The sequence below is a fragment of the Serratia sp. BIGb0234 genome (assembly GCF_024809915.1).
GTDB lineage: Bacteria > Pseudomonadota > Gammaproteobacteria > Enterobacterales > Enterobacteriaceae > Serratia > Serratia liquefaciens.
In genome coordinates this window covers 166,299-396,984 of the sequence record NZ_JANUEI010000001.1, presented here as the reverse complement: position 1 = coordinate 396,984, position 230,686 = coordinate 166,299, and the positions used below count along the sequence as shown (strand labels likewise).

214 protein-coding genes, 11 tRNA genes and 1 riboswitch (2 of these 226 only partly in view) are annotated in these 230,686 nt (G+C 56.2%); of the genes, 103 read left to right on the top strand and 122 right to left on the bottom strand.

Translation table 11 applies throughout. The features are described 5' to 3' along the window. The 3 genes from uca to M2407_RS02045 form a co-directional block, all read right to left on the bottom strand. Positions 1-1,967: the 5' portion of an urea carboxylase gene (gene uca / locus M2407_RS02055; RefSeq protein WP_259216640.1), read on the bottom strand. It extends 1,660 nt beyond the left edge of the window; 1,967 of the gene's 3,627 nt are visible here — the first part of the coding sequence; the start codon lies at positions 1,965-1,967; its stop codon lies off the left edge, out of view. Between the two features lie 89 nt (positions 1,968-2,056). Continuing rightward, positions 2,057-3,928, bottom strand: a complete 1,872-nt coding sequence (gene atzF / locus M2407_RS02050) for an allophanate hydrolase (RefSeq protein ID WP_259216639.1) — start codon at positions 3,926-3,928, stop codon at positions 2,057-2,059. A gap of 321 nt (positions 3,929-4,249) precedes the next feature. Further along, complete coding sequence (locus tag M2407_RS02045) at positions 4,250-6,136, bottom strand: sigma-54-dependent Fis family transcriptional regulator (protein ID WP_259216638.1); 1,887 nt, start codon at positions 6,134-6,136, stop codon at positions 4,250-4,252. A gap of 274 nt (positions 6,137-6,410) precedes the next feature. Between M2407_RS02045 and ssuD the strand changes: the two genes are divergently transcribed. The 4 genes from ssuD to M2407_RS02025 all read left to right on the top strand — a co-directional run bounded on the left by ssuD (position 6,411) and on the right by M2407_RS02025 (position 12,196). Beyond that, positions 6,411-7,571, top strand: coding sequence for an FMNH2-dependent alkanesulfonate monooxygenase (gene ssuD / locus M2407_RS02040; RefSeq protein ID WP_130015964.1), 1,161 nt, complete (start codon positions 6,411-6,413; stop codon positions 7,569-7,571). A 16-nt stretch (positions 7,572-7,587) separates the two neighbouring features. Further along, positions 7,588-8,679 (top strand): dimethylsulfone monooxygenase SfnG, encoded by a 1,092-nt coding sequence (gene sfnG, locus M2407_RS02035; protein WP_122077743.1) that lies wholly within the window; start codon positions 7,588-7,590, stop codon positions 8,677-8,679. Beyond that, positions 8,672-10,066: an FAD/NAD(P)-binding protein gene (locus tag M2407_RS02030; RefSeq protein ID WP_259216636.1), complete on the top strand. Its 1,395-nt coding sequence runs from the start codon at positions 8,672-8,674 to the stop codon at positions 10,064-10,066. The genes sfnG and M2407_RS02030 overlap by 8 nt, the downstream gene beginning before the upstream one ends. Before the next feature lie 483 nt (positions 10,067-10,549). Then, the gene (locus M2407_RS02025; RefSeq protein WP_259216635.1) at positions 10,550-12,196 is read left to right on the top strand and encodes a methyl-accepting chemotaxis protein; all 1,647 of its coding nucleotides are present in this window, start codon (positions 10,550-10,552) and stop codon (positions 12,194-12,196) included. Positions 12,197-12,300: 104 nt separating this feature from the next. Here the strand turns inward: M2407_RS02025 and M2407_RS02020 are convergent, their stop codons facing one another. From M2407_RS02020 to M2407_RS01990, 7 genes are all read right to left on the bottom strand, one after another. After that, a complete protein-coding gene (locus M2407_RS02020; RefSeq protein ID WP_020825833.1) occupies positions 12,301-12,765 on the bottom strand; it encodes a DUF1456 family protein in 465 nt (154 codons plus the stop codon). Positions 12,766-13,044: 279 nt separating this feature from the next. Beyond that, positions 13,045-15,612, bottom strand: a complete 2,568-nt coding sequence (locus M2407_RS02015; protein WP_259216633.1) for a putative mucin/carbohydrate-binding domain-containing protein — start codon at positions 15,610-15,612, stop codon at positions 13,045-13,047. 272 nt (positions 15,613-15,884) lie between these two features. Next, positions 15,885-16,784, bottom strand: a complete 900-nt coding sequence (gene phnE, locus M2407_RS02010; RefSeq protein ID WP_041414326.1) for a phosphonate ABC transporter, permease protein PhnE — start codon at positions 16,782-16,784, stop codon at positions 15,885-15,887. Further along, entirely contained in the window at positions 16,781-17,644 is an 864-nt protein-coding gene (gene phnE, locus M2407_RS02005; RefSeq protein ID WP_020825830.1) for a phosphonate ABC transporter, permease protein PhnE, read from the bottom strand. The genes phnE (M2407_RS02010) and phnE (M2407_RS02005) overlap by 4 nt, the downstream gene beginning before the upstream one ends. 58 nt (positions 17,645-17,702) lie before the next feature. After that, positions 17,703-18,635: a phosphonate ABC transporter substrate-binding protein gene (gene phnD, locus M2407_RS02000; RefSeq protein ID WP_020825829.1), complete on the bottom strand. Its 933-nt coding sequence runs from the start codon at positions 18,633-18,635 to the stop codon at positions 17,703-17,705. A 51-nt stretch (positions 18,636-18,686) separates the two neighbouring features. Further along, a complete protein-coding gene (gene phnC / locus M2407_RS01995) occupies positions 18,687-19,520 on the bottom strand; it encodes a phosphonate ABC transporter ATP-binding protein (RefSeq protein WP_020825828.1) in 834 nt (277 codons plus the stop codon). Between the two features lie 120 nt (positions 19,521-19,640). Next, a complete protein-coding gene (locus tag M2407_RS01990; RefSeq protein ID WP_201895604.1) occupies positions 19,641-20,666 on the bottom strand; it encodes a zinc-binding alcohol dehydrogenase family protein in 1,026 nt (341 codons plus the stop codon). A 141-nt stretch (positions 20,667-20,807) separates the two neighbouring features. Between M2407_RS01990 and M2407_RS01985 the strand changes: the two genes are divergently transcribed. Both M2407_RS01985 and M2407_RS01980 read left to right on the top strand, forming a co-directional pair. Then, positions 20,808-21,713 (top strand): GntR family transcriptional regulator, encoded by a 906-nt coding sequence (locus M2407_RS01985; protein WP_130015958.1) that lies wholly within the window; start codon positions 20,808-20,810, stop codon positions 21,711-21,713. Between the two features lie 218 nt (positions 21,714-21,931). Next, positions 21,932-23,290 carry an MFS transporter gene (locus M2407_RS01980; RefSeq protein WP_046374184.1) on the top strand — a complete coding sequence of 453 codons (1,359 nt, stop codon included), beginning with the start codon at positions 21,932-21,934 and terminating at the stop codon, positions 23,288-23,290. A gap of 43 nt (positions 23,291-23,333) precedes the next feature. Here M2407_RS01980 and trpS read toward each other — a convergent pair whose 3' ends face one another. Then, the gene (trpS, locus tag M2407_RS01975) at positions 23,334-24,341 is read right to left on the bottom strand and encodes a tryptophan--tRNA ligase (RefSeq protein WP_046374185.1); all 1,008 of its coding nucleotides are present in this window, start codon (positions 24,339-24,341) and stop codon (positions 23,334-23,336) included. Between the two features lie 157 nt (positions 24,342-24,498). Then, positions 24,499-25,434 (bottom strand): LysR family transcriptional regulator, encoded by a 936-nt coding sequence (locus tag M2407_RS01970; protein WP_187962502.1) that lies wholly within the window; start codon positions 25,432-25,434, stop codon positions 24,499-24,501. 129 nt (positions 25,435-25,563) lie between these two features. Here M2407_RS01970 and M2407_RS01965 point away from each other — a divergent pair, with 129 nt between their 5' ends. Together M2407_RS01965 and M2407_RS01960 are read left to right on the top strand one after the other, a co-directional pair. Continuing rightward, the gene (locus M2407_RS01965) at positions 25,564-26,310 is read left to right on the top strand and encodes an SDR family NAD(P)-dependent oxidoreductase (protein WP_142815691.1); all 747 of its coding nucleotides are present in this window, start codon (positions 25,564-25,566) and stop codon (positions 26,308-26,310) included. Between the two features lie 81 nt (positions 26,311-26,391). After that, entirely contained in the window at positions 26,392-27,267 is an 876-nt protein-coding gene (locus M2407_RS01960; protein WP_020825821.1) for an NAD(P)-dependent oxidoreductase, read from the top strand. A 41-nt stretch (positions 27,268-27,308) separates the two neighbouring features. On the opposite strand, the gene M2407_RS01955 is transcribed toward M2407_RS01960, so the two are convergent. The 4 genes from M2407_RS01955 to M2407_RS01940 all read right to left on the bottom strand — a co-directional run bounded on the left by M2407_RS01955 (position 27,309) and on the right by M2407_RS01940 (position 31,043). Further along, positions 27,309-27,836, bottom strand: a complete 528-nt coding sequence (locus M2407_RS01955; RefSeq protein WP_130015956.1) for a cysteine hydrolase family protein — start codon at positions 27,834-27,836, stop codon at positions 27,309-27,311. Positions 27,837-27,863: 27 nt separating this feature from the next. After that, complete coding sequence (locus tag M2407_RS01950; protein ID WP_129940112.1) at positions 27,864-28,967, bottom strand: suppressor of fused domain protein; 1,104 nt, start codon at positions 28,965-28,967, stop codon at positions 27,864-27,866. Positions 28,968-29,131: 164 nt separating this feature from the next. Then, positions 29,132-30,004 (bottom strand): oxygenase MpaB family protein, encoded by an 873-nt coding sequence (locus M2407_RS01945; protein WP_130015955.1) that lies wholly within the window; start codon positions 30,002-30,004, stop codon positions 29,132-29,134. Positions 30,005-30,062: 58 nt separating this feature from the next. After that, on the bottom strand, positions 30,063-31,043 hold the full coding sequence (locus M2407_RS01940; RefSeq protein WP_201895606.1) for a quinone oxidoreductase: 981 nt from the start codon (positions 31,041-31,043) through the stop codon (positions 30,063-30,065). A 120-nt stretch (positions 31,044-31,163) separates the two neighbouring features. Here M2407_RS01940 and M2407_RS01935 point away from each other — a divergent pair, with 120 nt between their 5' ends. From M2407_RS01935 to M2407_RS01915, 5 genes are all read left to right on the top strand, one after another. After that, positions 31,164-32,054, top strand: coding sequence for a LysR family transcriptional regulator (locus M2407_RS01935; protein WP_201895607.1), 891 nt, complete (start codon positions 31,164-31,166; stop codon positions 32,052-32,054). A gap of 29 nt (positions 32,055-32,083) precedes the next feature. Next, positions 32,084-32,527, top strand: coding sequence for an acetyltransferase (locus M2407_RS01930; protein WP_020825815.1), 444 nt, complete (start codon positions 32,084-32,086; stop codon positions 32,525-32,527). Between the two features lie 251 nt (positions 32,528-32,778). Further along, positions 32,779-33,804 carry a methionine ABC transporter ATP-binding protein gene (locus M2407_RS01925; RefSeq protein ID WP_020825814.1) on the top strand — a complete coding sequence of 342 codons (1,026 nt, stop codon included), beginning with the start codon at positions 32,779-32,781 and terminating at the stop codon, positions 33,802-33,804. Further along, positions 33,797-34,465, top strand: coding sequence for a methionine ABC transporter permease (locus tag M2407_RS01920; RefSeq protein ID WP_020825813.1), 669 nt, complete (start codon positions 33,797-33,799; stop codon positions 34,463-34,465). The genes M2407_RS01925 and M2407_RS01920 overlap by 8 nt, the downstream gene beginning before the upstream one ends. A 17-nt stretch (positions 34,466-34,482) precedes the next feature. Continuing rightward, positions 34,483-35,304 carry a MetQ/NlpA family ABC transporter substrate-binding protein gene (locus M2407_RS01915; RefSeq protein WP_020825812.1) on the top strand — a complete coding sequence of 274 codons (822 nt, stop codon included), beginning with the start codon at positions 34,483-34,485 and terminating at the stop codon, positions 35,302-35,304. A 51-nt stretch (positions 35,305-35,355) separates the two neighbouring features. Here M2407_RS01915 and M2407_RS01910 read toward each other — a convergent pair whose 3' ends face one another. Continuing rightward, positions 35,356-36,000 carry a TetR/AcrR family transcriptional regulator gene (locus M2407_RS01910; protein ID WP_128863966.1) on the bottom strand — a complete coding sequence of 215 codons (645 nt, stop codon included), beginning with the start codon at positions 35,998-36,000 and terminating at the stop codon, positions 35,356-35,358. Positions 36,001-36,175: 175 nt separating this feature from the next. Here M2407_RS01910 and bhsA (M2407_RS01905) point away from each other — a divergent pair, with 175 nt between their 5' ends. After that, entirely contained in the window at positions 36,176-36,433 is a 258-nt protein-coding gene (gene bhsA, locus M2407_RS01905; protein WP_020825810.1) for a multiple stress resistance protein BhsA, read from the top strand. A 203-nt stretch (positions 36,434-36,636) separates the two neighbouring features. Further along, positions 36,637-36,894 carry a multiple stress resistance protein BhsA gene (bhsA, locus tag M2407_RS01900; protein ID WP_020825809.1) on the top strand — a complete coding sequence of 86 codons (258 nt, stop codon included), beginning with the start codon at positions 36,637-36,639 and terminating at the stop codon, positions 36,892-36,894. Between the two features lie 63 nt (positions 36,895-36,957). On the opposite strand, the gene M2407_RS01895 is transcribed toward bhsA (M2407_RS01900), so the two are convergent. Then, a complete protein-coding gene (locus M2407_RS01895; RefSeq protein ID WP_041414322.1) occupies positions 36,958-37,881 on the bottom strand; it encodes a bifunctional helix-turn-helix transcriptional regulator/GNAT family N-acetyltransferase in 924 nt (307 codons plus the stop codon). A 465-nt stretch (positions 37,882-38,346) separates the two neighbouring features. On the opposite strand from M2407_RS01895, the gene M2407_RS01890 reads away from it, so the two are divergent. From M2407_RS01890 to M2407_RS01870, 5 genes are all read left to right on the top strand, one after another. Then, entirely contained in the window at positions 38,347-39,018 is a 672-nt protein-coding gene (locus M2407_RS01890; protein WP_020825807.1) for a CsgG/HfaB family protein, read from the top strand. A gap of 18 nt (positions 39,019-39,036) precedes the next feature. Then, on the top strand, positions 39,037-39,393 hold the full coding sequence (locus M2407_RS01885; RefSeq protein WP_041414320.1) for a DUF4810 domain-containing protein: 357 nt from the start codon (positions 39,037-39,039) through the stop codon (positions 39,391-39,393). After that, positions 39,390-40,049 (top strand): DUF799 domain-containing protein, encoded by a 660-nt coding sequence (locus M2407_RS01880; protein ID WP_259216631.1) that lies wholly within the window; start codon positions 39,390-39,392, stop codon positions 40,047-40,049. The genes M2407_RS01885 and M2407_RS01880 overlap by 4 nt, the downstream gene beginning before the upstream one ends. A 131-nt stretch (positions 40,050-40,180) precedes the next feature. Further along, positions 40,181-41,671, top strand: a complete 1,491-nt coding sequence (amyA, locus tag M2407_RS01875) for an alpha-amylase (protein WP_259216630.1) — start codon at positions 40,181-40,183, stop codon at positions 41,669-41,671. A 123-nt stretch (positions 41,672-41,794) separates the two neighbouring features. Next, on the top strand, positions 41,795-42,643 hold the full coding sequence (locus tag M2407_RS01870) for a PA4780 family RIO1-like protein kinase (RefSeq protein ID WP_020825803.1): 849 nt from the start codon (positions 41,795-41,797) through the stop codon (positions 42,641-42,643). Between the two features lie 29 nt (positions 42,644-42,672). Here M2407_RS01870 and M2407_RS01865 read toward each other — a convergent pair whose 3' ends face one another. Then, on the bottom strand, positions 42,673-42,891 hold the full coding sequence (locus tag M2407_RS01865; RefSeq protein ID WP_041414319.1) for a hypothetical protein: 219 nt from the start codon (positions 42,889-42,891) through the stop codon (positions 42,673-42,675). A gap of 70 nt (positions 42,892-42,961) precedes the next feature. Between M2407_RS01865 and M2407_RS01860 the strand changes: the two genes are divergently transcribed. Next, positions 42,962-43,774: an AraC family transcriptional regulator gene (locus M2407_RS01860; protein WP_259216629.1), complete on the top strand. Its 813-nt coding sequence runs from the start codon at positions 42,962-42,964 to the stop codon at positions 43,772-43,774. Here the strand turns inward: M2407_RS01860 and M2407_RS01855 are convergent. Together M2407_RS01855 and lsrG are read right to left on the bottom strand one after the other, a co-directional pair. After that, positions 43,771-44,364, bottom strand: coding sequence for a LysE family translocator (locus M2407_RS01855; protein WP_259216628.1), 594 nt, complete (start codon positions 44,362-44,364; stop codon positions 43,771-43,773). The two genes, M2407_RS01860 and M2407_RS01855, sit on opposite strands and share 4 nt — an antisense overlap. An 85-nt stretch (positions 44,365-44,449) precedes the next feature. Beyond that, complete coding sequence (lsrG, locus tag M2407_RS01850) at positions 44,450-44,743, bottom strand: (4S)-4-hydroxy-5-phosphonooxypentane-2,3-dione isomerase (RefSeq protein ID WP_020825799.1); 294 nt, start codon at positions 44,741-44,743, stop codon at positions 44,450-44,452. 186 nt (positions 44,744-44,929) lie between these two features. On the opposite strand from lsrG, the gene lsrK reads away from it, so the two are divergent. The 7 genes from lsrK to M2407_RS01815 all read left to right on the top strand — a co-directional run bounded on the left by lsrK (position 44,930) and on the right by M2407_RS01815 (position 51,139). After that, positions 44,930-46,495 carry an autoinducer-2 kinase gene (lsrK, locus tag M2407_RS01845; protein ID WP_259216626.1) on the top strand — a complete coding sequence of 522 codons (1,566 nt, stop codon included), beginning with the start codon at positions 44,930-44,932 and terminating at the stop codon, positions 46,493-46,495. A 235-nt stretch (positions 46,496-46,730) separates the two neighbouring features. Next, positions 46,731-47,915: an MFS transporter gene (locus M2407_RS01840; protein WP_020825797.1), complete on the top strand. Its 1,185-nt coding sequence runs from the start codon at positions 46,731-46,733 to the stop codon at positions 47,913-47,915. A 210-nt stretch (positions 47,916-48,125) separates the two neighbouring features. Beyond that, complete coding sequence (locus tag M2407_RS01835) at positions 48,126-49,019, top strand: LysR family transcriptional regulator (RefSeq protein ID WP_259216625.1); 894 nt, start codon at positions 48,126-48,128, stop codon at positions 49,017-49,019. 52 nt (positions 49,020-49,071) lie between these two features. After that, on the top strand, positions 49,072-49,533 hold the full coding sequence (locus M2407_RS01830) for a GNAT family N-acetyltransferase (protein ID WP_142815697.1): 462 nt from the start codon (positions 49,072-49,074) through the stop codon (positions 49,531-49,533). A 58-nt stretch (positions 49,534-49,591) separates the two neighbouring features. Then, positions 49,592-49,933: an HNH nuclease YajD gene (yajD, locus tag M2407_RS01825; protein WP_020825794.1), complete on the top strand. Its 342-nt coding sequence runs from the start codon at positions 49,592-49,594 to the stop codon at positions 49,931-49,933. A gap of 277 nt (positions 49,934-50,210) precedes the next feature. Continuing rightward, positions 50,211-50,846 (top strand): AAA family ATPase, encoded by a 636-nt coding sequence (locus M2407_RS01820; protein ID WP_020825793.1) that lies wholly within the window; start codon positions 50,211-50,213, stop codon positions 50,844-50,846. Beyond that, positions 50,843-51,139 (top strand): hypothetical protein, encoded by a 297-nt coding sequence (locus tag M2407_RS01815; protein WP_020825792.1) that lies wholly within the window; start codon positions 50,843-50,845, stop codon positions 51,137-51,139. The genes M2407_RS01820 and M2407_RS01815 overlap by 4 nt, the downstream gene beginning before the upstream one ends. A 31-nt stretch (positions 51,140-51,170) precedes the next feature. Here M2407_RS01815 and M2407_RS01810 read toward each other — a convergent pair whose 3' ends face one another. The 6 genes from M2407_RS01810 to M2407_RS01785 form a co-directional block, all read right to left on the bottom strand. Next, positions 51,171-51,902 carry a substrate-binding domain-containing protein gene (locus tag M2407_RS01810; RefSeq protein ID WP_259216624.1) on the bottom strand — a complete coding sequence of 244 codons (732 nt, stop codon included), beginning with the start codon at positions 51,900-51,902 and terminating at the stop codon, positions 51,171-51,173. Further along, a complete protein-coding gene (locus M2407_RS01805; RefSeq protein ID WP_149573466.1) occupies positions 51,895-52,674 on the bottom strand; it encodes an ABC transporter ATP-binding protein in 780 nt (259 codons plus the stop codon). The genes M2407_RS01810 and M2407_RS01805 overlap by 8 nt, the downstream gene beginning before the upstream one ends. Continuing rightward, the gene (locus tag M2407_RS01800) at positions 52,667-53,665 is read right to left on the bottom strand and encodes an iron ABC transporter permease (RefSeq protein ID WP_217330944.1); all 999 of its coding nucleotides are present in this window, start codon (positions 53,663-53,665) and stop codon (positions 52,667-52,669) included. The genes M2407_RS01805 and M2407_RS01800 overlap by 8 nt, the downstream gene beginning before the upstream one ends. Beyond that, positions 53,662-54,702 (bottom strand): ABC transporter substrate-binding protein, encoded by a 1,041-nt coding sequence (locus tag M2407_RS01795; RefSeq protein ID WP_048761328.1) that lies wholly within the window; start codon positions 54,700-54,702, stop codon positions 53,662-53,664. The genes M2407_RS01800 and M2407_RS01795 overlap by 4 nt, the downstream gene beginning before the upstream one ends. Positions 54,703-54,889: 187 nt before the next feature. After that, complete coding sequence (gene bglX, locus M2407_RS01790) at positions 54,890-57,187, bottom strand: beta-glucosidase BglX (protein WP_142815700.1); 2,298 nt, start codon at positions 57,185-57,187, stop codon at positions 54,890-54,892. Positions 57,188-57,302: 115 nt separating this feature from the next. Then, complete coding sequence (locus tag M2407_RS01785) at positions 57,303-58,232, bottom strand: LysR substrate-binding domain-containing protein (RefSeq protein ID WP_115059526.1); 930 nt, start codon at positions 58,230-58,232, stop codon at positions 57,303-57,305. Between the two features lie 265 nt (positions 58,233-58,497). Between M2407_RS01785 and M2407_RS01780 the strand changes: the two genes are divergently transcribed. Both M2407_RS01780 and M2407_RS01775 read left to right on the top strand, forming a co-directional pair. Beyond that, positions 58,498-59,652: a pyridoxal phosphate-dependent aminotransferase gene (locus M2407_RS01780; RefSeq protein WP_201895611.1), complete on the top strand. Its 1,155-nt coding sequence runs from the start codon at positions 58,498-58,500 to the stop codon at positions 59,650-59,652. Positions 59,653-59,694: 42 nt separating this feature from the next. Further along, positions 59,695-60,474 (top strand): ABC transporter substrate-binding protein, encoded by a 780-nt coding sequence (locus M2407_RS01775; protein WP_122077700.1) that lies wholly within the window; start codon positions 59,695-59,697, stop codon positions 60,472-60,474. 36 nt (positions 60,475-60,510) lie between these two features. Here M2407_RS01775 and ddlA read toward each other — a convergent pair whose 3' ends face one another. Next, complete coding sequence (ddlA, locus tag M2407_RS01770) at positions 60,511-61,614, bottom strand: D-alanine--D-alanine ligase (RefSeq protein ID WP_115059531.1); 1,104 nt, start codon at positions 61,612-61,614, stop codon at positions 60,511-60,513. 167 nt (positions 61,615-61,781) lie between these two features. On the opposite strand from ddlA, the gene M2407_RS01765 reads away from it, so the two are divergent. From M2407_RS01765 to M2407_RS01740, 6 genes are all read left to right on the top strand, one after another. Next, the gene (locus M2407_RS01765; protein WP_020825782.1) at positions 61,782-61,985 is read left to right on the top strand and encodes a ParD-like family protein; all 204 of its coding nucleotides are present in this window, start codon (positions 61,782-61,784) and stop codon (positions 61,983-61,985) included. Beyond that, the gene (gene map / locus M2407_RS01760) at positions 61,982-62,776 is read left to right on the top strand and encodes a type I methionyl aminopeptidase (RefSeq protein ID WP_046374205.1); all 795 of its coding nucleotides are present in this window, start codon (positions 61,982-61,984) and stop codon (positions 62,774-62,776) included. The genes M2407_RS01765 and map overlap by 4 nt, the downstream gene beginning before the upstream one ends. A gap of 119 nt (positions 62,777-62,895) precedes the next feature. After that, on the top strand, positions 62,896-64,614 hold the full coding sequence (gene dld / locus M2407_RS01755) for a D-lactate dehydrogenase (protein WP_259216621.1): 1,719 nt from the start codon (positions 62,896-62,898) through the stop codon (positions 64,612-64,614). Positions 64,615-64,822: 208 nt separating this feature from the next. Continuing rightward, positions 64,823-65,248, top strand: a complete 426-nt coding sequence (locus M2407_RS01750; RefSeq protein ID WP_020825779.1) for a PAS domain-containing protein — start codon at positions 64,823-64,825, stop codon at positions 65,246-65,248. Between the two features lie 5 nt (positions 65,249-65,253). Then, on the top strand, positions 65,254-66,795 hold the full coding sequence (locus M2407_RS01745; RefSeq protein WP_259216619.1) for a sulfite reductase flavoprotein subunit alpha: 1,542 nt from the start codon (positions 65,254-65,256) through the stop codon (positions 66,793-66,795). Between the two features lie 342 nt (positions 66,796-67,137). Further along, a complete protein-coding gene (locus tag M2407_RS01740) occupies positions 67,138-67,989 on the top strand; it encodes a DMT family transporter (RefSeq protein WP_259216618.1) in 852 nt (283 codons plus the stop codon). 53 nt (positions 67,990-68,042) lie between these two features. On the opposite strand, the gene M2407_RS01735 is transcribed toward M2407_RS01740, so the two are convergent. Then, positions 68,043-68,633: a Yip1 family protein gene (locus M2407_RS01735; RefSeq protein ID WP_020825776.1), complete on the bottom strand. Its 591-nt coding sequence runs from the start codon at positions 68,631-68,633 to the stop codon at positions 68,043-68,045. Between the two features lie 204 nt (positions 68,634-68,837). Here M2407_RS01735 and M2407_RS01730 point away from each other — a divergent pair, with 204 nt between their 5' ends. The 8 genes from M2407_RS01730 to M2407_RS01695 all read left to right on the top strand — a co-directional run bounded on the left by M2407_RS01730 (position 68,838) and on the right by M2407_RS01695 (position 76,026). Then, positions 68,838-69,308 carry an acyltransferase gene (locus tag M2407_RS01730; RefSeq protein WP_259216616.1) on the top strand — a complete coding sequence of 157 codons (471 nt, stop codon included), beginning with the start codon at positions 68,838-68,840 and terminating at the stop codon, positions 69,306-69,308. Then, the gene (locus tag M2407_RS01725; RefSeq protein WP_046374208.1) at positions 69,305-69,847 is read left to right on the top strand and encodes a GNAT family N-acetyltransferase; all 543 of its coding nucleotides are present in this window, start codon (positions 69,305-69,307) and stop codon (positions 69,845-69,847) included. The genes M2407_RS01730 and M2407_RS01725 overlap by 4 nt, the downstream gene beginning before the upstream one ends. Positions 69,848-69,950: 103 nt before the next feature. After that, the gene (locus M2407_RS01720; protein WP_046374209.1) at positions 69,951-70,787 is read left to right on the top strand and encodes a DUF1460 domain-containing protein; all 837 of its coding nucleotides are present in this window, start codon (positions 69,951-69,953) and stop codon (positions 70,785-70,787) included. 189 nt (positions 70,788-70,976) lie between these two features. Beyond that, positions 70,977-71,789, top strand: a complete 813-nt coding sequence (locus M2407_RS01715; protein ID WP_116690963.1) for a MetQ/NlpA family lipoprotein — start codon at positions 70,977-70,979, stop codon at positions 71,787-71,789. A 346-nt stretch (positions 71,790-72,135) separates the two neighbouring features. Then, on the top strand, positions 72,136-72,750 hold the full coding sequence (locus M2407_RS01710; protein WP_104410908.1) for a 2OG-Fe dioxygenase family protein: 615 nt from the start codon (positions 72,136-72,138) through the stop codon (positions 72,748-72,750). After that, positions 72,747-73,976: a cysteine desulfurase-like protein gene (locus tag M2407_RS01705; protein ID WP_130015940.1), complete on the top strand. Its 1,230-nt coding sequence runs from the start codon at positions 72,747-72,749 to the stop codon at positions 73,974-73,976. Before M2407_RS01710 ends, M2407_RS01705 begins: the two co-directional genes overlap by 4 nt. A 289-nt stretch (positions 73,977-74,265) precedes the next feature. Continuing rightward, positions 74,266-75,291, top strand: a complete 1,026-nt coding sequence (locus M2407_RS01700; RefSeq protein ID WP_259216613.1) for a MerR family transcriptional regulator — start codon at positions 74,266-74,268, stop codon at positions 75,289-75,291. 198 nt (positions 75,292-75,489) lie between these two features. Beyond that, positions 75,490-76,026, top strand: a complete 537-nt coding sequence (locus M2407_RS01695) for a GNAT family N-acetyltransferase (protein ID WP_259216611.1) — start codon at positions 75,490-75,492, stop codon at positions 76,024-76,026. Positions 76,027-76,245: 219 nt separating this feature from the next. On the opposite strand, the gene M2407_RS01690 is transcribed toward M2407_RS01695, so the two are convergent. From M2407_RS01690 to M2407_RS01670, 5 genes are all read right to left on the bottom strand, one after another. After that, entirely contained in the window at positions 76,246-77,166 is a 921-nt protein-coding gene (locus M2407_RS01690; protein WP_046374213.1) for a DUF808 domain-containing protein, read from the bottom strand. Between the two features lie 258 nt (positions 77,167-77,424). Further along, the gene (locus M2407_RS01685) at positions 77,425-77,922 is read right to left on the bottom strand and encodes a heme-binding protein (protein ID WP_129940096.1); all 498 of its coding nucleotides are present in this window, start codon (positions 77,920-77,922) and stop codon (positions 77,425-77,427) included. Between the two features lie 159 nt (positions 77,923-78,081). Continuing rightward, positions 78,082-78,702: a response regulator transcription factor gene (locus M2407_RS01680; RefSeq protein ID WP_020825762.1), complete on the bottom strand. Its 621-nt coding sequence runs from the start codon at positions 78,700-78,702 to the stop codon at positions 78,082-78,084. Beyond that, positions 78,702-80,021, bottom strand: a complete 1,320-nt coding sequence (locus M2407_RS01675; RefSeq protein ID WP_130015937.1) for a sensor histidine kinase — start codon at positions 80,019-80,021, stop codon at positions 78,702-78,704. The genes M2407_RS01680 and M2407_RS01675 overlap by 1 nt, the downstream gene beginning before the upstream one ends. Positions 80,022-80,086: 65 nt before the next feature. Next, a complete protein-coding gene (locus tag M2407_RS01670) occupies positions 80,087-80,491 on the bottom strand; it encodes a VOC family protein (protein ID WP_187962492.1) in 405 nt (134 codons plus the stop codon). A gap of 82 nt (positions 80,492-80,573) precedes the next feature. Here M2407_RS01670 and M2407_RS01665 point away from each other — a divergent pair, with 82 nt between their 5' ends. Next, positions 80,574-81,029: a GNAT family N-acetyltransferase gene (locus M2407_RS01665; RefSeq protein WP_046374217.1), complete on the top strand. Its 456-nt coding sequence runs from the start codon at positions 80,574-80,576 to the stop codon at positions 81,027-81,029. A 35-nt stretch (positions 81,030-81,064) separates the two neighbouring features. Here M2407_RS01665 and pbpG read toward each other — a convergent pair whose 3' ends face one another. The 3 genes from pbpG to M2407_RS01650 form a co-directional block, all read right to left on the bottom strand. Continuing rightward, a complete protein-coding gene (pbpG, locus tag M2407_RS01660) occupies positions 81,065-81,994 on the bottom strand; it encodes a D-alanyl-D-alanine endopeptidase (protein WP_259216609.1) in 930 nt (309 codons plus the stop codon). A 162-nt stretch (positions 81,995-82,156) separates the two neighbouring features. Further along, positions 82,157-83,260 carry an adenosylhomocysteinase gene (locus tag M2407_RS01655; protein ID WP_259216608.1) on the bottom strand — a complete coding sequence of 368 codons (1,104 nt, stop codon included), beginning with the start codon at positions 83,258-83,260 and terminating at the stop codon, positions 82,157-82,159. 47 nt (positions 83,261-83,307) lie between these two features. Then, positions 83,308-84,252 carry a GlxA family transcriptional regulator gene (locus M2407_RS01650; protein WP_130016058.1) on the bottom strand — a complete coding sequence of 315 codons (945 nt, stop codon included), beginning with the start codon at positions 84,250-84,252 and terminating at the stop codon, positions 83,308-83,310. Between the two features lie 91 nt (positions 84,253-84,343). Between M2407_RS01650 and M2407_RS01645 the strand changes: the two genes are divergently transcribed. Next, positions 84,344-85,024 (top strand): DJ-1/PfpI family protein, encoded by a 681-nt coding sequence (locus M2407_RS01645; protein ID WP_259216607.1) that lies wholly within the window; start codon positions 84,344-84,346, stop codon positions 85,022-85,024. Between the two features lie 50 nt (positions 85,025-85,074). Further along, positions 85,075-85,638: a DedA family protein gene (locus tag M2407_RS01640; RefSeq protein WP_020825754.1), complete on the top strand. Its 564-nt coding sequence runs from the start codon at positions 85,075-85,077 to the stop codon at positions 85,636-85,638. A gap of 2 nt (positions 85,639-85,640) precedes the next feature. Here the strand turns inward: M2407_RS01640 and M2407_RS01635 are convergent, their stop codons facing one another. Further along, on the bottom strand, positions 85,641-86,267 hold the full coding sequence (locus M2407_RS01635) for a LysE family translocator (protein ID WP_130015935.1): 627 nt from the start codon (positions 86,265-86,267) through the stop codon (positions 85,641-85,643). Between the two features lie 75 nt (positions 86,268-86,342). Further along, complete coding sequence (locus M2407_RS01630) at positions 86,343-87,236, bottom strand: LysR family transcriptional regulator (protein ID WP_020825752.1); 894 nt, start codon at positions 87,234-87,236, stop codon at positions 86,343-86,345. Positions 87,237-87,363: 127 nt separating this feature from the next. Between M2407_RS01630 and M2407_RS01625 the strand changes: the two genes are divergently transcribed. Then, on the top strand, positions 87,364-87,801 hold the full coding sequence (locus tag M2407_RS01625) for a PACE efflux transporter (RefSeq protein WP_046374221.1): 438 nt from the start codon (positions 87,364-87,366) through the stop codon (positions 87,799-87,801). Between the two features lie 447 nt (positions 87,802-88,248). Beyond that, a complete protein-coding gene (gene ansP / locus M2407_RS01620; RefSeq protein ID WP_046374222.1) occupies positions 88,249-89,712 on the top strand; it encodes an L-asparagine permease in 1,464 nt (487 codons plus the stop codon). A 155-nt stretch (positions 89,713-89,867) separates the two neighbouring features. Here ansP and M2407_RS01615 read toward each other — a convergent pair whose 3' ends face one another. Then, positions 89,868-90,647 carry a 2OG-Fe(II) oxygenase gene (locus M2407_RS01615; RefSeq protein ID WP_130015933.1) on the bottom strand — a complete coding sequence of 260 codons (780 nt, stop codon included), beginning with the start codon at positions 90,645-90,647 and terminating at the stop codon, positions 89,868-89,870. A gap of 113 nt (positions 90,648-90,760) precedes the next feature. Here M2407_RS01615 and M2407_RS01610 point away from each other — a divergent pair, with 113 nt between their 5' ends. After that, positions 90,761-91,663, top strand: a complete 903-nt coding sequence (locus tag M2407_RS01610) for a LysR substrate-binding domain-containing protein (RefSeq protein WP_130015932.1) — start codon at positions 90,761-90,763, stop codon at positions 91,661-91,663. A gap of 15 nt (positions 91,664-91,678) precedes the next feature. On the opposite strand, the gene M2407_RS01605 is transcribed toward M2407_RS01610, so the two are convergent. Continuing rightward, a complete protein-coding gene (locus M2407_RS01605) occupies positions 91,679-92,533 on the bottom strand; it encodes an ATP-grasp fold amidoligase family protein (RefSeq protein WP_259216604.1) in 855 nt (284 codons plus the stop codon). 154 nt (positions 92,534-92,687) lie between these two features. Between M2407_RS01605 and M2407_RS01600 the strand changes: the two genes are divergently transcribed. Both M2407_RS01600 and M2407_RS01595 read left to right on the top strand, forming a co-directional pair. Beyond that, complete coding sequence (locus M2407_RS01600) at positions 92,688-93,980, top strand: oligosaccharide flippase family protein (RefSeq protein ID WP_020825746.1); 1,293 nt, start codon at positions 92,688-92,690, stop codon at positions 93,978-93,980. Positions 93,981-94,077: 97 nt separating this feature from the next. Continuing rightward, on the top strand, positions 94,078-95,121 hold the full coding sequence (locus tag M2407_RS01595) for an FAD-binding oxidoreductase (protein ID WP_130015930.1): 1,044 nt from the start codon (positions 94,078-94,080) through the stop codon (positions 95,119-95,121). Between the two features lie 111 nt (positions 95,122-95,232). Here the strand turns inward: M2407_RS01595 and M2407_RS01590 are convergent, their stop codons facing one another. Further along, entirely contained in the window at positions 95,233-96,078 is an 846-nt protein-coding gene (locus tag M2407_RS01590; protein ID WP_259217301.1) for a DMT family transporter, read from the bottom strand. Positions 96,079-96,168: 90 nt separating this feature from the next. Between M2407_RS01590 and M2407_RS01585 the strand changes: the two genes are divergently transcribed. From M2407_RS01585 to M2407_RS01575, 3 genes are all read left to right on the top strand, one after another. After that, complete coding sequence (locus M2407_RS01585) at positions 96,169-97,107, top strand: LysR substrate-binding domain-containing protein (protein WP_130015929.1); 939 nt, start codon at positions 96,169-96,171, stop codon at positions 97,105-97,107. 200 nt (positions 97,108-97,307) lie between these two features. Further along, positions 97,308-98,069: an arylamine N-acetyltransferase gene (locus M2407_RS01580; protein ID WP_128863944.1), complete on the top strand. Its 762-nt coding sequence runs from the start codon at positions 97,308-97,310 to the stop codon at positions 98,067-98,069. A 386-nt stretch (positions 98,070-98,455) separates the two neighbouring features. Then, positions 98,456-98,722, top strand: a complete 267-nt coding sequence (locus tag M2407_RS01575) for a hypothetical protein (RefSeq protein WP_020825741.1) — start codon at positions 98,456-98,458, stop codon at positions 98,720-98,722. Positions 98,723-98,762: 40 nt separating this feature from the next. Here M2407_RS01575 and dusC read toward each other — a convergent pair whose 3' ends face one another. The 4 genes from dusC to M2407_RS01555 form a co-directional block, all read right to left on the bottom strand. Next, on the bottom strand, positions 98,763-99,698 hold the full coding sequence (dusC, locus tag M2407_RS01570; protein ID WP_044548992.1) for a tRNA dihydrouridine(16) synthase DusC: 936 nt from the start codon (positions 99,696-99,698) through the stop codon (positions 98,763-98,765). Between the two features lie 80 nt (positions 99,699-99,778). Continuing rightward, complete coding sequence (locus tag M2407_RS01565; protein ID WP_259216602.1) at positions 99,779-100,738, bottom strand: D-2-hydroxyacid dehydrogenase family protein; 960 nt, start codon at positions 100,736-100,738, stop codon at positions 99,779-99,781. Positions 100,739-100,763: 25 nt separating this feature from the next. Beyond that, positions 100,764-101,213 (bottom strand): universal stress protein, encoded by a 450-nt coding sequence (locus M2407_RS01560; RefSeq protein WP_046374231.1) that lies wholly within the window; start codon positions 101,211-101,213, stop codon positions 100,764-100,766. A 12-nt stretch (positions 101,214-101,225) separates the two neighbouring features. Continuing rightward, a complete protein-coding gene (locus M2407_RS01555; protein ID WP_046374232.1) occupies positions 101,226-102,005 on the bottom strand; it encodes an IclR family transcriptional regulator in 780 nt (259 codons plus the stop codon). Between the two features lie 160 nt (positions 102,006-102,165). Here M2407_RS01555 and M2407_RS01550 point away from each other — a divergent pair, with 160 nt between their 5' ends. Together M2407_RS01550 and M2407_RS01545 are read left to right on the top strand one after the other, a co-directional pair. Next, positions 102,166-103,770: an MFS transporter gene (locus M2407_RS01550; protein ID WP_046374233.1), complete on the top strand. Its 1,605-nt coding sequence runs from the start codon at positions 102,166-102,168 to the stop codon at positions 103,768-103,770. A 2-nt stretch (positions 103,771-103,772) separates the two neighbouring features. Beyond that, positions 103,773-104,801 (top strand): HlyD family secretion protein, encoded by a 1,029-nt coding sequence (locus M2407_RS01545; RefSeq protein WP_259216599.1) that lies wholly within the window; start codon positions 103,773-103,775, stop codon positions 104,799-104,801. A gap of 94 nt (positions 104,802-104,895) precedes the next feature. Here the strand turns inward: M2407_RS01545 and rhlE are convergent, their stop codons facing one another. Continuing rightward, positions 104,896-106,257 carry an ATP-dependent RNA helicase RhlE gene (gene rhlE, locus M2407_RS01540; RefSeq protein WP_020825734.1) on the bottom strand — a complete coding sequence of 454 codons (1,362 nt, stop codon included), beginning with the start codon at positions 106,255-106,257 and terminating at the stop codon, positions 104,896-104,898. A gap of 302 nt (positions 106,258-106,559) precedes the next feature. Here rhlE and cecR point away from each other — a divergent pair, with 302 nt between their 5' ends. The 5 genes from cecR to M2407_RS01515 are packed head-to-tail and all read left to right on the top strand — an operon-like array spanning position 106,560 to position 112,264. Then, on the top strand, positions 106,560-107,249 hold the full coding sequence (gene cecR, locus M2407_RS01535; RefSeq protein ID WP_234529441.1) for a transcriptional regulator CecR: 690 nt from the start codon (positions 106,560-106,562) through the stop codon (positions 107,247-107,249). Between the two features lie 18 nt (positions 107,250-107,267). Further along, positions 107,268-108,254: a secretion protein HlyD gene (hlyD, locus tag M2407_RS01530; RefSeq protein WP_046374234.1), complete on the top strand. Its 987-nt coding sequence runs from the start codon at positions 107,268-107,270 to the stop codon at positions 108,252-108,254. A 10-nt stretch (positions 108,255-108,264) separates the two neighbouring features. Continuing rightward, positions 108,265-109,995 carry an ATP-binding cassette domain-containing protein gene (locus tag M2407_RS01525; RefSeq protein WP_020825731.1) on the top strand — a complete coding sequence of 577 codons (1,731 nt, stop codon included), beginning with the start codon at positions 108,265-108,267 and terminating at the stop codon, positions 109,993-109,995. Continuing rightward, a complete protein-coding gene (locus M2407_RS01520; protein WP_048761234.1) occupies positions 109,992-111,146 on the top strand; it encodes an ABC transporter permease in 1,155 nt (384 codons plus the stop codon). Before M2407_RS01525 ends, M2407_RS01520 begins: the two co-directional genes overlap by 4 nt. 11 nt (positions 111,147-111,157) lie before the next feature. Then, on the top strand, positions 111,158-112,264 hold the full coding sequence (locus tag M2407_RS01515; protein WP_020825729.1) for an ABC transporter permease: 1,107 nt from the start codon (positions 111,158-111,160) through the stop codon (positions 112,262-112,264). Positions 112,265-112,380: 116 nt separating this feature from the next. Here M2407_RS01515 and M2407_RS01510 read toward each other — a convergent pair whose 3' ends face one another. The 6 genes from M2407_RS01510 to moaA all read right to left on the bottom strand — a co-directional run bounded on the left by M2407_RS01510 (position 112,381) and on the right by moaA (position 116,897). Then, a complete protein-coding gene (locus M2407_RS01510; protein WP_020825728.1) occupies positions 112,381-113,091 on the bottom strand; it encodes a Bax inhibitor-1/YccA family protein in 711 nt (236 codons plus the stop codon). Positions 113,092-114,048: 957 nt separating this feature from the next. Next, complete coding sequence (moaE, locus tag M2407_RS01505) at positions 114,049-114,519, bottom strand: molybdopterin synthase catalytic subunit MoaE (protein ID WP_259217300.1); 471 nt, start codon at positions 114,517-114,519, stop codon at positions 114,049-114,051. Between the two features lie 2 nt (positions 114,520-114,521). Next, the gene (moaD, locus tag M2407_RS01500; RefSeq protein WP_012005757.1) at positions 114,522-114,767 is read right to left on the bottom strand and encodes a molybdopterin synthase sulfur carrier subunit; all 246 of its coding nucleotides are present in this window, start codon (positions 114,765-114,767) and stop codon (positions 114,522-114,524) included. Next, complete coding sequence (gene moaC, locus M2407_RS01495; protein ID WP_012005756.1) at positions 114,764-115,243, bottom strand: cyclic pyranopterin monophosphate synthase MoaC; 480 nt, start codon at positions 115,241-115,243, stop codon at positions 114,764-114,766. The genes moaD and moaC overlap by 4 nt, the downstream gene beginning before the upstream one ends. A 5-nt stretch (positions 115,244-115,248) precedes the next feature. After that, a complete protein-coding gene (gene moaB / locus M2407_RS01490) occupies positions 115,249-115,761 on the bottom strand; it encodes a molybdenum cofactor biosynthesis protein B (RefSeq protein WP_020825725.1) in 513 nt (170 codons plus the stop codon). A 149-nt stretch (positions 115,762-115,910) separates the two neighbouring features. Then, the gene (moaA, locus tag M2407_RS01485) at positions 115,911-116,897 is read right to left on the bottom strand and encodes a GTP 3',8-cyclase MoaA (protein WP_020825724.1); all 987 of its coding nucleotides are present in this window, start codon (positions 116,895-116,897) and stop codon (positions 115,911-115,913) included. Beyond that, a riboswitch (molybdenum cofactor riboswitch) is annotated at positions 116,884-117,026 on the bottom strand. It overlaps the preceding gene by 14 nt. 260 nt (positions 117,027-117,286) lie before the next feature. Between moaA and yvcK the strand changes: the two genes are divergently transcribed. After that, entirely contained in the window at positions 117,287-118,204 is a 918-nt protein-coding gene (gene yvcK / locus M2407_RS01480) for a uridine diphosphate-N-acetylglucosamine-binding protein YvcK (RefSeq protein WP_020825723.1), read from the top strand. Between the two features lie 4 nt (positions 118,205-118,208). Here yvcK and M2407_RS01475 read toward each other — a convergent pair whose 3' ends face one another. Both M2407_RS01475 and uvrB read right to left on the bottom strand, forming a co-directional pair. Then, positions 118,209-118,466, bottom strand: a complete 258-nt coding sequence (locus M2407_RS01475) for a VF530 family DNA-binding protein (protein ID WP_020825722.1) — start codon at positions 118,464-118,466, stop codon at positions 118,209-118,211. Positions 118,467-118,574: 108 nt separating this feature from the next. Beyond that, a complete protein-coding gene (uvrB, locus tag M2407_RS01470; protein WP_259216597.1) occupies positions 118,575-120,587 on the bottom strand; it encodes an excinuclease ABC subunit UvrB in 2,013 nt (670 codons plus the stop codon). Positions 120,588-121,855: 1,268 nt separating this feature from the next. On the opposite strand from uvrB, the gene M2407_RS01465 reads away from it, so the two are divergent. Next, a complete protein-coding gene (locus M2407_RS01465; RefSeq protein WP_041414306.1) occupies positions 121,856-122,566 on the top strand; it encodes an ATP-binding cassette domain-containing protein in 711 nt (236 codons plus the stop codon). Positions 122,567-122,735: 169 nt separating this feature from the next. After that, positions 122,736-124,412 carry a hypothetical protein gene (locus M2407_RS01460; protein WP_259216595.1) on the top strand — a complete coding sequence of 559 codons (1,677 nt, stop codon included), beginning with the start codon at positions 122,736-122,738 and terminating at the stop codon, positions 124,410-124,412. Between the two features lie 57 nt (positions 124,413-124,469). On the opposite strand, the gene bioD is transcribed toward M2407_RS01460, so the two are convergent. The 4 genes from bioD to bioB are packed head-to-tail and all read right to left on the bottom strand — an operon-like array spanning position 124,470 to position 128,082. Next, positions 124,470-125,150, bottom strand: coding sequence for a dethiobiotin synthase (gene bioD, locus M2407_RS01455; RefSeq protein WP_142815722.1), 681 nt, complete (start codon positions 125,148-125,150; stop codon positions 124,470-124,472). After that, complete coding sequence (gene bioC, locus M2407_RS01450; protein ID WP_259216593.1) at positions 125,143-125,910, bottom strand: malonyl-ACP O-methyltransferase BioC; 768 nt, start codon at positions 125,908-125,910, stop codon at positions 125,143-125,145. The genes bioD and bioC overlap by 8 nt, the downstream gene beginning before the upstream one ends. Beyond that, complete coding sequence (gene bioF, locus M2407_RS01445) at positions 125,894-127,045, bottom strand: 8-amino-7-oxononanoate synthase (protein WP_130015927.1); 1,152 nt, start codon at positions 127,043-127,045, stop codon at positions 125,894-125,896. Before bioF ends, bioC begins: the two co-directional genes overlap by 17 nt. Further along, complete coding sequence (gene bioB, locus M2407_RS01440; protein WP_020825716.1) at positions 127,045-128,082, bottom strand: biotin synthase BioB; 1,038 nt, start codon at positions 128,080-128,082, stop codon at positions 127,045-127,047. Before bioB ends, bioF begins: the two co-directional genes overlap by 1 nt. A 90-nt stretch (positions 128,083-128,172) precedes the next feature. Here bioB and bioA point away from each other — a divergent pair, with 90 nt between their 5' ends. After that, entirely contained in the window at positions 128,173-129,447 is a 1,275-nt protein-coding gene (bioA, locus tag M2407_RS01435) for an adenosylmethionine--8-amino-7-oxononanoate transaminase (RefSeq protein WP_259216592.1), read from the top strand. A gap of 4 nt (positions 129,448-129,451) precedes the next feature. Here bioA and M2407_RS26240 read toward each other — a convergent pair whose 3' ends face one another. Further along, a complete protein-coding gene (locus tag M2407_RS26240; protein WP_048761208.1) occupies positions 129,452-129,853 on the bottom strand; it encodes a YkvA family protein in 402 nt (133 codons plus the stop codon). A gap of 165 nt (positions 129,854-130,018) precedes the next feature. On the opposite strand from M2407_RS26240, the gene M2407_RS01425 reads away from it, so the two are divergent. Then, entirely contained in the window at positions 130,019-130,501 is a 483-nt protein-coding gene (locus M2407_RS01425) for a kinase inhibitor (RefSeq protein WP_259216590.1), read from the top strand. A gap of 94 nt (positions 130,502-130,595) precedes the next feature. Here the strand turns inward: M2407_RS01425 and pgl are convergent, their stop codons facing one another. Further along, a complete protein-coding gene (gene pgl, locus M2407_RS01420) occupies positions 130,596-131,591 on the bottom strand; it encodes a 6-phosphogluconolactonase (protein WP_020825712.1) in 996 nt (331 codons plus the stop codon). 178 nt (positions 131,592-131,769) lie between these two features. Here pgl and M2407_RS01415 point away from each other — a divergent pair, with 178 nt between their 5' ends. After that, a complete protein-coding gene (locus M2407_RS01415) occupies positions 131,770-132,594 on the top strand; it encodes a pyridoxal phosphatase (protein ID WP_020825711.1) in 825 nt (274 codons plus the stop codon). A gap of 34 nt (positions 132,595-132,628) precedes the next feature. On the opposite strand, the gene modC is transcribed toward M2407_RS01415, so the two are convergent. From modC to M2407_RS01370, 9 genes are all read right to left on the bottom strand, one after another. Further along, complete coding sequence (gene modC, locus M2407_RS01410) at positions 132,629-133,696, bottom strand: molybdenum ABC transporter ATP-binding protein ModC (RefSeq protein ID WP_259216589.1); 1,068 nt, start codon at positions 133,694-133,696, stop codon at positions 132,629-132,631. Continuing rightward, a complete protein-coding gene (gene modB / locus M2407_RS01405; RefSeq protein WP_259216588.1) occupies positions 133,697-134,386 on the bottom strand; it encodes a molybdate ABC transporter permease subunit in 690 nt (229 codons plus the stop codon). It lies immediately after the preceding gene. Further along, a complete protein-coding gene (gene modA / locus M2407_RS01400; RefSeq protein ID WP_020825708.1) occupies positions 134,383-135,156 on the bottom strand; it encodes a molybdate ABC transporter substrate-binding protein in 774 nt (257 codons plus the stop codon). The genes modB and modA overlap by 4 nt, the downstream gene beginning before the upstream one ends. Positions 135,157-135,446: 290 nt before the next feature. Then, on the bottom strand, positions 135,447-135,596 hold the full coding sequence (locus M2407_RS01395; RefSeq protein ID WP_020825707.1) for an AcrZ family multidrug efflux pump-associated protein: 150 nt from the start codon (positions 135,594-135,596) through the stop codon (positions 135,447-135,449). 169 nt (positions 135,597-135,765) lie between these two features. Continuing rightward, a complete protein-coding gene (locus M2407_RS01390) occupies positions 135,766-136,551 on the bottom strand; it encodes an ABC transporter ATP-binding protein (RefSeq protein WP_259216587.1) in 786 nt (261 codons plus the stop codon). Beyond that, a complete protein-coding gene (locus M2407_RS01385; RefSeq protein ID WP_128863932.1) occupies positions 136,548-137,582 on the bottom strand; it encodes an iron ABC transporter permease in 1,035 nt (344 codons plus the stop codon). Before M2407_RS01385 ends, M2407_RS01390 begins: the two co-directional genes overlap by 4 nt. Position 137,583: 1 nt before the next feature. After that, on the bottom strand, positions 137,584-138,339 hold the full coding sequence (locus M2407_RS01380) for a trans-aconitate 2-methyltransferase (protein ID WP_259216586.1): 756 nt from the start codon (positions 138,337-138,339) through the stop codon (positions 137,584-137,586). A gap of 1 nt (position 138,340) precedes the next feature. After that, the gene (locus tag M2407_RS01375; protein ID WP_259216585.1) at positions 138,341-139,336 is read right to left on the bottom strand and encodes an ABC transporter substrate-binding protein; all 996 of its coding nucleotides are present in this window, start codon (positions 139,334-139,336) and stop codon (positions 138,341-138,343) included. A gap of 7 nt (positions 139,337-139,343) precedes the next feature. Then, a complete protein-coding gene (locus M2407_RS01370) occupies positions 139,344-141,509 on the bottom strand; it encodes a TonB-dependent siderophore receptor (protein ID WP_259216584.1) in 2,166 nt (721 codons plus the stop codon). A 195-nt stretch (positions 141,510-141,704) separates the two neighbouring features. On the opposite strand from M2407_RS01370, the gene modE reads away from it, so the two are divergent. The 9 genes from modE to gpmA all read left to right on the top strand — a co-directional run bounded on the left by modE (position 141,705) and on the right by gpmA (position 150,763). Next, positions 141,705-142,496: a molybdenum-dependent transcriptional regulator gene (gene modE, locus M2407_RS01365; RefSeq protein WP_259216583.1), complete on the top strand. Its 792-nt coding sequence runs from the start codon at positions 141,705-141,707 to the stop codon at positions 142,494-142,496. A 90-nt stretch (positions 142,497-142,586) separates the two neighbouring features. Next, a complete protein-coding gene (gene modF, locus M2407_RS01360; protein ID WP_259216582.1) occupies positions 142,587-144,059 on the top strand; it encodes a molybdate ABC transporter ATP-binding protein ModF in 1,473 nt (490 codons plus the stop codon). Positions 144,060-144,190: 131 nt separating this feature from the next. Then, positions 144,191-144,763, top strand: a complete 573-nt coding sequence (locus M2407_RS01355; protein WP_020825699.1) for a cysteine hydrolase family protein — start codon at positions 144,191-144,193, stop codon at positions 144,761-144,763. Positions 144,764-144,916: 153 nt separating this feature from the next. Then, a complete protein-coding gene (locus M2407_RS01350) occupies positions 144,917-145,738 on the top strand; it encodes a CPBP family intramembrane glutamic endopeptidase (RefSeq protein ID WP_217330923.1) in 822 nt (273 codons plus the stop codon). Between the two features lie 286 nt (positions 145,739-146,024). Continuing rightward, positions 146,025-147,077, top strand: a complete 1,053-nt coding sequence (gene galT, locus M2407_RS01345; protein WP_142816440.1) for a galactose-1-phosphate uridylyltransferase — start codon at positions 146,025-146,027, stop codon at positions 147,075-147,077. Continuing rightward, on the top strand, positions 147,074-148,225 hold the full coding sequence (gene galK / locus M2407_RS01340; protein ID WP_122077622.1) for a galactokinase: 1,152 nt from the start codon (positions 147,074-147,076) through the stop codon (positions 148,223-148,225). Before galT ends, galK begins: the two co-directional genes overlap by 4 nt. Then, a complete protein-coding gene (gene galM / locus M2407_RS01335) occupies positions 148,219-149,262 on the top strand; it encodes a galactose-1-epimerase (RefSeq protein ID WP_128863927.1) in 1,044 nt (347 codons plus the stop codon). Before galK ends, galM begins: the two co-directional genes overlap by 7 nt. A 196-nt stretch (positions 149,263-149,458) precedes the next feature. Then, positions 149,459-149,797, top strand: a complete 339-nt coding sequence (locus M2407_RS01330) for a PsiF family protein (RefSeq protein WP_020825694.1) — start codon at positions 149,459-149,461, stop codon at positions 149,795-149,797. 213 nt (positions 149,798-150,010) lie between these two features. Beyond that, on the top strand, positions 150,011-150,763 hold the full coding sequence (gene gpmA, locus M2407_RS01325; RefSeq protein ID WP_004941818.1) for a 2,3-diphosphoglycerate-dependent phosphoglycerate mutase: 753 nt from the start codon (positions 150,011-150,013) through the stop codon (positions 150,761-150,763). Positions 150,764-150,833: 70 nt separating this feature from the next. Here gpmA and aroG read toward each other — a convergent pair whose 3' ends face one another. After that, a complete protein-coding gene (aroG, locus tag M2407_RS01320) occupies positions 150,834-151,886 on the bottom strand; it encodes a 3-deoxy-7-phosphoheptulonate synthase AroG (RefSeq protein WP_020825692.1) in 1,053 nt (350 codons plus the stop codon). A 206-nt stretch (positions 151,887-152,092) separates the two neighbouring features. On the opposite strand from aroG, the gene M2407_RS01315 reads away from it, so the two are divergent. From M2407_RS01315 to zitB, 3 genes are read left to right on the top strand one after another with little or no spacing between them, the layout of a single operon-like run. Next, positions 152,093-152,698, top strand: coding sequence for a response regulator transcription factor (locus M2407_RS01315; protein WP_020825691.1), 606 nt, complete (start codon positions 152,093-152,095; stop codon positions 152,696-152,698). Continuing rightward, positions 152,695-155,910, top strand: coding sequence for an ATP-binding protein (locus tag M2407_RS01310; protein ID WP_128863926.1), 3,216 nt, complete (start codon positions 152,695-152,697; stop codon positions 155,908-155,910). Before M2407_RS01315 ends, M2407_RS01310 begins: the two co-directional genes overlap by 4 nt. Further along, positions 155,910-156,872 (top strand): CDF family zinc transporter ZitB, encoded by a 963-nt coding sequence (gene zitB, locus M2407_RS01305; RefSeq protein ID WP_046374259.1) that lies wholly within the window; start codon positions 155,910-155,912, stop codon positions 156,870-156,872. The genes M2407_RS01310 and zitB overlap by 1 nt, the downstream gene beginning before the upstream one ends. A 38-nt stretch (positions 156,873-156,910) precedes the next feature. Here the strand turns inward: zitB and pnuC are convergent, their stop codons facing one another. From pnuC to sdhC, 26 genes are all read right to left on the bottom strand, one after another. Further along, a complete protein-coding gene (gene pnuC, locus M2407_RS01300) occupies positions 156,911-157,636 on the bottom strand; it encodes a nicotinamide riboside transporter PnuC (RefSeq protein ID WP_020825689.1) in 726 nt (241 codons plus the stop codon). Positions 157,637-157,657: 21 nt separating this feature from the next. Further along, positions 157,658-158,719: a quinolinate synthase NadA gene (nadA, locus tag M2407_RS01295; RefSeq protein WP_041415250.1), complete on the bottom strand. Its 1,062-nt coding sequence runs from the start codon at positions 158,717-158,719 to the stop codon at positions 157,658-157,660. 348 nt (positions 158,720-159,067) lie between these two features. Continuing rightward, a tRNA-Lys gene (locus M2407_RS01290) sits at positions 159,068-159,143 on the bottom strand. A 55-nt stretch (positions 159,144-159,198) separates the two neighbouring features. Then, positions 159,199-159,274 (bottom strand) — tRNA-Lys (locus M2407_RS01285). 69 nt (positions 159,275-159,343) lie between these two features. Next, positions 159,344-159,419, bottom strand: a tRNA-Lys gene (locus M2407_RS01280). Positions 159,420-159,426: 7 nt separating this feature from the next. After that, a tRNA-Val gene (locus tag M2407_RS01275) sits at positions 159,427-159,502 on the bottom strand. A gap of 32 nt (positions 159,503-159,534) precedes the next feature. Further along, positions 159,535-159,610 (bottom strand) — tRNA-Lys (locus tag M2407_RS01270). Between the two features lie 179 nt (positions 159,611-159,789). Next, positions 159,790-160,590, bottom strand: coding sequence for a cell division protein CpoB (cpoB, locus tag M2407_RS01265; RefSeq protein WP_020825687.1), 801 nt, complete (start codon positions 160,588-160,590; stop codon positions 159,790-159,792). A 9-nt stretch (positions 160,591-160,599) separates the two neighbouring features. Further along, on the bottom strand, positions 160,600-161,115 hold the full coding sequence (gene pal / locus M2407_RS01260; RefSeq protein ID WP_020825686.1) for a peptidoglycan-associated lipoprotein Pal: 516 nt from the start codon (positions 161,113-161,115) through the stop codon (positions 160,600-160,602). Positions 161,116-161,159: 44 nt separating this feature from the next. Beyond that, positions 161,160-162,452, bottom strand: coding sequence for a Tol-Pal system beta propeller repeat protein TolB (gene tolB, locus M2407_RS01255; RefSeq protein ID WP_020825685.1), 1,293 nt, complete (start codon positions 162,450-162,452; stop codon positions 161,160-161,162). Between the two features lie 133 nt (positions 162,453-162,585). After that, positions 162,586-163,827, bottom strand: a complete 1,242-nt coding sequence (tolA, locus tag M2407_RS01250) for a cell envelope integrity protein TolA (protein WP_259216581.1) — start codon at positions 163,825-163,827, stop codon at positions 162,586-162,588. 82 nt (positions 163,828-163,909) lie between these two features. Continuing rightward, the gene (tolR, locus tag M2407_RS01245) at positions 163,910-164,338 is read right to left on the bottom strand and encodes a colicin uptake protein TolR (RefSeq protein ID WP_020825683.1); all 429 of its coding nucleotides are present in this window, start codon (positions 164,336-164,338) and stop codon (positions 163,910-163,912) included. A 12-nt stretch (positions 164,339-164,350) separates the two neighbouring features. Continuing rightward, positions 164,351-165,034 (bottom strand): Tol-Pal system protein TolQ, encoded by a 684-nt coding sequence (gene tolQ, locus M2407_RS01240; protein WP_039992358.1) that lies wholly within the window; start codon positions 165,032-165,034, stop codon positions 164,351-164,353. Beyond that, complete coding sequence (ybgC, locus tag M2407_RS01235; protein ID WP_020825682.1) at positions 165,031-165,435, bottom strand: tol-pal system-associated acyl-CoA thioesterase; 405 nt, start codon at positions 165,433-165,435, stop codon at positions 165,031-165,033. The genes tolQ and ybgC overlap by 4 nt, the downstream gene beginning before the upstream one ends. Positions 165,436-165,565: 130 nt before the next feature. After that, positions 165,566-165,862, bottom strand: a complete 297-nt coding sequence (ybgE, locus tag M2407_RS01230) for a cyd operon protein YbgE (RefSeq protein ID WP_020825681.1) — start codon at positions 165,860-165,862, stop codon at positions 165,566-165,568. After that, the gene (cydX, locus tag M2407_RS01225; protein WP_004949761.1) at positions 165,862-165,975 is read right to left on the bottom strand and encodes a cytochrome bd-I oxidase subunit CydX; all 114 of its coding nucleotides are present in this window, start codon (positions 165,973-165,975) and stop codon (positions 165,862-165,864) included. Before cydX ends, ybgE begins: the two co-directional genes overlap by 1 nt. Before the next feature lie 17 nt (positions 165,976-165,992). Further along, positions 165,993-167,132: a cytochrome d ubiquinol oxidase subunit II gene (gene cydB, locus M2407_RS01220; protein ID WP_259216580.1), complete on the bottom strand. Its 1,140-nt coding sequence runs from the start codon at positions 167,130-167,132 to the stop codon at positions 165,993-165,995. 14 nt (positions 167,133-167,146) lie between these two features. Beyond that, positions 167,147-168,715: a cytochrome ubiquinol oxidase subunit I gene (gene cydA, locus M2407_RS01215; RefSeq protein ID WP_020825679.1), complete on the bottom strand. Its 1,569-nt coding sequence runs from the start codon at positions 168,713-168,715 to the stop codon at positions 167,147-167,149. 777 nt (positions 168,716-169,492) lie between these two features. Next, on the bottom strand, positions 169,493-170,365 hold the full coding sequence (gene sucD, locus M2407_RS01210) for a succinate--CoA ligase subunit alpha (protein ID WP_020825678.1): 873 nt from the start codon (positions 170,363-170,365) through the stop codon (positions 169,493-169,495). After that, on the bottom strand, positions 170,365-171,531 hold the full coding sequence (gene sucC, locus M2407_RS01205; RefSeq protein WP_020825677.1) for an ADP-forming succinate--CoA ligase subunit beta: 1,167 nt from the start codon (positions 171,529-171,531) through the stop codon (positions 170,365-170,367). Before sucC ends, sucD begins: the two co-directional genes overlap by 1 nt. Before the next feature lie 240 nt (positions 171,532-171,771). Further along, positions 171,772-172,986 carry a 2-oxoglutarate dehydrogenase complex dihydrolipoyllysine-residue succinyltransferase gene (odhB, locus tag M2407_RS01200; RefSeq protein ID WP_044548916.1) on the bottom strand — a complete coding sequence of 405 codons (1,215 nt, stop codon included), beginning with the start codon at positions 172,984-172,986 and terminating at the stop codon, positions 171,772-171,774. Between the two features lie 11 nt (positions 172,987-172,997). Beyond that, positions 172,998-175,811, bottom strand: a complete 2,814-nt coding sequence (sucA, locus tag M2407_RS01195; protein WP_020825675.1) for a 2-oxoglutarate dehydrogenase E1 component — start codon at positions 175,809-175,811, stop codon at positions 172,998-173,000. A 261-nt stretch (positions 175,812-176,072) separates the two neighbouring features. Further along, the gene (locus M2407_RS01190; RefSeq protein WP_020825674.1) at positions 176,073-176,789 is read right to left on the bottom strand and encodes a succinate dehydrogenase iron-sulfur subunit; all 717 of its coding nucleotides are present in this window, start codon (positions 176,787-176,789) and stop codon (positions 176,073-176,075) included. 16 nt (positions 176,790-176,805) lie between these two features. Next, positions 176,806-178,572 carry a succinate dehydrogenase flavoprotein subunit gene (gene sdhA, locus M2407_RS01185; RefSeq protein ID WP_020825673.1) on the bottom strand — a complete coding sequence of 589 codons (1,767 nt, stop codon included), beginning with the start codon at positions 178,570-178,572 and terminating at the stop codon, positions 176,806-176,808. 1 nt (position 178,573) lies between these two features. Next, entirely contained in the window at positions 178,574-178,921 is a 348-nt protein-coding gene (gene sdhD, locus M2407_RS01180) for a succinate dehydrogenase membrane anchor subunit (protein WP_020825672.1), read from the bottom strand. Then, the gene (gene sdhC / locus M2407_RS01175) at positions 178,915-179,304 is read right to left on the bottom strand and encodes a succinate dehydrogenase cytochrome b556 subunit (protein ID WP_020825671.1); all 390 of its coding nucleotides are present in this window, start codon (positions 179,302-179,304) and stop codon (positions 178,915-178,917) included. Before sdhC ends, sdhD begins: the two co-directional genes overlap by 7 nt. Before the next feature lie 733 nt (positions 179,305-180,037). On the opposite strand from sdhC, the gene M2407_RS01170 reads away from it, so the two are divergent. Then, complete coding sequence (locus M2407_RS01170; protein ID WP_020825670.1) at positions 180,038-181,330, top strand: citrate synthase; 1,293 nt, start codon at positions 180,038-180,040, stop codon at positions 181,328-181,330. A gap of 213 nt (positions 181,331-181,543) precedes the next feature. Here M2407_RS01170 and nei read toward each other — a convergent pair whose 3' ends face one another. From nei to M2407_RS01110, 12 genes are all read right to left on the bottom strand, one after another. Continuing rightward, positions 181,544-182,335 (bottom strand): endonuclease VIII, encoded by a 792-nt coding sequence (gene nei, locus M2407_RS01165; protein WP_046374263.1) that lies wholly within the window; start codon positions 182,333-182,335, stop codon positions 181,544-181,546. A gap of 57 nt (positions 182,336-182,392) precedes the next feature. Beyond that, the gene (gene pcp, locus M2407_RS01160) at positions 182,393-183,037 is read right to left on the bottom strand and encodes a pyroglutamyl-peptidase I (RefSeq protein WP_187962453.1); all 645 of its coding nucleotides are present in this window, start codon (positions 183,035-183,037) and stop codon (positions 182,393-182,395) included. 9 nt (positions 183,038-183,046) lie between these two features. Next, a complete protein-coding gene (locus tag M2407_RS01155) occupies positions 183,047-184,066 on the bottom strand; it encodes a DUF979 domain-containing protein (protein WP_048759462.1) in 1,020 nt (339 codons plus the stop codon). Next, entirely contained in the window at positions 184,063-184,794 is a 732-nt protein-coding gene (locus M2407_RS01150) for a DUF969 domain-containing protein (RefSeq protein WP_259216577.1), read from the bottom strand. The genes M2407_RS01155 and M2407_RS01150 overlap by 4 nt, the downstream gene beginning before the upstream one ends. A gap of 170 nt (positions 184,795-184,964) precedes the next feature. Beyond that, on the bottom strand, positions 184,965-185,702 hold the full coding sequence (gene pxpA, locus M2407_RS01145) for a 5-oxoprolinase subunit PxpA (protein WP_259216575.1): 738 nt from the start codon (positions 185,700-185,702) through the stop codon (positions 184,965-184,967). Beyond that, a complete protein-coding gene (pxpC, locus tag M2407_RS01140; RefSeq protein ID WP_116691002.1) occupies positions 185,692-186,624 on the bottom strand; it encodes a 5-oxoprolinase subunit PxpC in 933 nt (310 codons plus the stop codon). Before pxpC ends, pxpA begins: the two co-directional genes overlap by 11 nt. Further along, positions 186,618-187,274 carry a 5-oxoprolinase subunit PxpB gene (gene pxpB / locus M2407_RS01135; RefSeq protein ID WP_187962450.1) on the bottom strand — a complete coding sequence of 219 codons (657 nt, stop codon included), beginning with the start codon at positions 187,272-187,274 and terminating at the stop codon, positions 186,618-186,620. The genes pxpC and pxpB overlap by 7 nt, the downstream gene beginning before the upstream one ends. A 152-nt stretch (positions 187,275-187,426) precedes the next feature. Beyond that, positions 187,427-188,170: a type 2 GTP cyclohydrolase I gene (locus M2407_RS01130; RefSeq protein WP_128863919.1), complete on the bottom strand. Its 744-nt coding sequence runs from the start codon at positions 188,168-188,170 to the stop codon at positions 187,427-187,429. A gap of 18 nt (positions 188,171-188,188) precedes the next feature. Then, the gene (locus tag M2407_RS01125) at positions 188,189-189,169 is read right to left on the bottom strand and encodes an MBL fold metallo-hydrolase (protein WP_259216574.1); all 981 of its coding nucleotides are present in this window, start codon (positions 189,167-189,169) and stop codon (positions 188,189-188,191) included. Between the two features lie 22 nt (positions 189,170-189,191). Then, entirely contained in the window at positions 189,192-190,622 is a 1,431-nt protein-coding gene (phrB, locus tag M2407_RS01120; protein ID WP_259216573.1) for a deoxyribodipyrimidine photo-lyase, read from the bottom strand. 15 nt (positions 190,623-190,637) lie between these two features. Continuing rightward, positions 190,638-191,591, bottom strand: coding sequence for a 2-thiouracil desulfurase family protein (locus M2407_RS01115; protein WP_259216571.1), 954 nt, complete (start codon positions 191,589-191,591; stop codon positions 190,638-190,640). Positions 191,592-191,735: 144 nt separating this feature from the next. Beyond that, positions 191,736-191,942, bottom strand: a complete 207-nt coding sequence (locus M2407_RS01110; protein WP_020825658.1) for a YbfA family protein — start codon at positions 191,940-191,942, stop codon at positions 191,736-191,738. Between the two features lie 443 nt (positions 191,943-192,385). On the opposite strand from M2407_RS01110, the gene M2407_RS01105 reads away from it, so the two are divergent. From M2407_RS01105 to kdpE, 6 genes are all read left to right on the top strand, one after another. Next, positions 192,386-192,475 carry a K(+)-transporting ATPase subunit F gene (locus M2407_RS01105; RefSeq protein ID WP_004949718.1) on the top strand — a complete coding sequence of 30 codons (90 nt, stop codon included), beginning with the start codon at positions 192,386-192,388 and terminating at the stop codon, positions 192,473-192,475. Beyond that, positions 192,475-194,163 (top strand): potassium-transporting ATPase subunit KdpA, encoded by a 1,689-nt coding sequence (gene kdpA / locus M2407_RS01100; RefSeq protein ID WP_020825657.1) that lies wholly within the window; start codon positions 192,475-192,477, stop codon positions 194,161-194,163. Before M2407_RS01105 ends, kdpA begins: the two co-directional genes overlap by 1 nt. Before the next feature lie 156 nt (positions 194,164-194,319). Further along, on the top strand, positions 194,320-196,389 hold the full coding sequence (gene kdpB, locus M2407_RS01095) for a potassium-transporting ATPase subunit KdpB (RefSeq protein WP_020825656.1): 2,070 nt from the start codon (positions 194,320-194,322) through the stop codon (positions 196,387-196,389). 19 nt (positions 196,390-196,408) lie between these two features. Beyond that, complete coding sequence (gene kdpC, locus M2407_RS01090; RefSeq protein WP_259216570.1) at positions 196,409-196,978, top strand: potassium-transporting ATPase subunit KdpC; 570 nt, start codon at positions 196,409-196,411, stop codon at positions 196,976-196,978. Positions 196,979-197,178: 200 nt separating this feature from the next. Then, the gene (kdpD, locus tag M2407_RS01085; protein WP_020825654.1) at positions 197,179-199,872 is read left to right on the top strand and encodes a two-component system sensor histidine kinase KdpD; all 2,694 of its coding nucleotides are present in this window, start codon (positions 197,179-197,181) and stop codon (positions 199,870-199,872) included. An 18-nt stretch (positions 199,873-199,890) separates the two neighbouring features. Then, on the top strand, positions 199,891-200,580 hold the full coding sequence (gene kdpE, locus M2407_RS01080) for a two-component system response regulator KdpE (RefSeq protein ID WP_046374274.1): 690 nt from the start codon (positions 199,891-199,893) through the stop codon (positions 200,578-200,580). 27 nt (positions 200,581-200,607) lie between these two features. Here the strand turns inward: kdpE and M2407_RS01075 are convergent, their stop codons facing one another. From M2407_RS01075 to seqA, 4 genes are all read right to left on the bottom strand, one after another. After that, entirely contained in the window at positions 200,608-200,907 is a 300-nt protein-coding gene (locus M2407_RS01075; RefSeq protein WP_020825652.1) for a DUF3861 domain-containing protein, read from the bottom strand. Then, positions 200,907-201,569 (bottom strand): PadR family transcriptional regulator, encoded by a 663-nt coding sequence (locus M2407_RS01070; protein WP_046374275.1) that lies wholly within the window; start codon positions 201,567-201,569, stop codon positions 200,907-200,909. Before M2407_RS01070 ends, M2407_RS01075 begins: the two co-directional genes overlap by 1 nt. A gap of 187 nt (positions 201,570-201,756) precedes the next feature. Beyond that, positions 201,757-203,400: a phosphoglucomutase (alpha-D-glucose-1,6-bisphosphate-dependent) gene (gene pgm, locus M2407_RS01065; protein WP_046375073.1), complete on the bottom strand. Its 1,644-nt coding sequence runs from the start codon at positions 203,398-203,400 to the stop codon at positions 201,757-201,759. 77 nt (positions 203,401-203,477) lie between these two features. Continuing rightward, positions 203,478-204,017, bottom strand: coding sequence for a replication initiation negative regulator SeqA (seqA, locus tag M2407_RS01060; RefSeq protein WP_116691007.1), 540 nt, complete (start codon positions 204,015-204,017; stop codon positions 203,478-203,480). A gap of 309 nt (positions 204,018-204,326) precedes the next feature. On the opposite strand from seqA, the gene ybfF reads away from it, so the two are divergent. The 4 genes from ybfF to fur all read left to right on the top strand — a co-directional run bounded on the left by ybfF (position 204,327) and on the right by fur (position 207,215). Further along, a complete protein-coding gene (gene ybfF, locus M2407_RS01055; RefSeq protein WP_020825648.1) occupies positions 204,327-205,100 on the top strand; it encodes an esterase in 774 nt (257 codons plus the stop codon). Positions 205,101-205,392: 292 nt separating this feature from the next. After that, complete coding sequence (gene ybfE, locus M2407_RS01050; RefSeq protein WP_004949692.1) at positions 205,393-205,680, top strand: LexA regulated protein; 288 nt, start codon at positions 205,393-205,395, stop codon at positions 205,678-205,680. Between the two features lie 229 nt (positions 205,681-205,909). Next, on the top strand, positions 205,910-206,449 hold the full coding sequence (fldA, locus tag M2407_RS01045; RefSeq protein ID WP_048759474.1) for a flavodoxin FldA: 540 nt from the start codon (positions 205,910-205,912) through the stop codon (positions 206,447-206,449). 319 nt (positions 206,450-206,768) lie between these two features. After that, complete coding sequence (fur, locus tag M2407_RS01040; RefSeq protein WP_020825646.1) at positions 206,769-207,215, top strand: ferric iron uptake transcriptional regulator; 447 nt, start codon at positions 206,769-206,771, stop codon at positions 207,213-207,215. Between the two features lie 204 nt (positions 207,216-207,419). Here fur and M2407_RS01035 read toward each other — a convergent pair whose 3' ends face one another. The 8 genes from M2407_RS01035 to nagE form a co-directional block, all read right to left on the bottom strand. Then, positions 207,420-209,381 carry a glycosyltransferase gene (locus tag M2407_RS01035; protein ID WP_201895645.1) on the bottom strand — a complete coding sequence of 654 codons (1,962 nt, stop codon included), beginning with the start codon at positions 209,379-209,381 and terminating at the stop codon, positions 207,420-207,422. Continuing rightward, positions 209,371-210,423, bottom strand: coding sequence for a UDP-glucose 4-epimerase GalE (gene galE, locus M2407_RS01030; RefSeq protein ID WP_122077592.1), 1,053 nt, complete (start codon positions 210,421-210,423; stop codon positions 209,371-209,373). The genes M2407_RS01035 and galE overlap by 11 nt, the downstream gene beginning before the upstream one ends. A 49-nt stretch (positions 210,424-210,472) precedes the next feature. Next, complete coding sequence (locus tag M2407_RS01025; RefSeq protein ID WP_122077590.1) at positions 210,473-211,618, bottom strand: MFS transporter; 1,146 nt, start codon at positions 211,616-211,618, stop codon at positions 210,473-210,475. A gap of 76 nt (positions 211,619-211,694) precedes the next feature. Beyond that, a complete protein-coding gene (locus tag M2407_RS01020; RefSeq protein ID WP_259216564.1) occupies positions 211,695-214,352 on the bottom strand; it encodes a beta-N-acetylhexosaminidase in 2,658 nt (885 codons plus the stop codon). A gap of 14 nt (positions 214,353-214,366) precedes the next feature. Continuing rightward, positions 214,367-214,693 carry a ChiQ/YbfN family lipoprotein gene (chiQ, locus tag M2407_RS01015; protein ID WP_020825644.1) on the bottom strand — a complete coding sequence of 109 codons (327 nt, stop codon included), beginning with the start codon at positions 214,691-214,693 and terminating at the stop codon, positions 214,367-214,369. Between the two features lie 113 nt (positions 214,694-214,806). Beyond that, the gene (gene chiP, locus M2407_RS01010; RefSeq protein WP_259216563.1) at positions 214,807-216,210 is read right to left on the bottom strand and encodes a chitoporin ChiP; all 1,404 of its coding nucleotides are present in this window, start codon (positions 216,208-216,210) and stop codon (positions 214,807-214,809) included. Positions 216,211-216,788: 578 nt separating this feature from the next. Further along, the gene (gene glnS / locus M2407_RS01005) at positions 216,789-218,453 is read right to left on the bottom strand and encodes a glutamine--tRNA ligase (RefSeq protein ID WP_046374279.1); all 1,665 of its coding nucleotides are present in this window, start codon (positions 218,451-218,453) and stop codon (positions 216,789-216,791) included. Positions 218,454-218,704: 251 nt separating this feature from the next. Next, entirely contained in the window at positions 218,705-220,651 is a 1,947-nt protein-coding gene (gene nagE / locus M2407_RS01000; protein ID WP_041414298.1) for a PTS N-acetyl glucosamine transporter subunit IIABC, read from the bottom strand. Between the two features lie 335 nt (positions 220,652-220,986). Between nagE and nagB the strand changes: the two genes are divergently transcribed. The 12 genes from nagB (at position 220,987) to M2407_RS00940 (ending at position 229,831) form a co-directional block, all read left to right on the top strand. Further along, the gene (gene nagB / locus M2407_RS00995; protein ID WP_012005664.1) at positions 220,987-221,787 is read left to right on the top strand and encodes a glucosamine-6-phosphate deaminase; all 801 of its coding nucleotides are present in this window, start codon (positions 220,987-220,989) and stop codon (positions 221,785-221,787) included. Positions 221,788-221,805: 18 nt separating this feature from the next. Then, entirely contained in the window at positions 221,806-222,945 is a 1,140-nt protein-coding gene (gene nagA / locus M2407_RS00990; protein WP_020825639.1) for an N-acetylglucosamine-6-phosphate deacetylase, read from the top strand. A gap of 153 nt (positions 222,946-223,098) precedes the next feature. Then, positions 223,099-224,319: an N-acetylglucosamine repressor gene (locus tag M2407_RS00985; RefSeq protein WP_020825638.1), complete on the top strand. Its 1,221-nt coding sequence runs from the start codon at positions 223,099-223,101 to the stop codon at positions 224,317-224,319. Positions 224,320-224,386: 67 nt separating this feature from the next. Then, the gene (locus M2407_RS00980; protein WP_020825637.1) at positions 224,387-225,139 is read left to right on the top strand and encodes an HAD-IIA family hydrolase; all 753 of its coding nucleotides are present in this window, start codon (positions 224,387-224,389) and stop codon (positions 225,137-225,139) included. Positions 225,140-225,317: 178 nt separating this feature from the next. Further along, complete coding sequence (locus M2407_RS00975; RefSeq protein WP_259216562.1) at positions 225,318-226,772, top strand: carbohydrate-binding protein; 1,455 nt, start codon at positions 225,318-225,320, stop codon at positions 226,770-226,772. A 404-nt stretch (positions 226,773-227,176) separates the two neighbouring features. Beyond that, the gene (gene asnB / locus M2407_RS00970) at positions 227,177-228,841 is read left to right on the top strand and encodes an asparagine synthase B (protein WP_020825635.1); all 1,665 of its coding nucleotides are present in this window, start codon (positions 227,177-227,179) and stop codon (positions 228,839-228,841) included. 385 nt (positions 228,842-229,226) lie between these two features. Beyond that, positions 229,227-229,303, top strand: a tRNA-Met gene (locus tag M2407_RS00965). Positions 229,304-229,311: 8 nt separating this feature from the next. After that, a tRNA-Leu gene (locus tag M2407_RS00960) sits at positions 229,312-229,396 on the top strand. 29 nt (positions 229,397-229,425) lie between these two features. Next, positions 229,426-229,500, top strand: a tRNA-Gln gene (locus M2407_RS00955). A gap of 45 nt (positions 229,501-229,545) precedes the next feature. Next, positions 229,546-229,620, top strand: a tRNA-Gln gene (locus M2407_RS00950). Positions 229,621-229,660: 40 nt separating this feature from the next. Then, positions 229,661-229,737 (top strand) — tRNA-Met (locus M2407_RS00945). 19 nt (positions 229,738-229,756) lie between these two features. Next, positions 229,757-229,831 (top strand) — tRNA-Gln (locus M2407_RS00940). 104 nt (positions 229,832-229,935) lie between these two features. Here M2407_RS00940 and ubiF read toward each other — a convergent pair. Next, positions 229,936-230,686, bottom strand: the 3' portion of a protein-coding gene (gene ubiF, locus M2407_RS00935; RefSeq protein WP_259216561.1) for a 3-demethoxyubiquinol 3-hydroxylase. 431 nt of this gene lie beyond the right edge of the window; 751 of the gene's 1,182 nt are visible here — the last part of the coding sequence; its start codon lies beyond the right edge, outside the window — the gene reads right to left on this strand; it ends in the stop codon at positions 229,936-229,938.

Below are 230,686 nucleotides of genomic sequence, written 5' to 3'. Positions count from 1 at the left end.
AAGAAACGCTCGATGGATGCCGGGGTAAAGAAGTCGGGTGCGCCGTGCGGACCATACAGCACGCCGATATTCCACAGATTGCCGTACTGCGGGATCAGGCTTTCGTCCATTGCCTGCGGGGCCGCAATCGGCGCCGGAGTCGTGGCGGCAGCCAAACCCGGTTGCGATACCGCCAGCATGTCCGCCACGCGCAGGGTACGGCCGGCGTGGCCGCCAAACTGCCCCAGCGCAAAGGTCGAACGGCTGCCCAGATACACCGGCACGTCAAAACCATTGCGTACCGCCAGATAGGTACGGCATCCCCGCTGTGCTCGCCCCAAACGCAGTACCTGACCGGCACGCACCGCTATCGGCTGCCAGTAGGCCACGGCCTCACCGTCCAGATCGGCGGGACAATCCGCGCCGGTCAGGGCAATAATGGCGTCGCAGTGAAAGCGCAGGGTCGGCCCCTGCAGGGTAAACTCCAGCCCGGCGGCGCTGGGGTGGTTGCCGACAATGCGGTTGGCCAGCCGGAAAGCGAAGTCGTCCATCGGCCCGGACGGCGGCACGCCGATATCCCAATAGCCAACACGGCCGGGATAATCCTGCACGCTGCTGTAGGTGCCCGGCTGCAGCACTTCAATGCTATTGGGTCGGAACCGGAAGCTGTCCAGCATGCGTGTCCAGACGCTGCCGTTCTGGAATGCCTCGGTCGCAATCACCTGTCGCAGGTAGTCCAGGTTAGTGGCAATCCCGTGCAGTCGGGTTGCATCCAGCGCGACACGCATTTTCTCCAGCGCCTGGCGGCGGTCTTCGCCATGAACGATCAGCTTGGCGATCATCGGGTCATAAAAGGCCGACACTTCGCTGCCGGTGGCCACCCAACCGTCGACGCGCACGTCGTCCGGAAAGTGCACTTCAGTCAGCACGCCGGGGCTGGGTTGGAAATGCTTCAGCGGATCTTCGGCATAAATGCGCACCTCAATCGATGCCCCCTGCGGCGCTCGTTGCAACGCCGCCCAGTCCAGCGCATCGCCCGCAGCCACCTGCAACATGCATTCAATCAGATCCAGCCCGGTGACACATTCAGTCACCGGATGCTCCACTTGCAGGCGAGTATTCACTTCCAGAAAATAAAACTCGTCACGCGCAGCGTCGTAGATAAATTCCACGGTGCCGGCGCTGCGGTAGTTGACCGACGCCCCCAGCGCCACTGCGGCTTGATGCAGCGCCTGACGCGTGGCGGCGGGCAGATTCGGTGCCGGGGTTTCCTCCACCACTTTCTGGTTGCGGCGTTGCAATGAGCAGTCGCGCTCACCCAGCGCCACCACCCAGCCCTGACCGTCACCAAATATTTGCACTTCCACGTGCCGGGCCTGATCGACAAAGCGCTCAATAAAGGCCCCAGAGTCGCGGAAGAACTGCTCGCCCAGGCGTTTTACGCTGTCATAAGCCTCACGCAGCGCGGCTTCATCGTCGCAGCGCGTCAGGCCAATGCCACCGCCACCGGCGGTACTTTTCAGCATCACCGGATAACCAATGCGGCCGGCGGCGCTGACCGCCTCCTCAACGCTGTTCAGCAGGCCCGTACCCGGCGTCATCGGCACCTGCGCCACCGCCGCCAGCTCGCGAGCACGGTGTTTCAGGCCAAACTCGCGGATTTGCGCCGCCGTCGGACCGATAAAAGCGATGCCCGCCGTTTCACAGGCGTCGGCAAACTCGGCGCTCTCGGAAAGGAAGCCATAGCCCGGATAAATCGCCTGCGCGCCGGTTTGCGCCGCGGCCGCCAGGATCTTGTCGATGCACAGATAGCTGTCAGCGGCCTTGTCGCCGCCGAGCGGTATCGCCAGATTAGCCTCGGTCACGTGCGGGGCGTTGCGATCGGCGTCGGAATAGACCGCTACGCTGGTGATGCCCAGACGTTTCAGGGTGCGGATCGCCCGGCAGGCAATTTCGCCGCGGTTGGCAATTAATACGGTAGTAAACATAATGAAACCCTTATAAGACCAGATTCGCTATACCCAATAGTTTTCAGGCAGTGGCTAGGCGGCAAACAGGTAAATCCCCGGGAGCTTACTCAGGTAAGTGACTGGGGTGCGCCTGTGCAGCCAACAACGCCACGGTTTGAAAGATGACGGGTATAGTGGCGCCAACCGCCAAATTCAGTGATGTCCGTCGCGCCCTCTAGCGCCCAGGGTTCGCAGATAAAGCCTTTCACCCGTCGCCCGTCTGCCAGCAGCAAGGTGCCCATACCCAGCGGCGCCGGGATCTCGGCCACCAACTCGCCGAAACGCGCCAGCGGGATATCCCATAGTTCGACGCTGATGGCGGCCCCCTGAGCGGCTTTGACCAACCCCGGCTTTGGCGGTTGGCTATTGGCGAGGGCGTAGAGGCGATAGCACGGCGCGGTAGTGGTTTGCTCTACGAAGGTTGCCGCGCGCTGCACGAGCTGGAAATTCAGCGGCATATCGCTGAGGTGCGCACCGACCACCGCTACCCGCACGTGCTGGCTGGATGGCGTCAAGAATTGAGCAGCAGGCAACCGGCGACCCGTTGCGCCAAGCGGCAGATCCTGGGCCTGCTGCCAGCGCTGGCCGAACGCCGCCAACGCACGATCGTGCCAGGCGGGTGCAATCAGGGTGATACCGGCAGGCAATCCGTCGTCACGCATCGGCGCAGGCAGCGCCAGTGCGCTCAGATCGGCCAGGTTGGTGAAATTGGTGTAGGTGCCGAACTGCGAGTTGAACAACACCGGCTCTTGCTCCATTTCCGCCAGGGTGCGGATCGTCGGCGAGGTCGGCACCACCAGCGCATCAAAGGGAGCCAGTTGCTGCTCAATCTGCCGCGTCAGTTCGGCACGCAGGTATTCCGCCTTGTAAGCATCGCAGGCGCTGTACTTCAGGCCGTTATTGACGATGCCGCGCACTACCGGATTGATGGCCTGCGGATTGGCGCTCAGCATCGCTTCGACCGCCACGGTACGCTCCGCCACCCAAGGGCCGTAGTAGAGCTGCTCCGCCAGCACGCGAAACGGCGTAAAATCGAGGGTTTCCAGCGTCACGCCGCTGCTTTTCAACTGCACCAGCGCCCGCTGAAATGCCCGCTCGGCCTGCACATCGCCGAAAAATTCGAGTTGCGCAGGCACCGCGAAACGAGGTGACGCAGGTAAATCCGCCGGGGCGGTGCGGGGGTTAATGCGGGAATAGGCATCGGCTGCGTCATAGCCGCCGGCCAATTCGGCCACCAGCGCTGCGTCCGCCACCGTCAGGGCAAACACCGATACGGTGTCATTCAATCGGCAAGCGGGCACCACGCCACGGTTCGACAGCCCACCTTTGGTCGGTTTCAGGCCGACAATATTGTTGAATCCTGCCGGAACGCGCCCCGAACCTGCGGTGTCGGTGCCCAGAGAAAACGGCGTCAGGCCACGCGCCACTACCGACGCCGAACCGGAGCTGGAACCGCCGCTGACATAGCGGCTATCGAAACTGTTGACCACCGCGCCGTGTGGCGAACGGGTGCCCACCAGCCCGGTCGCGAACTGATCGAGATTGGTTTTACCGATCACGATGGCACCGGCAGCGCACAAATTGGCGACCACGGTGGCATCCGACGCCGCCAGATAAGCGAACTCCGGGCAGGCCGCGCTGGTCGGCCAGCCGCCGACGTCGATGTTGTCTTTTACCGCAAAGGGTACGCCAAACAGCGGAAGCTGGCTGATATCGCCGGCAACCGCTTCAAGCCGCTGCGCCAATCTTTGGTACTGCACTTCACGCTGTGCGGCGCTGGCAAGATACAGCCAGGCGTTGTCATCCACCGGCAGGTCGGCGGCCAGTGCAGTCAGGGTAGCGCGCACGCAGGCAATGCGCTCGTCGGCCGGGCGGGTGTGATAGTGGTGTTGCCATTCGCTGAGGGTGAAACCGCGTAGCGTATTAACAGGCTGGGTCATCGGCTGAATTCCATCTAGTACACAAGATGGGATTCAATAGAGCAACCGACGTGCCAATTTTTAATCGTATGATTTCAATAAATTATAATTAAAACTTATGACAATAAAATAATCATCCTGCACCAGCGCTGCACAATCGGCGAGCAAAAAAGGTGCAGTACACTTTCTGTTATTACAGCGCTGGCGGGGCTTTCTGGTATGCACCACGCTCTCGACTCACGCGGCTAAATGCCGCTTTTCGATTGATCACAAACAAGCCGCAGCCCACTTTGATGAATGCATTAGCGCCAAGGGAACAGGGTTGATGACGGAAGTAACCCGTCACTGCCATATCGCCTCGCGAACTTTAATCGCTCGGGGTAACAGCCCCAAAGCGTAAAAACGGTCGGCTATCGCCTGCTGCTGGCGAATGATATTTAAATCCATTCGGCGTGTCTGATGGCTGCGGCGAGCCAGTGCGTGGGTGAGCGAGGGGATACCTTGTCCCAGTTCGGCCGACAGCAGCGTTGCCGCTTCGTCGCGATGGGCGTCAATATAGTGCCCGGTTTGTTCCAGCGCCGCCATCAGGCCGTGCAGCAAATCGGAAGAGTGGCCGGCGAAATCGCGGTGAGCAAGATAGAACTGATGGTTGTTGACCCTCCCAACGCCGTTGGCGATAACCCTGAACTGCCCGCTTTGTTCGGCATCGCTCAGCAAGGGATCCCACATCATCCAGGCATCCACCGCATGATGATCGCTGGGGGTCAGCGGGTATTTTGGCGGCGCATAAACCACCCGTACGTCTTCCAGCGTCAATCCGGCTTCATCAAGGATCTGCAACAGCAGATAATGCACATTGGAGCCTTTATTGACCGCAATCCGCTTTCCGCGCAGGTCGGCAAGAGTGCGGATCGGGCTGTCATCGGTAACCAGCAACGCCACGCTTTGTGGTGCGGCCGGTTCCCAGGCAACGTACAGCAATGGGCTGTTGCCGGCCTGAGCAAATAAAGGAGGAACCTCGCCGGTGGTGCCAAAATCGATCTCTCGGTTAGTCAGGGCATGCAGCAACTGAGGACCGGCAGGAAACTCGCTCCACAACACGCTCACCCCACTGTCGGCCAGGCGCGCCTCCAGCGACTGGCGGGCCTTGAGTATTCCCAGGTTGCCAAACTTCTGGTAACCAATACGCAGTTCGCGTTCACGGCTGCCGGTCTCCCGGCCTGATTTTAACGCCGTGCCGCCGACGCTTCTCCTGGCTTTGATTAAGCCAAGATGCCCCAGATGGGTACGCAGCGTATTACGGCTGATGCCCAACAGCGCCGCGGCCTGCAACTGGTTACCCTGGCTCAGTTCAAAAGCATTGCGCACCAGCGAGTCGATCACCCGCTGGTAGAGGGGGCCATCGTTACCCACCAACTGCTGGCGAAGGAAGCTGTCCAGCGAAGCATCCCCCTGAGGCGGCAAGCTGGCCATTTCAGCGCTTAGCCTCAGCTGCTGCGGCGTAATCAGCGGCGCTTTGCTGAGCAGCACCGCATTATGCAGGGTGTTTTCCAGCTCGCGGATATTCCCCGGCCACGGGTAATCCATCAGCGTGGCCAGCGCCTCTGCGCTAAGACGCAGTTGAGGGCGCCCCAACCGCCGCGCGTACAGCGTCAGGAAATGCTCAGCCAACAGTGGAATATCCTGCCGCCGCTGGCGCAAGGGAGGCAGAGTCACGGCGGCCACGTTGAGCCGGTAATAAAGATCTTCACGAAAGCGGCGTTCGCGGATGGCATTCGCCAGATCCACATGGGTAGCGGCCACGACGCGGACGTTCACTTTTACCGGCCGATGGGAGCCCACCCGGGTCACTTCCCGTTCTTGCAATACACGCAGCAGCTTTACCTGTAGTGGCAGGCTTAACTCACCGATTTCATCCAGCAGCAAGGTGCCCCCTTCTGCCGCCTCGAACCAACCCTGGTGGCGATCCACCGCCCCGGTGAAAGCACCTTTCTCATGTCCAAACAGTTCCGACTCGGCAAGGCTCTCCGTCAGCGCGCCACAGTTCACCGCCAGAAAGGGGCGATCGCGCCTTAGGCTGTGATGGTGCAGATAGCGGGCCATTAGCTCCTTACCCGTACCGGTTTCGCCCACGATAAGCACGGTGGCGTCCGTCGGAGCCAGACGATCCAGAACGTTTTGGAAGGCAAGAGAAGCGGGGTCAATTAACCGCGGACCGGAGCTTTGCATCGTCGATACCTTTAAGGGAACAGTACAGAAACAATACCGACAGCGGCCAGACAAGACGAGAGGCTCAACCGCCCCCGTTGCTGCAAATGCAACAGCCTGCCATCAGTCACTGCTGCATTTGCAGCAAAACCGTCCACGACAAAAATCGCTAACCCGTTAATAGATAAGAACAAAAAAAACCAATCATTTTGGCATGCTTTCTGCTTGGTTGTTTATAACCAAGCATGGATATTCTATTGAATAAATTAAGATATCGTTATATAGGAAATGACTAATGAGCGAACGGCAGGCGCAAAACATCAACGTATTCTGGTTCTTACCGACCCACGGCGACGGCCGTTATCTGGGCACGACCGAGGGCGGAAGAGCCGTAGATCTGCCTTATTTGCAACAGGTTGCGCTGGCGGCAGACAACCTTGGCTATTACGGCGTGCTGATCCCAACCGGCAAAAGCTGCGAGGATTCCTGGCTGGTCGCGGCCGCACTCGCCCCCCTCACCAAACGTCTGCGCTATCTGGTCGCCGTGCGCCCTGGGTTGCAGCCCCCGAGCCTTGCCGCGCGGATGGCCGCCACGCTGGATCGCCTTTCGGAGGGGCGTCTGTTAATCAACGTGGTGACCGGTGGCGATCCCATCGAGAACAAAGGCGATGGGATCTTCCTCAGTCACGCCGAGCGCTATCAGGTCACCCGCGAGTTTCTGGAGGTCTATTCTCGCCTGCTGAAAAGCGAAAAGGTCGATTTTCAGGGCGATTATTTGCGGGTTGAAGGCGCTGAAGTGCTGTTCCCGCCGGTACAGGAGAACGGGCCGCCGCTATTTTTTGGCGGCTCGTCAGAGGAAGCGCTGGAGGTAGCGGCGAGCCAGATCGACACCTATCTCACCTGGGGAGAACCGGTTGAGCAGGTGGCGGAGAAAATTGCCGTGGTGCGTCGGCGCGCCCAGGAGCGCGGACGCACGCTGGACTACGGCATTCGCCTGCACGTCATTGTTCGGGAAACGGAAGAGGAAGCCTGGGCTGCCGCCGACAAACTGATTGCCCATTTGGATGATGACACCATCGCCGCCGCACAGAAAATTTTCTCGCGTATGGACTCGACCGGACAGGCCCGCATGAGCGCACTGCACGGCGGCTCGAAGGACAGTTTGCGCATCGCCCCCAACTTATGGGCAGGCGTGGGGCTGGTGCGCGGCGGCGCAGGTACCGCACTGGTCGGCAATCCACAACAGGTTGCCGAACGCATCCGTGAATATCAGGCATTGGGGATCACTAATTTTATTTTCTCGGGTTATCCGCACCTGGAAGAGGCTCACCGGTTTGCCGAACTGGTGATGCCACTGTTGCCGCTGGCGGGCAACGTCGAAAAACGTCAGCGCACGGTTAACACCGGGCCATTTGGAGAAACCATCGGCGGCGATCGTCGTCCGGTGAAAAAGTGAAACTGAGGAGAAAACCATGAGCAATGAACCGATCAAGTTCGCCTACTGGGTCCCTAACGTGTCGGGTGGCCTGGTGATCAGCCAAATCCCTCAGCGTACCAGTTGGGATGCAAACTATAACCGCAAGCTGGCGCAAATTGCCGAGCGCGCCGGGTTTGACTATGCCCTGACGCAGATCCGCTTTACCGCCGGCTATGGCGCGGATAATCAACATGAGTCGGTGACATTTTCACAGGACTTGCTGGGAGCGACGGACAAGCTCAAGGTCATCGCCGCCCTGTTGCCGGGCCCATGGAATCCAACCCTCGCCGCCAAACAGATTGCCACCATCAGCCATCTGTCCAACGCGCGTATTGCGGTCAATATCGTCAGCGGTTGGTTCCGGGGCGAGTTCAAAGCCATTGGCGAACCCTGGCTGGATCACGAGGAGCGCTATCTGCGTTCGGAAGAGTTCATTCGCTGCCTGCAGGGCATCTGGCAGCAGGACAGCTTCACCTTTGCCGGTGATTTTTACCGCTTCCGCGACTATTCGCTGAAGCCGAAACCGCTGGATCCGCAACCGGAGATTTTCCAGGGAGGCAGTTCAAGAGCCGCGCGGGATATGGCCGCACGAGTGTCCGACTGGTACTTCACCAACGGCAACACCCCGGAAGGTATCCGTCAGCAGGTTGAAGATATCCAGCTAAAAGCCGCCGAAAATCAGCACAAGGTCAAGATCGGCGTCAATGGCTTCGTCATTGCCCGCCAAACGGAGCAGGAAGCGCAAAGCGTACTGCGTGATATCCTGGACAATGCGAATCCGGATGCGGTGAAAGGGTTCCAGTCTGAGGTGAAAAATGCCGGTAGCGCCTCCCCTGAGGGGGAAGGTAACTGGGCGAAATCGACGCTGGAGGATTTGGTGCAATATAACGATGGCTTCAAAACCAACCTGATTGGCACCCCGCAGCAGATAGCGGAGCGGATCGTCGAACTCAAACAAGCCGGCGTGGATCTGATGCTGCTGGGCTTCCTGCATTTTCAGGAAGAGGTGGAGTTCTTTGGCCGCGAAGTGATCCCGCGGGTTCGCGAGCTGGAACGCCAACAGCAACCGGTGTTAAGTCATGGCTGATCGGCAGATTGTCATCATTGGCGGCGGCTTTAGCGGTACCGCGCTGGCTATTCATCTGGCGCGGTTGGGCCAATCCGGCCTGAAGGTGATCGTTATCGAGCCTCGTGCGCAGTTGGCTCAGGGCGTGGCTTATGGCACGGTCGACCCGGCGCATCGCATAAACGTCCCTGCCGCACGTATGCAGCTTTCCGCCGCCGAAGAAGGCGACTTCGACCGCTGGCTGAGGGCTGAGGGAGGCCTCAAACAGGATGACAAAGCGCTCTGGAGTGATGGCAGCCTTTATCCGCAACGGGGACGGTTCGCCGCCTATATTGTCGACAAGCTGGCCGCTGCGCTGGAAATATCGCCGGTACAGGTCACCCATGTTCAGGATTATGCCGTGGCGCTGCAAAATGCAGAGGTGCTGACGGCCTCCGGGGATAGATATCGCGCGGATGAGGTGGTGCTGGCCATCAGCCACCCTCCCCCTGACGTACCGAGACAACTACAGCAGGTGCCGCAAGACCATCCAGGCCTGATCGCCAACCCGTGGCGGACAGATGCGTTAATCGGGGTGGAGAAGAGTGCGCGGGTGGCTATCATCGGTTCCGGGTTAACCATGTCTGACGTGGTGGCATCGCTTGAGCGCCAGGGGCATCGTGGGCCGATCCTGGCATTCTCGCGCCGCGGCCTGCTGCCCCGGCCAAATCTGACCGGTGAGTCGCCGCCTCGCCAGCTTGATTATCGGCGTCCACAGGCGGACAGCGCCCGCGCCTGGCTGCGGCGAGTCCGACAGGAAGTAGCGCTGGCCGCCAAGGAAGGCCTGCCCTGGCAAGGGGTACTGGATGACATACGGCTGAACGGACAGCAGATTTGGCAACGGCTTTCGCTGAAAGAACAGCGGCGCTTTCTACGCCATCTGCGTCCATGGTGGGACGTGCACCGTTACCGCATTGCACCGCAGGTCAGTGAGGTATTGTCCCTGCTACAGCAAAATGGGCGCCTTAAGGTGCTGGCCGCCAGCCTTAAGCAGGTTGAGGTAGACAAAGAAACGCTCATTCTGACGGTGAAAGCACGCGGTAAAGCCGCCACGGAAACTCTGCGGGTGGATAAACTGATTGTCACAACTGGCCCGGCGCACGGTGCGTTGCTCAACAGCGATGCGCTGCTGAAGCAGCTCGCAGCGGAAGGGGCTATCCAGCCCGATCCGCTGGCGCTGGGAATTTGGGTCGATGGCCACTCGCGAGCGATTGATCGCCAGGGAAAAAGTAACGATCGTCTCTATGTGGCAGGCCCCGCCGCCCGCGGACGCTTCGGTGAACTGATGGGGTTGCCGCAGGTGGCGCAACACGCAGAATCGCTGGCGCAGCAATTGCTCGGCGGTTCGCCAATCCCCCCTGCGAGCTGAAGCCGTTGACAAAGTGCTCTGTTGTTTAATGGTAGGGGCGCTGCATGCTGCACCCAATAGCATAATCAATGAATTAAATCGGGTCGAACATGTTCGACCCCTACCGGTTTAGCCTTTTCGAGCGTTTGTCAGCAGCCTGAGCCCTGTTTGGGTTTGGCTGCACCGCCATTAAAATAGAAACATGATTAATAATAACCAGGAAAAATAAATACGCTCCGTTACAAAACCTTAAGCTATTTTCCCTCGAGGTATCGCTATTACTTTACTGCCGGGCTTTGGATAATAGGTCTCAGGCCAGTTCATGTTATCTGTATGTTTCAACTAAAAACGAAAAGTTAAAAACAAAGATAATTTGGCCCTCAAATCCCGCCCCCAATTAATCACTAAAGTTTTATCGTAATCTGCCGAAAACACACAGCACTTCTCGCGGCAAAATAGTGTTATTTGCCGCACTGGCACCTCACTGAAATCTCAGGTTGTACTATGTTTGAACGATTAAAAATCTCCCACGGGCTAATGGGGATTTTAACCCTATTCTGTATTATTCAGATATTCTCCGGCGCGTGGAGCATTCTGGATGCCTCAGGCACCAATAACCGCATTACCCAAATCTCCTCCGGCTTTAATCAAATCATGGCAATGGATAATGCCTACGCTTCCGTTACCGAGATCCGTGAAGACGTGCTGAAAGATGCCTTGATGCTCAGCACGCAGCCACAAAATCACAATGCAAAAAAATCTCTGGGCGAACTTCGCCAGCGCCTCACTGAAGTTGATAAATTGATGGAAGAATTTTATCAACTGTCACTGAAGGATCAGGATGAACAAGCGCGGACCAAGAACGTCAAGAATCTGTATGAAAAAGCACGCGGCGACCTGCTTAAATTAATTATCAGCCTGGAAGATGGCGATATCTCCCGTTTCCAAACAATTATGCACAATAGCTCAGCCACGCATTTCATGTCTGCGCTTGATGAGACCTCAGCCTACGTTGCCAACGATATTATTACTCCAGCGGGTATTGCGGCACAGGACAGTTACCATAAAATGGTGCCTTTATCGTTGACGTTTATTTTTATCTTTATTCTGCTAACCGGCGTGGTACTGGTCTGGATCAGAAAATATGTGATCAACAAAATCAATCAGATTATCGACTATCAAGCTGAAATTGCACACGGAAATTTGGCGATAGAAATTAATGCCAGTGGAAATAATGAAATTGGCAAGCTGATGCAAGGGCTCGTCAATATGCGTGATGAGCTGGCGAATACCGTCAGCGCCGTCCGTGCAGGCACGCAAAATATTTATACCGGCGTGCAGGAAATTGCCGCGGGTAACAACGACCTCTCAAGCCGCACGGAAGAACAGGCAAGTTCGCTGGAAGAAACGGCGGCCAGCATGGAGCAGCTTTCTGCTACGGTGAAAAACAACGCAGAGAGCGCCGGCGCTGCCACTTCGTTGGTGAAAAGCGCTTCGCAAAGTGCCATCAACGGCGGCGAGATTACTCGCAAAATGGTGGTCACCATGAGCGATATCGCCGACAGCTCACGCAAAATTGGTGATATCACCAGCGTCATTGACGGTATCGCTTTCCAAACCAATATTTTGGCCCTGAATGCGGCGGTAGAAGCGGCCCGTGCAGGTGAACAAGGCCGTGGCTTTGCCGTGGTCGCCGGTGAAGTGCGCAACCTTGCACAGCGCAGCGCTCAGGCAGCCAAAGAAATTAAAACGCTGATTGATACGTCGGTGCTGCGCGTCAGTCAGGGCAACGATCTGGTGGAGAACGTTAACGGGGCTATGACGGAAATTGTTACCGCCATCGGTCAGGTCACGGAAACCATGCAGGAGATCTCAAGCGCCTCAGAAGAGCAGAGCCGTGGGATTGCACAAATCGCGCAAGCCGTTAACGAAATGGATAAGGTGACCCAGCAGAATGCCGCGCTGGTTGAACAATCAGCTTCCGCCGCCAGTGCACTGGAAGATCAGGCCAATCACTTGAACCAAACCGTCGCCGTTTTCAAACTCGCCACGTCCGCGCCCGCCGCGATTAATGTCCGGCCGCAGGTTATTACCGCAGCGAAAGGACCAGCGCTTGCCGATGATGACGCGGAGAATTGGAGCCGTTTTTGAGACGCTAAATAAGAGTTAAGCTCGATTTTGGTTCATATCGCAGAAAGAACAACGCCAACAGGATGTTGGCGTTGAGAAGCGGTTTTCATCAATGGTGGCGTAACTTATGCGCCGCGCAGGCGTTGCGCCAAGCCTTTGAGGAAATAACGCAGCATCTGATCGCCGCACGGGCGGAAGTTTTTGGTGCCTTCTTTGCGGAACAGCGCACTTAGCTCCGGCTTGGAAATGCGGAAATCTACGGCGGTGAAAATCTGGTGCATGTCGGTATCTTTCAACTCAAACGCCACGCGCAGCTTTTTCAACACCAGGTTATTGGTGATCGGCAGTTCCACTTCCGGCGCCGGGAACTTGTCGTCCTTGCCGCGTTTGAAAAACACCAGACCGTTCAGGAAGTGAGCCATCACTTCGTCCGGGCACTTCTCGAAACCTGGCTCACCTTCTTTGATGACGTAAGCACCCATTGCCGAGACCGCAACATCGAAATTATCCAGCTTGATAATCTCGACCATTTTCGCGTCGTTAATACTCAGCATGTAGCGCACGCTGCGCAGCACGTCATTGTTGATCATAGAATTGCCTTTAGCTTGTAAACCGGAAGGCGTGCTCGCGTTGTTAAATCAAATAAGTGCCGCACGCCTTGAATATGTGCGGCAGTATAAGGATCAGTGCAGGGTTTCTCAATCGATTTGGCTTTTGGGTTATCAAACCGGCACCATATATATACCCTAAATAATTGGAGTTGCATCAAGGCGGCAAGGGAGCGCATCCCGATGAGCTTACTGTAGTAAGTGATTCGGGTAAGTGAGCGCAGCCAACACAGAGGCAGCTTCAAGTATGACGGGTATAGGTTATTCAGTAATCCGTTCCAGCCCTATCGGCGTGAGGCAATAGCTCTGCTGCTTGCCCTTTTCAGCCAGCCGGACATGCTGCATCTCGTTGGTGATAATCAGGCGGTTATCCGGTTCCTCATGACGCAGTTGAATCACCTCGCCGCCGTAGCCGGAAATTGGCAACACGACCGAACGAGCCTGTTGCTCCTGGTTACCCACCACCTCATCGCTATACAGCACGTTACCTTCCGCATCCGTGTAGCTAACGGCCGCATAAACATCCGTGAAGTAATGATGTGCAATCCCTGCCCCAATCGACAGGGTGAAAGTTTTCTTCACCAAATCGACCGTACCGGTCAGGAACTGACGATCGCCAATGCCTTTGCCGGCAAGGGTAAAGGCATTGCCCAGGTGATCTCCCGGCCGGGTATTGTGAGCCGGAATGCAGTCCTGATAGCTTGCCGATAACTGCTCGCGCTGCGGGCTGTCGAAGGTATTGATCGCCAGATAGATATCGTCTTTAAACTCACTGAACGGCGCTAAATAGGCCTGACGGTATTCACGCAGACGCTGTACCGCTGCCTCAAGACGCACCAACAGAGCTGCCTGCGGATCTCCCGACAAGGTTTCGTTCTTCAATCCGTATTGGGTGATCGTCAATACGTTAGTTTTATTTTTATTATCAATGATATCCGGAGAGGCCGGTGCCACCCGTACGCGTCCCGGCTCCACATGATAGATTTCAATTTTGTCGCCGACGGCAAGAGGCAACTCATCATGGCTCAGGCTCGCGGCGGTACCCTGGATATCCTTGCTGAAGATCACCGCATCTTGTGCATTGCGCAGGGTGATTTTGGCATAGGTCTCTCCGGGGAAATAAGAGTGCGGTTCCTTGCTGGTAACGTCAATCACCACTTTGCCCCTGCCGCGATCGGCCACAACCGTGGCGAAAACGGCATCACTCAGCCCCAACAGATTAATTTCTTGCGTGGCGATCGGCGACGCAACTTTTTTAACCAAACCGAGCTTCAGCGCGTTATCGCCCTGTTTCAGCACCAGGTAACCCTGGGCCAACTGATACTTCCGGTCTTTGCCGGTAGGCAGTCGCAGGGTATAAACGCCAATCGGCAGCTCTTTCAGCACCAGGGTTGGGCTGTCGATCCGCATTTTGCGAACGTAACGGGCCCCGTCCAGCAGGATCAGATCTTCGCCGTAAATCTGGGCGAAATCGTCAATGTCAAAGCTCAGGGTAACGTTGCCTTTCAGACCGGTAGCCTTCAACTGGGCGGAATCCACCAGACGCAGGGTGGAGTCCAGCTTCAACTGCGTTTTCACCGCATCGAGATCCTGCGCGGCAACCAATTGATAGAGAGGATAAACCGCTTTCGCGTGGCTAAAGACATTACGCTTCTGCTGAGCCGGTGTGACGTAGCCGCCGACCAGTTGGATAAATGGCGTAACGTCAATCTGCTCGCCGGAGACCGCAAAGCTTTCGCTGAGCATATCCAGCAGCGCATGTTCGGAAGGAACAAAGCCTGGGGTGTTGCAACGTTTACGGTATTGCTGATTAAAGTGGGTGAAGGCATTTTTGCCCGCCTTATCCACCATCAGAACCGCAAAGTAGAGTTTCGAGCGCAGGTCCCATTGATTAAGCGGAGTAGCTTTGGCGATAAAATCGACAATAACCTTCTCCACGCCGGCCATATCGCCATGCGCATACAACCAGCCTTCTTGATATTTGCGTGCCCCCAGCATCACGTCCTGATAACAGGCAGCATAGATATTGTTCCACATCTCACCGGTGGCGAAGTATTTATCGCCCATAAAATGGCCCTGATAACCATGGGCAATTTCATGCAGGCTTCCCCAGTTATTGTCTTTCGGGGTTAGCCAGAAACTGCTGACCGAATTACTGGTTTCCGCCGTCCAACGACCACCGTAATAAGCAGCGCCGGCGCCATTTTTATCAGCCTTAATAAAGTAGCGGTTTTTAATATTAAGATCCGAAGCATTCTCATCCTCGAATGACACCCCCGCCAGCGCATTATAAAAAGTAAAAATACGATCGTAATAGGCGATCAGGCCGTCGATGTTTTTAGCTTCGCCCAGCGCCTTCAGCTCTTTTTTGCTGATTTTTGGCACCAGTAGCGCCGCGTAGTCGGACTCGACAAGTGCAAATTCCGCATCCTGATTATCCCAGCGGGCGAAGAACGCCGTTTCGTTTTCGCCTTTACGGTAGACCGGCAAGATTTTCGACGTGTCCGGGTACTCAACCTCCACGACGGGCGCCCCAGCCGCGTATGGCGTGTCGATAAACGGCACGGATACGGCCTTCACGCTGGCCTCAACCCAGCTGCTGCCGATAGTGAATTCGGCCTCGGTTTTGCTGTCGTCGTTCAACAAGCGCAGCTTCAGCTTGCCGCTAAAGGCAGAATTGGTCTGGCGAACTCGCACCACTTGGCCGGCGGCGAGAATAATCCCCAGATGTTGACGATCGTGGTCAATCCCTTTGCTCATGCCCGCAGCATCTAACCAAACGGGTCGCGTCAAAGTATAAAGTGATTTTGATTTAGTGATAGTTGGCATCCTGCATTCCTCAAGGTTATTTTGTCCTCTAACAGACCTGGATAAAATAATTAAGAATGCACTTACGCACTAATCGATAACGATTACTGAAGTACCACACAACACATAGAACAGCGATGGGGATAAATCCCATAAAAATAACAAGGCGCAACGGTGACATTGCGCCTTAATCATAATTACCTGGCTATTTATACGCTGCGTTAATCTTGTAAGTGGATAACGCAGCATCAGAAGCCAAATATGTCCAACCGCCAGTGAAATAGTGTCAGTGCTTAATCGATTTGGCTTTTCTGCTGGTACAACGGAATGTCTTCGCCGATGATGTATTTATTACGCAGGATCGACGACACCTTATCCATAATCATCACCACCACCACCAGGATCAGCGTGATAAACATCACGACGTCCCAATTCCACAGCCGCATGTTTTCCGCATACACCAACCCTATGCCGCCAGCCCCCACAAAGCCCAACACTGCCGCCGAGCGGGTATTGGATTCAATCTGGTAAAGGCTTAACGCCAGAAAGGTCGGGAACGACTGGGTGAAGATACCGTAACGGTGCTTTTGCAGGCCGTTGGCCCCCACCGCCGTCAGACCACGACTCGGGGATTTATCGACCGCCTCATGCCCTTCCGCATAGAGTTTTCCGAGCAGACCAACGTCCTGCATCACGATCGCCAGCACCCCAGCCAGCGGCCCCATACCAACCGCGCGGACAAAAATAAGCCCCCAGATCGCCATATCGATGCCACGAAAAATATCTAAAAACCGCCGCACCACCACCGATATGGGTCGCAACAGCGGCGTTGACATCACGTTGCGCGCTGCGAAGAACGACAGCGGCAAGGCGATCAGCGAAGCGGTAATGGTCCCGGCGAACACGATGCCGATGGTGATGAAAATCTGCTGGAAATAGTACATGAACGGCCAGTTGACGAAATCATGCCAGACGAACATGCGCATAAAATAGCGGCCAAGCTGATGGCATCCGTTAACGAACTGCGGCCAGGAGATGCCGAAAAACTGGAAGAAGAACAGGTAATACAGCGCGATCGCTACCGCGATGATGCCGACGGTGCGCAGGTAGCGACGCTGCTGCGAGAATATTTCCGGATGCTGCTGCTTGAGCGCCTGCATTCCTTCCGCCGTGAGCGTTGGTGCTGTGATCATTTTTTCCCCTCCACGACCCGTTTGCGCAGTTCGCCCGAGGCATAGTCCAGCAGCGAAACCACCAGAATAATCAGCAGCAGCGTCATGCTGACCTGGTCATAGCGATCGAGTTTGATATTGGTCATCAGCTCTTGGCCGATGCCGCCCGCCCCCACCAGCCCCAAAATGGTCGACTGACGGAAGTTGATTTCCAGGCGCATAAAGCTGTACGACAAGAAGACCGGTTTTACCTGCGGCCAAAGGCCAAACCGCATGCGCTGCAGCGGCGTCGCGCCACAGGCCGCCAGCCCACGTACCGGCTTGTTGGACGCGGTTTCGATCGATTCATAAAACAGTTTGGTCAGGCTGCCGATGGTGTGCAGCGCCAGGGCTAAAAAGCCCGGAATGGCACCGATGCCAAACGCCATCACGAACATGACTGCCCAGGCCAGCTCCGGCATGGTGCGCAAAAACGCCACCAGCGTCCGGATTGCCAGCCGCAACGACGCCGGGCTGTGGGTATTATTGGCCGCCAGGAATGCCAGCGCCCCCGCCACCAGTACCGAAAGAATGGTGGCCGCCAGCGCCAGCTGCAGCGTTTCCCAAATCAGCGGCAGTTGGATATTCAACCGATAGCCCCAGTAGGCCAAAGAGCCTTCGGTGCGGCCATCGGCGAACAGCAGATTCCAATGCAGGGTGGGGATGGTTTCCGCCAGATAATCAAAGAAGTGAGGAATGGAGACCCACACGGTGTGCAGGTTGAACTCGGCGATGCTGCCGGCGCCCAGGTAGAGCGCCACCAGACCGAGCGACCAAAACAGCGTCTCGCGCTTTTGCTTGCTGCGGATCTGTTGGTAGTAGTGCGCAAAATCTGTATTCAAAATAGGTTTCCGACGTGAGGAATTCAGCGGGGCTCGACCAGGCCGAGCCCCGTCAGCATTAACGGTCGCCTTTGGTCAGCTCACGTTTCATGTCGATGATGTTCTGGTATTCCGCCAGAGTGGTGTCACCGATGTGCTGTTTACCGCCCATGGCCTTGATGAAGCACTGGTGATCGTCCTTATCCAGCTTCTTAATGGCCGTCACGACCTTGGCTTTGAAATCAGCCGGCAGCGAGTTGCTCACCAGGATTGGGCCATTCGGGATCAGCGGCGACTGCCAGATAATGCGCAGCTGTTTCATCAGATCGGGATGGTCCATACGGATCATGCGGTTGAACGCGCCGCTGGTATAGCCGGTGTTGTAGTCGCCGATCATCGACGCCCAGGTCACCGCGCCTTCGAACTGGCCGTTCAGCACGCCAAGGATGTCCTGCTCATGGCCGCCGGAGAAGGTGACGCTAGAGAAGGCGTTGTTATATTTATTGTCTACCGTGCCGCCGAACAGTTTCTTGAACTCCTGGTTCGGGATCAGGAAACCGGAAGTGGAATCCGGATCGGCGAAGCCAATGGCCTTGCCCTTCAGATCTTCCAGCTTTTTATACGGGCTACCAGCTTTAACCACTACCACGGAGTGGTAACCGCGAGATTGGTCTACGTCGTCAATCGCGATGCCGACGATATCTACCGCTTTCGGATCCTTGATATAGACCGAGGCAAACGACGACGGTGACATGCTCAGCACCAGATCGATTTTGCCGCCCAGCAGGCCCTGGATCACGCCAGAATAGTCAGAGGAGTTGCGCAGCTTGGTGTCCACGTTCAGTTCCTTGTCCAGGAACTGCTTCACGCACTGGTTGTCGCCGATTTGCTGGGTGGCGTTCTGTCCGCCAAGAATGCCCAGATTCAGTTCTTTAGGTGCATCCGCTGCGGCAGCATTAAATACCATCATCGCGCCGGCCATCACTGTGGTCAGACTCAATACTTTTTTCATTACAATGCCTTGTGTGTGTAAAGGTAAAAGTGAAGATAAAGGTTCTGGTGGTTAATGGATCTGATTGGCTTCCTCGCCGTACAGCTGGTGCAGTATCCGTTCGTTCAATTGCGAAGGGTGGCCGTCAAACACGATCTTGCCCTGTGCAATGCCGATCACCCGGGTGCAGTACTCTTTTACCAACTCGACCGAGTGCAGGTTCACCATCACTGCGATGTCGTTTTCGCTGACTTTTTGCAGCGCATCCATAATGCGACGGGTATTTTTCGGATCGAGCGACGCCACCGGCTCATCGGCCAGCAGGATTTTGGGGTTTTGCATCAGCGCGCGGCAGATCGCCACTCGCTGCATTTGACCGCCTGACAGGTTTTCGGCGCGCTGCAGGGCATGCGGCAGCATATTGAGCCATTGCAACAGCTCGATAGCACGGGCGCGGTCGGTATCGTCAAACAGTTTGAAGAAGGATTTCAGGGTCGAGGTGTGGCTCAGTCGCCCCAACAGCACGTTGGTCATCACGTCCAGCCGTGGCACCAGGCAGAAGTCCTGGAAAATCATGCCGCAGCGGGCACGCCATTGCCGCATCTGACGAGGGGAAAGCTGCGCGATATCCTGAGCTACGCCGTCATCCTCAAAGTGCAGCATCTCGCCACAGCTCGAAGGAATGGTGCCGTTCAGGGTATGCAGCAAGGTGGATTTGCCGGCGCCGGAACGCCCGATCACCGCCACGAATTCACCGACGTGCAGATCGAAGTTGATGTCATCCAGCACGCGATGCTGAGATTTATACGCTTTTCCCAAACCTTTAACCGATAACACTTTTTGTAGTTGAACCGGTTGCTGCCCTGGAAAATCGGTTGGTGCCAGTTTTAACAGTGCCTGAGCCATATGATTTCTCTGGTTTCAGTGACTAATCATTATGGGCACCTATTAACGGATAAGTTTATGACAACGGGATGATGCTTTTGTGGCCGGGAAATGACGCGTGCCATCATTTCCCGCTGGGGCTTATTGAAAGTGAATGACACCCTTAATTAACTGCCTGTTGTTGATCACCTGCGCTTCGTAATGCTCCGCCAGGCTATCGAAATCAAAATGGTGTGAAAGCATCATCTGCGCGGTGATTTTCCCTGCCGCCATCAGCCGCCCCACCTTGGCAAAGTCTTCGCTGGTCGCGTTGCGGCTGCCCATCAAGGTAGTTTCCTTTTTATGGAACTCCGGATCGGAGAACTGCAGGTCGCCCTTAAACAAGCCGACAAACACGATGCTGCCGCCGTGACGAATCAGATCAACGGCGTGGTTCATCGCCTGCGGGTTGCCGGTGGCGTCAATCACCTTGGCGGCCAATTTGCCGTCGAACTGGCCGTGCAGCGCCGCATCAAAGCGTTCATCCTGCGGATCAAGCGTTGGTAACTGCAACACCTGCTCGACGTGCCGCCGACGCTCGGCGCTGGTATCCGCCACCACCACCTGCGCGCCATCGGCTTTGGCAATCGCCGCGACGCCCAGCCCGATAGGCCCGGCACCTACCACCAGCAGCTGATCGTCCGCCGCAATCCCGGCACGACGCACCGCATGAGCGCTGATGGCAAAGGGCTCAATCAGTGCCGCCGCTTCAGGAGCCACATCGTCCACCGCCAGCAGGTTGCCGATCGGCACGCTGAGGTATTCGCAAAAACCGCCATCCTGATGAACACCCATCACCGAAATATTCTCGCAGCAGTTGGTTTTGCCACTTTGGCAAGCGCCACAGCGGTGGCAAGAAATATACGGCATTACCGCCACCCGCTGGCCCACCTGCCAGTCAGTGGTGTTATTGCCGACGCTGACAATTTCACCGCATATTTCATGGCCCAATACGCGTGGATAACTGAAGAAAGGCTGATGACCGGACCAGGCATGAATATCCGTGCCGCAAATGCCGACGGTGATTATTTTGATCACCACTTCCTGCGCGGCAGGAAAAGGCACCGGACGCCGTTGATAAACTAATTTTGTCGGCTGCTCACACACTAAGGTTTTCATTGTTGTCATCGTTTTTCCTCCACTAATGATGAGGAGGTTATTAAATAAAAACCGGAGCGCCGCCGATATGTTCAGACAAATCTGTGAGGTATCGCTAAATAAACCGATTTAAATTGGTTTTAAATGCATAAAAAACACCTGAGGCACAGCATGAGCAGAACCCAAAACCTGCGGCAAAACGTGGTAAACCAGATGATCGACAGCATCAATAACGGCCACCTGCGCTCGCCGCTGCCGTCTCAGGCCGCCCTGGCCGAAATGTACAACATCAGCCGCACCACCGTACGCCATACGCTGGCGCACTTGTCCCAGTGTGGCGTGCTGGAAAAAGTCGGCGATGACTACGTTATTTTACGCCGGGCACTGCCGCAAGATGGCTTCGACTGCCAGAACCTTTCTCTTGATGAACAGGGGAAAAAGTTTGAAAAGGCGTTCTACCAAATGATCAACCAAAAGCAGCTGCGCGCCGGCGATACCTTCAGCGAACTGCAGCTGTCGCGTGCGGTCAACGTGAGCCCGGTGGTGGTGCGGGAGTTTCTGCTGCACTTCAGCCGTTACAACCTGATCGACAGCGTCCGGCGCGGTCAGTGGAGCATGAAGAAATTTGATCAACGCTACGCCGAACAGCTGTTTGAATTGCGCCAGATGCTGGAAACGCACGCCCTTTCCCACTTTATCAATCTGCCGATGCACGACGAGCGCTGGCTGCAGGCCAAAGAGCTGCTGAGCCGTCACCGCCAACTGCGGGAAAACATCAGCGACAACTATCGCCTGTTTTCCCAATTGGATCGCGATTTCCACGGGCTGATTCTCTCCGCTGCCAACAACCCGTTCTTCAACCAGTCGCTGGAGATCATTTCCGTGATTTTCCATTTCCACTATCAGTGGGATGAAACCGATCTTAAACAGCGCAATATCGTCGCCATTGAAGAACACATGACCATTCTCAGCGCGTTGATCTGCCGTAACGATCAGGAAGCCATCAACGGCCTGCACCGCCATCTGGACACCGCCAAGCAGTCCATGATCCGCTCGATCAATCAGAGCATCGCCTGATTCAGGGTGGCGTTCTTTATTGATAAAAAACATCCCCACAGCATTTAAAACCGATAAAAAGCAGCAAAATATTGGCTGCTGCACGGAACCGCGACAAAACACACCGCCAACCCCATTTCGCCCACTAGGCTTACTGCCGACCACCTGCTAATGCACTTCCCAGGGGAATACCCGGAATAATAAATATTATTAATGCGAAATTCTGGAGGCAAAGAAAGATGGAAAGAACCCATACCGTCGATAGCGGAAAACCACAAACGGATCCCTATTCCGATAACATAATTCCTATGCCACCGGAGGGCATGTTAGTCCGCTCGGCAAAAATTAAAAAAATCCAAACTACGGCCATGTTGTTGCTATTTCTGGCGGCAATAATCAATTTTCTCGATCGCAGCTCGCTCTCAGTGGCGAACTCCACCATTCGGGAAGAAATGGGGCTGAGCGGTACCGAAATCGGCTTGCTGCTGTCGGCTTTTTCATTGGCCTACGGCATCGCCCAACTGCCCTGCGGGCCGCTGTTGGATCGAAAAGGCCCACGTCTGATGCTGGGGATCGGGATGTTTGTCTGGTCGCTGTTTCAAACGCTGTCCGGCATGATCCATAACTTCACCCAGTTTATCTGGGTACGTATCGGGCTGGGGATCGGCGAAGCGCCAATGAATCCGTGCGGCGTAAAGGTGATCAATGACTGGTTCAACATTAAAGATCGCGGCATGCCCATGGGCATTTTCAATGCCGCTTCGACCATCGGGCTGGCGATCAGCCCGCCGATCCTCACGGCCATGATGCTGGCCTTCGGCTGGCGCGGTATGTTCATCACCATCGGCGTGTTGGGGATCGCCCTGTCGATCGGCTGGTACATGCTGTACCGCAACCGGCAGGACGTCAGCCTGAGTGCTCAGGAACAGGCCTATCTGAACGCCGGTAGCGTCAGCGCGCGGCCTGAACCGATGAACTTTCGCGAGTGGCGTGGGCTATTCAAAAACCGCACCATGTGGGGCATGATGATCGGCTTTAGCGGCATCAACTACACCGCCTGGCTGTATCTGGCCTGGCTGCCGGGTTACCTGCAAACCACTTACCATCTGGACCTGAAAAGCACCGGGCTAATGAGTGCCATCCCCTTCCTGTTCGGCGCCGCCGGTATGTTGTCGAACGGTTTCGTCACCGACTTTTTGGTTCGGCGCGGAATGGCACCGCTGAAAAGCCGCAAAATTTGCATTGTGGCCGGCATGCTGCTGTCCGCGTCCTTTACCGCCGTGGTTGCCCAGGCTACCACCACCTACAGCGCGGTGTTGTTGATCGGCATGGCGCTGTTTTGTATCCACTTTGCCGGCACCTCCTGCTGGGGCCTGATCCACGTGGCGGTAACCTCGCGCATGACGGCCTCCGTCGGCAGCATTCAAAACTTCGCCAGCTTTATCTTCGCTTCGTTCGCGCCGGTGGTCACCGGCTGGATCCTCGATACCACCCACTCTTTCAACCTGGCACTCATCCTCTGTTCCTGCTTCACCCTGATAGGCGCGCTGTCGTATATCTTCGTGGTTAAACACCCGATCGTTGACAGCGCCGCCTAAGGATTTCACTCCGCCGCCCTCTCCCACGATTGAGGGCGTGCGTTCAACACAGGCTAAAGAAATCCAGCCCCAACGCGCCTTTCACCTGTGCCAGCGTCTGCTTGCTGATCTTATCGGCACGCTGGGTGCCCTGCTGCAGAATGCGCAACAGCTCGCCCTTATCGGCCAGATACTCGGCCCGACGGGTACGGATTGGCTCCAGCAGGCTTTGCAGGCAATCTTCCAACAGGCGTTTGATTTTCATGTCCCCCAGCCCGCCACGACGATAATGCGCCTTCAGATCGGCAACCAGATCGGCATCCTCACAGAAAGCATCCAGATAGGTGAACACCATATTGCCCTCCACGCGGCCGGGATCCTTAACGTTCAGGTGACCAGGATCGGTAAACATGCTCATCACCGCCTTGTGCACCTGCTCGGCATCGGCGCCCAGAGTAATGGTGTTGCCGCGCGATTTCGACATCTTGCCCTGCCCATCCAGCCCCGGCAGGCGGCCGACGTTGCTCAACAACGGCTGGCATTCCGTCAGTACCGGTCTGCCAACGATGCGATTAAAACGCCGCACGATCTCGTTGGTCTGCTCCAGCATTGGTAGCTGATCGTCACCAACCGGCACGTGGGTCGCGCCAAATGCGGTGATGTCCGCCGCCTGGCTGACCGGGTACACCAGAAAACCGGCCGGCAGGCTGCGGGAAAAGTCTTTTTCGATAATTTCGCTTTTCACTGTGGGGTTGCGCTCCAGCCGTGCCACGCTGACCAGATTGAGATAATACATCGTCAGCTCAGCCAGCGCCGGCAGCGCGGATTGCAGGCAAATCGTGGTTTTCTGCGGATCAATGCCGACCGCCAGGTAGTCGGCGACCAGATTCAGCACGTTGGCGCTGATTTTTTGCGGATTGTTGCCGTTATCGGTCAGCCCCTGCAGGTCCGCGACCAGCACCGTTTGCTGATGCTGTTGTTGCAGCTCAACGCGCTGGCGCAAGGATCCGACGTAGTGGCCTAAATGCAGGGATCCGGTGGCGCGATCGCCGGTCAAAATGGTGTAGCTCATTGCATTGCTCCTGAAAGTAAATACACCACCGGATCAACGCAATAAAAATGCCGCCAGAACCGGCGGCATTGAAAAGAGGTGTGAATACCCGTGCCGCCTTCAGAGGAGGCGCCACCAAGACTGGCTGTGAGTGGAGTGCATCGGCATATTCATGCTTTTAAGGTATCCCCCCACTGCGCCGGTTGTCAATAACCGCACGCTGCCAGGCCGCCGCCTGTTCGCCGGCGATACGACAAAATGTCTCGATCAGCGGTGAAGGGGTGCGTAACGCCAGCGCCAACGTATAGGGCACCGGGCTACCTGCGCCACTCAGTTCGCGGAACACCACGCCGGGTGATTTCAGTACCGCAAACAGAGCCGGCATCAGTGCAATCCCCACCCCACCGGCCACCAGCCCGCCGATGGTTTGCATCTGCCGAGCTTCCTGCACGATACGCGGGCTGAACCCCGCCACCGCACAGGCCTGCAAAATCGCCGCGTGCATCCCCGGCCCATAATGTGCCGGAAACAGCACCCAGGGCTGATCGGCCAAATCGCTCAGCGTCACGTGCCGTTGCGTCGCCAAAGGGTGGTGATCCGGCAGCGCCAGCACCATGCGATCCTGTAAAAAAGGCAGAATCTGCAGCTCATCCTGTGGCGCTATCGGCAGGACCACCATGCCGATATCGGCGCGATCGTCGCGCAGCGCGATCAGCTGTTCGGCGGTGGTGGCCTCCTGCAAATGAAACTCCGCCTGCGGGTGCGCCTGACGAAACTGGCGCAGGATCCCCGGCAACAGGGCATTGACCGTGCTATCGACAAAGGTCAACCGCAGCGATTCCGTCAGGCCACGCGCCGCACGTCGGGTATTGCCAAGGGTGCGCTCAAACTGCGCCAAGGTCCGCCGCGCCTCGATCAGAAACACCTGCCCAGCCTCGGTGATGCGCGTGATCCGGTTGCCGCGTTCCAGTAAGGGGACACCCAGCTCCTGCTCAATCTTTCTGATGGCGGCCGTCAACGGCGGCTGCGCCATGTGCAAACGCTCGGCGGCGCGGTGAAAGCTCATCTCTTCGGCGACGGCGACAAATTGCCGCAGTTGGCGTAGCTCAATCACGTGATACCTTTTTCGTATTTTGGAAGCATAAATAGAGTATTGGATGTATCGATAGCGAAAGCCAATACTTTCCGAACCCTCAAGTTCTGCGCCATTCCGGCGTGGACCACGGGCACAGGAGAATCAGCTATGACGCAACGTACAGCGGTGATTACCGGCGGATCCAGCGGTATTGGACTGGCCATCGCCCAGCAACTGGCACAACAGGATTACCGCATCGCCATCGTGGCGCGTAACCCTCAACGCCTGCAACAGGCGGCGCAGAAAATTGGCCACGGCACCCGCCATTATGCGGCGGACTTGAGCCAACGTGGCGCGGTGGAAGAAGTGGCCGCCCAGTTGGCAGCCGATCTGGGCACTTTGGATGTGCTGATCAACAACGCCGGTTTTACCCGGGTGATTGCCGCCGATACGCCCCTGGCGCAGGCCGAGCAGGAATGGGACGCGGTGATCGACGGAAACCTGAAAAGTACCTTTTTGTTTACGTTGGCGATGTTGCCACACCTGCGTAAACCGGGCGGTCGCATCATCAACCTGAGTTCGATCGCCGCCCAATGCGGCAGCGGCAGTGCCGGTGCTCTGGGCTACTCCGCCGCCAAGGCCGGCGTGCAAGGTTTTACCCTCAGCCTGGCACGCGAACTGGGCGAAGCAGGCATCACGGTTAACGCCATTGCGCCGGGCTTTATCGCCGATACTCGCTTTTTCGGTACCGGTTTGCCGCAGGATCGCATTGACGCCATCGCGGCCGAAACGCCGATGGGGCGCACCGGCCGGGTAGAGGATATCGCCAGCGCCGCGCTGTGGCTGGCTTCGAAAGAGGCCTCTTTCATCACCGGAACCGTTACCTCGATTAACGGGGGGGCGCGGGTCGGTTAAGAAAGCGTTACATTCCGCCATTTGCGTTCTCCGAGCGTCGCGTTAGGGTGAAGGAAGATAACCTGAGAAAAGGAACGCGATATGAAGATCGGATTTGCCGGCCTGGGCGGTATGGGCAGCGCGATGGCCGCCAACCTGTTGCAGGCTGGCTATGGGGTAAAGGTATGGAACCGTTCGCCCCAGGCAGCACAGCCTTTGGTGAGCGCCGGGGCCGTGCAGGCTCGGCAGCCGGAAGAACTGGCGGAGGTGGACGTACTGATCACCATGCTGGCCAACGATGCCGCCACCGAGCAGGTAGTGGTGGAAAGCGGGCTGCTGCAACAGCTGCGGGCGGGAGCGATTCACATCAATATGGCGACGGTCTCGGTGGCGTTGGCCAAACGGCTGGCGTTGCTGCACGCGGAGCGCAACGTCGGTTATATCGCCGCACCGGTGTTGGGGCGGGTGGACGTAGCCGCAGCCGGCAAGCTGAATATTCTGGCGGCGGGCGATCCGCTGTTGCTCGCCAAAGTGCAGCCGCTGTTTGAGGTGCTCGGCCAGCAGACCTGGCATTTTGGCGATCAGCCCGAGCAGGCCAACATCGTTAAAATCGCCGCCAATTTCACGTTGGCCAGCGCCATTGAGGCGATGGCGGAAGGCAGTGCTCTGGTGCGCAACTACGGCGTTTCCGGCGCGGATTATCTGCACATGCTCACCAGTACCCTGTTTGCCTCTCCGGCTTACAAGGGTTATGGAGGGTTGATCGCCGAAGAAAAGTTTGAACCTGCGGGTTTTAAATTAAGCCTGGGGATGAAAGACGTCGGCCTGGCGCTAGAGGCCGGTGCCAACAGCCACACGCCAATGCCGTTCGCCAGCGTGCTAAAGGACAACTTCCTCGACGCGGTGGCGCAAGGCGACGCAGATTTGGATTGGTCGGCGTTGGCCAAAGTGGCGGCACGCAGAGCCGGATTGAAGTAATCCTGATAGGCCCGGATCGCTCCGGGCTTTTTATTTGGCCGTCAGAAACGAATTTCTGCCGTTGGCAGTGCGTCGATCAGGACACCAAAGCTTTCGATATTCGACAGTGTGGCATTGTGATGGGCGCGGATCTGCAGGCCGGAGGCATGCGCTTTGTCATGGCTGGTATGCGCATCGGCCGCCAGCGTCACCGGGTAACCCAGAGCGGCGGCGCGGCGGGTGGTGGTATCCACGCAAAATTCGGTGGAATAGCCGCAAACCACCAGATGCGAGATACCGTTCGCAATCAACAGCGGCCCCAATCCGGTACGCAGGAATGAGTCCGGCGTGGTTTTCTCTACCCGATGATCGCCGGCATTTACCTGCAAACCGGGATCAAGTTGCCAGGCGTCACTGCCGTGCGCCAACTCATCATGCTGCGTTTGATGCTGAATGAAAATCACCGGCACGCCGGCCTGACGGGCAGCGGCGCTCAGGGTGTTAATGCGATCGATCGTCGCTTCGGCATCCGCCGGCGGCGGTGTAAACAACCCTTTCTGCACATCAATAACCAACAGCGCTGACTTCATGATTGGCTCCAGAGAATAAATTCCGTCTCAGCATACCGGCTGACGCGGGCGGAAGATATGGTCAACGCCCTGCTCACGCAGTTTGTTAACCAACTCATGACCCCCATTCGGCGTCGCATGCGCCAGCAGACGCTCGGCTTCAAATACTGGGCTGGCCCAGAAAATATTGACCGGATCGCCATACTGTTTCGGCAAGCTCAGATGCTCGTGATACGGATAAAAGGAGGAAGACAGCACGTAGCCCTCATAGCCCTGAGGCGCCACTTCGGACTCCAGGGTATGCCCTTCGCCAAACCAGGTGATTTTTGACCAGGGCACGTGGGCAAAACCGGCCAACGCGCTGGCCATCTGTATCGCATTTTCCTCGGTCATGTATTGACCGTCGATGGCGATACCCATTTCCATGCGGCGATAGCGGGAGGCGTCGTCGTTAAACAGGATCTCTACCCACGGCATCGGCCGGATGCTGACGCCCAGGGTAAGGAAATAGTAGATGCCGTCGCGTTCATGCTGAGTGATCGCCATCGGCGGCCACTTGCCCTGATCGATGGCGTAGTATTTCACCGAGGGGCCAAAATGCTGCTCGTAATGCGCCTGATAATCGCTCTGCATCTTGGGCCAGGGATTCCCTTCCTCCCGCTGCCAACTGCGCCAGAACTGACGGGTACTTTCCGCCAGTGCATACTGGGTATTGGTGGAAGCGGAACCGAGCGGATAAGCCAGCGGGCTCTCTTTAATGCAGCTGGCGGAATAACATACCGAATGGTCGATATACAGGCTCCAGCCGGGGATCACCGCCAGCAATTGACCGTAATACCACAGTGCCGCGCCGTCGTCGCTCTCGGTCCAAACCACCGTCAGCCCTTCCGGGTTCAGCGGCGCTTCCCCTTCCAGATTGCGGCAAAACTCGGCCGCCAGCATCGGTGGCTGCCCCAGCGCCAGTGCCGCGCTGTCTTCCTGCTGCGGCGCAGCGGCCAGGTTACGCAGCCAGCAAGCGCGCACCTGAAAACGCTCGCTATTTTCTTCTGTAGGGTAAATATAAAAATAAGCAGCCCGGTGATCTTGCTGAACCACCGCGACCAGCGTCTGGTTCTCATTACTGACTTCAGCAAGTACGTGTGACTCGTTCATATAACCTCAAATAGGCTCAAGGCGCAGAATAATGCTGCACGCTAAATAAAATGGAAATTGGCTTTTATCCAGTGTAAAGCGCATTACCGCTCGGATCACCCGTAAAAGTCTCAAAAGTGCCCCGAAACATCGGGTTATTGGTAAGAATTATAGTCTGCGCCGATTCAGGCCTGTCGGTTAATTCGGCGCAGCGCACGCTGATATGAACCATTACGCATTGAGGCGCGCAGCACTTTACCGACGCCCCCTGCACCGGTGCGCACCAGGCGGCGGCGTAAGTTTCCGGGATGAAAATCAAACTGTTGTTGCGCCCAGTCAGGCAGCAGGTCGATACCCGCGTGCATCACTAAAGCGCCAAAAGGCCGGGCCAATGCGCTGGGAGCCGGCGCGGCCAGCAGAATACGCGCGACTTCCCGCGTGCGCTCATCGCACACCAATTGCGGACGCATCCGTTGCAGATACTCCTCTACCGCCGTGCAGGAGGTTGGGATTTCTTCCGCCCCCAAGGCTGCGGCTACGCGTGCAGCCTCACGGTAATATTGGTCCTGCTTTTCACGGGGAAGAGACGGGTTGCGGTAGCGTAAATGGCTGGCCAAAAAACGACTGCTTTCCACCACGTGCACCCAGGTAAGCAACTCAGGATCGCTGGCGGCGTAAGGCCTGCCGTCGCTGCTGACGCCGTTGACCTGCAGGTGAATAGCTTTGACTTTGGCAATCAGGCGTTCGGCTTCGGCGGTGGGGCCAAAAGTGGTGACGGAGACAAACTGGCTGGTACGGCGCAGGCGGCCGAGCATATCTTCACGAAAGTTGGAATGATCCCACACTCCCGCCAACGCCAGCGGGTGCAGCATTTGCATCAGCAAGGCGCTGACGCCCCCGCACAGCATCGAGGTAAAATCGTTGTGCACCTGCCAGATAACCGACTGCGGGCCGAACAGGCCCGGATCCCCCGGCGGATTTTCAAAATCAATGCCGCCGAGCGCCAGCCCGGTCAGGCTGATGACCTGTTTTTCTATCGCTGCGCGTATCACTTCCATCCTGACTGGCCCCGTTTAGCTTCTGGCGGCCAGTGTAACATGAAGCGAAATACGGCTTTTAACTCCGCGGGTCGCTATCGTTGAGCAGCACAATTTTACCGGCAAAGCTGCGATCTTCCAGGCGACGGTGCGCCGCCGCCCCCTCGTTGAGCGGGAAGGTTTCGATGTGCGGGATAGCAAACTCGCCATTCTGCCAACTGCTGAACAGACGCTCGGCCCGCGTACGTCGCGCCTCTGCGTTATTGAGGTAAGTCCAGAGATCGCCCCCCACTACGCCTTTGGAATCCATCATCAGCTGATAGGCAGAGATCGCCGGTGCCTCGCCCCCGGCCATGCCGAAGGTGACCACCCGACCGCCGGGGCGCAGCGCGTCGATGCTTTGTTGCAGGGTGATGCCCACGGAGTCAAAACCGTACTCAACGCCGCCGTCGGTCAGAGCGGCAATCTGCGTGACCCAATCCTGCTGATAAGTGAAGGCCGCCACCGCACCGTTGTTTAACGCAATCTGCTGTTTATGCGCCGAAGAGACAACGGCGTAAACCTGCGCGCCACGCGCCACCAGCATCCGGGTAAGGATCTGTCCGACACCGCCGGCGGCGGCATGCACCAGGGCGCGATCGCCCGCCTTGACCTGAACGCTGTCATTGATCAGGTACTGCGCCGTCAGCCCCTGCAGCAAAATAGAGGCGGCTTCAACGTCGCTCAATGCCTGCGGCAGACGCAGCGCGTGCTCCACCGGCACATTGATGCGAGTGGCATGACAAAAAGGTACGTCAGCGAAACCAATCCGCTCTCCGAGTTGCCACCCCTGAACGCCCTCACCCAAGGCAATGATGGTCCCAACCCCTTCGTAACCGCCAATATGAGGGGGATTGCCGTGCAGCACGTAATTGCCCTTACGGCGATAGATATCGGCAAAATTCAGCCCGGCGGCCCCCATGCGTACCTGTACCGCACCCGCAGGTACCGCCGGTGTCGGCAGCTCAAGGTATTCGAGCACGTCCGGCCCGCCAAATTGTTCAAACGCTAATGCCTGCATATCGCCACTCCGGAAAATTTCCGCCAATAACACACTGACGGTCGATAGATTGATTATCGCAAAGCGCTATACTCGGCAACAGTGGCCTAAAAAGCATTCAGAAAACACCAGGGGTTTATAATGGATCGATTAACCAGCATGGCGGTGTTTGTACGGGTGGTGGAAAAAGGCAGCTTCGTCGCCGCCGCCGAAGAGATGGCTATTTCACCGACCATGGTTGGCAAACACATTCGCGCTCTGGAACAACGGTTGAATGCGCCGCTGCTTAATCGTACTACCCGCCGCCAGGGGCTGACCGAGGCCGGTCGGGTGTTTTACGAACGCTGCCGCCGACTGTTGGCCGATGCCGACGCGGCCGAAGCCAGTGCGCGGGCGCTGTTAAGCTCCCCCAGCGGGCTGTTGCGCATCAGCGCGCCGGTCACCTTCGGCAACCGCGTTCTGACACCGATACTGACCGAGTTCCTGCAACGGCACCCGGAGGTGGAAGCGGAAGTGGTGCTGTCGGATCGCAAGGTGGATTTGATCGAAGAAGGCTACGAGGCCGCGTTTCGCATCGGGCCGGTGGCGGACGACGGCCTGGTGGCGCGCGCCCTGCCCGATTACCGCATGACGCTGGCTGCCTCGCCGGATTATCTGGCACAGCACGGTGAACCCACAAGGCCGGAGCAGCTCAGCGCACACTGCTGCTTTGGTTTCAGCCAGTGGGATGGCAACCACTTTTGGCGGCTGTTGGGGCCGCCGGGAGAGATCAGCGTACCGGTCAGGCCTCGATTGAGAATGGACTCCGGTGAAGGGGTACGCCGGGCGGCATTGGCGGATTTTGGCATCGCGCTGCATGCCACTCTGCTGCTGGATGAAGATATCGCCGCCGGCAGATTGGTCCGGGTACTGCCGGAGTATTCACCACTGCCGCGCCCGATGCACCTGGTCTATCTGCCCGAAAGGCGGCAATCCGCCAAGCTGGAAACCTTTATCGCCCTGACCGTAGCCAGACTGTGGGGCCGGGTTTAAAATAAATGAGTCCAAATACGGGAGTTACCATGTTCACTATCCGAGCTCGCGCGGCAGAAGACAATGCGCAACTGGTGGAGATTTGGCAGCGTTCGGTACGCGCTACCCACCATTTTCTTACCGAAGAAGACATCGCCAAACTCTATCCGCTGGTGCTGAACGATTACCTGCCTGCGGTCAACGTTTGGGTTGCCGTGGACGGCACCGGCCAGCCCTGCGGTTTTATCGGACTGAGCGGCAACAAAGTGGAAATGCTGTTTATCGATCAGGATCAGCGCGGCAAGGGCGTCGGCAAAGCACTGCTGGAGCATGCGGAAACCTTGCATAACGAGTTGCAGCTGGACGTTAATGAACAGAACCCGCAGGCCAGTGGTTTTTACCGCCACTACGGGTTTGAAATCACCGGGCGTTCCGCGCTCGACGGCCAGGGCAACCCTTTCCCGCTGCTGCACATGAAGCTCGCCAAACGCTAACGCCAACCCCTCGGCCATGGTCTGCCCTGGCCGTCGTTTTACCATCACTTCCGCTCATCACTTGATATACCAAATCAGAATAACTAATAGAATTTACATTCTTCCTGTCACTATAAACCCCCGGTAGGATTGGCCCGTATTCACCAGCAACAGAGGTTCCGTCTGCCCTTATCCCAAGAAGCCGATCCCTTTCCGGCGTGACGCACTCCGGACGGAATTCTGTGATGTATTAAATAAGGATTCGCTTCTCTATGATCGTTCTTTCGAACGTTTGCAAAACTTTTGACAGCGCACAGGGCCGCGTTGTCGCAGTGGATGACGTCAACCTGACGGTCGAGGCCGGGCAAATCTACGGCATCATCGGCTACAGCGGCGCCGGTAAAAGCACGCTGATCCGCTTGCTGAACGGGCTGGAAACGCCCAGCAGCGGCAGCATTCAGGTTGAAGGTTTCGATATCGCCGGAGCCGAAGGCAATGCCTTGCGCCAGGCGCGGTTGAAAATCAGCATGGTGTTTCAACACTTCAACCTGCTGTGGTCACGCACCGTCAGTCAGAACATTGCTTTTTCCATGCAAATCGCCGGCGTGCCCAAAGCGCAGATTAAACCGCGAGTGGCGGAGCTGGTCGCACTGGTTGGGCTGCAGGGCCGCGAAGATGCTTATCCGTCGCAGTTGAGCGGCGGACAAAAACAGCGCGTCGGCATCGCCCGCGCGCTGGCCAATAATCCGGGGGTTCTGCTGTGCGATGAGGCCACTTCGGCGCTCGACCCTCAAACCACAGACTCGATTCTCGATTTGCTGCTGGACATCAATCGCAAGCTGAACCTGACCATTGTGCTGATCACCCATGAAATGCACGTCGTGCGCAAAATTTGCCACCGGGTGGCAGTGATGGAAAACGGTCGCATCGTTGAGGAAGGCCCGGTGATTGACGTGTTCACCCGGCCGCAACAGCCGATCACCCAACAGTTCGTCAAACAGGTTTCGCAATATCAGGAAACCGAGGAAAGCTTCAATCCGCTGTTGAGCCAACATCTGTCGGGCGCGATTTTCAAGCTGACGTTTGTCGGCGTGCAGACCCATCAGGCGGTGATTTCCGACGTTATCCTGCGTTACAAGGTAAGTATCAACATTCTGCACGGCAAAATCAGTCAAACCCTGAATGGTTCCTTTGGCGAACTTTACATTCACGTCGAAGGCAACGACCTGCAAATCGACAGCATGCTGAAGCTGTTGAAAGAGCAACAGATCGCCGTTGAGGTCATTAAACATGCTTGAGTCACTGTTCCCTCACCTGCGTCTTGATTCGTTGTTGAACGCCACCTGGGAAACCCTGTATATGACCGGGATCGCCGGTTTGGCGACGCTGGTACTCGGCATCGTCCTCGGGGTGTTGCTGTTCCTGACCTCCCGCGGTCAGCTGCTGCAAAACCGGGCCGTCTATTCGCTGATTTCAGTGCTGGTCAACGTGTTCCGCTCCATTCCTTTCATCATTCTGATCGTGTTGTTGATCCCGTTCACCAAGACGTTGATCGGCACCATTCTGGGCGCCGATGCGGCATTGCCGGCGCTAATCGTCGGCGCGGCACCGTTCTACGCCCGATTGGTCGAGATTGGCCTGCGCGAAGTCGACAAAGGAGTGATTGAGGCGGCGCGATCGATGGGCGCCAAAACCAGCACCATTATCTTCCGCGTGCTGCTGCCGGAATCTTCACCGGCACTGGTTTCAGGCATTACCGTTACCCTGATCGCGCTGGTGAGCTACACCGCGATGGCCGGGGTAATTGGCGCAGGCGGGCTGGGCAATCTGGCCTATCTGGAAGGTTTTCAACGCAACCACGGTGACGTGACGCTGGCCGCAACGCTAACGATTTTATTGATCGTTTTCGTTATCCAGTTCATTGGCGACACCCTTACAACCACGCTCGATAAACGATAAATAACCAGGGAATAATGATGATGAAAAAACAAATTATGATGCTGGCTTTCGCCTCACTGACCGCGTTGGCCTCTTTGGGTGCCTCGGCGGAAACCAAACTGGTGGTCGGCGCATCTAACGTGCCGCACGCGGAAATCCTCGAGCAGGCCAAACCGATTCTGGCGAAGGAAGGCATAGATCTGGTGATCAAACCTTTCCAGGACTACATCCTGCCGAACACCGCGCTGGCCAGCCACGATATTGACGCCAACTATTTCCAACACGTGCCTTACCTGAATTCGGTGCTTAAGGATCATGCCGACGACAAGAGCTACGACTTTGTCAGCGCCGGCGCTATCCATATCGAACCTATCGGTATTTACTCCAAGAAGTACAAAAGCCTGAAGGATTTACCGGACAACGGCAAAATCATCATGCGTGACGCGGTGGCGGAAGAAGGTCGTATTTTGTCGATCTTTGAAAAAGAAGGCGTGATTAAACTGAAGCCGGGCGTGAGCAAGGTGGATGCGCGCATTTCTGACGTGGTGGAAAACCCGAAACACCTGAAGTTCCAGGCCAATGTGGAAGGTGCACTGCTGCCGCAGATGTACAACAACGACGAGGGCGATGCGGTGGTGATTAACGCCAACTACGCCATCGACGCCGGGCTGAACCCGACCAAAGACCCGATTGCGGTGGAAAGCGGCGAAAACAACCCTTATGCCAACATCATCACCGTGCACAAGGCCGACGTGAACAAGCCGGAAATTGTTGCGCTGGTGAAGGTGCTGCACTCCAAGGCGATTCAGGATTTCATCCGCGAAAAATACCAGGGTGCGGTGATCCCGGTTAACCAATAATACCGACCAAGGCCGCAGCGATGCGGCCTTTATTCCTGTCGTGTGCCCTGCTTAGACCTTATTGCCCACCTGACTCAGGCGCGGCCAGACCAGCATCAACGCATCAACCAAACGCAACAAATCTTCACGGCTGGCGCCTTCGCGTGCCTGAGTCGACATGCCCTCAATGGTACAAATGATAAATTTGGCCAGCAGCGCGGTATCGGTTTTCACCAACAGTTCGCCCTGTTCTACCTTGCGGTCGAAGCAAGCCTTCAGGCTGGCCTCCTGCATATGATGCTTTTTGCGCAGCATCTCGGCCACATCACCGGAAGAGGACGATAACGCCGCGGACGCACAAACCATCAGGCAGCCGGACGGTTTTTCCGGATCGGTGAACAGCTGCGCCAGAGAACGCACATAATCCTCGACGAGGTCCGCCACCGGCAAATCCTGCTCCAGCCGTTGGTTGATGCACGTGGTGTATTTTTCCAGGTAGCGCTCTACCGCAGCGCGGAACAACCCTTCTTTATTGCCAAACTCCGCATACAGCGTAGGCGCTTTGGCACCGGTCACCTCGACCAGATCGGCCATCGAGGTGGATTCATAACCATGCAGCCAGAACAGATCGAGTGCGCTTTCCAGCGCACGGTCGCGATCAAACTGCTTCGGTCTGCCACGCGTTTTTTTGGCACAGACTTCTTCATTGATGCTCATAGACCCTCTCTTATCCCGCTCTGCAGCAGGGCTTGCCAATTAAATTAACGGTCATTATAAAAAAATATTGCGCTCTCGTCGAGAAGAGATTACCATTTAGTTATCGATCGTTAAGTAATTAACGACAACCAATTCAAATACGCCCATTTACGTTGATAAAACAGGAATTAACATTATGAAAAACTTAAAAATGACGCTTGCAGCCCTTGCGCTGGCCTCTGTTTCATTCGGCAGCTTCGCCGCCGATCTGGTTAATAGCCAACCGGCAGATCAGCAGAAAGCCGGGGTGATCACCGTCAGCGGGGCTTCAGACCTCACCGCTCTGGAGGCCGGTTTGGCGGCCAAGGCTGACGCAGCCGGGGCAAAATCGTTCCAGATCGTTGGCGCAGGCGGCAACAACCAACTGCACGGCACCGCATTAATTTATAAATAACAATAAGTTGATTAAATAACGCTGGAGTGGCTACGGCTTTTGGCCTTCCAGCAAAAAGCTGTCAGAAAAAATTAATTAACGAACACTAAAAAAATGGTTGCAAAGCGTCGAACAGGCGTCTAACATTAAATTATCGATCGTTAATTAATTTAACGACCCAACAGACAAAACCGTATACAGAATATAAAGATAGGAATAAGACTATGAAAAACCTGAAAATCACCATCGCAGCCATCGCACTGGCCACCGCTTCATTCGGCAGCTTTGCCGCCGATTTGGTTAACGCTCAACCGGCAGATCTGCAAAAAGCCGGCGTAGTCACCGTCAGCGGTGCATCCGACCTGACCAGCCTGGAAAACAAACTGGCGGCCAAAGCGGATGAAGCAGGCGCTAAATCATTCCAGATCATCTCAACTACCGGCGACAACAAGCTGCACGGTACTGCGATCATCTACAATTAATGGCTGAATCAGCTATTGCGCAAAGAGGCGGCCTTGGGCCGCCTTTTGTTTTATGGATGGTACTCAGTCGCTTTGCAGATTCTTGAGCAGGTAGATATTGCAGCCGTGGTGGCCGGTATTGCCGCGTCTTTCCGTCAGCAGCGTAAAACCCAGCGCATAATACAATCCCAGCGCCTCTTTCAACTGCTCGGTGGTTTCCAGATAACAGTAGCGGTACCCCGCTGCCCGCGCCGCTTTCAGCGCCTGCACCACCATGTAACGCGCCATGCCTAACCCGCGTACGCTGGGTTTGAAAAACAGTTTTTGCAGCTCGCAGTAACCGACGTCACCGCCCGCCAAAGGGGCAATGCCGACGCCCCCCACTACCTGGCCTTCCTGTTCCAGCACCCAATATTTTCCGCCGTTATCCTGGTAAACGCCGGTCAGGCGATCCAAATCGGGATCGTGCAGACTAACGCCTTCCATTTTATCCATGCCGTACTCGCGGAATACGTTGCAAATAATCCCCGCCATCGCGGCATCATCATCCTGGGTTATCGGACGAACCCGCAAAGCGGCGTCACGCTGCTTACGTGCGTTACGTAATGCCGAGGTCATCTTTTTCATCGCGGCCGTAGTGGCAGCCAACTCATCATCGTCCAACTGCGCCAATGCATCCTGCATAAAACCATCGGCATTGGTGTCTATCGCCGCCAGCGTTTTACGGCCCAAACGGGTCAGTTGATTCAGGTTGTGGCGTTTATCGTGCGGATAATCCACCGCTTCAATCATGCCTGCGGCAACCAGGCTACGCACCGCCCGGCTGGCACTGGCCTTATCGATACACAACCGGGTGGCCAGTTCGGTCACGCCCAGGGGTAGCGTGCTGATCTCAATCAGAATATGGATCTGTAATGGTGAAAAACGGCTGCCGTTACTCTGTTTATTCAGCATGCCCAGTTCTCTGACCAGGTTGCGCGACAATGCCCTGAAATCTCTGATGTTCACAATCAATGTCCCCGTTGCTACCAGCGCTAAAACACTTCACTTAGTTGATAGTGTTACCTAATATTCATTACCATAACGGATTTTTAAACGGCGTGAAATCTCAACCTGACGAGACATCTGCAGCAATCTGTCGCCTCACGCAGAATTACATTCTTTACTGAATTAAATTTACAAAATAAAAATCCACAAAATATATATTTTACAAATAATAAACCCATCAAAAACCGGATAATTCAGCAAACCAGATAAAATACGAATGATATCCTTACACAATCCATTGTATTTGAATGAGTTATTTAATCCCCAATAGCGCCAATTATGTCGATATTCAGTTGTATTTTGTTACATATCCATGGCAGGATTGCCCCGTTTAAATAGCACCTGTTATTTACCCTGCCGTTTAAATTCCTGGCGCAAAACGGTCTGTCTTGCGCGCTTTTATAATCATGGAGAGATTGTATTCCGATGAAAAAATCACTCGTTGTCTGCTCAGTCGCCCTTTCCGTCAGCCTGCTGGCAGGCTGTGCTACTGAATCCTCGCGCTCTCTGGAAGTGCCTAAAGTGGCGTCCTACAACACCAGCTACCAGGGGCAGCGCAGCCCTATCTCCGTCGGCAAGTTCGATAATCGCTCCAGCTATATGAACGGCATCTTCTCCGATGGCGTCGATCGCCTGGGCAACCAGTCAAAAACCATCCTGATCACCCATCTGCAGCAAACCGGCCGCTTCAACGTGCTTGATCGCGCCAATATGGATGAGTTGAAAACTGAAGCCGGCATTAAAGGCCAAACCCAGACGCTGAAAGGCGCCAACTACGTGATCACCGGTGACGTGACCGAATTCGGCCGTAAAGAAGTGGGCGATCACCAGCTGTGGGGCATTCTGGGACGCGGTAAAACGCAGGTGGCCTATGCCAAGGTCAATTTGAATGTGGTCAACGTACAGACCTCAGAAGTGGTTTACTCCACCCAGGGTGCCGGCGAGTACCAACTATCCAACCGTGAAATCATCGGCTTCGGCGGCACCGCCAGCTACGATTCCACCCTCAACGGCAAAGTGTTGGATCTGGCCGTACGCGAAGCGGTCAATAACCTGGTTGCCGGTATCGAAAGTGGCGCATGGCGCCCTGCTAACTAACGGAATAGAAGCAGCAATATGATAACTAAAAAAATGGGTGGGGCGCTGTTCGCAGCGACCCTGCTGGCCGGCTGCGCCGCGCCAAAAACGCTCTACAACTGGGATGGCTATCAAACTTCGATTTACCAATATTACCAACAGGATGGCCAAAGCCCTGAACAACAGATTTTGACGCTAAAAGAAATTGCCGAAAAATCTCGCGCCAAGAATAAAGCCGTGCCGCCGGGCCTGCATGCGCAACTGGGGTTGCTGTACAGCAAAACCGGCAATACCGGCCAGGCCATGACCGAGTTCAATACAGAGAAAACGCTGTTCCCGGAATCAGCGCCGTTTATGAATTTCCTGATGGCTAAGGATAAGGGGAGCTTTAAATGAAACGTGCATTAGGTTTCTTCAGCGTCGCCGTTACCCTGCTGTTGAGCGGCTGCGCCAAACAAGCAGCTTACGATTATGCAGCCTTCCACGAGAGCAAGCCGAAATCCATCCTGGTGCTCCCTCCTGTCAATCAGTCGCCGGATGTCAAAGCCAGCCATAGCGTCCTTGCAAGCACCACGCTGCCGTTGGCGGAAGCCGGTTACTATGTGCTGCCGGTCGCCGTGGTCGAAGAGACTTTTCAGCAAAACGGCCTGACCAACGCCAACGATATCCGTGCGGTCAGTATCCAAAAGCTGCATAAGATCTTCGGTGCCGACGCTGTGTTGTACCTGGATGTCACACAATACGGCACCAGCTATATCGTTATTAACAGCGAAACGCGCGTTACCGTGAAAGCCAGGTTGGTCGATTTGCGTAACGGCAAGCAACTTTGGGCCGGCAGCGCTACCGCCTCCAGCAACGAAAATAACAACAACTCCAGCGGCGGTCTGCTGGGTATGGTAATCAGCGCCGCCATCGCGCAAATTGCCGATACCATCAGTGACAAGGGGTTCGATGTTGGTGCTATCGCCAATACCCGCTTGTTGTCAGCAAACGGCCAGAACGGCGCCATTTTGTATGGCCCGCGCTCGCCGCATTACGCCAGCCAACGCTAACCTCCAAGGGCGGCAGATCCGGCCGCCCAAACCTGGTTTCCCTTTTGCCAAAAGTAGCCCATGCTGTAACAGTGATGGGGTGAGCTACCGCTCATCTTGCACCTCCTTTTGGCAAACAGGACGGCTTGCTCATGACGAAAAAAACCACGTTGCTGCAGTTTTTCCATTGGTATTACCCCGATGGCGGTAAGTTATGGCAGGAAGCCGCCGAACGCGCAGAGCAAATTGCCGGGATCGGCATCACCGACCTGTGGCTTCCCCCTGCCTATAAAGGCGCTTCCGGCGGCTATTCGGTAGGTTACGACAGCTATGATCTGTTCGACCTCGGGGAGTTCGATCAAAAAGGCAGTCGCGCCACCAAGTACGGCGATAAAGAGGCGTTGACCCACGCCGCCAACCGGCTGCGGGACAACGGCGTAAGGGTCATTTACGACGTGGTGTTTAACCATAAGCTCGGGGCCGACGAAAAAGAGCAGGTGCACGTATACAAAGCGGATGCCAACAACCGCAATGACATCAACGATCAGGGTTTTGACGCCCTGGCCTATACCCGCTTCACCTTTCCAGGGCGGCAAGGTACCTATTCCAAATTCATTTGGGACTACAAATGCTTCGGCGGAGTGGATTACGTAGAACAGCCCGATGAAAAAGGCGTTTTCAAAATCGCCAATGATTACGGCGACGACGGCTGGAACGATCAGGTCGGCGACGAGAAAGGCAACTACGATTACCTGATGGGCGCCGACGTTGAGTTTCGCAACCCCGCCGTGACGGAGGAACTGAAATACTGGGCTCGCTGGCTGATGGAGACTCTGCCCTGCGACGGTTTCCGGCTGGACGCCGCCAAACACATCCCGGCCTGGTTCTTTAAAGAGTGGGCTGATCATGTGCGTGACAGCGCGCAGCGCGATCTGTTTATCGTCGCCGAATATTGGTCGCACGATCTGGCAGCGTTACAACAGTATATTGACCTGGTCGAGGGCAAAGTGATGCTGTTCGACGTAGCCTTGCACCTGAAGTTTCATCAGGCATCCAAGCAGGGGGACGGGTTCGATATGGCGCAGATTTTCACCGACACCCTGACCGCCGCCGATCCGGCCCATTCGGTCACGCTGGTCGCCAACCACGACACCCAGCCGCTGCAATCGCTGGAAGCTCCGGTCGAACCCTGGTTCAAACCGCTGGCCTATGCTCTGATCCTGCTGCGCGAACAAGGCGTACCCTGCGTGTTCTATCCCGATCTGTACGGTGCCAGCTATAAGGATAAAGGCAGTGACGGCCAGGAATACCAAATTGATATGCCGGTGATCCCGGAATTGGAAAAGTTGATCCAGGCGCGTCAACGCTTTGCCAACGGCGTGCAAACCGATTATTTTGATGATAAAAACTGCGTCGCTTTCACCCGCAGCGGCACCGCCGATGCCCCTGGCTGCGTGGTGGTGCTCACCAACGGAGCTGAAAGCGGCAAAGCGGTTTCGCTGGGCGATGCTCTGGCACATAAAAGCTGGCGTGATCTGCTCGGCAACCGTCAGGATGAGGTCATCACCGACGAACTGGGGCAGGCAACTTTCCCGGTTAACGGCGGCAGCGTAAGCGTTTGGGTGTTGGCGGAAACCCTGTAGCGGGTGCGCCGTTGCGGCGTTCGGTCGCAACGGCGGCAAACTATTTTTTGCCTTTCAGGTCTAAATTGGGGTAACACCTTAGCAAACCATTCACACCGGAGCCTAAATAGGGTACAAGGCTGCATGAAAATTCCAAAACGACTCCAGCCATTGGTAGATGATGGTTTAATTGACGACGTCATCCGCCGTTTGAAAAGTGGCAAAGAAGCCGACGTCTTTATCGTGCGCTGCGGCGAAGAGATCCGCTGCGCCAAAGTCTACAAAGAAGCAGAAAAACGTAACTTCAAGCAGGCCGTGAACTATCAGGAAGGGCGCAAAGTGCGCAACAGCCGTGATGCGCGCGCCATGAGCAAAGGCTCTAAATTCGGCCGCCAGCAGCAGGAAGAAGCCTGGCAGAACACCGAGGTCGATGCGCTGAACCTGCTCGCCAAAGCGGGCGTTCGCGTGCCGCAGCCGGATATCTGTCTGGATGGCGTATTGCTGATGGAACTGATCACCGACGAAGAAGGCCTGGTAGCGCCGCGCTTGAGCGATGTTACCCTGACGCCGGAACAGGCACGGGCCGATCACGCATTGATGATGAACTACGCGGTACGCATGCTGTGTGCCGGGCTGGTGCATGGCGACCTGTCGGAATTCAACGTGCTGATGGACAAAAACGGGCCGGTGATTATCGATCTGCCGCAGGTGGTGGATGCCGCCGCCAACAACCACGCCAAAAGCATGTTCGAACGTGATATCAACAACATGTCGCAGTTTTACGGTCAGTACGCGCCAGAACTGCTCGGCAGCAAATATGCCAAAGAGATTTGGGCGCTGTACCAGGAAGGTAATCTGACCCCGGCGAGCGTGCTGACCGGCAAGTTTGTCGAGAGCAACAAACGCGCCGATGTCGGTTCCGTCCTGGAAGAGATCCAGGCGGCCAGCGAAGAGCACCAACGCCAACTGATGGCCCGCAACGAAGAAGATTAATCCTCCGGCCCTTTTTATCGGGCCGGGGTTTACTCGATCCTGACGACGTCAGGATGGCGTTCCGTCGCAGCCTCGTGGTAAATGTCCCCCAGATAGCCGGCTATCTCGCTTTCGGTCAATTCATCCGGCAACACGATGTCGTAACTGCGCGCATACTTGCGCTCCGGCAACGTCACGCGAAACAGCTGCCACTGCCCCCCTGCCCGTTTGACCCCCAGCAGGCGGCCGAACACATTAAAAATCATCACCCGCATTCCCTCCCCGGTGCGTTTTAGGCTATAACACAAGCTAGCCCCGTCGCATCGAAAAGGAAAGACAATGACCGCTAATGCGCCACAGTTCTGGCGTGATCCGCAGCTCCCCTTCGTGGAAGCCCGCGCCATTGAAGATGGCCGCAAGGTTTGTTACGCCCTGCATAGCCATGAAATCTTTTCCATCGGCGCCATCACCGACGGCACCAGTATTTATATTAACGGCAGCCAAGCGTTGCAGGTGAGCACCGGCGATGTGGTGATCATCAATCCGCAGCAGGCCCACGCCTGTAACCCCATCGGCGACCAGCGCTGGTCATACATCATGTTTTATATTGATGCCGCCTGGCTGGGTAAATTGCAGCAAGAAATCGTCGGCGGCGACGGCCGTTTTATCCCCTTCGCTCAGGTGCTCAGCCGTGACCCCGAACTGTTTGGTGGCCTGAACCGGCTGTATGAGCTACTGATCGACCCACTGCGCTGCCATTTGGAAAAACAGATCGCTCTGGTGGAATACTTCAGCGATTTGCAGACCTCTTTGGGGAATACGCCGGTAACCCCCTACGAGCACCCAAGATTGGCGGCCGCAGCAACCTTTATCAACGCGCATTGCACCCAACCGCTCACGCTGGAAGCCATCTGCCAGGCGGCAGCGCTTTCGCCCTCTTACCTGATACGCGCCTTTAAACAGCGTTACGGCATGACGCCGCATGCTTATCTGGTTAACCAACGCATTCAATTCGGTCACCGGTTGCTGAAACGCGGTTATCCGATCGCCGCAGCGGCCAGCGAAAGCGGTTTTGCCGATCAGGCGCACTTTCAGCGCACCTTCAAACTGTTGCTGGCCGCCACCCCCGGCCAGTACCAAAACCCACGCTAAATGCCGTCGGCCAACAGATAGCAGGCGCTGGCTGCCAACAGCAGCGCCATCAAGCGATTAAAACGCCGTACGTTGCGTGCCTGCCGTAGCAGGCCGGTCAACATCGCGCCGGTGTAAGCCCAGCAGGCCACCGAGGCATAACAGATCACAAAGTAAATTACCGCGAACTGCCACAGCAGCAGGCGATCGCCATCGGCAACAAACGCTCCCAGACTGGCCACCGACGCCAGCCAGGCCTTGGGGTTCAGCCACTGCAACAGCGCGCCGTACCAGAAAGAAGGGGCTTGCGGTTGACTACCCTGCCCCAAGCGGCCGTCATCAAACGCCAGTTGATACGCCATAAACAACAAAAACGCGATGCCCGCCCACTGGATAACCTGCGTCAGCACCGGCCACAGCTCCAACAGCGTGTTCAGCCCCAGACCTAGCAGGATCAACAGCAGAGTAAACCCCAGCGTGGCGCCCGAAACATGGCGCAGAGTGGCGTTGAAACCGAATTGTGCCCCCGCGCTCAGGGCAACGATATTGACCGGACCGGGGGTGATGGAAGCGGCCAGCGCAAACGCTGCCATGGAAAGATAGATATTCATTAAAGGCACCTGAGAAAGAGTTCACAGATGCCAGACTGACGGCTTGGCTTGTCACTGTATTGAACAGAATTACCCTACGCCGGCGCTAACCCGGCATCAGGCCGATAAAGCTGGTTTTCTTGCGTGGGCCGGTCATCAGCGCTTCCAGTTTCTCCACGCATTGCAGATAGTGCGGCGTCTTTTTGTGAGCGGCGACCGCCTGCTCGTCCCGATAGGCTTCATAAATATAAAACCGCGTCGGGATGGATTCATCTTGCAATACGTCAAAACGCAGGTTGCCCGGCTCTTCTATCGCCCCCAGGTGATTGGCACGGAAGACCTCAATAAACTCGTCGATTTTGTCCTGTTTAACGTTAATTTCTACCAGTGTGACGTGCATGGCGACTCCTTGTTAAACCTCGAAGGTCAATGTTCTTTCCAACCATAGGTTTAATCCCACAGATTGCCCCTCCGCAAGGGTAATTTTGCTGCCTGGCTCACAAATCCCGCCAGGCCTGTCGCTTCCCCCACCGGGGCGAACAGTACGGCATCTATAGTTAAGGTTCCTCCCCAGAGAGTGTGAGCTATGGATAACTATTTGATGGCGCTGGATGCAGGCACCGGCAGCGTTCGCGCGGTAATCTTCGATCTGGCGGGTAACCAGATCGCTCAGGGCCAGGCGGAATGGCGGCATTTGGCCGTGCCGGGCGTGCCCGGTTCCATGGAGTTTGACCTCAGCCACAACTGGCAACTGACCTGCCAATGTATCCGCCAGGCGCTGCAAAACGCCGGTCTCTCTGGCCAGGCCATCCGTTCCGTGGCCTGCTGCTCCATGCGTGAAGGCATCGTACTCTACGATCGCGACGGCGTGCCGATCTGGGCCTGCGCCAACGTTGATGCCCGTGCCAGCCAGGAAGTCAGCGAACTGAAAGAGCTGCAAAACCATAATTTTGAGCGCGAGGTTTACCAGTATTCAGGCCAAACGCTGGCGTTGAGCGCCATGCCGCGCCTGCTGTGGCTGGCGCATCACCGGCCGGACATTTACCGTCAGGCGGCAACGCTGACCATGATCAGCGACTGGCTGGCAAATATGCTCAGCGGTGAACTGGCGGTGGATCCCTCCAACGCCGGTACCACCGGCATGCTCGACTTGGTCAACCGCGACTGGCGTCCGGCGCTGCTCGATATGGCCGGACTGCGTGCCGATATGCTGTCGCCGGTGAAAGAGACCGGCTGTGTGCTGGGACACATCACCGAACAGGCGGCACAGCAAAGCGGCTTACTGCGCGGCACACCGGTCGTGATGGGCGGCGGCGATGTGCAACTGGGCAGCCTGGGGCTGGGGGTGGTGCATGCCGGACAGACAGCCGTGCTGGGCGGCACCTTCTGGCAACAGATCGTCAATCTGCCGGAACCGGCCACCGATCCGGAGATGAACATTCGCATCAACCCACACGTGATCCCCGGCATGGCACAAGCGGAGTCGATAAGTTTCTTCACCGGGTTGACCATGCACTGGTTCCGCGACGCCTTCTGTGCCGAAGAGAAGCTGCTGGCGGAACGGCTGGGTGTCGATGCCTACAGCCTGCTGGAAGAGATGGCGGCGCGCGTGCCGCCTGGGGCCTACGGCGTGATGCCGATATTTTCCGACGCCATGCATTTCAAGACCTGGTACCACGCCGCGCCGTCGTTTATTAACCTGTCGCTCGACTCGGAACGCTGCAATAAGCAGACCCTGTTCCGTGCGCTGGAAGAAAATGCCGCCATTGTGTCGGCCTGCAATCTGGAACAAATCGCCAGCTTCTCCGGCGTGCAGGCCCGTTCGCTGGTGTTCGCCGGCGGCGGCTCGAAGGGCAAGCTGTGGAGCCAAATCCTTAGCGACGTTACCGGCCTGACGGTGCGTGTGCCGGTGGTGAAAGAAGCTACCGCGCTGGGTTGCGCAATTGCCGCTGGGGTGGGGGCGGGACTGTATGAATCGTTGGCGCAAACCGGGGAACAGCTGGTGCGTTGGGAGCGAGAATATCAGCCGGATATGGCCAACCATGAGCTGTACCGGCAGCAAAAAGAAACCTGGCGTCAGGTGTATGCCGATCAGCTCACCCTGGTCGACCACGGCCTGACCACCTCGATGTGGAAAGCGCCGGGCTTGTAATACACGACCGGGTGCAGCCTGCTGCACCCATCGCATAAGCTTATGCCAATTAAACATTTAGCCAGCCTGACGGCCGATACCCCATGCCAGACTGGCCGCGCGCGATTATTCCCCCTCAGAAACAGTGTAACCACCGCAAACGGATTTATCCGCCGCAGAGGCCTGCGTAAATTGTGATCTCTGTCACTCCGCGCCTACCGCGCGGTTTACGCATCCACCTGGGACGAGCGGTACTATGCTGAATAATAATGAGAAACCTGCACCATCACCCTGGCTGGCGATCTTCTCGCTGACCGTCGCCTGCTTTGTGATGGTTACCACCGAATTTCTACCGATTGGCCTGCTGACCAATATCGCCCCATCGCTGGACGTCAGCACCGGCAAAGCCGGACTGATGGTGACCGTGCCCGGTATCGTCGCGGCCATCGCCGCCCCTGCTCTCAGTCTGGCGGCCGGTCGGCTCGATCGTCGTCTGCTGATGCTGGCATTGAGCGTGCTATTGACGGTTTCCAACCTGGTCTCCGCACTGGCGGTAAACTTCCCCATGATGTTGCTGGGCCGCGTGCTGCTGGGCATCTGCGTCGGCGGTTTTTGGGCCTTTGCCGCCAACTACGGCCGTCATCTGGTGCCGGAAGCCAGCCAGGGCCGGGCCACTGCGCTTATCCTGAGCGGCATTTCGGTCGGCGCCGTGTGCGGCGTTCCTGCCGGTGCGTTGATTGGAGACCTGTTCGGCTGGCGCGCCGCTTTCTTTGGCAGCGCGGTGCTGGCGGTCGGGGTGTTATTGGCACAGCTGCGCCTGCTGACATCGGTACCCCCCACCCGGCCGGTTACGCCACGCGATCTGCTGTTGCCGCTGCGTCTGCCGATGGCGCGTACCGGGCTTATTGCCATCGTGCTGCTGTTTATCGGCCATTTTGCCGCCTACACCTATCTGAAACCGCTGCTGCAGCAGGTATTTGTCCTCAGCCCGTCGGCGATTTCGCTGCAGCTGCTGGCCTATGGCGCCATTGGCCTGCTCGGAACCTTTTTGGGCGAGAGGCTGGCCGAACGCAGCCTGCGCGCCACCTTTATCCTGATTGCCGCCATGTTGGCCGCCATCCTGATTGTGTCGCCGTTCCTCAGCGGCATCGCCGGGGCTACGCTGATGGTGATGGTATGGGGGTTGGCGTTCGGCGCCGTGCCGGTGTGCGCTACCAACTGGATGTTCGCTGCGGTACCGCAGGCACCGGAGGCCGGCCAGGCACTGTTGGTCTGCGTGATCCAGATTGCCCTGGCCTCCGGCGCGCTGCTGGGTGGAGAAGTGGTTGACTGGCAGGGCGTCAGCAGCGCCATGTTGTTCGGTGGCGCACTGACCCTGTCCGCCGCGCTGGTATTCGGCCTGACCTTGCGCTCCGGCATGATTAGCGCTAAACAGTCATAATCATTATTTACTGGCAGAAACACTCCCCGGCTTGCCGCCGGGGTCAGACGGCTGACAAAGTCCTCTGTGCTTAAAAGTCATGTTTTGTGTACTAATAAAAACAAAGAATGATGTCTTCAGGTTTATCCCAAACACCCGAAAACCACGCTTTTCGGGTGTTTGTCATCAAATTCACCCCGGCTTGCCGTCGGGGTTTGCACTGAGAGCGCTATGGATCATCATTTACTCGCTATCCGGGTGTTTAACCGCGTGGTGGAAACCGGCGGCTTCACCCGTGCCGCGGACTCGCTGCGGATGCCCAAAGCCACCGTCACCAAGCTGATCCAGAGCCTGGAAGATCACCTGCAAACCAAGCTGTTCAAGCGCACCACCCGCAGCGTGTCGGTAACGCCCGAAGGCGAATGCTACTACCAACGAACGGTTAAATGGCTGGCAGAGCTGGAGCAAATGGAAGGCAGCATGACCGAGTCGCAGAGTGCGCCGCAGGGCGTGCTGCGCATCGACGTTGGCGGTGCCACCGCTCGCCAGCTGCTGTTGCCGGCGCTGCCGGACTTTATTGCCCGCTATCCGCAAATACAGATTGATCTGGGCGTGGGGGATCGACTCATCGACCTGATCAACGACAGCGCTGACTGCGTGATCCGCAGCGGTCCGCTGGCCGACTCCAGCCTGATTGCCCGCCGGTTGTTCGAGCTTGAATGGGTAACCTGCGCAACCCCGGCCTATCTGGCTCATTACGGTACGCCGCAGCATCCCTGCGATCTGGAACTGGGGTATCCGCTGGCACACTATCGTCATGCGTTGAACGATCGCATCCTGCCGCTGCACTTTGTCGATCGGGGCAAAGAAATCGATATCCAGCACCGCTATCACGTCAGCGTCAACGAAAGCAATGCGCTGCTGGCGGCGGCGCTGGCCGGATTGGGTATCATCCAAACCTTCCGTTTTATGGCACAACCGCATCTGGACAGCGGTGAGTTGGTCAGCCTGCTGCAAGACTGGCAACCACCGGCTGAGCAGATGTATGTGGTGTACCCTTCCAACCGCCATCTGAGCGCCAAAATGCGGGTATTTATCGATTGGGCGATCGAGACCTTCAAATAGGCGAAAATCGTCGCTATAGTTGTCTGCCCTTGGGCAAAAAATGAACCGAATCATGCGTATCGAACGACTTTCTGCGCATCGCCAGCGCATTGGTGAACTGGCCGCTTTACTGCATCAGGAGTGGCAGGACTTCCCCCCGTGGAGCTGCCGAGAGAAAATCAGCCAGCGCCTGGAACAGCGCTGTGAACCACAGCACCCCGGGCTGGCGCTGTTGGCTCTGTCACCGCAACAACAGATCCTCGGAACCGCCAGCCTGATCGTTTACGAACTGGCAGATAAGCCAGAGCGCAAGTTCTGGCTGGGGGAAGTCTTTACCCATCCACAACACCGCGGCCAGGGCGTGGCTAGCGAACTGATCGCCCAGTGCATTGCCCACTGCCGACGGGAACAGATCAGCGCGCTGTATCTCTACACGCCCGACCAACAACCGCTTTATCAGAAACTGGGCTGGCAACCTGTTGAGCAACGTGAAGTTTGTGGCGAAACCGTCACGGTGATGTGCCGCACGCTGTAAGCCGGCGCTTTGTGGTATTATTTTACGCATTATTATTATCACCCGACGGGCATACACCATGGCATATATCCCAAAAAACTACGCGAGGCTGGAGACTGGCTACCGCGAAAAAGCGCTGAAAATCTTTCCCTGGGTCTGCGGACGCTGCTCGCGTGAGTTTGTGTACTCCAACCTGCGCGAACTGACGGTTCACCATATCGATCACGACCACAGCAACAACCCGGAAGACGGCAGCAACTGGGAAATGCTGTGCCTTTATTGTCACGACCATGAGCATTCAAAATACACCGAAGCCGATCAGTATGGCTCAACGGTTGTTGCCGGTGAAGATGCGCAAAAAGACGTCGGTCTCGCGACCCATAACCCGTTCGCCAACCTGAAGTCGATGTTGAAAAAGTAGCGTTCTGGCAGCCTCATCATTAGCAGCTTAATAACTTATTAAGCTGCTAAATTAAAAAAATCCTTCCGCTTGTCCCCCCTTCCCAGAACATTCCTACTTACCCGCTGACTACGTTACCAGCAAAATAGGCTGTAAAGTTAACCGCATACTGGCTTGGCAAGCCGCCGACATTGGTGCATATTGTTCAGGCTCTGTTGTAGTTAACCTGTTTAGTTATCAACCTAATAAGCATATTAACTTAATAAGTTACCAGCTTAATAACTTGAGAGATGGCAGCATGATTGTTTTGATTGGCTCGCAAAAGGGTGGCGTAGGGAAATCGACCAAGGCGGTCAATATCGCCGGATATCTGATCCTCAAGCAGGGAAAAACGGCCATCATCGTCGATGCCGACGATCAGAAATCAATCATGACCTGGTATAACGATCGCCAAAATGTTGAAGGTCTGCCGCATATTCCGGTGGTTGCCGCCTCGGGTAAAATCAAAGAGACGCTGCTGGAGCTGGATCGCCATTACGACTATGTGATTGTCGACACCGCCGGCCGCGACAGCGCCGAACTGCGCTCGGGCCTGTTGGCCGCCGATCTGTTCCTTTCTCCGCTGCGCCCGTCGCAGATGGATCTGGACACCGTCGGGTATCTGTCTGAAATGTTCGCCACGGCGCAAGAATATAACGAGAAGGTGAAAGGCTACATCGTGCTGAACATGTGCCCGACCAACATCTTCATTAATGAAGCCAACGAAGCGGCGCAGGTATTAAGCGAATACCCGGAACTGACGCTGGTCAGTAACCGCCTGTGCGACCGCAAGATTTACCGCGACGCTTGGGGCGAGGCGATTACCGTGCATGAGGCGCATAACGAAAAAGCGCAGGCGGAAATCGAAAGCCTGGTGAAGGAGGTGATCCTGTGAAAAAACGCACCCCAACCCACCGCATGTCGGAAGACGAATTTATCAATAGCGCCACGTCGCACACTTTGCTGGTTCCCGCCCCCGAAGCCAAGCCGCAGGGTCGCAAACGCACTTACAAAGCCATTTCAGTCAGCCTGACCGATAATCACGTAGACGCCATTGATGAAATCATTGTGCAGGCGGCGCGTAACGGCGTGGTGCGCATTACCCGCTCCGATATCATCAAGCTGGCGATTGACGGCCTGGCGGAGAAGAGCGAAGAACATCTGATGCAACTGCTGAAAAAGCTGTAATAGCCTCTTAACCTGCCAACTTAATAAGCCATTAGCTCACCAGGTTGGCAGGTAAAAACCCCTGTTCACGCAGTATCGCCTGCCCCTGTTCCGCCAGAATAAACTCGGCCAAGGGCTGTGCCCGTCCATCTAACAGACACAGACCATAGTCGGCCTCAATCGTCAGCGAAGGCGGTAACTGCCGCACCACCAGCTCGGGAAACCTTGCCAACGCCGCACCATAGCTGGCGTAACCGAGGAAGATATCCGCCTGTCCGCTGTTGAGCAGATACTCAGCCGCCGGCCGGTCCATCGGCAACGGCGCCGAATCTGGGCCGCCCACCAGAGCCAAAGCCCGTTGCCGCAGGGCTGTCCCCTGCCCCGGCAACAGGGATTCAATACGTTCAAATAATTGCAGCGCATAGTCACCGGAAGGATCGGCACCCGGCGTTGAGGTCGCCACCCGCCAACGCGAGTCCAGCAGTACCGCCAACAACGGGCGTTCTGTTAGTCCGGCACTATTATGTACCGTCGCGCATAACCGATTACGGGCAAAAGTTTGTACCCGTGGCGATAAATGCAGATCGACCAATCGCTGCGGATGCGCCAGATTGGCCGAAGCGAAAACATGCGGCCGTTCACCGGCTTCAATGCGCTGACGCAGCAGGCCTGCGGGACCAAATACCGCATCTACAACCTCGCCGGTTTGTGCCTGAAACGCGGCCAGCAGCGGCCCAAATGCCACACGCAGGCTACCGGCGGCAAACAGCAGAAGATTACTCATGATGACGCTCCCTTTGACTGCGATATAAAGGCACCAGCGTTTCAAACTGCCGCCCCTCAATCTGCAAAGCCACCCGCTCAATCGCCAAATCAAACAGTGGCGACAAGCACTCGGCCGTCAGCACCTTGGCACAGGGCCCGATTTGATGCTGTCCCTCGGCCCCCAGCAGCAAGGCGCGATCGGCCACCGCATGAGCATGGTTGGGTTGATGGGTCGAAAACATCACCGCCATCTGTCGTTCCCGCGCCAGTGACGAGATCAGGCTCAGCACCCGATCCTGGTGATGAAGATCCAATGCCGAAGTGGGTTCATCCAGTATCAGCACCTCGCAGCTCATCGCCAGTGCGCGGGCAATCAGCACCAGTTGCCGCTGTCCGCCCGATAAACTGCCAAATTCGCGGTCGGCAAAGCCCAACATATCCAGCGACTGCAGGGCTTCTTTCGCCAGCCGATGATCCTGCGCCGAAGGGGAGCGGAACAACCCCACATAACGCGCTCGCCCCATCAGCACGATATCCAGCACCCGATAGGCAAAAGGCGCCGTGAAATGCTGCGGCACAAAACCGATGCCGCCGGCACATTCAACCGCCCCCTGTTGCAGCGGCAGGGTGCCGAGCAACAGCTGCATCAGGGTACTTTTGCCGCGCCCGTTGGGGCCCAGTACCGCCAAGACTTCGCCACGCGACAATTGCAGGCTCAGCGCGTTAAACAAAGGCGCTTGGCCGGGCCAACCAAAACTGAGATCTTTAACCGTCAGTAATGTCTCAGCCATGCCAACCTCTCAGTTGCGCACGGCGCAACAGCAACGCAAACAGCGGTGCGCCAATCAATGCCGTTAAAATGCCCAGCGGAATTTCACTGCTGCTCAGCGTGCGTGCCAAATCGTCGATCAACACCATATACAACGCCCCCAAACACAGAGAAGCCGGTAACAGACGACGATGATCGGGGCCAACCAGCAGCCGGGCAACGTGCGGAATAACCAACCCAACCCAGCCAATGCTGCCGCTGACCGCCACCTGTGCGGCGACAATCGCGGCGCACAGCGTCAGGATCAACCAGCGGGTGCGCTCGACGTTAATGCCCAGTGCAGCGGCATCCTCATCCCCCATCGACAGCAAATTGATTCTCCAGCGCAATGTCAATAACAGCCCGCCAGCCAACAACAACGGCAGGAAAAGCATCAACAGTTTATTGTCGTCGGCGGTGGCGAAGCTGCCCAGCAGCCAGAACACGATGCTCGGCAGTTTCTCTTCGGTATCGGCCAGGTATTGCAACAGGCTGACGCAGGCGGAGAAAAAGCCGCTGAGGATCACCCCAGCCAGCACCAGCGACAAAATATTGCGCCGGGCGATGGCGCTGGTAATGGCAAAAATCAGCAGCAACGCCGCCATGCCGAATACAAATGCAGACAGCAACAGCGCGGCCATCGGCAGGCTAAGTAAAATTGCCAGCGTGCCGCCAAAGGCTGCACCGGAAGAGACACCGATGATATGCGGATCCACCAGCGGATTACGAAATACCCCCTGCAGCGCGGCGCCACACAGGGCCAGAGAGGCGCCGGCCCCCATCGCCAATAACACTCTGGGTACGCGAACCCCCAGAATCACCTGACGTTGAACCGCATCGATAGCACCGTTCGGGCCGGTCAACGGCTCGAGCAGGATCATCAGACTGTGAGCTGCCGATACCGGGTAACGGCCAATCCCCAACGACAGCAGCGCGCAAAGCAACGTCAGCAGGAGCAGCCAGCCAAGCCTCATTGCTCGCTCTGGCAACAGCTGCTGCGATAATACTGCCGGTAATAGGCATCCACCCGCTGCTGCAAATTGACGTCGCTAAAACGCTGCGGATACAGCTTTTTCGCCATCCAGAGTTCACCCAGCGCCAGCGCTTCCGGCATCGGGTAGCCCCAGGCCTTGGCGTATTCCGGCATCAGATAGACACGTTTATTTTTTACCGCGTCAATCCCCTGCCACTGCGGCGAACTGAGGATTTGCTGCACCACCTCGGGATAACGCTCCTGAACGAAAATCACCGCCGGGTTCCACTTCAGCACGTCTTCAATCGATACCTGCTTAAAACCCTGAATATCCTTCGCCGCCACGTTTAGCGCACCGGCGTGCTGCATCATCAGCCCGGTGTATTTGCCCGATCCATAAGTGGTTAAATCCGGATTGGCCATATACACCCGAACCCGTTGGTCCGCAGGCAGGTCTCGCAGCCGGTCGGCCACCAGCGTTCTCTGCTGAAAAACGTCCTGGATCATCGCTTCTGCCTGCGGCTGGTGCCCCATTACCGTGCCGATCAGGCGGATACCGTCCTGCAGGCCGAGGTTATAGGCCTGGTCTTCATCATTGAGTACCGGGTTCATTTTCCCGGCCTGATCCGCCGCCTCACGGCGCAACGAAATAGCCACCACCGGAATACCGGCCCGTTCAATCTGGGCAATCATTTCCGGCGGTGCGTAGTTAGCGACAAACACTACCTGCGGGTGCAGGCTGAGCAGGCTTTCGATATTCACCGAGGTGAGATCGCCCGGCATCGGCATTTTTGCCAACCCAGGTGCCAGCCGCAGATAATTCGGCCCCAGCTGTTTCTTCCAGCTACTGAGCACACCTACCACCTGCGGCAGCGCGTCGAGCTGCACCAGCAGGTTCAGCGTCTGGTGTTGCAGCACCACCGCGCGGGTGATGGTATCGGGCAATGTGACCTGTCTGTTGAGTTGGTCGGTGACCTGGCGATCCGCCTGTGCGGCGGAAGAGAAAAGAATAAAAATCAGCAACAAGCGTTTGAACATGGGGGTTTCCGGTGAGTTATCGTTATATATAAAATCATATAGCGATAGCTGTGGCGAAACAATCAGCGGGATCAAAACAACGGGATTTTCCGTGCGAAAGCAGAACGGTTATGCGTTGAAGAGCTTGGGATCTCAAAAGCAACGCAAACCCTCTCCCACCGCGATGAGAGAGGGTCAGAGAGGGTGATTACTTCAGCGTAAAGCTCTGTGTTTGCACGTTGTCGGAATCCAGACCCACCATCACGTTAAACTTGCCCGGTTCCGCGCCCCATTTCAGGCTGGCGTTATAGAACTTGAGATCGTCTTCGGTGATCGGCAGCTCAACAGTCTGCGCCTGGCCCGCTTTCAGCATCACTTTCTTAAAGTTGCGTAGCTCTTTCACCGGACGGCTGACCGAGGCGGTCACGTCCTGCAGGTACAGCTGCACAACGGTGGCACCATCATATTTGCCGGTATTCTTCAGCGTGACGCTGGCGGTGATCTTGCCGTTGCGCGCCATTGTCGGGCTGGAAAGTTTCAGGTCCGACAGGCTGAAGCTGGTGTAGCTCAGGCCATAACCGAAGGGATACAGCGGACCGTTCGGCGAGTCAAAGTAGCGCGAGGTGTATTTGCCCGGGTTTTCCTTGCCGAACGGACGGCCGGTGTTCAGGTGGTTGTAATACATCGGGATCTGACCGACCGAACGCGGGAAGGTCATCGGTAACTTGCCCGACGGGTTGTAATCGCCAAACAGCACGTCGGCAACCGCATTACCGCCTTCGGTACCGCTGTACCAGGTTTCCAGCATCGCATCCGCCTGCTGGCTTTCCCAACTCAGCGCCAGCGGCCGGCCGTTCATCAGCACCAATACCAAAGGCTTGCCGGTGGCTTTCAGCGCTGCGATCAGGTCGCGCTGGCTTTGCGGGATAGTAATATCGGCGCGGCTGGACGCTTCATGCGCCATGCCCTGCGATTCCCCGACCACCGCTACCACCACGTCGGCTTTCTTCGCCGCCTGTACCGCTTCGTCAATCATCTGCTGCGGTGGACGGGTGTCAAACGCCACCGCTGGCTCATACTCGTTCAGGTAGTCGATAATGCTCTTGTCCTGAGTGACGTTGGCCCCCTTGGCATAGAGGATTTTCGCCTTGTCGCCCACCGCACGTTCCAGCCCTTCGCGGAGGGTCACCGACTGTTTGATTACCCCAGCCGCTGACCAGCTGCCCATCACGTCACGCTGGCTGTCGGCCATCGGCCCGACCAGCGCAATGGTCGCCTGTTTGCTTAACGGCAATGTCTGCCGGTCGTTCTTCAACAGCACCATAGTCTTACGCGCGATCACGCGCGCTTCGGCACGGTGCAGGCGGCTTTCGGCATTGGTGTCCTGCGGGTCGGAACCTGCCGGGCCAAGATGGGTGTAAGGGTCTTTAAACAGGCCCATATCATATTTGGTGTTCAACACGTCGCGACAGGCACGGTCAATGTCGCTTTCCGACACCAGCCCGTCTTTCACCAGCCCCGGCAGGTATTGGTCGTAATATTCGTCGCTCATGCTCATGTCGACGCCAGAGGTGATCGCCAGTCGTACTGCATCACGCGCGTCCGCTGCCACACCGTGTTTTATCAGCTCTTTGATCGCACCGTGGTCGCTGATGGTGATGCCCTTGAAGCCCCACTGATCGCGCAGCAGGTCCTTCAGCAGCCATGGGTTAGCAGTGGCCGGAATGCCGTTCACCGAATTGAGCGACACCATGACGCCACCGCTGCCGGCTTCCACCGCCGCTTTATAGGGCGGCAGATAGTCCTGATACATCCGCAATGGGCTCATATCGACGGTGTTGTAGTCGCGGCCGCCTTCAGTAGCGCCGTACAGCGCGAAGTGCTTCACGCTGGCCATGATTGAGCCGGGCTTGGACGGGTCACCGTTTTGGTAGGCGTCCACCATCACCTTGGCGATTTTGGACACCAGCCAGGTGTCTTCACCGAAGCCTTCAGAGACCCGGCCCCAACGCGGATCGCGGGTGATGTCGACCATCGGCGAGAAGGTCATGTTCAGGCCGTCGTCGCTGGCTTCCTGCGCCGACACTCGACCGCTGAGTGCGATGGCTTCCAGATCAAAGCTGGCCGCCAACCCGAGGCTGATTGGGAACACGGTACGTTGGCCGTGCACCACGTCATAGGCAAAGAACAGCGGGATTTTCAGGCGGCTGAGCTGCATCGCCTGATCCTGCATAACGCGGATATCCGGCCGGGTGACGGTGTTGAAGATGGCGCCAATCTGCCCCTTGCTGATGCCGTCGCGGATCGCCTCTTTCGGGTTATCCGGGCCGACGCTGATTAACCGCAGCTGGCCGATTTTTTCTTCCAGCGTCATCTGCTTCATCAGGTTGGAAACAAAGGCATCGCGCTGCTGGGCATTAACGCCTTGCGTTACGGCGTTTTCCTGTGCAAAAACCGGACTGATGGCCAGACCGGACAACATACTCACCACACAAAGCCATTTCATATTTTTTATCTCAGGCATGCTCCCGTCGCAGAGCGCGGCGGAGATGATTAATCGATGTGAAAAGGCAGTGTGCCATACTCCTTTTCACCGCAGAAATACTTTGTAATGTTAAAGGTTACAAGCTATTAGCGCGGGCCGGGCGATAGTTTTTCAGCCGGGTGCGGCTTTGCGCCGCCTCATCGCCCAGGAAATCCACCAGCGTAGTTAATGCCGGCGATTGCACTGCTCGTTCAGGATAGACCAGATAGTAAGCCGCACCGCTGAGCACGCTGAGTGGGAACGGCGTAACGATACGCTGCGCCTGAATGTCTTCCTCCAGCAAACATAAATCACCGATGGCGATGCCAAAACCCTGCAGTGCCGCACTCATCGCCAGATCGAGCGTATCGAAATGCTGCGCCTTACCGGAAGGCAGCGCTTCCTGCCCCGCCGCCTTTAGCCACAGCAGCCAATCGCGGCGATCGCGCGTGGGATGTAACAGCGTTTTCTCCGCCAGATCGGCCGGCGTCGGCGGGCGAGATAAATCGGGCAGGTAAGTCGGCGTGCAGACCGGCGTGAGAATTTCATCGAACAGATGATGCACCGTCAGTTTTTTGCCCTGCGGCTGGCCGAACACCACCGCGGCATCGAAGTGTTCCGCAGCGAAATCCAGCCCGTGCGATACCGAAGCGGTCAGCTCAATATGCATTTCCGGTCGCTCGTTTTGAAGCCGGATAATACGCGGCAACACCCAGCGCATGGCACAGGTCGGGCACTTGATCCGCAAGGTCCCCGGCTGCGCCCCGATTCTGCTCAGCGCCTCATCCAACTGTCCCAGGGCTTGCTGCACCGGGGCCAACAGCATGGCTCCCTGCGGTGTCAACGTCAGGCCACGCGCGCGACGGCTAAACAACGGATAACCCAGATGCTGTTCCAGCCCCAGTATTTGCCGGCTGACCGCGCCCTGCGTCAGGTGCAGGCTCTGAGCGGCGTGGGTGAAATTAAGGCGCTGGGCCACCACCAAAAAGGTTTTCAATACGTCGAGCGACGGCAGTGATGACGACATGGCGAGTTCCTTGATATCCCCTGAAATTCCAAGGATTCCCCCAAATAATTGGAACGACATCAAGGCGGCCAGTGAACGCAACCCGATGAGCTGACATGAGTCAGTGATTCGGGTAAGTGAGCGCAGCCAACGCCGAGATCGTTTCAAGAATGAAGAGGAATCAGTCATGATCTGAGTGCATGGCAAGTATGACAAACTTTCCCTTGTTGGCCTACCGTCATTGATGCTTAATCAAGCGATATCCCCCTATCCCCTGGAGCCACTCATGCAGAGCGCATGCGCACTACGCTCGAAGTTGCCGGACGTCGGCACCACTATTTTTACCGTTATCGGCCAGCTTAGCGCCGAACATCAGGCCCTGAATCTGTCGCAGGGCGCGCCAAACTTCGCCTGCGAACCGCAATTGGTAGAGGCAGTGTCGCAAGCCATGCGTGCAGGACATAACCAGTACGCACCGATGAGCGGCGTGGCAGCATTGCGTATCGCGCTGGCGGATAAAGTTGAACGTTTATATGGCGCACGCTATGACGCTGACGAAGAAATCACGGTCATTGCCAGCGCCAGCGAAGGGTTGTATTCCGCCATCAGCGCACTGGTGCACCCTGGCGATGAGGTGATCTATTTTGAACCGGCGTTCGACAGCTATGCGCCGATCGTGCGTCTGCAGGGCGCCACTCCGGTGGCGATTAAACTGTCGCTGGAAGATCTGCATATTGACTGGGATGAGGTCGCTGCGGCCATCAACAGCAAAACGCGGATGATCATCGTCAACAGCCCGCACAACCCAACGGGCAGCGTATTCGGTGAACATGATATCGAACGGCTGACCGCCCTGACTCGCAATACCGACATCGTCATTCTGTCCGACGAAGTTTACGAACACGTGGTGTTCGACGGCGATATTCATCACAGCATGGCACGCCACCCGCAGCTGGCCGAACGCAGCGTGATCGTTTCGTCGTTTGGCAAAACCTATCACGTCACCGGCTGGCGCGTCGGTTACTGCATGGCACCGGCGGCGCTGATGGACGAGATCCGCAAGGTACACCAGTTTATGGTGTTTTCCGCCGATACCCCGATGCAGTACGCCTTCGCCGAAGCCTTGGCTAACCCGCAAAGTTATTTAGGGCTGGCGGCTTTCTACCAGCAAAAACGCGACCTGCTGGCGAACGCCCTGCAAGATTCGCGCTTTGAATTACTGCCCAGCCGTGGCAGTTTCTTTATGCTGGCCCGCTTTAGCGGTTTCAGCAGCGAAAGCGACAACGATTTTGCGGTGCGTCTGATCCGCGAAGCCAAAGTCGCCACTATCCCGCTGTCGGCGTTCTACAGCGACGGCACCAATACCGGCATTATTCGACTGAGTTTTTCAAAAGATAACCAGACCCTGCTGGAAGGCGCACGCCGTCTGTGTCAGGTGTAATGCATTCACTTTTGCTTTGACCATGGGAAAAGGGCTCTGAATATGAAATCACTGAAAACGTTGATCGCCGCAGGCTGCCTGCTGGCCGCCGGTTCCTCGCTGGCGGCGGAAAACACCTTGCGTTTTGGCCTGGAAGCGCTGTACCCACCGTTTGAATCCAAATCTGCCAGCGGTCAGCTCGTCGGTTTTGATATCGATCTGGGCAATGCCGTTTGCGCCGCCGCCCAGTTGAAATGCAGCTGGGTTGAAACCTCTTTCGACAGCCTGATCCCGGCGCTGAAGGCGCGCAAGTTTGACGCCATCAACTCGGCGATGAACGTCACCGATCAGCGTCGCCAGGCCATCGACTTCACCGATTCAATCTATCAGGTACCGAACCGCCTGATCGCCAAGGCCGACAGCGGCCTGTTGCCGAACGCCACCTCGCTGGCAGGCAAACACGTCGGCGTGCTGCAAGGCTCGATTCAGGAGACTTATGCCAAGGCTCACTGGGCACCGCAGGGCGTGGACGTGGTGTCTTATCAGGATCAGAACCAGGCCTATCTGGACCTGACCGCCGGGCGTCTCGACGCCACGCTGGTGATGGCCCCGTCGGGACAAAGCGGTTTCCTGGCGCACCCGGACGGTAAGGGCTTTGCCTTCGTCGGCGATGCGGTCAGCGACGACAAAATCCTTGGCGAGGGCATTGCTTTCGGCCTGCGTAAAGGCGATGAGGCGCTGAAGAAAAAACTGAATGAGGCGATCGTCAAAGTGAAGCAGCAAGGCACGGTGAGCGAGCTGGCGAAGAAATATTTTGGCGATATTGACGTAACGGTGAAGTAAAAATCAGGGGCGAAAATCGCTTCGCCCCTGACTGTTTTAGCGATCGAATACCGAACTGTTCAACGCACGATCCTGCTGATGGCGCTCCAGCGCCAGCTCAATCAGACGGGTAATCAGTTGGCTATAGCTGATGCCGCTGGCGGCCCACAGTTTGGGATACATGCTGATATTGGTGAAGCCCGGCAGCGTGTTGATCTCGTTGATCACCACGTTGTTGTCCGGCGTCAGGAACACGTCCACGCGCGCCAAACCGAAACATTCCAGCGCCCGGAAGGCTTTCAGCGCCACCTCACGGATTTTGTCGCTCACCTCCGGCGTAATCGCCGCCGGTACCACGACCTGAGCACCCTGCTCGTTGATGTATTTGGTGTCGTACGAATAGAAGGCGTCGCTCAGCACGATTTCGCCACACAGGCTGGCCTGCGGATCATCATTGCCCAGCACCGCACACTCGATTTCGCGGCCGACAATCGCCGACTCCACCAGCACCTTGTGATCGAAACTGAACGCCAGCGCCACTGCGGCCTCATAGCCGTCGCGATCCTGCACCTTGCTGACGCCCACCGAAGAGCCCTGGTTAGCCGGTTTAACAAACAGCGGCAGCCCCAGGCGTTCGCTAAGCTGTTCAAACGTGAATTTGGCGCGGTTGCTGCGCGTCAGGGTTACAAAGGGCGCGACCGCCAGCCCGGCATCACGCAGCAGGCGTTTGGTGACGTCTTTGTCCATGCTGACCGCAGACCCCAGCACGCCAGCGCCGACGAACGGCAAATTCGCCATCCGCAGTAGCCCCTGCAATGATCCGTCTTCCCCCAGCGTGCCGTGCACTATCGGGAACACCACGTCGAGCTGGCCCAGCGCACCGGCGCTGCCTGACTCGATCAACTGCTGTTTTTCCTGACCAGGGATCAGCGCTACATTTTTATTTGAGCGGTTCAACGCAATCAGCGCCGGGTTTTCCGCATTCAGCAGGTAGTTGGACGCATCGTTGATGTGCCAATGCCCCTGCTTGTCTATCCCCAGCAATGTGACGTCAAACTTCTCTTTGTCTATGGCATCCACAATGTTTTTTGCCGACTGCAGTGAAACCTCATGCTCCGCCGATTTACCGCCGAAGATCACCCCAACACGTAATTTGGTCACGCCCTAATCCTTCTGAAAAATCATGGCAAAAAAGTCGCTTATCACAATAAACGCATTGCCCCGTGGCAGCAATCGTTGCAACCCTGAAAATGACCACCCCACGGAATGCCAAATTGCGACCATCCAAAACGTATACACTTCGTATATTACTCACTGAGGAGCAGCCTATGGGCATTGTGAAAATTTCAGACGCGCTGCATGACGATCTGCGCCTCGCCAGCCTGACGATGACGCGTTCGATCAACGCGCAGGCGGAATACTGGATCAAGATCGGCATGCTGGCGGAGTTCCATCCGGAACTGACCTATCCCCAACTGGTAAAAAAAATGATGAAAGATAACGCGATGACGTTAAAGGAGATTGTCGGGTGAAACAGATTGTGATCAAAACACCGGAAGAGATTGTCAAAATGCGTCACTCTGGCGCGCTGCTGGCAAAGGTGTTTGCTATGCTCGATGAGGTGATAGTCGAAGGTATCTCCACGATGGAGATTAACGACCGCGCCGAAGCCTTTATCGTTGATGAGCTGAAATCACGCCCGTCTACAAAAGGACAGTACGGTTTTCCCTATGTGCTCAATACCTCGATTGACGAAGTGATCTGTCACGGCGTCCCGTCGGTCAGCAAAATACTGCGCTCCGGCATGATCGTTAACGTCGACATTACGCTGGAACACGACGGTTATATTGCCGACTCCAGTAAAATGTACTGCATTGGGCAGATCACGCCGCTGGCCAAACGGCTGGTGAATAACGTGTATGAGTCGATGTGGCAAGGCATCCGCGTGGTGAAACCGGGCGCGACGCTGGGGGATATCGGCCATGCAATTCAACAGCATGCAGAACAGGCCGGATACAGCATCGTGCGGGAGTACTGCGGCCACGGTATCGGCCGCGAGATGCACGAAGAGCCGGCGGTAATGCACTTTGGCAAACCGGGTACCGGAATGGTACTGCAGGAAGGCATGGTGTTTACCATCGAGCCGATGATCAATCAGGGCGACCACCGCATCAAGCAAAAGAAAGACGGTTGGACAGTGGTTACGCGCGACAAAAAGCTGTCTGCCCAGTGGGAGCACACCGTGGCGGTCACCGCCGACGGCGTGGAAATCCTGACGCTGCGCGACGAAGAGCGCCAGGCTGGTTACAAAGAACGATACTAAGTTATTAAGCCATTAAGCTACCAAGTTAATGACTTACTAAATTAATCACCTCATGGATTTCACCGGGCAATCGACAAGGCTGCCCGGTGGAAAACGATGGGGACGACAGGGAGATCGGCATGACGCAGTCCACCAGCGCCACCAACCAGGCGTTTCTCAGTAAACTCAAAAGCATCGTCGGTGGCCCGCAGCTGCTGACCGGTGAACGCAGCACCGAACGTTACCGCAAGGGCTTCCGCTCCGGCGAGGGCCAGGCGCTGGCGGTGGTGTTCCCGACACGCCTGCTGCAGTTGTGGCAGTTGCTTGAGGCCTGCGTCTCCGCCGATAAAATCGTCATCATGCAGGCGGCGAACACCGGTCTGACCGAAGGTTCAACGCCCAGCGGCAACGACTATGACCGTGATATCGTCATTATCAGCACCCTGCGGCTCAACCATGTGCAGGTGCTGGACAATGGCAAACAGGTGGTCGGCTTCCCCGGCAGTACGCTCAACCAGTTGGAAAAATTGCTCAAGCCTTATGGCCGCGAACCGCATTCGGTAATTGGCTCGTCCTGCATCGGTGCTTCGGTGATCGGCGGCGTGTGCAACAACTCCGGCGGTTCACTGGTCAAACGCGGCCCTGCCTATACCGAGATGGCGCTGTATGCCCAACTGGGTGAAGACGGTCAGTTGCGTCTGGTTAACCATCTGGGCATTAACCTCGGGGACACGCCGGAAGAGATCCTTACCCGCCTGGAGAAAGGCGACTACCGGCAGGAAGATGTCGAGCACGGCGAACTGCGTGCCTCCGACAATGAATACGCCAGCCGCGTACGCGACGTTGATGCCGATACGCCCTCCCGTTTTAACGCCGACAAGCGCCGCCTGTACGAAGCCTCCGGCTGCGCAGGCAAGCTGGCGGTATTTGCCGTGCGGCTGGACACCTTCGAGAAAGAAGGCAAAGAGCAGGTGTTTTACATCGGGACCAACGACACCGCCGTACTGACCGAACTGCGCCGCCACATGCTGAGCAAATTTGACAACCTGCCGGTTGCCGGCGAATACATGCACCGGGATATTTTTGATATCGCCGAAGTGTACGGCAAAGACACCTTTATGATGATCGATAAGCTCGGCACCGATCAGATGCCGACCTTCTTCACTCTGAAAGGCCGCATGGACGCCAGCCTCAACAAGCTGCCGTTGCTGCCGCATAACCTGACCGACCGCCTGATGCAGGGCCTGAGCCATCTGGCGCCCAGCCACCTGCCTAAACGCATGAAAGAGTATCGCGAGCGCTTTGAACACCACCTGCTGCTGAAAATGGCCGGGCCGGGCGTCGAAGAGGCGCAGCAGTACCTGAGCCAATACTTTGCTCAGGCCAACGGGGCGTTCTTCGTCTGCACCCCGGATGAAGGCAAGAAAGCTTTCCTGCACCGCTTTGCCGCCGCCGGAGCCGCGGTGCGTTACCATGCGGTGCACGCCGACAAGGTCGAGGATATTTTGGCGCTGGATATCGCGCTGCGCCGCAACGACACCGACTGGTTCGAAACCCTGCCGCCGGAAATCGACAGCCAACTGGTGCACAAGCTGTATTACGGCCACTTTATGTGTCACGTCTTCCATCAGGATTATGTGGTGAAAAAAGGCGTCGACAGCCATGCGCTCAAGGAAAAGATGTTGGAGATCCTCAACCAACGCGGCGCGGAGTACCCGGCGGAACATAACGTCGGCCATCTGTACACCGCCAAGCCGGATCTGCAGGCGTTCTACCGCAGCGCCGATCCCACCAACAGCTTTAACCCCGGTCTGGGCAAAACCAGCAAGCGGAAGCACTGGGCCGGTAACGGTCAATAACCTTCTTCCCTCAGGCTCGCCGCTGTACGGGCGAGCCCTCCTTCAAGATGCTTCCCTCTTTTGCAATCTTAAAGATGCATTTTTATTGCAACTTTAAAGTCTGCTGATTATTATGCGGTGTAAATAAGAATCAATAACAAATTTGTCATGACGGATACGTGACATCTGCCGTGACGTTCACCGCAAAATTAATGAGAAGGAACCTACCATGAGCCAGACCCTCGATTCCGCCCAACTGCTGTCTGCACTGGACAAAGTGATGGTGATCTCTACCACCGACCTGCAAGGCACCATCACCTATGTCAACGACCTGTTTTGCCAGCTCACCGGCTTTACCCGGGAAGAACTTGTAGGGCAACCCCACAACATCGTGCGTCACCCTTCCGTCCCCAAGGCCATCTATAAAGAGATGTGGGATACCATTAAAGCCGGAAATATCTGGACCGGCATCATTCCCAACGTTGGCAAGGGTGGCGTGCTGTATGTGGTCGACACCACTGTGCAACCGCTCTATGACGCTCAGGGCAAAATCGAGGCCTACATCAGTATCCGCCGTGTGATCAACGATCTGATGACCGATTTCGACTCCGTCGAATTCTCCAAAGAACAGTTCGACAACCACTACGATAAGTAAGAAACATGGCCGATATCATCGAACGTATCCTGATTGGCTACGGTTCGGAATCGGGCAAAGCCCAGGCGCTGGCTACGCGCTTGGGCGAGTTACCTTTTCTGCACCCTTACGCCCCCACCCTATTGACCCTCAACGAAATTTCACCGGCAAACCTGGGGAAAGGCGACCTATTGCTTATCGTATCCAGTTCGTTTGGCGACGGGGAGCCGCCCGCCAACGCCGAGCTTTTTTTCGACGTTCTGACACACACGCCAAACCTCGCGCACCTGCGCTACGCCATTTTCGGCTTGGGCGACACGGCGTACCCGCGTTTTTGCGGTTTCACGCAATGGCTTGACGCCGGGTTGTCCGAACGCGGCGCGCAGGCCATCGTCAACCGCGTTGATGCCGACCTAAACTTCGAGAGCTTTTTCACTACCTGGTCAGCCGTAGTGGAACAGGTGATTGCGGGGGATTGGCAGGCCGGTCGCGATCTGCATCTGCGCGTCACCGCCTATGGCGAGGACAATGCTTTTGCCGCCGGCCTGCTGGAGCGCCGTTCGCTCAGCGCTCGCGCGCCGCATGCCTGGCATCTTCGTCTGGATATCAGCGGCAGCGGCATCGCCTACCGGGCAGGCGATACGCTCTACCTGTTGCCGGAAAACGACGAGGATTTACTGCTTCGTCTGTCAGCCTGGTTCGACCGGCCGGAGGCCGCAGAGGCGTTGCGCCGCCGGGAACTGCGCCAAATAAGCAAAGCGATATTGCGCGAACTGGCGCAGCTTACCGGCAGCGAAGACCTTAAGGGGATGCTGAAAATCCGCCAGCGCAAAGCGCTGGAAGCCTACCTGTACGGCGCCGATCTGCTGGACGTGCTGCAAGAGTTTTGCACGCCGCAGTCGGTCACTTTGGATGATCTGCTAACGCTGCTCCCTGCCTGCTTACCGCGCGCCTATTCGATCGCTTCGGCTTCGCGAGAAGACAGCCTGGATTTGTGCGTTCGCGAGGTTCGCTACGAGCGTAATGGGCGCGCCCGAAACGGCACGGCCACCGGCTGGTTGCTCGATAACCCGGGCCCCTTCCGTGTCTTCTGCCGCGCCAATCCCAACTTCTACCTGCCGCCCGATCCGCAAACTCCCGTGCTGTTCATCGGCACCGGTACCGGTATCGCCCCGTTGATAGGCTTGCTGCGTGAAATGGCGATCGACGGCGGACAGCGAGAAACCGCCTTAATCTTCGGCGAAAAACGCCGCGACGAAGACTTCCTATACCGCGAAGAGCTTGAGTCGCTGTGCAAGGATGGCGTACTGAATCGGCTCATTACCGCGTTTTCCCGCGATGGTGCCGCCAAATACTACGTGCAGCACGCGATCGAAGAACATGCCGATTACGTGAGGGAACTGTTGCTAAAGGGGGCACACATCTACCTGTGCGGCAACCGACAGTATCTTGAAACCGCCGTCGCGCAGGCGCTGGAAAAGGCCTGTGCTCCAGGGGACGAAACCGCGACGGACAGCCTGTGGCAAAGGCTGACGCAACAAGGGCGTCTGCATCTGGAGTTGTACTGAGAACGGTTGCGGAGTGCGCCGTTTTTAGGTTGCGCCCTCCGCCAAACTTGACTATCTTGAAGAGGTTAATCACTCCCTGTATTCAGGAATATCCATGACAGAGTTTGCGCACGCTACCGATCCTGCGAACACGCCGCTTGCGGCCGTCGTTCTGCTGTGCGCATCCTCAGCCCCACCCGCCGTTTTCTCTGTCGTTACCGCGGTAGCCGCTTACCCACCACACGCCGTGGTTGTGCGTTAAGCCAAACCGAATTCCTCACCTCCAGCTTTCCTTGCTTTGCGCTCAGGCGTAGAACGCCGCGCGTGCTGGAGCTTGTTATTTTCACGACAGGTGAAAACAAAATGCGATTGATTTCTCACTGGACCAACGCCGGCCTGGCTACGCTATTCGTTCTGCTCTGGAGCAGCGGCGCAATTTTCTCGCGCTGGGGGTTGGAGCATGCTTCCGCCTTCGCTTTTCTCTTCTTTCGTTGCGCCATCGCACTGGCGCTGCTGTTGGCTATCGGCCTGTGGCAACGGCAGTGCTTGCCGGCTCCGGGCACCCGTCTTCGGGTGGTGCTGATCGGTCTGCTGATGATCGGCAGCTATCAGATTTGTTATTTGCTGGCGCTGGAACAGGGCATTACCCCCGGCGTGTTGGCGACGCTGCTCGGCGTTCAGCCGATACTCACCCAGTTCATTACCGAACGCCGCTGCTCAGGGTTGCGCGGCTTGGGCCTGCTGCTGGCGATGGCCGGACTGACGCTGGTGGTGTATCAAAGCCTGATGATTGCCCACTTCTCACTGGCCGGTATGCTGTGCGCCTTTATCGCGCTGGGCTGCATGACCGCCGGGACTTTGCTACAAAAAGGGCTTAGCCAACCGCCGCTAGCGGTATTACCGCTGCAGTATGCGGTTGGGCTGCTGATGTGTACGCTGGTGCTGCCGTTTGAACCGCTGCGGGTCGATTGGGGCCTGGCATTTGTTCTGCCGCTGCTGTGGATGGCGGTGGTGATTTCGGTGTTGGCCACCTTCCTGCTGTACCGGCTGATCCAGCGCGGCAATCTGGTGCAGGTCACCAGCCTGTTTTATCTGATCCCGGCGGTTACCGCCCTGCTGGACTATCTGCTGCTCGGCCACGCGCTGGCGGCCATCAGCATGCTGGGCATGGCAGCCATTCTGCTCGGGGTGATGCTGGTGTTTCGCCAACCTTAAATAGCAAAAGCCCCTCACGCCAGGCCGGCGTGAGGGGCTAACACTCAATCACTTCAGAACAACCAGGAACCATACCCCCACAGCAGCACCGTAACCCCAAGCAGTAACTCAAGCAGCAGGATGCCGATGGCAAAGGTAGAGCTGGAGAAAATAAAACCTTCTTTACTGTCGATATTCAGGAAGTGAGGTATGCCCAGGTTCAGCAGATAGCCTGAATAACACAGGCCAATCACGCCGACAAACAGACACAACCACACCACGGGATATAACGCCACGATGCCGCTGAGGAACATCGGGGTGGCGACATAACCGGCGAACACCATGCAACGATGCAAGCTGGGACGAACCTCATAACGGCGCGCCATCCAGTGGATCACTTTCCCCATGATAGCTACGCCTGCCAGCATCAGCAGGTAAAACGCGACCGCCGTATAGGAAGCCGTAAACATATCGAGCCGGATAGCGTGCCCTTCGCCGGAAAGCCAGCCCAGTTGGGTGGTACCGATAAACGCGCAGATCACCGGGATCAACGCCAGCAACAGCACGTGGTGGGTGTAAAGGTGCGAGACGCTTTCGTTCTCGCTTTTAATGTGTTCGAACTCGGTGCTTGGATGCGCCAGAAGTCCCCAAACATGATTAACCATGAGACACCTCCTCCATCGCCGTAGGTCGCGATCGGCGAACGAATTTACCCCTCTGACGGATTGCTAACCGTGCGAGGATTGCGGCCACGGGGCTCTCTCCCCTGTACTAATTATAGTCTTTCGCTGAAAAAACGTTCAGAAAGCGCAGACGCGGCGGCAGTTTGTTTTATAATTCCCGCCTGCTTATCCGCCGTGAGGAATGCCATGTCATCCGCCATCAAGATTCGCCAGGTCGGCATCGTCGATGTCGACGCCGGGCAAAATGTCACCGTCGTAGAGCCCTGTAATCTGTACGGCTGCCGACTCGGTGACGGAGTGTTCGTCGGCCCCTTTGTCGAAATCCAAAAAAACGTCAGCATTGGCGCCCGCAGTAAAATCCAGTCTCATAGCTTTATCTGCGAATATGTCACCATCGGCGAGGACTGTTTTATCGGCCACAACGTGACCTTCGCCAACGATCTGTTCAAAGATGGCGCCCCCAATGCCGATCCGGCAAGCTGGGGCCGCACGCGGATTGGCGACAGCGTCTCCATCGGGTCCGGCGCCACGGTACTGGCGGTGGAAATCTGCAGCGGAGTGGTGATCGGCGCCGGTGCGGTGGTCACCCAAAACATCACCCGCAAGGGGATTTACGCCGGCAATCCAGCCCGCCTGCTAAGAGAACTGACCCCATGAGCGAAGCGATTCAAATTACCCCGGTGACCCAGTTGCCCGACGGATACTTGACCGGCTGCGACTTCAGCTTTCAGATTGCCCACTACGCCCAGCCGATTTTCAACGCGCCGATTGACAGCTGGCCGCTGCTGCCGGTGACGCCGTTTCGCAAGCACTACCCGCTGGCACCGTTCGTCAATGATGAAAGCGAAACCTTTCTGGCGCGTCATCGCGGGGAGGCGGTTGGCCATATTACGCTGAGCAATAACTGGAATGGCTATGCGCTCATCGAGGAGATTGTCGTCAGTGCTCATGTGCGCCGACTCGGCGTCGCCACGGCGCTGCTGGAGAGCGCACGACTCTGGGCGCAACGTCACGAAACCGCCGGGCTGATGCTGGAAACGCAAAACACCAATTTGCCTGCCTGCCGCTGCTACCAGCGCTTTGGGTTTATCCTCGGCGGCATCGATCATCTGCTGTATCGTGCTCAACCTGATATTCCCGATCACGAAATTGCCCTGTTCTGGTATTTGCCGTTTAACAGCGAAATCGGGTATTAAGCGATCGCCGAACGTTGAGGCTATGTTTAAACATTAACCATCCTGGCCATGGTGAGAACTGTTATCATTTCTACTATCACAAGCCGAACCATTGGAGGGTAAAATGTACAAGGTAGTTTCAATGATATTGGCTATTGCGCTTAGCGGTTGTGCAGATAAAATTCCGGTCGGGCAAACACCTGAACCCATCACTACCCCACCTGCAGATCTCAAGGCCAGCATGGACAACGACACGTTAAACAAACTCAATGAGCTTCTCGCCCTGCGCGCCAAGGCAACGCCCGAACAACGGCAGGATAACGGCCGCATGATCGACCTGCTGTCGCGGCCTTTCCTCGGTACGCCCTACGTCGCCAACCGGCTGATTGGCTCGCAGACTACGCCGGAAGAACTGGTGATCGACTTCCGCGGTCTGGATTGCTTCACCTACATCGATTATGTCGATGCGCTGCGCCAGGCCAACAGCCAGGCTGACTTTGTACAGCGGCTGATTCAAATCCGCTATGCCAATGGCGATATCAGCTTCCTGAAGCGTAAACACTTCTTCACCGACTGGTCGCATCAGGCCAAAACCAACGTAACGGACGTTACAGCCACGCTCAGCCCGCATACCGTGACGCTGGTGAAAAACCTCAATCAAAAATCAGACGGCAGCAGCTATCTGCCAGGGCTGAAAAACGTTCGACGCAGCATTACCTACCTGCCCAGCGAGGCGATTGACGACAAGGTTCTGGCCCGGTTGCACACCGGTGATTACATCGGTATTTATACCAACCTGGCCGGTCTGGACGTCACCCATACCGGTATCTATATCATGACCGAAAACGGCCCAGTATTGCGTAATGCCTCGTCGCGTAAAGAGAATATGCAGGTGGTGGACTCGCCGTTTATGGAGTACGTCCAGGCTACGCCAGGCATCGTGGTGCTGCGCGCCAAATAACATTCCCCTCCCCCTTCAGGCTTTGCGCTTGCCGCTAACGGCGTAGCGTTTTGCAAGAGGGGGATTTAAAACTTCCCGTTATGAGCTATAAGCGTTTGTGCTGAGCAAGCGTTTGACTTCCCCGCAGGTTCAGGCTTAGCTAGCAGCACAAAACCAACTGATTTCATTGTTTTTTTCAGGGAGCACTCGATGACCAAAAGCTGGCGTTATACCCCTCTGCTGGCGGCGTTTGCCGCGGTGCTGGCACTGCAGGGCTGTGAACAGAAAACCGATCGGGATCACATCAAGGTAGGGGTCATCAACGGCGCGGAACAGGACGTGGCAGAAGTCGCCAAGCAGGTGGCGAAAGAGAAGTACGGCCTGGATGTTGAACTGGTCGGTTTCAGCGGTTCATTGCTGCCCAATGACGCCACCGACAAAGGTGAACTGGATGCCAACGTTTTCCAACACCGGCCATTCCTCGAACAACAGAATAAAGATCACGGCTACAAACTGGTGGCAGTAGGCAATACCTTTGTGTTCCCGATGGCCGGCTATTCGAAAAAAATCAAATCGCTGAAAGAGCTGCAGGACGGCGCGGTTATCGCTATTCCGCTGGATCCCACCAACCTCGGCCGTGCGCTGCTGCTGCTGGAAAAAACTGGCCTGATTAAGCTGAAACCGGGCAAGGGGCTATTGCCGACCTCACTGGATATCAGCGCCAACCCGCATAACTACAAGATTATGGAGCTGGAAGGCGCACAGCTGCCGCAGCTGCTGGATGATCCGAAAGTCACCGTGGCAATCATCAGCACCACCTACATTAATCAAACTGGCCTGACGCCAACCAAAGACGGCATTTTCATCGAAGACAAGGATTCGCCGTACACCAACATCATCGTGACGCGTGAAGACAACAAGGACGCGCCGAACGTACAAAACTTCATCAAAGCCTACGAGTCGGATGAAGTGGCCAAAGCCGCCGAAAAGATCTTTAACGGCGGTGCGGTCAAAGGCTGGTAAAACAGCGCTCTACTGGCGAGCACCTGTGCAGGTGCTCGCACTTTTAATCTCTCCCCAAGTTCAGTCCCCTACCTTCGCCGCGCTCGGTCCGGCAGCCAGTCAAAACCATTCCGCAGCTCATTACAGCCCCGAACGCCAGCCTCACCGCATCGGGTAAACCATCGGCCGCGCAACACCCAACATTCTCTGCGTTCATCCCCGTTTACAGCCACATTTGCGGGGCGACGGCCAAAAATTGCTTTGGCAAAAGTGTCGACTACAATTCAATCGAAATACCTCCCTACAAAGTCATCATTCAATAATATTAGAGGTGATTATGTTACAGAAACACGAAAACGTAATAAGTATGACTACGCTTAGCCGTCAGGCCACCCAACAATTAACGCCGTCGTTTTCTGCATTGCCCCATACACAACACGCTGACGGAAAATACCGCTTACGGCGCTATTCGGTAGTCAAACATCTCAATGGCCATGTGGTAGAGGTTGGCCAACGCAATTTCGTGCAGTCCGATGAGATCAATCACTTCCAGGGCAACGTGGTACGCCATTTTGAACCCATTGATAGCGACGTGTTGCAAAGCGCCGGCATGGATGAAATGTGTAATCTATTCGCGGAAAGTAATGATTTACCCGAAGGCGCGGAGATAGAAATTCACCAGATGCGCGTGGTCGCCATTCATAATGAAACGCAGGTCGCGCCGGAAGGGATCCATCAGGATGGTTTTGATCATATCGCGATGATTGCTATTCATCGGCAGAATATTGTCGGCGGCGAAATCATGTTATACGCCGATAATCACCAGCCTCCCTTCTTTAAAAAAGCGCTGGCGGACGGCGAAGCCGTTTTACTGGCGGACAGCAAGTTATGGCATAACGCCACGCCGATCAGCGCCATTGTCCCGGAAGAAGAAGGACACCTGGATATCTTTGTCCTGACTGCCCGCGGAGAAAAAGCATGACCTTTACGCCCGAACTCGCCAGAGCCCAGTTTAGCGCGCTGACCCAGCATTATAACGATCAACCGGTGATCTTCTTCGATGGCCCTGGTGGGTCTCAGGTTTCACGAGGCGTACTGGAAAAAATGACTGACTACCTGGGGAAATATAACGCCAATCTGGGCGGGCACTATTTTTCCAGCCACGTGACCGGCGAAGTGATGAATAATGCCAGGGAGTCGGTGCGCGCCTTATTAAACGCGCCGACGCCCGATAACATCATTTTTGGCATGAATATGACCTCGCTGACATTCCATCTCAGCCGAATCATTAGCCGTCACTGGCAGGCCGGCGATGAGATTATCGTCACCGAACTGGATCACTACGCCAATGTCTCCAGTTGGCAACAGGCGGCAAACGATAAACAAGTCACCGTGCATCAAATCCCCCTGCAACAAGCAGACTGTTCTTTGGATGTTGCCCGACTGTGCGAACAGATCACCGCTAAAACCCGTCTGGTGGCAGTGACCTACGCGTCCAACGTGACCGGCAGCATCGTCGATATTAAAACCATCACCGAAGCCGCTCACCGGGTCGGCGCTCAGGTTTATGTCGATGCCGTGCACTATGCCCCACACAATCTGATCGATGTGCAGGCATTGGGCTGTGATTTTTTAGTGTGCTCCGCCTATAAATTCTTTGGTCCGCACATCGGCATGGCCTATATCGCGCCGCAGTGGTTACAGCGGCTGCAACCCTATAAAGTCGAACCGGCTACCGACGTGGGGCCAGGACGTTTTGAGACGGGTACTCAGAGTTTTGAAGGGCTGACAGGAGTCACGGCAGCCGTTGACTACCTGGCGCAATGGGGAACGCCCGGTGCGTCCTTAAGGCAGCGGTTGCAGGAAAGTTTTGCCGACTACCATCGCCATGAAGAGAACCTGTGCCGCTATTTTTTGCAGCGCTTACAGCAAATAGACGATGTGCAACTGTACGGTTCCCCTCAGGCGGATTGCCAACGCCGCACGCCCACCTTTGCACTGACCTTTAAGCGACATGCCCCCGAACAGGTTGCGCGCCGATTAGGCCGGCACAATATCTGCGTCGGCAGCGGGCACTTCTATGCGCAAGGCTTAATCCAACGACTGAACCTGCAAGACAGCGGCGGCGTATTGCGCATTGGAATGATGCATTACAACACCCTGCAGGAAATCGACACGCTGTTTGAGCTGCTCGTCAGCGAAAGGTAGCAGCACATAGATCCACAAAGCCCAGCCCCCTGGCTGGGCTCATACGGCAGACACCCCTGCATATGGGTTAAGTCGGTAAGGGGCGAACATGTTCGACCCGATTTAATCTGTTGATTATGTAATAGGGAGCAGCATGCAGTGCCCCTACTACGAAACAACAGAGCACTTTGCTAATGTTCCCTAAGGCAAACGCCCTCCTCCGTTGCCAAAAATATCCTTAACTCCGCTATTGACCCTCACGCTACGTCAGGTTTTAGTATCCCGGAACGCACAAGGGAGGAGCACACCGATGTTATTGAAAGTGGGCGAACTGGCCCGCCGTTCCGGCATTACCGTCCGGACGCTGCATTATTACGACAGCATTGGCTTGCTGGTTCCTTCTGCGCGTTCCGACGCCGGGTATCGGTTATACAACCGGGCTGACATCACTCGCTTGCACCACATTCAGGCATTGCGCCGAATGGGCGTCTCGTTGGCAGAGGTCGGGGCAATTTTGGCGCGTTCGGGGATGGCGCTCACTTCGGTGATACAACAGCAAATCGTCATGCTGGAGCGGCAGTTGGAACAGACCGCCGCGCTGCGCGATCGTCTGCAGCATATGCATGCTCAGCTCACCGCCGGAGACGAACCGGAACTGAACGACTGGCTGACTACGTTGGAGTTAATGACCATGTACGATAAATATTTTACCGCAGACGAACTGGCCCAATTGCCTTTCTATCAGGCCGACCCGAGCCGCAATCAGGAGTGGGCCGAGTTGGTCAGCAGCATGCGCCAGTTGATCGATGGCGGCGTTGAACCGCAAGCGTTGCAGGCTCAGGCGCTGGCGCGTCGTTGGATGCTGATGCTGGAACGCGATACGGCGCTTAATCCGGCGTTTCTCACCCGACTCAACGCCATGCATGCCGATGAGCCCGCGATACGCGAACAAACCGGCATTACCCCGGCTATGACCGACTATGTGACCCGGGCATTCGCCGAAACCAAGCTGTCAATCTACCAAAAATACCTGTCGGCGGAAGAATACGCCCATGTACGCCAGCACTACTTTACCCGCCTGCAGGAATGGCCGGCACTGATCGCCCAGTTCCATCAGGCGCTGAATGAGGGCATACCGCCAGAGTCAGCGCGGGCAAAACAGCTGGCAGCCCAATGGCTTGAACTGTTCCAGTCCTACGCCGGTCCCCACCCGGCCACCCAGATGAAAATCCGCCAGGCCATGGAGCAGGAACCGACGCTGACGGAAGGCACCTGGCTGACCCCGCCGCTATTACGCTACCTGCAGCAGGCGGTGGCGCACTTCATGCGCGGCTAGCCCGGTTTTTTCCCCCGTCCGAATGCTGCTCGCAGCGGCTCCCGGCGCATGGCGAAGATCGTCATGCGCCATTTTTTCGTTTCGCGGCCGGGTATAACTTTTTTTTATCTTCAGCATAAGAAAGCCCAATTTTCCTTGTCGCCAGGCGCGGCGCATAATGCGCTTATCTTCTGATTTCCAAGGTAAACATGAATCACTATGCCCCACACCGCTCCGCTGATCCTCACCGACGCTACGCCGGACGACATAGCCGCCATCCAACAGATTTACGCCCATCACGTGTTATTCGGCGCCGCTTCGTTTGAAGAAACGCCCCCCACGCAGGAAGAAATGCGGCAGCGGCTGAGCAAAGTGCAAGAGGCCGGGCTGCCCTGGCTGGTGGCCAAGCGGGGTCATCTCGTCGTGGGCTACTGTTACGCCACGCCTTATCGACCGCGTCCAGCCTATCGATTCACCGTGGAAGAATCGGTATATATCGCCGAAGGGCAACAGGGTCAGGGCATCGGCAAGGCGTTACTGATTGAGCTGATTGCCCGCTGCGAGCAGGGGCCGTGGCGCCAAATGCTGGCTGTCGTCGGCAATGCCGGGGAAAACCATGGCTCGCTGGCCTTGCATCAAAAATTGGGGTTTGGCAGCGTGGGGACGCTAAAGGCGGTAGGGTTTAAATTGGGTAAGTGGCGCGACACCCATATCATGCAGCGTGCGTTAGGCGCAGGTGGCGACAATCCCCCCTGATGGGCTTGCAGCGAGCAATTTGCGAATTATCGACTACAGTAAATAATGATTTCATCAGGTTAGCGAAAACTCGCGCCGTCATTCAAATCAATTGGGAGAGACGAATGAAAATCATTCTGTGGATTGTCGCTATTATCTTTATCGTTGGCCTGCTCACCATCACCGGCGTGTTCAAGCTGATCTTTTAAATGACCCCGCGCCGAGAGGCGCGGGATTAGCTTAGGCCTTTAAACGTCCCCGGATCGCCCCCAGAGCCGAAACCACCAGCAGGACTACGCCGCCGGCAACCAGACCAAACACCACGTTGAGCAAGGCGGGAATCACGCCCTGTAGGATCTGACCGAAGGTAGGTACCACGGTGGCGTACGACGCCCAGTCCTCAAACAAATGATGCACCGGCGGCAAGCCATGGGTCAGGATACCGCCCCCGACCATAAACATGGCGATGGTACCGACTACCGACAGGGTCTTCATCAGATAAGGCGCCGCACTGACAATACCGCTGCCGATTGAGCGAGCCAGCGCACTGCTTTTACGGCTCAGATACAACCCCAGGTCGTCGAGTTTGACGATGCCGGCCACGATGCCGTAAACCCCCACCGTCATCACAATCGCGATACCGCACAGCACAATCACCTGCTGGCTGAAGGTCGCCCCGGCCACGGTGCCCAGAGTAATGGCAATAATTTCGGCCGACAGCACAAAATCGGTGCGGATAGCCCCTTTCACCTTGCGTTGTTCATAGGCCGCCACGTCTTCATTGGCGTTCAGCGCCTCTTTATTCTCTTCCCCATCCTGTTTTTTGTGGGTCAGGCTGTGGAACACCTTCTCGAACCCTTCGTAACACAGGTAAGCCCCACCCACCATCAGCAGCGGCGTGATCGCCCAAGGGGCAAATGCGCTGATCAGCAACGCCAGCGGCACCAGGATCGCCTTGTTGATAAACGAGCCCTTGGCCACGCTCCACACCACCGGCAGCTCGCGATCGGCCTTTACGCCGGTGACCTGCTGCGCGTTAAGTGCCAGATCGTCTCCCAATACCCCGGCGGTTTTTTTCGCCGCCATCTTGGTCATCAGCGAGACGTCGTCCAGCAGTGAGGCAATATCGTCGATTAAAGTCAGTAAGCTACTTCCAGCCAAAGTGGTTCATCCTTTTCATATTCACGAGTCACGATCTCTTCGTCGAGATTCATACTACAACATTAATGATTGTCGATTTGCTAATGAATATTTTAGTGGAGAAATAACGATTGGGAGGAGAGACGGGGGATAAACAGGAAGTATTGCTGGATGATTGCCCAAGTGGTTGCAGCAAATCATCCAGTGGGTGAAAGCGTATAGCCATGCCGGTCATCAGGTTAACGCCCCCTAAGAAGCGGCGGTAACCGTTAAAAAAGATCACCCGGCATTCAGGCTGCTCTGGTTATTTTTCAAGGCTTCCAGCGCGCACTGCTGATCAAGATCCCCGCCCGGTGCCCCACCAATGCCAATGGCACCGATGACCATGTCCCCAGATTTCACCGGTACGCCACCTGCCAGCAACAAGAAGCCCGGGATATCGCGCAGGTTTGCCGCCCCTGGGTTAGCCTGAGCATTCTTCATCACGTTTTCCGTCGGGTTTTTGGTGCTGAGGGCGGTAAACGCCTTCATGCGACTGGCTTCGATCGTATGCGGACCGGCGTTATCCATTTTCTTGATGACAAGCGGGGTACCGGCGCGATCGACCAGCGTAACGGCGACGTTATAGTTTTTCGCACTGCAGGCCTGAATAGCGCTCTGAGCCAGTTTATCGGCCAGGTCGAGGGAAAGGTTTTTTTCACTGAGAACGCCGCCGGCCATGCTGGCGAACGACGTCACGCTGCTGAGTAAAATGATGCTTGAAATGATGATTTTCATACTGGCTTGCTCCTTGCTTGTCCCTTGTGGATATCAGGAATAGTAAAAGGTGCAGCCGCAGCACACTATTGGCGTGATTACCTACGCGATTAAGTAATTTTACCTAGAATGCCCTTGGGACGGGACTTGCGCCCCATTTTCATCAATAACAAAGCGTTGTTACATTTTTTTCAGCAGCGCCAGCTCGCCATATTCGTTCATCAGTTTGGGCAGAGAGTTGACGTCCAGCTTGGCGAAGATATTGGCCCGGTGGGCCTCCACGGTGCGCGGCGACAGTGCAAAAACGCGAGCGATCTCCTTGCTCGAATTCCCCTGCATAATGTGCTCAAAAATATCCTGTTCGCGAGCAGTCAACGTAGCCAGCCGGTGTTGCATCAGGCGTATTTTTTGTTGCCGCTCCTGCAAGTTCTGCTGCTGTTCCAATGCGCTGCCGACCACTTCGAACAGTAAATCGGCGTCGATCGGTTTGGTCAGGAATTCGAAGGCGCCGTTTTTGAAGGCCCGGCGGCATAAATCAATGTTCGCGTGCCCGGTCATGATGATCACCGGGATCGCCAACCCTTGCCGTTGCCATTCCTCCAACAGCGTCAGCCCGGTTTTGCCCGGCATCCTGATATCCAGCAGCAGACAGCCGGTTAAACCATGCAGCTCACCGACGCCTTGCTGAAACGCCAGCGCACTGCTGTAAGTACGGGTTTGCCAACCGACGGTACCCAGCAAGGCGCTAAGCGAGGAGAGAATGGCCGGTTCGTCGTCAATAAGGTAAATGGTTTGGTTCATCATCTCTCCTCAGGGTGTATCGGTAACCAGAGTCGGAAGCAGGCCCCTTGCCCGACAATATTCGTCGCTTCGATGGTGCCGTTAAGACGTTGGATCAGCGTATCCGTCAAGGCCATTCCCAATCCTATGCCCTGGGCGCGCGTGGTGAAAAACGGCATAAAGACATGCTGCAGAGCCTGTTCCGATAGCCCTGGGCCACCGTCAGTCAGGGTTAAAGCAATCCCCTCGTCGGTGGCCGTGGCTGCCAGGTTGATCCAGGCCGTCCCGACAGCATTATTTTCTTGCGCCTGAATCGCATTGCTGGCGATGTTGTGCAGAATTTGCTCTATCCACAGCGGCGGAGCAAACAGCCTGGGCAAATTGTCAGGAATGCTGCTGTTAATTTTGACTTTATTGCCCCGAATTTCATTGTCCAACAGCGTCCTAACCCGGGCCCAGAGTGCGCCCAGCGCGACGGGTTGATAATCGACTCGCTCACTGGTCAGCTTCTGACGAAATTGCTGCAGCAATGCGTCGGTGCGCTTGATCTGAACCACGGCGGCCTCAAGCAACTGCGGCAGTTGTTCGGTGTGCTGTTGCCGAACCAGACGCAAGGCCGTTTGGTTGTAACTCAAAATCGCGGTGAGGGGCTGGTTAAGTTCATGCACGATACCGGCGGTCAGTTCGCCCAGGGTATTGAGCCGTGTGATTTCGGCGTAATGGGCACGCAGATCGGCGATATCTCGCCGCCGACGGTTGGTTCGATATTGGTTAATCAAGTAAAGCACCAGTCCCCAGAACAATGCAGGGGACAGGATCAGGGGCCAGGGCAGCGTAGCCCAGTTCGGATCGTCACCGGCGGCCAGCACAAAAGGCTGCGAATGGCTGGCTATCACCTTTTCCCATTGCCAATAGTAGGAAGCCTGCGCCGCGCCGCGCTCAAATAAGGTCTGACCGTTCCAACGCACCACCAGGTGCCGGAAGCCGTTTTCTCCCACCAATTCGTTCATCAATTGGTTCAGATCGATCAACAACGACTGGTTACCGGCATTGAGCCAGTAGCGCCCATTTTGTTCCACGACGATGAGCCGTCGCGGTTCAATACCAGGATGAGAACGCCAATGGATGATTTGCGGAAAGATCCTCTGCACTTCCCGGCTGTATTGGCTGGCCGGCAATAGCGGAATGATGGCGTCGTGCTGTGAAAGCTTCACCGTCACGTCGCGATAAAGTATACGAAAATCAGCGCTTTTCTCTTCGTACTGCTGCTGCAAAAAATAGGCTGTCAGCCCGCCGCTGGAGAGCAGAGCCAACGCTAACCAGCCCATTATCTTGAACATACCCATCCATCCCTGCGCAAATTTTCTGAACGCTTAAATACCATAAAAGAGCGGGTGCGGGTATCTCAGCCGGCATCACCGGCAGGCACGTTCAGTTGCCAGGACAGGCCAAAGCGGTCGTTCAACCATCCGAAGCGCGCGCCGAAACCATAATCATCAATCGGCATAAGCACCTCGCCGCCCTCTGCCAAGCGGGCGAAAATCCTTTCAAGCTCCGCCTCGGTGGCCAAGTTCACATGAAGCGAGACCGCCGGGGTAAAGCTGAAGTCATGGCTGACCGGGCTGTCAATAAACACCAGATTATGCCGATCAAAATCGATGGTAGCCTGCTTGATCCGTCGCGGCCCGCCATCGCGCTCATCAAAATGCAGCAGTTGCTGAACCTGGAAACCGGCAAACAGTTCGCTATAAAGATCTATCGCCTGTTGGGCCTGGCCCTGAAACATGACAAAGGTAGAAACGTGGCTCATGGGATGCTGCCCTCGCGTGCAATATGGTATTAATTGATGATAGCGGATGGATACGCCTTCACGGCGATTGAAAGGAGGAAATATGACCGTCATCCACCGTCAGGCCCAATTGAGCGATCTTGCCGGCCTGCAGGCGCTGTACAGGGAGTTACGCCCGCAGGATCAGCCGCTGCGCCCGGATAATGCCCAGCGTACTTTGCAACGCCTGCTCGACAACCCGGCGATTCGTCTGGTGGTCAGCGTGGTCGATGACCAACCGGTGGCGACCTGCATGCTGGCGATGGTGCCGGGGCTGGTGCATCAGGGGCAACCCTTCGGCATCATTGAGCACGTGGTCACTGCTCAGGCGTATCGCGGACAAGGTATTGCTTTAGCGATGCTTGAATACGCATTGCAACTGGCATGGCGGAAAGGTTGCTACAAAGTGATGCTGCTCTCCGGTCAACAGCGCACCGGGGCACATCAGCTGTATCTGCGCGCCGGGTTCGACGGCGATCGGGAGCGGGGTTTTGTTATCCGGCGCCCTGAGGGACGGTAACGGCCTGCGAACAGCTCCGCAGGCCACAGCATCGATTATTCGGTTTCGTTCTTCGCCAGACGGGCGTCTTTCTGCCGACGGTAGTCACGGGCAGCGGCAGGGATTGGCGTCACCTTACCGGTTTCGATCCAACTGCGCAGGCGGTTGGCGTCGGCGAAGTGGGTATACTTGCCAAAGGCGTCCAGCACCACCAGCGACACGGAATGACTGCCGATCATGGTGCGCATCGCCAGGCAGTGTCCCGCTTCGTTAGTGAAGCCGGTTTTGGTCAGCTGGATGTTCCATTTCGGGTTGTATACCAGATGATTGGTATTGCGGAACGGCAGCGTATAGTTCGGATCCTTGAAGCTCGCCATGCGTTCGGTGGTGGTGCTGAGCTGGCCAATCAGCGGATATTGCTTGGTAGCGATCAACAGTTTGGTCAGGTCGCGGGCGGTAGAGACGTTTTTGATCGACAGCCCGGTCGGTTCCACATAATGCGTGTTGGTCATGCCCAGCGCCCTGGCTTTGGCGTTCATCGCTTTGATAAATGCACCGTACCCACCCGGGTAATGATGCGCCAGACTGGCGGCAGCACGGTTTTCCGACGACATCAGCGCCAACAGCAGCATATCTTTACGGCTGATCTCACTGTTCAGCCGTACGCGCGAATAGACCCCTTTCATCTCCGGCGTCTGGTGAATATCCACCGACAGCATTTCATCCAGCGGCAGATGGGCGTCCAGCGTCACCATTGCCGTCATCAGCTTGGTGATGGAGGCGATCGGCACCATTTCATCTGGGTTGCGGGCATACATCACTTTGTGGGTCTGCATATCCACCACCATGGCGCTGCCGGAAGCCAGCTCAGGCTGGGCGGCCCGGGTGACGGCGTTATTTTCGCTGGCCAGCGCGCGCGGCGCGAAGCCTGCCCCTGCCTGCAAAGCGAGCAGGGCTAGTACCAAAACACGTTTTTTCACATGCATTACTCTGTCACTGAAGAAGATGAAGGTCTTATTTGGCCGAATTATATGTGAGGGTTCTCCCATTGGCACTGGGATTATGTCAGCCGATTTGTGACAAATTCTGTCGGAGAGATAATTGCGCAAACCGCGAGCGCTCTGGGATGAACGCCCGCGTTGAAAAAGTTACAGTGCCGGTTGCCAGGCCGACTGCGGCAACAGGTACAACCCAGGGGCCTGGCGTGCGCCGTCCCCGACGATATGGCCAATGCCTGCCGCCATCACCGCCAGCGTCACATCGAAGGCGTTAAGACTGTCGCCGTAGCCCGCCGTCAGGTTGAACATTGAACCGTTGGCCAACAAGTACAACTGTTTGTCGCCAAGTTGGTAGACATTTACAAACGGCATAGGCTCGCTGTGTGGCAGGTTCTGCAGGAAACCGACGTCAATTTCCGCCGTTACATGGCCGACGTTGAGGATGAACACCCCGTCTTTCGCCTGCTGCAGATGCTGCGCTGACAGCACGTTTTTTGCCCCGGTTGCCGTGGCAATTACATCGGCCTGGCTGACCGCACTGGCCAAATCAACGACCGCCCAGCCGTCATAACGCGCCTGCAGCGCACGCGCCGGATCGATTTCCGCCACGATCACCTGGCCGCCGTAAGCTTTCGCCGCGGCCGCAACGCCCTGCCCAACCAAACCATAGCCAATCACCAGCACGCATTTCTCATGCAGCGTCAAATGGGTGGTCTGGAAGAAGGTGTGCCAGGCGGTCAAGCCGACCATGTGACGGTTATGCAGCCCTTCTTTTACCGGCAAATCGTCCCAGTTAAAAATAGGATAGCGCGGTGCCATACCGTTCAGTCGACTGATGCCGGAACCTGTCGCTTCCAGCCCGGCGATAATCTGCGGGCCGTCGGCAGACTGGTGCAGGCGGGTAGTCAGATCCGCCCCCATTTCGCACAGGTGGGTAGGCCCCCAGGCCAGCGCGCGGTCAAACGATGCCGACCAATCGGCGTCGCTCATGTCGCGCCAGGCGTGAGCCTGTGCCCCACGGCGTTCCAGCCAGGCGACCACGTCATCCTGCACCGTGGTCGGGTTGCAGGTGGTCAGATAGATGGCAGCGCCCTTATCCAACAGACCCGCCACCAGCGGGGCCATTTTCAGATCCAGGTGCATATTGCACGCCAGACGCACGCCGCTTAAATCCGGCAGTGCAGCAACGGCCGCCCGGGTACGCGGCATGTGGCGCATCGCCCAGTTCAGCTCACTTTCAAAATCCTGATACATCTGTCGCTCCTCTACTGCGCCGCGCCACCGGGGCACGGCAGAATGATTTAACCGCTGCGGCTCAGGCGCTTTATCGCCTGTGGCGACAGGCCAAACAGACGGATGAAGGCCCGCCGCATACGCTCCGGGTCACTGAACCCGACGGCGCGGGCGATGCTCTCCAGCGCTTCGTGACCTTCTTCAATCCTGACCCTGGCGGCCTCGACTCGCAATTGTTCAATCACCTTGGCCGGCGTCTGGCCGGTTTCGGCGCGGAACAAGCGGCCAAACTGCCGCTCGCTCAGACAGGCGGCGTCCGCCAGATCGCCCACCGTCAGCGGATGATGGAGGTGTTCGCGAGCATAAGAGAGCGCGTTGCGAATGCGATCTGAAGACGGGTTGAGCTCCAGCAGCAAGGAATACTGCGACTGCCCGCCCGGACGCCGGTGATACACCACCAGTTGCCGCGCCACACTGGCCGCCAATGCGCTGCCGAGATCTTCCTCGACCATCGCCAGCGCCAAATCGATACCGGCAGTGATGCCCGCCGAAGTCCAGATCGCACCGTCGCGGATATAAATACGATTGCTGTCGACGCGGATACGCGGATAACTCTGTTGCAGCCGTGCGGCATGGTACCAATGAGTAGTCGCGCGCTTGCCGTCCAGCAACCCGGCAGCCGCCAGTATAAATGCGCCGGTGCACACGCTGGCCATGCGCCGCGCCTGCCGGCTTTGCCGGTGCAGAAACGCCAATAGCCCCGCCGACTGGGTGGCGACGACGTTACCGCTGCCTCCGGCAATCAATAGCGTATCAATGCGATGTTCGCCAAACGGCTGAGTGAGCACTTCCACACCCGAAGAGCTCACCACGCTGCCGCCCCGCTCCGAGAGCGGCAGACACCGGTAGGCCTGGGTCGCCGTAAACTGGTTGGCATTATCAAAGGCCGCCAGTGGCCCGGCGAAGTCGAGCAGATTAAAGCCGGGGAAGACCACAAAGCCGATATTTTTCATCATGGCGCTTTTTGAGGGTTATCCGTCATATCAGCCAAAAACAGGGTCGCTATTATTACCCAAAGCAAATGACAAAACTGAGGCGAATATCATGTCTGAACCATTAGTGATTGTTTTTCCGATCTATCAGGGCGTCACCCAGCTGGACTTTACCGGGCCACTGCAGTTCTTGCGACACATGCCGGGTGCCGAAATTGTCGTGGCCTCCGTCGGTGGCGCAGATATCAGCGCCGAAGGATTGCACTTTACCCAGTTGCAGAAGCTGGAAGAAGTCACGCGTTGCGACGTGCTGTGCGTACCGGGCGGCGCCGGCTGCACCCAGGCGCTGGAAAACGACGCCTTTATGGGCCAGATCCGCCGTCTGGGATTTGATGCCCGCTATCTGACCTCCGTGTGTACCGGTTCGCTGATCCTGGCCGCTGCCGGTTTGCTGCAGGGCAAACGCGCCGCCTGTCACTGGAGCATGCGCGAAAGCCTGGCGCTGTTCGGTGCCCTCCCCAGTCATGCCCGGGTAGAGCGTGACGGTAACGTCATCAGCGGCGGCGGCGTGACTGCCGGCATCGATTTCGCCCTGGCATTAATCGCCGAATTGCACGATGAGGAAACCGCGCAAATGATCCAACTGTATCTGGAATATGCGCCGGCACCGCCTTTCCAGGGAGGAACGCCGGAACTGGCGCCGGCGCATGTTCTGGCTCGGGTTCAGGCGCAAATGGCCGACAGTTTGCGGCAACGTCGGGCGTTGGTGGCGCAGATTGCCGCCCGCGGCTAGCGCACAGGGCGTATACTTAACCTTATGTGTTAAAGACATAGGGGATCAGAATGGCGGATTTAGCCCACTACATTACGGACTACGGTTATTGGGCGCTGTTTATCGGCTGTCTGGCCGAAGGCGAAACCATCACGCTGCTGGGCGGCATTGCGGCACATCAGGGACTGTTACATCTGCCCTGGGTTATTGCGGTGGTGGCGTTGGGCGGCACGCTTGGGGATCAACTGCTGTTTTTCCTGGGCCGTCGCTTCGGCGGACGGGTCATTTCACGCATGAAAAGCCAGGAAAAACGCATCGAACGCGCCAGAAAGCTGATCGCACGCCACCCAATGCTGTTCGTGATTGGCGTACGTTTTATGTATGGCTTCCGCATTATCGGCCCGGTTCTGATCGGCGCCAGCAAGCTGCCGCCGTCGCGCTTTGTGCCACTGAACATTTTGGGCGCCATCCTGTGGGCGACAATCTTTGTGCTGCTGGGCTATTTTGGTGGCGAGGCGATCGGCCGCTTTATCTCGGGCTTCGACAAAAGACTCACCAGCGTGCTGTTCTGCGCGCTGGTGATCGCCGCCATTCTGCTAGTACGGTTTTGGTGGCGCCGTCGGCATGCCGATTAAGCTTATCGGTTCAGCATCAGTTTCACACCGAGCAAGGCCAACACTCCGCCGCCTACCCGATCAAACCAGGCTTTAAAACGCAGGTAGGCGCGACGCGGACGTGGTGATGACAACACAAAGGCCACGAAGGCATACCAGAGGACGTCAACCGTCAGGGCGATCACCGGCAGAATAATGTACATCAGCGGCGAGATTTTATGGCTGAGCAAGGCGGCAAACACGCTGCCGAACACGATGGCGGTGTTCGGGTTGCTCAACTGGGTCAATAGCCCCGTGGTAAAGGCCTTGCGAAAGCCCAGAGACTGCGCGCCGACAGCCTCCACGTTCAACGGTTGACTCGCCCCACGCAGCATTTTGAACGCCAGGTAGACCAGGTAAGCGCCCCCCAGCACTTTCAGCGTGGAGTACAGCCATGGCAATGCCAACAGCAATGACTGAAGCCCCAACAGAGCCACCAGTGCAAAAATAAAGCAGCCGACGCCCATACCCAGCGCCACTGCCATACCGTCGCGGCGAGACGATGCCACGGCCGTACGCGCCACCAGAATAAAGCTTTGTCCCGGACTCATTGCCCCCAGCGCAATGGCGCCAGTAATGCTCAATACCGATAATGCCGTCTCGCTGATCATGCTTTCCGCCCCTTCGTAAATGCCACGGTTCAAAGTAGCTCAGCGATGAAAACAAAAGCAATACGGCCGCCGGGATTATTCCGCCTGCGACGCGTCGCGCATCAGGGCCACCAGTTCGCGGGCGGCCTTATCCAACGGTCGGCTTTTCAGCCAGACAAGGTGTATCGGCAATCGCAGCTCATTTTTGGTGTTTTTAAATTTCAGCCTGATCAACCGCCCCTGAGCTAACAATGGTGCGGTCAGCGATAGCGGGAAATTGCCCCACCCCAAACCCGCCTCGACCATGTTCAGCGCCATCGGCAGGCTGTCGGTGCGCCAGTAAGATTCCGCCACCCGCGGCCGCAGATCGGCGATCGGCAAATCACGGCTGGCCACCATTATCTGCCGCACGTTGACCAAATCCTCGAGGAACAGCTCATCAGGCGCCCCCTGCAACGCCGGGTGCCGTGGCGAAAGCATGGCAACCAGCGATTCCGCGCCGACGAAGTGAAACTGTTCCTGGCTGTTGATGTTAAGTCCGCCAAATGCCAGGCAAACGTCGACTCGCTCTTGATGCAGCATATGCACCACGTCATCCTGCGGAGCGGTCAGCACTTCAATATTCAGCAGCGGATAGCGCTCCGCCAGCGTGTTGATCGCCGTCAGCAGGCCACTGCTATTGATGTCCGAGGCAACGCCAATCGACAAAGTGCTCTCCAGCCCTTGCGACAGTTCGATAGCGTGGTTCTGCAACTGCTTAAGCTGTTCGGCTATCAGTCGCGCATGGGGTGCCAGGGCCAATGCCAACGCGGTCGGCACCGGCTCGCGGTGCGAACGATCAAACAGTTGAAACCCCAGTTCCGCCTCCATATTGGCGATCCCCATACTCACCGCCGAAGGTACGCGGCGCAGCGAACGGGCCGCGGCGGAAAACGAACCGCGATCCAGTACCGCCAGAAACAGCTCTATATTATCGCTGGAAAAATTCATTGCACCTCCTATCAGTAAAACTGACAGCTCCTGACTTTTTCTATCAATGTGATTGACGTTATCTTACCCGCCAGACGGCAAAAGGTCACTCGACCACAAAGCCAAGAAATCAGTCAGGAGATGAGTAATGCAAGGCGTTAAACGCAAACTGGTGTATGTCACCGCCTATGAAATTATCGGCATGGCGATCTCAGCGCTCGGGCTGGCGCTGCTTTCCGGCAGCGCCCCCAGCAGCACCGGGCCGCTGGCGGTGATCATTACCACTATCGCCGTCACCTGGAACTTCATCTACAACTCGCTGTTTGAGCTGTGGGAAAGTCGCCAGGCCTCACGCGGCCGTACGCTTAAACGCCGTATTCTGCACGCCGTAGGCTTTCAATTAACGTTAGTGGTTTACCTGATCCCGCTGATTGCCTGGTGGATGGGGATTACGCTGTGGCAGGCGCTGCTGCTGGATATGGCCCTGATAGTGATTATCCCGTGCTACACCTTTGTGTTTAACTGGGTGTTCGACAAGGTATTCGGCCTGCCGACTTCGGCTCTGCCGGCCGGTGAATCCGCCTAAAAATCGGCCAAATCTCTCCGTTTATTATCTCCCGCCTGCGGACAATATCACCACAGGTTGGGAGGTCTTATTATCCCCCTCCTTTCACCTCACCCATTAATAAGAAAAATTCCCTGTAGTTTGCACGGTAATTATTATTATGTGATTTTAATCACTTTTTATTCCTCGATATTTCCGTCTTGATAAAATCAACCATCTTATTGAATAATATATTCTTTTATATATAGAACAAAAAACAAACACACTTGTTCACGATTTATACGCAGGATTTTTTGCCACATTTACTGAGAAAAGGTAGCATGCTTCGCCGTTATTTCGTGGCGGCTTGTATACACAATAAACAGCAGAATGATGCCATGACCTCATTCTCATAACGATTGTCCATAGCAATCGTTTGCTCTGAAGCCAGAGCAGGGTAATTCCATAGACAGGTAAACAGGACGGATAATGCAATCAAATAAAAAGTCTGCGCATGACAAGCACGCAGCCAGAAGACGATGGTTAGACTCCCATGAATCCGGTTATCACAAAAGCATGGGCAATCGACAAATACAGATGATCGCTATCGGCGGTTCAATCGGTACCGGCTTGTTCCTCGGTACCGGTGGCCGTCTGGAATTGGCCGGCCCGGCACTGGCGCTGGTCTATCTGGTGTGCGGCATATTCTCTTTCTTCATTCTGCGCGCATTGGGCGAATTGGTTCTGCACCGCCCGTCCAGCGGCAGCTTCGTGTCTTATGCCCGTGAGTTTCTCGGCGAAAAAGCCTCTTACGTCGCCGGGTGGATGTATTTCCTCAACTGGGCGATGACCGGCATCGTCGATATCACCGCGGTGGCGCTGTACATGCACTACTGGGGCACCTTCGCCGACGTCCCACAATGGCTGTTCGCGCTCTGCGCCCTCGGCGTGGTTGCCACCATGAACATGATCGGCGTGAAGTGGTTCGCCGAAATGGAGTTCTGGTTCGCCCTGATCAAAGTCGTCGCCATCGCATTGTTCCTGGTGGTGGGGGTAGTGTTCCTCGGCACCGGTACCCCGGTGGCCGGCAACACCACCGGCCTGCACCTGATTACTGAAAACGGCGGCATGTTCCCGCACGGGCTGCTGCCAGCGCTGGTGTTAGTGCAGGGTGTTATCTTCGCCTTCGCCGGGATTGAGCTGATCGGCACCGCCGCCGGTGAGTGTAAGGATCCGGCCAAAATGATGCCAAAAGCGATCAACAGCGTGATCTGGCGCATTGGCCTGTTCTACGTCGGTTCGGTGGTACTGTTGGTGCTGCTGCTGCCGTGGAACGCCTACCAGGCGGGCCAAAGCCCGTTCGTTACCTTCTTCAGCAAGCTGGGCGTGCCTTATATCGGCACCATCATGAATATCGTGGTGCTGACCGCAGCACTTTCCAGCCTCAACTCCGGCCTGTACTCCACCGGTCGTATCCTGCGTTCACTGTCGATGGGCGGGTCAGCGCCGAAATTCATGGCCAAAATGAGCAGCCAGCAAGTGCCTTACGCCGGCATTCTGGTGACCTGCGGCATTTATGTGATTGGCGTTTTGCTGAACTATCTTGTGCCTTCGCGGGTGTTTGAGATCGTTCTGAACATCGCTTCGCTGGGCATTATCGCCTCATGGGCGTTTATCATCGTGTGCCAGATGCGTTTGCGTAAAGCCGTACGCGAAGGCCGCGCCCAGCCGGTATCCTTCAGAATGCCCGGCGCGCCCTTCACCTCTTGGCTAACGCTGGCATTCCTGCTGGCGGTCGTCATCATGATGGCGTTCGACTACCCGAACGGCACCTGGACTATCGCCACCATTCCGGTGCTGGCGGTGCTGCTGACGCTGGGCTGGTTCGGCCTGCGCAAGCGGGCTCAGGAAGTGAAGCTGGAACAGCAGGCTCACGAAGAAGCCCACCACTGAGTCTCTTAACTGCCCCTTTCGGGGCAGTTATTCGTAGTAGGGGCGCTGCATGCCGCGCCCTACCGCATAATCAATTGGTTAAATCGGGTCGAATATGTTCGACCCCTACCGGTTACCCCTTAAGCGGGCTTGTCAGCCCCCTGAATTTTTTGTTCTTAGAGTCGGCCGTAAAAGGTCATTCTGGCGCTCTCCGACAGCGCGATATCCGGCTGGGCATTGTAGGCCAGCACCACCAGCATGCGGGTGGTATCGCCTTCGGTTGGCGTGACGCGGTGCATGGCATTGCGCCCCCGGAACAGCACCAAATCCCCCTCTTCGATCGCCAAGGTCTTAACCGCCCGTTCGCCGTCCAATACCTGCGACACGCCAGCGTAATTCATCTCCCCACGATCGGCATCCCGCAGGTTTTCCACGTACTCGAATTGCCCACCGGCGTGCGGTTTCTGGATCAGCAGCGTGATGGCAAACGACGAATTGTCAAAATGCCAGCCCAGCTCCTGCCCGCGATGGGCATAATGCAGATTGATTGAAGACAGCCGATCGGCGTAAGGATACAGCTGTTGTTCTTGCAGTACCGCACAGAGGAAATCGCGGAAGGATTGCGCATCGTACAGCGTACGCAGCGGCGACTGCGCCGGGATATCCTCGTCGGTAATGCACCCCTTGGAAGAAACCACCAGCCGGTTGCGTGGGTGATCGGCCGGCAAGGCGTCGTCCTGCGGTTTCAGGTAGACATTGTGCTTGCTGGCGGCATAAAACGCCGCAGGGCTGTGCTCTGCCCCCTCCAAACGCACCGTCGCCAGCGCCGCAGCGGTCAAAAAGCCGGGTAGCACCAGCGCCCCTGCCGCATCCAGCGTCGCCCTGCAACGGGCTTGAAAGGCAGCATCGCCAATCGGGTTGGCGGATAAATCAATGATATGAGCAAGTTGCTGCATGCTGAACTCCTGAGGGCATAAGGGCCGGATAACCTCACTGTAGCGAATGTCGGATTGCCGTAATAACAAAAATGCGTTAAGGATGAGCTAACCAATTCTTAGCGATAGCCACCATGAACGCACCTTCCCGCAGCCGCCTGCCCAAACTGAGCGCCATTCTGGCGTTTGAAACCGCCGCCCGTACCGGCAGCCTGGCCAGAGCGGCAGACAGCCTGGCGCTGACCGCCGCCGCCGTCAGCCAGCAGATCCGCCAGCTCGAGCAGCATCTGGGCATCACACTGTTTATCCGTGCCAAAAGCGGCGTGACGCTGACTGAACAAGGGGCGGATTACCTGGCCTACGTGCAGCAGGCGTTTGAAACGCTGCGCGTGGCGCAACAGCATGTCGATCGCCAACGGGGCCAAGAGGCATTGACGATTTTTGCCTTGCCGGCCCTGGCGTCAAAATGGCTGAACCCGGCCATAGGCAAGTGGCTGAACCAGCATCCGCAGATGGATATTCGCCTGCACGCCACCCACGCCGAGGTCGATTTTGCCGCTTCAACGGCGGATTTTGCCCTGAGCTTTGGCGATCAGGGCTATCCATTGATGGAAAAAGTGCGGCTGTTTCAGGACTGCGTGCAGCCGGTGTGTAGCCCGCAGTTACAGAGCATCAGCGACTGGACTCAACAGCCGCTGATTCAGGTGGATTGGGGAAAGGAGAGCCAGTTTCTGCCGGGCTGGCATGAGTGGTTCAGCGCCGCCGGGTTACCACCGCCGCAGCGGCGCGGCCTGACTTATAATCTGACCTCGCTGGCGATTGACGCCGCGGTTGAGGGCCACGGCGTTTTGCTCGGCCAGCAGCAGCTGATCCAGCGTGAACTGGCTCAGGGAACCCTGGTGCCGCTGGCAGAACCGACGCTACCGCTGAGCAAGCCTTACTATGTGGTCTACCCGCAACGCACGCTGGACAAACCCAAAGCCGCCGAATTTCTGGCGTGGCTGCAAAGCATCGCACCGGCGGACAGCGCGGGGTAAGCGGCGTCGCAATGTTTACCCGTCTTTGGACATCATCTCGCCCAGCAGCAGATTCGTCGCGCGCGGCAGATAAACTTCGTTGCCTGCGCCTGGCGTGAGCGTCAATTCGCCAATGTAGATCTGGTCGCGAGTGAGATAAAAATCGACGCGGCAATAATCCAGATCTTCCGAGACCGCTTTCGCCACCTGGATCATTTCATCCCAAAACGCCGGTTTCTGGTTCAGCGTATTGATCTGCGGAATGTCACCCTGGGTGAAAAAACAATGGTGGGCATATTCGTCCAAAAACTCCAGCGAAGTCGGCTCTGGCCCGCCACGTAACAACTCAACGAATAAATAAGAGTATTTGCCGTTAAACACGTGCACTTTGTAATCTATCAGCTCACCGTCGCATTCAATATCCAGCAGTTCCTCAACAATAATTTTCTGCGGAATATTAGCGTAGTGTTTTTCTCGAAATCTTTTCCAATAGGTTATTCCAGACCATTCCCTAAGAATTTTCGTAATATCCTGATAGGTGACCTTACTTTTATCTTTAACTATCTTGACCTGCTGAGAGGCATTATTAGTTTTGATAACAAATGATTGTGGCAAGGCCAGGTAGTCCCGTTCGCTAAAATTATCGGTAATCATGATAATGGGCGTTAGGTATTTATCTGAAACCCGCTGAGAAATATACTCTCTGACCGCCACCTTATCCGCTAACATACTGAAATCATTATGCGGGTAGCGCATGCGCTGATAAATCTTCTCTGAAAATGTTTTCGGGTTTTTGAAGCTAACCCAAGAGCCGTGGGCAAGATAATGGCTGACTTGGTAATAGATAAAATCGGGTGCGGCCCGATAGAGTCGTTTTGCGAGTTTTCTCATTCTTCTCTTTCTTCCATGAACATAGCATACGCAGGAATGCTTCTCACATTCCGATTATTGCATCTCAATTATAAAACCCTGCGGGGCATCCCTTACAGTGGGTAAGGGAATAATCGGACGATTCCTATTATTAGAGGCGACAGGGAAAGTACCAATGAAATTAAAATTCATAGATATCAATATTGTGAGAAATGCGTTTTGGATGATATCCGAAAAAATGGTGTCTATTCTGGGGGTCATTTTCATTACCGCCTATATGGCGAAATACATCGGCCCAGAAAGCTTCGGCAAGATCACCTTCGCTACCGCTATTTTCGCCATTACCCAAACGCTGGCGCTGCTGGGCTCCGATACCGTTCTATTCAAGCGGATTAGCCGCAACCCAGGTTCCGGAACCGCCCTGATGTTTTCCACCAATCGGCTGCGACAGGGCTGCTTTGTGCTGCTCTCTGCGGCAATATTGATTTACACCGGGCTGCGTGAAGATTTCATTACCTTCTATTTTTGCGCCGCCACCTTTGTCGCCAGCTTCTTCTCGCTCAGAGACGTGTTCACCATTTATCACGACGCCCGGCTGGAATCACGCTTCAATACGCTGGCTAACGTAGCCGGGTTGGGCAGCGCACTGCTGGTGCGTTATCTGATTGTTTATCTTGATCTGCACCTGTATTTCCTGGCAATCCCGATCGTGATGGTTTACCTGATCCCCTATCTGATTCGCCACCATATCTACCACCGCCGTTATCCGCGCTTTGTCGCGCCAAAACGCGTACGGCGTAAATATGTGCGCTATTTGCTCGCCAGCGGCCTGCCACTGGCGGTTTCCAATGTCTCCATTGCCATTTATACCCGGCTGGCGCAGCTGTTCCTGATGTGGTTCGTCTCGGCGCAAGCGCTGGGCATTTACTCGGTTGCCATCACCCTGGCAACCGCCTGGATGTTTGTTACCGATGCGGTGATCACCTCGTTTTTCGCCAAAATCTTCGCCTATCACCGCGATGACGCAATGCGCACCGCCGCCAAACTGAATGGGCTGGTGCTGGCCATCGCCGCCGCCATCGTGGCCGGTATCGTTTTGCTTGGCAAACCGGTCATTGTGTTGCTGTACGGGGAGCAATATTTGGCAGCCTATCCGGCGATGGGCGTCTTGGCGGTTTCAACGCTGCTTTCCGCGTTGGGCACCGTAGCCTACAAATACATTGTGCTCTTCTCCGGCTATGGCTTCCTATCGAAGAAGATGTTTCTGGTGTTTATCATCAACATTCCGCTGTCGTACTTTCTGATCCGCCAGTACGGCATGATGGGCGCCGCTTATAGCACCCTGCTGACAGAGCTGTTGTCACTGACCCTGCTTAACTACTTCTTCCGCCGTGGCGCGGTATTGCAAATGCATCTGCGTTCGCTGAACCCCTGGACCTATATCAGACGCACTCAGCACGCCGGTTGAGGTTGGTAGGCTTCGGGGAGCAAAGCACATTTATCTGCATGAAACCGTTAATTTATGGGATAGTTTGTGCCCGGTACATGCGAGGTAGAACGTGGGTATGGATCTCTCTGACAGGCATATTCTTATTGTGGGCGCAGGCATTATCGGCGCGACCATCGCTTATCATTTGGCTCGCCGTGGTGTGAAGGTCACCGTCATTGACCAACACCACCCGGCATCAGGTGCCACCGGCAGCTCTTTCGGCTGGATCCACAGCACGGTGAGTGATGATGCGCCCGATGTCCTGCTTCGCCGCGCGTCCGTGGCCGACTGGCATCGGCTGGAGAAAGAAGTGCCGGAGCTTTGGCTGCATTGGGCCGGCGCACTGAGTTACGACAGCGATTCATTGGCGGCTCAGGCCCATGAAAAAATGCTTGAGCAATCCGTGATCTCCCAGCTTGAACCCGCGATGAATAATCCGCCTCCACAGGCTTATTATGCAAAACAGGATGGCGCCGTTGACCCTATCGACGCCACCCACGCCTTGCTGGATAGGGCTTGCAGCCTCGGCGCTGTATTAAAAACCCAGACGCCGGTCACCGGACTCGTCAGGGAAGGCGATGCCATTACCGGCGTTGACACCCTGCAGGGAACGTTCAACGCAGATTGTGTCGTGCTGGCCTGCGGAACGGGTATTTCCCCTTTGCTAAACGCCATTGGCATCTCACTTCCGATTAAAGCTTCGCCGGCAATTTTGCTGCGCTACAGCACGCAGGACCACGTCATCAATACCCTCATTTCAGGGGATGATATAGAAGTTCGCCATGCCCGCAACGGCGATATCCTGGCCGCTGAAGATTATCCGGCCGTTGGTGGTGCTGATGAGATGGCTTCCGACACCTTGGCGGCAATAGCCAAAAGGTTGAAAGGGACAGGATCCGCACGCCTGCTCAGCCAATCGGTGGGACAACGGCCCGTACCCGAGGACAAATGCCCCGTCATGGGGTTTATCGGTGAGGTTACTGGGCTTTATGTGGCCGTGATGCATCCGGCGGTAACCTGCGCCGCCACGGTTGGAAGGTGGGTCAGTGAAGAACTGATCGACGGTAAAAACCGGGAAATCCCCGAGCGTTATCGACCCACGCGTTTTTGCGAAAAATAGCAGGCCACGCAGTAAAACCGGGCGAAATTCAGGGTTGGAATGAATATCGCCCGCTCAGATCATCAATGCAAACAACGGCCCAAATTAAGACGCTGCTGGTTATGGGTTAGGTCACTTCATATGCAGCACCAGGGCGCCAGCCAGTACCGTCAGCCCGCCTGCCCACTGCAAGGCAGATAGCCGCTCGCGCAGTAACAGCGCGCCGAGCAGTGCGGCAATGCCGCCAGACAGGGTGCTCAGCACCGTCACAATCGCCAGCGATCCGCTACCGGCCCCCATGGCAAATGCGCTAAAGCCCGCCAGACTCAGCAGGCTGGCCAGCAGCAGCAGTCCTCCTTGTCGCCAGTTAGGTCGGCTTACCAAAGCGCGTCGGTCAGTATTCAGCGCTAGCACAGCCGTCAGCCCCACCGTATAACCAAGCCACAGGCTAAGGCTCGGCCCCAGCACCGGCAGCGTGTATTTCCCTTGTAACCAGAAACCGGTGCCATAACAAAAGGCGGCGATCAACGCAAAGGTCGCTGCGGGCAAAGTCGAGCGCGATCTGCCCGGCTGACGACCCGGGCTCACGGCAGTCAACATGACGCCCAGCAGACACACCGCCAGCCCTGCCAGGGTCAAAGCTCCCAGCCGTTCACCGCTGATCCACGATAACAGCGTAGTGACCGCCCCGTAGCTGGTAACCAGCGGCGCCACAATCGCCGCCTTGCCAATGGCAAAGGCCTGCGACAGTGCCAAGGTGCCGCTCACCGTCAGGCTCGCGGCCAGCAACGCCAGCCCCCAAATGGAAGCTGAAGCTTCTAACCAAGGGGCCGAAGTGGCCCATAACCACGCGCTAAAAATCACAAAGCCGATCGCCTGCGAGAAAAATACCGCCCTACGCACCCCCACCGCTCGGGCGTTAATGCCAATCAAAAAATCCGTGCTGCCCCAGCACAGCGCGGCGGCCAGCCCCATCATTACGTCCACGCGATACTCCCGTCCGATTGTTGCCCCAAAAGTAAGCAAAAAATCGCTTGTGGAACATCGATAGATTGGCAATATGGTTGAATGAAACTCAAGCTGAACGCTCAACCTCGCCTGCCGTCGCTGAAAGCCTTGCATACCTTCGAGGTTGCTTCCCGCTGCGCCAGTTTTACCGAAGCGGCGGAAGAGTTGAACGTGACGCTGGGTGCGGTCAGCCGCCAGATACGTCATCTGGAGAACGAGCTGGGGGTGGAACTGTTTCACCGCAAGGGCAATGCGGTAGCGCTTAACGATACCGGAAAAAGGCTGGCGATTGATGTCACCCGCGCGCTGACGCTGCTGCAAAAAGCCAGTGACCGCGCCCGACCGGAGCAGCAGCAAACGCTGAAACTGACCTGTACCCTGGGGATCGCCAGCCATTGGTTGGCGGCACGTTTGCCGGCGTTACGTCGTGCCGACCCCGATGTTTCGCTGGTGTTGGATGCCAACGAAAGCTTACGCGATCTGGCCAGTGGTGAAGCCGACATTGCTATCCGCTATAGCCCCACGGACAACCCGCCGCCACACTCGCACGAACTCCTCGCCGATGCCTTCGCCCCGCTGGCAAGCCCAAGCTTTCTCGCCGCCCATTCAGCGCCGATCGCCGCCGCTGACTTGGCATCGTTGCAGCTGATCCATTCGCCGTGGAAAGACGGGCATAAGCTCGGCGTTGCCGGTTGGCAGGACTGGTTTGCCGCCTTTGGCGAAGGCACCACCGCGCCACGCGGTATAATCACCTTTAACAGCGTCGGGCATGCGCTTCAAGAAGCCATCGACGGCAACGGCGTGGTACTCGGTAGCCTGGCGGTCGCTCAGGACGCCCTGGCTGCCGGCACGCTGGTTCGGGTGTTTGGCGAAAACCAACAACTGCCCGCAGCCTATCAATATCGCCTGTGCTGGGCGGACAGCGCATTCGTTAGCACCACCACCCGCCGCTGGGTGAATTTGCTGCTGCAGGCGGCAGGCAAGCCCCCGGCGTTCTGACGCAGCACTTATTGCTCCCACAGGTGCGAAAAATCCATCTATTTTATATATCCAAAATAATTCGAGTTGCATCGCGGCGACAACTAAGCGCATCCCCGGGAGCGTACAAACAGTACGTGACTGGGTAAGCGCAGGAAGTCAACAAAGAGGCAGCTTGAAGTATGAAAGATATAATCAAATTTTTTGCTGCGAGACAAACCGTGGATAGACAACGCTACCTGCAACATATTGGATTCGCAGGCATCCCCCAACCAGACCTTCTGACGCTGCAGCAATTACACCGTGGCCATATGCTGCGGGTTCCCTTTGAGAACCTGAGCATTATTTATCATCAGGGCATTCATCTGGAAGAACAGGCGCTGTTCAATAAAATTGTCGAACGCAACCGCGGCGGTTTTTGCTATGAGTTGAACCGGCTGTTCGCCCTGCTGCTGAAAGACATAGGTTTCAAGGTGAATTTTATTTCCGGCGAGATCCGCGCCCGCGACGGCAGCTTCGGCGCGCCCTTCGATCATATGGCGCTGATGGTAGAGCTGGATCAGCCGTATCTGGTGGACGTGGGGTTTGGTGATTCCTTCCTGACGCCCTTAAAGATAACCACCACCGAACAACAGCCGCAAACCAGCGGCACTTTCCATCTGGAACAGGAAGGCGAAATCTACTATCTGGAACGCCGCAATGGCGACAACCGCTCGCATGCCAAAACCCTGTACCGCTTTACCCTGCAAAAACGCGAGCTCAACGAGTTTGCCGACATGTGTGAATACCACAGCACTTCACCGCAGTCGCACTTCACCCAAAAACTGGTGTGTTCCCACGCCACAGAAAATGGCCGCGTGACGATCAGTGAGAACAAGCTAATTATCACCGAAGATCACCACCGTCGGGAGTCGACGTTGCATTCGGAACAGGAGCGCCGTGAAGCGCTGATGCGCTATTTTGGTATCGATCTGGACAACTGACGCTCTGAATTAGCTATGGCATGGCCCGGTGGCGCAGTATAAAAAGGGCTAAGCCGCCCGCAGGGAAATAACGCCCCTTTCAATAGGGGAATATTCCTTCTATTTTATAGCGCTACAAAAATTAAATATTTACGCTTTCCTTCCGCCTTCAAAATATAAGACACAGACTATTGACAATTTAATTAACACCTATAAAAACGATTTAATAATGATAATTTATAAAATTTTACAATTGGCATATTATTTTGTTTATAAAGCAATTTTAACGATATATATCCCGCGATAATCAGTCATGGCAGCTCATAGCACTGATATATTTTTCCAGATAGGGTAGTCTTTATCTGGCAGTCGCAATTATTTAAACGACGTATCCCAAGGAGCTATGCATGAGTGACAATGAAAACAGCAAAACGCAGATTGATAATTTACGTGATGTGGTTTCTCAGCTGAAGGAAATGAGACACTATGCACAATCCAATACCGAGACGCTGTCTGCGCAATGGCTGGCTTTCGACCAAGGCGAATATAAACATAAGGAATTCGCTGGGGCGATTGGCGACCTGCTGAATAAACAGGGTGCCTGCCTTGAAGGGTTGGAAAAAACCATTCAGGATATCGAGATAGAAATAAATCGTCTCGACAGTGAGTCCTGATAATACGAATTTACGCTAACCCGCCTTAGGCGGGTTTTTATTATTCCGAGCGGCAAATTACCCGGGCGATATCTTTTGAATTATTCAAGGTCCGCACTTCGCCGAACAGCTCGGTCGCCTCGTCATATTCCTTACGTAAATAACCCAGCCACTGCTTGATGCGCGCCACGTGATAAAGGCCGGTATCGCCCTGCTTTTCCAGATGAACGTATTTTTGCAGCAGTTGCACCACCTGCGGCCAGGGCATGCGCGGTTCGTTATACTTCACCACCCGGCTCAGGTTAGGGACGTTAAGCGCGCCACGTCCCAGCATTACCGCATCACAGCCGGTGGTTTGCAGGCAATCCTGCGCACTTTGCCAGTCCCAGATTTCGCCGTTGGCGATCACCGGTATGCTCAAGCGTTGGCGGATCTCGCCAATCGCTGCCCAGTTGATGCGTTCCGCCTTGTAGCCGTCCTCTTTGGTACGGCCATGCACCGCCAGCTCGGTGGCACCCGCCTGTTGCACCGCGTCGGCGATTTCAAAACTGCGGCTGTCGCTGTCCCAACCTAACCGAACTTTTACCGTGACCGGCAAATGATCCGGCACCGCCGCACGCATCGCTTTGGCCCCCTGATAAATCAGCTCCGGATCTTTCAGCAGCGTCGCGCCACCGCCGCTGCCGTTGACCAGCTTGGACGGACAGCCGCAGTTGAGATCGACGCCATAGGACCCGAGTTCAACCGCACGGGCGGCGTTTTCCGCCAGCCACTGCGGATATTGGCCCAGCAATTGGATGCGCACCAGGGTGCCGGATGGCGTGCGGCTGGCATGATGCAGTTCGGGGCACAGGCGATAGAAAGATTTGGCGGGTAACAGCTGATCGACTACGCGCAGGAATTCGGTGATGCACAGGTCGTAGTCGTTCACTTCGGTGAGTAACTCACGCACCAAAGAATCGAGAACGCCCTCCATCGGAGCCAATAATACGCGCATGATTACCCCTGCTAAAAAAGACGCGCAATGATACGGGCGAATACCCGCATCAGACAAGCATCCAGGGGAATAAAAGCCGGCTAGCTCAAACGGCGTATCGGTTCATTGGCGAGAAACGCCACGATGTCTTCGATCGCTTCGCGGAAATAAATGCCATAGTTATCATCCGCCACGTAGCCCAGATGCGGCGTCGCCAACACATTGGGCAGACGGCGGAAGATATCGTCGAGCGGCAGAGGCTCGACCTCGAATACATCCAGCCCGGCCCCGGCTATCCACTGGTTCTGCAAGGCGTCAATCAACGCAGCGCGGTCGACAATGGCCGCACGTGAGGTGTTGATCAGGTAAGCGGTTTTTTTCATTGCCTGCAGCTCCTGCTGGCCCACCAGCCCGCGAGTGCGTTCACTCAGCACCAGATGGACGGAAACAAAGTCGCTTTGTTCAAACAGCGCCTGTTTAGATTCCGCCAGGTGACCCCCCTGCTGAGCGGCTTTTTCCGCCGTCAGATTTTGGCTCCAGGCCACCACACGCATGCCAAAGGCCTGCGCGACCACCGCCATCTGACTGCCAATCTTGCCCAGGCCCAACAGCCCCAACGTTTTCCCTTGTAGCGTCACGCCCAGCGCCTGCTGCCAGGGGCCGTTATTACGCAGCCCGGCGTTTTCCGGCACGATATGCTTCGCCAGCCCAAGCAACAGCGCCCAGGTCAGCTCCATCGGCGCGGCCGAACCGCTGGCGGTACCGCAGACCACAACGCCACGTTGCGCCGCCGCGGCCAGATCAACAGACGCATTGCGCATACCCGAGGTGATCACCAGCTTCAACTTAGGCAAACGCACCAACAGCGAGGCCGTGATTGGCGTGCGCTCGCGCATGATCACCAGAATGTCGCAATCCTGCAGGTGCACGGCCAACTCCGCTTCGTCGGTAAAATGCTGGCTCATGGCGAATACTTCTACCCGATCGGCAATAGCCGACCAGTCCGCCATGCCAAGCGCCACCTGCTGATAATCATCAAGAATTGCACACTTCAATTTCATCTTCGGCTCCGGGAAGCAGAGACAGTCAATCAGCGCGTACGTCGATCAGCACCGGGCAGTCGGCGTTTTCTATTACCAAAGCGCTGTGCGAGCCTCTCAACAAACGGTTAAAGGGTGAAAGATGCCTGCGGCCCATAATAATCATGCTGGCATTCAGCTCTTTAGCCTGAGCCACTATGGTTTCCGCCGGTTCACCGGGCACTACCTTGCCACGCGCGCTGACACCGGCATCTTTCAATTCACTCAGCGCCTGACGCACTACGGCTGCCGCTGCGCCTTGTTCATCCTGTGCGCAGCCAAAATCCGCCGGATCTTCACCGACGGCAATCTCATAGGGGCCCGTCGTGGAATAGCTGAGGTCCACACAGCATAGCACCACTACCGTTGCCCGTTGGGCCAACCCCTGTTCAGCAGCCAGTGAAATAACTTTACGAGCAGTGGCGGAATTATCAACTGCGACCAACAGCGTTTTCATCGTCTTCTCCCGTCAATCTCGCGATGTGCCTTTACCAATCTCATCGATCAGCGCCTCTTTGCATTTGAGGATCTCCTCACGATAGCGAGCTTCGTTTTTGATCAAGCGACTGCTGGGCACTAACAGGCTGATGGAGAAGCGCCCGAGGATAGTGTCGATAGCCACCGCCATGGTGGAGACGCCTTCCAGCGTTTCTTCCCGGTCGTAAGCCAGGCCGGTACGGCGTATTTCAGCCAAGCGATCCATCAACCCGGCAAAATCACGTACCGTCAAGTCAGTCACCGCCTGATAGGCTTCACCCAACAGATCCCGCGCCGCATCATCGCTGTTCAACGCCAGTAGCGCCCGCCCGCCGGAGGTGCTGTACAGCGGCAAATTCATGCCGATGCGCGGTACGACTCGCAGTTCCCGATCCGCCACGATGTAGTGCACCACAGCCAACTGCAGCCCGCTGGCTCGTCCCAGAGATACCGTCTCACCGGTAGCATCGCTCAATGCCTGCAACCAGGGGGTGGCAATCGCCACCATTTCAGTATGTACGCTGGCAATCAGCCGCAACAGCGACGGCCCCAGGCGTACGCCGCCGGCTCCGCCACGCACCAGTTGTACAGAATCCAACGCATTGACAATACGCTGCACGGTGGAGCGCGGCAGATCGACCGCCGCAGCGATTTCCCCCAGGCTCATGCCGTTCGGTTTTTCACCCAGGGCATCAAGGATTTTCGCTGCACGGGTAATGACCTGAATGCCACCGGCCCTTTCATCATCACAGTAGGTTGTAGGTTCAGACATTGAGGCTCTCTCCCTGACTTTTGGCCCACACTGTAACATTTTTTTATTCCCCCAGACACGATGTACCACATTGCAATACAGCGAACCACAATGTAGCATGCATCACATTGTACCACCATGCAATACAGTGCATCGCTAGTTTCGTTACCGGAGTCACACTATGAATGTTCAGCCTGCGCCTGCCGCTGCACCGCATCCTTTCACCCTGCGCCTGGCATTAGGCCTGGTGGGGGTACTGATTGCTGCCCTGACTTCGGGGCTGAATGACCGGTTAAGCGATCTGGCGTTGGCGGATATTCGTGCGGCTATCGGCATTGGCTATGACGAAGCCAGTTGGATCACCTCGTCTTATCAGGCTGCGGAGGTGGCAGCAATGATGGTCGCGCCCTGGTTTGCCGTGACGTTCTCACTGCGGCGCTTTGCCCTGGTGATGGTCAGCGGATTTGCTGCGGTCGGCGTACTCCAACCCTTAGTCTCTGATCCCACGTTGTTTATTGCGCTACGAATCGTTCAAGGCCTGTTTGGCGGTGCACTGCCGCCGCTGCTGATGACGGTCGCGCTGCGTTTTCTGCCGCCGGGTATCAAACTTTATGGTTTGGCCGCCTACGCGCTCACCGCCACCTTTGGTCCCAACGTCGCGGCGCCGCTGGCGGCGCTGTGGACCGATCATCTGGGCTGGCAGTTTGTCTTCTGGCAGGCTATCCCGCTGTGTTTTATCGCTTCTTTATTGATGGGATGGGGGCTACCGCAGGATCCATTACGCCTTGAACGTTTACACCAGATCGATCTGTTCGGCATGCTGACCGGTTGTAGTGGCATTGCATTGTTGATCCTGTCGCTGACGCAGGGAGAGCGGCTCGACTGGTTTAATTCGCCGTTGATTTGCCTGATGCTGCCGGTATCCATCGCATTGCTGGTGACGTTTTTAATCAACGAATGGTATCACCCGCTCCCCCTGTTCAAGCTGCAAATGCTGAAGCGGATAAACCTGTCTCATAGTCTGCTGACGCTGGCAGGCGTACTGATACTGGGGCTATCCGGCTCACTGCTTCCTTCATTCTATTTCTCGCAGGTTGAAGGTTTCCGCACCGCACAATTCGCGCCACTGGCGCTGACTATTGGCTTACCGCAGTTAGTGATAGCGCCACTCGTCGCTACCCTGCTGAATTTCCGTTGGATTGACTGTCGCTGGATGCTCGCCGCCGGTGCGGGCCTCATCGTCAGCGCTTGCTTGCTGGGTATGCAATTAACCGATGATTGGGCACGGCAAAACTTCTGGCTGATCCAGAGCCTGCTGGCGTTTGGTCAACCGATGATGATTTTGCCGGTCCTGATGACCTCCACCAGCGTCGTGCTGGCACCCGAGGGGCCTTTCGCCTCAGCGATGTTTAACACCGTACGCGGCTTCTCGACCGTGGCGGCGGGGAGTCTGGTGGAGAATTTCATGAGTCACCGGGAGAAGTTCCACTCTCAGGTGCTGGTGGATCGACTGGGCAATAGCCCATGGCTAATGACCGCAGAGAACGCAGAACAAGCTAGCGGCGCCATGCCGTTATTGCCGGACGGATCGGTCAGTTCTGCGGAAAACCTCGGGCATTTTTCAACGTTAGTGAAACATCAGGCGATGATCCTCAGCATCAGTGATGCCTATCTGCTGATTATCTGCTGTGCCCTGCTGCTGGTGCTGTTGACTGCCTGGCTACCGACCCGCGTCTACCCGCCGCAAACCCTTTTACCTTTAGTTCCAAAAACATCAGGATCATAACCATGAGCTTCACTCCTGCAAAACGAACCTTAACTCTGGCGCTGTTGCTGGTCATCCTGTTGGCCATCGCTTTCTTTGTCTATTCATCGCTTACCCGCCACCATTTTCGTACCGACGACGCGGTGGTGACGGCCGATTACACACTGGTGGCGCCCAAGGTTTCCGGCTATATCCGCAGCGTTAACGTGACCGATAACCAGCAGGTTAAACCCGGCGAAGTATTGGCCACTATCGACGACCGCGACTATCGCGTGGCGCTGGAAACGGCAGAGGCCAATCTGCAAATTAGCCAGGCCAAGCTGGCCAGTATTCAAGCGCAGCTGGATCAACAACAGGCCAATATTGCCCAACAGGAAGCCGGCGTCAGCGCCAGCCAGGCCACGCTCAACTACGCGGGGCAAAATGCCGACCGCTATCGCCGGCTGCTAAAAACCGGCACCGCAACCGCTGATGAACAGCAAAAGTCCGCCTCCGCGATGCAAAGCGCCGCGGCACAGCTGAAACAAAACCAGGCTGGCGTGGTCTCTGCACGCAAAGAGGTCGGGGTATTGCAGGCCAGCAGGAAACAGGCCGAAGCCAACATTGCCGCCTCACAGGCCAGCGTTGACCAGGCACGCCTCAATCTTTCTTATACGCAAATCATCGCGCCCATTGCCGGCACCGTGGGCCAGCGAGCGGTACGCGAAGGGGCCTGGGTCTCTGCCGGGACGAGGTTGCTGGCGGTAGTGCCACTGCAGCAGAGCTATGTTGTCGCCAACTTCCTGGAAACCCAGTTGGCCAATGTCTCCGCCGGCCAACCGGTATCGATCCGCGTAGATGCGCTGCCCGGCGTAACGCTGCGCGGTCATGTCGACAGCATAGCGCCCGCCACCGGCGCCACCTTTGCCGCCATCAGCGCCGATAATGCCACCGGCAACTACACCAAAGTGGTGCAACGCCTGCCGGTGAAAATTCTGCTGGAGCCGAACCAGGCTGACCTGGCACGGTTGCGGGTCGGTATGTCGGTGGTGCCGGAACTCGAAATGCGCTGAGAACTTTTGCCCCGCGCTTTGACGCGATCATCTGGGTTTTCACGTAAAAAAAAGCCACCGTAAACGGTGGCTTTTTTATCATCAGGGTATCAGCTTACTCGGCCGGGCGGCTGCGCGGACGACGCGAAGGTGCGCCTGAACGCGGTTTGCCATCACCCTGTGGGCGGGCGCTGCCGCCACCGCGGTTTTCACGCTGGCCGCCGTTGCCACTGCGCTGGCCGCCACCGTTACCGGCGCGTTGACCACCGCCGTTGCCGCGCGGCGCACCACGTCCACCACCCTGACGGCCGTTAATGATCGGCTCCGCCTTGATGCTTGGATCTGGCTCGTAGCCTGGCAGGGCAATACGCGGGATTTCACGCTTGAGCAGGCGTTCGATATCGCGCAGCAGCTTGTGTTCATCCACGCACACCAGCGAGATAGCCTCACCGGTACGTTCTGCACGACCGGTACGACCGATACGGTGTACGTAGTCTTCCGGTACGTTAGGCAGTTCGTAGTTCACCACGTGTGGCAACTGATCGATGTCCAGACCACGCGCCGCGATGTCGGTAGCAACCAATACGCGAATTTTACCGTCTTTAAAATCGGCCAACGCACGGGTACGAGCGCCCTGGCTTTTATTGCCGTGGATCGCAGCGGCCGTGATGCCGTCTTTATTCAACTGTTCGGCCAGGTGGTTAGCACCGTGCTTGGTGCGGTTGAACACCAGCACCTGCTTCCAGTCACCTTCACCGATCATCTGGGACAGCAATTCCCGCTTACGCTTCTTGTCTACGAAGTGCACGCTTTGTTCGATCTGCTCGGACGCGGTATTGCGGCGCGCCACTTCAACCGATGCCGGGTTGTGCAACAGCTTGTTGGCCAGCCCTTTGATATCGTCGGAGAAGGTCGCAGAGAACAACAGGTTCTGACGCTTGGCAGGCAGCTTGGCCAGCACGCGGCGGATATCATGGATAAAGCCCATATCCAGCATGCGGTCGGCTTCGTCCAGCACCAGAATTTCAACTTTGGACAGGTCAACGGCGCGTTGGTGTTCCAGATCCAGCAGGCGACCCGGCGTTGCCACCAGAATGTCGACGCCGCCGCGCAGTTTCATCATCTGCGGGTTGATGCTCACACCACCAAATACCACCAGCGAACGCAGGCGCAGGTATTTGCTGTAGGCTTCGACGTTTTCGCCGATCTGCGCTGCCAGCTCACGGGTTGGCGTCAGGATCAACGCACGTACCGGACGGCGGCCTTTGACCGGATGGTCATGCTTACTCAGCAGCTGCAGCAGCGGCAGGGTAAAGCCAGCGGTTTTACCGGTACCGGTCTGGGCGCTGGCCATCAGGTCACGACCTTCCAATACGACAGGAATCGCCTGGCGTTGAATTGGCGTAGGTTCGCGATAGCCCTGTTCTTCAACAGCGCGCAGAATTTCAGCACTTAAGCCGAGGGTTTCAAATGACATAAAGAGAAAAACTCCAGATCCCCCCTAACCTAACAGTGTTCGGTGCAGTTTCCTGGGAGGATTATCAGACGGGACATTAAGCATGACCACGAGGGATTGGCACAAACTGCAGTGCACCAAGCGGGCGATTGTAGCAGAACTCGAACAAGAAAACGCAATTTTACTGGCTCAAAGCACAATATGCCGGGAATTCAGCCTAGTCCGAAAAAATAACCTTAAATAAACGATGCCTACTGGTTGCATTTTACCCAAGCTGGCATAAAGTTAATCATATGATTGATTAACTTTAGCGAGTGCCATCAATGCCAAATAACCAGACCGCCAGCCGGGCACGGGGTGAGCAGGCGCGACAGCAGCTGATCGCCGCCGCCATCGAGATGTTCGGCGAATATGGCATTCAGGGTGCGACCACCCGCGATATCGCCCAGCGCGCCGGGCACAACATCGCCGCCATCACCTACTACTTCAATTCCAAAGAAGGCCTGTATCTGGCCGTTGCACAGTGGATTGCCGATTTTATCCAGCAGGCGTTTCGCCCCCTGGCCGACGAGATTGATCGCTTCTGGCAGTTGCCGGCCACCGAACGCCTGCCGGAGCACCACCTCGACCACCTGAAGCGCGGCCTACTGGCGTTCAGCGATTTGATGACGCAACCGCAGACGCTGAACCTGAGCAAAATCATGTCGCGCGAGCAGCTTTCCCCCACCGATGCCTACCCGCTGATCCACCAGCAGGTGGTCGCACCGCTGCATGACAAGCTTTGTCGCCTGCTGGCGGCCTACACCGGCCTGGATGGGAATTCGACCAAAATCGTGCTGCATACCCACGCGCTGATCGGCGAAGTGCTGTCGTTTCGCGTGGCGCGGGAAACCGTTCGCCGTCAGGCCGGCTGGCAGCAGATCGGCGCGGCCGAGGCGGAACAAATCAGCGAGGTGCTGGCTGAACATATCGAGATTCTGGTTAATGGGCTGCGCCAACGCTATGGCGCGTAAATTCAGGCAGGGAGTGTTATGAACAAGAAACGCAGTGCCCTCATTGTGGCGGCTATTGTGCTGATCGCCGCGGCCGTTTACGGGGTTTGGTATTACCAGCAGCAGCAGGACAAACCGCTGACGCTGTATGGCAACGTGGATATCCGCACGGTGAATTTGGGCTTCCGCGTCGATGGGCGGCTGGCGTCGCTGACGGTGGATGAAGGCGATGCCCTTCAGCCGGGGCAATTGCTCGGGAAACTGGACGACGCGCCTTACATCAACGCCCTGCAGCAGGCGCAGGCTAACGTCGGCAGTGCCAAAGCCAAACTGGCGCTGCTGCTGGCCGGTTATCGTACCGAAGAAATCGCCCAGGTGCGTTCGGAAATGGCGCAGCGCCTGTCCGCGTTCAGTTACGCCGACAGCTACTTGAAGCGACAACAGGGACTGTGGGCGAAAAACGCCACTTCTGCCGACGCGCTGGAAGATGCCCGTACCGCACGCAATCAGGCGCAGGCCAACCTGCAGGCGTCAAAGGACAAGCTGGCGCAATACCTGAAAGGCAACCGGCCGCAGGAGATTGAAGAAGCCAAAGCCAATCTGGCGCAGAGCGAAGCCGCACTGGCTCAGGCACAGCTTAATTTACACGACACCACTCTGGTTTCCCCGTCGGCCGGCACCGTACTGACTCGGGCAGTTGAGCCAGGCACCATGCTTAATGCCGGCGGCACGGTGTTTACTCTGTCGCTGACCCGTCCGGTCTGGGTACGTGCCTACGTGAATGAAGTCAATCTGGGTAAAGCAACGCCGGGCACCGAACTGGAAATTTATACCGACAGCCGACCGAACAAGCCCTATCACGGCAAAATTGGTTTTGTCTCACCGACCGCTGAATTCACGCCGAAAAGCGTCGAAACCCCAGACCTGCGAACCGATCTGGTGTACCGCTTGCGGGTGATCGTCACCGATGCCGATGACGCGCTGCGCCAGGGGATGCCGGTTACCGTTCACTTTGCCAAACCTTGAGGGGACGGTGATGGAACAGGTGATTGAGCTGGAAGCGCTGGAGAAACGTTTTCCGTCGCTGCAAAAACCGGCGGTCGCCAGCCTGACCACCCGGCTGACCAGCGGCGCGGTTACCGGGCTGGTTGGCCCGGACGGCGCCGGAAAAACCACCCTGCTACGCATGCTGGCCGGTTTGCTCAAACCCAGCAGCGGAACGTTACGCGTCGCCGGGCTGGATCCGATCGCTCAGGATCGCCAGTTGCACGCGATCCTCGGTTATATGCCGCAAAAGTTTGGCCTTTACGAAGATCTGACGGTGATGGAGAACCTGACGCTGTATGCCGATCTGCGCGGCGTCACTGGCGATCTGCGTAAACAGACTTTTGATCGGCTGCTGACATTTACCGATCTCACCCGCTTCACCAGCCGGCTGGCGGGCAAACTGTCGGGCGGCATGAAGCAGAAGCTTGGGCTGGCTTGTACGCTGGTCGGGCAACCGCAGGTGCTGTTGCTCGATGAGCCCGGCGTCGGCGTCGATCCGATCTCGCGCCGCGAGCTGTGGCGCATGGTGCATGAGCTGGCCAACGACGGCATGCTGATCCTGTGGAGCACTTCCTATCTGGACGAAGCGGAACAATGCCGTGAAGTGCTGTTGCTCAATGAAGGGGAACTGTTGTTCAGCGGCGCACCTAAAGATCTCACCCAGCGCATGGCCGGGCGCACGGTGTTGATAGCACCACCAGCCGGCAGCCACCGTGCCTTGCTGCAACGCGCGATCTGCCTGCCTGCGGTCACCGACGGCGTGATCCAGGGCAAATATCTGCGCCTGATCCTGAAAGAAGGCGAAGATCACCGCCAGGTGTTGCAGGCGTTGGATCTGCCGGACGCCGAACTGAGCGAAGCGGAACCGCGCTTTGAGGATGCATTTATCGATTTGCTCGGCGGCGGGCCGAACAGCAAGTCGGCGCTGGCGGAAATCATGCCAACCGTCGAAGGGGAAAGCACCGAAACCGTGATCGAAGCGCAGGGACTGACGAAGAAATTCGGTGACTTTGCCGCCACCGACCACGTGGATTTTAAAGTGCAGCGCGGCGAGATTTTTGGCCTGCTGGGCCCCAACGGGGCCGGTAAGTCCACCACTTTCAAAATGATGTGCGGGCTGCTGGTGCCAACCGAAGGCAAGGCGTTGGTGCTGGGAATGGACCTGAAAACCAGCTCGGGCAAGGCGCGCCAGCATTTGGGCTACATGGCGCAAAAATTCTCGCTGTACGGCAACCTGACGGTGGCGCAAAACCTGAAATTTTTCTCCGGCGTGTATGGCCTGAGCGGCAAGGCGCAGCGCGAAAAAATCAGTGAGATGTCCCGCGCCTTCAACTTCGACCCCATCATTAACCAGACGCCAGATTCCCTGCCGCTTGGCTTCAAACAACGGCTGGCGTTGGCCTGCGCGCTGATGCACGAACCGGATATTCTGTTTCTCGACGAACCCACCTCCGGTGTCGATCCCCTCACCCGGCGTGAATTCTGGCTGCATATCAACGGCATGGTAGACAAGGGCGTCACCGTCATGGTCACCACCCACTTTATGGACGAGGCGGAATATTGCGACCGCATCGGGCTGGTGTATCGCGGCAAAATCATCGCCGCCGGGACCCCGGACGATCTCAAGCATCAGGTGGCCAGCAGCGAGAACCCCAACCCTTCGATGGAGCAAGCATTTATCGAACTGGTGCAGGGTTATGATCAGGAGGAAAAAGCATGAATAGCGAAACGGCCAGCACCGACGACAGCGGTTTCTCCTGGCGGCGGCTGCGCGCGCTGTGCCTGAAAGAGACGCGGCAAATTATGCGCGATCCGAGCAGCGGGCTGATCGCCTTCGTCATTCCGCTGATGCTGCTGTTTATTTTTGGCTACGGCATCAACCTGGATTCCAGCAAGCTGCGGCTGGGGATTTTGATGGAACAACAAAGCGAAGAGGCACGCGATCTGGCTAACGCTTTTACCGGTTCGCCCTATATCGAGCCCACCATCAGCGACAATCGCCAGCAGTTGATCCAGCTGATGCAAGCCGGGCGCATCCGCGGGCTGGTGGTGATCCCCAATGATTTTGCCCAACGTATGGCGCGGCCGCACGACAGCGCCCCCTTGCAAATCATTACCGACGGCAGTGAACCCAATACCGCCAACTTCGTTCAGGGCTATACCCAGGGAGTGTGGCAAATCTGGCAACAGCAGCGCGCCACCGACAGCGGGCGCGAAGAAAAACCGCTGATCGACGTGCAGATGCGCTACTGGTTTAACCCGGCGGCCATCAGCCGGCATTACATCATTCCCGGCGCCATCACCATTATCATGACGGTCATCGGCGCTATCCTCACCTCGTTGGTGATCGCACGCGAATGGGAGCGCGGCACCATGGAAGCGCTGCTTTCCACTCAGGTGACGCGAACCGAACTGCTGCTGTCGAAGCTGGTGCCTTACTACTTCCTCGGCATGATCGCCATGGTGTTGTGCATGGTGGTTTCGGTGTGGGTGCTCGGGGTGCCCTATCGCGGCTCTCTGCTGATTCTGTTCGTCATCAGCAGCCTGTTCCTCGCCAGTACGCTCGGCATGGGGCTGCTGATTTCCACCATTACCCGCAACCAGTTCAACGCGGCGATGGTGGCGCTGAACGCCGCCTTTCTGCCGTCGATTATGCTGTCCGGCTTTATCTTCCAGATCGACAGCATGCCGGCCATCGTACGCGCCGTCACTTACATCATTCCGGCGCGTTACTTCGTCAGCACGCTGCAAACGCTATTCCTGGCGGGCAACGTCGGCACGGTGTTGATGATTAACCTGCTGTTCCTGATCGCTTCTGCGGTGGTATTTATCGGCCTGACGGCCTGGAAAACCCAGCGGCGGCTGGATTAAGGGGAAAGAAGATGTTTCACCGTCTCTGGACGTTAATCATTAAGGAAATGCAATCGCTGCTGCGCGACCCGCAAACCCGCGCCATTCTGATTTTGCCGGTTATTCTGCAGGTGCTGCTGTTTCCCTTCGCCGCCACGCTGGAAGTGACCAATGCCACCATTGCGGTGTACAGCGAAGACAGCGGCCATGCCTCGGTCGAGCTGACCCAGCGCTTTGCCAAGGCCAAGGCCTTCTCCCACGTGCTGCTATTGCGCAGCCCCCAAGAGATACAAAGCGTTATCGATAACCAAAAAGCGCTGCTGCTGATCCGTTTCCCGGCACAATTTTCACGGGATATCGCCAGCGGCAATACGGCCCCGCTGCAGTTGTTGCTCGATGGGCGTAACTCCAACAGCGCACAGATCGCTGCCAACTATGTGCAGCAGATTGTGCAGGACTACCAAAATGAGCTGATCGGCAACCGTGCCAAGCCTAACAACAGTGAACTGGTGGTGCGCAACTGGTATAACCCGAATTTGGACTACAAGTGGTTTGTGGTGCCGTCGCTGATCGCCATGATCACCACCATTGGCGTGCTGATAGTGACTTCGCTGTCGGTGGCGCGCGAACGTGAACAGGGCACGCTGGAGCAACTGCTGGTGTCGCCGTTAACCACCTGGCAGATTTTTATCGGCAAAGCGGTGCCGGCGCTGATCGTCGCCACCTTCCAGGCCAGCATAGTGTTGCTGATCGGCATCTTTATCTATCAGATCCCGTTCGCCGGGTCGCTGCTGTTGTTCTACGGCACCATGTTGATTTACGGGCTGTCGCTGGTGGGGTTCGGCCTGCTGATTTCGTCGCTGTGCGCCACCCAGCAACAGGCGTTTATCGGCGTGTTCGTGTTTATGATGCCGGCCATCCTGCTCTCCGGTTATGTTTCACCGGTGGAGAATATGCCGGTGTGGCTGCAAAACCTCACCTGGGTAAACCCCATCCGCCACTTCACCGACATCACCAAACAGATCTATTTGAAAGACGCCAGTTTCAGCATCATCTGGCACAGCCTGTGGCCGCTGTTGGCCATTACCGCCACCACCGGCAGCGCCGCCTATGCCATGTTCCGCCGTAAAATTGCATAAAAAAAGACTCTGCGATCGAGATCGCAGAGTCTTTCTATTCGCTGTAAATCCTATGGATTTCATGCTGCGGCTAGGCGAGCGCAGCCAACAACGCTGCAGCTTGAAAGACGACGGATTTAGCGGCGGTTGCCGAAAATGCGCAGCAACATCAGGAACAGGTTGATGAAATCGAGATACAGCGTCAACGCGCCAACAATGGCGTATTTGCGGAAGCTGTCTTTATCATCGGCATTCAGTTGCTCGCCCATGGCCTTCAGTTTCTGGGTGTCGTACGCCGTCAGGCCAACAAACACCACCACGCCGATATAGGTAATTGCCCACATCAACGCCGTGCTTTTCAGCCAGATATTGACCAGCGAAGCCAGCACAATCCCGATAAGTGCCATAAACAACATGCTGCCGAAACCGCTCAGGTCGCGCTTGGTGGTGTAGCCGTACAGGCTCATCGCACCGAACATGCCGGCGGTCACCACGAAGGTGCTGGCGATCGAGCTGTAGGTGTAAGCGATGAAAATGCTGGAAAGCGTCAGCCCGGTCAGCGCCGAATAGAGCATAAACAGCGAGGTGGCGACCGTGCCACTAAGACGATTGACCATGCCGGAAATGACGAACACCAGCCCCAACTGCGCGATGATCAGGCCAAAGAAGGTGATCTGGCTGGAGAAGATAAAGTTAAGGATCGCAGGCGTGTTGGCCGCGTACCAGGAAACAAACGCCGTCAACAGCATACCGCAGGTCATCCAGCCATAAACCTGCGCCATATAAGCCTGAATGCCGCTGTTGGCACGTTCGACGATTGAACCATTAGAGCGTGGATATCGGTCCATGACGGTTACCTTTTGCATATGAAACAAGATTTCGACCCCCATTTATGGGGCTCGGCCTGCTATAAGCGTACCACATAAAACCTGATGGCAAAGCGGCAAAGGTATTGATTTGTTTCCGCTGTTACGCGTTATGCGCTGAATAATTGGAGTTGCATCAAGGCGGCAACTGAGCGAATCCCCAGGAGCTTAGATAACTAAGTGGCTGGGGTGAGCAAAGGCGGGCAACACAGATGCAGCTTCAAGTATGACGGAATACTGATCGGTTAAGCCTGACTGGCATTTTTTTATTCGGTCCCTGTAGGTTCAGTGTAGGTAGAATTGCCGTCAATATCCGGCATTTCTCTGCCGCCACAATGAACGGCAATTGGAGGGGCCGAAGGCCCGGCCCCTCCACCCGCGCCTTCGCTTAACACCCTCTGTCCGCTGCGCGGATTCCCTCGCTGCACCTAGGTTGTCGGGCGGATCGGCTACGACAAACGTCCCTGTTAGTCTCGCCTCAACCGGCCTTCCCTGGCCGGTTGCCCCTGACAACGCCGTCTTGCTCGGCAGCCGGTGATGCGCACCAAGGTCAACACCCGCACTGGCAGCCACCGGGCAGCTTATGCCCTCAGTTTGACGCTACGTGATGAAAGACAGTGAAAATGATGAGATGAGCAGGGTGTTGGGCGCCCTTGAAGACGTCGAACGCAGGAGCGACGCATAGGCGAAACCGCCAGGGACGGCGGTTTCAGGCGAGACAGGCAGGGACGCCTGTCGTAGCCGGCCGTGATGCGGCGTGATGAAGTGAGAGCCGTTGGCGCAGCCAACCGTCTGATAGGGCAAAGGCGCGGGTTGCAAGGGGCCGCGCCTCGGCCCCTTGCTCGGTCGGAGCCTAAGACCCTCAGGGTGCTTTGCTCGTTTATCGACCGAAAATAACCTCGAACTTGCCAAAAAGCACCTTAACTGATCGGCATTTCTTCAAGTATGACGCGTGTTATGCCAGCGTTCCGCCGCCTGGCGATCGCTGTCGCGCGCATCGACCCAACGGTCTCCCTCCCCGACGGCTTCGCGTTTCCAGAAGGGCGCCCGGGTTTTCAGGTAATCCATAATGAACTCGGCGGCCTCGAACGCCATGCTGCGGTGCGCGCTGGTCACGCCAACGAAGACAATCTCATCACCGGGAAACAGCTCGCCCACGCGATGGATCACCGTCGCGCGCTGCAAGGGCCAACGGCTACGGGCTTCGTCCAGGATCTCGGCCAGCGCTTTTTCGGTCATGCCAGGGTAGTGCTCCAGCGTCAGCGCACTGACGTCATCGCCCAGATTATGATTGCGTACCTTGCCGGTAAAGGTGACCACGGCGCCATCATCGTCGCACTGCGCCAACCACTGGTATTCGTCGCCGACGCTGAACGGCGCTTCACCCACGCGGATACGGGTATTTTCCACCATTAACCTCCGGTTACCGGTGGAAAGAAAGCGACTTCATCGCCGGCGCGCAGCGGATGTTCGGCCGCCACCAGCGACTGGTTCACCGCGGTCAACAGCTTGCCGGACTCCAGCGCCAATGCCCAACGGTCGCCACGTTCGCACAGCGCCTTACGCAGCGCCTCTACCGTCGGGTAATCTGCAGGCATCGATAAATCGCCGGTGCCAACCAGTTCGCGTACCTGAGCAAAAAAAAGAATATTAATCATAGTTCCACCTTAAAATCACCGGATTTGCCGCCGCTTTTCGCCAGCAGCCGCACCGGGCCGATCACCATGTCTTTCTGTACCGCTTTACACATGTCGTAAATGGTCAATGCAGCCACTGAAGCCGCGGTTAACGCTTCCATTTCAACACCGGTCTTACCGGTCAGTCGGCAACAGGTTTCAATCCGCACCCGGCTGTGTTCCGGTTGGGCCTCCAACTGCACTTCGACCTTGCTCAGCATCAGCGGATGGCACAGCGGGATCAGCTCCCAGGTGCGTTTCGCCGCCTGAATACCGGCGATGCGCGCCGTGGCAAACACGTCGCCCTTGTGGTGGCTGCCCTCGATAATCATCGCCAGCGTGGTCGGCAACATCTCGACGAAAGCTTCGGCGCGCGCCTCGCGCACCGTTTCTGCTTTGGCTGAAACGTCAACCATATGGGCTTCGCCCGCGGCGTTAATGTGAGTTAGCTGCGTCATAATTTTTATTTCTTCAGATGTGGCAGAAAGTTGCACGGGCGATGACGCGCGTCCAACTGCTCTTCAATAATGCGTTCCCAGGCGGTGCGACAGGCGCGGGTTGACCCCGGCATGGCAAAAATGACCGTCTGGTTGGCCATACCGGCCAGCGCGCGCGACTGGACAGTGGCGGTGCCAATCTCTTCGTAAGACACCATGCGGAACAGTTCGCCGAACCCTTCCACTTCGCGATCGAACAGCGGCAGCAGCGCTTCCGGGGTGTAGTCTCTGGCGGTAAAGCCGGTGCCCCCGGTGATCAGCACCGCCTGTACCGTTTCGTCTGCAATCCACGTGGAAACGCGTGCGCGGATCAGGTATTTGTCGTCTTTGACGATGGCGCGATCCACTACCCGGTGTCCGGCTTCAAGCGCCGCTTCTTGCAGGTACTGGCCCGAGGTGTCTTCCGCTTCGCCACGGCTGTCCGAAACGGTCAAAATAGCGATATGTACCGGAATGAATTCACTGTTGGCATGACTCATTGTTCACTTTGCTCCTATTCATAGGATACCCAATAGATTTCAAGTTGCAGCTAGGCGGCAAGGCCGTAAATCCCCAGGAGCTTACTCAGGTAAGTGACTGGGGTGAGCGCCCGCAGCCAACAACGCTGCGGCTTGAAAGATGCCGGGGATCAGCCGCCGATAAACGACAGGTTCTGCGTTATGCCACTGTTACCCTGATGCAGGAAGTGAGTCTGTTTCTTACTCAGCAGCCCGCCCTGGATGCGGTCCTTCAGTTCATCAAGCTGCTGATCATTCGTCAGCAGATCGCGCAGACCAATGCCCTGCTCGCCGAACAGACACAGGTGTAAATTGCCGATAGCGGAAACACGCAGCCGGTTGCAGCTGGCGCAGAAATCTTTTTCATACGGCATGATCAAGCCCACTTCACCCTGATAATCCGGATGGCTGAACACCTGCGCCGGGCCGTCGCTGCGGCCGCGCGGCTGGCGCTGCCAGCCCTGCTGTTCCAGCTGCAAACGGATCACTTCACCGGAAACGTGGTGCTTGCGAAACAGATCGCCCCCCTCGCCGGTTTCCATCAGTTCGATAAAGCGCAGTTGAATCGGGCGGTCTTTGATCCAGTTAAGGAAGGCGCCCAGCTGTTGGTGGTTCACGTCACGCATCAGCACCGCGTTGACCTTCACCTTGCTGAAACCGGCGGTAAAGGCGGCGTCGATGCCGTCCATCACCTGGCGGAACTTGTCCTGCCCGGTAATGGCATGAAATTGGCGGGGATCCAGGCTGTCGACGCTGACGTTGACCGCCGTCAGGCCGGCATCACGCCAGCCGGCGACGTCGCGCGCCATACGGTAACCGTTGGTGGTCACGGCGAGCTGGCGGATGGCCGGGTTTTCACGCACGGCGGCGATGATCTCGGTGAAATCGCGGCGCAGAGAAGGCTCTCCGCCGGTCAGGCGCACTTTTTCGGTGCCCAGTTCGGCGAATGCGCGACTGACGCGTCGGATCTCATCAAGCGACAAGAATGTTTTCGGGCTGCCGTTCGGGCGGTAGCCGTCCGGCAAGCAGTAGGTGCAACGAAAGTTGCACACGTCGGTGATCGACAGGCGCAAGTAATAGAACTTGCGCTCATAAGCATCAATGAGTTGCGGCACCATAACACCTTCCAAAGTCGGGAGATGCGAACGTTTCCGCTCTGCACCCTGGTGGCTGACTTCGCCACGGCCCAAGCGCCATATTGTTCGCAGGAACAACGTAGGCCCAGAGGCTAGGAGTTTTGGTCTCAGTTCCCGCAGTCGGAGTAGCCGGAACGAAACCGTGGTTTTCATCGGAATTCTAGCGCTAAACAAACGCGATAGCCAACGCGCAATTTCGCTATATAATTGTGTATACAGCGATTTTAGGCGATTCCTAATCTGGTAAACCATGATAAACAGCCTTTAGGGAGACGAATTGACCGGAATCACGCAAACCACACTCTTTTTCGCGTTTTTACGCCAAATCCGCTACTTTATGCGGGCAGTTAAGCCCCCTTGTAAGGAAATTTATGCGTAATCGAACCCTGGCCGATCTCGATCGGGTAGTGGCATTAGGCGGCGGTCATGGTCTTGGTCGCGTGATGTCTTCCCTGTCGTCTTTAGGCTCCCGTTTAACCGGTATTGTCACCACCACCGATAACGGCGGTTCTACCGGCCGTATTCGCCGTTCGGAAGGGGGCATTGCCTGGGGCGATACCCGTAACTGCCTGAATCAGTTGATCACCGAACCGAGCGTGGCTTCCGCGATGTTCGAATACCGCTTCAGCGGCAATGGCGAACTGTCTGGGCACAACCTCGGCAATCTGATGTTGAAAGCCCTGGATCACCTGAGCGTACGCCCATTGGAAGCGATCAACCTGGTGCGCAGCCTGCTGAAGGTGGACGCGGCGCTGATCCCGATGTCCGAACAGCCGGTGGACCTGATGGCGCACGATCATGAAGGCAACCACGTTTACGGCGAGGTGAATGTCGATCAACTGACCGACATGCCACAGGAGCTGATGCTGTCACCTCACGTCAACGCAACGCGCGAGGCGCTGGATGCTATCGCGCAGGCCGACGTGATCCTGATAGGACCGGGCAGTTTTCTGACCAGCCTGATGCCTCTGCTGTTGCTCGATGACCTTACGCAGGCTCTGCGTCGCAGTAGCGCCAATATGATTTATATCGACAACCTCGGACGCGAATTAAGCGTCGCGGCGGCAGCCTTGACGCTGAAGAACAAGCTGGAATTGATGGAGGCGAAAATTGGCCGCCAGATGATTGATGCCGTCATTGTCGGGCCAACGGCGGATACCCGTGAAGTGCAAGATCGGGTGGTGATCAAACAGCCGCTGGAAGCGCAGGATATTCCTTACCGCCACGATCGTCAGTTGCTGCGCCAGGCGCTGGATCAGGCGTTGATCGAGTTAGGTGCCCGCGCCTAAGCGTTTATTTGCCGCCACGTAGCCACGGGTTATCGCTGGCGGCCTGCTCAACCATGTCGAGATAAAGATCTTCCACCTGTTTGCGCGCCCAGGGCGTGCGACGCAAAAATTTCAGGCTGGACTTGATGCTGGGATCGCTGCTGAAGCAGTTGATGCGAATGCGTTCAGCCAGCCCTGACCAACCGTAGTTTTCCACCAGTTTATTCAGAAGCTGTTCCAGAGTGATGCCGTGCATCGGGTCTTTGGACTGGTGTTGGGTCATGGTCGGTGGCTCGCAGTAGTCAAATGGCCGCACACCATAATCAGCTTTGGCGGAGGCGACAAGGATTTTATGTTTTGGCAGCGCCGCGGTCTGCAGCGCGCCAATGGGTTATGAAATGGCAATAAACTGCTCGCGCAGCTGGTGGATTTCGTCACGCAAGCCCGCCGCCTGCTCGAACTCCAGGTTTTGCGCGTGGGTATACATCTGCGCTTCCAACTCGCGAATCTTCTGATCCAGCGCTTTTGGCGTAAGATTTTGGTACTGGGCGGCATTTTCCGCAGCTTTGCCCTTCCCTTTGCCTTTGCTGCGAGTACTGGGTTTACCCAACTGCAAAATATCAGAAATTTTCTTGTTCAGGCCCTGCGGTACAATGCCGTTTTCTTCGTTGAACGCCTGCTGTTTGGCACGGCGACGCTCGGTCTCGCCGATCGCTCTGGCCATCGAGTCGGTAATTTTGTCTCCGTAGAGAATAGCTTTACCGTTGAGGTTACGCGCCGCACGGCCAATGGTCTGGATCAATGAACGTTCGGAGCGCAGGAAGCCCTCTTTATCGGCATCCAAAATCGCCACCAGCGACACCTCTGGCATGTCCAGCCCTTCACGCAGCAGGTTGATACCCACCAGCACGTCAAACTCGCCCAGACGCAGGTCACGAATGATTTCGACCCGTTCCACGGTATCGATGTCCGAGTGCAGGTAGCGCACCCGCTCGCCATGCTCTTCCAGGTATTCGGTCAGATCTTCCGCCATGCGTTTGGTCAGCGTGGTAACCAGCACACGCTCGTTGATCGCCACCCGCTTGCGGATTTCAGAAAGCAGATCGTCCACCTGGGTGGTCACCGGCCGCACTTCGATTTGCGGATCCAGCAGCCCGGTTGGGCGCACCACCTGATCGATAATGTCACCACCGGATTTTTCCAGCTCGTATTTGCCCGGCGTTGCAGACACATAGATAGTCTGTGGCGCCAGCGCTTCGAACTCTTCAAAGCGCAGCGGGCGGTTGTCCAGCGCCGACGGCAGGCGGAAACCGTATTCCACCAGCGTTTCCTTGCGTGAACGGTCGCCTTTGTACATACCGCCGATTTGCGGAATGGTCACGTGGGACTCGTCAACCACCAGCAGGCCATCTGCCGGCAAATAGTCAAACAGCGTTGGCGGTGGCTCACCCTCGCCGCGCCCGGACAGGTAGCGCGAATAGTTTTCAATGCCGGAGCAGTAGCCCAGTTCGTTCATCATCTCCAGATCAAACTGGGTGCGCTGCGTCAGACGCTGTTCTTCCAGCAGCTTGTTATTGGCCAGCAGCACCTTGCGCCGCTCGGCCAGATCCACCTTGATCTCTTCCATCGCCTGCAGGATCCGCTCGCGCGGCGTCACATAGTGCGATTTGGGGTAAATGGTAAAGCGCTGCACCTCTTGTTCGATCTGGCCGGTCAGGGGATCAAACAGCGAAAGCCGTTCGACCTCTTCGTCAAACAGCTCGATGCGCAGCGCCAATTCATCCGATTCCGCCGGGAAGACGTCAATCACTTCACCCCGCACGCGGAACGTCGCGCGCTGGAAAGCCTGATCGTTGCGGCTATATTGCAGCTCCGCCAAACGACGCAGGATCGCCCGCTGATCGATGATCATGCCTTTGGTCAGATGCAACATCATCTTCAGGTACAAATCCGGATCGCCCAGGCCGTAAATCGCCGATACCGACGCCACCACGATCACATCGCGGCGTTCCAACAGCGCTTTCGTCGCAGAAAGGCGCATCTGCTCGATGTGTTCGTTCACCGAGGCATCTTTTTCGATAAAGGTGTCGGAGCTGGGGACGTAGGCCTCCGGCTGATAGTAGTCGTAGTAAGAAACGAAATACTCGACCGCATTCTCGGGAAAGAACTCTTTCATCTCACCATACAGCTGCGCCGCCAAAGTTTTATTGGGCGCCAGCACCATGGTGGGCCGGTAGAGATCGGCGATCACATTAGCGACGGTGAATGTCTTGCCCGAGCCGGTTACGCCCAGTAGCGTTTGGTGAGCCAGGCCGTCTTCCAGGCCCTCTTCCAGCTTACGGATGGCTTCCGGCTGGTCGCCGGCCGGCTTGAATTCGGAATGCAGTTTGAACGTTTTACTCATTGACTCGGCTACCCTGTGGAGATGCGCGCGCTCAGGCGGCCATGGAGCTGCTGCTCGGTGAATGGCCTCTAATTATGGAAAGCCCCGGCGATTTTCGCCAGTGCCTATGATACTGGATATAAAACCAGCTTCAAGCGGTTCGTTGCTTTGGCGTGCGTCAATCTGGGCTGAATGCACCGCCAGAGTTACAGCGGCGTGACATTTTTATTGTCAATAACAGTTTTATCCCCAAAATCCGCCACGAATTAACTTATTGATAGCACTGTGGCGAAAAATCATACATAGGCACTTCATCAATACAGAGGCCGCTTGATTTTAGTTAATTTATTGATTAATAATGATTTTATAAAAAAGACGAGATTGCGGACAAAGCGAACAGAACCCGCGTCCGCTCTCGCTTTAAACCGGTTTTCTAAATCTAATGCACAAGGTTATCCACAGGAATAGTGGATAACTCTCACCGCCCCGCCCCCGGCGGGAGTTGCAGAAAGAACGCTTTTTGGCGTTTCTTCTCGCCAAGATGGCTTTTTTAGTTATTTTTTCACAAAAATATCGCTTTGTTTATGCCGATTAATGCTAAAAAGACCCATTGCCAAAAACAGATTTGTCCCATTGTTACCTTCCTTTGCTGCATCTTGCGGCGAGCGATGAAATAGCTTGCACCATAACTCTTCTGCTCAGCACCGGAAGAGTGCAAAAATCGTCCGTGTTAACTTTCCCGCTATTTTCCGCTATTCCACCCAGCCCGCGTCTGGCGCGCCAGGCCGTTAACAAGGCAATAACAATCTCTGATTTACAGCGTTCAAAAAGTTGGCCCAAGGGTTGCATTACCCTTTGACGGCGAAAGTGGGCTCGGGGAAATCTACGCCCCGAAACGGCAGAATGAGCTGTTCGGGGTTTAGCGTCACGCCAATACGAATCAACTGACATTGGCGACATAAACATGAGAGAGCGCTAACGAATGGCCTTTAGGTGCCATTTTCACCTATGTATTGCTTGCTTAAGTCAAAACTTAACTACCTCGTTGAAGGTAGCAGATCAGCATTTTGTTCCAGACATTGAAACACTCGGGAAAGAAACCGCTAAGGCGGAAATCGCAGTAGGGAGTGGATTAAGCGAGGAAGAAGGGGTCACCCCCCTTCCCTGCACCGGCCGCCCTGCGGTTCCGGCGGGTGAAATCGGCGCGGCCTGTTAACGCCGCGTTACGCCGACGCCCGCTATGGGCGTACAACCACGAGTGGAAGACAGGTCTTTGAGGAGAATGTCGGATGTTGAGTTTAAGGTCAGTGAATCAGTTTTATGGGCAAAACCATACCCTGTGGGATATCAATCTGGAACTGCCGCGTGGCCAATGTACGGTGCTTATCGGCCGTAACGGCGTAGGCAAAACCACGCTGGTCAACTGCATTATGGGTCATTTGCCGGTGGTCAGCGGCAGCATGACCTGGCAGTTGGCAGACGAACCCCCGCAAAATCTGCTGCAGCAGCCGGTAGAAACCCGAACGGAGCTGGGGATCAGCTACGTTCCCCAGGGGCGACAGATATTTTCACAACTCAGCGTTGAGGAAAACCTGCAGGTGGCGCTGATGGCCGGACGCGATAAATCCCGCCGCATCCCGCCGTTAATTTATAACCTGTTTCCCAACCTGAGGGAGATGCGCGGACGTCGGGCCGGCGATTTGGGCGACGGTGAACAGCAGCAGCTGGCGATTGGCCGCGCACTGGTACTGGAACCAGAGCTGCTGATCCTCGACGAACCCACCAGCGGTGTTCAACCGTCCATCGCCGCCGATATCGGCAACGTGATCCGCAAACTTAACCGGGAACTGGGCATGACTATCCTGCTGGTGGAGCACAAACTGCCCTTTGTCCGCCGCGTGGCAGATCGCTTTTGCCTGATGGATAAGGGCCGCAGCGTGGCGGATGGTACGCTGGAACAGTTGGATGAGGACTTGATCAATGCCTATCTGGCGGTGTGATAAGCAGGGACGCAAATAATGCGTCCCTGCTTTTAATTAGCCGATGCTGAATTAACACCTCTGCCGTTGTACCAACGCAGACAGAACGATAGAGACTGGAAGTGGTCAGACACTCCCTCCATATTCAACGGGTTTTCACATCCAATATACTTGAATCGAGGGTTAGATCATGGCTGATAATGATGCACAATTTATCCAATATAGCGATCTGAACAGTAAAGTCTGGACGCTAAAAGAGCGTCTCGATGTGGCGGGTATTTACGTCAAGTCGCGCGACGAACTGGTCAAAGCGCAAACCTTCATTAAAGACACCTTAAAAAGACCAACAACCGTAAAATTCGCCTCCCCGTTTGAGACCTGGATAGCCCCCAAGACAGATATCGACGTTGGCTTCGTTTATATTGACGGTAATGGTGTAAAAATCACCACTAACATTCCAAGCGGCACTGAAAACGATCACAACTACTTTATGCGTTGCTATGCGACCTCGCTCGCACTGGATAATGGTGTCCCCATTCGGCCAGCGCCAATCTTAAAAAACTTTAGCGTCAAAGGGATCGGTGCAAAGAAAAAAACTGCGTTACCTGATATGGCAGATGAAAAAAAAGACGAATACAACTTTATTGACGGGATCTTGTTTGATTCGCCAGAAAAAAAAGATCCACAGGGAAATCTGCTGGGAGGCCTGCTGGGGAACTTTTCCGTTAATAACGTGTATATTTCTGGTTTTTATTACGGTATGTATTTTGGCGCTAACGCCTATATTGGACATCACTACGCCTGTGAGGTCATCCGTTGTTATGAATGTGTACATATGCCATCCGCTGAATCCGGTGCTAAAAACTTTGGCGAAGGAATTAACTTCTTTGGCGGTACACTCGGTAACTCGCAAGGTCTGGCCATTGGCAACCAGAATCCGAACGGTGCATTTCGTTTTTTCGGTACATCAATAGATTACGCTGGTGCTATTGTAAATGTGCAAGCGGGGAGCGTCGAATTGCACGGTTGCCATATCGAGTTCAATAATGAAAATAGTCCGCTTACTGATTTCCCGTTCCGCTGTAGTGCCAACCAAAACGCCTCGCTACTTATTCAGGGGGGTGAAATTATTACGCTGGAAGGCCCCCTGACCAAAGAATACTGTTTTTTTGCCGAAGCTGGCAGCAGTGGAATTATCGTCGAAAATGTCAAATTTTATGGTGTGAGAACCACGACAGGACGTTATTTCGGCGGCACCGGTGACTTCGTGATCCGTAATAGCCGCCTCGATGGTGGCGGCGGAGGCAAAGGTCTTCAAACTTTAACCACCATGAATAATAACAAGATTAAAGACGGAAGTTTTTCATTCACGACGAAACCTTTAGGTTGGGAAGTCTCTGGCGGTAGCGTCAGCGATCCCTTCACCTCAGACGCCATCACTATCGCCATCGAATCTGGTGCAGGCACTAACGGCAGTAATGCGTTAAAAGTGACAAAATTGGGCAATACCAACACCAATGCGGGCCTAAGGTTGATTGTGCCAGTATCACAATATGAACAATTAGGTGCTTGTTTTACCCTGAAAACACTGAATGGCGGCACCGGCAATTTATTTTCCACGCTGCACTATGCCTGTATTCAGGAAACCGAAAGCAATGGTGTGTCGATCATCGCGAAATCGGATGTCGCCGCCTGGGATGGCATGCTAAACACCAATGATTATCTCGAATTCAAAGAATACCGATTTAATAGCAACAGGCGAAAAGTGCCGGTTTGGGCAACTCACATTATCTTGTCATTCAATTTGTATGCTTTAGCTAAAAACGGGGTTTTATACGTGGATAACGCTTGTATCACCGCCATGTAAATAGGTAACCAGGCGATCTCCGTCCATGGCGAATACCCTGGACGGAGGATCTAACGCTTAAAGGGGTAAAACGCTCAAATCCAGATACTGCCCCAGCGCCTGCCGTTCGGCTTCGGGCAGATGGGGGATCTCCCCCAGCAACGGGGCCGGTAACATGCGGCGCAGCGTGGCCATATATTCCTGATGGCGGCGACCCGGTGCGCAGACGTCATTGGCGATCCAACCGACCAGCGGCAATCCCGCCTGCCGGATAGCCTGTGCGGTCAGCACGGCATGGTTGATGCAGCCCAGCCGTATTCCCACCACCAAAATGACCGGCAGTTGTTCCTGCTGCACCCAGTCGGCAAAGGTATGTTGTTCACTAAGCGGCGTAAACCAGCCCCCGGCGCCTTCGACCAACAGCCACTCGGCCCGCTGCTCCAGGTGACGTAACCCGGCGGAAAGCTGAGCCAGTTCGATCGGCCGCCCTTCGTCGGCGCTGACAATGTGCGGCGAGGTCGGTTCTGCAAACACATAAGGGTTTACTTCGTCATAGCTTAGCGCCACCGCGCTGTTGGCCTGCAATGCCAACGCATCGCCGTTACGTAGCCCTTCCGCGGTCATCTCGCTGCCTGAAGCTACCGGTTTGTAGCCGGCCGTGCGGTAACCCGCCAAATTGGCTGCCTGCAGCAAGGCGCTACTGGCCACGGTTTTGCCCACTTCGGTGTCGGTGCCGGTGACAAACCAACGCTTAATCACGATAAATCACTCCATAAATCAGATGATAGCTGAGCGGAAATTGTCCACGGCGGCAGGGATAGGCTGCCTGCAAGGCGGCGAGGCGCTGTCGGGACAGCAGGCCGGCTTCGCGCCCCTGATGCAAATGGGTCGCACCTATCCCCTTGAGGGATCGCATCAACGCCATTACCTCCGGGTAATTCAGGGTTTGCCATTCCGCCTGCAGGTGATGGCGATAACCCGCGCAGGCCGCCTCAATCTGCGCCAGCGGCAGAAAATCATTAACATGGCGCTCACCGTCCACCTGCTGCCAGGCGTCACCCAATTCATGCAGCGAACCTTCAGCCAGGGTGGAAAATAAAATCACGCCGCCCGGGCGGGTAACGCGGTACAACTCTGCCAACGCCCGCGGCAGATCGCTGCACCATTGCACCACCAGGCTGCTGAAACTGATATCCACGGCAGCATCGGCTAAGGGAACATTTTCGATGTCGCCCAGCAGATAATGATCCGCTGCCTGCTGCTGGCGGGCAAAGGCCAGCATACCCGGTGCCAAATCGAGCGCCGTCACCTGCTTGCCCAGTTCGCGCCAGCGGCGGCTGAAATAACCGGTGCCACAGCCGGCATCGAGCAGTTGCTCGCCCCGGTGCTCCTGCCCCATCCCCAGTAAGCGCTCACCCACATGACGCTGTAATACCGCCACCGCGTCATAACTCACGGCCGCGCGGCTAAAGGCCGAGGCGACCGCTTGCTTGTTAACCTGTTCAAACGCTGACGTCATGCAATACCTCCAGCAGACGATCGATATCCTGTGGCTGATGCGCCGCCGTCAGGGTAATACGCAAACGCGCACCGCCCGGCGGTACCGTTGGCGGGCGGATCGCACTCACCCACAGGCCTTGCGCACGCAGGTGCTGCGCCAAATCAAGCGCTCGCTGATTATCCCCCACCAGCAACGGCTGAATGGCGGTTAGAGACTCCGTCAGCGTCAGCGACAACTGGGCCGCCCCCTGGCGAAATCGCTGAATATTCGTGTTCAACCGCGTGCGTAATTCGTCACCCTGCTGGATACAATGCAACGCTGCCTGCAGCGCACAGGCCTGTGCCGGCGGCATCGCCGTGCTGTAAATCAGATGGCGGGCAAACTGCAACAGGTATTCAGCCGTAGATTCATCGCACAGGACCGCAGCGCCACTGAGGCCAAAGGCTTTGCCGAAAGTGACCACCAACAACTCGGGCCGTACGCCCTGCTGCCAGCAACTGCCGCGCCCCTGCTCGCCCTGAACGCCAATGCCATGTGCGTCGTCAACCATCAGCCAGGCGCCTGCCTCGCGGGTCAAACGGTGCAGCTCTGCCAAAGGGGCACTGTCGCCGTCCATGCTGAATACCCCTTCGGTGACCGCCAACGTCTGGCCGCCGCAGGGTTTTGCCAGCAAATCGGCCAACGCCTGCGGTTGGTTATGGCGAAAGCGTCGGAGTTGGGCCGGTGAGTGAGCTGCCGCCTCCAGCAGCGAGGCGTGGCTAAGCCGATCGGCCAGAATGCGATCCTCTTCCTGCATCAGCGCCGCCAGCAGCGCCTGATTGGCGGCATAGCCAGAGATAAACAGCAGCGCGCGCGGATAACCCAACCACTGCGCCAATTGTTGTTCCAGCGCCTGATGCGCAGTACAAAAACCGGTGACGTGGCCGGAACCGCCGGACCCCACGCCATATTGCTGCGCACCCTGCTGCCAGGCAGCGATCACCTGCGCATTCTGGCTCAGGCCCAGATAGTCATTGCCGGAAAAATTCAGGTAGCGTTGGTCGTTAAGCTGAAGATGGCGGCCATTGCCGCCCTGATTCACTAAACGGTGGCGGTAAGCGGCACTCTGTTGCCGCTCCTCCAGCGCCTGTTCAATACGTTGTTGCCAGCTCATTACAGCGCCGCGTTGTAAAACTCAGCGGTATCGGCCTGCATCAGGCGCGCAGCCAGCACTTCTTGTTGCTGGTTGTCGCCGTGCTCGGTTTCGGTCTGCTGCGGGTTGAGGCCCAGCTTGCGGAACAATTGCAGATCCTTGTCCTCTTCCGGGTTTGGCGTGGTCAGCAGCTTGCAGCCGTAGAAGATGGAGTTGGCACCGGCCATAAAGCACATCGCCTGGGTTTGTTCGTTCATCTGCTCGCGACCGGCTGAAAGACGCACGTAAGAAGACGGCATCATGATGCGTGCCACTGCGATAGTGCGAATGAAATCAAAAGGATCGACGTCGTCGTTGTCCGCCAGCGGCGTCCCCTTAACCTTCACCAGCATGTTGATCGGCACGCTCTCCGGCGGCGTGGGCAGATTGGCCAGCTGTACCAGCAGCCCTGCGCGGTCACGCACCGTTTCTCCCAGCCCAACGATGCCACCGGAACAGACTTTGATACCCGCACCACGCACCTTGCCCAACGTATCCAGGCGTTCCTGATAGCTGCGGGTGGTGATGATATTGCCGTAGAATTCCGGCGAGGTATCCAGGTTGTGGTTGTAATAATCCAGCCCGGCTTCGGCCAAGCGTTCCGCCTGTGAGCCATCCAGCGTGCCCAGGGTCATGCAAGTTTCCATCCCCATGGCCTTCACGCCTTGCACCATCTGCTGCAGGTAAGGCATATCGCGCTCGTGCGGGTTTTTCCATGCCGCGCCCATACAGAAGCGGGTCGAACCGTTGGCCTTGGCCTTGCGCGCCGATTCCAGCACCTGTTCCACCTGCATCAACCGCTCCGACTCCAGGCCGGTTTTGTAGCGGGAACTCTGCGGACAGTACTTGCAGTCTTCGGGACAGGCGCCGGTTTTGATTGATAACAGCGTGCTCACCTGCACCTGACGCGGATCAAAATGCTGGCGGTGAACCGTCTGGGCTTCAAACAATAACTCAAGCAGGGGTTTATCAAACAGGGTCTGGGCGAGACCCACTGTCCAGTGAATGCGATCGGCCATCACGGCGTCTCCAAAAATGAAAAAAGTGTCGTCAGTTTAGATATTGTGGATATACTGTCAACCATTACACACATGATTTGGTTTACAAGTATGTCTGTCACTGACTCCGACCTGGAATTCGATCAGCGCCATATCTGGCACCCTTACACCTCGATGAGCCACCCACTGCCCTGTTATCCGGTAGAGGCCGCCAGCGGCGTTGAACTGCAATTGGCCGATGGCCGACGCCTGATTGACGGTATGTCGTCCTGGTGGGCGGCCATTCACGGGTATAACCACCCGCAGTTGAACCTGGCCGCCACGCAGCAGTTGGAAAAGATGTCGCACGTGATGTTCGGCGGCATTACCCACCCCGCTGCGATTGAACTGTGTCGCAAGTTGGTCGCTATGACGCCGGAAGCGCTGCAATGCGTGTTCCTGGCGGATTCCGGTTCGGTGGCGGTGGAAGTGTCGCTGAAGATGGCGTTGCAATACTGGCAAGCGCGCGGGGAACGGCGGCAGCGCATTCTGACCCTGCGTCACGGCTATCACGGCGATACCTTCGGCGCGATGTCGGTATGCGATCCGGACAACTCGATGCACAGCCTGTATCAGGGCTATCTCGCGCCGCACCTGTTCGCTACCGCGCCGCAGTGCGGTTTCGATCAGGCCTGGGATGAAAATGATATCGCCCCGTTCGCCACGCTGTTGGAACAACACGCCGGTGAAGTGGCGGCGGTGATCCTGGAACCGGTGGTCCAGGGGGCGGGCGGCATGCGCATCTATCACCCGACTTACCTTAAACGGGTACGCGAACTCTGTGACCGCTATCAGGTGCTGCTGATTGCCGACGAGATCGCTACCGGCTTCGGACGTACCGGCAAGCTGTTCGCCTGTGAACATGCCGAGGTAGTACCGGATATTCTGTGTCTGGGCAAGGCGTTGACCGGCGGCTATATGACGCTTTCCGCCACCCTGACCACCCGCCACGTGGCGGAAACCATCAGCAACGGCGCTGCGGGCTGCTTTATGCACGGTCCTACCTTTATGGGCAATCCTTTGGCCTGCGCGGTGGCGAATGCCAGCCTGTCGCTGCTGGCGGAAAATCGCTGGCAACAGCAGGTGGCCGCCATCGAGACCCAGTTGAAACAGCAGCTATTGCCGCTGAAAATGCAGCCAAAAGTAGCGGACGTGCGGGTATTGGGGGCGATTGGCGTAGTGGAAATGCGCGAGCCGGTAGATATGGCGCAGCTACAGCGCGGATTCGTCGAGCGCGGCGTGTGGATCCGCCCGTTCGGCAAACTGATTTATTTAATGCCGCCTTACATCATCGAGCCTGAACAGCTCAGCAAATTGACCGCCGCAGTCACCGCCGCGGTCCAATAACAGATTACCAATGCTGGTCCAGATAACGGGCCAGCAATACCAGACACAACACCCACAGCAAAATGATCATTACCGCCGCCATCCGCCCGGTAGGATTGTCGATACGCCTTTGCGCCTTCTCGCGGAACTCCACCATCAGCGGCTTGGGGATCAACCGCACCGCCAGCATTATGCCCAGCGGCACAATAATCACGTCGTCCAGATAGCCCAACACCGGAATAAAGTCCGGGATCAGATCGATAGGCGATACCGCATAACCCGCCACCAGCAAGGCGATCAATTTGGCATACCAGGGCGTGCGCCGGTCACGGGCGGCCAGCCAAAGAGCATAAATATCGCGCTTGATGCCCTTGGCCCAGCGGCGCAGCCAACCAAACCACGGCGTGCGTTTTTTTAATGAAATCATGATTGCTTGTATCGATCTGTGAATTATTGATGTCGCGTATGTAGCTTCGGCGTTAACGAGGATAACTCATAGAGCAGGCCACTGGCGAGGCGCAATGAGGCTTGTGTTATTACGTCAAAAAGGTCTAGCTTAGGCATTCAGCTTTTACCGACCAATGGAGTCATTATGAGCTTTCGTTTGTACAGCAACGATTTGCAGGACGGCGCGAAAATGCCGGAGCGCCAGGTATTCAACGGCATGGGTTATCATGGCGATAATCTGTCGCCGCATCTGGCCTGGGACGGCGTGCCGGAAGGCACCAAGAGTTTCGTGATTTCGGTATACGATCCCGATGCCCCGACCGGCTCCGGCTGGTGGCACTGGGTGGTAGCCAATATCCCGGCTGCCACGCGTGAACTGCCGCAGGGCGCAGGTTCCGGCAAGGGCAGCTTACCGGCCGGCGCCGTGCAGACTCGCACCGATTTTGGTTCCGCCGGCTATGGCGGCGCGGCGCCACCGCAGGGAGAAAGCCACCGCTATCACTTCACCGTCCACGCACTGGACGTAGAAAGTATTGAGGTGGATGAAGGTTCCAGCGGCGCGCTGGTCGGTTTCAACGTGCACTTCCATAGCCTTGGCAGCGCCACGCTGACGGTGAAATACAGCTGATTTTCGGGAAAAACATCCCCAACCCGAGAGACTGTAGGGGCGCAGCAAGCTGCGCCCTCATTATTCATTCACCCTTACGGCAACCGGGTATCATTTACTTCGCTAATACGCTTACCCACATCGGGCCTTTACCCACCGGGTAACGTGCCAGAGTGGTCAGCTTGCCGCTGGCCTGATCGATTTCATATACCCCGATATGATCGGACTTCTGGCCGGACGAGATCACAAAGCGGCCGCTGTGGTCGATGTTGAAGCCGCGTGGCTGCTCTTCAGTCGGGTGGTAGCCAACGACCGACAGGGTGCTGCCATCTTCGGAGACGCTGAAAATGGTCAAAATGCTGGCGGTGCGGTCGCTGGTGTAGAGGAAGCGGCCATTCGGCGTGAGGTGAATATCCGCCGCCCAACGGGTGCCGTTGAAATCGGCAGGCATGATATCCAGCGTTTGCGCCAGGGTGTATTTAGCGCCGTTTTCACTGATGGCCAGCACGTCTACCGTGCCGTCCAGTTCGTTGACGCAGTAGGCAAATTTGTCGTTAGGGTGGAATGCCATGTGGCGCGGGCCAGCACCGGCGGCGGTTGCAACCGCTTCCTGAGCATGCGGCGTCAGTTCACCCTGTTGATCCAAATTGAACAGACGAATGCGATCTTCTTTCAGGCAAGGCACCAGCAGCAGCTGATTGGTCGGATCGATATTGGCCGAGTGCGGCGCAGTTAACCCGTCAATCTGCTGAAGAGGTGCGCCCACTACGCCGTCATGGCCGATCGGGCTGACGCTGGCGCAGTTACCGCTGTAGGAGGCGGAGAATAGATAACGCCCCTGCAAATCGGTGGAGATATGGGTCGGGCTGCCCGGCAGCGGTGCCATGCCCGCCTGTTGCAGCGTGCCGTCCGCCTCGATGCGGTAGCTGACAATGCCGAACGCCGGGCGCACGCCGACGTACAGGTGCGTTCGGTCCGGGTGGATAGCCATCGGTTGCACCTGACCCGGGACTTCGACGGTTTGCAGCAGCGCCAGGGCCCCTGCATCGCCTAACTGCCAGACGTGAATTTGTTGACTTTCCGGGCTGGCGACATAAACGATTTGCTTCATGTGTTCTCCTTGAATAGGGTAAGAGAGAAACCGGTTTCAGGTTTTTCGGTTTCCCCTAGCTTACCTCACATCCGTGACATAACAACCCTGTGTTGCTGAGGAAATCTGTGCTGTTTTATCCATCGCTTATCCGGTGTACCATCGGTTTAATTTTGTTGCTAACGATAATGAGATCCCTATGAGCTACCGCGTCATTGCCCTCGATCTGGATGGCACCCTGCTGGACAACCAAAAACGCATTTTACCGCAGTCGCTGGCAGCCCTGGCGCAAGCGCGCGCTGCCGGTATCAAAGTGATTGTCGTCACCGGCCGCCATCACGTGGCGATCCACCCGTTTTATCAGGCGCTGGAGATAGACACCCCGGCAATCTGCTGCAACGGCACCTATCTGTATGACTTCCAACAGCAAAAAGTGCTGGCCGCCGATCCGCTGGCCAAAGATCAGGCCAAACTGGTGCTGCAAATGCTGAAACAAAGCGGCATTCACGGCCTGATGTACGTGGACGACGCCATGCTGTATCAGGAACCCAGCGGCCACGTCACCCGTTCACTTGCCTGGGCGGAAACCCTGCCGCCGGCGCAGCGCCCAACGCTGTTGCAGGTCAACAGCCTGGTACAGGCGGCCGATGAAGCACAATCCATCTGGAAATTCGCCACTTCGCACGCCGATATTCCCGCTCTGCGCCAGTTTGCCGAAACGGTGGAAAAAGAGCTGGGACTGGCCTGCGAATGGTCGTGGCACGATCAGGTCGATATCGCCAAAGGCGGCAACAGCAAAGGGAAACGCCTGCAGCAGTGGGTCGAGTCGCAGGGCCTGAGCATGGATCAGGTGGTGGCGTTCGGGGATAACTACAATGACCTCAGCATGCTGGAAGCGGTAGGCCTGGGCGTGGCGATGGGCAATGCCGATGACGCTATCAAGCAACGCGCCGACTTGGTGATCGCCGATCACCTGCAGCCCGGCATCGCCGAGGTGATCCGCACGCGCGTGCTGGGTCAGTAATTCGTGATTGCCCTCCCCGCGGGGAGGGCGCTATTTAACGCGCCTCGCGGCTGATCGACACGCTTTTCACCTGCGCATACAACCATTGACCCGGTCGGATCGCCAACTCATCACGCGCCCACGGCGTAATACGCGCCCACAGCACGCTCTCTCCCACCGCCAGTTTCACCTCCACCTGTCCATCCACGTCCAGGCACTCGGTCACCTTGGCCGGCAGTACGTTGCGGATACTGCTGTTGACCGGCGGCTGCAGCACCAATGAAACGTCGGCGGCGTTGATTCGGATGCGCAGTTGAGCGCCCAACGCGGCATCGACTCCGCTGACCCACAGGCGTTGGTCGCCCAACGCCAGGGCCGTCATGGCGTAGCGCGCATGATGTTCAATTACGCTGACGCGCAGCACGCTGCTTTGATCTTCACGCTGCAACCATGGCCGCAGTGCGCTGCTGGCCCACACTTCTTCCAGCCCGCCGAATGCCCTTATCTGACCGTTATCCAGCACCATCACCTGCTCGGCCAAACGCAGAATTTCATCCATGCTGTGGCTGACGTAAAGGATCGGCGTATTGACGTCCTGCGCCAACCGCTCCAGATACGGCAGCAGTTCGCGCTTGCGCGGCAGGTCCAGCGACGCCAGAGGTTCATCCATCAGCAGCAACTCCGGCGCGGTCAATAAAGCACGACCAATCGCCACCCGCTGTTTTTCACCGCCGGACAGCGTCAACGGCAGGCGGTTGAGCAAGGGTCCGATACCCAGCAGTTCAACAATGTTGTCGAACTGAGCACGCATACTGGTCGCCATACCGTATTGCAAGTTGCCGCGTACCCGATAATGCGGGAACAGGCGCGCGTCCTGAAACACGTAGCCAATCCGCCGCTTCTCCGGTGGCAGGCACAGGCCGCTGGCGGTATCCACCAGCGTACGGCCATTGAGCACAATGCGGCCTTGCTGCAGGCGCGTCAGGCCGCCAATGGCATTGATTAAGGAAGTTTTACCCGCACCCGACAGGCCAAAAATCGCGGTGATGCCCTGTGCGGGCAGATCGGCGCGCACGTTAAGGTTTAAATCCCCAAGGCGTTGGGAGAAATCCAGCTCCAGCATTTACACGCCCATCCGTTTACGACCCCAGCGGGCCAGCCACTCGGAAACCATCAGTGAAAGCAGTGACAGCACTATGGCAATCACGCACAGGCGCGCGGCGGCGGCTTCAGCCCCCGGCGTTTCAATCAGGGTATACATCGCCAGCGGTATGGTGCGCGTCTCGCCGGGAATGTTGGAAACAAAGGTAATGGTGGCGCCGAACTCGCCCAGAGAACGGGCAAAGGCCAATACCACACCGACAATCACGCCGGGCAGCGACAGCGGCAGCGTGATGGTGAAAAACACCCGCCACGGGTTGGCCCCCAGGGTGCGGGCAGCCTGCTCCAGCCGGGTATCCACCGCCTCCAGCGCCAACCGGATGGCGCGCACCATCAGCGGGAACGCCACCACGGCAGAAGCCAGCGCCGCACCGCGCCAGCTAAAGCTGAAACTGAAGCCAAACCAGTCATACAGCCATTCGCCAATCACGCCGCGCCGCCCCATGGCGATCAGCAATAAATAGCCGACCACCACCGGTGGCAGTACCAGCGGCAGGTGAATAATACTGTCCAGCAGCGATTTACCCGGGAAGCGGCAGCGTACCAGTACCCAGGCCATCAGAATGCCAAAGGGTAAACTGCACACCACCGCCAGGGCGGACACTTTCAGGCTCAGTTCAACGGCCTGCCACTCGTAATCACTCAGGATCATTTACGCGGGGAGAATCCATAATGTTTGAAAATAGCAGCCGCTTCCGGGCTCTTCAGGTAGCTGTAGAACGCGCTGACGGCCGGGGTTTGATGACCTTTCACTATCGCCATCGGGTATTCCACCGGTTTGTGGCTGTCTTCCGGGAAGATGGCCACCACGCTGACTTTATCACTGGCTACCGCGTCTGAACCATAAACAATGCCCAACGGCGCTTCGCCACGTTCTACCAATGCCATGGCGCTGCGTACGTTGTTGGCCCGGGCCAACTTAGGTTCCAGCGCGGTCCAGGCTCCGAGATTCTGCAGCGCTTCCTTGGCATAAATGCCGGCAGGCACGTGATCCGGATCACCCACCGACAGGCGGCCGCCATTGAGCAGTTTTGCCCAGTCGGTTTGCTTGTCGAGCGTGATTTTAGCCGGTTTGGCGTCTTTTGCCGCGATCAACACCAGTTCGTTGCCCAACAGGGTGTAACGGGTGTCTTTGACCATTTGCTGTTTGTCGATGGCGTAATCCATCCACTGCTGATCGGCAGAGATAAACAGATCGGCCGGCGCGCCCTGCTCAATCTGGCGCGCCAGCGTGGAAGAAGAGGCGAATGAGGAAACCACCTGCACATCCTTGCCTTTCTGGTATTGGGTCGCGATATCCTGCAGTGCGTTAGTCAGCGAGGCGGCCGCAAAAACGGTAATTTTATCCGCTGCCGATGCCTGCATAACCATACCGGATGCCAATACGATACCGCCGACCCACTTAGTCCATTGCTGTTTCATTGTTTTCTCCGCAAGTTAACGTGCATTATCACTCTTCGTTATATAAAAAATAATATAACGTCGTGCAGAAGCTTGTCATGCGGTTTATCGGCAGGGTGTGAGATATCTTGATATACCCGTCATACTTCAAGCTGCTTGGGTGTTGGCTCTCCTCGTTCACCCCGGTCACTTACCAGAGTAAGCTCCCGGGGATTCACTGCGTTGCCGCCTACAAGCCACTCGAATTATTTAGGGCATATATCTACCTGCCGAACGACGCCGGCAGGCTTTGAAATGGGGATGGGTAACGATCAGTGCTGGGTACGATTTTCTTTCGAACGGCCCACTTTGGAGAAAATGTTGAACACTTCCGCCAAACCGTAGATCAGGCCGAGGATGATGGCCATCACAACCGGAACCATGACCACAGCGAACAGCAAACTTTTCAATAAATCCAACATGGTAGCCTCACTTAACTGCCCATTGAGCGGTAATGAACACCGCCACGTAAATTCTAGTTTAAACCAAAAAACCAACTAAAACGGGGTTATTTTAAAGACTTGGCGGAATTTGTAACCGGCCAAACGTGCCATTTGTGCTCCGGTGGCGTCTATCGGCCTGCGGCGAACGCTATTGAACAGGATAATAGATCAGCGGCGCGGCATAATCGCTAACCGCCGCCAGCCTGGCCTCTACCCCATAAACCCTGTCTATCGTCTCCGATGTCAGCACCTGCTGCGGGGGGCCGAACGCGTGTAAACCGCCCTGCTTTAACAACATCAGCCGGTCACAGTAGCAGGCCGCCAAATTCAGGTCGTGCAGCGAAACCACTACGCTGATGCCCAGCCGCCGCAATAACGCCATAAACTGCTGCTGATGGGCAATATCAAGATGGTTGGCAGGTTCATCCAATAACAGCCATGGCGTTTGTTGCGCCAGCGCGCGTGCCAGATGAACGCGTTGCTGTTCCCCGCCGGACAGCTGATGCCATTCACGCTCGGCCAGGTGCGAAATGCCGACCTGCTCCATCACCTGCCCGGCAATGCGATAATCTACCGCGCTGAATCCTGCCCAGCGGCTGGCGTAAACCAGACGCCCGAGCAACACCACGTCTTTCACCGCAATGGCAAAGGCGCCGGGCCCGGACTGTTCGAGGAAAGTCATGCATTTGGCTCGCTCGCGCCCTTTCATTGAGGCAATATCGGTTTGCTGCAAATACACCCGGCCACGGCTGGGGGAAATCAATCCCGCCAGTAACTTGAGCAGCGTAGATTTTCCGCTGCCGTTGACGCCGAGCACGCCGGTAATTTCACCGGGCCGGGCGTGAAAACTGAGGTTATTCAGCACCACTCTTTCTGCCGTTGACCACCCCAACCCTTCGGCACGCAGCCCCGATAACCGGCTTTCAATGTTCATGCATTTATTTTCCGATACAGCAAGGCGAGAAATACCGGGACACCCAACAACGCGGTCAAGACGCCCACCGGCAGTTCGCGCGGTTCAAACAAGGTTCTGGCCAGGGTGTCCGCCGCGACGGCAAACAACGCGCCGCACAGCGCGCTGGCCGGCAACAGCAACCGGTGACGCGGCCCGACCAGCAGTCTGGCGACGTGCGGCACCGTCAGCCCAATAAACCCCACCGCGCCGCTGAATGCGACGATAACGGCCGTCAGCGCCATGGTAATGCCGTACAGCAGCAGCTTCAGCGGCGCCACCGCCACTCCCAACGACGCCGCGGTCAGGCCGCCGAATGCCAGTGCGTCCAGCTCGCCCGCTTTCATCCAGCAAACCGCCAGTGCCGCCGCCAGCAGCAGAGCGCAAAGCCCCACCTGCGACCAGCGGGCGTCACTGAAGGATCCCAATAGCCAGAACATCACGCCACGCGTGGCATTGGCGTCCGCTTGCCATAGGGTAATCAGCGAGGTCAGTGCCGAAAGCAGTTGCGTGACCGCGACCCCCGCCAAAATAAACAGCGATGACTCGGCGTTCAAGGAACGCCCGGCGAGCAGTAAAACCAGAGCAAAGGCCCCGGCCGCACCGATAAATGCTCCGCCAGACACCGACAACAGGCCGCCGCCGAGCCCCAACACCAGCACCAGAACAGCGCCCACGCCCGCCCCGGAAGAGATCCCCAGCACCCAGGGATCGGCCAACGGGTTGCGCGTCAGCGATTGCAGGACGGTGCCGGCCAAGGCCAGACCGGCCCCTGCCACCGCGGCCAACAGCGCCCTCGGCATTCTCAATGACCAGATTATCCGTTGATAAATCTCGCTACCGTCCTCGGCGTTAGCGGCGCCAGGGGCAGACAAAATACGCCACGCGTCATGCAGCGATATTGGCGCCGGTCCGTACAACGAGGCAGCGAGCAAAAATAGCGGCAACGCCAGCGCCAGCATGCACAACCAACCGCCTGAACGCCTGGCCCCCCGGCGTACCGATCCGTCCATACTATTTCCAGCCTGCAATCACGTAGTCATCCAACAACTGCCAGACCGGCTCTACTTCGGTAAACCCCGCCTGCGTCAGGCTGGCCAGTTGGAAATCTAATGCCGTCGCCGGAGGGACAGGACGCCCGGCGAACAGCTTTTCCCGCTGTTGCCGATATTGCGCCAGCTCCGGCAACTGCTGCACCTTGTCAAACCACTGCTCCCAGTCTTCGACACCGTTGCGCCAGGCCTGTTGCTGCGTCTGGTTATCGTGCAGTTCAGCCAACGTTTTAACGCGTGGCTGCCGATGGTCATAACGCTGGTGGTCAGCATTCAAAAATACGCCCCCCTTGGGCAGCCGTTCGGCGATGTTGCGATACAGCACCGTCAGCTGTTCCGGCATTAACCAGTGCAGCGCCGTGCTGGAAACCACCGCATCAGGCGTTGCCCCCTCGAGCGATGAGAAACACTCAGGATCGGCGAGATCGGCCTGAAGAATGCGGATCCTGTCGCCATATTCCGCAAGAGCACCGTGGGCGATGGCCAACAATAACGGATCGAGATCCATCGCCGTCACTTTGGCCTGCGGGAAACGCTGAAGGATGCGCAGGCTTAGCGATCCCGGCCCACAAGCCAGATCTAGTACGTGAAAATCCTCGCCGACCGAAAGCGCTAACACGTCGAGTTGAGCATTAAAACGCGCTTCTCGCTCGGCGATGTAAGCCCCTTGTTGCTGATCCCACGAGGTCAACAGTGAGGAGAATGAAAGAGAGGACATATCAGGGTTCCTTTTTGAGAATGGATGATCCTAAGGCCTGTTGCTGCAGGCCCTGAATTAAACGTTGCAAGGCTGCCAGGGTACGTACCGAGGGATCCAGGTCGTAGCCGGGTAAAATGACATAGCGTTTTTGGCGCACGGCGCGCAGGGTTGAGGTCAGGGGGTGATGCTCCAGAAAATGGATCTTATCTTTGGCACTGTCGCCGAGGCCGCCACGAGGCAAATCGCCCAGCACAATCACGTCGGGATCGCGGGCGGCAATGGTTTCCCAGGATACGGTGGGCCAAAGCTCGGGCAGATCCCCAAACAGATTTTGACTGCCAATCTGACGGGTCAACAGTGCAGGTGCGCCGCAGCATCCCGCCACATAAGGGGTTTGCGTACCGGCATACCACCAAAGTAGCCGCTGTTGGGGCAAGGACACCGCCTGACGCTCCAGTTCCCGCAGTTGTGACTGCTGCTTTTTAATTAAGCGCTCAGCTGCGCCGGTGACGTGAAAAATTCGGGCAATTTCACGCAGTTCGGCAAAAATACCCTCGAAGCTCGCCGAGCGGCTTACGGTACTTTGTTGGCCACTGCAGACGTCAGGCGAGAGATAGGTAGCGATTCCCCACTCCGTCAGCCGATCGCGGCTGGGCGTTTCCGGGCTGTTAAACCAGTAGTAACTGGCCGAATAGACCAAATCCGGATTGAGCAACAGCAAAGGTTCCGCCGCTGGCGGTGCGGCGGCCGACAACTGGCTCAGGGCTTTGCCCCACGTCGTCGGAGACGGAGCCGTATCCCGTGCATAGTCATAACCGATAATGCCGACGATGCGCTGCGCCAGTCCCAGCGCCAGCAGGTTTTCCAACGCGGGGTTGGCGTAAACCAGCACCCGCTCAGGCGCCGTGGGGTAGCGGTAAGCCTGGTCACAGTTATTGAGGGTGACAGCACCGGCCTGTGCCAGCGCATGAAACGACAGGCCCAGCGCCACCAGCAGGCAGATCATCGGCTGCATAGCGGGATCAGAACCTCACCGAAATACAGCTTTCATAGGTGCGTGATGGCGCAATCAGCACCTGATCCGGGTAAGTACGTTGATAGGCATACAGCTGGTTGGTGACGTTTCTGATACGCACGCCCACACCCACGGTCCGGGTGATCTGATAGTCTGTCGCCAAATCGAGCGTGGTGTAGGACGGCATTTTACGCTGGTTGGCGTCGTCGTTATAACTGCTGCCCACGTAGCGCAGCGATGAGGTGAGCCCCCACTGTTCCGTCGGCATATAACGTGCCGTAAGGTTGGCGGTCCTGTCAGGGATGTAGGCCGGACGATTACCGTTATAGCTACGTAACGGGCTGCCGCCGCGGTACTCATCATAACGGGCGTGGGTGTAGGCCGCATTGGCGGCCAGCTCCCAGCGTTCGCTGGGGCGCAACATCAGGCTTAATTCCACGCCGCGCGAGGTCTGCCGGCCAACGGCATTTAGCGTATCCGGCTGCTGCGCATTGGGCACAAACAGGTTGTCCTTGCGCAGTTCGTACAACGCCAGCGTGGCCTCTCCCTTGTTATCCCAAAACTGCCCCTTGGCGCCGACTTCCCCTTGGCGTACCCGGGTGAGCGGCAGACCGGTTTGCGCCGGACTTAAAAAGAACAGGTCGTTGCCCGGCTCCTTGCCGGTGGTGTAGTTGGCGTAAATATTGATGTTATCGGTCAACGCATAGCTGGGGCCAAGGCTCCAGACGCTGAAGGCGTAGGTTTGCGCGGAGCGCTCTTCTTGCGGGCCCTGAAAATGCCAATCCATATCCATATGGTTGTAGCGCAACTGCCCCAGCAGGGTTAAACGTTCAGTCAGGCTGAAGCGGTCTTCCATAAAAGCGGCGTACTGGTTTTGCGTAACGTGGCGAACCGGAGAACGTTGGCTAGCGGTGCCCTGTGAAAAACTTTCTCTGATCGGTGCCTGCAGCGGAACCTCTTCGGAACCGGGGAAGCCGTTGGAGTAGTACTGAAAGCGACGTTTACTCAGATCAAGGCCGACAATAAACCGGTTATCGAAGCCGCCCAACGGCCGGTCGAACACCAGTGAACTGCGGTTGCCGATCAGGTCGTCATCGTGGGCCAGCGCCCCGAACGAATCGCGATTGACATAGCCGGGCTGGGTGGCGGCCGAGATGCGAAAGCGTTCCACATTGCGCCATTCGCGAAAGCCGCTGTAGTAGTAGAACTGGTTATGCAGCTCAATTTCAGGCGTGGTGAACCAATCCAGGCTGGCCTGAAACGACGTGGCGTTACTCTGGATACGGCTGTCGGTCAGGTTGTTGTAGTTGATATCGCGCAGTTCGCGGGCGATGTTCCCTTCCACCAGCGGCGTGCCGTAGTAAGGGTTGTTGGTGCGATTGAGCATGCGATCCAGGCTTAACGTCAGCAGGGCATTATCAGACAGTTTAAACAGCAGCGCGCCGGATACCCGTTTCTGTTTGTCACGCTCATATTGCACATTGGTGCCGCTGTCGCTGCCGCTGACGTCCAGACGATAGGCCGCCACGTCGTCGACTAACGTCCCTCCCGCTCCCAAGTGCAGGCGCTGGCTGTTATAACTCGACAAGCCATAGTCGAACTCGATGGGCTGGCGGCTGAAGGTCGGCTGGCGCGAAAGCAGATTGACGCTGCCGCCGGCGGCGCTCAGGCCATTGAGCACCGATCCGGGGCCGCGCAACACTTCTACACTGCCGTAATGGGAAGGATCCGCTAGCTGAAGGGTGCTGCCCGGCGTTTCGACGCCGTTATACAGCCAGGACACCGGCCTGAAGCCGCGAAGTGAAAAGTTATTGCTGAGCGTAGGGGAAGCCACGCCGGACATGCCGGGAGCACGCTCGACAACGGCGGCGAGCGATTTATCACCCCGCTGCTGGATAGCCTGTGCGCTGATAACATCAATACTGCGTGGGGTTTCCAGATTGGTCAGCCCCAGGCGCGAAGCCGACTGGGTGACGACCTCCAACGAGCCATAGGTGCTCTGGGGCTGGCTGGATGCCTGCACGGTTAAGCTGTCTTCGCAACGTGATGACTTTTCGGTTTTGTCGCAAGCGCCGACGGCCAGCGCGGCGTTCGGCAGGCTTAACAGCAAAGCGGTAATCAGGTAATAAGGTGGTTTTTTGGGCGTGACGAAACCCAGACGTGCAGCACTCATTTACAGCATCCCTTTGGTGAAATAAAAACCCGCCGTGGCCGGCATCAATCATTATATTTTTTGTTATGTTATAACATTTCAATAATTGAAGACCAGTTTTTATTGTTACCGAGCCCTGACTGTAGCCGACGCATCCTTTGGCGCTTTGCGGCTAAATCGGCGACAATAAGGCTTTTGCAGCCGACAGGACGCGTTATGCAGGCCGAAATTCTTCTTACCCTAAAACTTCAGCAGAAGCTGTTCGCCGACCCGCGCCGCATCGCGCTGCTGAAACAGGTCCGGCACACCGGCTCCATCAGCCAGGGCGCCAAACTGGCGGGCATCAGCTACAAAAGTGCCTGGGACGCGATTAACGAAATGAACCAGTTGGCGGAGCAGACGGTGGTAGAACGTGCCACCGGCGGCAAAGGCGGTGGCGGTGCGCAGGTGACTCGCTACGGTGAGCGGTTGATCCAGCTTTACGATCTGCTGGGGCAGATCCAACAAAAAGCCTTCGACGTGCTGCAACAGGACGAGTTGCCGCTCGATAGCCTGTTAGCGGCAATCTCGCGTTTCTCGCTGCAAACCAGCGCCCGCAACCAGTTCTTTGGCACCGTGATCGAACGCGATCACCAGCAGGTGCAGCAGCATCTGGATATTCTGCTTAACGACGGCAAAACCCGTCTCAGCGCGGCCATCACCCAACAGAGCGCCGATCGGCTGCAGCTATCCCCCGGAAAGGAAGTGCTGGCGCTGATTAAAGCCCCCTGGGTGAAACTGAATACCGATCCGGCCCTGGTCGGGGCAGCGGACAACGCATTGGCGGGCGTGGTCGCCAGCATTCAACCGGGTGCCGATCACAGCGAGGTGCTGGTCACGCTGACGGGCGGTGAACCCCTGTGCGCCACCGTGGCCAACCCAGAGCTGCAGCAGCTAAAACTGCGCCCCGGCAGCCAGGTTCACGCCTTGTTTAACGCCGATCGGGTGATTGTCGCCACGTTGTGCTAAACGCAACGTAACGTTGCATTTTTGCCGATTGACATCGCTCCGCAATGCGCCTATTTCTAAACAAAATAATTGCATAAAAAGGAACAGGTGATGTCGTCGTTGCACATTTCGCAAGGTTCATTTCGCTTAAGCGATACCCGTACCCTGACGCTGGAAGCGCTGGAGATTCAGGCCGGCGACAGCTGGGCCTTTGTCGGCGCCAACGGCAGCGGCAAATCCGCCCTGGCACGCGCGCTGGCCGATGAACTGGTGTTGCTCAACGGCGAGCGCCGCAGCGATTTCAAGCATGCGGTACGCATCTCCTTCGAACAGTTGCAAAAGCTGGTCAGCGACGAATGGCAACGTAACAATACCGACCTGCTTAGCCCAGGCGAGGAAGATACCGGACGCACCGCAGCGGAAATCATTCAGGAAGAGGTCAAAGACCCCACGCGCTGCGCGCAGCTGGCGGAGCAGTTCGGCATTACCTCGCTGTTGTCACGTCGCTTTAAATACCTTTCTACCGGCGAAACGCGCAAAACCCTGCTGTGCCGGGCGCTGATGCCACAACCCGATTTACTGATCCTGGATGAACCCTTCGACGGGCTGGACGTGACTTCACGCGCTCAGTTGGCTGCGCTGTTGAATGACCTCTCCGGGCATGGCTATACCCTGGTGCTGGTGCTCAACCGCTTTGACGAAGTGCCGGACTTTATCCGTAACGTGGGCGTGCTGGCCGATTGCACCCTGGCAAGCCAGGGGACGCGCCGGCAGGTGATGGCGGAAGCGCTGGTAGCGCAACTGGCGCACAGCGAGAATCTGGATGGCCTGGCGCTGCCGGAAACCGAAGATCCGGCGCAGAAAACCACGCTGCCGGCGGATCAACCGTTAATTATCCTGCGCGACGGGAGGGTCAGTTACAACGATCGACCTATTCTCAATCACCTCGACTGGCAGGTTAATCCCGGCGAACACTGGCAGATCGTCGGCCCGAACGGTGCCGGTAAATCGACGCTGCTCAGCCTGATCACCGGCGATCACCCTCAGGGGTACAGTAACGATCTTACCCTGTTCGGCCGGCGGCGCGGCAGCGGGGAAACCATCTGGGATATCAAACGCCATATCGGCTACGTCAGCAGCAGCCTGCATCTGGATTACCGCGTCAGCGCCAGCGTGCGCAACGTGATCTTGTCCGGTTTTTTCGATTCGATCGGTATTTATCAGGCGGTATCCGATCGCCAACGGCAATTGGCTGACCAGTGGCTGACGTTGCTGGGGCTGGGCGGTGCAAACGGCGAGGCCCCCTTTCACAGCCTTTCCTGGGGTCAGCAACGGTTAGCGCTGATCGCCCGCGCACTGGTCAAACACCCGGCGCTGTTGATCCTCGACGAACCGCTGCAGGGGCTGGATCCGCTCAATCGCCAGTTGGTCCGTCGCTTTGTCGACGTGTTGATCGGCCAGGGATCGACCCAACTGCTGTTTGTCTCCCACCATGCGGAAGACGCGCCGCAAAGTATTACCCACCGCCTGAGCTTTGTCCCTGACGGCGACGGCTACCGTTATCAGTTGGATACGCTGATCTGAAATCCTCGATAATCCGCGCGGATGGGTAGCCCCGCTACTCATCCGATGACATATCCGGCAACACTTCCTCTGCAACACATCACATTTGGCCTTTTATCATAAGGAGTAAAGGATCCGCTTCTGGAGACACCATGTCCGCCGCACTGATTATTATCGATCTTATCGACGATCTGATTGGCCCCAAAGGGCGTGCGAACCATTGCCGTGAGCAGGTGTTGGCATTAAACCTGATTGCCAACACCAACGCCGCCGCGGCTTACGCCCGGGTACGTAAAATTCCGGTGATTTGGGTGCGCGTCGGTTTTGCCGACGATTATCACGACATTCCCGCTCACTCTCCGCTGTTTAGCCACCTGAAACAGATTGGCGCACTGCGTCTGAGCAGCCCCGGCTGCCAATGGGATAAGGATTTGCAGGTGCTGCCAACGGATATTCAGTTCGAAAAGCACGGCGTTGGCGCCTTTGCCGGTAACAATTTGTTAGCCTGGCTGCAGCAGCATCGCTGCCATCATTTGCTGCTAGGCGGGGTCAGTACCCCACTGGCGATCGAAAGCACCGCAAGACAGGCGCACGACGCCGGTTTTCAGGTGACCGTCTTGCAGGACTTATGCGCCGCACCGACGCAGGAAATCCACCAGCAGAGTCTGGATATCCTGCAGAACCTGGCGGAAATCACCCGTTCGCAAGCCTGGATGAAGGGTTAACAGCACTATTTCACCCACTGCACCGACCTTTATCGTCATTTCGCTGTGCTACTATCCGGCATAGTGCCCAACTCACCGATCATTCGCACACCGATAAAGCAATGATTGCCTTCGGTAATGGGTACCGTGTGCATATTTTAAAGGGACATAGTTATGTGGGGCGTACTGGCTTCTTCGTTATTCTTTTTGCCATTTAACCGGCTTATTGCCTGGTTGATTCTGGCCGCATCGGCGGGGATGGGCATGTACCACGCGGTACTCACCCCGCTCAGCCTGACTTGCTTATTAGGCATTGCCGCCCTCGCAGGGCTGCGACACCATTTTCGGACACGGCGTAATCTGGCTGTCCCACTTGAAGTGTTAGTGGTTTTAAGCTGTGTGGCGCTATTCCTGCACCTGGTGCCGGGGATCAATAACCAATTGATGATCGACGGCGATAAAGCAGGCCCGTTAAGCGCACCCTTCACCATGTATTACAACTTTGACAAGGCGATAGTGCCCTTCCTGTTGTTCGCCTGTCTGCCAACGTTGTTTAAACGCGATAAACCTGAAAAAAGCGTAGGTACATCGGCCTGGACGGCGCTGATTATCAGCGTTCCAGCCTTGCTGTTGCTGGCGGTGGCGCTTGGCGGCCTGAAGATTGAGCTGCATACCCCAACCTGGATCCTGCCGTTTATCATGGCCAACCTGTTCTTTGTCTGCATGGCTGAAGAAGCGCTGTTCCGCGGTTATCTGCAGCAACGGCTGAGCCAATGGTTGGGGGCTTGGCCGGCATTGATTATTGCCGCGCTGATTTTTGGCGCCGCGCATCTGGCCGGTGGCATGCTGATGGTCATTTTCGCCACGCTTGCCGGGTTGATTTACGGCCTGGCATGGATGTGGAGTGGCCGCTTGTGGGTGCCGATTTTATTCCACTTCGGACTTAATCTGACCCATCTGCTGCTGTTCACTTACCCGCTGTACCAGCATTCCTGATCGCCATAACCGGCAGGTGAACGCCTGCCGGTTACCAGTGTGAAAACGCTATCACTTCCAGCCTGATGCCAACTTTTTCAGCTTTCCCCCTCCTACACTGCCAGCGGTTTTCTCACTTGCATCACGCAGTGTAAACGATTCCATTTTTCGCTCTGGATCACCTTTTTCCCCCGTAGGACGTGCTATCTTTTTGCTCATAGTTATCCATTTGTATGAGTCAAGGGTAGGTTAGCGGTAGATGAAAGCGATTACACCGCGCCGCATCGCCCGAGAAAAAGGAACCACCATGACGGATTTTAACCCCGTAGATCATCCCCATCGCCGCTACAACCCGCTGACCGGCCAATGGGTATTGGTCTCGCCACACCGTGCCAAACGGCCGTGGCAAGGCCAGCAGGAGTCAACACAGCAGGAAACGTTGCCGCAGCACGATCCCGACTGTTTCCTCTGCCCGGGCAACACCCGTGTTACCGGCGATAAAAACCCTAACTATCAGGACACCTACGTGTTCACCAACGACTTTGCCGCGCTGATGACGGATACCCCGCTGGCACCGGAAAGTCAGGATCCGCTGATGCGCTGCCAGAGCGCCCGTGGCACCAGCCGGGTGATTTGTTTCTCGCCCGATCACAGCAAGACCCTGCCGGAACTGCCGCTGCAAGCGCTGGAACGAGTGATTGCCACCTGGCAGGAACAGACCGCCGATCTGGGACGCAGCTATCCGTGGGTGCAGGTTTTTGAAAACAAAGGCGCCGCGATGGGCTGCTCTAATCCGCATCCGCATGGACAGGTTTGGGCCAACAGCTTCTTGCCGAACGAAGTCGAGCATGAGGACCGGCTGCAACGCGAGTATTTCCAACGGCACCACTCCGCGATGTTGACGGATTACGTCCAGCGCGAACAGGCTGACGGCAGCCGTACGGTGGTGGAAACCGAACACTGGCTGGCCGTGGTGCCCTACTGGGCGGCCTGGCCGTTTGAAACGCTGCTGTTGCCGAAGAGTTCAGTGCAGCGCATTACCGATCTCAGCGCCGAACAGAGCCGTGACCTGGCCGTGGTGCTGAAAAAACTGACCAGCCGTTACGACAACCTGTTCCAGTGCTCCTTCCCCTACTCCATGGGCTGGCACGGCGCCCCGTTTAACGACGCAGATAACCGCCATTGGCAACTACACGCCCACTTCTATCCGCCGCTGCTGCGTTCTGCCACGGTGCGTAAATTTATGGTGGGTTACGAGATGCTGGCAGAAACCCAGCGCGATTTGACTGCAGAACAGGCCGCAGAACGTCTGCGTGCCGTTAGCGATGTTCATTACCGTGAAGCCGGAGCCCAACAATGAGTTTAAAGAACCTTACCCACACCCTTTTTACCGAACGTTTTGGCTACGCGCCCGCACTGACTATCCAGGCCCCGGGCCGGGTGAACTTGATCGGCGAGCATACCGACTATAACGACGGTTTTGTGCTGCCGTGCGCCATCGATTACCAGACGGTGATCGCCTGCGCCAAACGCGACGACCGTCAGATCCGGGTGATCGCCGCCGATTACGACGCCCAGCAGGATCTGTTTTCGCTCGACGAACCGATCGTCAGCCATCCAACCCAACGCTGGTCCGATTACGTACGCGGCGTGATCAAACACCTGCAGCAACGCAACAGCGATTTTGGCGGTGCGGACCTGGTGATTTCCGGTAATGTGCCGCAAGGTGCCGGCCTCAGCTCTTCCGCCTCTTTGGAAGTCGCCGTTGGTCAGGCCATGCAGGCACTGTATGCCCTGCCGCTGGATGGCGTAGCGCTGGCCCTCAATGGGCAAGAAGCAGAGAATCAGTTTGTCGGCTGTAACTGCGGGATTATGGATCAACTGATTTCCGCGCTCGGCGAACGGGATCATGCTTTGCTGATCGACTGCCGAACGCTGGAAACCCGCGCAGTATCGGTGCCGGAAGATATCGCGGTGGTGATCATCAATTCCAATGTGAAACGCGGTCTGGTAGACAGCGAATACAACACCCGCCGCAAGCAGTGTGAGGAAGCCGCGCGCTTCTTCGGTGTCAAAGCGCTGCGCGATGTCAGCCCGGATCTGTTTTTCCCGATCCAGCATGAGCTGGATCCGATCGTCGCCAAACGAGCGCGTCATGTGATCAGCGAAAACGATCGTACACTGGCTGCTGCCGATGCGCTGGCCGCTGGTGATATGAAGCTGATGGGCAAACTGATGGCGGAGTCGCACGCCTCGATGCGCGATGATTTTGAAATTACCGTGCCGCCGATCGACCGGCTGGTGGAGATCGTCAAAGCCGTTATCGGCGACCGCGGCGGCGTGCGCATGACCGGCGGCGGTTTTGGCGGCTGTATCGTGGCGCTAATGCCACAGGCGCTGGTCGAGCCGGTCCGCGAGGCAGTAGCACGCGAATACCCGCTGCAGACCCATGGGCTGAAAGAAACCTTTTACGTCTGTAAGGCGTCAGAGGGGGCCGGCAGATGCTGAGCGACAGTCAAACGTTGGCCCCTGACGGCCAGCCCTACCAATTGACCCAGTTGAAAAACGCTGGCGGAATGACGGTAACGCTGATGGATTGGGGCGCCACCTGGCTCTCCGCAGTATTGCCGCTGAAATCGGGCAAAACGCGCGAGTTGCTGCTGGGGTGTCGTACCCCAGCGGACTACCTGAATCAAGCGGCCTACCTGGGCGCTACCGTCGGGCGCTACGCCAACCGCATCGCGCACGCCAGCCTGCAGATTGATGGCAAACCGCATCCGCTGGTCGCCAATCAGGGAGAACACCAGCTGCACGGTGGGCCGGAAGGCTTTAATGCCCGCCGCTGGCGCATTACCCAACAGGATCAGCAGCAGGTGAGCTACGCCTTGCATTCGCCAGACGGTGACCAGGGTTTTCCCGGCAATCTCGACATTCAGGTCAACTATCGACTCACTGCCGACAATCGACTGGAAATCAGCTATCAGGCGCGGACCGACAGCGCCTGCCCGGTCAATTTAACCAACCACGCCTACTTCAACCTCGACGGGGCCGGAACCGACGCCCGCCATCAGCGGCTACAGCTGTTTGCCGACCGCTATCTGCCGGTCGACAGCGAAGGCATCCCCTGTGCCGATCTAACCCCGGTGGCAGACAGCGGCATGGACTTCCGCCAACCAAAAACGCTGCTGCAGGATTTTTTGAGCGATCGCTGTCAACAGCGGGTAAAAGGCTACGATCATGCCTTTTTGCTGCATCGTACCTGTGGCGCATTGGACTGCCCGGCGGCCCATCTTTGGTCGGCTGATGGCCAGGTACAAATGAGCGTCTTCACCAGTGCGCCGGCGTTGCAGCTCTACAGCGGCAACTATCTGGGCGGAACCCCGGCACGCGAAGGCGGCAGCTATGCCAATTACGCCGGCGTGGCGCTGGAAAGCGAGTTTTTGCCGGACAGCCCGAACCACCCGGAATGGCCGCAGCCCAACTGTTGGCTGCAGCCGGGGCAACAATACCTGAGCGCCACCCATTATCAGTTTTATCCTATCTGACCCGCTACGCCCCTTGCCACGCGGCGAGGGGCCGTTTGTTATAAATGCTTACCTTTTTACCCCGCTGCCGCACCGAGGGCTGCCTTTCCTTATTCCAAAGCGCGCACTAGAATCAGGCTACGGTGATAAGCACAACACCTTGTGCAACGTCACAATTTTCGGCCACCCCGGCCGGCCAATAGCTGAAGGAACACCTATGCGTCTGATTACTGCACTTCCATTACTGGCGGGTTTACTGCTGAGCACCAATCTGATGGCTGCCGAGACCGCAGCAAAAACGCCATCACCGGCACAGGCCGCGCAGCAGAAACGCATGACCGATTGTAATCAACAGGCCACCAGCAAAACGCTGAAAGGCGCGGATCGCTCTACCTTCATGAGCACCTGCCTGAAATCCGAAGGCACCGCTGCGACCAAAACGCTGACTCCGCAGCAGCAGAAAATGAAAACCTGTAACGCCGACGCCAAGACCAAAAGCCTGAAGGGTGACGAGCGTAAAACCTTTATGAGCAATTGCCTGAAAAAAGCAGCCTGATTGCCCTTCCCCACGGCACGGCCGAATCTCCCTTCGCCGTGCCGCACTCCCTATCTGCACCAGCCTGATCGATTCAGCTTTTCCTCAGAACAGCACTTACTTTGCGGCAAGAAATTGGCTATGGTTAAACACTATCGATTGCCGAGCCCCCGGCCGCGGCAATATAATGATTTTCGTTATCATTGAAATGTCAGATTATTAAGGAGTTAAGCTATGGCTGTAACTAAGCTGGTTCTGGTGCGTCACGGCGAAAGCCAGTGGAACAACGAAAACCGCTTCACCGGTTGGTATGATGTTGATTTGTCCGACAAAGGCCGCACCGAAGCGAAAGCAGCAGGCAAACTGTTGAAAGACGAAGGTTTCTCTTTTGACTTTGCTTACACCTCCGTACTGAAGCGCGCTATCCACACCCTGTGGAACATTCTGGACGAACTGGATCAGGCCTGGCTGCCGACTGAGAAATCCTGGAAACTGAACGAACGCCACTACGGCGCGCTGCAGGGTCTGAACAAGGCTGAAACCGCAGAAAAATACGGTGACGAGCAGGTTAAGCAATGGCGTCGCGGCTTCGCCGTTACTCCACCAGAGCTGACCAAAGATGACGAACGTTACCCGGGCCACGATCCGCGTTATTCCGCGCTGACCGAGAAAGAGCTGCCGCTGACCGAGAGTCTGGCGCTGACCATCGATCGCGTGATCCCTTACTGGGACGAAGAAATTCTGCCACGCATCAAAAGCGGCGAGCGCGTTATCGTTGCTGCACACGGCAACTCCCTGCGTGCGCTGGTGAAATACCTGGATAACCTGAGCGAAGACGAGATCCTCGAGCTGAACATCCCAACCGGCGTGCCGTTGGTGTATGAATTTGACGAGAACTTCAAGCCAATCAAACGTTACTACCTGGGTAATGCCGACGAGATCGCTGCTAAAGCGGCCGCCGTGGCAAACCAGGGTAAAGCGAAGTAATTTTCGCCGCATGATCTAAAAAGCCCCCGGTTTTGGCCGGGGGCTTTTTTATTGGAACCAGGCAGGTTTATCAGCCGCGGCGCGCTTTCACCGCTGTTGCCAACTCGCGCAGCACGGTTTCGGTGTCTTCCCAACCGATGCAGGCATCGGTGACGCTCTTGCCATAAACCAGCGGATCGCCGCTTTCCAGGTTTTGGTTGCCCTCCACCAGATGGCTTTCAATCATCACGCCCATAATCGCCTTTTCGCCGCCGGCAATCTGCTTGCAAACGTCAGCATTCACTTCCAGCTGCTTTTTGAATTGCTTGCTGCTGTTGGCATGGCTGAAATCGATCATCACCTGCGCCGGCAGACCCGCTTTGACCAGGCCTTCTTTGACTTCTTTCACATGCGCCGCGCTGTAGTTCGGCTCTTTGCCGCCGCGCAGAATAATGTGGCAATCGCCGTTACCGCTGGTGTTCACAATGGCTGAATGGCCCCATTTGGTCACCGACAGGAAACAGTGCGGTGCGCTGGCAGCATTGATGGCGTCAATAGCAACCTTGATGGTGCCGTCGGTACCGTTCTTGAAGCCAACCGGGCAAGACAGGCCGGAAGAGAGCTCGCGATGCACCTGAGATTCAGTGGTACGAGCGCCGATCGCGCCCCAGCTCATCAGATCTGCCAGATACTGCGGGGTGATCATGTCGAGGAATTCGCCCGCCGCCGGCAAACCGGTATCGTTAATATCCAGCAGCAGCTTACGGGCCAGACGCAGACCGTCGTTGATCTGGAAGCTGTTATCCATTTGCGGATCGTTGATCAACCCTTTCCAGCCCACGGTGGTACGCGGCTTTTCAAAATAAACCCGCATCACCACTTCCAGCTCGCCGCTCAGTTCCTGACGCAGCGACAGCAGGCGACCGGCATACTCTTTCGCCGCTTTGGTATCGTGGATTGAACAAGGGCCAATCACCACCAGCAGGCGATCGTCACTGCCGCGAAGGATCTGATGAATGGCACTGCGTGCCTTTGACACCGTCTCTGCTGCACGTTCAGTAGCCGGAAACTTCTCTAACAGGGCCACCGGTGGCAGGAGTTCCTTAATTTCTTTAATGCGTAAATCGTCGTTTTGGTAATTCATAACTTTTCCATTCGGTATCGAGAGGCGGTATTTCGCAGAGCATAGATCCAACCAATTTAGCCTGTGCGGATAACGCTGTAAATCACCTTTGCCACCTGCCGAATGAACCTCTAAATTAACAGTGGATTGTGCTGTTTCATCAGGGGAGCGCAGTGGCTCCTTTTTCGTTATGCTAACGGCCAGGATACTGTTACTCGAGCCAAGCCATGCCCTCTTTGTTATTAGTTGATGACCACCCGGTGGTTCATGTCGCACTGGAAGCGGCGCTAATCAAGTCATCCCGCCGCTTTCACCTGCAGGCGGTGCAAGACGACGTTCAGGCAATGGCCCAATTGGCCACGGCCGACTTTGCGCTGGTGATCCTCGATATCGGTCTGCCACAGGTGGACGGTTTGCAATTATTGAAAAAAATCCGCCGCCACTATCCGCAGCAACCGATCCTGATCTATACCGCACAGGAAGAAGATATCTACGCCCGTATGGCCTATTCGGCCGGCGCCAACGGATTTGTGCACAAGGGCAGCCGTCTCGAAGAGCTGGTGCTGGCGATTGAAACCGTACTGGATGGAAGCTTGAGCTTTCCCGCCACCGCCATGACCGAGGAGGCGCTACCGGCAGAAGGTACACTGCTGACGCCAAAAGAACTGCAGGTGCTCGGGCTGCTCAGCAAAGGCTTGTCCAATCTGCAAATCGCCGAGATGCTGAACATCAGCAACAAAACCGTCAGTACCCACAAGAAGAATATTCTGCGTAAGACCGGCGCCAGTAATCTGTTGGAGCTGGTGGCGGTGTTTAAAGAGCTGGCGCCATGATGCGTGCGCTTTTGCTGCTGGTAACGATGTTGCTGTGCGTCGGCAGTCTGGCGCACGCGGCGCAGCCGGTACGTTATCAATTGGTCAGCAACCTGAATATCCCGCCCGACCTGCTGATCGCCAGCGAGAAAAATCCCTGGCGCGACGCGACGCTGCGCATCGGTATCATCAGTGAAAATACCAGCCCCTATAACATTATTGTGGATGACGACCTGTACGGTCTGAATGCCGACTACCTGGGCTATGTTCAGCAGGTCACCGGCATCCACTTTCAGATCTACGGCTTCTCCGATCTGGCGAAACTTGAGCAAGCGCTGCATGACGGGACTGTCGATCTGGTGTACGGCATTCCACAAAACGAAGCGCTACACGGCCTGAAAATTTCTCAGCCTTATTACGTCAGTAACCTGCGCGTACTGCGGGATCGCAGCAACGATCGCAAAGTGATGCTCAATTCCGCCAATGCCCGGGTGGCGATCAGCACCCTGACCGATATGCAGGCTGGCAATGCGCTAAAGACGGTGTCGTCCCACGTACAACGCTATGACAACAACCTTCAGGCGGTGTATGCCCTGCTCAATGGCAGCAGCGACTACTTTATTGCCGATGAAGCCAGCGCCAGCTTTATTATCGACCAGCTGCAGCTCGGCCAGCTTTATCAGATCGAAAGTACCCTCAACCTCGGCAACCTGTCGTTCGTATTTGCCGCCGCCAACCCGGCGCTGATCGAGACCCTCAACGTGGCCATCGCCGACACCCCGATGGAGTTGATGAATGCCATCCAAAGCCGCTGGAGTAAAAAGATCCCCAGCTATCTCGATACCGGCAATGCCGATCTGACGCAGATGGAGAAAAGCTGGGTGAAGACTCACCCCACCGTCTATTACGCCGCCATCGAGAATAATTTCCCCTTCGCTTACCGCGGTTCCGGTGGGCAAGCGCGCGGTTATGCCATCGACATTTTGAATATCATTGCGCAAAACACCGGGTTGCGCTTTGTTCCGCTGTGGGCGCGCAATGCCGAACAGGCCGATCAACTGGTGCAATCCGGCCAGGCCAGCTTTCGCACCGCGTTACCATTGGCGCGTGGGGTTAAAGCGCGCTACAGCGCAAGTATGCCTATCCACCGTTCGCTGTGGGGGGTGTATGTTGGCCAACACGACAACGGGATTTCCACCTGGAGCGATCTGGCCGGTAAACGCATTGGCGTACTGCAGGGCGATCTGGCACAAGGCCTGGTGCCTGCCAACGAAGAACAGATCCGTTTTGCCGACAGTAAGGCCATGTATGACGCTCTGGCTAACGGCCAGTTGGATGCGCTGGTGGATAACGTGATTTCGGCAAACTTTGTCGCTTTGTCTCGTTACTCCGGGGCGATAAAGTTGGCGTTCGCCGCCAATAATATTGCCTACCCGGTAGCGTTCGGCGTGCGGCAGGATCAGCCATTACTGTTGGCTATCCTCGATAAAAACCTGATGCAGATCCCGTCGGAAACGCTGCAATCACTGCGCGATGAGTGGATTGTCGATCGTAGCAACCTGATTGACGCCGTGAATGAAAACCGTATGCAGCCGCAAACCACCTGGCTGCTGGCGCTGCTGGCTGCGGCGATCCTGTTGCTGTTGGGGCTGACCCTGCGCCGGTTTATCCTGCAGAGACGGGATAAGCGCGAACGGGAAGTGCTTGAACAGGCTCGTCGGCATGCGGAAGCCGAAAACCGAATGAAGAGTAAATTCCTGGCTACCGTCAGCCATGAATTGCGCACTCCGATGCACGCCATTCTTGGTCTGTTGGAGCTGGAGCTGAAACGTCAGCCAACGCCCGAGGGGCTGCCGGTGATCTACAGCTCGGCATCATCGTTGCTCAACCTGCTCAATGACTTACAAGATCATGCCCGACTGGCCACCGGCTCGTTAACCTTAGCGCCCAAGGCCGTAGCCCTGCACCCTTGGGTGGCCCACATTAGCGCCCTGTACCGACCGCTGATTGGCGAACGCCCAGTCACGTTAAACGTGAGTGCGGCCGACAACCTGCCCGCAGCCGTTCTTATTGATGGTGAGCGTTTACTTCAGGTCGCTAACAATCTGATAAATAATGCGATTAAGTTCACACCGAGCGGCAGTATTCAGGTCAGCATCGGCTGGCGTGAGCAGTCTGCACAGCAGGGAGAACTGTCGCTGACGGTGACCGACAGTGGGTGTGGCATCGCCGCCGATGAGATTGGCAAACTGTTCCAGCCGTTTTACCGCGCGCGCGGTGCGCAGCGAGTATCCGTGCAGGGAACCGGATTAGGGCTGTCTATTTGCAAGGAAATTATCGAACAAATGGGCGGTCGGATTGAGTTGCACTCGCGTCTCGGCGTCGGCACTGAGGTTTCCCTGTCGGTACCGGTCACCGAGGTTGCTCTTGACTCGGCGACACAGCAAACCGATAAGCCGCTCAACCTGCCGCCGCCGAGTTTGCGCGTGGCGCTGATTGACGATCACCCCACCAATCTCCTGCTGATGGAACGACAGTTGCGCCACTTCGGTCTGCAGCCGACGCTGTTCGAGCAGGGTTATCCGCTGCTGAAAGCCCATCGTCGGCAGCCGTTTGATCTGCTGTTCATTGATTACAATATGCCGCGCCCGGATGGCCTGACGCTGGCGAGGCTGATACGCCGCGACGAGCAGCGCCATCGACGCCCGGCTTGCCAAATTATCCTCTGCTCGGCGGACGTGCAGGAATTTACCCGTATCCCGCCGGAGCTGGTGGCCATAGATCGCTTTTTAACCAAGCCCATCTCGCTGGACGCACTCGCCCAAGCGTTGCCACAGCAACCCCAGGCGCTGGAGCAGCAGTTAGTCCTTACTGACCTTCAGCAGTCCCTGGCCGATATGGCCGGTAATGACCGACCGATGATCCAACGTTTGGCGACAACGCTGCTGACAACCCTGCAGCAAGACCGACAGCGGCTCGCGCTAGCGGCACAAAGCGAGGACTGGCTACAGCTTGGGCAAGCCGCGCATCGCATTAAGGGTAGCCTGTTGATGTTGCAACTGCCGGCAGCGGCCAGCCTGTGCCAACAATTGGTGGAAAGCGGTCGTGAAGGAACATTGCTTCAGGACGCCTATACTGAACTAAGTACGTTAGTGGAACAGATACTGATAGAACTGGATGATCTGGTCAGCGCTAACGAGTCGTATATTGCTATGCATCATAAGGATGAATAATGTCGGATAGCCCGCACGTACACCTACCGAAAGACAGTAATAGTAAACGCCTACTGACCGCTTTTTTAGTCACTGCGGTATTCATGATCGCCGAAGTGATCGGTGGGTTAATTTCAGGGTCCCTGGCGCTGCTGGCCGATGCCGGCCATATGCTCACCGATGCGGCGGCGCTGCTGGTGGCATTGATGGCGGTGCACTTCTCACAGCGTAAGCCCAATGCACGCCATACCTTCGGTTATCTGCGCTTGACGACGCTGGCGGCTTTCCTCAACGCCGCCGCGCTGTTGGTGATCGTGGTATTCATACTGTGGGAGGCGATACGGCGTTTCTTCGAACCACAGCCGGTGATGGGTACCCCAATGCTGATTATCGCCATAGCGGGGTTGCTGGCTAACCTGTTCGCCTTCTGGCTGTTGCACCGCGGTAGCGAAGAGAAGAACATCAACGTGCGGGCCGCGGCATTGCACGTATTGGGGGATTTACTGGGGTCGGTGGGTGCCATTGCCGCGGCGATTGTGATCCTGACCACCGGCTGGACGCCGATCGACCCGATATTGTCGGTACTGGTATCCTGCCTGGTGATACGCAGTGCCTGGCGGCTGCTGAAGGAGAGCTTCCACGAGCTGCTGGAAGGTACGCCACAGGAAGTGGATATCGCCAAACTGCAAAAAGACCTGTGCCTGAATATTCCGGAAGTACGCAATATCCACCACGTCCACGTCTGGCAGATTGGTGAACAGAAGCTGATGACGTTGCATGCACAGGTGATACCGCCGAATGACCATGATGGCTTGCTGCGCCGCATTCAGGGCTATCTGTTGGAACACTACCGGATTGGCCACGTGACCATTCAAATGGAATACCAGCATTGTGATACGCCCGACTGCGGAATTAATCGGGCTCCCGAGCCGAGTGACCACTCACATTCCGGCTCGCATTCCCATCTGGGGCATCATCATTAAAACAAACGGGGCGCCTTATAGGGCGCCCCGGCGATATTTTAAGGTGCGGAAGACAAAGGCCGCGATTGGTTGTTGCCGGCGCTTTTGATCCACAGCCAGGAACCGTTCAGCGCAATCAGCGTCAGGATCACGTATTCCAGCGCCATGGCGTAAACGCCCTGATAGGCAAAAATCGCCACGCTAATCACGTCAATCACCACCCACAGCAACCAGTTTTCCACGTACTTGCGCGTCATCAGAATCATCGCGACGATCGACAGCACCATCATCGCCGAATCCCAGAACGGGAAGGCGTCCGGTTGCAGCTCAGGCATTTGCACGCTGAGGCCCAAGCCCTGCATTACCGTCACCGCAACCTGAGTCAACCAGGCGAAAACGCGGTCGATATTAAAGGTCATCAGTGCAATGCCGATCACACATACCGCCGCCCAGCCCAATGCCTTCGGCAGCGGTAACCAACGAATCTTCAGCTCGGCCTGATTATCCTGCGTCTGACGACTCCAGGCGTACCAGCCGTAGATATTGGCAACAAAGAAGAACAGCTGCAGCAGCAGACTGGCGTAAAGCTGGATTTGGAAGAAAATCACCGCGAACAGCGTGACGTTAATCAGGCCGAACAGGTAATTGATGATTTTCTCTTTGCTGGCATACCAGATACACAACAAACCGAACAGGGTGCCGATCGCCTCAATCCATGACAGATCATAACCCCCTGCGCCCAGCGGGATATGCACCAAGATATTGCTGGTACTGAAAAAGCTCATTTTATTATCCTTATTAAACGGTTAAGCGTTCCCTTTTACCTGCATTTTTAATTGGGCAGCAAAATCCAACATCCGGTTCAGCGGGATTAGCGCCTTTTGACGTAACGCCGCATCCACGTGGATCTCATGCAGTGCACCGCCCTGCTCCAGCCCGTCGGCAATCGCCTTCAGGCCGTTCATCGCCATCCATGGGCAGTGCGCACAGCTGCGACAGGTGGCGCCTTCACCGGCGGTCGGCGCTTCAAAAAGCTCCTTGTCCGGGCAGGCCTGTTGCATCTTATAAAAAATACCGCGATCGGTGGCGACAATCAGCTGCGGATTAGGCAAAGTTTTCGCCGCCTGTATCAATTGGCTGGTTGAGCCTACCGCATCGGCCAGGTCAACCACCGCCTGTGGCGACTCAGGGTGCACCAGTATCGCCGCGTCAGGGTATAAGGCCTTCATGCGCATCAGGGCCTGGGTTTTAAACTCGTCATGGACGATACAGGCCCCCTGCCAACACAATACGTCGGCGCCCGTCTGCTTTTGCACGTAGTTGCCCAGGTGACGATCCGGGGCCCAGATGATTTTCTCGCCAAGGCTGTCGAGGTGCTCAATCAGTTCAACGGCGATACTGGAGGTAACCACCCAGTCCGCGCGAGCTTTTACCGCCGCCGAGGTATTAGCGTAGACCACCACGGTGCGATCGGGGTGGCTGTCGCAAAATGCATGGAATTCTTCTTCCGGACAGCCAAGATCCAGCGAGCACTCTGCGTGCAGCGTCGGCATCAGCACCTGTTTTTCCGGGCTGAGGATTTTGGCGGTTTCGCCCATAAAGCGCACGCCGGCGACCAGTAAGGTCGAAGCTGGGTGATTGCTGCCAAAGCGCGCCATTTCCAGCGAGTCCGCCACACAGCCGCCGGTTTCCTCCGCCAGCGCCTGGATCTCAGGATCGGTATAATAATGGGCCACCATCACCGCATTGCGCTGCTTGAGCAGGGTTTTAATCTTCTCACGATAAAACGCCTTCTGCGCGACGTCTAACGGCACGGGTTTGGGCGGGAACGGGTACACCGCCGCATTAACATCAAACATTTCACTCATCGCTGCAATCTCTGTGCTAGGCTGGGTGTCTGCTGCCCGGGTATTACCCATCGCAACCCCCTTCGTTTTATATACTAAACAAAATACCTAAAATTGAGCGAAAAGTCCGCTGATATTTTCAATATCACGCCAATGAAGTTTAATGGATTGAATTTTTGATCAAAGAGAGAGATCTGCAGGGGGAAAGTGCTTTCGTGATAGAGAGAATGGAGTGCGCATGCCAACAAAAATGGCGGAAGGTGGAACGTACCGGAGATTTCCTCGAATCTGAACGCAGCTTCTCACCGACACGATTCGTGCTATATGCCAATTCAGAGTTTTTAATAAGGGGGGGTATTTCTTTAAGAATGGTGGGTCGTGCAGGATTCGAACCTGCGACCAATTGATTAAAAGTCAACTGCTCTACCAACTGAGCTAACGACCCACTGATGTGGTTTACTGCTGAACCGCGTAAGCAGGAGAGGAACTCGCTGCAATAATGGTGGGTCGTGCAGGATTCGAACCTGCGACCAATTGATTAAAAGTCAACTGCTCTACCAACTGAGCTAACGACCCACTGACGTGGTTTACTGCTGAACAGCCAATACAAACCGAAGCCTGGATTGAGGAAAAACAATTCTGAAATGGTGGGTCGTGCAGGATTCGAACCTGCGACCAATTGATTAAAAGTCAACTGCTCTACCAACTGAGCTAACGACCCACAGCAGTGGTGGGTGATGACGGGCTCGAACCGCCGACCCCCTCCGTGTAAAGGAGATGCTCTACCAACTGAGCTAATCACCCACTGACGTGGTTACTGCTACTACTTCAGAAATTGGTGGGTCGTGCAGGATTCGAACCTGCGACCAATTGATTAAAAGTCAACTGCTCTACCAACTGAGCTAACGACCCAATTTCCTTGCTGCTTTAACATCTTGCAAGATGTCTTGGCAACGGCGGCATATATTACTAATTTATCTTGGCAGCGCAACCTAAATTTTTGAACAAGGGGTTCAACTGCTTGTTCTTCACGCGAATGAGCCCAGAAAGCGGTCAAATCGACTAACTTCTGGGCTCATTATTTTTTCTGACTAACCGGCTACGCGACTTTTCGCCTGTTTGGCCGCCGCACTGGTTGGGTATTGTTTAATCACCTGCTGGAACACGGCTTTGGCTTTATCGGCCTGCCCTTTCTCCTGCATGATGATACCTACCTTGTACATGGCGTCCGGCGCCTTAGGTGACTTTGAGTAATTCTTCACCACGACCGCATAATAGTAAGCCGCATCGTCTTTCTTACCCTTGTTGTAATACAACTGGCCCAGCCAATAGTTGGCATTAGGCTGGTAAGTAGACTTTGGGTACTGTTTTACGAAGGTCTGAAAAGCAGAAATTGCCTGGTCATACTGTTTTTTTTCCAGCGCCAATGAAACAGCGGCATTGTAGTCGCTGTTTTCATCACCCTTGCTGGCCGGCGCTGCTGCTGTAGCGCCCGCAGACGCACTGTCAGCACCGTCGGAGGACGCAGCCGCTGCTGCTCCACCCGCGGCACCCGCTGCGGCAGCAGAGCTCTGAGCGCCGCCCTGGCTGATGCTATCCATCTGCTGATAGATTTGCTTTTGGCGTTCAACGACCTGATTCAGTTGATATTGGCTTTCCTGGATTTGACCGCGGAGCGAGTCAATATCGCGCTGATTGTCAGAGAGTTGTTGCTGGAGTTGGTTTAAAAGCTGGCCTTGAGCATTGCTGATGCGCTCAAGCGAGGTGACACGGTCTTCGACCGAGCCGGAGCCGACATTACTGATTGGCGCTTGGGCAGTAGCGGCCCATGGGACCGCTACGCCAACCAGTAACGACAGACTCAACAAGTGACGTCTGAAGTTACTGTTCATGCGATTCTCTTAGTAAACCAGAACTGCACGACGGTTTTTAGCATAAGCCGCTTCGTCGTGGCCCAGTACTGCTGGTTTTTCTTTACCGTAAGAAACGATAGAGATTTGGTCAGCTGAAACGCCTTTACCTTGCAGGTACATTTTCACGGAGTTAGCACGACGCTCACCCAGGGCAATGTTGTATTCCGGCGTACCGCGCTCATCCGCGTGGCCTTCTACGGTCACTTTGTAAGACGGGTTGTTACGCAGGAATGCAGCGTGCGCGTCCAGCATCTGAGCGAACTCAGAGCTCACGTCATACTTGTCCAGACCGAAGTAAACAATGTTGTTCTTCTGCAGTTCTTGCATCTGCAGACGAGCTTGTTCTTCAGAAGACAGGTTGCTGCTGCCGTTTTCTGTACCAGTGCCAGCGCCAGCGCCCAGACCAGATTGGTCGTTGTTTGCGCTTTTGTTAGAACTACAAGCTGCTACAGCCAGGACTGGCAGTGCCAGCAGAAGCCCTTTCAGCACTTTGTTCAGTTGCATTTCTTTAATCCTTTTATAGTTTGCCATACATATTTACACATGCATCACAGATACGGCGACCAGGCAGGGAATTTGACCTGTCCATCAGTTGCCGGAAGACGCGCTTTAAAACGCCCATCAGTCGATACCAGTTGCAACACGGAGCCCATACCTTGCGTGGAGCTATAGATCACCATGGTGCCGTTTGGCGCAATACTAGGCGTTTCGTCCAGGAAGGTGCCGGTCAAAACTTGAACTGCACCCGATCCGAGATCTTGTTTGGCGATATGCTGAGCACCGTTGTTTGAGCTCACCATCACCAGGAATTTACCATCAGAGCTGACTTCAGAATCCTGATTCTGAGAGCCTTCCCATGTCAGACGCTGTGACGCACCGCCACTGGCACTGACTTTATAAATCTGTGGCCGGCCGCCCTGATCCGAGGTATATGCCAGAGACTGGCCATCCGGGAACCAGGTCGGTTCGGTATTGTTGCTGCGCCCGTCGGTGATTTGAGTGATCTGGCCAGAGCCCAGATTCATCACGTACAGGTTCAGGCTGCCGCTTTTAGACAGCGCGAAGGCCAGACGGCTGCCGTCCGGTGAGAACGCCGGTGCACCGTTGTGGCGCGGGAACGAGGCGATCTGACGGATAGCACCGTTAGCCAGGGTCTGAACCACCAGCGCAGAGCGGCCGCTTTCAAAGGTCACGTACGCCAGTTTGCTGCCGTCCGGCGACCAGGCCGGGGACATCAGTGGTTCCGGTGAACGGTGTACCACAAACTGGTTGTAGCCGTCGTAATCCGCTACGCGCAGCTCGTACGGGAATTTCCCGCCGTTAGTCTGCACAACGTAAGCGATACGGGTACGGAATGCGCCCTTGATACCGGTCAGCTTTTCAAACACTTCGTCACTGGCGGTGTGAGCAGAATAACGCAACCACTGCTTGGTCACTTTATACTGGTTCTGCGCCAATACGGTGCCTGGAGAACCTGAAGTGTCCACCAGTTGATAAGAGATCAGGTAGCCGCCGTCCGCACCAGGTTGAACCTGACCGACCACGACTGCGTCAATGCCCAATGCAGTCCAGGCCGCCGGCGTCACTTCAGACGCGGTGGTCGGTTGCTGCGGCATGCGCGCTACGTCAATTGGGTTGAATTTGCCGCTGTTGCGCAGGTCTGCGCCGACAATCTTGCCAATATCTTCCGGAGGCGTGCCTGGGCCAGCCCATTTAAACGGCACCACCCCAATCGGGCGAGCGGAGTCGACCCCTTGGGTGATTTCAATGCGAACTTCCGCGTGAAGAACGGAGGCCCACAGTATTAAAAAACCTAACGCTACTCGAAATGCCTGCTTCATCTCATCTCCCTTATCCAGGCGGGATGCCTGCGATAAATTAGCAGAATTTTAACAAACCAACGCAAACAAAACTACATAATCCCTGTTGGTTACCTTAGTACATCCCTGCGATATGACTCAGCCAAAACAACCATTATTCTGGTCTAAATGTAAGGGGAGCATTCTTAAACACCTCGTAAACTGCCTGGCTTGGCGGTTTCGGTATTCTTGCCTGCTTAGCGGCGGCTATTGCTGCCTGACACAATGCCGGATCGCCCCCCTCCGATTTAACATCAATCAGCAAACCGTCCGGTGCCAATTTGATCCGCAGGTCACACTTACGCCCTTTATATAAGTCCGCGTCGTAAAACTTGCTTTGAATAGCCGAGGTGATCTGCCCCAGATAGCCGTTAATCTCGGCACCACTGGCCCCCGCGGTCTTGGCATTGCCCTGACCGGCCGGTTTACCGTCACCCTTAGCTTTAGCCCCGCCGCCTTTCGGCGCGTTTTTACCGTCCGCCAGGTCGCCAAACAGATCATTGACGTCCGAAGACTGAGCTGCCGCTGCGGCAGCCGCTTTCTTCTTGGCGTCTGCGGCTTTCTTGGCAGCAGCTTTCTCAGCGGCGGCTTTTTCGGCAGCGGCGGCTTTTTTCTCAGCTTCTGCGGCCGCTTTCTTCTCGGCATCAGCTGCAGCTTTCTTCTCGGCTTCGGCAGCGGCCTTTTTCTCTGCAGCTTCGGCAGCAGCGGCTTTCTTCGCTTCTTCCGCCTGTTTCTTGGCGGCAGCGGCAGCAGCCGCTTCTTTCTTGGCTTCAGACTCCGCTTTCTTCTGCGCGTCGGCCTGTGCTTTAGCGACTTTATCTGCCTCGGCCTTGGCCTTGGCGGCGGCCGCTTCCGCTACTTTCTGTTGTTCTTTGGCTTTCGCCGCGGCGTTCTCGGCCGCTTTTTGCTGTTCAGCAGCCTGCTTTTGTTGCTCCGCCGCCTGTTTTTGCTGCTCTGCGGCCTGCTTCTGCTGTTCAGCCTGTTCTTTCGCGTCCTGCGCCGCTTTTTCCTGCGCAGACAAACGCTCTTTCTCCAGCTCTTTCAGGCGCTGTTGCTCTGCCGCTTGCTTCTGCTGAAGTTCTTCGGCTTGTTGTTCCGCTTTTTTCTGGCGCTGCTTTTCAGCACGCTGCGCGTCGTTACTCTGCTGTTGCTGGCGGTTGTACTGCTCCACCACTGCCCCGGGATCGACCATCACTGCACCGACGACAGAACCATCGCCACCGCCGCCAGCACTGTTCATGTCGACGTTTTCTTGCAGCGATCCCCAAATCAGCAGGGCAATCAATACAAAGTGCAGAACGACCGAAACAATAACGGCGCGGTTCAGCTTATCGTTTTGCTCAGTTGCCTTTACCAAAATAGATTCCCAAAAACTGGTGTTGCTTATACGGGGTTCCTGAGCCAACGGCACAGGAACCGGGTTGCCACTGACCTTAGGGTCAGATTGGCTGGGTCATTAGCCCCACGGAAGCCACGCCCGCCTGATGGAGAATATTCAATGCCTTGATAATCTCATCGTACGGTACTTCCTTCGCCCCACCGATCAAAAAGACCGTTTTCGGGTTAGCCGCTAAACGCGACTTGGCTTCGGCGGCAACCTGTTCCGGCGGCAGCAGCTCCATGCGGTTGTGATCCACCACCAGGGTGTATTGACCCACGCCTGAAACCTCAAGGATCACCGGCGGGTTATCATCGCTGGACACCGTCTTGGAATCGGTGGCGTCCGGCAGATCAACCTCAACGCTCTGCGTGATAATCGGCGCCGTTGCCATAAAGATCAGCAACAGCACCAGCAACACGTCGAGCAACGGAACGATGTTTATTTCGGACTTCAGCTCGCGCCGATTACGTCCACGAACTCTCGCCATGCTACCTCCTACTTATTTGCTGTCGCTGGAGAAGGCCTGACGATGCAGAATAGCGGTGAACTCTTCCATAAAGTTGTCGTAATTCTGCTCAAGCTTGTTGACGCGCTGGTTGAGGCGGTTATAGGCCATAACGGCCGGAATAGCGGCGAACAAACCGATGGCGGTTGCGATCAGTGCTTCGGCGATACCCGGTGCTACCATTTGCAGCGTGGCCTGCTTCACCGCGCCCAGTGCGATAAAGGCGTGCATAATCCCCCACACGGTGCCGAACAGACCGATATACGGACTGATCGAACCCACGGTGCCGAGGAAAGGAATGTGGTTTTCCAGCGTTTCCAGCTCGCGGTTCATCGAGATGCGCATGGCGCGTGACGCCCCTTCGATCACCGATTCCGGCGCATGGTTGTTAGCGCGGTGTAAACGAGCGAACTCTTTGAAGCCAGAGTGGAAAATTTGCTCTGAGCCGGTCAGGCTATCGCGACGCGCCTGGCTTTCCTGGTACAGGCGAGAAAGCTCGATACCGGACCAGAATTTGTCTTCAAAGGCTTCGGCGTCACGCGTGGCCGCATTCAGGATGCGGGTGCGCTGGATGATGATCGCCCAAGAGGCCACTGAGAAGCATATCAAAATCAACATGATAAGCTTAACCAGCAGGCTCGCCTTCAAGAATAAATCTAGGATGTTCATGTCAGTCACTGCTTAAACTCCGCGACAATAGACTTAGGAAGCGCTATCGGCTTCATTTGGTGTGGATCAATGCATGCAATCAACACATCGGCCTGACTCAAGAGAGTCCCGTCAGAATTGACAATGCGTTGGGCAAACGTGAGAGAGGCCCCGCGCATTGAGGTGATTTCACTCTGCACTTCCAGCTGTTCGTCGAGACGAGCCGGAGCCAGGTAATCCACCGTCATGCGCCGAACCACGAAAGCGACATGTTCACTGAGCAGCTGCTGTTGATGAAAGTTGTGATGACGCAGCATCTCGGTGCGCGCTCTTTCAAAAAAGGCGACATAGCGGGCGTGATAGACCACACCACTGGCATCGGTATCCTCGTAGTAAACGCGAACCGGCCATCGAAACAACGTATTACTCACTCTACTTCCCAGCAATGCAATTTAACGGTGCTACTATACGCAAGACAGATCGGGTTGGGAATGGGTTACAAGAGGGGAACGAAAATAATTATGGGCCGGAAGGGCCCATAACTCGGGGTTATAACGGAGATTATAAAGAAACGTAAAGTAATCCTGCGGCGAGGATCACAATTGCCGGAAGTGGCGCGAAAAAAGCGCGCCATAACGTCCGCTGCGGTTTGAAGCCAACGCCGTGAACCACCCCGGCGCAAACTGCCCAAATCAGCAGCAGCCCTTCCCAAATCTCCAGCGAGCTGGTCTTCGCCGCAAAGCGGGTCGGATCCCAAAAAATACAGCCCGCCAAAATCAACGCCAGCACCAGTGAAAGGGCCCGGACAGGGCCCTTGTCAGTCATGGCGTACAGCTTGTCAGTTAATGACGAACTCATCACTTACCGTCTTGCTGTGCTTTTGAATCTTCGTGGTGCTCAAGCGCCAGCGCCGTGATGATACCGAAGGCACAGGCAAGAAGCGTTCCGAGAATCCAGGCAAAATACCACATGGTTTAGCTCCCTATCCTTAATACAGCGAATGCTTGTTGTTCTCGACGAAGTTTTTGTCGAGACGGCCGAACATTTTGTAGTACGACCAGCTGGTGTACCCCAGAACGATAGGCACGAAGATCGCCGCGACAACGGTCATCACTTCCAACGTCAACAGACTGGAGGTGGCATCCCACATGGTCAGGCTGATGTTAGGCACGGTGCTTGACGGCATCACGAACGGGAACATGGTCACACCGGCAGTCAGGATCACGCAGGCAATGGTCAGTGACGAAGTCACGAACGCCAGCGCGTCTTTCGACATGCGGGAGAACAGCACCGTAAACAGCGGCAGCAGAACACCCAGGGCAGGCAATGCCCACAGCAGCGGATACTTGTTGAAGTTGATCAACCAGGCACCGGCCTGATGAGCCACTTCTTTACGCATCGGGTTAGACTCCGCCATGGTATCCAGCGCCGAGGTAATCACATAACCATCGATGCCTTTCACCAGCCAAATACCACCCAACAGGAAGAACACCGCCATCACCAACGTGGAGATCTGCGCCGCAGCACGTGCACGCAGGTGGATCTCACCGCTAGTACGCATCTGCAGGTAGGTTGCCCCCTGGGTCACCAGCATGGTCAGACTGACGACACCCGCCAACAGGCCAAACGGATTCAGCAGTTGGAAGAAGTTGCCGGTGTAGAACAGACGCATGTATTCGTCCATGTGGAACGGCACGCCCTGCAGCAGGTTGCCGAACGCCACGCCGAACACCACCGCCGGCACGAAGCTGCCGATGAAGATGCCCCAGTCCCACATGTTGCGCCAGCGGCTGCTCTCCAGCTTCGAGCGGTAGTCAAAACCGACCGGGCGGAAGAACAAGGCGGACAGCACCAGGATCATGGCAACGTAGAAACCGGAGAACGCCGCCGCATAGACCATTGGCCAGGCGGCGAACAGCGCACCACCGGCCGTGATCAGCCACACCTGGTTACCGTCCCAGTGCGGCGCGATGGAGTTGATCATCACCCGGCGCTCGGTATCGGTTTTACCGATAATGCGCACCAGGATGCCGACCCCCATGTCGAAACCGTCGGTGACGGCGAAACCGATCAGCAGTACGCCAATCAGGACCCACCAGATAAATCGCAGTACTTCATAATCAAACATACGTGGACTCCTGTTTAGCGCGCTTCCTGCACGGCGGCAGTCGGTTGTTCAAAGTGGTAGCGGCCAGTTTTCAGGCTGCTTGGACCCAGACGTGCAAATTTGAACATCAGGTACATTTCAGCCACCAGGAACAGGGTGTACAAGCCGCAAATCAGCCCCATCGAGAACAGAATGTCGCCCGCAGTCAGTGAAGAGTTGGCAACCGCAGTCGGCAGCACCTCACCAATCGCCCAAGGTTGACGACCGTATTCAGCCACAAACCAGCCGGCTTCGATGGCAATCCACGGCAGCGGCAGGCCATACAGCGCCGCACGGTGTAGCCACTTTCTCTGGCCAATGCGGCCACGAAGCACGCTCCAGAACGACAGACCGATAATCAGCAACATCAGCACGCCACAGGCCACCATGATACGGAAGGCGAAGTACAGCGGTGCTACGCGTGGGATAGAGTCTTTGGTCGCCTGCTGGATCTGCGTTTCCGTCGCGTCGGTGACGTTCTGGGTATAGCGCTTCAGCAGTAAACCGTAGCCCAAATCCTGCTTGGCTTTATTGAACTCGGCGCGAACCGCCGGGTCGGTATTGCCACTGCGCAACTCTTCCAGCAGTTGGTAGGCTTTCATCCCGTTGCGGATACGCACTTCATGCTGCGCCATCAGATCCTTCAGGCCGGTGACCTGAGTATCCGTTGAGCGGGTGGCAATCAGGCCGAGCGCATAAGGAATTTGGATCGCGTAGGAGTTTTCCATTTTATCCTGATTCGGAATACCGAACAGGGTAAAGGAAGCCGGAGCCGGTTGAGTGTCCCATTCGGCTTCGATGGCGGCCAGTTTGGTTTTCTGCACGTCACCCATTTCGTAGCCGGATTCATCACCCAGTACGATTACGGACAGTACGGCAGCCATACCGAAGCTGGCAGCGATTGCGAAGGAACGTTTGGCAAAGGCAGTATCACGGCCTTTCAACAGGTAGTAAGAGCTGATACCCAGTACGAACATCGCACCACAGGTGTAGCCGGCAGCTACGGTGTGAACGAACTTAACCTGCGCAACCGGGTTGAGCACCAGTTCGGAGAAGCTGAGCATCTCCATGCGCATGGTTTCGAAGTTGAAGTCCGAGGCGATAGGGTTCTGCATCCAGCCGTTGGCCACCAGGATCCACAGCGCGGAGAAGTTTGAGCCCAGTGCCACCAGCCAGGTTACGGCCATGTGCTGCACCTTGCCCAGACGATCCCAGCCGAAGAAGAACAGGCCGACCAGCGTCGATTCAAGGAAGAACGCCATCAGACCTTCGATGGCCAGAGGGGCCCCGAAAATATCACCGACGTAGTGTGAGAAATATGACCAGTTGGTCCCGAACTGGAACTCCATGGTCAAACCGGTGGCCACACCCAGAGCAAAGTTAATTGCAAATAACTTGCCCCAGAATTTGGTCATATCTTTATAGATTTGTTTGCCTGACAGTACATATACCGTTTCCATAATTGCCAGCAAAAACGCCATGCCTAGCGTTAATGGGACAAATAAGAAGTGGTACATCGCCGTTAAAGCAAACTGTAAGCGCGACAGTTCGACAATATCAAACATCTTGACTCCTTGCTCCTCGCAGGAAGACTCCGACATGCGGTTATCGATATGACTTCGGGTGAAGCTACCGGTAACGCCCCGCAGTGAATGCCCTTAAACACAACAAAAATTTGATCCAGCTTCTCCGCTTTCAACCATGCATTCGACGCGGGCCGTACTGGCCAGTGCACTAAACACACCACTGAAAACCGACAACGGGTAACAAATGCAACAAGATCAACCATCCATATTCACCATGGATGATACTCGCCCAATCCCACACAATAAATAGGTTTTTACGTGATATGGGTTAGACTTTTGGTTACAGGTCAAATTTTAGCCCAAAGAGGTACTAAGCCCTAATTTGATCTGGAACAATTTAAGCCTATCTGAATTTTATTTCCAGATTCAGCTCACAATTTCTCATAATTATCTTGTGGTTATGTTACATAATGGTTTCGTAGTCTATCTAGGTACTTTTTGTGTTAAATAGATGTGATATTTAATGGTTATCTGTATTTAAATGAAGTCTCGAGTGTGAATGATGTTAACGTTTATTAACCTGCTAATAGGACAAGCTTAGCTTATTTTTTTACTCTGATAATTGTAGGCAATAAAAAGAATAATTATCGATAAAGCAGCGCTTAAATACGTCCGCCCGTCCCTCCCCCCTTTAATTGATGCCGCTAACGCTCACCACGGCCACCGCAATGCCCTATTCCCTCTCGCGCAGGCAAAAAAAAACAGGGCCAGACACTTGGTCTGACCCTGCTTGAATACGGACTACCGCAGATTAAATTAGCGGTTCAGAACCGCTTTAACTGCCTCGCCGATGTCAGCCAGGCTGCGCACGGTTTTAACCCCTGCCGCTTCCAGCGCTGCGAATTTTTCGTCCGCAGTGCCTTTGCCGCCGGCAATGATGGCGCCGGCATGGCCCATACGCTTGCCTTTAGGCGCGGTAACACCCGCGATGTAGCCAACTACCGGCTTGGTCACGTGTTCTTTGATGTACGCCGCTGCTTCTTCTTCTGCGCTGCCGCCGATTTCACCGATCATGACGATCGCTTCAGTTTGCGGATCTTCCTGGAACAACTTCAGGATATCGATGAAGTTAGAACCTGGGATCGGGTCACCGCCGATGCCTACACAGGTAGACTGGCCCAGACCGGTATCGGTGGTTTGCTTCACCGCTTCGTAGGTCAGGGTGCCGGAGCGGGAAACGATGCCCACTTTGCCTGGCAGGTGGATGTGGCCTGGCATGATGCCGATTTTGCACTCGCCCGGGGTGATAACGCCTGGGCAGTTCGGGCCAATCATACGCACGCCGGCTTCATCCAGCTTCACCTTGACGGTCAGCATATCCAGCGTCGGGATGCCTTCGGTAATGGTGATGATCAGTTTGATGCCTGCATCGATAGCTTCCAGAATGGAGTCTTTGCAGAATGGTGCCGGTACGTAGATAACGGACGCCGTGGCGCCGGTCGCTTCTACCGCTTCACGCACGGTGTTGAACACCGGCAGGCCCAGGTGCTGAGTGCCGCCTTTGCCCGGCGTCACGCCACCGACCATTTTGGTGCCGTAAGCGATAGCTTGTTCGGAGTGGAAGGTCCCCTGGCTACCGGTGAAACCCTGACAGATAACTTTGGTGTTCTTATCGATTAAAATGGACATTATTTACCCTCCACTGCCGCAACAACTTGCTGAGCCGCATCAGTCAGGCTGGTCGCAGCAATGATATTCAGACCGCTGTCCGCCAGTTTCTTGGCGCCCAGTTCGGCGTTATTCCCTTCCAGACGCACCACCACCGGGACGTTAACGCCCACTTCGGCTACGGCGCCAATGATACCGTCAGCGATCAGGTCGCAACGCACGATACCACCGAAAATGTTAACCAATACCGCTTTCACCTTGTCGTCGGACAGGATGATTTTGAAGGCTTCGGTCACACGCTCTTTAGTTGCACCACCGCCCACGTCGAGGAAGTTGGCTGGCTCACCGCCGTGCAGCTTAACGATGTCCATGGTCCCCATCGCCAGGCCTGCGCCGTTAACCATGCAGCCGATGTTGCCGTCGAGAGCAACGTAGTTCAGCTCCCACTGTGCCGCACGGGATTCACGCTCGTCTTCCTGAGACAGGTCGCGCATTTCACGCAGCTCAGGTTGACGGAACAGTGCGTTACCGTCAGCGCCCAGTTTACCGTCCAGACAGATCAGATCGCCCTGCTTGGTCACCACCAGCGGGTTAATCTCAACCATCGCCAGGTCGCGCTCCAGGAACAAGGTCGCCAGGCCCATGAAGATCTTGGCGAACTGGCCAACTTGCTTGCCGGTCAGGCCCAGTTTGAAGGCCAGTTCACGGCCCTGGTAAGGCTGTGGGCCTGCCAGTGGGTCGATGGTCATTTTGTGGATCAGTTCCGGCGTTTCTTCCGCAACTTTCTCAATCTCAACGCCACCCTCGGTGGAGGCCATGAACACCACACGACGGCTAGCACGGTCTACTACCGCGCCCAGGTACAGTTCTTTATCGATGTCGGTCGCGGCTTCTACCAGGATCTGGTGAACAGGTTGGCCCAGCGCGTCAGTCTGGTAGGTCACCAGACGCTTGCCCAGCCAGGCTTCAGCGAAAGCGCGGATATCTTCTTTGCTGTTTACAACTTTAACGCCGCCAGCTTTACCGCGGCCGCCAGCATGAACCTGACATTTAACCACCCACGGGCCGGAGCCGATTTTGGATGCGGCTTCTTCCGCTTCACGCGGTGTGGTACAGGCGTAACCGGTTGGTGCCGGCATGCCATACCGAGCAAACAGCTGTTTTGCCTGATATTCGTGTAAATTCATGATGTTCTATCCATTCAGTTCTGAAGGTTTTAGCCGAGTCATTTTGGCGGAAAACCGCATGACTTTCGTCGGCCACATAGCACAGAGTGTGGGCGCGGCAATCTCTGTCATCCTTAAAGCTGCATCTTTGTTGGCTGCCTTCTCTCACCCCAGTCACATAGTTGACTATGCTCCTGGGGATTCGCTCCGTTGCCGCCGCGATGCAACTTCAATGATTTAAGATATACGCGCCCATCAGGGTTATACGTCCAGCAGCAGACGAGCCGGATCTTCCAGCATCTCTTTTACCGTCACCAGGTAACCGACGGATTCTTTACCGTCGATCAGGCGGTGATCGTAAGACAGTGCCAGATACATCATTGGCTGGATCACAACCTGGCCTTTAACCGCCATTGGGCGATCTTTAATGGCGTGCATGCCCAGGATGGCGCTCTGCGGTGGGTTGATGATCGGGGTAGACATCAGTGAACCGAATACGCCGCCGTTGGTAATGGTGAAGTTACCGCCGGTCAGCTCTTCCACAGTCAATTTGCCGTCACGGCCTTTAACTGCCAGCTCTTTGATTTTCTTCTCGATGTCCGCCATGCTCATGGTGTCTACGTCACGCAGTACCGGGGTTACCAGGCCGCGTGGGGTAGATACCGCAATGCTGATATCGAAGTAGTTGTGGTACACCACGTCGGTACCGTCGATGGAAGCGTTCACTTCCGGGAAGCGTTTCAGGGCTTCAACCACCGCCTTGATGTAGAAGGACATGAAGCCCAGACGTACACCGTGACGTTTTTCGAAGGCTTCACCGTACTGCTTGCGCAGGTCCATGATCGGCTGCATGTTGATTTCGTTGAAGGTGGTCAGCATCGCAGTGCTGTTCTTCGCTTCCAACAGGCGCTCGGCCACGCGTTTGCGCAGGCGGGTCATCGGCACGCGTTTTTCGCTGCGGCTGCTCAGAGCAGGCTGCGGTGCGGCTTCGACGGCGGCAGGTTTGTCGGCTTTTTTGCCGTTAGCCAGGTGCGCTTCCACGTCTTCACGGGTGATACGGCCACCCACGCCGCTGCCCTTGATGGCGGCAGCATCGAGATCGTGTTCGGCAATCAGACGGCGGATCGCCGGGCTGAGCGCGTCGTTGCTCTCTTCTTCCAGGCTGGCAGTCGCGCGCTGTGCAGGCGTGGCTTCTTTCTCCTGGCTCTTCTCGGCGGTCGGCTTGCCGGAGCTGTCACCCGGGCGGATGCGGCCTAGCAGTTGGCGAGAAAGCACGGTTGCGCCCTCTTCTTCCACGATCGCATCGAGGATCCCGGCTTCACTTGCCGGAACTTCCAGAACCACTTTGTCAGTTTCGATTTCAACCAGAACTTCGTCACGCTGGACGCTGTCACCTGGTTTCTTGTGCCAGGTGGCTACGGTCGCATCCGCAACCGATTCAGGAAGGTCAGGTACCAGAATATCTACGCTACTCATTTAGCTTTCCCTTAATCTTTAACAATATTCAGCGCGTCATTAACCAGAGCCTGCTGCTGCTTCTGGTGTACGGACATGTAACCGACTGCCGGAGAGGCAGAGGCTGGACGTCCTGCGTAACGTAAAGAAGCCCCGAACGGCACCACTTCACGGAAGTTGTGTTGGCTGCAGTACCAGGCGCCCTGGTTCAGCGGCTCTTCCTGACACCAGACGAAATCATGCACGTGAGCATACTTCTCCAGCACCGCCTGAACGGCCTGATGCGGGAACGGGTACAGCTGCTCGATACGGATGATAGCCACGTCTTTCTGGTCGTTCTTGCGGCGTTGTTCCAGCAGATCGTAATAGACCTTACCGGAGCACATGACCACGCGTTTGACCGCTTTCGGATCCAACTCGTCGATCTCGCCGATAGCCGGCAGGAAGGTGCCGTTAGCCAGCTCTTCCAGAGACGAGGTTGCCAGCGGGTGACGCAGCAGAGATTTCGGCGACATCACCACCAACGGACGGCGCATACCGCGCAGCGCCTGACGACGCAGCATATGGTAGACCTGTGCCGGAGTGGACGGGATGCACACCTGCATGTTCTGCTCAGCACACAGCTGCAGGTAACGTTCCAGACGCGCAGAGGAGTGCTCTGGGCCCTGGCCTTCATAACCGTGCGGCAGCAGCATCACCAGGCCACACATACGGCCCCATTTCTGCTCGCCGGAGCTGATGAACTGGTCGATCACCACCTGCGCGCCGTTGGCGAAGTCACCGAACTGCGCTTCCCAAATGGTCAGGGTGCGCGGTTCTGCGGTGGCGTAACCATATTCGAACGCCAGTACGGCTTCTTCCGACAGCACGGAGTCCCACACTTTGAACTCGCCCTGCCCGCTGTGAACATTGGCCAGCGGAACGTAGACCGAACCGTTTTTCTGGTTGTGCACCACAGCGTGACGGTGGAAGAAGGTACCGCGACCGGCGTCTTCGCCGGAAAGGCGAATCGGGATGCCTTCATCGACCATGGTGGCATAGGCCAGCGTTTCCGCCGCGCCCCAGTCGAACGCTTTGTTGCCTGCCGCCATCTCGGCGCGGTCTGCGTAGATTTTCGCTACGCGTGACTGCATTTCGATCGCTTCCGGCACGGTGCTGATGCGACGGGCCAGTTCCTGCAGGCGCTTCATCTCAACCTTGCTTGGGTACTCTTCATCCCATTCGTGGTTAAGGTACGGCGACCAGGTAAAGCTATGCAGGTTCATCGGACGCCACTCTTCAACCACGCAATCGCCGCGGTCGAGTGCATCACGATACAGGTTGACCATTTCCGTGGCATCTTCCAGGCTGGCGACTTTTTGTTCGGTCAGCACGTCAGCATAAAGCTTGCGCGGCGTTGGGTGTTTTTTGATCTTCTGGTACATCACCGGCTGGGTTGCACTTGGCTCATCGGCCTCGTTATGCCCATGGCGACGGTAGCAGACCAGATCGATCATCACGTCACGTTTGAAGGTGTTACGGAAATCCAACGCCAGGCGGGTCACAAAGGCCACCGCTTCCGGATCGTCAGCATTTACGTGGAAGATCGGCGACTGCACCATCTTGGCGATGTCAGTACAATATTCGGTAGAACGCGCATCCAACGGGTTGGAGGTAGTGAAACCAACCTGGTTGTTGATCACGATACGCACCGTGCCGCCCACTTCGTAGCCGCGAGCCTGCGACATGTTCAGGGTTTCCTGAACCACGCCCTGGCCGGTAATGGCGGCGTCACCGTGGATGGTGATTGGCAGTACCATATTGCTGCGCGCTTCGTCCAGACGGTCACGACGGGCACGAACTGAGCCCATGACCACCGGGCTGACGATCTCCAGGTGCGACGGGTTAAACGCCAGCGCCAGGTGAACCATGCCGCCTTCGGTTTCTACGTCGGAGGAGAAGCCCTGGTGATATTTAACGTCACCGGTGCCGAGGTGTTCTTTATGCTTGCCGGCAAACTCGTCGAACAGGTCGGCAGGTTTTTTGCCCAGTACGTTGATCAACACGTTCAGACGGCCGCGGTGGGCCATGCCCAATACCACTTCGCGCGTACCGTTCTTACCGGCGTGACGCACCATCTCTTTGAGCATCGGTACCAGCGCATCGCCACCTTCCAGCGAGAAGCGTTTCGCCCCTGGGAATTTGGCACCGAGGTAACGCTCCAGACCTTCCGCTGCGGTCAGTTCGTTCAGGAAGCGGCGTTTCTCATCATCGGTAAAGCTGGCGTGCCCCACCACCGATTCAATACGCTGCTGGATCCAGCGTTTCTCTTCAGTGTTGGTAATGTGCATGTATTCCGCACCGATCGAGCCGCAGTAAGTCTGCTTCAGCGCGGCATACAGGTCGCCCAGCTTCATGGTTTCTTTGCCGATAGCGAAAGAACCCACGTTGAAGGTTTCCTGGAAGTCGGCTTCGGTCAGGTTGTGATAGGCGGGTTCAAGGTCAGGAACTTGCTCACGCTGCCACAGACCGAGCGGATCGAGGTTGGCATGCTGATGTCCGCGGAAACGGAAGGCGTTAATCAGCTGCAGTACCTTGACCTGTTTGGCATCGGTGTCTGGGTCGTTGATGGTGGTGTTGTAACGCGCGGAGTCTTTCGCCAGGCGGCGGAAGTAGTCACGCGTTTGAGAGTGAAGCTGATCGGGTTTTACACCCGCGGTTGGTAGCTGTTGAAAAATGGAACGCCAGCTATCTTCAACGGAGCCCGGATCGGTTAAGAAGTCTTCATAGAGCTGTTCTATGTAAGACTGGTTCGCGCCCGCCAGATAGGAGGAATCCAGCCAGGCCTTCATTGCGCCGTTCTGCATCATGATCCCTTAAGCTTTGAAGCTTTAGTTTTCGCCGTGGTTAACATAATTACCGTGATGGATACGGTTTGCCGTAGAAACGGTTCACTCGACGTACTTTTACGGTACGTTCTGCTATGGACCTTGCGGTCCCTTACAAGGAACCTCTAAAAACCGGCGGGCGAACCTGGCTGCATAGTGCCGCAGCCACGGGTCAGTTTTTAGAGGCTCCCTCCTTTGTGATGTGCGCCGGAAACTGCCCGGCGCAGCATCTCATTCCGCTTATGCGCCGCGTTGCAGCAGCATAGACTTGATATGACCGATAGCACGCGTCGGGTTCAAGCCTTTAGGACATACACTGACACAATTCATAATGCTATGGCAGCGGAAAACACTGAAAGCGTCGTCTAGATCGTCTAAACGTTCTTCGGTTTCCGTGTCGCGGCTGTCAATCAGGAAGCGGTATGCCGCCAGCAGGCCAGCCGGGCCAATGAATTTGTCCGGGTTCCACCAGAATGACGGGCAAGAGGTCGAACAACAAGCGCATAAAATGCACTCATAAAGTCCGTCCAGCTTGGCGCGCTGCTCTGGCGATTGCAGGTGTTCACGCGCCGGCGGGTTCTTGCCGTCGTTCTGCAGGTAGGGTTTGATCTTTTCATACTGGGTGTAGAACTGACCCATATCCACCACCAGATCGCGCACTACCGGCAAGCCAGGCAGCGGGCGGATCACAATCTTGTTGTTGCCTTTACGCAGCGACGAGATCGGGGTGATGCACGCCAGGCCGTTTTTACCGTTCATGTTGATCCCGTCGGAACCACACACGCCTTCGCGGCAGGAACGACGGAACGACAGGCTAGGATCTTTTTCTTTCAGCAGGATCAAGGCATCCAGCAACATCATGTCGCGACCTTCTTCCGCTTCCAGGCTGTAATCCTGCATGTGCGGAGCGTCATCAACATCCGGATTGTAGCGATAAATTGAAAATTCGAGTTTCATCAATCGATCTCCGCAATTAGTAAGAACGCACTTTCGGCGGGAATGCCGGGCGCAGCTTCGGTTGCATGTTCACTTCACGACGCGTCATGCTTTCCGATTGCGGCTGATACAGCGAGTGACACAGCCAGTTGGCGTCATCACGTTCCGGGAAGTCGAAGCGGCTGTGTGCGCCACGGCTTTCGGTACGGAAGTTGGCCGACACGGCGGTGGAAAACGCGGTCTCCATCAGGTTATCCAACTCCAGGCATTCGATGCGCTGGGTGTTGAACTCGCTGGAGGTATCGTCCAGACGTGCGTTCTTCAGACGTTCACGGATCACTTTCAGCTCTTCCAGGCCTTTCGCCATCGCATCGCCTTCGCGGAATACCGAGAAGTTGTGCTGCATGCAGGCTTGAAGCGCCTTACGGATTTCGACCGGATCTTCACCGGAACGGGTGTTGTTCCAGCGGTTCAGACGATCCAGCGATGCTTCTACATCAGAATCGCTGGCATCACGGCTTTCGCCCTGCTCCGCCAGAGACTCATGCAGATGCATGCCGGCGGCACGACCGAACACCACCAGGTCCAGCAACGAGTTGCCGCCCAGACGGTTGGCACCGTGCACTGAAACGCAGGCAATTTCGCCCACGGCGAACAGACCCGGGATCACCACGTCTTCGCCTTTTTCGTTCACGGTCAACGCCTGGCCGGTCACTTTGGTCGGAATACCGCCCATCATGTAGTGGCAGGTTGGGATAACCGGAATCGGCTCTTTCACCGGGTCGACGTGCGCGAAGGTGCGCGACAGTTCCAAAATGCCCGGCAGACGGGATTCCAGCACTTCTTTGCCCAGGTGATCCAGCTTCAGCTTGACGTGTGGGCCCCATGGACCGTCACAGCCGCGGCCTTCGCGGATTTCAATCATGATAGAACGGGCTACGACGTCACGGCCCGCCAGGTCTTTGGCGTTCGGCGCATAGCGCTCCATGAAACGCTCGCCGTGTTTGTTCAGCAGATAACCGCCTTCACCACGGCAACCTTCGGTCACCAAGACCCCGGCGCCGGCGATGCCGGTCGGGTGGAACTGCCACATTTCCATGTCCTGCACCGGCACGCCGGCGCGCAGCGCCATGCCGACACCGTCGCCGGTGTTGATATGGGCGTTGGTGGTGGACTGGTAAATACGGCCCGCACCGCCGGTCGCCAGCACGGTGGCCTTGGCTTTGAAGTAAACCACTTCACCGGTTTCGATGCAGATAGCCGTGGTGCCGACCACTGCGCCATCCTGGTTTTTCACCAGATCCAGCGCATACCACTCGGAGAAGATAGTAGTGTGGTTTTTCAAATTCTGTTGGTACAGGGTGTGCAGCAACGCGTGACCGGTACGGTCAGCCGCCGCAGCGGTGCGTGCCGCCTGTGCGCCACCGAAGTTCAGTGACTGGCCTCCGAACGGACGCTGATAAATGCGGCCTTCGTCCGTACGGGAGAACGGCAGGCCCATATGTTCCAGCTCCAGAACCGCTTCCGGGCCGGTTTTACACATATATTCAATGGCGTCCTGGTCACCGATATAATCGGAACCTTTCACCGTGTCATACATATGCCATTCCCAGTTATCATCGTGGTTGTTGCCCAGCGCAACGGTGATACCGCCCTGCGCAGACACGGTATGGGAACGGGTCGGGAATACTTTGGACAGCAGGGCACAGCTGGAGCCTGCTTGAGAAATTTGCAGTGCCGCGCGCATACCTGCGCCGCCTGCACCGATAACTACAGCATCAAATTCTCTGATCGGCAGTTTCATCTTATGCACCCCACACTACGATTGTTCCGTACAGTAAATAGACCAGCAACACGACAACAATCGCCAGTTGCAACACCAGACGTACCGCCAAAGGTTTGACGTAATCCGTCAATACCTGCCACAAACCGACCCAGGCGTGAACCAGAATCGACAGCAGCGTCAGCAGAGTGAACACTTTCGTAATAGAGGTGGCGAAGAAGCCGCGCCAGATTTCGTAGGTGAGATCCGGAGCCGTAACGAAGAAGCCCAGGATATACAGAACATACAGGGTGATGACGATAGCGGAAGCACGCAGTAACAACCAGTCGTGTACGCCGTTGCGTCCTAATGCAGAAACATTGTTTACCATACGAGGACTCCAGCCAGAACTGACAGCACGACGGTCAGACCGATCGCCACCTGGGCAGAACGGGTACCGGCAGCTAAACTCTCTTCGATATAGCCAAAATCCATTAACAAGTGGCGAATACCACCGCAAATGTGATAGGCCAGCGCCGTGAGGATGCCCCAGAATATGAATTTGACAACGAAGCTATTCATGATGGCGGCAGCCTGCATGAACCCCTCTTGGGAAGAGAGAGACAGGCCCAGCAGCCAGAGGAGGATACCCACGGCAACGAAGGTAATTACGCCAGAGACTCGGTGTAAGATGGACGCTATCGCAGTTACGGGAAACCGGATCGTTTGCAGATCCAGGTTGACAGGTCTTTGTTTTTTCACGTTTTTGCCCACACAGCTCTTATTATTTTCCTTCCTCCGGCCTGGGCGGGGATCAGACAGCGTTAAGAGCCAAAACCCTCACACGTCACGCGCTCAAACAACAACATCCTCTGTGCTTAAACGGCGCGTAGTTATAACGCTGGGTGCTCCTACTTCAGGGTATCCCGGAGACCTGGCGGCAGTATAGGAGGATCACATTCTGATTACAATTCCCATACAATCCCTTTGGTAACATTTCCCCCGAACAGTGATTTAGATCACGAATTTCACAATTGGCACAAAATTAATTATCTGATTTGACAAGAGATCAACAATTCCATTACATATAGGGGCACAAACGGTCCTATGATGCGCTATAGGTCAGCAGATACACTTCCCCCTGTGTTCAAGATATGCAACAGTGTATTTGGCAGAACCTATCCCAATGGCGGTTTTTGCCGGACATGTTTGCAGCAGTTCGCCGCAGATTAAACAAAATAAGGCATATAAAACAGTTTATTGGGATAGGTTCAACAACCCCCGAACACGTCGTAGGTAAGATTAACAGAATATAACGAATTCCGATGAATCGTTAACAACTGGTCACCCGCCTCGTTCGCCTGGTTAGCACTCTGTACCCTACCCGCGCATTTGCGCAGTCGCTCACAGAGTTAGCGTCCGCACCATTTTTTGCGGGCAACCTGAGGAGAATTAAGGTATTTCAGTTGTTAGAGGTTTTTAAAATAAGGCGCTAAGGAGACAGTAAATGACTGATAAGAAAGCGACGCTAACCATTAATGATGGTGAAGCTCCAATCGAACTGGGCGTATTATCCCCGACACTGGGCCCCGATGTCCTCGATGTCCGCGCCCTGGGCTCCAAAGGTTATTTCACGTTTGATCCCGGCTTTACCTCTACCGCTTCCTGCGAATCAAAAATCACCTTTATCGACGGTGACAAAGGCGTGCTGCTGCACCGCGGTTTCCCGATTGAACAGCTGGCGAAAGAGTCTTCTTACCTGGAAGTGTGCTACATCCTGCTGTACGGCGAGACCCCAACCGCAGAAGAGTTCGAAACCTTTAAAACGACCGTAACCCGCCACACCATGATCCACGACCAGATCACCCATCTGTTCCGTGGTTTCCGCCGCGACTCGCACCCAATGGCAGTACTGTGCGGCGTGACCGGTGCCCTGGCGGCGTTCTACCACGATGCGCTGGACGTCAACAACGAGCGTCACCGCGAGATCACCGCGTTCCGCCTGCTGTCCAAAATGCCTACCGTGGCGGCCATGTGTTATAAATATTCCCTGGGCCAGCCGTTCGTTTACCCACGTAACGACCTGTCCTACGCCGGTAACTTCCTGCACATGATGTTCGCAACCCCGTGTGAAGAATACGTGGTGAACCCTGTGCTGGAACGCGCAATGGATCGCATCCTGATCCTGCACGCAGACCACGAGCAGAACGCTTCCACCTCTACCGTACGTACCGCAGGTTCTTCAGGCGCTAACCCGTTTGCCTGTATCGCGGCCGGTATCGCCTCCCTGTGGGGGCCGGCACACGGCGGCGCCAACGAAGCCGCGCTGAAAATGCTGGAAGAGATCAAAACCGTTGAGCACATCCCTGAGTTTATCAAGCGCGCCAAGGACAAGAACGACTCCTTCCGCCTGATGGGCTTTGGCCACCGCGTGTACAAGAACTACGACCCACGCGCCACCGTGATGCGCGAAACCTGTCACGAAGTGCTGAAAGAACTGAACAAGAAGGACGACAACCTGCTGGAAGTGGCGATGGAGCTGGAACACATCGCGCTGAACGACCCGTACTTCATCGAGAAGAAGCTGTACCCGAACGTCGACTTCTACTCAGGCATCATTCTGAAGGCAATGGGTATTCCTTCATCCATGTTCACCGTAATCTTCGCCATCGCCCGTACCATCGGCTGGATTGCACACTGGAACGAAATGCACGACGAAGGCATCAAGATTGCCCGTCCCCGCCAGCTGTACACCGGCTATGCCGAACGCGATTTCAAATCCCAGGTGAAAAACAAATAACGCCGCTTTACCCTACATAAAGCAGCACAAGCCGCCCGATGGGCGGCTTGTGCTGCTGACAAACATATAGTTTGGCAGCAGGCACCAAAGGTTTGATAATAACAAGGAAAATCAATTTATTGATTTTCGGCTGATAACACAAAGGGGGAAAAACCACGCTTTTATCCCCCTTTGTCAATAATCTGAAGCCGCCCGATGGGCGGCTTTTTTTTGCTATTTCTGACAGCCTGGACACCAATAAAACGGCCGCGACGACAACGAGGTACGGACGATCATCGCGCCGCAACGTTCACAGGGTTCACCGCTGCGGTGAAACACCTTGAAACTGAATAACGCGCCGTGATGACGGTTCTCATCCACCTGCCCGCGAGTCTGGTAAGACAGCCTCGGTACCGCCAGCAGGGCCTTTGCCAGCCGTTGCAAAGCCTCCGGTGACAGATCCTGCGGCTTATGCTGCGGTGCCAGTTCGGCCTGCCAGAGAATTTCGGCGCGCAGGTAATTGCCCAGCCCGGCGAGAAACGCCTGATCGAGCAACATGCCACCCAGTTGCCTGCGACGAAACTTCGGCGACAACAGTCGCTGTTCTACCGCGGTTTCCGTCAGCGTCATATCCAGCACGTCGGGGCCGATCCGTTGCAAAAACGGATGCTGTTCAATTTCTTCGCGCGGCCCCAGGGTAATATCTGACGCGCTGTACAACAGAATTGCCCGCTCCGCCGTTTCCAGCCGTACGCGCAGATCCCGTTTGGTTTCCGGCGTTTCCCCCGCGTTCACCACCTTCCACACGCCATACAATTGGTTATGGCTATAAAGCGTCAGCCCATTGGAAAAGTGGGTCAGTAACGCCTTGCCGCGCGGTTCGATAGCAATGATCCGCTCACCGATTAACCGGTCGCGATAGTGTTTAAGCTGGGGAAAGGCAAAACCGACGTCGGTCAGCGGCTGGTCGATCACCGCCGCCGCCAATGCATCTGCCGCCCGGCGAATCTCCGGTCCTTCCGGCATAGAATCACTCCTGAGTAGCCCCGACGCGACAAACCGCGCCGGGGGTAAAAACGGCGATTAATGCGTCGCGCCGCCGACGACTTTCAAATCGTGTTCAACCTGCAGCGCAATGGAAACGGCCAATTCCAGCGCAAACAGGACCGTGGTTGCCGCCATACTGGGGGCACCAGGATGGACAGCAGCCTGCTCCGGCAGATAAGGAATATGAATAAATCCGCCCTTGATCGCCTGCTGTTTGCTCAAACGGTGCAACAAGCCGTACATCACATGGTTGCAAACGTAGGTGCCGGCCGTTTGCGATACCGAAGCAGGGATACCCGCTTCACGCATCGCCTCGACCATAGCCTTGACGGGCAAGGTACTGAAATAAGCCGCAGGCCCCTTTTCAACGATAGGCTCGTCTATCGGCTGCTGCCCCTGATTATCCGGAATACGCGCATCGTCGATATTGATTGCCACGCGTTCCAGCGTAATGTCAGTCCGTCCACCGGCCTGGCCGATAGCTAACACCATCACTGGCTGCACGTCATCAATCGCCTCATTGAGCGCTTCCAGCGCCGCGCCGAATACGCAAGGCAGCTGGCGCGCAATAATGCGCGCGCCGGAAAGCTCCATATCATTGAGTTGCTTTACTACTTCCCACGAAGGATTAACGCGCTCGCCGCCAAAGGGCTCAAAGCCCGTGATCAATACCTTTTGCATGCGTTCTCCTTAAAGGAACATCAGGAAATAAAGCAGGAACACGTTCACCAGCAGCAGCAGCACCCCGGTCGGTACCTGCGCCTTGATCACCGCATTCTTGTCCGGCAATTCCAGCAACGCCGCCGGTACAATATTAAAGTTAGCAGCCATTGGCGTCATCAGCGTGCCGCAATAACCGGAAAACATGCCGATGGCCGCCATCACCGCCGGGTTACCACCGTGTTGCAGCACCAGGATCGGAATACCGATACCGGCGGTGACGATAGGAAAAGCGGCAAAGGCGTTACCCATCACCATGGTCAGCAGCGCCATACCGATGGCATAAACCGCCACCGCTATAAAGCGGTTATCCACCGCCAGATACTCTTGAGTCAGATGAGAGATGGCGGTACCGACGCCTGCGGTGGTAAACAGCAGGCCCAGCGTGGCGAGGATTTGCGGCAAAATAAACGCCCAACCGATGGAGTCCAGCAGGCGGCGCGCTTCCTGAATCGGCTGCAGCGCTTTCTCATGGGTCATTTTCACCGCAATGACCAACCCCAGCAAACAACCGACGGTCATCGAGAACAGAGTAATCAAGGTTGCGTGGTTACCGCTGCCGAATACCGCCGTTTGCAATGCCGGAATATTGTTGAACAGCAGCACGCCAACCACCGTCACCACCGGGATGGCCAGTGCCGGAATAAACAGCCGGTTACCCAGACGTTTCGCGCTCTCTTCGCGCTGCTGTGGGGTACGTTGATGATAGCTACCCAGACGCACACCGCCAAAGCCGGCGATCAACGCCATCACCACGACCACCACGCCGACGATAATATGCAGCATGCGTTTTTCGTTGCTGCCCTCCCCCAGCACGTCGCCCAACAGGCTATAGGTCCAGTCGCCAACCAGGAACACCACACCGTACAACGCCCAGAACAAACCGGTGGTAATACGCCGCGGGTTGGCGCGATCGCGGAACGACATCACGGCGACAATCAGCAGCACCACGCCGGCCAGCCAATAGAGATATTGTTGTTGGAAAGTCATTGGGCATCTCCTTTGGCCTGCAGTGCCGCCTGATTAAGCTGCGACAATTCAGCGCTGAGCTGCTTATCCATCCGGTAAAGTCGAAACGCATGGATCAGGAAGGCGAAGATAGCGGTGGGAATGCCCCACAAGGCGATATGCAGCGGCTCGGTCTGGATACCGCCGGATTCCAGCATAAAGTTGTGCATGAAGATGATCGCGCCGAAGGCCACAAAAATGTCTTCGCCAAAGAACAACCCGACGTTATCCGTCGCGGCAGACATGGCACGCAGGCGGTGACGCGTACGCTCCGGCAGCTCACCGTAACGGTTTTCCGCAGCCCCTTCCGCCATGGGTGCTAACAGCGGACGCACCATTTGCGGGTGCCCGCCCAGGCTGGTCAGCCCCATGGCGGCAGTAATTTCACGCACGAACAGATAGACGATCAACAAACGTCCAGCGGTGGCGCTTTTAATCTTGGCGATCCATGCCTGTGCACGCTCTTTCAAACCGTGGCGTTCCAGCAAACCGATCACCGCCAACGGCAGCAGCAGGATCAGCGGCAGGTTACGGGTATTCAAGAAGCCCTCACCGAGTTTTTCCAGGATCACATCCAGCGGCATCAATGCCGCCAGCCCGGTGATAATGCCGGCGACAATCACCACCAGCACGGGGTTAAAGCGTAAAACAAACCCGACCACGATGGCGGCAATGCCAATCAGTGGCCATACGTTAACAACCTGTTCCATAGCGCCTTCCTTTTCCCCTCGTCTTTCAAGCCACAGCGTTGTTAGCTGCATGGGCAAACGCCAGTCACTTACTTAAGTAAGCTCCTGGAGATTTACCCCCTTGCTGCCTGGCGGTGACTCGAAATCCATTGGGTATTATTGTGTTGTGTGTTGTGTATGTTTAATTATTTTTATTCTGCGCTGACGTTAATGCCTTCCACGGCAAAACGTTTGCGCAGCGTGCGCGCGTATTCCAGCGCATGTTCACCGTCGCCATGCAGGCAGACGGTTTCGGCCCGAACAGCGGCCCAGGTGCCGTCCAGAGTGCGAACCCGATGGTGGCGTACCATTTCCAGCGTTTGCGCCAGCGCCAGTTCGTCGCTGGTAATCAAAGCCCCTGGCTGGCCCCGTGGTACCAGCGTGCCATCGGCCTGATAACCGCGATCGGCAAAGACCTCTTGTCGCGTCGCCAAACCTTGCTTTTCACCGGCGCGGATCAGTTCGCTGCCCGCCAGCCCCACCAGACGCAAAGCCGGATCGACTGCTTTAACCGCGCGGGCAATGGCTTCCGCCAGCGCCGGCTCCACGGCCGCCTGGTTGTACAACATGCCGTGTGGCTTCACGTGCACCATTACCCCGCCTTCTGCATGGGCGATCGCCGCCAGCGCACCGAGCTGATACACCACCTGCGCATACACCGTTTCCGGTGGCAACTGCATGCGGGTACGACCAAAGTTCTCGCGATCGGGAAAACTCGGATGCGCGCCAATCGCCACGCCGTACTGCAGCGCCCAACGCACCGACTGGCGCATGGTTTGCGCATCTCCGGCGTGAAAACCGCAGGCGATATTGGCCGAACTGACCAATTGCAGCAGCGCCTGATCGTTAGCGCAGCCCTCGCCAAGATCGGCATTCAAATCAACGTTCATCTAACCCCCAGGCAATCTGTTGGATAAAGTGCTCCTGTTCGGCCTTGGCGCGCTGCGCCTGGGCCAGGGTACAGGGTACAAAGTGGATAGCTTCGCCCAGACGGATTTGCGCCAAATGATAGAGATCGGCTTCGATCACGCAGGCAATGCGCGGGTAACCACCGGTAGTTTGAGCATCGGCCATCAACACGATAGGCTGACCGTTATGCGGCACCTGCACCACGCCCGGCAACAGGCCATGCGACAACATTTCGCGTTCGGTGGTACGGTTCAGCGCGCTGCTGCCGTGCAAACGGTAGCCCATGCGGTTGCTCTGCGGGCTCAGTTGCCAGGCAGTACGCCAGAAAGACTCTTTCGCCTCTTCGCTGAATTCGTCATATTCCGGCCCCGGCAGGGCCCGGATACGGTTGTTGAACAACAGTTGTTTCACGCCGGTGCTTTGCTTTTGCAATTCGCGCCCCGCTCCCAACGGCAGGCAGTCGCCATCTCGCAGGTTACGCCCTTCCAGCCCGCCAAAAGCGGCTTTGTTGTCGGTGCTGCGTGAACCGAGTATTTCCGGCACGGCGATGCCACCGTCTATCGCCAGATAACTGCGCATGCCACGTTTTGGCATTTTCAACATCAGCTGTTGGCCCGCACTGACCTGATAACGCCAGCCGGTCCACAGCGGCTTGCCGTCCAGTTGCGCATCACAACCGGCGCCGGTCAGCGCGATCCAGCCTGGCCGGGTAAATTCGGCGCTAAATTGCCCGAGGGTGATTTCCAGACCGGCGGCATTCGTATCGTTACCCACCAGCAGGTTGGCGATCCTCAACGCGGGTTCGTCGAGCGCGCCGCCCTGGCTGACGCCCAGACGACGGAAACCGTTACGGCCCAAATCCTGCACCGTGGTGTAAATGCCCGCACGCAGGATCTTCAGCATACGCCCTCCTTCTGTGGCACAAACCGCACGCTGTCGCCAGGGCGCAGCAGGGTCGGCGGCATTTCATAGGGATTAAACAACGCCAGAGGTGTACGGCCGATTAACTGCCAGCCGCCGGGGGTCACCAGCGGATAAATACCGGTCTGACTGCCACCGATACCCACGGAGCCAGCCGCCACCGACAGGCGCGGTTCGGCACGGCGCGGCGTTGCCAACTTGTCCGGCATGCCGCCCATGTAGGAGAAACCAGGTTGAAAACCAAGGAAATAGACTACGTAATCCGCTGAGGAGTGGCACTCCACCACCTGCTGCGGAGTCATGCCGGTGTGGCGCGCGACCTCATCCAGATCGGGCCCGTCCTGGCCGCCGTAGATCACCGGAATATCCACCTGACGTGATTCCGGCACCAGGATCTCCTCGCTGTCCCATCCCTGTTGCAACAGCGCTAACATCATTTCGGCGTCGCCCTGCGGCGTCTTCAGCAGCAGCGTAAGGTTGTTCATGCCGGGCACCACTTCGCGCACGTCGGGATGATGATTCAGCTTTTCGGCCAGTGCCCAAATCCGCTGCTGGCTTGGCAGCGTCACCGGCGGCGACAGTTCAAGCACTACCGCGCGTTCACCTAACAGGTAACATCGTGCTCGTTGCACCCTTTTCTCCTTATTATTATCGCGATGAAAACACATCAGTTATGCGCGACAGCGCTCCGGCTGTCAATAGAACAACCTTCGAGAAAATAAGGGATTAGGCTATTAAAAGGATTCAGCCTCGGTATAAACCGGGCTGGATCCTCGGAGGGAAATCAGGCGGGATTCGGGATATCGATAAAGGTCACATCAAAACCATGCTGCTCAGCCAGCCATTCACCGAGCGCCTTGACGCCACCGCGTTCAGTGGCATGATGCCCGGCGGCAAAAAAGTGAATGCCCATTTCACGCGCGCTGTGAATGGTTTGCTCAGAAACCTCTCCGGTAATGAAAGCATCGACGCCAAATCGCGCGGCGCTGTCGATAAAGCCCTGACCGCCACCGGTGCACCAGGCCACACGGCGGATATGCGCCGGGGCGTTATCACCACAGTGCAGTACGGCCCGCCCGAGGCGGCTCTCAATACGTTGCTGCAGTTCAACGCCGGTCAGCGGTTGCTCAAATTCCCCGTGCGGCACCAGAGGTTCCACTTCGCCAATCACCCGAATGCCCAGTTGATGCGCCAGCTGCGCGTTGTTGCCCAACACCGGATGCGCGTCCAGCGGCAGGTGATAAGCGTACAGGTTGATATCATTGCTCAACAGCGTTTTCAGCCGATTGCGCTTCATGCCACGTACCGAGGGCGCCTCGTTTTTCCAGAAGTAGCCGTGATGTACCACAACGGCGTCGGCCTGGTGTTCCACCGCCGCATCCAGCAGCGCCTGACAGGCGGTAACGCCGGTAACGATACGCTGCACATGGGGCCGCCCTTCCACCTGCAACCCATTAGGGCCGTAATCCTGAAACGCGCCGGTATTCAGTTCGGTGTTGATCAACTTTTCAAGATCGAGGTTACGCATAAAAATTCTCTCTTCAATTCAAAATTTCTGGCGGTCGCCCTGTTCCATCAGGATAAATTTCACGCCCAGATCGTTGCCCTGTTCCAACTGCTGTTTGATGGTCGCCCGCACATCTTGCCCTTGCTTCAGGCTGGGTTTGATATGGCTGATGACCACCGGGAAATCCTTCAGCGATCCTTCTCCCCCACTGTACTGGGTCAAATTTTTCAACTCTTTCAACAACCATGCCGGCGTCAGGTGCCCGTAGAGATTTTTATCTTCAACCTCGTTGGGATAGGAGCTTTCGATGATCATGCCTTTCAGCTTTTTCTGCTCGATGAGCGGCCCCAACGCGCGCCAGGCACCGTCCAGATTGCGCGACTGCTCAAGCGCATCCGGGCCGGTATCACCGAAATAGGCGAAAGAGCCGCTGCGATCGGAGACCAGCAGCATCGAAGAAGGATACCGATCGTGGCTGAGCGGATACATTACGCCGCTCAAACCGGTCACGCCCAGGGTCACACGCTGCTGCGGGCGCACGGTTTGCAGCCGGTAAGTCCCCAACCGCGATCCGTTGCCGGAATCGGTGAAATTGGGCCAGGCCTTCCAGTTAAAGTAATGATTGCGCAGGGTCAGAATGGTATCGGCCTGGGCATAGATATTCTTCTTGCTGTCCTCCGGCGAACCGATTATCAACCCCGCCACGTGGTCCAGATGACCATGGCTGATAAAGTAAGCGCCGATCAGTTGGCGGAATACATAACCCTGCGGAGTATAAGGCGCCGCCAGTTCAGGGGTCACCTGCGGGAAACTCCCCTTCTCCAGCCCTTTGGCGATACCCGGTAACAACGAGCCGGCATCCAGCGCCAGATACTGCGGTTGGTTGTCGCTGCGGATCAGATAAGAGGTCAGATTGCCGTCGCTAACGCCGCCATCCACGCCCAGCGCCACCACGTCAAAACCGGCCAGCGCCAGGGCTGAATAGCCGCTCAGGCACAGGGCCAGCACCTTTTTCATCATTATTTCGCTCCTTGCTGTTGCCTTAATATTCCCCGCGCTTCGCCGCCTCAAAGGCCGCCAGCGTTTCCAGCCGCGCCTGCTTGTGGTCGACAATCGGCAGCGGATAATCCAGCACGCGCTGCTGTTGTTCTGCCCAGCGATGGGGTTGATGGATAGCATTGTCCGGTACATCCGCCAGCTCGGGCAACCATTTACGGATAAAAGTGCCTTGCGGATCAAAACGTTCGCCCTGAGTGGTCGGGTTAAAGATGCGGAAATACGGCGCGGCGTCGGTACCAGTGGAGGCCGCCCACTGCCAACCGCCGTTGTTGGCCGCCAGATCGCCGTCCAGCAGTTGCGACATGAAATAGCGCTCACCTTCGCGCCAGTCGATCAGTAAGTCTTTCACCAGAAAACTGGCGCTGATCATGCGTAACCGGTTATGCATCCAGCCGGTTTTATTCAATTGGCGCATAGCGGCATCAACGATCGGATAGCCGGTGGCGCCCTGCTGCCAGGCCTGCAGCAGCTCACGGTCGTTCCGCCAGCGTACCTTATCCGTCCAATCGATAAAGGGACGGTGCTTGCATAACGCAGGATAGGCCACCATCAAATGCCGATAAAACTCGCGCCAGATCAGTTCATTCAGCCAGCCAAAAGCGCCGCCGTCGGGATTTTCCAGCACCTGTGGGCATTCAGCACGCAGGCGGTTAAAGCATTGGCGCGGTGACAACACGCCAATCGCCAAATAGGGCGACAGGCCGCTGGTACCGTCAATGGCCGGCAGATCGCGCTGCTTAAGATAGTCCTGCACCTGCTCCCGGCAAAAAGAACGTAATCGCTGCAAAGCCGCCTCTTCCCCGCTTGGAAAATCCCCGGTCGGCTCTGCCGGTGGATAATCGAACGCCTCGGGTACTGCAGGGGTGGGCAGTGCGCCACCGGCTCGCGGTTTGGGGGCGGGAACAGAGCGGATGTCGGATTCGGTCAGACGCTGGATAAAGGCTTTACGAAAAGGCGTATAGACCTTGTACATTTCACCGCCGCCGGTTTGCACGCTCCCCGGCGGCAGCAGCAGGCTGTCGTCGAAACTCTGGCAAATCACCTGCCCGGCTAAACGCTGTTCCAGCCGTTGGTCGCGCTGGCGCTCGTTGATTTCGTACTGGCGATTGTAAAACAGCGCATCCACCCGCTCCTGTGTGCAGTACGCCACCAGCCAATCCACTGCAGCTGAGAAGTCGTCGCATTGGTGATAGCTAAGGGGAATGCCGCGCTCGGCAAGGGCCTGCTGTACCTGCAGCAAACCCGCATGGATAAACGCCGCCTGACGTGGCGCCATTTGGTGCTGCTGCCATTGTTGCGGCGTGGCGATAAACACCGCCAGCACCCGAACTTCGGGATCGCTACAGGCGGCGTGCAGGGCTTTGTTGTCGGTGATACGCAAATCGTTACGCAACCAGACCAGATGCGTGGTCATAAAACTCCTTGTCAATCAGTGGCCATAACGCAGGCGCAGCGCCTCGGGATAGGGCTCGAAATAGCGTTGGTCGGCCAGATAACGATCGGGGTATTCGGCCATGTAGTGTTTGAGCAGGGTTATCGGTGCCAACAACGGCTGCACGCCCTGCCGATAACGATCGATCAACTGCGCCAGTTCCTGGCGCTGCGCGGAGCTCAGATGATTGCGGAAATAGCCCTGCACATGCATCAATACGTTGGTGTGGTTACGACGGGTAGCCTTGCGCGCCAGCAGTTTCATCAGGCGACTGCGGTATTCGAGGGTGAAGGCTTCCAGCGAATCCCATTTATCGATGCCTGCCACAAAACGGCCAAGCTCCCGGTATTCCTGCTGCGAATGCGCCAACAGCGACAGCTTATAGCGACTGTGAAAGGCGATCAGGCCGCCGCGGCTCAGGCCTTTACGCCACAGCATGTTTAACTCATACAGCGCATAAACGCGTTCGACAAAGTTTTCCCGCAGCGTTGCGTCGTTCAGCCGCCCGTCCTCCTCCACCGGCAGCCAGGGCATTTGCCGCAGTAGCTCGGCGGTGAACAATCCGACGCCACTTTTACGCGCGCCGCTACCGTTCTCATCATACAGACGGACCCGCTCCATGCCGCAGCTTGGCGAGTTGGCGCAAACAATGTAACCGCACAGGTGCTGCAAAGCGGCGATTCGCTGCTCGGAAAACTGCTGCATCCGCTCGGTTACGTCAATGCTATCGTCATTGCTGTGGCGCAGTGCCACGTGATGTTGTTTTTTGATCAACCGCAGCGCCGGGCGCGGGGTCGGTAAACCGATGGCCATTTCCGGGCAAATCGGCTCAAACCGCACAAAAGGGGCCAGTTGTTCCACCGCAAAGGCCAGCCGTTTATGGCCGCCGTCAAAACGTACCGTCTCGCCAAGCAGGCAAGCGCTGATACCGACTGGAATTTTGTCACTCATTGATAGGCTCCCGCAGCGTTGGATGTGACTAAAAGTGTAGAAGAATTCGCGCTATGACACGAACGCTATCGACACCATGCCCGAACCGCAGCCATAAAAAAACCCCCGCTGGAGAGCGAGGGTTTTCGTTGGGGCAAGCTGCGATCAGTAGAAATCGCAGGACGCCAGTTCCGCCTGTTGCAGCCAGACCGGCTTATCGCTGGTTTTTGACCAGACGCGGTGCAAATAGCTGTAAAAACGGGCGCGGTCGCTGCGGAACAGCATTACCGGTAAAGCCAACACACCTGCCAGGATCACTGCGCTGCGGCGCAGGAGAATCCGATGCAATGAATAAGCGTGATAAGTAGACATGCGAACCTCCTCAAAAACGCCTGGCCGTTGATTTACTGCGAAACAGCGCTGGCGTAAACAATAGAAACAAGACCATTTGGTAACTGGACAAAATTTTAGCGCAATTGATGAAAGTTTACTACTCATCCGACCACTGAATCGCACAAAAAATCGCAAATAATTCGCCTAATCCGTAATTTTGTTACATCAAGGTTAATAATTAACTAACCATTGGTTACATTGTGGTTATTTACGCCCTGTTTACGCAAACCTTCATCTTCACGCCCCCAAACAGGAGTCCAATCGCGCTACGCCCCCCAAAATCGAGGCTAAAAAGCCATTTTCTGCTGTAATTTCAGCCATTTTTATACTTTTTTTACACCGGCCAACGCTATTTTTTCATCTTCTTTCTACCGCCCTCCCTACACTCGCTCTATCAAAAACTACACCTCTGGAGGTGTCCCGTGAGTATCAGCGTTATTGGTGGTGCGCTGTTGGTTCTGCTGCTGTTGGGCTATCTGGTTTATGCCCTGTTCAATGCGGAGGATTTCTGATGGCAGCTTCAGCCTTTTTATTGATTGCCAGCTTCCTGCTGGTGCTTCTGCTGCTGGCGCGACCGCTGGGCGGTTTCCTGGCACGCCTGATTGAAGGAGAGCCGCTGCCGGCGCTGCGTCGGCTGGAAGCCGGCATTTGGCGTTGCTGTGGCACAACCCCCGCCGAAATGAACTGGTGGCAATACGCACTGGCGATCCTGTGGTTTAACCTGCTCGGTCTGGTGCTGCTGTTCGCGTTGCTGATGGCGCAAGGCTCGCTGCCGCTTAACCCGCAGGGCTTCCCCGGCCTGTCCTGGGATCTGGCGTTCAATACCGCGGTCAGCTTTGTCACCAACACCAACTGGCAAGCCTACAGCGGTGAAAGCACTCTCAGCTATCTCAGCCAAATGGCCGGCCTGGCGGTGCAGAACTTCCTGTCCGCCGCGACCGGTATCGCCGTGGCCTTTGCGTTGATCCGCGCCTTCACCCGTCGTTCCAGCGCCACTATCGGCAACGCCTGGATCGATATGTTCCGCGTGACGCTGTATGTGCTGCTGCCGATTTCGCTGTTGATCGCTTTGTTCTTCGTCAGCCAGGGCACGCTGCAAAACTTCCTGCCCTACCTGCACATCAACACGCTGGAAGGCGCGCAGCAGACGCTGCCGATGGGGCCTGTAGCCTCTCAGGAAGCGATCAAGATGCTCGGCACCAATGGCGGCGGTTTCTTCGGCGCCAACTCGGCTCACCCGTTCGAAAACCCGACCGTGCTGACCAACTTTGTGCAAATGCTGGCGATCTTCCTGATCCCCTGCGCGTTGTGTTTTGCTTTCGGTCAGGTTGCCGGTGAAAACCGCCAGGGCCACGCGCTGATCTGGGCGATGGCGCTGATCTTCGTGGTTGCCGTGGTGGTGGTGATGTTCGCCGAACTGGCGGGTAACCCTCATCTGGGCGAATTGGGCAGTGCCAGCAACATCAATATGGAAGGCAAGGAGTCGCGCTTTGGCATTCTCGCCACCAGCCTGTTCTCGGTGGTGACCACCGCGGCGTCCTGCGGTGCGGTCAATGCGATGCATGACTCCTTTACCGCGCTGGGCGGCATGGTGCCAATGTGGCTGATGCAGATTGGCGAAGTGGTGTTTGGCGGTGTGGGCTCGGGCCTGTATGGCATGCTGTTGTTCGTCCTGCTGACGGTGTTTATTGCCGGGCTGATGATCGGGCGCACACCGGAATACCTGGGCAAAAAGATTGACGTCTACGACATGAAAATGACCGCTCTGGCGATCCTGGTCACGCCGACGCTGGTGCTGTTGGGCACGGCGCTGGCCATCGCCACCGACGCCGGTCGTGCAGGCATCCTTAACCCGGGCGCGCACGGCTTCAGCGAAGTGCTGTATGCGCTGTCTTCCGCCGCCAACAACAACGGTAGCGCCTTTGCCGGCCTGAGCGTCAATACGCCGTTCTATAACCTGCTGCTGGCCTTCGCCATGTTCGTCGGCCGCTTTGGGGTGATCCTGCCGGTGCTGGCCATTGCCGGTTCGCTGTGTGCGAAGAAACGTCAGCCTGCGGGCAACGGTACTCTGCCAACCTACGGGCCGCTGTTTATCGGTCTGCTGATCGGCACCGTGCTGCTGGTGGGCGCATTGACCTTCGTACCGGCGCTGGCGCTGGGACCGGTGGCCGAACATTTGCAACTTTGGCTGGCCAAATAACAGGCGCATTCCCGTCGCCTTTCGAGCCGCAGCGTTGTTACCTGGCACTCGCTCACCCCAGTTACTTACTCAAGTAAGCGCCTGGGGATGAGCGAGTTGGGTGCCTAGTTGCAACTCGAAATCCATAGGGAATGAAATAAAGAGAGAGATTAAGAGATGACTCGCAAACAACGTGCGCTGTTTGAACCGGCACTGGTCCGTACCGCGCTGATCGATGCGCTGAAAAAGCTGGATCCACGCACCCAGTGGCGTAACCCGGTGATGTTCGTGGTGTATATAGGCAGCATCCTGACTACGGCCATCTGGCTGGCGATCCTCGCCGGACAGACCGACGGCAGCGCGGCTTTCACCGGCAGTATCGCGCTGTGGCTGTGGTTCACCGTGCTGTTCGCCAACTTTGCCGAAGCGCTGGCCGAAGGGCGCAGCAAAGCCCAGGCGGAAAGCCTGAGGGGCACCAAGAAAACCAGTTGGGCGAAAAAATTGGCCGCGCCGCGCCGTGATGGTGCCACCGAGAAAGTGTCAGCCGAAAGCCTGCGTAAGGGTGACATCGTACTGGTGGAAGCCGGCGATACCATCCCCTGCGACGGCGAAGTGCTGGAAGGTGGCGCCTCCGTGGACGAAAGCGCCATTACCGGCGAATCCGCCCCGGTGATCCGCGAATCCGGCGGTGACTTCTCGTCGGTGACTGGCGGTACCCGCGTGCTGTCCGACTGGCTGGTGGTGCAGTGCAGCGTTAACCCGGGCGAAACCTTCCTCGACAGGATGATCGCCATGGTGGAAGGCGCCAAACGGCGTAAAACCCCGAACGAAGTAGCGTTGACCATTCTGCTGGTCGCACTGACCATCGTGTTCGTGCTGGCGACCGCGACGCTGTTTCCGTTCTCGCAGTACAGCGTGGACGCCGCCAACGGCGGTTCGGTAGTCACCATTACCGTGCTGGTGGCGCTGCTGGTCTGCCTGATCCCTACCACCATCGGCGGGTTGCTGTCGGCCATTGGCGTGGCCGGGATGAGCCGAATGCTGGGGGCCAACGTGATCGCCACCAGCGGGCGCGCGGTGGAAGCCGCTGGTGACGTTGATGTGCTGCTGCTGGACAAAACCGGCACCATTACGCTGGGTAACCGTCAGGCCTCCGAGTTCTTGCCTGCGCCGGGCGTGAAGGAGCAAGATCTGGCCGACGCGGCCCAGCTGTCATCCCTGGCGGACGAAACGCCGGAAGGCCGTAGCATCGTGGTGCTGGCGAAGCAACGCTTCAACCTGCGCGAACGTGACCTGCAGGCGCTGAACGCCACTTTCGTGCCCTTCTCCGCCCAAACGCGCATGAGCGGCGTCAACGTGCAGGACCGGATGATCCGCAAAGGCGCGGTGGACGCCATTCGTCGTCACGTGGAGTCCAATCAGGGCCACTTCCCGCAGGCGGTGGACGAACTGGTCGCCAGCGTGGCGCGCACTGGCGGTACGCCGCTGGTGGTAGCAGAAGGCCCGCGCGTATTGGGCGTGGTAGCGCTGAAGGATATCGTCAAGGGCGGCATTAAAGAGCGTTTCGCCGAGCTGCGTAAAATGGGCATCAAAACGGTGATGATCACCGGTGATAACCCACTGACCGCCGCCGCGATCGCCGCCGAAGCCGGGGTAGACGACTTCCTGTCAGAAGCGACGCCGGAAGCCAAGCTGGCGTTGATTCGCCAATATCAGGCGGAAGGCCGTCTGGTAGCGATGACCGGTGACGGCACCAACGACGCCCCAGCGCTGGCTCAGGCTGATGTGGCGGTGGCGATGAACTCGGGCACTCAGGCCGCCAAAGAGGCGGGCAACATGGTCGATCTGGACTCTAACCCGACCAAGTTGATTGAAGTGGTGCACATCGGCAAACAAATGCTGATGACGCGCGGTTCATTGACCACCTTCAGCATCGCCAACGACGTGGCCAAGTATTTCGCCATTATCCCGGCGGCGTTTGCGGCAACCTATCCGCAGCTTAACGCCCTGAACGTGATGCATTTGCACTCCCCAGCCTCCGCCATTATGTCGGCGGTGATCTTCAACGCCCTGGTGATCGTATTCCTGATCCCGCTGGCGCTGAAAGGGGTGAGCTATAAACCGATGAGCGCAGCGGCACTGCTGCGACGCAACCTGTGGCTCTATGGCGTGGGCGGTCTGTTGGTGCCTTTTGTCGGCATCAAGCTGATCGACCTGATCCTGGTCGCCTTGCACATCGCCGGTTAATCATTGAGAGGAAATGAAAATGTCTTATTTACGCCCTTCGTTGGTGATGTTGATCCTGCTGACGTTGATTACCGGTATCACCTACCCGTTGCTGACGACCGGACTTTCGCAGCTGCTGTTTTCCGGCGCGGCCAATGGTTCGCTTCTGTATCAGGGCGATAAGGTGGTCGGCTCCGCGTTAATCGGCCAAAACTTTACCAAACCCGAGTATTTCTGGGGCCGCCCTTCAGCCACCGGCGATTCGGCCTATAATGCGATGGCGTCCGCCGGCAGCAACCTGGCCGCCACCAACCCGGCGCTGGATAAAGCCATCGCCGAGCGTGCCGCGCAATTGCGTCTGGCCAACCCGGCGATGAAGGGCCCGATCCCGGTCGATCTGCTGACGGCTTCGGGGAGCGGACTGGATCCGCAGATTTCCCTCGCGGCGGCGCAATATCAACTGGCCCGGGTTGCGGCGGCGCGCCAACTACCGCCGGAGCAAATCGCCAAGCTGATTGATCAAAGCACCGATCAGGCCACCCCCAACTTTATGGGCGAGTCGGTGGTAAACGTGCTGAAATTGAACCTGGCGCTCGACGCATTGAAATAATCCGTTGCGTGTTAAAGGATAAGTATCGGGTTCGGCGTGCCGAACCCGATATATATACCCAAAATAATTCGAGTTGCTTGTAGGCGGCAACTGAGTGAATCCCCAGGAGCTTACTCAAGATCGTTCCTGGGGTGAGTGAAGGCAGCCAACACCCAAGCAGCTTGCAGTATGACGGGTACATTGCTGCAAAAGGAACTCCGATGGTGGATGAGGAACAACAACGCCCTGACCCTGACAGCCTGCTGGCGCTGGCCAATGAAAAGCCCCGCGGCCGGTTGAAGGTTTTCTTCGGCGCCTGTGCCGGGGTGGGCAAAACCTACGCCATGCTGCAGGAAGCCCAGCGGCTGCGCAGCCAGGGGTTGGACGTGCTGGTCGGCGTGGTGGAAACCCATGGCCGCAGCGAAACCGCAGCGCTGCTGAACGGCTTGGATCTGCTGGCACAAAAACGCATCCAGCATCGCGGACGCTTAGTGCAGGAATTTGATCTCGATGCCGCGCTGGCACGCCACCCGGCACTGATCCTGATGGATGAGCTGGCGCACAGTAACGCCTACGGTTCACGCCATCCGAAGCGCTGGCAGGATGTGGAAGAGCTGTTGGACGCCGGTATCGACGTGCTGACCACCGTTAATGTCCAACATCTGGAAAGCCTGAACGACGTGGTCGGCGGCGTGACCGGCGTGCGGGTACGTGAAACGGTGCCCGATCACGTGTTCGACGAGGCCACCGAGGTGGTGCTGGTTGACCTGCCGCCAGACGATCTTCGTCAGCGATTAAATGAAGGCAAGGTGTACATTCCCGGCCAGGCCGAGCGCGCCATCGAGCACTTTTTCCGCAAGGGCAATCTGATCGCGCTGCGCGAACTGGCGCTGCGCCGCACCGCCGACCGGGTTGATGACCAGATGCGCGCCTTTCGCGATACTCAGGGCCGCGAGCGGGTATGGCACACTCGCGACAGCATTTTGCTGTGCGTGGGGCATAGCAGCGGCAATGAGAAACTGGTGCGTATCGCGGCGCGGCTGGCGGCCCGATTGGGTTGCCACTGGCACGCAGTGTATGTAGAAACACCGAAACTGCACCGTTTGCCGGAAAATCAACGCCGGGCGATCCTGCGGGCGCTGCGGCTGGCGCAGGAGTTGGGGGCTGAAACCGCTACCCTGTCTGAACCTTATGAAGAACGTGCGGTGTTGCGCTATGCCCGCGAACATAACCTGGGCAAAATCATTATCGGCCGCCGCAGCGAACAACGCTGGAAACTGCGCGGCAGCTTTGCCGATCGTCTCGGTCGCCTGGGACCCGATCTCGATCTGGTGATCGTCGCGCTGGAAAACGACACCCCTGCGCCGCAGGGGAAAGAACATGATGGCCGCAACTTTACCGAAAAATGGCGCATGCAATTGCGCGGCTGCGCCGTGGCCGTTGCACTCTGCGCCCTGATCACCCTGCTCTCCCAATGGTTGTTGCCGGGCTTTGACCAGGCCAACCTGGTGATGGTGTATCTGCTCGGGGTGGCGATCGTCGCGCTGTTCTTCGGTCGCTGGCCCTCGGTACTGGCGGCGGTGATTAACGTCGCCAGCTTTGATCTGTTTTTCGTCCAGCCTGAATGGTCGTTTGCCGTCAGCGATATGCAGTATCTGCTGACCTTCGGCGTCATGCTGATCGTCGGCATCACCATCGGCAACCTGACCGCCGGCGTGCGTTATCAGGCGCGAGTGGCCCGTTATCGCGAGCAAAGAGCTCGGCACCTGTATGAAATATCTCGTGGGCTGAGCCAGGCGCTGACCACCGAAGATATCGCCAAAACCAGCCGCCACTTCCTTTCCAGCAGCTTCCAGGCCAAAACCGTCCTGCTGCTGCCGCAGGAAGACGGCAAGCTGCAGCAAATGGTTGGCGAAACGGGCGGGCTGCTGTCGGTGGATGAGGCTATCGCCCGTTGGAGTTTCGACAAGGGCATGCCGGCCGGCGCCGGTACCGACACCTTGCCTGGCGTGCCTTACCAACTGCTCCCGCTCACCACGTCGAAACAAACCTTCGGCCTGCTGGCTATCGAACCCAGTAACCTGCGCCAACTGATGGTGCCGGAACAACAGCGGCTGCTGCAAACCTTTGCGGTGCTGATCGCCAGCGCACTGGAACGATTGCATCTGGCGCGCAGCGCCGAGGAAGCAAAACTGGACGCCGAGCGGGAGCAGCTGCGCAACTCGCTGCTGGCGGCGCTGTCCCACGATTTGCGCACGCCGCTGACGGTGCTGTTCGGCCAGGCGGAAATTCTGACGCTCGATCTGGCCGCGGAAGGCTCCAACCATGCTCCGCAGGCCAGTCAGATCCGCCAGCAGGTATTGAGCACCACCCGGCTGGTGAACAACCTGCTGGATATGGCACGCATTCAATCCGGTGGCTTTAACCTGCGAAAAGAGTGGCAGTCGCTGGAGGAGATCGTCGGCGCTTCGCTGCACATGCTGGAACCGCTGATGACCCAACACCAGATCAAGGTTGAGCTGCCGCCGGAGCTGATATTGGTTAATTGCGACGGCAGCCTGCTGGAGCGGGTTTTCACTAACCTGTTGGAAAATGCCAATAAATACGCCGGTATCGATGCTACTATCGGCATTCGCGCCCATACGCTGCCCGACTGGCTGGAAGTCGAAGTCTGGGACGATGGCCCGGGCATTCCTGAAGGGAAAAAACAGCTTATCTTCGATAAGTTTTCCCGCGGCAATAAAGAATCTGCCATTCCCGGCGTAGGTTTGGGGTTAGCGATTTGCCGTGCCATTATTGAAGTGCACGGCGGCCGCATTTGGGCGGAAAACGGCGCTAACGGCGGTGCCAGCTTCCGCTTTGTGCTGCCGCTGGAAAAACCGCCGGAAATAGACAGCGAAGCCTTTGATCTCTAACCAACTCCAGGGAGCCTTGTGAGCAGCACGCCAACCAATATTCTGATTGTCGAAGATGAGAAAGAGATCCGGCGCTTCGTCCGTACCGCGCTCGAAAGTGAGGGGCTACGGGTGTTTGAAAGCGAAACGCTGCAGCGCGGGCTGATTGAAGCCGGCACGCGCAAGCCGGATCTGATTATTCTCGATTTAGGGTTGCCGGACGGTGACGGGCTTAACTATATCCGCGATTTGCGCCAGTGGAGCGCCATTCCGGTGATTGTGCTGTCGGCGCGTAATGCCGAAGAAGACAAAATTGCCGCGCTGGACGCCGGGGCGGATGACTATCTCAGCAAACCGTTTGGCATCGGCGAACTGCTGGCCCGCGTGCGAGTCGCCTTGCGCCGCCATTCAGGCAGCCAGCAGGAGAGTCCGTTGGTCAGCTTTTCCGAAATCACCGTCGATCTGATCAACCGCCGGGTACTGCGCCAGGGTGAAGATCTGCATCTGACACCGATAGAGTTTCGCCTGCTGGCCGAACTGCTGGCCAACTCCGGCAAGGTCATCACCCAGCGTCAGCTATTAAGCCACGTCTGGGGACCGAACTACGTCGAACACAGCCACTATCTGCGAATTTATATGGGGCATCTGCGGCAAAAACTGGAGGCCGATCCGGCCCGGCCAAAACACTTGCTGACCGAAACCGGCGTCGGTTACCGCTTTATGCCTTGAGGTGAAAGGGTGCAGCATGCGGCACCCCTACACGTTTTGGCCTTTCTTCAGCCCCACCATAAATTCTTTGAACGCCTCGCGCAGCGGGGCAAACACCGGGTGCTTGCGGTTTTCGATCATCACTTCAGAGAACAGCTTCAAGCCGACGGCGAAGGCCGCGCTGTTATTTTCGCCAAAGTTCAGATCTTCGCGCGCTTTGATGCGCTCAACGATGCCAAGAATATCGTCGTGGTTTTCCACCTCAAAACTCAGTGGCGTTTTCTCAACGGGCTCGCCTTGGCGATCGCTCAGGGCTTCAACGGTAATGCGGAAACGGTGGCCAGGCATCAGTTGTTTTCCTTATCTGTATCTGTTGGAGCAATGTTCATTTCACTTTCAATTGCCGCCACCGCGGTGAGCAGCGCCGCATTGATGCGTTCGACCTGCTGTGGCGAAAGATCGGCGCGCATCACATTGCCACGCAACAAACTGCGCAGGCGGTTCATGGCGTCGGAGATGCCTTCCGCCAGATTGCCATGATGATGGTGGCCGCGACTGGCACCGGCCAAACGGGCCAGGATCACATCGACGACGGCCTGGTGTTTTTGTAATTCACTCTGGCCCAGCTCGGTGATCTGATAGCTTTTACGGCCGTTGCCGCTGGTGATCGGCTCGAGGAAATCCTGCTCTTCCAGCAGCGTCAGTGTCGGATAAATCACGCCTGGGCTTGGCACATAGAGACCGGAAGACGCCTCGTCGATCGCCTTGATCAGTTCGTAACCGTGGCTCGGTTTACGCGCCACCAGCGCCAGCAGCACCAGCCGCAGATCGCCGTGTTCAAACATGCGGTGACGGCCGCCACGACCGCCGCGCCCTCCCCGGCCATGCTCTTCACCATGGTCGCCGCCAAAATGATGGCGACCGCCACGACGACGATGGTGATGTTCGTGCCCTTCTTCGCTGTCATGGCGGCAGCCGTGACGACGGTGTAAATCTAAACGGTGAAACATAGTCTGTACCTCGCATTGGATAATCAGCTTACGAGGTGATTTAGATATATCTAAGTCACTTCGATATATCTAATCTAGATCGATATATCTAAATGCGCAAGAGGGGAGAAACGAAAAAGATATATCTAAATAGCAGGCATAAAAAAAGCGCTGTTAAAACAGCGCCTTTTTTCAAGGGAGAGAAGCCTTACTTGGCAGAAGCCAGCACTTCGCTGACGATTTCTACCGCTTCGTGCTCGATCTTTTCACGGTGCTCAGCACCGAGGAAGCTCTCACAGTAAATCTTGTAGGCTTCTTCGGTCCCTGAAGGACGTGCTGCGAACCAACCGTTGTCGGTCATCACTTTCAGGCCACCAATCGATGCGCCGTTGCCCGGTGCCGCCGTCAAACGTGCGGTAATAGGATCACCCGCCAGAGTATCGGCCTTGACCATTTCCGGTGACAGCTTGGACAACGCCGCTTTCTGCGCAGAAGTTGCCGGTGCCTGAATGCGGTTGTAGCTCGGGGCACCAAAACGCTTGGCCAGGTCTTCGTAGTGATGCTGCGGATTTTCGCCGGTCACTGCGGTGATTTCCGCCGCCAACAGGCACATGATGATACCGTCTTTATCAGTAGACCACGGGGTAGCATTGAAACGCAGGAACGAAGCCCCTGCGCTCTCTTCGCCGCCAAAGCCCAAGCTACCGTCATGCAGGCCATCAACGAACCATTTGAAGCCCACCGGCACTTCCACCAGCTTGCGGCCCAAATCAGCCACCACGCGGTCAATCATCGCGCTGGAAACCAGCGTCTTGCCTACCGCTACGTTAGCACTCCACTGTGGACGATGCTGGAACAGATAGTTGATGGCAACCGCCAGATAATGGTTCGGGTTCATCAGCCCCGCAGGCGTAACTATGCCGTGGCGGTCGTAATCCGGATCGTTGGCAAACGCCAGGTCGAACTTGTCGCGCAGCGCCAGCAGGCCACCCATCGCCGGTTCTGAAGAGCAGTCCATACGGATCACACCGTCGTGGTCCAGGTGCATAAAGCGGAAGGTCTGATCGATAGCATCGTTCACCAGCGTCAGATCCAGCTTGTAATGCTCGGCGATACGCTGCCAGTAGGCGATGCCGGAACCGCCGAGCGGATCGACGCCCAGCTTCAGGCCGGCACGCTGAATCGCAGGCATATCAACCACGTCCACCAGCCCTTCAACATATGGCTGCACCAGGTCCTGCGCATGCACACGGCCGCTGGCCCAGGCCTTATCCAGCGATTGACGCTGAACGCCTTTCAGCTGCAGAGACAGCAGTTCATTGGCGCGCTTTTCAATCACCGAGGTCAGATTGGTGTCCGCCGGGCCGCCGTTGGTCGGGTTATATTTGATGCCGCCATCTTCAGGCGGATTGTGGGACGGGGTGATCACGATGCCGTCGGCCAATGCCCCACCGTTACGGTTGTGGCACAGGATGGCATGGGAGACCGCAGGCGTTGGCGTGAAGCCGTTATTTTCCTGCACGATCACATCAACGCCGTTGGCGCTCAGCACTTCCAGCACTGAAATGAAGGCAGGCTCCGACAACGCATGGGTGTCTTTGCCCACGTAGCATGGACCGGTCACGCCCTGCTGATGACGCACTTCGGCAATCGCCTGCGCGATAGCGAGAATGTGGGCTTCGTTAAAGCTGTGGCGCAGCGCACTGCCGCGATGGCCTGAAGTCCCGAACTTGACCGCGTGTGCGGCGTTGCCCGCTTCAGGTTGCAGTACATAGTACTGCGACGTCAGCTGGGCTACGTTGATCAAATCGCTTTGCTGAGCCGGCTGCCCGGCACGTGGGTTATTCGCCATCGACATATCTCCCTAATCCCTGTCCTGCGGCCTGGCAATATGTCGCTCACGGCCACCATGACGGGCTGTTCGCTAAATTAGATAGTGCCGCAAACTTTTTCAGTCAGTTCCGTCGGGAACTGCATAGCCTGCATGATGTGTTCAACCATGCTGCGTTTGCGACCGGTATTGGTATTGGTGATCACCCAGTAAGGCGTGCCCGGAACGTGCTTTGGCTTGGTGTGCGTTCCGTTCGCCAACAGGGTTTGCTGATCGCCGGCAAAATAGGTACGGGTACGGCCATGCAACGCATCGGTGGCGCTGGCAAAGCCGGCCGCATCGAGGGTATACAGGGTGGAAAGTACCAGCATAAAACGGTTCACCGCTTTGCTCTGTTCGGCGTACTCGTCCGACAACAACAGTTCACGCACGGCACGTACGCGATCGCGCGGGCGCGATGCGGCAACGATTTTTTCCTGTTCTGCGCTCTGTGCGCTGGCGGCCGGCGCTGCACGTAACGGCTGGCCTGCGGTAAATTTCAACATACGGCGCAAAATATCGGACGCGCTCTCACCAATATGTTGCGTGTGGCTGGCAATATAGCGGTAGAGCTCTTCGTCGACTTCAATAGTTTTCATCTTTATCCAGTACTGTTTTTTTCTACTTAGAACCTGAAGCCAGATCCGGCATTCAAGCCATGGGATTATAAGGTTAAAAGCGCAGAGGCGAACATAACAATGTGCCCCAATACGGCAAAAGCAGACTAATACCTATAGCCCGCCGGACACCGGCGCTGCCAAACCTGCACCTTACCATGAAAAATCCACGTTTTATCCTATGGATTTTAAGTTGCAGCAAGTACAGCGAACAACCCTGCCGCTTGAAAGGCGACGGGTTTATTCATCGAGTGTTTTAATCATGATAACCTAATCTGAATCTCTCTCAGTATGAACTTCGCCATGAAATTACATTATCAACTGCTGGCCACCGAGTCCGATGCATTGCCGGTGATCCTGATCCACGGGCTGTTTGGCAATTTGGACAACCTGGGCGTGCTGGCGCGCGACCTGAACCAGCAGCACAGCGTAGTTAAAGTCGATCTGCGCAACCACGGCCTGTCACCGCGTTCTGAGGTCATGACCTACCCGGAGATGGCGCAGGATCTGCTGACGTTGCTGGACGATTTGCAGTTGGAAAAAGTGATTGTCATTGGCCACTCGATGGGCGGCAAAGCGGCCATGGCGCTGACGGCAATCGCCCCGCAGCGCGTGGAGAAGCTGATCATCATTGACGTTGCGCCGGTGGACTATCAAACGCGCCGCCACGACGAAATTTTTGTCGCGTTGCAGGCGGTGAGCGCCGCCGGCATTACCCAACGCCAGCAGGCGGCGGAATTGATGCGCGGCTACCTGAAAGAGGAAGGCGTGATCCAGTTCCTGCTGAAATCCTTCCATCAAGGCGAATGGCGTTTCAATCTGCCGGTGTTGATCGAAGAGTACGAGAACATCACCGGCTGGCAGGAAGTGCCGGCCTGGCCTCACCCGACGCTGTTTATCCGCGGCGGCCTGTCGCCTTACGTGCAGGACAGCTATCGCGAAGATATTGCCCGTCAATTCCCGCAGGCTCGCGCTCACGTCGTTGCCGGTACCGGACATTGGGTTCATGCGGAAAAACCGGAGGCGGTGTTGCGCGCCATTCACCGCTTTCTCGGCGAAGCCTGAGTCGCCGCCAGGCCCGACAAATGGGCCGTTTCTCTCCCAAAGTCACCATCTGATGAAAAAACGCGCTAAAGATAACGGCTTAGCGCGTTTTCGGCTCAGTTAAGCATTGTCGTCGCTCTACCTGCTGGGGTAATATGGCGCGCTATAATTTTGCCGCCGTGCCGAGCGTGTTCGCTAACGTCAGGCTGGGGTGAATTTGGGTTAGGGTTTATTGGCCCGAAGTGTGTTAACCGAACCGTCCGGAAGCGTGGAAGCGCTTTTTGATGCAAACTCCCTTGCAGTACCGCTACCTATGGCAAAAGAACAAACGGATCGCACGACGCTGGATCTGTTCGCAGATGAACGCCGTCCGGGGCGCCCGAAAACCAACCCGCTATCCCGAGATGAACAGCTTAGAATCAATAAGCGTAATCAGCTTCGACGCGATAAAGTCCGTGGCTTACGGCGTGTGGAACTGAAGATCAACGCGGATGCGGTGGACGCCCTGAACAAACTGGCGGAACAGCGTAATATCAGCCGCAGCGAGCTTATTGAGCAAATGCTGCTGGCACAACTGGCGGACGAGCAGCCAGAACATTGATCATTGCAGCCGCACATGCGGCGCGGCGTTAAGGATGACGCCCGATCAACACCGCTTTATTCCACCCGGCATCGCATTAAAGTGATAAATACCCGGGGTAAATTTCTGGCATGATACGCACTTACCGGTAAGAGATAATCTCTTGCCATGGCATCATTTTAATCGGTGTTATCGTAGTCTACGCTAACATCGTGAATGCAATTTATTGAATTTAAAGGTTATACGCGATATGGCTAATGTAGGCATTTTCTTTGGCAGCGACACTGGCAATACCGAAAACATTGCCAAGATGATCCAGAAAATTCTTCAGCAGCAGTTTGGTAAAGAGGTGGCTGAAATTCATGACATCGCCAAAAGCAGCAAAGAAGATCTGGAAGCTTTCGATATCCTGCTGCTCGGTATCCCAACCTGGTACTACGGCGAAGCGCAGTGCGACTGGGACGACTTCTTCCCAACGCTGGAAGAAATTGACTTCAACGGCAAGCTGGTTGCGCTGTTCGGCTGTGGCGATCAGGAAGACTACGCAGAGTATTTCTGTGATGCGATGGGTACCATTCGCGACATCATTGAACCGCGTGGCGCCGCGATCGTAGGCCACTGGCCGACCAAGGGTTACCACTTTGAAGCGTCCAAAGGCTTGGCCAACGACAGCCATTTCATCGGCCTGGCCATTGACGAAGATCGCCAACCTGAGCTGACCAACGAACGTGTTGAAGGCTGGGTAAAACAAATCGTCGAAGAGCTAAGCCTGGCCGAAATCGTCGGGTAACGCCAAAGGTTGAACAAAAGCCCTGCAAAGTGCATAGTGTGCCGGCAGGGCCATCATTGGCAGTACAAATTACTGCAATAGAAGCTACAGATTTGTAACTTCCCACACCATCAAGGTAGACTGAGTTTTCGGTTTATCCCATTCATCAAGACGTTGCATGTATAACATGCAATTGTGCAATTATAGCTTTGTTAACAACCGGCGGTTTCCATTTAGAGCAACCGGTTCTATAATGAGACGCAATTAACTCTTTGTGCCGACCGATGCCAAAGGCGAGAACGCCTCAACTTGATTAGCATAGTAACAGGACTGAATCCGCATGACTGACAACAACACCGCATTGAAGAAGGCCGGCTTAAAAGTCACGCTTCCGCGACTCAAAATCCTGGAAGTACTGCAAAATCCGGAATGCCATCACGTCAGTGCGGAAGATCTGTACAAAAAACTGATAGATATGGGCGAAGAAATTGGCCTGGCTACGGTTTACCGCGTACTGAACCAATTTGATGATGCCGGCATTGTGACCCGTCACAACTTCGAAGGCGGCAAGTCCGTGTTCGAATTGACCCAGCAACATCACCACGATCACCTGATTTGCCTGGATTGCGGCAAAGTGATCGAATTCAGCGATGAGTCTATCGAAGTGCGTCAGCGTGATATCGCCAAACAACACGGCATCAAACTCACCAACCACAGCCTGTACCTGTACGGCCACTGTGAGACCGGTGACTGCCGCGAAGACGACACCCTGCACGACAAAAAATAATGTCCTAACCGGCATTGAGAACCGCCTTAACGGCGGTTTTTTTGTGCCTGCGATAATAGGATAAAAAATCCCCGGACAGGCCGGGGAAAGTTTACAGCGTTAAATACAACAATTGCAGCGGCACTTCTCTACAGCACTTCTCTCGCTTCCCACTTACACTCTCAGCACTCACTCACCCGCCGACACGCGGATGGGCAAACCTCTTCACAGCTCATACTCAAGAAACAGCAACCGATCAAAAAACAGCGACCAGGCGTGATCGAATACACCTCGAACACGGAACCCCTTGTTCAGATAGATTTGGCTGGCATCACTGCGTTGCCATACGCACAGCACGATATTTTTCGCCTGGTGCTGTTGTGCTCGCTGCCTTATCTGCGCAAACAGCTGGTTAAAATGCCCTAGCCCGCGGAATTGGCTCTCAATCGCCAGACTGCAGATGAAATAGTCATCCTCAGTGCACTGGCTTTGGACAAAGCTGTCATAAGCCTCATCAAGCGGCCTTATTTCATCGCGATAATGATAATCCGCTTCTATGCCATACAGCTCGCTAATGGTGGCCGCATTAAAAAAACCGACAAACTCTCCACGCCGATCGTAAGCTACCGTGATCAGCCCCAGATAAGGCTCAATATTTTGCGCCTGCTGTAATGACACCAGATCCAGCCCGGCTCGATTGCCAACAGAACAGTACTCAAGGTAGCTGGTACTGAAAATCAGCTTCGCCATACGGGTTTTATCTGTTTCACTCGCCTGGTGTCCAGGCAGAAAATGCAATGCCCCACCCGGCTCCGGCAAAACCGCCCCCCCTACCCCAGCGGTCGGACACCAGTAATTACCCGCCGTAATCTGCCGCCGGTTATCGGCGATCAGGTACTCGCCAAATAGCTGGTTTACCCGATCAAGCGTGCGGTCATGGGAAAGTACGGAATAATAGTGGTAATGGTCAATATCGGAACGGATCTGCGCTGGATAGGCCATACGCGGCACTTCATCAACGGTAAATATTTCCGCATAACGTGCCAGATCCAGCGGCTGCTCAAGCTGCCAGTCCACCTGCTCCAGCCGGCTGACGCATTGCCGGTAGCTGTGTTGCTCTTCCTGCGACAGCGGTAGTCGTTCATTGGTGATCACATCCTCCAGCAGACGCATTCCGCGAATACCGCAGGTGACGGCCTGTGGGTGCGCATCATAATGGACGCCATAATCCTGGCAGAAGCGATCGTGACTGAGGAAAGAGCGGCCTATGTGGCGACTCCACAGCTGATAAAAGGGATCAAACAGTTTGCGTTCATAATCCGAATTCTTGTCCGGGACTTCGCCGCTTTCCGCCGCATAGATCTGATCCAACCCCGCCAGCATTCGGCACAGTGAGATATCGCCCTTGCGGCTGACTATCATGCCGGTTTCATCGAGAAACAGATTCAACCAGCTGACGTGGCTGACCTCGCCCTCAGCCAGGAACTGAAGATAATCAGGCACCTCTGGTTTGATCAAAAACAGCGTCGCAGACCGGTGGGGGATGGTATCGATATCCATATACAGCCCCCCCATCTCGATCAAAATCAGAAAACGGAAGTAGTCGGAAAGCGTGGCGTAATAGCGCTTATCGTGCAGTTGATGGATAAAGCCCAGGTTGTCGCCGACCCTTTTTTGCGCCAGTTCGCTCAGCGAATGCACCTGCAGGCGATGGTTGCCCGCATCATACTCCCCCAGGTAGCCGCCTTTTATCACCGGTACGGGGATGAAATACGCATCCCTTGCCAGCTGCTGTGCGTCCCAAACCCATAACATGCCGATCCAGTCATTCGTCTCGGTGCTAGCCACCGCCTGCTGCGCGGCCCCCCACTGGGAGATAACCTCTCTGGCGTCGTCAGGTATCGCGCCCCCCAGCCAGATCCGGTGCAGCCGTTTTTCACTCGCAGCCAGCGGGCGAGTAGGCACACAAAATAGTGAAGAACAGCGGGCGGCATCGAATAAATGTCCATGTGCAGCCCGCCACTCACGCAGTTGCGCGACACCGCGCTGATAACGCTCCAGCAGCAGCAACGAAGCCTCACGTTGATATTTCACAAACTCAAACTTTAGATCGTTGATCCGCGCCTCATATTCAGCCCGGAACAGATCATCCTGCATAACCCCCAAATGCCCGTCGTTAAGCTTCATCGGCCAGCATCCTTATCGATGACAGCGGCACCGAAGAGCCATAACCCTGCGGATTTTTGCTCTGCCATGACCAGGCATCGCGCACCATTTTTTCCAGACTGCGTTTGGCTTGCCAGCCCAGCTTCTCTGCCGCCAGAGACGGGTCGGACCAACACTCGGCAATATCTCCCGCACGCCGGGGATTAAATTGGTAGGCGATTTTGAAGCCACAGGCGCGTTCAAACGCCCGAATAATCTCCAGCACCGAGTAGCCTTTACCGGTGCCCAGGTTATAGACGTTAAATCCTGGCTGCAGGTTATCCAGCGCTTTTAAATGCCCTTCGGCCAAATCCATAACGTGAATGTAATCACGTACCCCGGTACCATCGCTGGTAGGGTAGTCGTTGCCATACACCGGCAACACCGCGAGTTTGCCAATAGCCACCTGCGCCAGATAAGCCAGAAGATTATTGGGAATGCCGGCGGGATCCTCACCAATCAAGCCGGACTCGTGCGCCCCGGCCGGATTAAAGTAACGCAGCGCGGTGATTGCCATCTGCGGTGCCGTTGAAGCGAACTCCGCCAGGATCTGCTCGACAATCAGCTTTGAGGTTCCGTAAGGATTGGTGGTCTGCCCAACACGACAGCTTTCCGTCAGTGGGGTATATTCTGCCGGCCCATAGACGGTGGCTGAAGAGCTGAAAATAAATTGCTTAACGCCAGCATGGCGCATTCTGTCCAGTACGATCAATGAGCCGGAAATATTATTTTGATAATATTTCAGTGGCTCTTCGGTAGATTCTCTGACCGACTTCAAACCCGCAAGATGAATAACCGCATGAACATCATGCTGGCGAAAGATATGATCCAGCAAATGATGTTGCTGGATATCTCCCTGATAAAAAATTACTTTTTTACCGGTTAATCGCTCCACCCGAAACAAAGACTCTGGCGAACTGTTGGACAGGTTGTCCAGTACGACAACTTCCTCCCCCCTTTCTAACAGTGCCAATACCGTATGCGAGCCGATATAACCGGCGCCGCCCGTCACCAATATAGCCATCATATATCCTTGTTTGTGTTTAAAAATAAACGACTCACTCAGAAACCACCTAGACTTCCCGGGTTTTAAAACCGACAGGTAAAGCAATACAAAGCAGTAATATGGCTAACAGATAAACGGAGGAATGCGGCCCGTACTCGGTCAGGATCCCTTGTAATATTCCGGCCAGGATCACACCGGTGGAAATGCTGTTGGTGAACAACGTGGTGGCCATGCCCGCCCGCTCCGGCATCAAGTCCTGGAAATACAGCATGCCGACGGTGGCGAGAATGCCGATAAATATCGCGTTAAACAGCTGCCAGACCAGCAACCCAGCGGCCGAGGTAAACCACAGCATCCCGGCATAAAACAGTATGCCGGCCACCATCGCCCCCGCCATCATCAGACGCTTGCCCACCCGATTTACATATCGGCCTACCAGGATCATGATGGGGATTTCTATCGCGGCCGCGATGCCCATCATCCAACCGGTCAGACTTTGCGGCAAACCCAACTCGGCCGTGATATACAGCGGCACATCAATCAGATACATGGCGCTGCAGGTCCACATCAATACCGAGGCGAAAAACAACCGGCTAATATCTTTATCGAAGACCGTTTTTTGCGGTATGCCGATTTCATTGCCCACAGGCGGGCGAGCCACCTCGGGTAATATCCACCAGGCCAGCAGCGTGACCAGCAGGAATATGCCGGCAGCAAACATAAACATCGCCGTAAAGCCATAATTCACCACCAGCATAAAAGCCAATGGCGGGCCAAAAACCCAGGCCAGAGAGAGTTGGGCGCGCATGATGGCGCTGAACATCGCCACGTTTTGCGATGACCGTTCCCCGTATTCACGCGCCAGGGCGAATAACTGTGGTATCGCAGTATTGGCGATGGCGGTTAACAGCACGCCTGCGGTAATTAACGTCAGATAATTGCGATTAAAAGCAAATAGCAGACAGTTTCCCGCCGCCAATAAATAACAGATTAAAATCAAATGGCGCCGGTCACGCTGACGATCTGATTTTTTCGCCAGCAAAAAACTGACAATAATGCCGACCCCGGCATTAACCGCATAAAAAAAACCGACCCATAATGAAGTCACCCGAACCTCGGTGGTGAGGAACAGGCTCAGGGTCGGTATTTGCAGTGCCCCGGCAATGCCAGAAAAAAAAGCAACGACCATAAAGGTCAGCCGTATCGAATTCATCGCTGATTACCGCCGGTCGCTGCTGTTAACCATCAATAACGGCCCGTCTGCGAACAGACGGGCCGTGGTTCAGGAGTTACACTTTCTCGGCGCGACTATAACGCTTGCCGTCCGGGCTCACCGCGCGGATTTGTACTTCACCGCTAACCCCAGGCTTGGCCTTGGCATCGTAACGTTGCCATTGCTTACCACCGTCGGTGGAATATTCAATGCCCAGACCCGGCAGCGAAATATTGGCTTCCAGCTTGCCCCCCACAACTCGGGCGCCTGGCACCGGCAACCGGTAGTTCACGCCACCTTTGTCCAGTTTTGCCAGCTCACGCTGACCGAGCAGGTTGGCAAAGCGCAACCAATCGCGGTCCAGCTTCTTGGTATCGATGAAGTGGGTTTCGCCGCCTTTATACTCCCGGCCCGCCCGGTAATCCTGCTCCCACTCTGCCCGGTGCCATGCGCGCTCGGCCACCGACAGCGAACGAGGGAAGATCATGTACTCCACTTGTTCGTCGGTTCGCTGGGTTTCGCTCCACATCTGCGCGGAAATACCGTAAGCCCCCGGCCAGGGCTTGTCGCTCTTGGCGGTAAAGTGATTACCATCGCGATCAACCGAGGTTTCGGCGTTTTGCGGCAGGTTGTTTGGCGCAAAGCTGAACATTTTCTGTTCGTCGCTGAAACGCGTTCCCCAGTAGTAACCGCGCTCGTCCGGGTTCACCTCATACGGGAAGTCCATGTAGACATAATCCGGGTTTGAAAGGATCAGTTCGTAGCCCTTGTTCGCCCAGTCGTTGGCACTGTCGAACCCGCCCCAATACAGCGTATCCCAGAAGTTAACCCCGACACGCTGGGTAGCAAAGGCCTTGGCGTTTTTGGCATCTTTCAGGCCATCCTGCCAGGCTTGCATTCTGTCGATCCCATGCGCTTTCACCAATTGGCTGACTTCTACTCCGAAGTAGCTTGGCAGGTGCTCCATATCGGCGACCTTGCCATCTTTGATCATCGCCTGGCAGACCTGAGATTTTGCCCATGGCTTGTCTTCTTTGCTCTGATCGATGATGCCTTTGCCGGCTTCCGGCTTGTTCACATCGGTATAACCAGCACCTAACCGGATGTTTTTCGCCTCGTCACCGCCAAAGTGCCAGGTACTCAGCGGCTGCCCGGCCTCTTTATGCATCTGGGCAATCTCGCCGATCACCTTGTCGACAAAACGTTTGGATGAATCCAGGCAAGGGTTGAGATAGCTTTGGCGGTTGAAGTACTGCACCGAGGTGGTGTTAGAGGTATCGGTTGGATCCACTAAACGGAACTCGTTGGCCTCTTGTTCTTTACCGGCGGCATGCAGTTTCTTATAGCGCGCTTCCATTGAGACCACCGCCGCACGGGCATGCGCCGGCATATCGATTTCCGGGATCACTTCAATCTGGCGCGCCTTGGCGTACTTGATAATGTCGATGTAATCCTGGCGAGAGAAGAAGCCGCCATAAACCTCCGGCCCCTGGCCATACTGCGGCAACAGGCAGGTGGTTTCGCTCAAGTCGTGGCAACGCTGCCCACCGACTTCGGTCAGTTCCGGCAAGCCCGGAATGGCGATGCGCCAACCTTCGTCATCACTCAGATGGAAGTGGAATTTATTGAGCTTGTACGCCGCCATTTGGTCCAGCAAGCGCAACACCGCATCCTTCTGGTGGAAGTTACGTGCGACATCCAGGAAGATGCCACGATACTGGAAGCGCGGCGCATCTTTGGCCTCCAGCGTAGCGATTTTTACGCTGCCTTCGGTAGGCACTAATGACAAGATGGACTGCAGGCCATAGAACACCCCGGTCTGATCGAAACCAATGACTCGCGCTTCCTGCTTGCCGATGATCAATTCATAAGCGCCCGGTACCGCCAGTTCGCCTTTGAATATTCCCGGTTGGATATCGGTTTTGATCGGATAACCAGCTGCGTTACTGGTTATTCCCAACAGCGCGAAACGCTGGGCAACGGCGTCCGCCGCCGGTTTGGACAATGCGCTCAGCTCCAATGCAACGCCTTTGCTCAGATCAACATCCTGCGCATGCACTTTAACCTGCAACGGCGTTGGCACTATCTGACCGCGTAACGACGTGGTGGGTAAGGTTTTTAGCTCGGCGTTTTTCGTAAAGCGCGAGGCCGGCGTCATCAGGATGTTATTGTCGTCTTTGGTACGCTTCCACTGGTCGCCGGTAAAGGGCGCAACGAACTGGTTCAGATCTTCGGTATCGGTATTGACCAGAGTTTTAGGCTTGGCATCGCCCGAGGTGGCGTACCAACGTGGCACGAAGTCGGTTTTAAACAGTTGCCAATATTCAGTGATAATCGGGATCTCTACCGTTTTCCCCGCAGGGAAGCCGGTAAATTTGTCGGTAGGTTCCAGCTTGTACAGATCACCGGTCAGGTGAGATATCTTGAACTGGTCGTTATCCACCCGCAGGGTCTGACGAGCGCTGTGAAAGTAAATCGCCCAGTCCTGACCTTTGATCTCCTGATTGTCGTTGGTCAGGCCGATCAGTACCTTGTTGCAAGCCGCCCAGTCGGCACCCAGCTTGCCGCAATCCAGACCGTTTTCGGCTGCCCGGTTATCGACCATTTTCAAATTCAGTTTCAGCTGGCTCAGTTGATCCACCAGCGGCTGATTGGCCATCGCGTTCCCCACGCTGCCAAATAACCCAATGGTTGCCGTCAGTGCGGCAAGCGCGCTCAATTTGAATTTATTCATTTTTATCATCGTCCTTAATTGTTGTTATCGCGGATCTCTTTCCAAATCTGGCCACATTTGGCATCATAAGCCTGGCCGTTACCGCTATGAACTGCCTGAATGCAGTTTTGATAATCCATCACCCGCACCGTTTCTTTCTCGGCGAACTGTTGATGCTGTTTCTCTTGTTTCAGTACGTTCAGCACTGCCTGGCATGACTGCAATTTTTCCGGTGAGCCCTCCGCGGTGTTGATACAGGCGCTGTAGGCCTGTTTCAATTTGGCATCTTCCGGCGGCGCCGCAGGCTGTACGCAGGCGCTCAACGTGGCTACCGCAGCCAACATCATCATGATTTTTTTCATCGTGTTATTCCCGTTAAATGACCCCGGCGCTGCCGCCGGGGAATATACCCGCGATCTTTCAAGCCGCAGCGTCGTTATCTGCACCAGCTGCAACTCGCAAGCTCTAGGTATGTTTAGAAAATGGTGAATGGCGCGATAACCATGAATTTGACGTCTTTCTCGTCCTGGAAGATGTTGCCGTAACCCCCGCCCCAGCTTGGGATATTGGTGTGGTTGTCGTATTGGGTGTAATGCAGTTTCAGCAGCGTGCCTTTGGCGCGGCCTTCCTGAATGGTATACATGGCGTCCAGGCTCCAGGCGCTCTCTTTCAGACGCTGGCTCTGATCGTACATAGGGTTGGTGCTCGGTTTAGCGTCCCAGGCGTAAACGTAAGAACCGCCCACCGCCATGCCCGGCAGGTTCCAGTTGCTCAGGTCGTACATCACCCCGGCATAAACCGCTTTTTCGCCGTTGGCGTTAAAGTCGGAACGGTTATCCCACCACACGTCGAGGCGGCCGTTGGAAGAAGCATAGGTTGGCGTCATACGCTGCAGGAAGTAGCCCTGGTTGCCTTCGGCCTTGACCATGGTCCCTTCCAGGCGCCAGTTGAACTGGCCAGTGGTGTAACCAAAGGTCAGCGCCTGCAGCCAGGCCAGGCCGTCGTAAATACTGTTCGGGTCGTTCTTGTCGTTAATGCGGTCTTCGGTGCCATAGAATTGGTAACTGGTGGTCAGCGGGTTGCCTATCAGATCGAATTTATAAGACGCCTTGGTGAAGTACTGATTCACATAACCCTGGGCTTGGCCGAATGCCGCCTCCAGCACCAAATCGTTTTTGAAGTCGTATTTGGCACCCAGCGAGTGCAGATAGGAGACACCGGTTTTTTTATCGTTCTGGCGGAAGTCGTCCATCTCGATATGCCATGGCGCTTTATATTTATTGGTCCACATATAAGAGAAGCTCAACTCACCGGCATCGCCGTAGTCAAACTTGGCACCGGCCTCTGCACCCTGATAGGTGCCGGGCATAAAGCTCCAATGCGGCGCCAACAGAGTTTGGCCGCTTGGCTGGATATAACCGCCACGTGCCCAGACGGGGCCATATTTGAATTTACCGGCGGCTTTATACAGGCTGATGCCGCCTTTGTCGCCGGAGTAGTCTTCATCGTAGGTACGGTTTTTGGAAGAGAACGCGATTTCATTCGGGTGGCCGCTGGCGCTGGATTCAGCCAGCTCGATGGCGGTAAAGGCGCCGACGTCCAGGCCGAACATGTCCCAGGCATAGCCCGAGGCAAAATCCAGGCTCAGGTTGGCCGTCGAATGCGACAAGTTGGTGGTGTATTTATTGTAATCGTCACTGGTCGGATTGAGATCTTTACGGTCACGCTCACGTTGCCAGTAATATACGCCGCCGGTCATCGTGGAATCATCGATAAATCCTGCGGCTTTCGCCTCAGGGGCCATGGCAAACCCTGTTCCCAACAGCGCACCCGCGACTGCGAGCGCCAGCGTTTTACGCTGAGCACCGTGCGTACCCATAATGAAATTCCTCTTTGACTTAACTTTAAAAGTTGCAGCCGCCCGTGTTCACCACTGCCCTGCACGACTGCCAATAAAAACCCAATCGGGTAAAAAATATTGCTGACAGGGCTAAAACCCCACAGCACTTATTGCTACAGACAGACTATTTTTCGCGACGCGAATTATCAAATGAAATATCAGAGAGATTTGTCAAAGTATGACAAAGAGCACATATCGATGAGATTTTGTTACGCGGCTATGCAAGGAGAGTGTCGAATAAAAAATTCAATAAAATCAGAATAAATAATGATATAAGGTCAATATAAGACGATTAATGGTTTCAGCCGAATCAAAAAAGTCAGCCAGAGGAAAAAATATGAGAGCGCTCTCTAGATGACATTAATTCGCATCACGAATATATAAGACAATGTTATATGAGTGATGATTTATATCAAGAAATTACGGATACAACGGCCAGAGAAAAATTTAAACATTGATTGAGCGAACTACATCGCAACAGGAAAGGTAAATAACGGCGACAGACATAAAAAAAGCGCAACCGAAGTTGCGCTCTTATTGCGTTAACCACTTATCACTCAGGCACCGATTTTAGCCCAGGTGTCGCGCAAACCAACGGTGCGGTTAAACACCAGATGCTCTGCCGAGGAGTAACGATTATCGGCGCAGAAATAGCCCTCACGCTCGAACTGATAGGCTTTTTCCGGCTGTGCAGTTGCCAGGCTTGGCTCCACAAAGCCGTGCTTGATTACCAGCGACTCAGGGTTAATGGTGGCAAGGAAGTCCTCTGCCGCTGCCGGATTTGGCACGTTGAACAGACGATCGTACACGCGAATTTCCGCCGGCAACGCGTGCTCGGCAGACACCCAGTGGATCACGCCTTTCACCTTACGGCCATCGGCAGGATCCTTGCTCAAGGTATCCGGATCGTAGCTGCAGAAGATAGTGGTGATCTCGCCTTCAGCGTCTTTCTCCACGCGTTCCGCTTTGATCACGTAGGCATTACGCAAACGCACTTCTTTCCCCAGCACCAGACGCTTGTATTGCTTGTTGGCTTCTTCGCGGAAGTCAGCACGGTCGATATAAACCTCGCGGCTGAACGGCACTTCACGGCTGCCCATTTCCGGCTTGTTCGGGTGATTAGGCATCGTCACCATTTCCACGCCGGAAGTCATATTTTCAATGACAATCTTAACCGGATCCAGCACCGCCATCGCACGCGGTGCGTTGTCGTTCAGCTCTTCACGAATGCAAGCTTCGAGCGCCACCATTTCAACGTTGTTATCCTGCTTGGTCACGCCGATACGCTGGCAGAATTCGCGGATGGATGCGGCGGTATAGCCACGACGACGCAGGCCGGAAACGGTCGGCATACGCGGGTCATCCCAGCCTTCAACGATTTTCTCGGTCACCAACTGGTTCAGCTTGCGCTTAGACATGATGGCGTATTCGAGATTAAGGCGTGAGAATTCGTACTGACGCGGATGACAAGGGATGGTGATGTTGTCCAACACCCAGTCATACAGGCGACGGTTGTCCTGGAATTCCAGCGTACACAGCGAATGGGTGATCCCTTCCAGCGCATCGGAAATGCAGTGGGTGAAATCGTACATCGGGTAGATGCACCATTTGTTGCCGGTCTGGTGGTGTTCCGCGAACTTGATGCGGTACAGCACAGGATCGCGCATCACGATAAACGGTGACGCCATGTCGATCTTGGCACGCAGGCAGGCGCTACCTTCGGCAAATTCGCCGTTGCGCATTTTTTCGAACAGCGCCAGGTTTTCTTCCACGCTGCGACCGCGGTACGGGCTGTCTTTGCCCGGCGAGGTCAGGCTGCCGCGATATTCGCGGATTTGCTCAGGCGACAGCTCGTCGACGTAGGCCAGCCCTTTGTTAATCAGCTCTACCGCATAGTGGTGCAACTGATCGAAGTAATCTGAGGAGTAACGGACGTTGCCGCTCCACTCAAAGCCCAGCCACTCCACGTCGTGTTTGATCGACTCAACGAACTCGATATCTTCTTTTACCGGGTTGGTGTCATCGAAACGCAGGTTGCACTGGCCCTGGTAATCTTTGGCGATGCCAAAGTTCAGGCAAATGGATTTAGCATGGCCGATATGCAGATAACCATTCGGCTCCGGCGGGAAACGGGTATGTACCGACGTATGTTTCCCTGAAGCCAGATCTTCATCGACGATCTGACGGATAAAATTGGTTGGGCGGGCTTCAGCCTCACTCATTTCACTATTCCTCAATGCAAAGCGCTACACATAACCGCCTATGATCCAACAAGCCACGCCCGGAAACAACCGTTTGTTTCACGAAAAATGCGGGGCGTTGCACCACGACAGATCGCCGCACCACAACGGGGCAGCTTTCGTCACCTATCGCCAATAAAAAAGCGGGAAGAGATTGCTCTCTTCCCGCCAAAGGTAGGGTGCGTTCCGTCATGACTCGTTAAACACCCCGGGTACTACTCAGGTAAATCGGTTTACTTTTGGATCTCGAACAGTTTGGTCTGGCCTGCGACCACAGAACCGGTCGCCAGCGCCGACAGGCCGGCGTAATCGTCAGCGTTGCTGACCACTACCGGGCTTATCATCGAGCGTGCGTTGGCGTTCAGGAAGTCCAGATCCAGTTCAAGGATTGGCTGGCCGGCTTTCACCTCAGCGCCCTCTTCAACCAGACGCTTGAAGCCCTGACCGTTCAATGCCACGGTGTCGATACCCATGTGCACCACAATCTCCGCACCCTTGTCGGTTTCCAGGCAGAAGGCGTGGTTGGTGTTGAAGATTTTCACGATGGTGCCGTCAGCTGGCGCCACGACGGTTTTATCCGTTGGGCGAATCGCCAGACCGTCACCTACCGCTTTGCTGGCAAAGGCTTCATCAGGAACCTGATCCAGCGCCACTACTTCACCGGTGACCGGAGCCACCAGTGACTCGAAGGCCACTTTCACCGCATTAGGCACCGCCTGTGCTTTTACTGCGGTCACACCGGCTGCCGGTGCCACTTCTGCCGCAGGAACCGGACCGGCTGCGATAACCGCACGCATACCGTCGGCAATGGCTTCCGCTTTAGAGCCCACGATGACCTGAACGGTTTGCTTGTTCAGTTTCACCACGCCGGAGGCACCCAGACGTTTGCAGCTTGCATCAAGCACTTTCGAAGAATCTTTCACGCTCAGACGCAGACGGGTGATGCAAGCATCAATGCCGGTCAGGTTGTCTGAACCGCCGATGGCACCGATATAGCTGCGAGACAGCGCGCGCAAGCCTTCGTCGGTATTGCTGTTGGCTTCCGGTGCAACGATATCGTCAGACGCATCTTCACGACCCGGAGTTTTCAAGTTGAATGCACGGATAATGATGGAGAACAGTACGAAGTACACCGCGAAGGCGACCAGACCCATCACGACCAGCATCCAGACGTTTTTACTGGCGGCCGGCAGGTTGTACATCAACACATAGTCGATGGCGCCTGCAGAGAAGGAGAAGCCGGCGTGAATGCCCAGCAGGGTGGCTACAAACAGGCTGATACCGGTCAAAATGGCATGGACCAGATACAGCAGCGGAGCCAGGAACATGAACAGGAATTCAAGCGGCTCAGTCACACCGGTCAGGAACGCGGTCAGTGCCACAGACAGCAACATACCGCCAACCATTGGGCGACGCTCTTTCGGCGCAGCGAAATACATGGCCAGTGCCGCACCCGGCAAACCGAACATCATGATTGGGAAGAAGCCGGACATGAACATCCCGGCAGTGCCGTCGCCCGCGTAGAAGCGGTTGATGTCACCGTGGAAGATGGTGCCCGCGGCATTGGTGAATTCACCAATCTGGAACCAGGCGATGGTGTTCAATACCTGATGCAAGCCGGTTGGGATCAGCAGACGGTTAACGAAACCGAAGATGCCGGAACCCACAGCGCCCATGGACACAATCCATTCACCGCCGGCGTGGATGGCATTCTGAACCGGTGGCCAGATATAACCAAAGATCGCCGCAAGGATTAAACAGAAAAAGCCGGTTGCGATAGGAACGAAGCGTTTACCGCCGAAGAAGGAAAGGAACTCAGGCAGTTTGATGCCGGACCAGCGGTTATAAACCGCCCCGCCCACCAGACCGGTAATAATACCGGCCAGCACGCCCATATTGATCGCCGGGTTGATGGTGACCATCGCTTTGGTCAGGATGAAGTAACCTACCGCACCCGCCAGTGCCGCTGAACCGGCATTGTCTTTCGACCAGGTTGCTGCCACACCGATAGCGAAGATCAACGCCAAATTATCAAAGATTGATCCACCGGCCTGTGCGATGAACGAAATATTGAGTAAGTCGGGCTGGCCGAAGCGGAGCAAAAGCGCCGCCACGGGCAGTACTGCGATTGGCAGTTGCAACGACCTGCCCAATCTTTGGAAAAAGCCGAGTATGTTCACCTTAATATTCCCCCTAATGCCCTTTTATGGGCTTTATCATATTTTACGCTAGCGCCATCACACACTGCGATTAACTCTGGACGAACGACAACAAAGTGGAGTGTAAAAAAATTATTTCGTATCGCAAATTAAAACCTCCTTTTTTGTGATTTATATCACCAAAAAGCAGTCTTAAGCTGCCACATTGCTAGCCATCACACAAAACTTATTTTATCATTAAAAAAATCATCGAACCTGACGCATCACGTGAGAATCATAAACCTGGGTTAGGCTTAAGACTCTCGTTCAGGCACGAACCAGTATAGCTTTAGTTTACTTACCCCAAGAGGTGTTAGATGAGACTTATCCCACTGAAAGATACTGCACAAGTCGGCAAATGGGCCGCACGCCATATCGTCCAGCGCATCAACGCATTCAAGCCTACTGCGGAGCGTCCGTTTGTGCTCGGCCTGCCAACCGGCGGCACTCCGCTGGAAGCGTACAAACATCTGATTGCGATGCACAAAGCAGGTGAAGTAAGCTTTAAGCATGTGGTGACTTTCAACATGGATGAATACGTTGGCCTGCCGCAGGAACACCCGGAAAGCTATCATACCTTCATGTACCGTAATTTCTTTGATCACGTTGATATCCCAAGCGAAAATATCAACCTGCTGAATGGTAATGCACCGGACGTTGACGCCGAGTGCCGCCAGTACGAAGCGAAAATCAAATCCTACGGCAAGATCAACCTGTTCATGGGTGGCGTTGGCATCGACGGTCATATCGCGTTTAACGAGCCGGCTTCATCTCTGGCCTCGCGCACTCGCATCAAAACCCTGACCGAAGATACCCGCATCGCCAACTCCCGCTTCTTTGGCGGCGACGTTAGCCTGGTACCGAAGTTTGCACTGACCGTGGGCGTGGGCACGCTGCTCGACGCTGAGGAAGTGATGATTCTGGTGACCGGCCACGCCAAGGCTCAGGCGCTGGAAGCCGCTGTGGAAGGCAACATCAACCACATGTGGACCATCAGTTGCCTGCAGTTGCATGCCAAAGCCGTTGTGGTGTGCGATGAGCCATCCACCATGGAGCTGAAAGTCAAAACCGTTAAGTATTTCCGCGAATTAGAAGCGGAAAGCGTGAAGAGTCTTTAATTCCTGCAGGGGGCTACGATGTTCGCTTTAACCCACGGCCGTATTTTTACCGGCCACGACGTACTTGACGACCATGCAGTGGTAATCGCTGATGGGCTGATTGAACGAGTTTGCCCGCTGGCTGAACTGCCGGCCGGCATTGAAACGCGCGATCTGGGTGGCGCTATCCTGGCCCCCGGTTTGATCGACGTGCAGCTTAACGGCTGCGGCGGCGTGCAATTTAACGATTCGCTGGACGCCATTTCGGAAGAGACGCTGGAAATTATGCAGCGTGCCAACGAAAAATCCGGCTGCACCAGCTATCTGCCGACGCTGATCACCAGCAGCGACGAATTTATGAAGCACAGCATCGAAGTGATGCGCGCTTATCTGAAAAAACACCAGAATCAGGCGTTGGGTCTGCACCTTGAAGGGCCGTACCTTAGCCCGTTGAAAAAAGGCACCCATAACCCGGCGTTTATCCGCAAGCCAACCAGCGAGATGATCGACTACCTGTGCGCGAATGCCGATGTGATCACCAAGGTGACGCTGGCACCGGAAATGGTAGAGCCACACTTTATCAAGCAACTGACCGACGCCGGCATCGTGGTGTCCGCCGGTCACTCGAATGCGACTTACGAACAGGCCCGCACCGGTTTTGCTGCCGGCATCACTTTCGCCACGCACCTGTATAACGCCATGCCGTATATCACCGGGCGCGAACCGGGGCTGATGGGGGCAATTTTCGACACGCCTGAAGTCTACACCGGCATTATCGCCGACGGCCATCACGTGGCCTGGGCGAGTATCCGTAACGCCAAACGCATGAAAGGTGATAAATTGGTGCTGGTCACCGACGCCACCGCCCCCGCGGGTGCCGATATTGACCAATTTATTTTTGCCGGTAAAACAATATACTATCGCGATGGGCTGTGCGTGGACGAGAACGGCACCCTGAGCGGCTCTGCGCTGACCATGATTGACGCGTTGAAAAACAGCGTTGAACACGTCGGCATCGCGTTGGATGAAGCGCTGCGTATGGCGACACTCTATCCGGCGCGTGCTATCGGCGTGGACGATCGTTTAGGCACGATCGAAGCCGGTAAGGTGGCAAACCTGACCGCGTTTACCCGCGACTTTAGCATCACCAAAACGCTCGTTAACGGTAACGAGGTTTAACTAACATATATACCCAAAATAATTCGAGTCGCAGGTAGGCGGCAACTGAACGAACCTCAATGAGCATACACTGGTATGTGATTTGAGTGAGTAAAGGCGGCCAACACCCCTGCGACTTGAAGTATGAAGGGTAGACAGCGAGTAAAATTATTGATGAGTACTGGCGGACAGGCACAGATAGGGAACGTTGACTTAGTCAAACAACTCAACGGCGCGGCAGTTTACCGCCTGATCGACCAACAGGGTCCGATCTCGCGCATTCAAATAGCCGAACTGAGCCAGCTAGCGCCCGCCAGCGTCACTAAAATTACTCGCCAGCTGTTGGAGCGCGGGCTGATCAAAGAAGTCGATCAGCAAGCCTCCACCGGCGGCCGCCGCGCCATTTCCATTGTCTCCGAAACCCGGCATTTCCACACCGTGGCCGTTCGCCTCGGGCGTCATGATGCCACCATCACCCTGTACGACATGAGCGGAAAATCTCTCGGTGAAGAGCACTATCCGCTGCCGGAAAGGACCCAGGAAACACTGGAAAATGCGTTGTTCACCGCCATTGCGCAATTTATCGAAGACTACCAGCGCAAGCTGCGCGAACTGATCGCCATCGCGGTGATCCTGCCAGGTCTGGTTGACCCGGCGCTCGGAGTGGTGCGCTATATGCCGCACATCAGCGTCAGCAACTGGCCGCTGGTAGACAACCTGCAGCAACGTTTTAACGTCACCAGCTTTGTCGGCCATGACATCCGCAGCCTGGCTTTGGCCGAGCACTATTTTGGCGCCACCCGCGACTGCGAAGACTCCATTCTGGTGCGTCTGCACCGCGGCACCGGTGCCGGCATTATCGTCAACGGTCAGATTTTCCTGGGTAATAACGGCAACGTCGGCGAAATCGGCCATATTCAAATCGACCCGCTGGGCGAACGCTGCCACTGCGGCAACTTCGGCTGTCTGGAAACCGTCGCCGCCAATGCCGCGATTGAACACCGCGTGCGCCAGTTACTGACTCAGGGCTACCCGAGCAAGCTGACACTCGACGACTGCAGCATCTCCGCCATCTGCAAGGCCGCCAACCGCGGCGATCTGCTGGCCAGCGAAGTAATCGAACACGTCGGCCGCTACCTCGGCAAAGCCGTGGCCATTGCCATTAACCTGTTTAATCCTCAGAAAGTGGTGATCGCCGGTGAAATTACCGAGGCGGAAAAAGTGCTGCTGCCGGCGATCCAAAGCTGCATCAATACTCAGGTGCTGAAGGACTTCCGCAAGAACCTGCCGGTGGTCACCTCCGAACTCAATCATCGCTCGGCGATCGGGGCTTTCGCCCTGGCCAAGCGAGCAATGCTCAACGGCGTGCTATTGCAGCGATTGCTGGAAAGCTGATCCGCCGCCTAAGGCAGGTGTGTTATCTTCGCGTTTTGCCTGCCGCCAATCATGAGAAACAGCAACAATGACAATCAAAAACGTTATATGTGATATCGACGGCGTGCTGCTGCATGACAACACGCCAGTTCCCGGCGCCGATCTTTTCCTGGCGCGGATTCAGGAACAGGGCATGCCGCTGGTGGTGCTGACCAACTACCCGTCGCAGACTGCGCAGGATCTGGCGAACCGCTTCTCCGCCGCCGGGCTTGAAGTCCCGGAAAGCGCGTTTTATACCTCCGCCATGGCCACCGCCGATTTCCTGCGCCGTCAGGAAGGCAAAAAGGCCTACGTGGTGGGCGAAGGCGCGCTGATCCATGAATTGTATAAAGCCGGTTTCACCATTACCGACATCAACCCGGACTTCGTGATTGTCGGGGAAACCCGCTCCTACAACTGGGACATGATGCATAAGGCCGCCTACTTCGTGAATAACGGCGCGCGCTTTATCGCGACCAACCCGGATACTCACGGCCATGGCTTTGTGCCTGCCTGCGGCGCGCTGTGCGCCCCGATCGAGAAAATCACCGGCCGCAAGCCGTTCTACGTCGGCAAACCCAGCCCGTGGATCATCCGCGCCGCGCTCAACAAAATGCAGGCGCATTCGGAAGAAACGGTGATCGTCGGCGATAACCTGCGCACCGATATCCTGGCGGGCTTCCAGGCCGGTCTGGAAACCGTGCTGGTGTTGTCCGGCGTCTCGACGTTGAACGACGTGGAAACCATGCCGTTCCGCCCGAGCTACATCTTCCCTTCCGTTGCCGATATCAATATTTTCTAATCGCTGAGGTGGCCATCACGGCCACCTTATTTTCGCGCCAATTTGAATTTAATTTATTATTGTCGCGAAAAGGTTTCACCCCGCCCTCGTTAAAAATCCGCACTATGTATTTACGCCCCGTCAATAATCCCAATTGACGGCGTGCGGAATTAATCTTACCTAAAATAACGAGGTTACTATGAGCTCCGATAACATTATCAATGCACAAGCTGCAGATGACGCAGCCGCCATGCCGGATATGTCCAATAAAAAAATCATGATGGGTTTTTGGCACAACTGGGCCGCCGGCGCCAGTGACGGTTATCAGCAGGGCCAATTCGCCAATATGAACCTGACCGACATCCCGGCCGAATATAACGTGGTGGCCGTAGCCTTTATGAAGGGCGTGGGTATCCCAACCTTCAAGCCTTACAACCTGTCCGATGCCGAGTTCCGTCGCCAGGTCGGCGTTCTGAACAGTCAGGGCCGCGCGGTACTGATTTCTCTGGGCGGCGCCGACGCGCATATCGAATTGAAAACCGGCGATGAAGACAAACTGAGCAATGAAATTATCCGCCTGGTGGAAACCTACGGTTTTGACGGTCTGGATATCGATCTGGAACAGGCGGCTATCGGTGCAGCCAATAATAAAACCGTTTTGCCTGCCGCACTGAAAAAAGTAAAAGCGCATTATGCCGCCGAAGGTAAAAACTTTATTGTCAGCATGGCGCCAGAATTCCCTTATTTGCGGACTAACGGGACTTACCTGGATTATATTACCGCTCTCGAAGGGTTTTATGACTTTATTGCACCGCAATATTATAACCAGGGCGGTGACGGTATTTGGGTCGATGAAGCCAATGGCGGCAAAGGCGCCTGGATCACCCAGAATAACGACGCGATGAAAGAAGACTTTCTGTATTACCTGACCGAAAGCCTGGTTACCGGCACCCGCGGCTACACCAAAATCCCGGCATCCAAATTTGTGATCGGTTTACCTACCAACAATGATGCCGCCGCCACCGGTTATGTGGTCGACAAACAGGCGGTCTATAACGCTTTCGCGCGCCTTGACGCCAAAAGCTTGTCGATCAAGGGCCTGATGACCTGGTCGGTGAACTGGGACAATGGCAAGAGTAAGGCTGGCGTGGCCTATAACTGGGAATTCAAAACTCGTTATGCCGCGCTGATCCAGGGAGGAGTCACCCCGCCGCCGGGAAAGCCTGAAGCGCCTACCGCGCTGAACGCCAGCGCGATTACCGCAACGTCGCTGACGTTGAACTGGGCTGCGGCAAGCAGCGTCAAACCGATTAGCCACTATACGGTTTACCGTAACGGCAGCGCCATTGGCCAAACCGGTGGCCTGTCGCTGCAGGACAGCGGCCTGACGGCAGCCACTCAGTACGGCTATTTTGTCACCGCCACCGACAACCAAGGCAATACGTCGCTGCCAAGCAGTGCGCTGGCAGTTAAAACCTCGGACGGCGGTACGCCTCCCGATCCGGGCGTGGCCGAGTGGCAGAACAACCACAGCTATAAGGCCGGTGACGTGGTGACGTATAAAGGCAAGAAATACACCTGCCTGCAGGCGCACACCTCCAATGCGGGATGGACGCCGGATGCGGCCTTCACCCTTTGGCAGTTGATCGCCTGATAGTCGGCAATGAGTTGCCGGTAAAATTACCCGGCAACTCATCCATTGATTGAAAAAATGAATATTCATCAATTTTTATATCATTTAACTGAACATCCGCTAATTTTAGACCTCCCCCAAACAACTATTTTTCGGCGCAGCGCTAAAACGCTTGCATCCCCTGCCGGTTTTGACGCATTTTCATAAACACAACGCAGCAAAACCGCGCCATCGTTGATGCAGCGGGCATGCTGCCTATAACAGCAAATACAACATCACAGTCTATGCCCAAAATAATTCGAGTTGCTTGTCGGCGGCAACTGAGCGAAGCCCCAGGAGCTTACTCAAGGGGTGAGTGAAGGCAGCCAACACCCAAGCCACTTGAAGTATGACAGGTATAAAAAAGTCGTTAGGAGAGTCGGTATATGTGTTCTATTTTCGGTGTGCTCGATCTGAAGTCCGATCCCGTTGAATTGCGTAAGAAAGCGCTGGAGCTGTCCCGTCTGATGCGCCACCGCGGCCCGGATTGGTCCGGTGTTTACGCCAGCGATAAAGCCATCCTGGTGCATGAGCGCCTGTCGATTGTCGACGTCAACAATGGCGCCCAACCGCTGTACAACGCTGCGCACACCCACGTTCTGGCCGTTAACGGCGAGATCTACAACCATCAGGCGCTGCGCCAGCAGTTTAGCGATCGCTACCAATTCCAGACCGGCTCCGACTGTGAAGTGATCCTGGCGCTGTACCAGGAGAAAGGCCCTGACTTCCTCGACGAACTGCAAGGGATGTTCGCCTTCGCGCTGTACGATTCAGAGAAAGACGCTTACCTGATTGGCCGCGACCATCTGGGCATTATCCCGCTGTACATGGGCCATGACGAATTCGGCAACCTGTATGTCGCCTCTGAAATGAAAGCGTTGGTGCCGGTTTGCCGCACCATTAAAGAATTCCCGGCGGGCAGCTACCTGTGGAGCCAGGACGGCGAGATCCGCGAATATTATCAACGTGACTGGTTCGATTACGACAACGTTAAAGACAACGTGACCGACGCCAATGCCCTGCGCAACGCGCTGGAAGACTCGGTGAAAAGCCACCTGATGTCCGACGTACCCTATGGCGTACTGCTGTCCGGCGGCCTGGATTCTTCGGTGATCTCCGCCATTACCAAAAAGTACGCGGCACGCCGTGTCGAAGATCAAGAGCGCAGCGAAGCCTGGTGGCCACAGCTGCACTCCTTCGCCGTGGGTCTGGAAGGTTCACCGGATCTGCGCGCCGCGCAGGAAGTGGCAAACCACCTGGGCACCGTGCACCATGAGATCCACTTCACCGTACAGGAAGGTCTGGACGCCATTCGCGACGTGATTTATCACATCGAAACCTATGACGTTACCACCATTCGCGCTTCCACTCCGATGTATCTGATGTCACGCAAGATCAAGGCGATGGGCATCAAGATGGTGCTGTCTGGCGAAGGCGCGGACGAAGTGTTCGGCGGCTACCTGTACTTCCATAAAGCGCCGGATGCCCGTGAGTTCCACGACGAAACCGTACGTAAACTGTTAGCACTGCATATGTTTGACTGCGCGCGCGCCAACAAGGCGATGTCCGCCTGGGGTGTGGAAGCCCGTGTGCCCTTCCTGGATAAAAAATTCCTCGACGTGGCTATGCGCATCAACCCTAAGGACAAAATGTGCGGCAATGGCAAAATGGAAAAACATATCCTGCGCGAATGTTTTGAATCCTATCTGCCGGCCAGCGTCGCCTGGCGCCAGAAAGAGCAGTTCTCCGACGGCGTGGGTTACAGCTGGATTGACACGCTGAAAGAGGTCGCTGCCAAGCAGATCAGCGATCAACAGCTCGAAACCGCACGTTTCCGTTTCCCGTACAACACGCCGAGCTCCAAAGAAGGCTACCTGTATCGCGAAATTTTCGAAGAGCTGTTCCCGCTGCCAAGCGCGGCAGAATGCGTGCCTGGCGGCCCGTCAGTGGCCTGTTCCTCAGCCAAAGCCATCGAATGGGACGAGTCATTCAAGAAAATGGACGATCCTTCTGGTCGTGCAGTCGGCGTTCACCAGTCCGCCTACAAATAATCACGCCGGTTTTTCTCCCCAAGGCGGGCCTCCGGGTCCGCCTTCAGGTTATTGACAAAGGGGGATAAAAGCGTGGTTTTTCCCCCTTTGTGTTCTTAGCCGAAAATCAATAAATTGATTTTCCTGGTTTATTTTCAAATCCTTTATCGCCTGCCGCCAAACATTATATGTTTGTCAGCAGTCTCAAGGCGGACCTCCGGGTCCGCCTTTTTGCTGATGTTTTCAACCATTAATTGCCTGAATTGATGCTTTTATCGCCATACTGTTCACAACCCAGACAAACGACACATCCAGCCGCTTTTTCGGGAAAAAACTTGTTGACGCAAAACGGCCATATACGCATAATGCGCCCCGCAACGCCGATGAAGGTTGCGCGAAAAAAGATGGCTACGTAGCTCAGCTGGTTAGAGCACATCACTCATAATGATGGGGTCACAGGTTCAAATCCCGTCGTAGCCACCATCTTTTTTGCGGGAGTGGCGAAATTGGTAGACGCACTAGATTTAGGTTCTAGCGCCGCAAGGTGTGCGAGTTCAAGTCTCGCCTCCCGCACCATTTCTTTTCATCGAGTTGCAGGCAACAGGTGGGGTATCGCCAAGCGGTAAGGCACCGGTTTTTGATACCGGCATTCCCTGGTTCGAATCCAGGTACCCCAGCCATCTTTTTTAGGATGGGGATGTTGCAAAAAAAGTTAAACGTGTTGATGGGGTATCGCCAAGCGGTAAGGCACTGGTTTTTGATACCAGCATTCCCTGGTTCGAATCCAGGTACCCCAGCCATACCAATGCTGTTGACTTTTAAAGTAAAATATCGAAAAATGGCTACGTAGCTCAGCTGGTTAGAGCACATCACTCATAATGATGGGGTCACAGGTTCAAATCCCGTCGTAGCCACCATATTTTACTGTTACACCATTGGGGTGTCGCCAAGCGGTAAGGCTCTGGTTTCTGATACCAGCATACCCAGGTTCGAATCCTGGCACCCCAGCCACATTTAGAAAAGCCCGCTTCGGCGGGCTTTTTGCTATCTGGAATTTGGCGAGACAGAATGAATAAGGGCGCGACATTGAACTGCGCCCTTGTAGGAAGGGCTGCCTACAGCCCCAGCGCGTATTTCAGCGCATGTTCCTTCAACTTGCCCGCCCGCTGGGCCGTCATCAACGCAATATTGCGCGCCACGCAAAGCGGCGACAAATTATTGCTGAAAGCGGTATAAAACAGATCCATACCACTTTGCATCAGCAAGTTATCGGTGCGACGGCGACGCTGATAACGCATCAGCACCGCTTCGCTGCTCCAGTCTTCACCCAACTCGCGTGCATCACACAAAACCGCCAGCAAGGCTTCTACGTCACGATACCCCAGGTTTACTCCCTGCCCGGCTAACGGGTTGATGGTATGTGCCGCGTCACCGAGCAACACCAACCCCGGCAACACGTAGCGTTGCGCATGGCGGCGCGCTAACGGGAAAGATCCGGCCGCATGCACCTTCACTTCCCCTAAGCGGGCAGGAAAGGCTTCGGCGATCTCTTTCTCAAGCTGCGCTGGCGGCATCGCCTGCAGCTGGCGGATGCGCTGCGGGCTGTCGTACCACACCAGCGAGGCCCATTGATCATACAACGGCAGGAAAGCCCGGGGACCGGAAGGGAAAAACTGCTGCCAGGTCGTATCTTGCTGCGGCTCGCCGGTATCGACGGTGATCAGCATGCAGGACTGGCGGTACTGCCAGCCGCTGGTACCGATAGCGGCCAAATTGCGCACCTGCGAGTTGGCTCCATCGGCCCCCACTACCAAACGTGCTTGTAGCGTCTGTGAAGAGTCCAGCGTCACTTGCCAGTGGTCGTCA

What these genes read in the sequence shown, in the direction of transcription:
- atzF (WP_259216639.1), bottom strand. Translation starts at nt 3,928, where the DNA reads ATGACCCAGCCTGTTAATACGCTACGCGGTTTCACCCTCAGCGAATGG.
- M2407_RS02045 (WP_259216638.1), bottom strand. Translation starts at nt 6,136, where the DNA reads ATGCAAAGCTCCGGTCCGCGGTTAATTGACCCCGCTTCTCTTGCCTTC.
- ssuD (WP_130015964.1), top strand. Translation starts at nt 6,411, where the DNA reads ATGAGCGAACGGCAGGCGCAAAACATCAACGTATTCTGGTTCTTACCG.
- sfnG (WP_122077743.1), top strand. Translation starts at nt 7,588, where the DNA reads ATGAGCAATGAACCGATCAAGTTCGCCTACTGGGTCCCTAACGTGTCG.
- M2407_RS02030 (WP_259216636.1), top strand. Translation starts at nt 8,672, where the DNA reads ATGGCTGATCGGCAGATTGTCATCATTGGCGGCGGCTTTAGCGGTACC.
- M2407_RS02025 (WP_259216635.1), top strand. Translation starts at nt 10,550, where the DNA reads ATGTTTGAACGATTAAAAATCTCCCACGGGCTAATGGGGATTTTAACC.
- M2407_RS02020 (WP_020825833.1), bottom strand. Translation starts at nt 12,765, where the DNA reads ATGATCAACAATGACGTGCTGCGCAGCGTGCGCTACATGCTGAGTATT.
- M2407_RS02015 (WP_259216633.1), bottom strand. Translation starts at nt 15,612, where the DNA reads ATGCCAACTATCACTAAATCAAAATCACTTTATACTTTGACGCGACCC.
- phnE (WP_041414326.1), bottom strand. Translation starts at nt 16,784, where the DNA reads ATGATCACAGCACCAACGCTCACGGCGGAAGGAATGCAGGCGCTCAAG.
- phnD (WP_020825829.1), bottom strand. Translation starts at nt 18,635, where the DNA reads ATGAAAAAAGTATTGAGTCTGACCACAGTGATGGCCGGCGCGATGATG.
- phnC (WP_020825828.1), bottom strand. Translation starts at nt 19,520, where the DNA reads ATGGCTCAGGCACTGTTAAAACTGGCACCAACCGATTTTCCAGGGCAG.
- M2407_RS01990 (WP_201895604.1), bottom strand. Translation starts at nt 20,666, where the DNA reads ATGACAACAATGAAAACCTTAGTGTGTGAGCAGCCGACAAAATTAGTT.
- M2407_RS01985 (WP_130015958.1), top strand. Translation starts at nt 20,808, where the DNA reads ATGAGCAGAACCCAAAACCTGCGGCAAAACGTGGTAAACCAGATGATC.
- M2407_RS01980 (WP_046374184.1), top strand. Translation starts at nt 21,932, where the DNA reads ATGGAAAGAACCCATACCGTCGATAGCGGAAAACCACAAACGGATCCC.
- trpS (WP_046374185.1), bottom strand. Translation starts at nt 24,341, where the DNA reads ATGAGCTACACCATTTTGACCGGCGATCGCGCCACCGGATCCCTGCAT.
- M2407_RS01965 (WP_142815691.1), top strand. Translation starts at nt 25,564, where the DNA reads ATGACGCAACGTACAGCGGTGATTACCGGCGGATCCAGCGGTATTGGA.
- M2407_RS01960 (WP_020825821.1), top strand. Translation starts at nt 26,392, where the DNA reads ATGAAGATCGGATTTGCCGGCCTGGGCGGTATGGGCAGCGCGATGGCC.
- M2407_RS01955 (WP_130015956.1), bottom strand. Translation starts at nt 27,836, where the DNA reads ATGAAGTCAGCGCTGTTGGTTATTGATGTGCAGAAAGGGTTGTTTACA.
- M2407_RS01950 (WP_129940112.1), bottom strand. Translation starts at nt 28,967, where the DNA reads ATGAACGAGTCACACGTACTTGCTGAAGTCAGTAATGAGAACCAGACG.
- M2407_RS01945 (WP_130015955.1), bottom strand. Translation starts at nt 30,004, where the DNA reads ATGGAAGTGATACGCGCAGCGATAGAAAAACAGGTCATCAGCCTGACC.
- M2407_RS01940 (WP_201895606.1), bottom strand. Translation starts at nt 31,043, where the DNA reads ATGCAGGCATTAGCGTTTGAACAATTTGGCGGGCCGGACGTGCTCGAA.
- M2407_RS01935 (WP_201895607.1), top strand. Translation starts at nt 31,164, where the DNA reads ATGGATCGATTAACCAGCATGGCGGTGTTTGTACGGGTGGTGGAAAAA.
- M2407_RS01930 (WP_020825815.1), top strand. Translation starts at nt 32,084, where the DNA reads ATGTTCACTATCCGAGCTCGCGCGGCAGAAGACAATGCGCAACTGGTG.
- M2407_RS01925 (WP_020825814.1), top strand. Translation starts at nt 32,779, where the DNA reads ATGATCGTTCTTTCGAACGTTTGCAAAACTTTTGACAGCGCACAGGGC.
- M2407_RS01920 (WP_020825813.1), top strand. Translation starts at nt 33,797, where the DNA reads ATGCTTGAGTCACTGTTCCCTCACCTGCGTCTTGATTCGTTGTTGAAC.
- M2407_RS01915 (WP_020825812.1), top strand. Translation starts at nt 34,483, where the DNA reads ATGATGAAAAAACAAATTATGATGCTGGCTTTCGCCTCACTGACCGCG.
- M2407_RS01910 (WP_128863966.1), bottom strand. Translation starts at nt 36,000, where the DNA reads ATGAGCATCAATGAAGAAGTCTGTGCCAAAAAAACGCGTGGCAGACCG.
- bhsA (WP_020825810.1), top strand. Translation starts at nt 36,176, where the DNA reads ATGAAAAACTTAAAAATGACGCTTGCAGCCCTTGCGCTGGCCTCTGTT.
- bhsA (WP_020825809.1), top strand. Translation starts at nt 36,637, where the DNA reads ATGAAAAACCTGAAAATCACCATCGCAGCCATCGCACTGGCCACCGCT.
- M2407_RS01890 (WP_020825807.1), top strand. Translation starts at nt 38,347, where the DNA reads ATGAAAAAATCACTCGTTGTCTGCTCAGTCGCCCTTTCCGTCAGCCTG.
- M2407_RS01885 (WP_041414320.1), top strand. Translation starts at nt 39,037, where the DNA reads ATGATAACTAAAAAAATGGGTGGGGCGCTGTTCGCAGCGACCCTGCTG.
- M2407_RS01880 (WP_259216631.1), top strand. Translation starts at nt 39,390, where the DNA reads ATGAAACGTGCATTAGGTTTCTTCAGCGTCGCCGTTACCCTGCTGTTG.
- amyA (WP_259216630.1), top strand. Translation starts at nt 40,181, where the DNA reads ATGACGAAAAAAACCACGTTGCTGCAGTTTTTCCATTGGTATTACCCC.
- M2407_RS01870 (WP_020825803.1), top strand. Translation starts at nt 41,795, where the DNA reads ATGAAAATTCCAAAACGACTCCAGCCATTGGTAGATGATGGTTTAATT.
- M2407_RS01860 (WP_259216629.1), top strand. Translation starts at nt 42,962, where the DNA reads ATGACCGCTAATGCGCCACAGTTCTGGCGTGATCCGCAGCTCCCCTTC.
- M2407_RS01855 (WP_259216628.1), bottom strand. Translation starts at nt 44,364, where the DNA reads ATGAATATCTATCTTTCCATGGCAGCGTTTGCGCTGGCCGCTTCCATC.
- lsrG (WP_020825799.1), bottom strand. Translation starts at nt 44,743, where the DNA reads ATGCACGTCACACTGGTAGAAATTAACGTTAAACAGGACAAAATCGAC.
- lsrK (WP_259216626.1), top strand. Translation starts at nt 44,930, where the DNA reads ATGGATAACTATTTGATGGCGCTGGATGCAGGCACCGGCAGCGTTCGC.
- M2407_RS01840 (WP_020825797.1), top strand. Translation starts at nt 46,731, where the DNA reads ATGCTGAATAATAATGAGAAACCTGCACCATCACCCTGGCTGGCGATC.
- M2407_RS01835 (WP_259216625.1), top strand. Translation starts at nt 48,126, where the DNA reads ATGGATCATCATTTACTCGCTATCCGGGTGTTTAACCGCGTGGTGGAA.
- M2407_RS01830 (WP_142815697.1), top strand. Translation starts at nt 49,072, where the DNA reads ATGCGTATCGAACGACTTTCTGCGCATCGCCAGCGCATTGGTGAACTG.
- yajD (WP_020825794.1), top strand. Translation starts at nt 49,592, where the DNA reads ATGGCATATATCCCAAAAAACTACGCGAGGCTGGAGACTGGCTACCGC.
- M2407_RS01820 (WP_020825793.1), top strand. Translation starts at nt 50,211, where the DNA reads ATGATTGTTTTGATTGGCTCGCAAAAGGGTGGCGTAGGGAAATCGACC.
- M2407_RS01810 (WP_259216624.1), bottom strand. Translation starts at nt 51,902, where the DNA reads ATGAGTAATCTTCTGCTGTTTGCCGCCGGTAGCCTGCGTGTGGCATTT.
- M2407_RS01805 (WP_149573466.1), bottom strand. Translation starts at nt 52,674, where the DNA reads ATGGCTGAGACATTACTGACGGTTAAAGATCTCAGTTTTGGTTGGCCC.
- M2407_RS01800 (WP_217330944.1), bottom strand. Translation starts at nt 53,665, where the DNA reads ATGAGGCTTGGCTGGCTGCTCCTGCTGACGTTGCTTTGCGCGCTGCTG.
- M2407_RS01795 (WP_048761328.1), bottom strand. Translation starts at nt 54,702, where the DNA reads ATGTTCAAACGCTTGTTGCTGATTTTTATTCTTTTCTCTTCCGCCGCA.
- bglX (WP_142815700.1), bottom strand. Translation starts at nt 57,187, where the DNA reads ATGAAATGGCTTTGTGTGGTGAGTATGTTGTCCGGTCTGGCCATCAGT.
- M2407_RS01785 (WP_115059526.1), bottom strand. Translation starts at nt 58,232, where the DNA reads ATGTCGTCATCACTGCCGTCGCTCGACGTATTGAAAACCTTTTTGGTG.
- M2407_RS01780 (WP_201895611.1), top strand. Translation starts at nt 58,498, where the DNA reads ATGCAGAGCGCATGCGCACTACGCTCGAAGTTGCCGGACGTCGGCACC.
- M2407_RS01775 (WP_122077700.1), top strand. Translation starts at nt 59,695, where the DNA reads ATGAAATCACTGAAAACGTTGATCGCCGCAGGCTGCCTGCTGGCCGCC.
- M2407_RS01765 (WP_020825782.1), top strand. Translation starts at nt 61,782, where the DNA reads ATGGGCATTGTGAAAATTTCAGACGCGCTGCATGACGATCTGCGCCTC.
- dld (WP_259216621.1), top strand. Translation starts at nt 62,896, where the DNA reads ATGACGCAGTCCACCAGCGCCACCAACCAGGCGTTTCTCAGTAAACTC.
- M2407_RS01750 (WP_020825779.1), top strand. Translation starts at nt 64,823, where the DNA reads ATGAGCCAGACCCTCGATTCCGCCCAACTGCTGTCTGCACTGGACAAA.
- M2407_RS01745 (WP_259216619.1), top strand. Translation starts at nt 65,254, where the DNA reads ATGGCCGATATCATCGAACGTATCCTGATTGGCTACGGTTCGGAATCG.
- M2407_RS01740 (WP_259216618.1), top strand. Translation starts at nt 67,138, where the DNA reads ATGCGATTGATTTCTCACTGGACCAACGCCGGCCTGGCTACGCTATTC.
- M2407_RS01735 (WP_020825776.1), bottom strand. Translation starts at nt 68,633, where the DNA reads ATGGTTAATCATGTTTGGGGACTTCTGGCGCATCCAAGCACCGAGTTC.
- M2407_RS01730 (WP_259216616.1), top strand. Translation starts at nt 68,838, where the DNA reads ATGTCATCCGCCATCAAGATTCGCCAGGTCGGCATCGTCGATGTCGAC.
- M2407_RS01725 (WP_046374208.1), top strand. Translation starts at nt 69,305, where the DNA reads ATGAGCGAAGCGATTCAAATTACCCCGGTGACCCAGTTGCCCGACGGA.
- M2407_RS01720 (WP_046374209.1), top strand. Translation starts at nt 69,951, where the DNA reads ATGTACAAGGTAGTTTCAATGATATTGGCTATTGCGCTTAGCGGTTGT.
- M2407_RS01715 (WP_116690963.1), top strand. Translation starts at nt 70,977, where the DNA reads ATGACCAAAAGCTGGCGTTATACCCCTCTGCTGGCGGCGTTTGCCGCG.
- M2407_RS01710 (WP_104410908.1), top strand. Translation starts at nt 72,136, where the DNA reads ATGACTACGCTTAGCCGTCAGGCCACCCAACAATTAACGCCGTCGTTT.
- M2407_RS01705 (WP_130015940.1), top strand. Translation starts at nt 72,747, where the DNA reads ATGACCTTTACGCCCGAACTCGCCAGAGCCCAGTTTAGCGCGCTGACC.
- M2407_RS01700 (WP_259216613.1), top strand. Translation starts at nt 74,266, where the DNA reads ATGTTATTGAAAGTGGGCGAACTGGCCCGCCGTTCCGGCATTACCGTC.
- M2407_RS01695 (WP_259216611.1), top strand. Translation starts at nt 75,490, where the DNA reads ATGCCCCACACCGCTCCGCTGATCCTCACCGACGCTACGCCGGACGAC.
- M2407_RS01685 (WP_129940096.1), bottom strand. Translation starts at nt 77,922, where the DNA reads ATGAAAATCATCATTTCAAGCATCATTTTACTCAGCAGCGTGACGTCG.
- M2407_RS01680 (WP_020825762.1), bottom strand. Translation starts at nt 78,702, where the DNA reads ATGAACCAAACCATTTACCTTATTGACGACGAACCGGCCATTCTCTCC.
- M2407_RS01675 (WP_130015937.1), bottom strand. Translation starts at nt 80,021, where the DNA reads ATGTTCAAGATAATGGGCTGGTTAGCGTTGGCTCTGCTCTCCAGCGGC.
- M2407_RS01670 (WP_187962492.1), bottom strand. Translation starts at nt 80,491, where the DNA reads ATGAGCCACGTTTCTACCTTTGTCATGTTTCAGGGCCAGGCCCAACAG.
- M2407_RS01665 (WP_046374217.1), top strand. Translation starts at nt 80,574, where the DNA reads ATGACCGTCATCCACCGTCAGGCCCAATTGAGCGATCTTGCCGGCCTG.
- pbpG (WP_259216609.1), bottom strand. Translation starts at nt 81,994, where the DNA reads ATGCATGTGAAAAAACGTGTTTTGGTACTAGCCCTGCTCGCTTTGCAG.
- M2407_RS01655 (WP_259216608.1), bottom strand. Translation starts at nt 83,260, where the DNA reads ATGTATCAGGATTTTGAAAGTGAGCTGAACTGGGCGATGCGCCACATG.
- M2407_RS01650 (WP_130016058.1), bottom strand. Translation starts at nt 84,252, where the DNA reads ATGAAAAATATCGGCTTTGTGGTCTTCCCCGGCTTTAATCTGCTCGAC.
- M2407_RS01645 (WP_259216607.1), top strand. Translation starts at nt 84,344, where the DNA reads ATGTCTGAACCATTAGTGATTGTTTTTCCGATCTATCAGGGCGTCACC.
- M2407_RS01640 (WP_020825754.1), top strand. Translation starts at nt 85,075, where the DNA reads ATGGCGGATTTAGCCCACTACATTACGGACTACGGTTATTGGGCGCTG.
- M2407_RS01635 (WP_130015935.1), bottom strand. Translation starts at nt 86,267, where the DNA reads ATGATCAGCGAGACGGCATTATCGGTATTGAGCATTACTGGCGCCATT.
- M2407_RS01630 (WP_020825752.1), bottom strand. Translation starts at nt 87,236, where the DNA reads ATGAATTTTTCCAGCGATAATATAGAGCTGTTTCTGGCGGTACTGGAT.
- M2407_RS01625 (WP_046374221.1), top strand. Translation starts at nt 87,364, where the DNA reads ATGCAAGGCGTTAAACGCAAACTGGTGTATGTCACCGCCTATGAAATT.
- ansP (WP_046374222.1), top strand. Translation starts at nt 88,249, where the DNA reads ATGCAATCAAATAAAAAGTCTGCGCATGACAAGCACGCAGCCAGAAGA.
- M2407_RS01615 (WP_130015933.1), bottom strand. Translation starts at nt 90,647, where the DNA reads ATGCAGCAACTTGCTCATATCATTGATTTATCCGCCAACCCGATTGGC.
- M2407_RS01610 (WP_130015932.1), top strand. Translation starts at nt 90,761, where the DNA reads ATGAACGCACCTTCCCGCAGCCGCCTGCCCAAACTGAGCGCCATTCTG.
- M2407_RS01605 (WP_259216604.1), bottom strand. Translation starts at nt 92,533, where the DNA reads ATGAGAAAACTCGCAAAACGACTCTATCGGGCCGCACCCGATTTTATC.
- M2407_RS01600 (WP_020825746.1), top strand. Translation starts at nt 92,688, where the DNA reads ATGAAATTAAAATTCATAGATATCAATATTGTGAGAAATGCGTTTTGG.
- M2407_RS01595 (WP_130015930.1), top strand. Translation starts at nt 94,078, where the DNA reads ATGGATCTCTCTGACAGGCATATTCTTATTGTGGGCGCAGGCATTATC.
- M2407_RS01590 (WP_259217301.1), bottom strand. Translation starts at nt 96,078, where the DNA reads ATGATGGGGCTGGCCGCCGCGCTGTGCTGGGGCAGCACGGATTTTTTG.
- M2407_RS01585 (WP_130015929.1), top strand. Translation starts at nt 96,169, where the DNA reads ATGAAACTCAAGCTGAACGCTCAACCTCGCCTGCCGTCGCTGAAAGCC.
- M2407_RS01575 (WP_020825741.1), top strand. Translation starts at nt 98,456, where the DNA reads ATGAGTGACAATGAAAACAGCAAAACGCAGATTGATAATTTACGTGAT.
- dusC (WP_044548992.1), bottom strand. Translation starts at nt 99,698, where the DNA reads ATGCGCGTATTATTGGCTCCGATGGAGGGCGTTCTCGATTCTTTGGTG.
- M2407_RS01565 (WP_259216602.1), bottom strand. Translation starts at nt 100,738, where the DNA reads ATGAAATTGAAGTGTGCAATTCTTGATGATTATCAGCAGGTGGCGCTT.
- M2407_RS01560 (WP_046374231.1), bottom strand. Translation starts at nt 101,213, where the DNA reads ATGAAAACGCTGTTGGTCGCAGTTGATAATTCCGCCACTGCTCGTAAA.
- M2407_RS01555 (WP_046374232.1), bottom strand. Translation starts at nt 102,005, where the DNA reads ATGTCTGAACCTACAACCTACTGTGATGATGAAAGGGCCGGTGGCATT.
- M2407_RS01550 (WP_046374233.1), top strand. Translation starts at nt 102,166, where the DNA reads ATGAATGTTCAGCCTGCGCCTGCCGCTGCACCGCATCCTTTCACCCTG.
- M2407_RS01545 (WP_259216599.1), top strand. Translation starts at nt 103,773, where the DNA reads ATGAGCTTCACTCCTGCAAAACGAACCTTAACTCTGGCGCTGTTGCTG.
- rhlE (WP_020825734.1), bottom strand. Translation starts at nt 106,257, where the DNA reads ATGTCATTTGAAACCCTCGGCTTAAGTGCTGAAATTCTGCGCGCTGTT.
- cecR (WP_234529441.1), top strand. Translation starts at nt 106,560, where the DNA reads ATGCCAAATAACCAGACCGCCAGCCGGGCACGGGGTGAGCAGGCGCGA.
- hlyD (WP_046374234.1), top strand. Translation starts at nt 107,268, where the DNA reads ATGAACAAGAAACGCAGTGCCCTCATTGTGGCGGCTATTGTGCTGATC.
- M2407_RS01525 (WP_020825731.1), top strand. Translation starts at nt 108,265, where the DNA reads ATGGAACAGGTGATTGAGCTGGAAGCGCTGGAGAAACGTTTTCCGTCG.
- M2407_RS01520 (WP_048761234.1), top strand. Translation starts at nt 109,992, where the DNA reads ATGAATAGCGAAACGGCCAGCACCGACGACAGCGGTTTCTCCTGGCGG.
- M2407_RS01515 (WP_020825729.1), top strand. Translation starts at nt 111,158, where the DNA reads ATGTTTCACCGTCTCTGGACGTTAATCATTAAGGAAATGCAATCGCTG.
- M2407_RS01510 (WP_020825728.1), bottom strand. Translation starts at nt 113,091, where the DNA reads ATGGACCGATATCCACGCTCTAATGGTTCAATCGTCGAACGTGCCAAC.
- moaD (WP_012005757.1), bottom strand. Translation starts at nt 114,767, where the DNA reads ATGATTAATATTCTTTTTTTTGCTCAGGTACGCGAACTGGTTGGCACC.
- moaC (WP_012005756.1), bottom strand. Translation starts at nt 115,243, where the DNA reads ATGACGCAGCTAACTCACATTAACGCCGCGGGCGAAGCCCATATGGTT.
- moaB (WP_020825725.1), bottom strand. Translation starts at nt 115,761, where the DNA reads ATGAGTCATGCCAACAGTGAATTCATTCCGGTACATATCGCTATTTTG.
- moaA (WP_020825724.1), bottom strand. Translation starts at nt 116,897, where the DNA reads ATGGTGCCGCAACTCATTGATGCTTATGAGCGCAAGTTCTATTACTTG.
- yvcK (WP_020825723.1), top strand. Translation starts at nt 117,287, where the DNA reads ATGCGTAATCGAACCCTGGCCGATCTCGATCGGGTAGTGGCATTAGGC.
- M2407_RS01475 (WP_020825722.1), bottom strand. Translation starts at nt 118,466, where the DNA reads ATGACCCAACACCAGTCCAAAGACCCGATGCACGGCATCACTCTGGAA.
- uvrB (WP_259216597.1), bottom strand. Translation starts at nt 120,587, where the DNA reads ATGAGTAAAACGTTCAAACTGCATTCCGAATTCAAGCCGGCCGGCGAC.
- M2407_RS01465 (WP_041414306.1), top strand. Translation starts at nt 121,856, where the DNA reads ATGTTGAGTTTAAGGTCAGTGAATCAGTTTTATGGGCAAAACCATACC.
- M2407_RS01460 (WP_259216595.1), top strand. Translation starts at nt 122,736, where the DNA reads ATGGCTGATAATGATGCACAATTTATCCAATATAGCGATCTGAACAGT.
- bioC (WP_259216593.1), bottom strand. Translation starts at nt 125,910, where the DNA reads ATGACGTCAGCGTTTGAACAGGTTAACAAGCAAGCGGTCGCCTCGGCC.
- bioF (WP_130015927.1), bottom strand. Translation starts at nt 127,045, where the DNA reads ATGAGCTGGCAACAACGTATTGAACAGGCGCTGGAGGAGCGGCAACAG.
- bioB (WP_020825716.1), bottom strand. Translation starts at nt 128,082, where the DNA reads ATGGCCGATCGCATTCACTGGACAGTGGGTCTCGCCCAGACCCTGTTT.
- bioA (WP_259216592.1), top strand. Translation starts at nt 128,173, where the DNA reads ATGTCTGTCACTGACTCCGACCTGGAATTCGATCAGCGCCATATCTGG.
- M2407_RS26240 (WP_048761208.1), bottom strand. Translation starts at nt 129,853, where the DNA reads ATGATTTCATTAAAAAAACGCACGCCGTGGTTTGGTTGGCTGCGCCGC.
- M2407_RS01425 (WP_259216590.1), top strand. Translation starts at nt 130,019, where the DNA reads ATGAGCTTTCGTTTGTACAGCAACGATTTGCAGGACGGCGCGAAAATG.
- pgl (WP_020825712.1), bottom strand. Translation starts at nt 131,591, where the DNA reads ATGAAGCAAATCGTTTATGTCGCCAGCCCGGAAAGTCAACAAATTCAC.
- M2407_RS01415 (WP_020825711.1), top strand. Translation starts at nt 131,770, where the DNA reads ATGAGCTACCGCGTCATTGCCCTCGATCTGGATGGCACCCTGCTGGAC.
- modC (WP_259216589.1), bottom strand. Translation starts at nt 133,696, where the DNA reads ATGCTGGAGCTGGATTTCTCCCAACGCCTTGGGGATTTAAACCTTAAC.
- modB (WP_259216588.1), bottom strand. Translation starts at nt 134,386, where the DNA reads ATGATCCTGAGTGATTACGAGTGGCAGGCCGTTGAACTGAGCCTGAAA.
- modA (WP_020825708.1), bottom strand. Translation starts at nt 135,156, where the DNA reads ATGAAACAGCAATGGACTAAGTGGGTCGGCGGTATCGTATTGGCATCC.
- M2407_RS01395 (WP_020825707.1), bottom strand. Translation starts at nt 135,596, where the DNA reads ATGTTGGATTTATTGAAAAGTTTGCTGTTCGCTGTGGTCATGGTTCCG.
- M2407_RS01390 (WP_259216587.1), bottom strand. Translation starts at nt 136,551, where the DNA reads ATGAACATTGAAAGCCGGTTATCGGGGCTGCGTGCCGAAGGGTTGGGG.
- M2407_RS01385 (WP_128863932.1), bottom strand. Translation starts at nt 137,582, where the DNA reads ATGGACGGATCGGTACGCCGGGGGGCCAGGCGTTCAGGCGGTTGGTTG.
- M2407_RS01380 (WP_259216586.1), bottom strand. Translation starts at nt 138,339, where the DNA reads ATGTCCTCTCTTTCATTCTCCTCACTGTTGACCTCGTGGGATCAGCAA.
- M2407_RS01375 (WP_259216585.1), bottom strand. Translation starts at nt 139,336, where the DNA reads ATGCAGCCGATGATCTGCCTGCTGGTGGCGCTGGGCCTGTCGTTTCAT.
- M2407_RS01370 (WP_259216584.1), bottom strand. Translation starts at nt 141,509, where the DNA reads ATGAGTGCTGCACGTCTGGGTTTCGTCACGCCCAAAAAACCACCTTAT.
- modE (WP_259216583.1), top strand. Translation starts at nt 141,705, where the DNA reads ATGCAGGCCGAAATTCTTCTTACCCTAAAACTTCAGCAGAAGCTGTTC.
- modF (WP_259216582.1), top strand. Translation starts at nt 142,587, where the DNA reads ATGTCGTCGTTGCACATTTCGCAAGGTTCATTTCGCTTAAGCGATACC.
- M2407_RS01355 (WP_020825699.1), top strand. Translation starts at nt 144,191, where the DNA reads ATGTCCGCCGCACTGATTATTATCGATCTTATCGACGATCTGATTGGC.
- M2407_RS01350 (WP_217330923.1), top strand. Translation starts at nt 144,917, where the DNA reads ATGTGGGGCGTACTGGCTTCTTCGTTATTCTTTTTGCCATTTAACCGG.
- galT (WP_142816440.1), top strand. Translation starts at nt 146,025, where the DNA reads ATGACGGATTTTAACCCCGTAGATCATCCCCATCGCCGCTACAACCCG.
- galK (WP_122077622.1), top strand. Translation starts at nt 147,074, where the DNA reads ATGAGTTTAAAGAACCTTACCCACACCCTTTTTACCGAACGTTTTGGC.
- galM (WP_128863927.1), top strand. Translation starts at nt 148,219, where the DNA reads ATGCTGAGCGACAGTCAAACGTTGGCCCCTGACGGCCAGCCCTACCAA.
- M2407_RS01330 (WP_020825694.1), top strand. Translation starts at nt 149,459, where the DNA reads ATGCGTCTGATTACTGCACTTCCATTACTGGCGGGTTTACTGCTGAGC.
- gpmA (WP_004941818.1), top strand. Translation starts at nt 150,011, where the DNA reads ATGGCTGTAACTAAGCTGGTTCTGGTGCGTCACGGCGAAAGCCAGTGG.
- aroG (WP_020825692.1), bottom strand. Translation starts at nt 151,886, where the DNA reads ATGAATTACCAAAACGACGATTTACGCATTAAAGAAATTAAGGAACTC.
- M2407_RS01315 (WP_020825691.1), top strand. Translation starts at nt 152,093, where the DNA reads ATGCCCTCTTTGTTATTAGTTGATGACCACCCGGTGGTTCATGTCGCA.
- M2407_RS01310 (WP_128863926.1), top strand. Translation starts at nt 152,695, where the DNA reads ATGATGCGTGCGCTTTTGCTGCTGGTAACGATGTTGCTGTGCGTCGGC.
- zitB (WP_046374259.1), top strand. Translation starts at nt 155,910, where the DNA reads ATGTCGGATAGCCCGCACGTACACCTACCGAAAGACAGTAATAGTAAA.
- pnuC (WP_020825689.1), bottom strand. Translation starts at nt 157,636, where the DNA reads ATGAGCTTTTTCAGTACCAGCAATATCTTGGTGCATATCCCGCTGGGC.
- nadA (WP_041415250.1), bottom strand. Translation starts at nt 158,719, where the DNA reads ATGAGTGAAATGTTTGATGTTAATGCGGCGGTGTACCCGTTCCCGCCC.
- cpoB (WP_020825687.1), bottom strand. Translation starts at nt 160,590, where the DNA reads ATGAACAGTAACTTCAGACGTCACTTGTTGAGTCTGTCGTTACTGGTT.
- pal (WP_020825686.1), bottom strand. Translation starts at nt 161,115, where the DNA reads ATGCAACTGAACAAAGTGCTGAAAGGGCTTCTGCTGGCACTGCCAGTC.
- tolB (WP_020825685.1), bottom strand. Translation starts at nt 162,452, where the DNA reads ATGAAGCAGGCATTTCGAGTAGCGTTAGGTTTTTTAATACTGTGGGCC.
- tolR (WP_020825683.1), bottom strand. Translation starts at nt 164,338, where the DNA reads ATGGCGAGAGTTCGTGGACGTAATCGGCGCGAGCTGAAGTCCGAAATA.
- ybgE (WP_020825681.1), bottom strand. Translation starts at nt 165,862, where the DNA reads ATGAGTTCGTCATTAACTGACAAGCTGTACGCCATGACTGACAAGGGC.
- cydX (WP_004949761.1), bottom strand. Translation starts at nt 165,975, where the DNA reads ATGTGGTATTTTGCCTGGATTCTCGGAACGCTTCTTGCCTGTGCCTTC.
- cydB (WP_259216580.1), bottom strand. Translation starts at nt 167,132, where the DNA reads ATGTTTGATTATGAAGTACTGCGATTTATCTGGTGGGTCCTGATTGGC.
- cydA (WP_020825679.1), bottom strand. Translation starts at nt 168,715, where the DNA reads ATGTTTGATATTGTCGAACTGTCGCGCTTACAGTTTGCTTTAACGGCG.
- sucD (WP_020825678.1), bottom strand. Translation starts at nt 170,365, where the DNA reads ATGTCCATTTTAATCGATAAGAACACCAAAGTTATCTGTCAGGGTTTC.
- sucC (WP_020825677.1), bottom strand. Translation starts at nt 171,531, where the DNA reads ATGAATTTACACGAATATCAGGCAAAACAGCTGTTTGCTCGGTATGGC.
- odhB (WP_044548916.1), bottom strand. Translation starts at nt 172,986, where the DNA reads ATGAGTAGCGTAGATATTCTGGTACCTGACCTTCCTGAATCGGTTGCG.
- sucA (WP_020825675.1), bottom strand. Translation starts at nt 175,811, where the DNA reads ATGCAGAACGGCGCAATGAAGGCCTGGCTGGATTCCTCCTATCTGGCG.
- M2407_RS01190 (WP_020825674.1), bottom strand. Translation starts at nt 176,789, where the DNA reads ATGAAACTCGAATTTTCAATTTATCGCTACAATCCGGATGTTGATGAC.
- sdhA (WP_020825673.1), bottom strand. Translation starts at nt 178,572, where the DNA reads ATGAAACTGCCGATCAGAGAATTTGATGCTGTAGTTATCGGTGCAGGC.
- sdhD (WP_020825672.1), bottom strand. Translation starts at nt 178,921, where the DNA reads ATGGTAAACAATGTTTCTGCATTAGGACGCAACGGCGTACACGACTGG.
- M2407_RS01170 (WP_020825670.1), top strand. Translation starts at nt 180,038, where the DNA reads ATGACTGATAAGAAAGCGACGCTAACCATTAATGATGGTGAAGCTCCA.
- nei (WP_046374263.1), bottom strand. Translation starts at nt 182,335, where the DNA reads ATGCCGGAAGGACCGGAGATTCGCCGGGCGGCAGATGCATTGGCGGCG.
- pcp (WP_187962453.1), bottom strand. Translation starts at nt 183,037, where the DNA reads ATGCAAAAGGTATTGATCACGGGCTTTGAGCCCTTTGGCGGCGAGCGC.
- M2407_RS01155 (WP_048759462.1), bottom strand. Translation starts at nt 184,066, where the DNA reads ATGACTTTCCAACAACAATATCTCTATTGGCTGGCCGGCGTGGTGCTG.
- M2407_RS01150 (WP_259216577.1), bottom strand. Translation starts at nt 184,794, where the DNA reads ATGGAACAGGTTGTTAACGTATGGCCACTGATTGGCATTGCCGCCATC.
- pxpA (WP_259216575.1), bottom strand. Translation starts at nt 185,702, where the DNA reads ATGAACGTTGATTTGAATGCCGATCTTGGCGAGGGCTGCGCTAACGAT.
- pxpC (WP_116691002.1), bottom strand. Translation starts at nt 186,624, where the DNA reads ATGCTGAAGATCCTGCGTGCGGGCATTTACACCACGGTGCAGGATTTG.
- M2407_RS01130 (WP_128863919.1), bottom strand. Translation starts at nt 188,170, where the DNA reads ATGCGTAACCTCGATCTTGAAAAGTTGATCAACACCGAACTGAATACC.
- M2407_RS01125 (WP_259216574.1), bottom strand. Translation starts at nt 189,169, where the DNA reads ATGATGAAAAAGGTGCTGGCCCTGTGCCTGAGCGGCTATTCAGCCCTG.
- phrB (WP_259216573.1), bottom strand. Translation starts at nt 190,622, where the DNA reads ATGACCACGCATCTGGTCTGGTTGCGTAACGATTTGCGTATCACCGAC.
- M2407_RS01115 (WP_259216571.1), bottom strand. Translation starts at nt 191,591, where the DNA reads ATGAGTGACAAAATTCCAGTCGGTATCAGCGCTTGCCTGCTTGGCGAG.
- M2407_RS01110 (WP_020825658.1), bottom strand. Translation starts at nt 191,942, where the DNA reads ATGTCTACTTATCACGCTTATTCATTGCATCGGATTCTCCTGCGCCGC.
- kdpA (WP_020825657.1), top strand. Translation starts at nt 192,475, where the DNA reads ATGGCAGCTTCAGCCTTTTTATTGATTGCCAGCTTCCTGCTGGTGCTT.
- kdpB (WP_020825656.1), top strand. Translation starts at nt 194,320, where the DNA reads ATGACTCGCAAACAACGTGCGCTGTTTGAACCGGCACTGGTCCGTACC.
- kdpC (WP_259216570.1), top strand. Translation starts at nt 196,409, where the DNA reads ATGTCTTATTTACGCCCTTCGTTGGTGATGTTGATCCTGCTGACGTTG.
- kdpD (WP_020825654.1), top strand. Translation starts at nt 197,179, where the DNA reads ATGGTGGATGAGGAACAACAACGCCCTGACCCTGACAGCCTGCTGGCG.
- M2407_RS01075 (WP_020825652.1), bottom strand. Translation starts at nt 200,907, where the DNA reads ATGCCTGGCCACCGTTTCCGCATTACCGTTGAAGCCCTGAGCGATCGC.
- M2407_RS01070 (WP_046374275.1), bottom strand. Translation starts at nt 201,569, where the DNA reads ATGTTTCACCGTTTAGATTTACACCGTCGTCACGGCTGCCGCCATGAC.
- pgm (WP_046375073.1), bottom strand. Translation starts at nt 203,400, where the DNA reads ATGGCGAATAACCCACGTGCCGGGCAGCCGGCTCAGCAAAGCGATTTG.
- seqA (WP_116691007.1), bottom strand. Translation starts at nt 204,017, where the DNA reads ATGAAAACTATTGAAGTCGACGAAGAGCTCTACCGCTATATTGCCAGC.
- ybfF (WP_020825648.1), top strand. Translation starts at nt 204,327, where the DNA reads ATGAACTTCGCCATGAAATTACATTATCAACTGCTGGCCACCGAGTCC.
- ybfE (WP_004949692.1), top strand. Translation starts at nt 205,393, where the DNA reads ATGGCAAAAGAACAAACGGATCGCACGACGCTGGATCTGTTCGCAGAT.
- fldA (WP_048759474.1), top strand. Translation starts at nt 205,910, where the DNA reads ATGGCTAATGTAGGCATTTTCTTTGGCAGCGACACTGGCAATACCGAA.
- fur (WP_020825646.1), top strand. Translation starts at nt 206,769, where the DNA reads ATGACTGACAACAACACCGCATTGAAGAAGGCCGGCTTAAAAGTCACG.
- M2407_RS01035 (WP_201895645.1), bottom strand. Translation starts at nt 209,381, where the DNA reads ATGAAGCTTAACGACGGGCATTTGGGGGTTATGCAGGATGATCTGTTC.
- galE (WP_122077592.1), bottom strand. Translation starts at nt 210,423, where the DNA reads ATGGCTATATTGGTGACGGGCGGCGCCGGTTATATCGGCTCGCATACG.
- M2407_RS01025 (WP_122077590.1), bottom strand. Translation starts at nt 211,618, where the DNA reads ATGAATTCGATACGGCTGACCTTTATGGTCGTTGCTTTTTTTTCTGGC.
- M2407_RS01020 (WP_259216564.1), bottom strand. Translation starts at nt 214,352, where the DNA reads ATGAATAAATTCAAATTGAGCGCGCTTGCCGCACTGACGGCAACCATT.
- chiQ (WP_020825644.1), bottom strand. Translation starts at nt 214,693, where the DNA reads ATGAAAAAAATCATGATGATGTTGGCTGCGGTAGCCACGTTGAGCGCC.
- chiP (WP_259216563.1), bottom strand. Translation starts at nt 216,210, where the DNA reads ATGGGTACGCACGGTGCTCAGCGTAAAACGCTGGCGCTCGCAGTCGCG.
- glnS (WP_046374279.1), bottom strand. Translation starts at nt 218,453, where the DNA reads ATGAGTGAGGCTGAAGCCCGCCCAACCAATTTTATCCGTCAGATCGTC.
- nagB (WP_012005664.1), top strand. Translation starts at nt 220,987, where the DNA reads ATGAGACTTATCCCACTGAAAGATACTGCACAAGTCGGCAAATGGGCC.
- nagA (WP_020825639.1), top strand. Translation starts at nt 221,806, where the DNA reads ATGTTCGCTTTAACCCACGGCCGTATTTTTACCGGCCACGACGTACTT.
- M2407_RS00985 (WP_020825638.1), top strand. Translation starts at nt 223,099, where the DNA reads ATGAGTACTGGCGGACAGGCACAGATAGGGAACGTTGACTTAGTCAAA.
- M2407_RS00980 (WP_020825637.1), top strand. Translation starts at nt 224,387, where the DNA reads ATGACAATCAAAAACGTTATATGTGATATCGACGGCGTGCTGCTGCAT.
- M2407_RS00975 (WP_259216562.1), top strand. Translation starts at nt 225,318, where the DNA reads ATGAGCTCCGATAACATTATCAATGCACAAGCTGCAGATGACGCAGCC.
- asnB (WP_020825635.1), top strand. Translation starts at nt 227,177, where the DNA reads ATGTGTTCTATTTTCGGTGTGCTCGATCTGAAGTCCGATCCCGTTGAA.